The following is a 226,424-nucleotide window of genomic DNA, read 5'->3' as shown; positions in this document are numbered from 1 at the left end:
AGGTAAGCCGCGGTCGCGCCCTTCTCCAGCCCCGCGGCAAAGCGCAGCACGTCGGCCTGCGTCTTCAGCTTTTCGGTCGGGAACTCATACGCCGACGCCTTCTTCGCCACCACCGGGGTGCCGCCCAGCTTCGACACCGTCCCGGCCAGCACCTGCGCATGCGCCTTGTGGTGGTCCTGGAACTTGACCGCGGTGGCCAGCACCGGCATCTGCAGCAGCCCGCTTTCGGCGCCGACCTGGTAGGCCGCGATCGCCTGGTATTCCAGCCCCAGCGCGGTGTTGAGGATATTGATGTCGTCCTTGGTGCTGCCCGATTGCGTCTGCGCCCACGCCGGCATCGATTCGCCGAGCGTGATGACGGCCAGCGAGCCCAGCGCGAACAGGCCAGGCGCCTTGAGCAGCCCGCGCCGGCGCGCGTCCGGCGGCGTGATGATGGTGACGGGCTCGCGCGCGGGCCTCTGTGAGATGCGGTCCATGGTGTGCTCCTGTGTGGGATGACAACGTGGCGCCCCTGGGACGGGGTGCCTGGCTTGCGCCTGTCGACATCTACGCAGCTGCCGGGCGTTTGGATGCGGCGCTACCTATAATCCGGCAAAGCCTCCTTGCAAGGATCCGTCCCGGTGCCGCCCTCCCCGCAGCCGTCCTATGCCGCGCCCGCCAGCCCTGACCGGCTGGAAGGACTGTTGCAGGCCGTGGCCGTGGGCGAGCGCCAGGCGCTGCGCGCGCTCTACGACCTCACCGCAACGAAACTGTTTGGCCTTGCGCTGCGTATTACCGGCAGGCGCGATTGGGCGGAGGACGTCGTGCAGGAAAGCTTTGTCAGCATCTGGCACCACGCCGGCGACTACCGGCCGCAGCTGGCCGCGCCGATGACGTGGATGACCGCGATCGTGCGCAACCGCGCGCTCGACTGCCTGCGCCGGGCGGCGGCGGCGCGCGTGCCGCAGACCGCCGAGCTGGAGCAGGACCTGGCCGAATGGCTGGCCGACGACGCCGCCGGGCCCGCCGAGCTGGCCGAGGCCAGCCAGCAGGCGCGCGCGCTCAACCGCTGCCTGCAGCGGCTGGAGCAGTCCCAGCGCCAGGCCATCATGCTGGCCTATCTGCAGGACCTGAGCCACGCCGAGCTGGCCGAGCGCCTGCGCGCGCCGCTGGGGACGGTCAAGTCCTGGATCCGGCGCGGGCTGGAGCGGCTGCGCAGCTGCATGGAGGGCGCGGCATGAAGCTGGCCAGCCATCCCGACCTGCTCGACCGGATCGCGGCCCAGTATGCGCTGGGCGTGCTGCGCGGCGGCGCACGCCGTCGCCTGGAGCGGCTGGCGCATGAAGAGCCGGCGGTGCGCGCGGCGATCCATCGCTGGCAGGCGCGCCTTGCCGGCGTGGCCGAATTGCAGGCGGCGGCCGAGCCGGTCGACAAAGTCTGGTGCGGGATCGAGGAACGGCTTGGCTGGAAGGCGGCAGAGGAGCGCAGTTCGCCCGCCGCACTCCGCGCCGCTGGTGCCGGCGCCGGCAGCTGGTGGCAGCGCCTGTGGTCGGCGCCGGTGTTCTGGCGCGGCGCCGCGGCGGCGATGGCGGTGGTGGCGGTGCTGGCCATCGGCATCGGCATGCAGCTGGCGTCCCAGCGCGACGCGGCGCCCGGCGACGTCATCGCCGTGCTCAACGACGACCGCGCGCAGCCGGCCTTGCTGGTGTCATGGGATGCAGGCAGCGGCGACCTTGTGGTGCGCCGACTGGATCACCTGACCCTGAATGATCAGCAGGTATTGCAGCTGTGGGCGCTGCCTGCAGGCGGCAAGCCACAGTCGCTGGGACTGATCGGCCGTGTGCCGCAAGCGCGGCTGGCGCTGGCGCAGCCGCCAACGGCGGTGTCCGCGCTGGCCGCCAGCATCGAACCGGCCGGCGGCTCGACCAATGCCGACGGGCCCAGCGGTCCGGTGGTGTTCAAGGGACCCGTGCTCCACAGCCGGCCCTGAGCATCGCCCCGCCGTCGCAGCCCGCACCGCCAGCGGTCCGCCGGGCGATATAATCGCCGTTTCCCAATTTTTCGCGCCCGCCGCCGTCCGCACGCCGGCCGCCTGCCGCGCGAGCCACTGCAGCCGACGTCCATGTCCACCTCCCAACTTGCCAAGAAAGGCGAAGCCTGGTCCGCCCGCTTCTCCGAACCGATGTCCGACCTGGTGAAGCGCTACACCGCCTCGGTGTTCTTCGACAAGCGCCTGGCCCTGTTCGACATCCAGGGCTCGCTGGCCCACGCGGCCATGCTGGCAAAGCAGGGCATCATCGCCGAGGCCGACCGCGCCGAGATCGAGCGCGGCATGGTGCAGATCCGGGGCGAGATCGAGGCCGGCAGCTTTGAATGGAAGCTGGACCTGGAAGACGTCCACCTGAACATCGAGGCGCGCCTGACCGCGCTGGTGGGCGATGCCGGCAAGCGCCTGCACACCGGCCGCTCGCGCAACGACCAGGTCGCCACCGACATCCGCCTGTGGCTGCGCAGCGAGATCGACAACATCATCGTGCTGCTGGGCGCGCTGCGTACCTCGCTGCTCGACCTGGCCGAACAGCACGCCGACACCATCCTGCCGGGCTTCACCCACCTGCAGGTGGCGCAGCCGGTCACCTTCGGCCACCACCTGCTGGCTTACAACGAGATGTTCACGCGCGACGCCGAGCGCATGGCCGACTGCCGCAAGCGCGTCAACCGCCTGCCGCTGGGCGCCGCCGCGCTGGCCGGCACCAGCTACCCGATCGACCGCGAGTTCGTCGCGCAGCAACTGGGCTTCGACGGCGTCTGCCGCAACTCGCTCGATGCCGTCTCGGACCGCGACTTCGCCATCGAATTCTGCGCCGCCGCGGCGCTGGTGATGACCCACGTGTCGCGCTTCTCGGAAGAGCTGGTGCTGTGGATGAGCCCGCGCGTGGGCTTTATCGACATCGCCGACCGCTTCTGCACCGGCAGCTCGATCATGCCGCAGAAGAAGAACCCGGACGTGCCCGAGCTCGCGCGCGGCAAGACCGGCCGCGTCAACGGCCACCTGATCGGCCTGCTGACGCTGATGAAGGGCCAGCCGCTGGCGTACAACAAGGACAACCAGGAAGACAAGGAGCCGCTGTTCGACACGGTCGATACCGTGGTCGACACCCTGCGCATCTTCGCCGACATGGTGCCGGGCATCAGCGTCAAGCCCGAAGCGATGCGCGCCGCCGCGCTGCAAGGCTATGCCACCGCCACCGACCTGGCCGACTACCTGGTGAAGAAGGGCCTGCCCTTCCGCGACGCGCATGAGGCCGTGGCCCACGCCGTGCGCGCCTGCGACGGCCGCCAGTGCGACCTGGCCGACCTGACCGTGGCCGAGCTGCGCGAGGTCTCCGGCCTGGGCAACCAGGCCGCGCTGATCGGCGACGACGTGCATGCGGTGCTGACGCTGGAAGGCTCGGTCGCGGCGCGCAACCATATCGGCGGCACCGCGCCGGACCAGGTGCGCGCGGCCATCGCCGCGGCCCGCAAGGCGCTGAACGGCTGACCATCCTGCCCCGGTAATCCGGCAAGCCGCAACGGGAGCGCAAGCTCCCGTTTTTCTTTTCTGTCCGCCGGCGCACCGACGAGTGTTGCAGATTGTATGAAGCGGACGCCGCCGGGCGGCGATTTCCCCTCCGGGAATATCGAATCGACATGGCATGACCAGCGAATCTGCACATATCTGGTGCAAACTGCCAGGAAAATGTGATGCACTGGGGATTCACCCTAAAGATGCGAGGCCGCCGACGCCGTAGACTAACGCGCCACCCCCTGTATCCCCCAATCCCTAGGACGATCACATGTCTTCCCTCATGAGGATCTCGCGGCTTATCGACGCCGTGAATGCTTTCATCGGGCAGTGGGCGAAATGGCTGGTCCTGCTGGCCGTGCTGGTCTGCGCAGGCAACGCCATCATTCGCTACACCTTCAGCATCAGTTCCAACGCCTGGCTCGAACTGCAGTGGTATATGTTCGCCGGCGTGTTTCTGCTCGGCGCCCCGTACACCCTGCGCCGCGACGAGCATGTGCGCATCGATGTCGTCGCCGGCCGCTTCTCCGAGCGCACCCAGGTCTGGATCGACGTATTCGGCATCCTGTTCTTCCTGCTGCCGATCTCCGCCATCATCCTCTGGTTGTCGATCCCCTACTTCTGGCTGTCCTACGCCGGCCATGAGATGTCCGGCAACGCCGGCGGCCTGATCCGCTGGCCGGCCAAGTTCCTGATCGTGGCGGGTTTTGCCCTGATGATCCTGCAGGGCCTGTCCGAGCTGATCAAGCGCTTCGCCTATCTGAAGGGAGAACTGCCGTTCTCGGCCTTCCGCAAGCACGCGGTCGACCCGGCGCTGGAGATCGCCGCGATCGCGCAGGCCAACCAGACCGCCGCGTCTGAAAAACGATAAGAGGCGCGCACGATGACGCAATTCCTGATTGCGAACATGGCACCGATCATGTTCGCCTCGCTGGTGGTATTCCTGCTGTCGGGCTTTCCGATCGCCTTTGCCCTGGCCGCCAACGGGCTGATGTTCGCCTTCATCGGCATCGAGCTGGGGATGCTGCCGCCCGAGCTGCTGCAGGCGCTGCCGAGCCGGCTGTTCGGCATCATCGAGAACGACACGCTGCTGGCGATTCCGTTCTTTACCTTCATGGGCCTGATCCTGGAACGCTCGGGCATGGCCGAGGACCTGCTCGACACCATCGGGCAGCTGTTCGGCCCGATCCGCGGCGGCCTGGCCTACGCGGTGATCTTCGTCGGCGCGCTGCTGGCGGCGACCACCGGCGTGGTGGCGGCCTCGGTGATCTCGATGGGGCTGATCTCGCTGCCGCTGATGCTCAAGTACAAGTACGACAAGCGGCTGGCCTCGGGCGTGATCGCGGCGTCGGGCACGCTGGCGCAGATCATCCCGCCGTCGCTGGTGCTGATCGTGCTGGCCGACCAGCTCGGCCGCTCGGTGGGCGATATGTACAAGGGCGCGTTCGTGCCGGGCCTGGTGCTGACCGGGCTGTACATGCTCTATGTGCTGCTGGTCACGATCATCAAGCCGGCCGCCGCGCCGGCGCTGCCGCTCGAGGCGCGCACCTTCCGCGAGCCTAGCGGCAAGAGCGGCGCCACCTCGGTGCTGGCGCTGACCGCGCTGGCGGTGGCGGTGGGCGTGGCGGTGGACAAGTTCTACAAGCCCGAGGCGCCGCTGGACGAGCGCCTGGTGGTTTCGGTGGGCGCGGCGATCCTGTTCGCCTTCGTGCTGGCGGTGATCAACAAGACGCTGAAGCTCGGCCTGCTGTCGCAGATGGCGGAGAAGGTCACCTTCGTGCTGATCCCGCCGCTGGCGCTGATTTTCCTGGTGCTCGGCACCATCTTCATCGGCGTGGCCACGCCGACCGAAGGCGGCGGCATGGGCGCGCTCGGCGCGCTGATCCTGGCCATGGTCAAGCGCCGCCTCGACCTGGGCCTGACCAGGCAGGCCATGGAAGCCACGCTCAAGCTGTCGGCCTTCGTGATCTTCATCCTGATCGGCGCGCGCGTGTTTTCGCTGACGTTCTACGGCGTCGACGGCCATATCTGGGTCGAGCACCTTTTGACCGCGCTGCCCGGCGGCCAGACCGGTTTCCTGGTGGCGGTGAACGTGCTGTTCTTCCTGCTGGCGTTCTTCCTGGACTTCTTCGAGCTGGCCTTTATCCTGGTGCCGCTAGTCGGTCCGGTGGCGGACAAGCTCGGCATCGACCTGATCTGGTTCGGCGTGCTGCTGGCGGTGAACATGCAGACCTCGTTCATGCATCCGCCGTTCGGCTTCTCGCTGTTCTACCTGCGCTCGGTGGCGCCGCGCGAGGTCAAGACCTCCGAAATCTACTGGGGCGCGGTGCCGTTCGTGGTGATCCAGCTGGTGATGGTGGCGCTGATCATCGTCTTCCCCGGCCTGGTCAGCACCGGCACGCAGAAGGCGCAGGACCGCAGCATCACGCGCGACCTGAACATCGACCTGGAGGGCAGCAGCCCCAAACCCGCCGCGCCGGGCTTGTCGATTCCGGGCCCGGGCTCGGCGCCGGCCGAGTCCGGTTCGCTCGAATTGCCGACGCAGCCCCCGGCGGAAAGCGAGTCGGCCGTGCCGCAGTTCGAGTTCGAGAAGAAGAAATAAGCCTGCCCCAGCGGCAGTCTCCGGGCAAGCCCGCCAGGCCCCGCAGCGATGCGGGGCTTTTTCATTGCGGCATGGCGGGGCCCGCGCCGCCTGGCGCCAGGCATTGCGCCAGGAAGTCGACGGTGGCGCGCACCCCGGGCAACTGGCCGCGCCGCGCCGGCAACAGCAGCGTGGTGGTGACGCTGCCGGCGGTCCACTGCGGCAGCACGCGCGCCAGTTGCCCGGCCGCCAGCGCCGCGCGGCACAGCTCGTGCGGCAGAGGCACGATGCCCAGTCCCGCGACCGCCGCGCCGAGCAGCACGGTGGATTCGTTCACGGTCATGCGGGGCACCGGACTGGCTTCCGCGCGCGCACCCTGAGGCCCCCACAGGCGCCACGTGCCCGCGGCGGACCCGGTCAGCAACCCATCGTGGCCGGACAGCTGCGCGGGCGCTTCCGGCGTGCCGCGCCCGGCGAGGTAGTCGGGCGACGCCACCAGCACGATGTCCTCGATGGCAAGCTGACGTTGCACCAGGCCGGAGTCCGGCAGCGGCGCGAAATGGCTGCGCACCGCGATATCGAAGCCTTCCTGCACCAGGTCGACCATGCGGTCGGACACCTCCAGCTGCACGTGCAGGCGCGGATAGGCGCGCGCCAGCGCCGGCAGGTGCGGCGCCAGGTAGCGCTGCGCGGTGGGCACCGCGGCCGTGATCCGCACCGTGCCGCTGGGCTCGGCCACACGCCGCTGCACCGCCTCTTGCGCGGCCTCGGCTTCGATCAGCGCGGCATGCGCATGATCGTAGAAGTCCCGGCCGGCATCGGTCAGCGTGAAGCTGCGCGAACTGCGGTAAAGCAGCCGCGCCTGCAGGGCCTGCTCCAGTTCGGCCACGCGCTTGCTGACCGTGGACTTGGGCACGCCCAGCGCCCGCCCCGCGGCGGCAAAACCGCCATGGGCCACGGCGACGACGAAGAAGCGCAGATCGTTGAGGTTGATCATCGCGGCAAAGTCTATGTACGTGGACGATAGGTCGGATTTTTGCCTACTACTCACGCAAAGTCCATGCATCTACAGTTCACCTGTGCCCCATCGGCGGGCCATAACCGAATCCAGGAGAACTACCCATGGCTACCCCCACCCTCTTTTACGGCGTTCCCTCCGGCTGCTCGTTCGGCTCGATCGTAGCGCTGGAATGGCTTGGCCAGCCCTATCGCCTGAGCCGCATCGAAATGCCGGAAGTCGTGACCAGCGATGCCTATCGCAAGATCAACCCGGTCGGTGAGACGCCGACGCTGATGGACGCGCAAGGCAATTTCCTCAGCGAAAGCATGGCGATCCTGAACCACATCGGCGCGCGCGGCATCGAGCGCAAGCTTGGCTTTGCCCAGGGCACGCGCGATTTCGACCGGCTCAACCAGCAGCTGGCCTACCTCAACACCAGCTACTTCGGCGCCTTTGCCCCGCTCTGGCACGCCTTGGAGGGCGTGGACGAGACCGACCGGCCGGCGCTGGCCCGCTACGGCACGGAGCAGGTCCGCCAGGTGCACCAGGAACTCGAAGCCATGCTGGGCGAGCGGCCCTGGCTGCTGGGTGAGCACCGCACCGTGGCCGACGCCTACTTCAGCGGCATCGCGCGCTGGTCGAAGTACCACAAGGTGCTGAACGTCGAGGACTTTCCGAACCTGCAGCGCCTCTGCAACCAGCTGGAAGCCGATCCGGCGGTGCGCTTTGCCCATGCCATCGAACGCCAGGCGTCGGCGCAGAGCGAGGGCGGCTTCCAGGGGCACGTGACGCTGGAAGAAGTGCTGGCGCAGCGCTGACGCGCCCAGACATCGGCGTCGCGGCAACCCGCGCAATTGCGAATCGGCTCATCGACCAGCGGGCCGGCACGGCCCAGACTGGTTCCTGCGTTCAGCCCATGACCCAGGAGAACACCATGCCGAGCACCAAATGCGCGGGGCACTTCACCGCGACCCCGATCTACTGCCTGCCATCGATACGTGACCGCCGTAATGATAACAATGCTATCATCACGCCATCCAATGGTGAGGAGTTCACGATGGCAACCCTACTGGTTCGTGGCGTCGATGAAGCGCTGGTCCAGCGCCTGCGCGAGCAGGCCGTCGCCAATGGCCGCAGCGCCGAGGCCGAACACCGCGCCATCCTGGCGCAGGCGCTGGGCGGCACGGCCCGGCGCAGCTTTGCCGAAGTGCTGTCCGGCATGCCCGACGTCGGGCAGGACGCCGACTTCGAGCGCATCCAGGATACGGGTGAGGCGCCGCGTGTATTTGATTGATACCAACGTCATCAGCGAGACCCGCAAGCGGGAGCGCGCCAACCCCGGCGTCCGTGCCTTCTTCCGGCAGGCAGCGCGCGATGGGGCCGCGCTCTACTTGTCGGCGCTGACCGTGGGCGAACTCCAGCGCGGCGTGGCACTGATCCGCCATCGCGGCGACGCGGTGCAGGCAGCGCTGCTGGAGCGCTGGCTGGCCCATGTGCTGGAAGACTTCGGGCGGCAGGTACTGCCGGTCGATGCCGAGGTCGCGCAGGTCTGGGGCCAGTTGCGCGCGGCACGGCCCGAGCACGCGCTGGACAAGTTCATTGCCGCCACCGCGCTGATCCACCGCCTCACCATCGTCACGCGCAATGTCGCGGACTTCCGCGGCACCGGCACGATGGTGATAAATCCGTTCAGCCAGGACAAATAGAAAGGGCCCCGCCTTGGCGGGGCCCTTGCTGCATCGGCGGGAGCCGGCTGGCGCTCAGGCGCCCTGCTTCACGCAGTCGACGAAGTACGCCTTCTTGCCGTCGACCTCGTCCTCCACCAGGCCGTGGATGTCGGTCTCGAAGCCCGGGAACAGCTTGTTGAACTCGCGCGCGAACTTCAGGTACTGCACGATGGTGCGGTTGAAGCGCTCGCCCGGGATCAGCAGCGGAATGCCCGGCGGGTACGGCGTCAGCAGGATGGCGGTGACACGGCCTTCCAGGTCGTCGACCGGCACGCGCTCGATCTCGCGGTGGGCCATCATGGCCCACGCGTCCGAAGGCTTCATTGCCGGCTCCATGTCCGACAGGTACATCTCGGTGGTCACGCGCGCGACGTCGTTGGCCTTGTACACGCTGTGGATCGCATCGCACAGGTCACGCAGGCCCATGCGCTCGTATTGCGGATACTTGGCGACGAATTCCGGCAGCACGCGCCACAGCGGCTGGTTCTGATCGTAGTCGTCCTTGAACTGCTGCAGCTCGGTCACCAGCGAGTTCCAGCGGCCCTTGGTGATGCCGATGGTGAACATGATGAAGAACGAGTACAGCCCGGTCTTCTCGATGATGATGCCGTGCTCGGCCAGGTACTTGGTGACGATCGCCGCCGGGATGCCGCGCTCGCTGAACTCGCCGTCGACGTCCAGGCCCGGGGTGATGAGGGTGGCCTTGATCGGGTCGAGCAGGTTGAAGCCGTCGGCGAGGTCGCCGAAGCCGTGCCAGCGCTCGTTGGCCTTCAGCATCCATTCCTCGCGGTCGCCGATGCCGTCTTCGATCAGCGCGTCCGGGCCCCACACCTTGAACCACCAGTCGCCGTTGTTGCCGGCATCGTAGTCGCCTTCGACCTTGCGCATGGCGCGGCGGAAGTCCATCGCTTCCTGGATGCTCTCCTCGACCAGCGCGGTGCCGCCCGGCGCTTCCATCATCGCCGCGGCCACGTCGCACGAGGCGATGATCGAGTACTGCGGGCTGGTCGAGGTGTGCATCAGGTACGCTTCATTGAAGCGGTAGCGGTCCAGCTTGCGCGTCTCCGAATCCTGCACCAGGATCTGCGAGGCCTGCGACAGCCCGGCCAGCAGCTTGTGCGTGGACTGCGTGGCGAACACCAGCGCGTCCTTGCTGCGCGGGCGGTCCTTGCCGATCGCGTGCATGTTGCGATAGAAGTCGTGGAACGCCGCGTGCGGCAGCCAGGCTTCATCGAAGTGCAGCGTGTCGATCTCGGCCGCCAGCATTTCCTTGATCTGCTCGGCGTTGTACAGCACGCCGTCGTAGGTGCCCTGGGTGATGGTCAGGATGCGCGGCTTCTGGTTCTTCGCCTTGCTGGCGAACGGGTGGTTGGCGATCTTTTTCCTGATCGTCTGCGGATCGAACTCGCTCTTCGGGATCGGGCCGATGATGCCGTAGTGGTTGCGCGTCGGCATCAGGAACACCGGGATCGCGCCCGTCATCATGATCGCGTGCAGGATCGACTTGTGGCAGTTGCGGTCCACCACCACGATGTCGCCCGGCGCCACGTTGGCATGCCACACCATCTTGTTCGAGGTGGAGGTGCCGTTGGTGACGAAATACATGTGGTCGGAGTTGAAGATGCGCGCGGCATTGCGCTCCGACGCGGCCACCGGGCCGGTGTGGTCCAGCAGCTGGCCCAGCTCGTCGACGGCGTTGCAGACGTCGGCGCGCAGCATGTTCTCGCCGAAGAACTGGTGGAACACCTGGCCCACCGGGCTCTTCAGGAAGGCCACCCCGCCCGAGTGCCCCGGGCAGTGCCACGAATACGAGCTGTCCTGCGCGTAGTCGATCAGCGCCTTGAAGAACGGCGGCGCGAGCGTGTCCAGGTAGACCTTGGCTTCGCGGATGATGTGGCGCGCCACGAACTCGGGCGTGTCCTCGAACATGTGGATGAAGCCGTGCAGCTCGCGCAGGATATCGTTGGGGATATGGCGCGAGGTGCGGGTCTCGCCGTACAGGAAGATCGGCAGGTCGGAGTTGCGGCGGCGCACCTCGGCGACGAAGGCGCGCAGCTTCTCGATCGCGGCGGCCTCGAGCTCCTCGCTGTCGCTGGCGAACTCGTCGTCGTCGATCGACACGATGAAGGTCGATGCCCGGCTGGCCTGCTGGGCGAACGAGGTCAGGTCGCCGTAGCTGGTCAGCCCCATGACTTCCATGCCCTCTTTCTCGATCGCCTCGGCCAGCGCGCGGATGCCGGAGCCGGAGATGTTCTCGGAGCGGAAGTCTTCGTCAATGATGATGACGGGGAAGCGGAATTTCATCGGGCATCCTTGATGGAAAGCAGGACATAAAGGACTCGAGCCACATGGCCCGCAGCGGTTCCCTGCGACGGCGGCATGTGGCTCTCACGTCAGGTTTGGCGGCGCTGGCGGGCGCGCCGTGCCGGCAGACGCCGGATTGTAATGCGCTCAGGTCTTCGGCAGTGTGACACCGTGCTGGCCCTGGTACTTGCCGCCCCGGTCGGCATACGAGGTCTCGCAGATCTCGTCGCTCTCGAAGAACAATACCTGGGCGCAGCCCTCGCCGGCGTAGATCTTGGCCGGCAGCGGCGTGGTGTTCGAAAACTCCAGCGTCACATAGCCTTCCCATTCCGGCTCGAACGGCGTCACGTTGACGATAATGCCGCAGCGGGCGTAGGTGCTCTTGCCCAGGCAGATGGTCAGCACGCTGCGCGGGATGCGGAAGTATTCCATCGTGCGCGCCAGCGCGAACGAATTGGGCGGGATGATGCAGACCTCGCCCTTGAAGTCGACGAACGACTTCTCGTCGAAGTTCTTGGGGTCGACGATGGTGCTGTTGATATTGGTGAAGATCTTGAATTCGTCGGCGCAGCGGATGTCGTAGCCGTAGCTCGAGGTGCCGTACGACACGATCTTGCGGCCGTCGGCCTCCCGGACCTGGCCTGGCTCGAACGGCTCGATCATGCCGTGCTGCTCCGCCATGCGGCGGATCCATTTGTCGGATTTGATGCTCATAAGGTTGGGCGGATAGACGGCTCGGAGTGCGCCGCATTGTACAACCAATCGGCGCGCGCCCCTCAAGCCCGGGAGCGCCCGTGCAAGGCGCCGTGCGAGCGGCCCTGCAAGTGGCCGCTACGCCACTACATCTTCGGGCTGGCGGTGGCGGAAGCGCTCGCGCCCGGTATAGAGCAGGAAGTGCTTGCCGGTGCAGCGCGCGAACAGCGTCAGGTTGACGCGCCGGGCCATCTGGTAGCCCATCTGCGTCACGCCCGAGCGCGACAGCAGGAACGGGATGCCCATCTGCGCGCCCTTGATCACCATTTCGGAAGTGAGGCGCCCGGTGGTGTAGAAGATCTTGTCGCCGCCAGTCATGCCTTCGAGCCACATGCGCCCGGCAATCGCGTCGACGGCATTGTGGCGGCCAACGTCCTCGACGAACATCAGCAGCTCGGTGCCCTGGAACAGCGCGCAGCCATGCACCGAGCCGGCCTGCTTGTACACCGACTGCTGCAGCCGGATGGTGTCGATGATGCCGTACAGGGTGTCCTGGTCGAGCGTGGCGCCAACCGGCAGCCGGATGCTGTCGACCTCGTCCAGCAGCGAGCCGAACACGGTGCCCTGGCCGCAGCCGGTGGTCACCACGCGGCGCGCGGTGCGCTCCTCGATGCGGTCGACGCCGGTGCGGGTGGTCACCGCGGCCGATTCGGTTTCCCAGTCGACCTGCACCGCTGCAATGTCCTCGATCGATTCCACCAGGCGCTGGTTGCGCAGGTAGCCCAGCACCAGGTGCTCGGGCGCGCCGCCCAGCGTCATCAGCGTGACCAGCTCGCGCTTGTCGAGATAGACCGTCAGCGGCCGCTCGCCCGGCAGGTAGGCCGCGCGCACGCGCCCTTGCTCGTCGACGACTTCAACCTCTTCGATCAGTGGAACGGCTGCCTGGGTAAGCTCGGGACGCAAGGTCATGACGAGGGACTCGGGGCTGCGGGTGAAGGCCCCGAGCGGCATGCAGGGGGCGGAAGTTACGGCGCCTTTGCAGGGGATTGTACCGCGCCTGCCGCGGGTGCACCGGCGGTGCTGGCGATGGCAGGCACCGGCGCCACGAACGGTCCCGGATCGGCGCAGGCGGCGGTCTGCACCGGCTCGCGCGCCTGCTGCCCGTGCGCCTTGCGGTCGGCCAGGTAATGCGCGGCGATCTTGTCCTGGGCACGGCACAGCTGGTAGGCCGAGACCTTGTCGGACCAGGCGGCGCGCGCCCTGGTCTCGGCGGCCTTGGCCTGCTGGGACTCGGTTGGCGCGGGCAGCTTGGCCAGCGCGCCCGGGGCGAAGGCCGTGCAGGCGGCACCGGCGGCTACGGCGATCAGCGTCAGGATGCGTGTCATGGTTCAGGATTCCTGCTGTGTCGTGGGACCCGCTCGTCAGGCCTGCGTCAGGCTTCGCCGGGACTCTGCCGCGCCGGCCGGGCCGCGGCGGCATCCGGGCTGGCCGAACGCTGGGCCGGGATCTTGCCGGACTTGATGTCGTCGTACCAGAGCTCGTGGTGCTCCTTGGCCCAGGCCTCGTCGACCCAGCCATCGCGCATGGCGCGGTACGCGCCTTCCATGCCGATGGTGCCCATGTAGATATGGCCGCACGCCATGGCAATCATCAGCACCGCCGAGATGCCGTGGATCACGTTGGCGATCTGCATGGTGGCGCGGTAGTAGTCCATGCCCGGCACGATCATGTCGAGCACCCAGCCCGAGACCGACAGCACCAGGCCGAACACGAACACGCCCACCCAGAACCACATCTTCTCGCCGGCGTTGAAGCGCCCGCTCGGCACGTGCTTGCCCGAGGCCAGCCCGCCGAGGCTGGTGACCCAGCGGACGTCGTCGCGGCTGGGCAGGTTGTCGCGCAGGAACACCACGAAGGCGACGATCACCGACAGCGTGAAGATCGGCCCCACCACGTTGTGCAGGTTCTTCAGGATGTAGCTGAGCCAGCCGAACAGCATATGGCCCATCAGCGGCAGCAGGAAATGCTTGCCCAGCAGCATCACGATGCCCGACACCGCCAGCACCACGAAGGAAATCGCCATGGTCCAGTGCACGATGCGCTCGAGCGGGGTAAAGCGCTCGATCATGCGGCCGGTCCTGGGCGTGCGCAGCGGGATGGTGCCGCGCCACAGGAAGAAGCCGAGGATCACCACCGGCACGATCAGCAGCAGCCAGCCGCCCCAGACCGTGATGACGCCATTGCGGAACAGCCGCCACGACTGGCCGGTGCGCTGGATCAGCACCCCGGCTTCCTTGTCGGGCAGGCTGCTGTAGTGGCGCTGGTCGGAATTGACCTCGCGCCACATCGGCGCGTTGCTGCCGGGCTGCGTGACGCTGCGCTGCTGCTGCGACCTGGCCTCGGCGGCGATGTCGCGCGGCGGAATGTTGAAAATGTTCTCGGACGCGATGCCGGCCAGCGGCTGGGCCGGATGCGTGGCCGGGTTGTTGGCGTCGGCGCTGGCCGATGCGGTCGCCGGTCCGGTCGACGGCCCCGGCGCGGGTGCCGGGGCCTGTGCCACGGCATTGCCGGCCGCGGCCAGCGCCAGCGCGCCGGCAGTCAGCCAACCCCGCCAGCCACGCCAGCCTCCGGCGCGGCATCGATTGTGCGACGGCGTCATAGCCCCTCCTTCAGTTCCCGGCTGGCGGGAAGTCCACACGGCGGCGCGGTCATTGCACCCGGTTGTACTCGTTCTGCAACTGGTTGCGCTGGCGGATCTGGTTGTTCCAGCTGTTGCGGTCGCCCGCGGTCCAGCCCTTGGCCACGAACGGATCGTCCGGGGCGCCCTGGAACGCCTGGGCGTCGGCCTTGCGGTGCGACGGGCCGATGGTCTGCGGCTTCTCGCCGCACGCGGCCAGCAGCACGCCGCACAGCGACACCAGTGCAACGACGCGGATGCGATTCATGACGCTTTCCCTCCTGCAGGTGCCGTGGCTGCCGGCGCGGTCGGCGCGGCGGGTGCGGCGGGCGCCGTCGTTGCGGGCGCAGGCCGCTGCGCCGGTGCCGCCGGCTTCGCGCCGGCCTGGGCATTGCCATAGGCCGTGCCCCAGCCGAACACGTCGCCGCCGGTGCCGCGCTTGATCACGCGGTTGCGCAGGATGTCGGCAATCACGTCGCCGTCGCCGCCCAGCAGCGCCTTGGTCGAGCACATCTCGGCGCACAGCGGCAGCTTGCCTTCGGCGAGCCGGTTGCGGCCGTACTTCTCGAACTCGGCTTCCGAGCCGTTCTTCTCCGGGCCGCCCGCGCAGAAGGTGCACTTGTCCATCTTGCCGCGCACGCCGAAGGTGCCGGTCGACGGAAACTGCGGCGCGCCGAACGGACAGGCATAGGAGCAGTAGCCGCAGCCGATGCAGACGTCCTTGTCGTGCAGCACCACGCCGTCCTCGGTGCGGTAGAAGCAGTCGACCGGACAGACCGCCATGCAGGGCGCGTCCGAGCAGTGCATGCAGGCCACCGAGATCGATTTCTCGGCGCCAACCATGCCGTCGTTGACCGTGACCACGCGGCGCCGGTTCACCCCCCAGGGCACCTCGTGCTCGTTCTTGCAGGCAGTGACGCAGCTGTTGCACTCGATGCAGCGCTCGGCGTCACAGATAAATTTCATGCGTGCCATGGTGTTCCTCTGCGCTTAGGCAAACCGCTCGATCTGGCAAATGGTGGTCTTGGTTTCCTGCATCATCGTCACCGAGTCATAGCCGTATGTGGTGGCGGTGTTGACCGCTTCGCCACGCACCACGGGCATCGCACCCTCGGGGTAGTAGTCCTTCAGGTCCTTGCCCTGCCACCAGCCCGAGAAATGGAACGGGACAAAGGCGGTATCCGGCCCGACCCGCTCCGTGACCAGCGCGCGTACCTTCAGCCTGGCGCCGGTCGGCGTCTTGACCCAGCAGTAGTCGCCGTTGCGGATGCCGCGGTCGGATGCGGCGCGGGGGTTGATCTCGACGAAGTTCTCCTGCTGCAGTTCCGCCAGCCACGGGTTGGAACGGGTTTCCTCGCCCCCGCCCTCGTACTCGACCAGGCGTCCCGAAGTCAGGATGATCGGGAATTTCTCGGCCACCTTGTTCTCGAGATTGCGCTGCTGCACCGACTTGTATAGCGTCGGCAGCCGCCAGAACGCCATCTTGTCGTCGTGGGTCGGGTACTTCGCGACCATGTCGGGACGCGTCGAGTACAGCGGCTCGCGGTGCTGCGGGATCGGGTCGGGGAAGTTCCACACCACCGCGCGCGCCTTGGCGTTGCCGAACGGATGGCAGCCATGGTTCTTCAGCACCACGCGCTGGATGCCGCCGGACAGGTCGGTCTTCCAGTTCTTGCCCTCGGCCTTGGCCTTCTCGGCATCGGTCAGGTCGTCCCACCAGCCCAGCTTCTTCAGCAGCACGTGGTCGAACTCGGGATAGCCGGTGGTGATCTCCGCGCCCATCGAATGCGAGCCATCCTCGGCCAGCAGGTTGACGCCATCGCGCTCCACGCCGAAGTTGGCGCGGAAGTTGCCGCCGCCGTCCATCACGTGCTTGCTGGTGTCGTACAGGTTGGGCGAGCCCGGATGCTTCAGTTCCGGCGTGCCATAGCATGGCCACGGCAGCCCGAAGTAGTCGCCGGTCAGGTCGTAGCCGGTGACCGGGTCCTTGCCCGACTTGCAGCGCAGCGTCTTGACGTCGAACATCTGCATATTGCGCATGTGCGACTTCAGGCGTTCGGGCGACTGGCCGGTGTAGCCAATGGTCCAGTTGCTGGCGTTGATCTCGCGCAGGATCGATTCGGGCTCGGGTTCCATCCAGGTCCGGCCGGCCCGCTTGACCTCGATCATCTTGTAGTTCTTCGACAGCTCCTTGCCGAAGCCGAGCTTGTCGGCGAACGCCTGCATGATGGTCTGGTCGGGCATCGACTCGAACAGGGGCTCGATCACCTTCTCGCGCCATTGCAGCGAGCGGTTCGAGGCCGTGCACGAGCCCGAGGTCTCGAACTGCGTCGCCGCGGGCAGCAGGTACACCGCGCGGTTGGGGTTGACCTTGTCGCCCTCGGCCGGCGGCATGTTGGCCATGGCCGCGGTCGCCGACGGGTACGGGTCCACCACCACCAGCAGGTCGAGCTTGTCGAGCGCCTTCTTCATTTCCAGGCCGCGCGTCTGCGAGTTCGGGGCATGGCCCCAGAAGAACACGCCGCGCACGTTGTTGTCCTGGTCGATCAGCTCGTTCTTCTCGGTGACGATATCGATCCAGCGCGACACCGTGGTGCCGGACTTCTCCATCATCGCCTGCGACACGAACTGCTTCTTGATCCATTCGTAGTCCACGCCCCAGACCGCCGCGTAGTGCTTCCACGCGCCGGTGGCCAGGCCGTAGTAGCCCGGCAGCGAGTCGGGATTGGGGCCCACGTCGGTGGCACCCTGCACGTTGTCGTGGCCGCGGAAGATGTTGGCACCGCCGCCCGCCACGCCGATATTGCCCAGCGCCAGCTGCACGATGCACGAGGCGCGCACCATCGCGTTGCCGATGGTGTGCTGGGTCTGGCCCATGCACCACACCAGCGTGCTGGGCCGGTTCTTGGCCATGATCTCGGCCACCATGTAGACCTGCGCCTCGGGCACGCCGGTGACCTCCTCGACCTTGTCGGGGGTCCACTTGGCCAGCACCTCTTCCTTGACCTTGTCCATGCCGTAGACCCGGTCGTTCAGGTACTTCTGGTCTTCCCAGCCGTTCTTGAAGACGTGGTACAGCACCCCGAACAGGAAAGCGATATCGGTGCCCGAGCGGATCCGCACGTAATGGTGCGCCTTGGCCGCGGTGCGCGTGAAGCGCGGATCGACCACGATCACCTTGCAGCCGTTCTCCTTGGCATGCAGCAGGTGCAGCATCGACACCGGATGCGCCTCGGCCGCGTTGGAGCCGATATACAGCGCCGCCTTGGCGTTCTGCATATCGTTGTACGAGTTGGTCATCGCACCGTAGCCCCAGGTATTGGCCACGCCCGCCACGGTGGTGGAGTGGCAGATGCGCGCCTGGTGGTCGGTGTTGTTGGTGCCGAAGAACGACACCCACTTGCGCATCAGGTAGGACTGCTCGTTGCTGTGCTTGGAAGAGCCGACGAAGAACATCGAGTCCGGACCGGTCTCCTGGCGGATCGCCTTCATCTTTGCGGTGATCTCGTCGAGCGCCTGGTCCCAGCCGATGCGCTGGTACTTGCCGTTGACCAGCTTCATCGGGTACTTGAGCCGGTATTCGCCGTGGCCGTGCTCGCGCAACGCGGCGCCCTTGGCACAGTGCGCGCCCATGTTCAGGGGCGAATCGAACACCGGCTCCTGGCGGATCCACACGCCGTTCTGCACCACCGCGTCGACCGCGCAGCCGACCGAGCAGTGGCCGCACACGGTGCGCCTGACCACGATGCCGGTCTTGCCATCGCCGGCGGCCTTCTTGTCGTCGGCGGCATCGGCCTTGCGCAGCAGCGTCAGCTGCGAGGCCGCGAGGCCGGCGCCGACGCCGATGCCGGAGCGCTTGAGGAAGCTGCGGCGGTCCATGGTCGGCATGGCGCCGGCCAGGCTGGCCGCGAGTCGTTGGGAGAGCCGGCCGGAGCTTGCGCCGGCGGATTCGGGCCCGGAGTCGGGCCGATGTGCAAGGCCATCAGCGAGGCGGGCGGATGCGCCCTGCGCCGCGCGTTTGCGGGTCAAGATCATGTCTCACCTCAGAAACGGACGATTGGGTAGCGTCCGGTTGCAGGCGGCGCGCCAGACCACGCCGCCGTGGCAGTTACACCAGCGTGGTCCGGTAATACTTGCGGATGTGGTCGGAGACCCGGTAACCCTTGCTGTCCGACGGAGGATCGGTGGGTTCCGGCAGGGCTGCAGCCTGGCCCGGCATGGCGGGTGTGCGCGCACTCAGCGCTGCCGCACCGGTGGCGGCGGCTACAACTCCGGCGCCCGCGAGAAACGTGCGGCGCGCGACCCTGGTTGGCTTCTCTCTCATGTGGGGGCTCCTCGGTTGTCAAAGCCCGATGGTTGTGCCGTTATGCGTTGTTATGCATATTCTAGAATCAACTGGAAGGAAAGACCATGACAAGCACGGGTTTTTCCTTACCTTCTGCTCCAACTTGAGCTAAGAAACCTGCGCCTTGCGCCGCATCGGTCCCGCGCTCAGGTCATCTCGAGCGCCACCGCCTCGACCCCGGCGAAGGTGCCGAGCAGTCCGGCCACGCTGCGATAGAAGCGCGCCTGCGGGTGCGCCGCCACCGCCTCGCACAAGGGCTCGATCCAGGGCTGCAGATGCTTCGCATAGAAGCGCTGCTGCTCGCCCAGGTTTGACACCGCCAGGTCGTCACCCGCCACCAGGAAGCGCATCACCTCGCACAGCGTGGCGATGTGGTCCTCGGTCTCGCTGACGCCTTCGTGGCGCTCCAGGCCATAGCGGGCCAGGTCTTCGCGCAGCGCCACCAGCGGGCGCTCGTTCAGAAAGCCCGTCATATAGAAAGAGCCGTAGAGAAACACGTCCTGGCGGCCCACGCCGACGAACAGTTGCCGGTACTCCTCCTCGGCCTCGGCCGCGGTGGTCTCGGATGCTGCGTCGCACAACGCATTCCACGCCTTGCCGAGCACGGTCTGCGCATCTTCGCCCACGGCGCGGTTGGCCGCGATGTGATGCAGCAAGGCCGCGTCCGGGGCGCGGTAGAACAGCGTCGCCAGCAGGCCGTACAGATCGGCGCGAGCGGTGTCTTCGCTGTCCGCGGGGTCGGCGGGGGGCGCGGCGGTGAGCTGGATCGGCTGGAAATCTGTCATGTCGTGATGAATTGTGCCCGGTGGCCCGGGCCGGGTCTCAGCGCAGGGTAGCGCCGGTGACGGCGCCTGGGTCGTGTTCCATCATGTCCACCACGCGGCAGTCCGGGCACATCCTGAGGCGCTCCGCGGCGGCGCCGGCAAAGGCCGGATGGCCGGCCAGGCGCACCAGCATCGACTCGACCATCTGCGCCGTGCCGAACGGCTTGGCGCAGCGCACGCAATGGAACGGCTGGGCCTCGTTGAGCGTGACCGGGCGCCGGGCCGCGTCGCCGGCCAGCAGGCGCGGCACCAGGGTCACGGCGTCTTCCGGGCAGGTCTTCTGGCACAGCCCGCACTGCACGCAATTGCGCTCGATAAAGCTGAGCACCGGGCGCTCGGGATTGTCGCGCAGCGCCTGCGACGGACACGCGCCCACGCACGCCAGGCACAAGGTGCACTTGCCGGTATCGACGGCGATGGCGCCGATCGGCGCGCCCGCGGGCAGCGGCACGCTCTGCGCCGGCGACGGCGCATGGCGCACCAGGTGGTCGAGCGCGAAGTCGAGCAGCTCGCGCTTGGCCGCAACCGGGCCGAAGGATGCGGGCGGCAAGGCGTTGCGCGCCGGGCGCAGCGCCGCCAAACCGGCATCGAGCGCGACCGTGTCGGCGGCCTCGACCAGCGACAGCACCTCGTCGTCATAGCCCAGTCCCGCCAGCAGCGCGCGCCCCACCGCCATCTGCTCGAGCAGCGCGGCGCGGTATTGCGGCGCCTCGTCGCCGGTCAGCAGCACGGCGACGCGGCTGGCGCCCCAGCACAGCGCGGCCAGCCACAACTCCAGCCCCACCGAGGCCGGATGGAACAGCGACAGCGGCATGACCTGCGCGGGCACACCCTGCGCCTTGCCGCCGCGGGCGGCGCGGCCCAGCGCCAGCAGCGCGGGCGTGCCGGACTCCTCGCCGTGCAGCAGCACCACCGGATCGCGCGCGCCGGCCTGCCGGTAGGCGGACAGCAGCGTGCGCAGCCGCGCGCCGGTGGTCTCGGGGCCGGGGTAACCATAGCTGATGGCACCGCTCGGGCAGACCGTGGTGCACGCGCCGCAGCCCATGCACAGGTTGGGCGTGACCTCGATGCGGCCCTTGCCGTCATGCCAGCGCGAGGCGATGGCCTGGGTCGAGCAGATATCGATGCAGGCGGTGCAGCCGGTGGTCTGGTTGCGGCCGTGCGCGCACAGGCTTTCCTTGTAGCGGAAGAATTTGGGCTTCTCGAACTCGCCCACCAGCCCGGCCAGCGCCAGCGCCTGGGCCTGCTGCCGCTCCGGGTCGGCGCCGGCATGCAGATAGCCCTGCGGCGGCTGGTGCATGGTGAAGGCGGGCGTGTCGCACAGGTCGAAGACCAGGTCGAAGCGGCCCGCGCCGGTGCCCTGCGGACGGTCGAAGTCGATCGCCGCGGCGGCGCCGCAGGCGCGCACGCAATCGCGATGCGCGCGGCAGCGCGACAGGTCGATCTGGTAGCTGAAGTCGATCGCGTCCTCGGGACAGGCATCGATGCAGGCATTGCAACGCGTGCACAGGTCCAGGTCGATCGGGTTGCTGCGGCCCGCGCCGGTTTCCCAACTGGCCTCGAAGGCGCCGAGCCAGCCGCTCAGCGCGGCCAGCTTGCCGCTGTGGACCGGATAGGCGCGCGCCGCGGGCTGCGCGGCGGTGCCGTCGCGCGGGTCGCCGCCGGTCAGCAGCACCGTGACTTCGAGCTGCATCGCCGCCAGCCGCTCGGCCCACGGCAGCGCGCGCGCCGCCGGGCCCAGGACCAGCACCGCGCCGTCGCTGCGGTAGTCCACCACCGGCACCGGCTCGGGTTCGGGCAGTGCCGCCACCGCCAGCAGCGCGGCGATCTTGGCGTTGGCGGTCCTGGGGTCGCACCGGGCGCCCTGCGACCAGCCGCCGGTTTCGCGAATATTGACGAAGCGCACCGGCGCGGTCACCACCGCCTGGCCATCGCGGCCCTGCGCGGCTTGCGCGGCCACCTCGGTAAAGAGCTGGCGCTCTTGCGTGCAGGCGACGATCACGTCCTCGGTGCCGTCCAGCGCGGCGGTGAAGTCACCGATTTCGCGCCGGCACAGCAGTCGATGGACCTTGAGCGGCCCCTGGCTGGCGTCGCGGGTTGCGTCTGACAATGCCGCCCCGTCCAGCGGCATGGTGTCGTTGCAATTGCAGATCAGCGTCGGCATGGCGAGTGCGGCTGACCGGTCCGGACGTCCCTTCTTGGCGGGGGTCTGCGGGCCGGCGGATTGTGGGGATGCCTATTGTAGGCTGCGCTGCCCGCTGGGGCTACGCGCGTTTATGCGGGTCTTGCGGCGGGTCTTGCAGGCCCTGTTGTTCGCTTTGACTGGCGTGCGGCGGCGGCGTTTCAGCGCCTGCCGGTGCATCGGCCTGCACCAGCGGCGCGTCGGCGTCTTCGCCTGGTGCTGCGTCCGCCTGATGCGGTGCCTGCTCCGCGTCCGTTTGCGCTGCCGGCGGTACCTGTTCCGGCTCCGACAGGCGCGCCGCGGCTTCGGCCGCGGCGCGTTCCTCGTCGGTCGGCTCGAACAGGCCCAGCGTCTGCGCTTGGCGCAACTGGCGCAGGATTTCGGGCGGGATCGGGTCCGGCTTGCTGTAATCGTCGATATAGATATCGAGCCCGTCCATCACATTGAAGTGCGGATCGGCAAACAACGTCTTCAGCGCGGCGCGCTTGACCGATTCGTCCACGCCGCGCGCAACGAAGCGGGCGATCTCGTCACCGGGCCGCAGCGCCGCGACATCGGCCAGCGTCGGCGGCGGATCCCGCGGCGACTCGGGAACGGCTTCGACGGTCGCAGGGGGCGCCTCGGCGGCCACCGTCGGCAGCGGCTCGGCGGGCACGGCCACGCCCTCGCGCACCGCGGCCTTGCGGCGCGACCAGCGCGACAGGAAGGACGATTCGCTCATGGGCAGGGCCGCTTCTCGATGGTGTCAGGAATCAGTAGCGGGCGCGCTGGTCCGGCGCCTTGAAGGATTCGGGCCGGCGCCGCTGCTTGGGCTCGGGCCGGTAATGTTCGTTGACGTAGGCCTGCAGCCAGTCGCGCTGCTCCGGCGCCAGCGGCACGTTCTCGACGGTCTCGCCGGCGTCCAGCCAGCGGCCGGCCTCGTTGTACGACAGCGCCACGGTGACCGGCACCGGATGCGCCTCATCTGCGTCGCCCTTGCCGTCATCCTCGGGCATGCGCCACAGCACGAACCAGCACGGCGTGGCGGAGGTCAGGTTCAGGTAGTAGCCCTCGCCCTGGTCGCGGAACAGCTCCACCTCGTAGCCCGGGTACAGCCAGCGCGCGCCGTGCGCATCGTGCTCCAGGCACACCGGCTGCGTGCCGAACTCGCCCAGGTCGGGCAGCACCGCGTCCAGCTGCCATTTCCAGGGCTGCCAGCGGTTCGCCAGCGCCACCTTGCGCATCACCACGGCCATGGTGACGGCGGGGCGGGCGCCGTGCGGCGGCAGGTTGGCGGTGGGCTGGCTGTCCATGGCGGCAGGCGGGCGCTCAGGTGTTCTGCACGACGATGCTGGGAAACTTGCTGGTCATGTCGCGCGCCTTGTCGGCGACCTTGATCGCCACCTTGCGCGCGATGGCACGGTACATCTCGGCCACCGGGCTGTCGGGCTCGGCCACCACGGTCGGGCGGCCGGAATCGGCCTGCTCGCGGATGCTCAGGTTCAGCGGCAGGCTGCCGAGCAGGTCGACGCCGTAGTCGGCGCACATCTTCTCGCCGCCGCCGTGGCCGAAGATATGCTCGACATGACCGCAGTTCGGGCAGCAATACACCGCCATGTTCTCGACGATGCCCAGGATGGGAATGCCCACCTTCTCGAACATCTTCAGGCCCTTCTTGGCGTCGAGCAGCGCGATGTCCTGCGGCGTGGTCACGATCACCGCACCGGTGACCGGCACCTTCTGCGACAGCGTCAGCTGCACGTCTCCGGTGCCCGGCGGCATGTCGACGATCAGGTAATCGAGGTCGCGCCAGTTGGTCTGGCGCAGCAGCTGCTCCAGCGCCGAGGTCACCATCGGGCCGCGCCACACCATGGGGTTGTCCTGCTCGATCAGGAAGCCGATCGAGTTGGCCTGCAGGCCGTGGCCCTCCAGCGGCTCCATGGTCTGGCCGTCGGCGGATTCGGGGCGGCCGTCGATGCCCAGCATCATCGGCAGGCTGGGTCCGTAGATGTCGGCGTCGAGCATGCCCACGCGCGCGCCTTCGGCAGCCAGCGCCAGCGCCAGGTTCACGGCCGTGGTCGACTTGCCCACGCCGCCCTTGCCCGACGCCACCGCAATCACGTTCTTCACGCCCGGCAGCAACTTGACGCCGCGCTGCACCGCGTGGGCGACGATCTTCATGCTGACGGCGACGCTGACATTGGTCACGCCCGGCAGCTGCCGCACCGCGGCCACCACCAGCTTGCGGATCGGATCGAACTGGCTCTTGGCGGGGTAGCCGAGTTCGACCTCGAGCGATACCTCGCCGCCATCGACGCGGATGTTCCGGGCCGAGCGGGTGGACACCAGGTCCTTGCCCGTATTGGGGTCGATGACGGTGCGCAGGGCTTCGGTAACCTGCTCAGTGCTGAGGCTCAAGACAAACTCCGCTTGGATAGTGGGGAACGGGCGCATGATGGCCTGCGCCTAATGTATCAAAGTATGCAGCACCGGCCATGAACGCCGGAAATCCGCGCGCAATCCCCTCTGTGGGGTGGGGGATTACAGACAATTACAAATCTCACAAGCTTGCACTTGTGCGCGCGCCGCCATATCCATATTGTAGTGCGGTTGGACGGCCCGGCAGGTCGATACCGCAAGCGGTGCCGCGCCCGGCCGGGCCGACGCGCACAATGGGTTACCTGCCGCCTGCCTTGGCGTTACCATCGCCCACGCGGTACCAAGAACATTTACGGGAATATCAGAAGGAGAAAGCATGAAGATCAAGCTCGTTACCGTTTCGCTCGCCGCCGCCACGCTGCTGGCCGCTGGCTGCGCCACCGAACAGCAAACCCACACGGCGGTTGGTACCGGCGTCGGCGCCGCGGTCGGCGCGGGGCTTGGCAACCTGATCGGCGGCAACACCACCGGCACGCTGGTGGGCGCGGCCGTCGGTGGCGCCATCGGCGGCGCGACCGGCTACAACTGGAACGCGATCCGCGGCAAGCTGAACAAGGACACCGCCGGCACGGGCACACAGATCACCGAGCAGCCGGACGGCTCGCTGAAGGTCAACATCCCGAGCCAGGTCACCTTCGACACCGACAGCGCCTCCATCAAGCCGTCGTTCCGCTCGGTGCTCGACCAGGTCGCGCAGACCCTTGGCCAGCACCAGGACGTGAGCGCCAACGTGGTGGGCCATACCGACAGCACCGGCAACCCCAACTACAACATGCAGCTGTCGCAGCGCCGCGCGCAGAGCGTGGCAGGTTATCTGGGTGATCGCGGCGTCGCACGCAACCGCCTCTCCGCCGAAGGACGCGGGCAAAGCCAGCCGGTTGCCGACAACGGCAGCGAAGCCGGACGGGCACAAAATCGCCGCGTCGAAATTTTTTTGAAACCAATTCAAGGGTGACCCTGTCATAGAAACAGGTGCCGCTTGCCACCGTTGCTGGCTCGCGATGGGTGGCTGACCTCCCGGGCGGTACCTGATTTCTCCTCCTTTTCCGTTGTGGAAAGCTGCGCCGGCACTGACCGGCGCTTTTTTTTGCCCGCGCGGATCCGGGCGCCCGCCCATTCCGCGATGCGGAACCGCCGCGCGGCGCCCTACCAGTTGTTAAAATAGCCCCTTCCCGGCACGCGCCCGCCCGTCCTGGCTGGCGCCGTCTCCACGATTTCCCCGCTCCTGACCGGCCCCTGTTTATGACCGCACGTCGCATCCTCGTCACATCCGCCCTGCCCTACGCCAACGGCCAGATCCATATCGGCCACCTGGTGGAGTACATCCAGACCGATATCTGGGTGCGGTTCCAGCGCATGATGGGCAACGAGGTCTACTACGTCGGCGCCGACGACACCCACGGCACCCCCGTCATGCTGCGCGCCGAGAAGGAAGGCATCACGCCCAAGGCGCTGATCGACCGCGTCTGGACCGAGCACAAGCGCGATTTCGACAGTTTCCTGGTGTCGTTCGACAACTACTACAGCACCGACGCCGAGGAAAACCGCGAGCTGTGCGAGAAGATCTACCTGGCGCTGAAGGCCGAGGACCTGATCGCCGAGCGCGAGGTCGAGCAGTTCTACGACCCGGTCAAGAACATGTTCCTGCCCGACCGCTTCATCAAGGGCGAGTGCCCGAAGTGCGGCGCCAAGGACCAGTACGGCGATTCCTGCGAGGTGTGCGGCACCACCTACGTGCCGACCGACCTGAAGAACCCCTACTCTGTGGTGTCGGGGGCGACGCCGGTGCGCAAGTCGTCGGCCCACTACTTCTTCAGGCTGTCCGATCCGCGCTGCGAGAGCTTCCTGCGCGAGTGGGTGGCCGACCTGGCGCAGCCCGAAGCCGCCAACAAGATGCAGGAATGGCTGGGCGCCGAGGGCGAGGCCTCGACCTTGTCCGACTGGGACATCTCGCGCGATGCGCCCTACTTCGGCTTCGAGATCCCGGGGGCGCCGGGCAAGTACTTCTACGTGTGGCTGGACGCGCCGATCGGCTACTACGCCAGCTTCAAGAACCTGGCGCAGCAGCGCGGCATCGATTTCGACGCCTGGGTCGGCCCGCACTCGACCGCCGAGCAGTACCACTTCATCGGCAAGGACATCCTGTACTTCCACACGCTGTTCTGGCCAGCGATGCTGCGCTTTTCGGGCTACCGCACCCCGACCAATGTGTTCGCCCACGGCTTCCTGACCGTGGACGGCGCCAAGATGAGCAAGTCGCGCGGAACCTTCATCACCGCGCAGAGCTATATCGACACCGGCATGAACCCGGAGTGGCTGCGCTATTACTTCGCCGCCAAGCTCAACGCCAGCATGGAAGACCTCGACCTGAACCTCGACGACTTCATCGCGCGCGTGAACAGCGACCTGATCGGCAAGTACGTCAACATCGCCAGCCGCGCCGCGGGCTTCCTGGTCAAGCGCTTCGACGGCAAGGTCGACGAGGCCGCGCTGGCCCATCCGCTGCTGGAGCAGCTGCGCCAGGCCGCGCCGCAGGTGGCGCATCTCTATGAAAGCCGCGAGTACAGCAAGGCGCTGCGCCTGGTGATGGAGCTGACCGATGCGGTCAACGCCTTCGTCGACACCGAGAAGCCGTGGGAGCTGGCCAAGGACGACAGCAAGCGCGCCGCGCTGCATGCAGCGTGCTCGGTCTCGCTGGAGGCGTTCCGCCTGCTGACCATCTACCTGAAGCCGGTGGTGCCCAACGTGGCCGCGGGCGTGGAGCGCTTCCTCAACGTCGCGCCGCTGGACTGGCGCGCGATCGACCAGCAGCTGTCGGCCGCCAGCCCGGTGCAGCCGTACCAGCACCTGATGACGCGCGTCGATGCCAAACAGGTCGACGCGCTGCTGGCCGCCAACCGCGAATCGCTGCAGGCGGCCGCGGCGCCGGCCGCCACCGCGGACGCCAACGCCAACGCAGCCGCGATCGAGCCGATCGCCGACACCATCACCATCGACGACTTCGCGAAGATCGACCTGCGCGTGGCCAGGATCGTCGAATGCCAGAAGGTGGAAGGCTCGAACAAGCTGCTGCAGCTGACGCTGGACCTGGGCGAAGGCCGCACCCGCAATGTGTTCTCGGGGATCCAGTCGGCCTACACGCCCGAGCAACTGGTGGGCAAGCTGACCGTGGTGGTGGCGAACCTGGCGCCGCGCAAGATGAAGTTCGGCGTGTCCGAAGGCATGGTGCTGGCGGCCTCGGCCGCGGATGAAAAGGCCGCGCCCGGCCTGTACATCCTCGAGCCGCACAGCGGCGCGGTGCCGGGCATGCGCATCGGCTGATCGTCTTTTATCGCTGTTCCCTCTCCCGACACGCGGGAGAGGGTGCCATCCCGCGGCACGCTCGTGACGCGGTTTCTCTCGATGGCGAATCGCCATCCAATCCCCCGGTGCACGCCGACGCGCCCGCCACAGCCGCCTGAATTCTGCAATGCAGAACAGAACAGCGGCAAATCCCCTTCCCCGCCCCCGCTTTATGCACACGCGGCATGTCATACATGGTTCCGGCGCATCGCGCTTGTGACCCTCTGGCTGGCCGCGTAGATTCCACCTCGCAGAATCACAAACCACAAAAACAAGAAGCCGGCGGCGCAGACCGCTTGCGCGCTTGCGTGCCGCCGCTTCGCATGGGAAGGGGACATTTGTGAAGAAGCTCCTGATCGCCAATCGCGGCGAGATCGCGTTGCGCGTGCAGCGCGCCGCCCGCGATCTCGGCATCGCCACCGTGGCCGTCTACGCCGGCGACGACGCCAACAGCCGCCACCGCCTGCTCGCCGACGAAGCCGTCGCACTGCAGGGCGAAGGTGCGGCGGCCTATCTCGACATCGACGCCATCCTGGCCGCGGCGCGAGCCACCGGCTGCGATGCCATCCACCCCGGCTACGGTTTTCTCAGCGAGCGTGCTGACTTTGCCAGCGCCTGCGCGGCGGCACAGATTGTCTTTGTCGGGCCCGAGCCCGAACACCTAGCGCTGTTCGGCGACAAGGGCCGCGCGCTGGCGCTGGCCGCCCGCTGCGGCGTGCCGGTGATGCCGGCCACGCCGGGCGGCGCCACGCTCGATGCGGTGACGGCGTTCTTCGACGAGCAGGACGGCGCCGGCGTGGTGCTCAAGGCGGTGGGCGGCGGCGGCGGACGCGGCATGCGCGTGGTGCGCGAGCGCGACGCCCTGCCCGAAGCCTATGCGCGCTGCCGCTCCGAAGCACGCTCGGCGTTCGGCATCGACACCCTCTACGCCGAGCGGCTGGTGGCGCGCGCGCGCCATATCGAAGTGCAGATCGCCGGCGACGGCGACAGCGTGATCGCGCTGGGCGAGCGCGACTGCACGCTGCAGCGCCGCTTCCAGAAGGTGGTGGAGATCGCGCCCAGCCCGGCGCTCGATGCCGGGCTGCGCCAGCGCATCGTCGACGCCGCCTGCACGCTGGCGCGCGAGGCGCGCTACCGCAGCCTGGGCACCTTCGAATTCCTGGTCGAAGAGCCAGAGCATGGCGCCAGCCGCGATGGCGCGGCCCTGCCCTTCGTGTTTATCGAGGCCAACCCGCGCCTGCAGGTCGAGCACACCGTCACCGAGCAGGTCACCGGGATCGACCTGGTGGCGGTCCAGCTGGGACTGGCCCAGGGCCGGCGCCTGCCCGAGCTGGGGCTGGACCCGCGCCACCCGCCGCGCGTGCGCGGCTTTGCGATCCAGGTGCGCGTCAATGCCGAAGCCACCGACGCGCAGGGGCTGGCGCGGCCGGCGCAGGGCCGGCTGGAGCGCTTCGATCCGCCCACCGGGCCGGACGTGCGCGTCGACACGCATGGCTATACCGGCTATGCCCCGTCCGCGCATTACGACACGCTGCTGGCCAAGCTGATCGTGACCTCGGCCAGCGATCACTTCGCCGACGCGGTGCGGCGCCTGCAGCGCGCGCTGGCCGAATTCAATATCACCGGCATCGCCACCAACCTGGACCTGCTGCGGGCGCTGGCCGAGCGCGATGACTTTGCCAGCCAGCAGGTGCATACCCGTTATATGGAGACGGCGCTGCCCGCGCTGCTGGAACGCGCCGCGCAGATCGGCGCGCAGCACGCGGCCAGGCACGCGCTGGCGGGCGCCGCCGTGGCGCCGGTGGCGGCCACGTCGAGCAGCGCCAGCTTCGACGAGCAGCTGGGCGAAGGCCTGAGCGCGGTGCGCGCGCCGATGAACGGCCGCGTGATCGAGCTGGCGCGCGAGAACGACGTGGTCAAGGCCGGCCAGACCGTGGCGGTGCTCGATGCGATGAAGATGGAACATGCCATCGTGGCCGAACACGCCGGACGCGTGATCGACCTGCGCACCGCATCCGGCGAGCAGGTGGCCGAAGGCCAGGTGATGCTGGTGCTGGAGCCCGCCGACGCCGGCGCGCATGCCGGCGCCGACGCCGAACGCGCCGACCCCGCGGCGATCCGCCCGGACCTGCAGCGGGTACTGGACCGCCATGCCTTCCTGTACGACGCGAACCGCCCGGAGGCGGTGGCACGCCGCCATGCGCGCGGCCAGCGCACCGCGCGCGAAAATGTCGACGACCTGTGCGATGCCGGCAGCTTCCGCGAATACGGCGGCCTGGCGCTGGCGGCGCAGGCCAGCCGGCGCAGCGAGGCCGACCTGATCGCCAACACCCCCGCCGACGGCCTGATCACCGGCACCGGCACCATCAACGGCAGCCTGTTCGCGCCGGAACGCGCGCGCTGCGCGGTGCTGGCCTACGACGCCACGGTGCTGGCCGGCACCCAGGGCAAGCGCAATCACACCAAGACCGACCGCATCCTGGAAGTGGCGCTGCGTAACCGCCTGCCCACGGTGATCTTTGCCGAGGGCGGCGGCGGGCGTCCGGGCGATGTCGACTTCCCCACCGTCGCGGGCCTGTACCAGCCGTCGTTCGGCGCCTTCGCCGAGCTGAGCGGCGAGGTGCCGGTGATCGGCATCGCGTCGGGGCGCTGCTTCGCCGGCAATGCCGCGCTGCTGGGCTGCTGCGACTTGATCGTCGCCACGCGCAACGCCAACATCGGCATGGCCGGCCCCGCCATGATCGAAGGCGGCGGCCTGGGCGTGTTCCGGCCCGAGGACATCGGTCCGGCCGCGGTGCAGTACCACAACGGCGTGGCCGACCTGCTGGTCGACGACGAAGCCGCGGCCGTGGCCGCAGCGAAGCACTACCTGTCGATGTTCCAGGGCCGCATCGAAGCATGGCAGGCGCCCGACCCGCTGGCGCTGCGCCACGTGGTGCCTGAAAACCGCCTGCGCGTGTACGACACCCGTGCCGCCATCGATGGTCTGGCCGACGTCGGCAGCGTGCTGGAGCTGCGCGCCGGTTTCGGCACCGGCATCCATACCGCGCTGGCGCGCATCGAAGGCCGGCCGGTGGGCATTCTCGCCAACAATCCGCGCCACCTCGGCGGCGCCATCGACGCCGATGCCGCCGACAAGGCCGCGCGCTTCATGCAGGTGTGCAACGCGCACGGGCTGCCGATCGTGTCGCTGATCGACACGCCGGGCTTCATGGTCGGCCCCGAGGTCGAGGCCCGCGCCCAGGTGCGCCACGTGTCGCGCATGTTCGTGATCGGCGCCAAGCTGCGCGTGCCGTTCCTGGCGGTGGTGCTGCGCAAGGGCTATGGCCTGGGCGCGATGGCGATGGCCGCGGGCGGCTTTCGCGCGCCCAGCTTCACGGTGTCGTGGCCGACCGGCGAATTCGGCGGCATGGGCCTGGAGGGAGCGGTCCGGCTCGGCTTCCGCAAGGAACTGGAAGCGCTGCCGGCGGGGCCGCAGCGCGATGCGCTGTACCAGCAGCTGGTGGCGCAGATGTACGAGCGCGGCCATGCCATCAACGCCGCGGCGGCGCTGGAGCTCGATGCCGTGATCGATCCGGCCGCGACGCGGCAGTGGCTGGTCAGCGGCCTCGAAGCGGGCGAGGCCGACCCGCACCGATCGCACCGACCGATACGCCCCTTCGTCGACGCCTGGTAGGCGCGATGGCTGACCACACCAAGCGGACCACACCAAGCGGACCCCACCAGAGCGACAGCAAGAGGAGACAGCAGATGGACGAACAGGCGTTCTTCGCGGACCTGGAAGCCCGGCATCGCAAGATCTGGCCCGCCGGCCTGCCCGATGCACCGGTCTACCCCCATGGCGAGGTCCCGCTGGGCGACTACCTGCGCGCGTGGGCGCGCAAGCGCCCGCACCATGCCGCGCTGGTCTGGTACGGCACCACCGTCACCTATGCCGAGCTCGACGACCTGTCCGAGCGCTGCGCCGCGCTGCTCAGGGGCCGCGGCGTCCGCGCGGGCGACCGCGTCGCGGTGATGATGGGCAACTGCCCGCAGTTCCACGTGGTGTTCTACGCCATCCTGAAGCTGGGCGCGGTGTACGTGCCGGTCAACCCGCTCTTCAAGGAACAGGAGCTGGTGTACGAACTGAACGATGCCGGCGCCACCACCATCATCGTGCAGGACCAGCTGGCGCCGCTGCTTATGTCAGTGCGCGCGCAGACCGCGCTGCGGGCGGTCTACACCACCAGCGCCGGCGCCATGCTGCCGGCGCAGCCCGAGCTGCCGCTGCCGGCCGGGCTGGATGCGCCCGCGCTGGCCGTCGATGGCGCCATCGACCTGCTGCAGGCGCTGCGCGAGACCGCGCCGGTGGCGCTGCCGCCGGTCGACCTGGACGCGCTGGCCGCGCTGAACTACACCGGCGGCACCACCGGCCTGCCCAAGGGCTGCATGCATACGCAGCGCGACATGCTGTACACCGCGGCGGCCTCGTACGCGCTGACCGGCGGCGTCGACGCGGCGCGCCTGGCCGACGGCTCGGACGACGTGATGCTGAACTTCCTGCCGATGTTCTGGATCGCGGGCGAGAACCTCGGCCTGATCTACCCGATCTTCAGCGGCGCGACCGTAGTGCTGCTGGCGCGCTGGGACCCGGTCGCGGTGATGGCCGCGATCGAGCGCTACCGCGTCAACCGCACCTTCGTCGTGGTCGACAACGCGGTCGAGCTGATGAACCATCCCGAGTGCGGCCGCTACGACCTGAGCTCGCTGCAGCATACGCGCGCGGCCTCGTTCATCCGCAAGATCACGCCCGACATCCGCCAGCGCTGGCACGCGCTGACCGGCAGCATCATTGCCGAAGGTGCATGGGGCATGACCGAGACCCATACCAGCGACACCTTCACCACCGGCATGCAGGACGACGACATGGACCTGCGCGGCCGCCCGGTCTTCGTCGGCCTGCCGGTGCCGGGCACGCGCATCAAGATCTGCGATTTCGACACCGGCGCGGTGCTGCCGGTCGGCGAGGAAGGCGAGATCGTGGTCAGCACGCCGTCGCTGTTCAAGGGCTACTGGGGCCGTCCCGACGTCGACGCCGAGGTGTTCCGCGACGGCTGGTTCCGCACCGGCGATATCGGCGCGTATGACGAGGCCGGCTACCTGCATTTCCTGGGCCGGCGCAAGGAGATGCTGAAAGTGCGCGGCATGAGCGTGTTCCCGTCCGAGCTGGAGGTGCTGCTGTCGCGCCACCCGGCGGTGCTGGGCTCGGCCGTGGTGGGCCGCCCGGACCCCGACAAGGGCCAGGTGCCGGTGGCCTTTATCCGCCTGCGCCCCGAGCATGCCGACGGCACCAGCGCCGACGCATTGCACGCCTGGTGCCGCGAGCAGATGGCGGTCTACAAGGTGCCCGAAATCCGCATCCTGCCCGAGTTTCCGCTGACCGCCACCGGCAAGGTGCGCAAGGTGGAACTGCAGACGCTGCTGGACACCGAGGCCGGCGGCTGAGCGCAGCCCGGGCGGCGCAAGCCCGGCCGGCAGTACCGCCCCGGCGCAACCATGGAGCCATCGGCCATGCACGATCGATCCACCGGCAACACCAGGGAAGACCGCCATTTCGTCACCGCGCTGGCGCGCGGGCTCGAGGTGCTGGCGTGCTTCCGCACCAGCGACCGCGCACTGGGCAACCAGGAAATCGCGCGGCGCTGCCAGTTGCCCAAGTCCACGGTCTCGCGCCTGACCTCGACCCTGACCCGGCTGGGCTACCTGGCGCGCGTCGAAGGCAGCCAGCAGTACAGCCTCGGCACGGCCTGCCTGCGGCTGGGCAGCGCCATGCTGTCGCGGCTGGATATCCGCAAGGTGGCGCGCCCGCTGATGCAGGAACTGGCGGATTTCTCCGGCGGCACGGTGTCGCTGGGCACGCGCGACCGCTTCTCGATGATCTATGTCGAACATTGCCGCAGCAGCGCGGCGATTGCGCTGACGCTCGATACCGGCTCGCGCATTCCGGTGGCGACCTCGGCGATCGGCCGCGCCTGGCTGGCGGTAGTGGCCGACGCCGAGCGGCAAGCCTTCATGGAGCAGGTGCGCGATGTCGACGACATGGCCTGGCCACGGCTGCGCCGCGGCATCGAACAGGCGCTGGCCGATCACCGCGAGCTCGGCGTGACCTGCTCGATGGGCGAATGGCAGGCCGATGTCAACGGCATCGCGCGCGGTTTCGAGCCCGGCCAGGGCATGCCGCCCATGGCGCTCAACGTGGGCGGACCGTCGTTCCGGCTGTCGCCGTCGTTCCTGCTGCAGGAAGTGCGGCCGCGCCTGCTCGAGGTGGTGCGCCAGCTCGAGAGCAGCTTCCCGCGCTGAGCGCGCCCGTTGTTCACACCCACAGCGCCGCCACGAGACGGCGCAACCGGAGGAGCACCATGCAAGTGAAGACACTGTCTGACGCCACCCGCCACCGGCTGCTGGCCGGCCTCGCCGCCGCGGCCATCGTGCCGCTCGCGCATGCCGCGCCCGCGCCCGCCACCGGCAGCCTTACCGTCGCCTTCGGCGCGGAGTCGACCACGCTCGACCCGGTCAAGATCTCGGCCGGCGTCGACCATTATTTTGTCGGCCAGATCTTCGAGATGCTGGTGCGCCGCAACGCCGCGCTCAAGGACGAGAACTGGCTGGCGGAAAGCTGGAAGCTCGACCCCGGCAAGGACGGCAAGCCGGTGCTCGACGTGCAGTTGCGCAAGGGCGTGCGCTTCCACAACGGCGACCCGCTGACCTCCGAGGACCTGGAGTTCTCGTGGCAGCGCCAGCGCGATCCCAAGAGCAGCTTCTTCTCGCACTATGTGTCGTCGGTCGAGCGCTTCGAGATCGTCGATGCGCACCGCTTCAAGCTGCATTTCAAGCAGCCCGACGCGCAATTCATCGTCGGCAACATGCAGCTGTGGGCCATGCCCAAGAAGTACATCCAGAAGGTCGGCGAGGAAGAGTTCGCCCGCAAGCCGGTGGGCACCGGTCCATGGAAGTTCGTCTCGCGCACGGTCAAGGACGAACTCAAGCTGGAAGCCTTCGACGGCTACTGGAACAAGGACAAGCGCCCCGGCATCAAGGAGCTGACGATCAAGGTGATTCCCGAGGACCTGACCCGGGTGGCGGCGTTCAAGACCGGCAAGGTGGATTTCATCGACAACGTGCCGCCGTCGATGGTGGAGGAATTCAGGAAGATGCCGGGCGTGAAGACCGTCACGCTGGTCAGCGGCAACAATCTGTTCCTGAACTTCAACACGCAGATGCCGAAGTCGCCGTTCAACGACGTGCGCGTGCGCCAGGCCGCCGCGCATGCCATCGATGTCGACGCCATCATCAAGCGCGTGCTGTTCGGCCAGGGCGAGCGCTATGCGCAGGTGGGCAAGGCGTCCAACGGCTACGACGCCGCGCTCAAGCCCTATGCCTTCGACCAGAAGCGCGCCCGCGAGCTGCTCAGGCAGGCCGGCTATCCCAATGGCTTCGACACCCCCTGCTACAACCTCACCACGCCGCGCGAGCCGGGCGTGAAGGAAGTGGGCGAAGCCATGTACGCCTACCTGAGCGCGGTCGGCATCCGCTGCCAGGTGCGCAACCTGGAGTACGGCGCGTGGATCAGCCTGGGCAAGCGCGGCCGTTCCGGTCCGCCCGAGATGGACGGCGTGCTGAGCTGGATGTGGTCGCAGGGCCTGCCCGGCGATCCCGGCCTGGCGTGGTCGGGCCACCTGCACAGCTACCAGGCCGGCGGCGGCTGGGGCACCTACTCGTACACCAGCGACCCCGAGGTCGACGCGCTGCTGGAAAAACAGCGCCAGACCATGGACCCCGCCGCGCGCACCGCGCTGCTGCAGCAGATCGCCCGCCTCAAGCAGGAGCGCGTGCTGGGCGGCCTGCCCACCTACCGCCCGCTGGTGACCTTCGCCTGGCGCGACAACAAGATCGACTACGTGCCCTGGCCGATCCGCGACTACTGGCGCTCGTTCCAGGAAGTCAGCTGGAAGCCGCGCTGAGCCGCCGCCGCGCCGGCCGCATCCATCCCTGCGCGCCGGCGCGGCATCCCCGCCGATGACTCCCCGACGGAGCCCGCCATGCCCATAGCCAAACGCCTGCTGCACGGCCTGATCAGCATCCTTGGCGCGAGCGTGATCATCTTCCTGATCTCGCGCCTGTCCGGCGATCCGCTCGCCTTGCTGCTGCCGGCCGACGCGCCACCCGAGGTCATCGAACAGACCCGCCAGCACCTCGGCCTGGACCGGCCGCTGGTGGCGCAGTACCTGGTGTTCCTGCGCAACGCCGTCACCGGCGACTTCGGCAACTCTTATCGCTGGCAGGAGCCGGCGCTTGGCCTGATCCTGGAGCGGCTACCGGCCACGGTGGAGCTGGCGCTGGCGGCGCTGGCGTTCTCGATCGCGATGGCGGTGCCGTTCGGCGTGCTGTCGGCGGTCTACCGCGGCTCGTGGTTCGACCGCTTTGCCAAGGTCTTCGCCATGGCGGGCCAGGCCATGCCCAACTTCTGGGTCGGCCTGCTGCTGATCCTGTTGTTCGCGGTGCAGCTGAACTGGCTGCCGGCCTTCGGGCGCGAGTCGTGGAACAGCCTGGTGCTGCCCGCGATCGCGCTGGGCTGGTATCCGGTGGCGGCGCAGACCCGCATGGTGCGCTCGGCCATGCTCGACGTGCTCGACAGCGACTACATCCGCATGGGCCGCGCCATGGGCCTGCCCGAGCGCGTGCTGATCTGGAAGTACGCGCTGCGCAACGCGGCGATTCCGCTGGTGACGATCCTCGGCGTCTACTTCGCGGCGATGCTGGGCGGCGCCTTCGTGGTCGAGGTCATCTTCGCCTGGCCCGGCGTCGGCCGCACCGTGGTCGAAGCCGTGTTCGCGCGCGATTTTCCCGTGGTGCAGGCGGGCGTGATGCTCACCTCCGTGCTGTTCGTGCTGTCCAACCTGCTGGTCGACCTGAGCTACGGCCTGATCGACCCGAGGATCCGCCATGCCTGAGATTGCCATCCCTCCCGCCGGCGCCAGCGCGGCGCCGGTGCGCCAGCGCCCGCGGCGCAACCTGCGCGGCCTGCCGTGGTTTGCGCTGGCGGTGCTGCCGCTGCTGCTGGCCTGCGCCATCGGCGGCGAGGCGCTGCTGCCGCACGATCCCAACGGCCTCGATCTCGGGCTCGCGTTCCAGCCGCCGGCGTGGCTGGCCGGCGGCAGCTGGGCCTATCCGCTCGGCACCGACAACATGGGCCGCGACCTGCTCACGCGCATCATGGCCGGCACCCGCATCTCGCTGGTGGTCGCGCTGTACGCCATCCTGATCTCGGGCGGCATCGGCACCGCCGCGGGCATGCTGGCCGGCTACTTCGGCGGGCGCCTGGACGCGCTGATCATGCGGCTGGTCGACATCCAGATGTCGATCCCGGCACTGGCGCTGGCGCTGGTGCTGGCGGCGGTGCTGGGGCCGGGCTTCGAGACCGTGGTGCTGGTGATCGTGGTCACCTACTGGACCTGGTACGCGCGCATCGTGCGAGGCGAGGTGATGTCGCTAAAGCAGCGCGACTACGTGGCGCTGGCGCGCGTGGCGGGCTGCGGCACGCTCACCATCTTCCGCCGCCACCTGCTGCCCAACCTGCTCAACACCCTGCTGGTGCTGGCCACGCTGCAGGTCGGGCAGGTGATCATCTTCGAAGCCTCGCTGAGCTTTCTGGGCCTAGGCATCCAGCAGCCCGACGTGTCCTGGGGACTGATGCTGGCCGATGCGCGCAACTACATCACCAACGCGTGGTGGGCCATCACCATGCCCGGCCTGGCGATCATGGCCACGTGCCTGGCGTCGAACCTGCTCGGCGACTGGCTGCGCGACCACTTCGACCCGAAACGGAGGCAGCTATGACCGGCCCGGACCCGCATGTGACCCAACGCCCGTTGCCAACGGCCGCCCCGGACACGTCTCCGCATGGCGCGCCGATGCTGTCGGTGCAGGGCCTGACCACCCACCTCGAACTGCGCCGCGGCCTGGTGCGCGCGGTCGACGGCGTCGACCTGCAGGTGAACCAGGGCGAGACCCTGGGCGTGGTGGGCGAGTCCGGCTCGGGCAAGTCCATGACCATCCTGTCGATCCTGCGCCTGCTGCCGCGCCAGGGCGGCGTGCGCCTGGGCGGCAAGGTGCTGCTCGATGGCGTGGACCTGCTGCAGCTGCCGGAAAAGACCCTGAGCACGCAGTACCGCGGCCGCAAGATCGCCATGATCTCGCAGGATCCGCTGACCTCGCTCAACCCGGTGTTCACGGTCGGCGACCAGGTCGGCGCGCCGCTGCACTACCACGGCCGCGCCAACAGCCGCGAGGCGCGTCGGCGCCAGGTGGTGCAGGTGCTGGAAAGCGTACGCATCCCCTCGCCCGAGACCCGGCTGGACGACTATCCGCACCAGTTCAGCGGCGGCATGCGCCAGCGCGTGGTGACCGGCATGGCCATCGCCAGCGCGCCGCGGCTGCTGGTCGCCGACGAGCCCACCTCGGCGCTCGACGTGACCATCCAGGTGCAGATCATGGCGCTGTTCCGCCGCATCCAGGCGCAGACCGGCGTCGGCATCATCCTGATCACGCACGACCTGGGCGTGGCGGCCAGCATCTGCCACCGGGTCGCGGTGATGTACGCCGGGCGCATCGTCGAGACCGGCGACGTGCGCACGCTTTACCAGCGCCCCGCCCATCCCTATACCCAGGCGCTGCTGCAGGCGATTCCCCGCTTCGGCGACCGGCGCGAGCGGCTGTACGCGATCGCCGGCAGCCCGCCCAGCCTGGTCGACCCGCCGCACGGCTGCCGCTTCGCGGCGCGCTGTCCGCACCGCAAGCCGCTGTGCGACGACGCCTATCCCCCCGAGATCGAACTGGAGTCCGGCCACAAGGTCAGCTGCTGGCTGGCCTCGGCCGGCTGAGACCGCGCAAGCCAGGAGGCGCCATGCTGCTTGAAGTGCAAGACCTGAAGAAGCATTTCCCCGCGCGCGGCGGTGGCACCGTGCGTGCCGTCGACGGCGTCAGCTTTGCCGTCGATGCCGGCCAGACCTTCGCGCTGGTGGGCGAGTCCGGCTGCGGCAAGACCACCATCGCGCGCCAGCTGCTGCTGCTCGAGCGCCCCAGCGCCGGCGCCATCCGCTTCGATGGCCGGGACGTGCTGGCGCTGGACCGCAAGGGCGTGCTGGCCTACCGGCGCCAGGTGCAGGCGGTGTTCCAGGACCCGTCGTCGTCGCTCAATCCGCGCCTGAAGGTCAGCATGCTGTTGGCCGAGCCGCTGCTGGCGCACGGCCAGGGCGGCAACCGCGCCGCGCTGCGGGCCCGGCTGCTGGAGCTGCTGGAGATCGTCGGCCTGCCGCCCGGCGCGCTCGACCTGTACCCGCACGAGTTCAGCGGCGGCCAGCGCCAGCGCATCGCGGTGGCGCGCGCGCTGGCGCTGCAACCGCGGCTGCTGGTGCTGGACGAGCCGACCTCGGCGCTGGATGTGTCGATCCGCGCGCAGATCGTCAACCTGCTGGTGGAGATCCAGCGCAGCTTCGGGCTGGCCTACGTGGTGATCGCCCATGACCTGGCGCTGGTGGAGCATTTCAGCTCGGCGGTGGGCGTGATGTACCTGGGCAATATGGCGGAAAGCGGGCCCAGCGCCGCGGTCTTCGGCGCGCCGCGCCATCCCTATACCCAGGCGCTGCTGGGCTCGGCGCCGCGGCCCGATCCGGACCACCAGCCCGCCGAAGGCCTGATCCTGGGCGATATCGGCTCGGCGCTGCACCCGCCGCCGGGGTGCAAGTTCCATCCGCGCTGCCCGCGCGCGCTGCCGGCGTGCGCGACGGAGGTGCCGCCGATGCGGCGGCTCGACCCGGCCGCCGGCGCTGCCATGCCGGCGCACCAGGCCGCCTGCCACCTGCTGCAGTAAAGCTTTACTGAAGGCCGACGGCAGGCAGGCGCGGGCCGCCGGGCCCGGCCAACTGCGTCAGCCGCCCTGCATGCGCGACGGATCGTCGCTGCGCGAGGTGGTGGTGACGCTGCCGTCGCTGTTGAAATGCACGTTGAAGAAGGCCTTGTCGGTCGAGGTTTCCATCCAGCGGTAGCCCCACACCTCTTCCTTCTTCAGCGCGAATGCCTCCACCCTGGTGGGCTTGCCCAGCAGGCGGCGGATGTCGTCCTTGCTCATGCCAGCGCGCACGCGCGCGAAATTCTCGGCCGACAGCACCTGCTCGATCTTCGCCACCTTGCCGTCGGCGCCGATGGTGACCATCCACGTGGTGGTGCCCTCGGGGCCGCGCGGGTATTCCAGCCGGCGCCCGCCGTCGGCCTCTTCCCAGACGATCTCGGGCTTGCCGGCCTGGCGGCGCAGCTCTTCCTCGGTCGACTGGCCCGGTACGATGCCCTTGAACAGCTCGCTGTCGGGCTTGATCGCGTTCCAGGTGTTGCGCGCTGTCTCGCCCGCCTTCTTCATGGCTTCGTCGACCTTCTGCTGGTCGCAGCCGAACAGCGCAAGCATCGAGGCAATCAGTCCCATGGCGGCAAGGCGTCGCGGCGACGCGGCAAAGGTCGAAGGGCGAACGGTCACAGCAAATTCACCGGCGCACCGGCTCGGCGATGACGGCCGAGGCCGCCTGTGCGGCGCTTTCGGGATCGAGTGGCTGGCTTTCATCCTGCTGGCTCCTCCTGGTGCCGCGATTCGGGGCCCCGCTGAACAGGTTGGCCCAGGTGTCGAAGCGGCGATTGAACAAGACCGACAAACCGTTGATGGAACCGCCCTTGGCAATCAGCGACCAGCGCCGCGAGAACTGCCAGGTCAGCTTCACCACGTTCGAGGCCGAGGTCAGGCTCTGCTCGTAGCCGACCGACATGCGGTCGGTGATGGCCTTGCCCATGCTGACCACCTGCTGGTCGTTCAGGCCCGCGGTGCTGGGGCCGATCGAGAATTCGTCGATGCCGAAATGCGAGACGATGCCCTTGCCGGCCCTGCCGCCGATCAGCCCCAGCGCGGCGCCGCCCAGCGCCGAGCCGCTCAGCTGGCGCTGCTGGCCGGCGCCGGCGCTTTCGGCGCCGTAGCCGAACATCAGCCACGACAGCTTGTCCTCGTCGGGCACATTGGGCTCCGACACCAGCCGCACGCGCGGCAGCCGCACCGTGCCGGTGACCTCGACGCCGGCCTCGACCTCCTGGTTGCGGCGCATGGCGCGGATGTTCATGTTCGGGTTGTCGATCGGCCCATTGAAATTGATGATGCCGCGTTCGATGTCCAGCTTGCGGCCGAAGGCCTCGTAGGTGCCGTCGGTGACGCGCACCGTGCCGGTGGCCTTCATCGGCGCCAGCGGTTCGCTCTTCACGCCCATCTGCCCGGCCAGCAGCAGGTCGGCGCCGGCACCGCGGAAGCGGAAGTTGTTGCCGAGGTCGACGGTCAGGTCGATCACCGGGCTGAAGCGGCTGGCGGGCTTGCTTTCCGGCACCGGCGTGGCCGCGGTCTTGACCGCGCGCTGGTCCTTGCGCCGGATCACCACGACATCGTCGCCCAGCACCGGCGCGCCGGCCTTGGGCAGGTCGAACAGGCCGCGGTCGACGCGGAACTTGCCGCGGATCACCACCTGCTTGTTCTCGTTGGCGATGCTGGCATCGCCCGACACCACCAGGGTGCGTTCCGGGCTGGCGAACAGCTGCAGCTTGTCGGCGACGATGCGGCCGGTCAGGTTGGGATCGGCCTCGCCCAGCTTGACGTTGCCGGTGGCGGTGAGCTTGCCCTCGCCGCCATGGAATTCCACCTGCCTGAGCTCGACCGTGTTCTGGTCCAGCACCACGCGCACGGTGCCGTCGGTCAGGCGCAGCCCCTGGTCGTACAGCGTGACCGCGAGGTTGTCGCCGTTGATGGTGCCGGTCAGCAGCGGCGCCGCCACCGTGCCGGCCAGCCGCATCGCCGCGGCCAGGCGGCCGTCGAAGGCGTATTGCGGGCCGGTCAGCGCTTCCAGCGACTTGAGCCGCGGCACGTCGACGGTGACGGTGCCGCCCAGCGTCGAGGCCGGGCCCACGGTCTGCAGCCCCTGCTCCTGCACCAGCCCGGCAGAGGCATCGACCACCACCTTGCCGATGCGGCCCGACACCATGCCGCCGCGCAGCGCGATGCGGTTGCCGCCGGCGTCGGCGCGCAGGCTGGTCTCGCCCAGGCCGAGCGTGGTGAAGCCCCGGCCCGCGTTGACCGAAAGGTCGCCGCTGCGCCGGCGCAGTTCCGCAAAGCCGGCGGCGGTCTCGGCCAGCGCCAGATTCCAGCGGCCGTCGATGACCAGGTCGGAGCGCACCGGCGGGCGCTCGCCGGTGATGGTTTCCATCAGCTCCAGCACGCGCCCCACCTGCAGGCCGTCGAGGCTGCCGGCGCTGCGGATGCGGCCGTGGTCCCAGTCGAGGCTGTCGATCGCCAGCGTGGCGCGGTCCAGCAGCAGGCGTGTGGCGCCCAGGCGCACGCGCTGGTCGGCCACCAGCAGCTGTGTCGGCGCAGCCAGGCGCAGGTTGACGGTGCCGCGCTCTTCGAGCGTGCGGATGGTGCCGTTCCAGCCGTCCTGGCCGCGCCACGCGCCCTGCCCCGCCAGCGCCAGCTGCAGCGGGCGCTGGTTCAGGCTGCCGGCCGCCTTGACGTCGAAGGCGTGGCTGGCCTGGGTGCCGTTGAGGGTGGCGTCGAGCGTGGCGAGGGTGGCGTGCGGGCCGCGGTAGCCGCGCGCCGCCAGCTGCACCGACAGCGGGCCGTCGAGCCCGCCGCGGATCTCGGCGCGGCCGCTGGCGCTGGCCAACTTGTGCGGGCCCATTTCCAGCGTTTGCGCGTTGTAGTCGGCCACCACCTCGGGCTTCTTCAGGGTGCCGGTGATGGTGGCGTCGAGCTTGAGCTGGCCGGCCACACCGAACTTCAGGCGCTCCAGCTGCGGCGCGTCGACCGCCAGCCTGAGCGCATCGCCGCGCGCGCCGAAGCTGCCGCGCAGGCTGGCCTGGTTGCCGGCCATGCTGAGCGCGGCCTCGCTCGGCAGCAGCCGCTCGCCCGCCAGGCGCAGCTTGCCGCCGCCGGTCATCGGCAGGCCCGCGTATTCGCTTTCATGCACGGCGAAGTCCAGCGCCACGCCGAGTTGCGGCGCGAGCTCGCCGGTCGCGCTGAAATCCGCATTGATCCGGCCCGCGGCCACCTTGGCCAGGCGCGACGGATCGAACGCCGACAGCTTGCCCTTGAAGCTGTACGGCTGCCTGTCCTTCAGCCCCAGCTTGCCCTCGGCGGTCAGCAGGCCGGTGCCGACCACGGCGCGCAGCGCGGCCAGGGTCACGGTCTCGGCGTCCATGCTGGCGTCGGCAAACAGCTTGAGCTGGCCGCCGGACAGGTCCAGCGCCACGCTCTGGCGGCCCGGCTCGAGGCGGACCACCACCGGGCCCGACAGGCTGGCGCTGGTCAGCGAGCCGTGCAGCGCCGCCGGGTCCAGCCTGCGCACGTCCAGGTCGAAGCCGCCGCGGCCGCCGCGCAGCGAGCCGCTGCCGGCGATCTCGGCCTTGCCCGCCAGCGCCACGCGCAGGTCCGACACCGTCTGCGCCGCCTCGCTCAGTTCCACGCGCGCGCGCACCGACTGCACCGGCAACCGCTCCCGGTCGAGCGGGCCCGCCTCCAGGTTGCGGATCTCGATCTCGCCCGCAACCGCCAGCGGCGCCGGCGCCGGCGCGGCCGCAGGGGCAGAGGCCGCCGATGCTGCCGATGGCGCGGAGGCGGGCGGCGCTGGCGCCGCAGGCGCCGAGGCCGCTGCCGCCCCGGCCGCATTGCTGCCGGCCGCCACGCCGTCCACCGGCCGCAGCTCGGCATGCACGGTCAGGTTGGCGTGCGGCGCCGACGGGCTGAACAGGCGCGGGTTGATGCGGTCGCCATCAACCAGCAGGTGCGTGAACGGCACCTTGCCGAACGGCGTCAGGTCGGCACCGGCACGCAGGTGGATGCGATCGCCGCTGGCCTGCAGCTCTGCGCGCAAGGCATCGAGATTGCCGTTGGCGGTGGCGTTGACGGCGAAGGCCTCGTCCTGCCAGCTGCTTTCCAGCAAGGCTTCGGCGCTGAGCGCGAACGGCGCGGCGGCGCCCAGCTGCGCGTTGGCGGCGAGCTTGCCGTAAGGCGTTTCCAGCTTGTCGACGCTGACACGGTGGTGCTGTCCGTCGCTGTGCAACGCGCCGGCCAGGTTGCCGAACACCATCGGCTCGGCCGTGGGCGCCGGGCCCTGCACCAGCACCAGGCGCTCGAGCGTCAGCGTATCGACATCGATGGCCAGCGGCAATTCGAGCGAAGCCGGCTTCTGCATCGGTTCCGTGCTGGGCTCCGACGGCCCGAGCCGCACTTCGGCCTTGCCGATGCGCAGCCACTGCACATGCAGCCGCCGCGGCTGCCAGCTCATGTTCCAGCTGCCGTCGACGCGGTCGACCGTGACCCGCGTCTGGCCGCTGGCGAACACCACGTCGCGCAAACGCAGGCCGTGCGCCACGGTGCCGCCTTCGAGTTGGCCGCTGAGCATGCCGGCCGACAGCCGCGTGGCCAGCGTCCACAGGTGGCGCGTGCCGGTTTCGGTGCGCAGCGCCGCCACGCCGGCGGCCGCCAGCACCACCACCAGCAACAGCAGGATGCCGGCCAGCCAGCCCAGCGCGCGCCACAGCCGCCGGCGCTTGCGCGGTGCCGGACCGGCGGGCGGCGGCGCGGCATCGCCGCCGCCGGGCACGGAAGGCAGGTCGTGCACGTTCATCAGAACGCCACCCCCAGCGAGATATGCGGCCGGAACTGCTGCTCCTGGATGCCATAGCCCACGTCCAGCTGCAGCGGGCCTACCGGCGTGCGCCAGCGCACGCCGATGCCCACGCCGTTGTAGATGGTCACGCCACGCAGGTCGTTGGCGGCGGTGCCGGCATCCCAGAACACGGCCACGCCCCAGTCCGGCTTGAACCAGTACTGGTACTCCAGGCTGCCGGTGGCCAGGTACTTGGCCGGCAGCACGCTGGCGCCGCTGGGCGTGCCGATCGACTGGTAGGTGTAGCCACGGATCGAATCGGTGCCGCCGGCGCGGAAGCGCAGCGTCGCCGGGATCTGGCTGGCACTGTCGCCGGTGACGTTGGCACCCAGCTCCAGCCGCGCCACCACCAGGTCGCGCTTGCCGACCGGCACGTACTGGCGGATCCGGCCGTACAGCCGCAGGAAGGTGGCGTCGCTGAGCACGTTCTTGGCGGCCACGCCGATCTGGGTGTTGATCACGTTGCCGCGGCGCGGGAACACCGGGTTGTCGACATCGCGCCGGGTCCAGGCGAAGGCCGGCACCAGCGCCTTGCTGATCTGGGCGGCCTGGCCCTCGGGCAGCAGCTTGTCATAGTAGAAGTCGAGCGACGTGGTGACGTCGTACTTCTCGCGCGAGCGCGAGCGCTTCAGGCCCGCGCGCAGGCTGGTGGTGTCGGTGTTCTCGATGTCGATGGTGCGCTCGTAGCTGCTGTAGACGCTGTTGCGGTAGGCACCGCGCGACGGCGGCATCGCCGCCTCGGCGAACAGGTAGGAACGCTTCTGCTCGATGCGCGCCTGCGAATCGAAGGTCCAGGCGCGGTTGAACAGATTGTAGTAGGAGTAGCGCCCTTCGACCTGCGCCCCGGTATCGGTGGTAAAGCCGACACCGCTGTTGAGCCGGTGCACCGGATATTCGCGCACGCGCACCGATACCGGCGCGGTGACCACGCCGTCGGGCGCCTGCTCGGCATCCGGCGGCGGCTCCAGGTCGACCTGCACGTTCGAGAAATACGGCTGGTTCTGGATCGCGCGCTGCAGCTCCAGCAGCCGCTCCACCCGGTACGGCTCGCCTTCGTTGAGCGGGTTGACGTTGACGATGATCTGTTCCGGGTAGCGGCGCGTGCCCGTGACCTTGAGCGCGCCCAAACGGTAGGCCGGGCCGCTGACGTAATGCGCCGACAGGTCCGCGCGCAGTTCGTCCGGCTCGACCCGCGCCTGCGACGCGGCCAGCCGCGCGCCGTAGTAGGTGTGGCTCTGCAGCGTCACCAGCGCGTCTTCCTTGGCCTTGTCCCAGTCGTTCTGGCGGAACGGCTCGCCCGCGGGCAGGCCCCATTTGGCCTTCATCTCCGCCACCTGTTCGGGCGACTGGGTCGCGGCCGGGCCGGTCACCTGCAGGTCGACGTTGCGGATCAGCGTGCGCGCGCCGGGGTCGACCATCACATGGACCACGCGCTTGTCCCCTTCGCCCTCGACGCGGGTAGTGGTGGTCGGATCGAAATAGCCTTCGGTGGAGGCGAAGGCCCGCACCTGCTCGCCGACGGTCTCGACCATGTAGTCGAACTGGTCCTGCGACAGGTCGGTGCGGTCCTTGTAACGGGCCAGGTCGAGGTGCTCCTCGAGCATCTCGCGGATCGGCTTGGGCGCTTCGACCTCGACCTTGTAGGCGGCCTGGACCGCACCTGCGGCAAGTGCCAGCACCAGCGCCCCGAGTACGCCCGGTGCGCGCGCGACAAGGCGCCTGGCGGCACGGCCAGCCGAGTCAGCGGTGTTAGCGGTGTCTTGCGGCATCGCCCTATTGTCCACACATACAAAGTCGGTATTTGACCACACCCGGCCGCGCGCCCGGAACTTTCCCACGCGTTGCGGTGCTCTCGCGGCCCCCGGGCGACGGTCTGGCGTGCATCCCGGGGGGCCGATACTGTAAAATCATGGCCCACTGTACCTATCTGGCGCCCGCACGGGTGCATCCCGGTTGAACATGGCCCTCTACGAATCCGATATCACCCAGTTCCTGAAGCAGCTCAAGCAAGAGCGCCCGACGCTGGAGGCCGAGCAGCGCGACGGCCGCGCCCTGCTGTGGGACAAGGCACCGATCGACCTCGAAGAGCGCGCCCGCGCCCAGGCTTCGCGCGTGGCGCAGAAGCCCTACGTCTACTCGCAGGACAACTGATCCCCGCCGCCCCCGAGCCCGAGCCGAACGCACCATGAGCGCAGCCGACCAGGACAAGCTGCCGCTGCCCGTGGAGCTGCCCGCCGTGGCGCCCGCTGCCGCCGCCGGCCCGGCCGGCCCCGCCGACATGGTCGACGGGATGGCGTTCGCGCGCCTGTACGGCGAGCCGCTGTTCAAGCTGCCGCAGGACCTCTACATCCCGCCGGACGCGCTCGAGATCTTCCTCGAAGCCTTCGAAGGCCCGCTGGACCTGCTGCTGTACCTGATCCGCAAGCAGAACTTCAACGTCCTCGACATCCCGATGTCGCAGGTGACGCGGCAGTACCTGTCGTACATCGAGCAGATTCGCAAGACCAACCTGGAGCTGGCGGCGGAATACCTGCTGATGGCGGCGATGCTGATCGAGATCAAGTCGCGCATGCTGCTGCCGGTCAAGAAGGCCGACAGCGACGAGGAAGCCGAGGACCCGCGCGCCGAGCTGGTACGCCGCCTGCTGGAGTACGAGCAGATGAAGCTGGCCGCGCAGCGCCTGGATACGGTGCCGCAGCTGGGCCGCGACTTCCTGCGCTCGCAGGTCTATATCGAGCAGAGCCTGGCGCCGCGCTTTCCCGACGTGGAAACCGTCGACCTGCAGGCGGCCTGGGCCGACGTGCTCAAGCGCGCCAAGCTCAACCAGCACCACAAGATCTCGCGCGAGGAGCTGTCCGTGCGCGAGCATATGAGCCAGATCCTGCGCCGGCTGCAGCATGCGCGCTTCATGGAGTTCTCGGAGCTGTTCGAGGACGCGGTGCGCTCCGGCAAGGGCGTGCCGGTGGTGGTGGTGAACTTCATCGCCATGCTGGAGCTGTCGCGCGAATCGCTGGTGGAGATCACCCAGGCCGAGCCGTTCGCGCCAATTTATGTGCGATTGGCGTACAGCCCCAGCTGACCCGTCCGAACCGCCGAGGCCAGCCCCACCCCAGTTGATCTACAATCCGCCGACAGCCGGCCCAGACCGGCACGGCAGCCGCCCCCCGCCGCGGACCGGCGCCCGGGTCACCCCTACACGACCAGCACACCAAGGCAGATGAAAGTCATTTCCTCCATCCAAGAGCTGCGGGACCAGTTGCGCGGCCAGAATCGCGCCGCGTTTGTCCCCACCATGGGCAACCTGCACGAAGGCCACCTGTCGCTGATGCGCCTGGCGCGCCAGCACGGCGATCCGGTGGTGGCATCCATCTTCGTCAACCGCCTGCAGTTCGGCCCGAACGAGGATTTCGACAAGTACCCGCGCACGCTGCAGGACGACATCGAGAAACTTCAGAGCGAAGGCGTCTACGTGCTGTTCGCGCCTTCCGAGCGCGACATGTACCCCGAGCCCCAGGAATACCGCGTCGAGCCGCCGCACGACCTGGGCGACATCCTGGAAGGCGAGTTCCGCCCCGGCTTCTTCAAGGGCGTGTGCACGGTGGTGATGAAGCTGTTCTCGTGCGCGCAGCCGCGCGTGGCGGTGTTTGGCAAGAAAGACTACCAGCAGCTGATGATCGTGCGCCGCATGGTGCAGCAGTTCGCGCTGCCGATCGACATCATTCCCGCCGAGACCGTGCGCGCCGAAGACGGCCTGGCGCTGTCGTCGCGCAACCGCTACCTGAGCCCGGACGAGCGCGCCGAGGCACCGGTGCTGTACCGCACCCTGCACGACGTGCGCGACACGGTGCTGGGCAGCGACCGCGCCTCGGCCGACCTGCTGGCGGTGGAGGCCAGCGCCCGCGCGTCGCTGGAACAGCGTGGCTGGAAGCCGGACTATGTGTCGATCCGCAAGCGCGTCGACCTGCAAGCGCCGACGCGCGAGGAATTCCTCGCCGGCGAGCCGCTGGTGATCCTGACCGCGGCCAAACTGGGCGCGACCCGGTTGATCGACAACCTGGAAATCTGAGCGGCGCGTCCGCGTCCGCCAAAGAAAAAGGCAGGCCCGGCGGCCTGCCTTTTTTCATGCCCGGCGCATGCCGGCGCGCTGCGCGCTCTTCACCACATGGCGCTGGTGGCCGCGCCGCCGTTTCCACCAGATCAGCGTGCCGGTCACGGCGAACGCCAGCGGCGCCAGCCCGAACAGCGTGATGAAGATCCGTCCCGGCAGGCCGAAGGCTTCGCCGGTATGCAGCGGAAACTGCCAGTTCAGCAGCGTGTCGCCGGCTGGCGCCTGATGCGGATCTCGCACGCCCAGGGGCGCGCCGGTCCAGGCATCGAGCCAGAGCCGCGTCGCGCCGGTGTGCTGGCGCACCTCGCCGGGCTGGCACAGCCGGATCTCGAAGGCATCGCCGGGCTTGCGCGGGAAGCCGATGCGGGTCACCTGCGCCTGCGGGAACTGCGCCTGCGCCGCGGCCATGATCTCGCCCGCCTCCAGCGGCCGCGCGCCCGCCGGCGCCGTTGTCGAGACATGCTTGGCCGGTGGCGTCACCGTCATCACGCCCGCCACGATCGGCGTCACCCACTTGGGCAGGTTCAGGTACCAGCCGGAAAACGCGATGACGGCCAGCACCGGCGCGACCAGGATGCCGCCGGCGCGGTGCAGCGAATAGTTGAAGCGCGACCATGAACCGCCATGCGTGATGCGGAACGCCTGCACCACCGAGCGCAGCTTCATCTTGGGCCACCACGCCGCCACCCCGACCAGCGTGGTCAGCAACAGCAGCATGCCGGCCACGCCGGTGATGGTCTTGCCGGTATCGCCCGACAGCAGGTAGCGGTGCAGGTGGAACAGCGTGGGCAGCAGCAGCCGGCGCGACAGGCCCGCCTCGCCCCAGACGCGCTCGCCCTTCACCGCCAGCGTGGCCGGATCGACCATCACCTGGCGCGAGCGCCCCGCCACCACGCCGCCGGGCCCCTTGACCGGATACCAGGCGATAAAGACGCCGTCGGCATGGGTCGGCAGCATCAGCAGGTTGGGCTTGCCGTAGGGCGGCGCCGCCAGCCGCTCGGTCACGGCCTGGACCGTGTCCGGGGTCACCGGCGCAGTCATCGGCGCGGACGCCACCAGCAGGTCGGGATTGAGCCAGGCGTCGAGCTCATCGCGCCAGGCGATGGTCATGCCGGTCAGTCCCAACAGGACGAACAGCAGGCCGAGACTCAGACCGATATAGCGATGCAGCTTGACGAGGACGACGCGCAGGCGGCCGGTGACCATGACGGGGGTGAAGTACGTTGAGCGGACGCTGCAAGGCGCGGAATATGGCGCCAAAGCCATACCGCGCCGCGGTGCGAATGCGAAGGATTCGCAATTCTAGCAGGGCCCTTTGGCACTGATGTTGCAGCCGGGGACGTCAGTGCGGCAACGTCAGCGCTGCAACGGCGCCAGCAGTGCCGCCAGGTCCAGGTGCGCCGCCATGGTGTCGGCCAGGCGCTCGATCGACGCTTCGCGCAGCGCGTCCAGGTCCACCGCCTGGGCCTGGTCCAGTCCGGCCCAGCGCAGCAGCGCCTGGCAGGCCGCGGGATCGTCGAACAGGCCGTGGACATAGGTGGCCAGCACCTGCCCGTCGGCCGAGCGCGCGCCGTCCGGCCGCATGGTGCCGTCGCCGCGGTCAAGCCATACGGCGGGCTGCTCCAGGCCCTTGCCAGTGGTGACGCCGAGGTGGATCTCGTAGCCGCGCACCGGTGCCCCGGCCGGGTCCGGCGCCAGCCGTCCGTGCACCTGGCGCAGTTGCTTGTCGGCGGCCAGCGTGGTTTCGTAATCGAGCCAGCCCAGGCCCGCGCTGCTGCCGGCGGGGCCCTCGCGGCCATCGGGATCGTGCACCTGCTGCCCCAGCATCTGCATGCCGCCGCAGATGCCGATCAGCTTGCCGCCGTAGCGCAGGTGTCGCGCCAGCGCCGCGTCCCAGCCCTGGGCCCGCAGGAAGTCGAGGTCGCCGCGCACGTTCTTGCTGCCGGGCAGCACCACCAGGTCGGCCGGCGGCATCGGCCGGCCCGGGCCGACAAACTGCAGGTCGACTTGCGGGTGCGCGCGCAGCGCGTCGAAGTCGGTATGGTTGGCGATGCGCGGCAGCACCGGCACGATCACGCGCAGCCGCTGCGCCGCCTGCCCCCCCTCAGCCTGCGCGCCGATGATGGCGTCCTCGGCGTCCAGGTGCAGGCCGTGCAGGTACGGCAGCACGCCAAACACCGGCTTGCCGGTACGCGCCACCAGCCAGTCCAGGCCCGGCTCCAGCAGCCCGAGATCGCCGCGGAAGCGGTTGATGATGAAGCCGGTCACGCGCGCGCGCTCGCTCGCGGACAGGCAGTCGAGCGTGCCCACCAGGTGCGCGAACACGCCGCCGCGGTCGATGTCCGCGACCAGCACCACCGGGCAGTCGACCTGCTCGGCAAACCCCATGTTGGCGATGTCGCGCTCGCGCAGGTTGACCTCGGCCGGGCTGCCGGCGCCCTCCACCAGCACCACCTCGTAGGCCTGCGCCAGGCGCGCGTGCGAGGCCAGCACCGCCTGCATCGCCTGCGGCTTGTAGTCGTGGTAGGCGCGCGCATCGAGGTCCAGCCGCGCGCGGCCGTGAATGATGACCTGGGCGCCGGTGTCGCTGCTGGGCTTGAGCAGCACCGGGTTCATGTCGGTATGCGGCGCCAGCCGCGCGGCCTGCGCCTGCAGCGCCTGGGCCCGGCCGATCTCGCCGCCGTCGGCGGTGACGGCGCTGTTGAGCGCCATGTTCTGCGGCTTGAACGGCACCACGCGCGTGCCGGCGCGGGCCAGCACCCGGCACAGGCCGGCGACGATGGTGCTCTTGCCGGCATCGGAGGTGGTGCCCTGGACCATCAGGGTGCCGCGCAGGGCACCCGGCGGTGGGGATTGCGGAGAGTCGGGTTGCATCGGCGGATTATCGCACCGGCGCGCACGCGGGCCGTGCCATGCCTGGATGCGGCGGCTACAATACGCGGATGGAAACCCCGGCCATCGCACCTGCCACCGCCCCTGCCGCCCAGCCGCGCGCTGCCGCCAGCGGGACCGGCGGCCGCCAGCTCACCCTGGTGCTGGGCGGCGCACGTTCCGGCAAGAGCCACTTTGCCGAACAGCTCGCCACCGACCACGCCACCGTCACCGGCGGGCCGGTCACCTACATCGCCACCGCGCACCAGGACCCGGCCCACGCCGACCAGGAACTGGAGGTCCGCATCGCGCTGCACCGCGCCCGCCGTCCCGCCGACTGGCGCCTGGTGGAAGAGCCGGTGCACCTGGCCGATGCGCTCTATGCCAACGCGCGCCACGACGGCTGCATCCTGGTCGATTGCATGACGCTGTGGATCAACAACCTGCTTTTCCCCAACGGCCGCAGCTATCCCGAGCATGGCGTGATCACGCCACCGGCGGCATTCACCGAAGAAATCGAGGCGCTGCTCAACGCGCTGCCGACGCTGCCGGGCCACGTGATCCTGGTCTCCAACGAGATCGGCTTCGGCGTGATCCCGATGGGCGCCATCACCCGCTTCTATGTCGATGAACTGGGTCGCCTGAACCAGAAGCTGGCCGCCGCCGCCGACTGCGTGCGGCTGCTGGTGGCGGGTATCCCGGTTGCGGTAAAGGGGCCCGATCCCGCATGCTGATGCTGGCCTGGCCGGCATGCGTGGCAGCGGCATGGATCGGGGCACTGCTGGACCGCTGGCTGGGCGAGCCGCGCCGCTGGCATCCGCTGGTGGGCTTCGGCCGCATCGCGGCCGCATTGGAACGACGCCTCAACCCTCCCTCGCAACGTAGTACGCCATGGCGCCAGCGCCTTGCCGGGCTTGCCGGCTGGTGCGTGCTGGTGCTCGCCCCGGCCGCGCTGGCATGGTGGCTGGTGGCCGCGGCGGCCCGCTGGCATCCGCTCGCCGCGCTGGCGCTGCATGCACTGGCGCTGTACGCGGCGCTGGGCGCGCGCAGCCTGCACCAGCATATCGCCCCGATCGCCGACGCGCTGCGCGCGGCCGACCTGCCCGCCGCGCGCGCGCTGACCGCGCGCATCGTCTCGCGCGACACCGCCGATGCCGACGCCGAGGCGCTGGCCCGCGCCGCCTGCGAATCGACGCTGGAAAACGGCAACGACGCGGTGTTCGGGGCGCTGTTCTGGTTCCTGGTCGGCGGCGCGCCGGCGGTGATCGTGTTCCGCCTGGCCAATACGCTCGATGCGATGTGGGGCTACCGCACGCCGCGGCTATTGCATTTCGGCTGGGCCGCGGCGCGCCTCGACGATGCGCTCAACCTGGTGCCGGCACGGCTGACCGCGCTGTCGTATGCGCTGCTCGGCGCCACCGCACAGGCGCTGCGCTGCTGGCGCACGCAGGCGCCGGCGTGGTCGAGCCCCAATGCCGGCCCGGTGATGGCCGCGGGCGCCGGCGCGGTCGGCGTGCTGCTTGGCGGCCCGGCGCGCTATCACGGTGAAATCGAGCAACGCCCGCCGCTGGGCGCCGGCACCGCGCCGCAAGCAGCGCATGTGATGGCCTGCCTGCGGCTGGTCGAACGCACGCTATGGCTATGGCTGGCACTGGCGACAGCCAGCGCGCTCGCCGCCTTGATGCGCTCCGCACCGGCATGAGCACCGCCTTGCCCCCGATCCGCCATGGCGGCGACCTGCTCGCCGCGGTGCGCCGCTACGGCCGCCCGGCTGACGACTGGCTCGACCTGTCCACCGGCATCAACCCCGACGGCTATGCGGTGCCGGCGCTGCCGGCGCAGGTATGGCAGCGGCTGCCGCAGGACGACGACGGCCTGGCCGAACTGGCCGCGGCGGCATGCGGCGCGCCCCATGCGCTGCCGGTGGCCGGCTCGCAGGCCGCGATCCGCACGCTGCCGGCGCTGCTGCGCCCGGGCCGGGTCGGCATCGCCGCGCTGGGGTACAGCGAATACGCGCCGGCGTTCGCCGCCGCGGGGCACACCGTGGTGCTGCTGGACGAAGCGGGCTTCACGCGGCCTGATCTGCCGGACGCGCTCGATCATCTGGTCGTCGTCAACCCGAACAACCCGACCGCGCGCGTCCTGCCCGCTGCCACGCTGCTGCGCTGGCATGCCGCGCTGGCCGCGCGCGGCGGCACGCTGCTGGTCGACGAAGCCTTTATCGATTGCCTGCCCGGCGCTTCCGTCGCCGCGCATAGCGGCAGCCACGGGCTGGTGGTGCTGCGCTCGATCGGCAAGTTCTACGGGCTGGCCGGCATCCGCTGCGGCTTCGTGCTGGCACAGCCCGCGCTGCTCGACGCGCTGCGCGCGCGCCTGGGCCACTGGACCGTCGCCGGCCCCGCGCGCGAGGTGGCACGCCGCGCGCTGGCCGACCGGGCGTGGCAGCAGGCCGCCCGCGCCCGGCTGCAAGCGCGCGGGGCGCGACTGGCCGCGCTGCTGGACCGCCACGGCCTGCCGCCGGTGATGCATCCCTTGTTCTGCTGGGTTCCGCATCGCGACGCGGCGCGGCTGCACCACGCGCTGGCGCAGCACGGCGTCTGGACCCGCTATTTCGATGCCGCCGGCGGCTGCGCGCCGAGCCTGCGACTTGGCCTGCCACCGGACCAGCCGCCGGCCTGGCAGCGGCTGGACGCGGCACTGGCGGCCGCTGCCTGACCTTGACCATGCCATGCCGAATCGCCTGACTCCTGTCATCGCCTGCGCCCTGCTGCTCGCGGCGCTGCCCGCCACCGCCACCGCCACGGTCTCCACCATCGATGACGCCGGCCAGACCGTGACCCTGGCCCAGCCCGCGCGCCGCGTGGTCTCGCTGGCGCCGCACGTCACCGAGATGCTGTTCGCCGCGGGCGCGGGCGACCGCATCGTCGGCACCGTCAACTACAGCGACTACCCGCCGCAGGCGCGCGCGATCGCGCGCGTCGGCGACAACAAGGCGCTGGACCTGGAGCGCATCGCCGCGCTCAAGCCCGACCTGATCGTGGTGTGGCGCCACGGCAATGCGCAGAAGCAGGCCGACCGGCTGCGCGCGCTCGGCATCCCGCTGTTCTACAGCGAGCCGCGCAAGCTGGCGGCGATCCCGGACAATATCGAGAAGCTCGGCACGCTGCTCGGCACCGAGGCCACCGCGCGGCGCGCCGCCGACGGCTTCCGCCAGCAGGTGGAAACCCTGCGCAAAACTTATGCGACGCGCCCGCCGGTGACGGTGTTCTACCAGGTCTGGCAGCAACCACTGATGACGCTCAACGGCCAGCACCTCGTCAGCGACATGCTGGCGCTGTGCGGCGGCCGCAACCTGTTCGCGGCCGAGACGCCGCTGGTGCCGACCGTGTCGGTCGAAGCGGTGATCGCCGGCAATCCCGAAGCGATGGTGACGGCGGGCATGGGCGCCACGCGCTCGGACCAGCCGTTGCCGGATTTCGAGATGTGGCGGCGCTGGAAGCAGGTCACGGCGGTGGCGCGCAACAACCTGTTCGTGATCGACGGCGACCTGCTCAACCGTGCCGGCCCTCGCGTGGTGCAGGGCGCGGCGCAGCTGTGCAAGGACCTCGACACCGCGCGCAGCCGCCGGCCGGCACGTTGATCAGCCGGCGCGGTTCCACCAGCCCAGCCGTGCTCCGCCCCGTCCCAGCCCGAAGCCGCAGCTGGCGCCGAAGCCCAGTTCCCAGTTGACCGTGGTCGCCAGCGGCACGCCCAGCCAGTGCGCCGCCAGCATGCGCATCGGCCCGGCATGGCCGACGACCCAGAGACATTGCGCGCGAGCTTCGGCCAGCGTCGCGGCCCAGCCAACCACCCGCGCCATCGCCTGTGCCGGCGATTCGCCGCCATGCGGACGCGCATGCAGCAGGTCGGCCGCCCACTGGTCGAGCGCGCCGCGGTCGATCGCATCCCAGGCCACGCCCTCCCAGCTGCCGAAGTCGATTTCGCGCAGGGCGGGTTCGGTGTCGATGTCCGGCACGCCGCCGGGCCATGCCTGGGCCAGCGCCTGCGCCGTGCCCAGCGCGCGCGCCAGCGGGCTGGCCACGATGCGATCCGGTGCCGGCAGGCCGGCAACGATGCGCGCGGCGGGCGGGGTCAGCGGTGCGACCAGCGGCAAGTCCAGGCAGCCATAGCAGGTACCCGCCGGCACCTGCGGCTGCGCATGGCGGATCAGGACCACGTCCATGCCGCGGCCACCAGGTAGAGCAGCATTTCGGCGCATTGCTGGGCCATGCCCAGGCAGTCGCCGGTATAGCCGCCGATGCGGCGCACGAAGTAGCGGCCGAGCAGCAGGCGCAAAACCAGCAACGCTGCCAGGGCCGCCGCGCCGAACCCCGGCGACACCAGCCACAGCGGCACCAGCCCGCACAGCAGCGCGAACGCCAGGCCAGCACCGGCCAGCTTCTGCGCCACCGGCTTGGCCTTGCCCTCGGGGCGCACGTAGGCCAGCGTGGCGAGATAGCTGACCGCCATCGCGCGGCTGGCGGCATGCGCGGCGACCAGTACGGCAAGCAGCACCGCGATGCCGCCGCGCCCGGCGATCGCCACCAAGAGCTGCCACTTCAGCAGCAGCGCCACCACCAGCGCAATCGCGCCAAACGCGCCGATGCGCGAATCGTGCATGATGCGCAGCACGTCGTCGCGCTGCCACGCACCACCGAAGGCGTCGACGCAATCGGCCAGCCCGTCTTCATGGAAGGCGCCGGTCAGCAACAGCGTCGCGGCCATGCCCAGCAGCACGGCCACGCCGGGCGGCCACCACAGCGCCGCACCCCAGGTGACCAGCGCGCCCGCGCCGCCCACCAGTAGCCCGACCAGCGGGAAATAGCGCGCCGCGGCGTGCAGGTAATGCGGTTCGAATCCGACCCAGCGCGCCAGCCAGCCCGGCAGCGGCACGCGCGTGAAGTAGCCCAGCGCCGTCAGGAAATAGCGGAGTTCGCCAGCCACGCCCGCGGGGCTGCGGGGATCGGGGCTGGGTGCAGGCACCGGGTCGGTCGGCACGCTCATGGCGACGCGGTGCTGACGCCCGCGCCGCTGAAGGTGGCCATCTCGCTCAGGAACGCCACGGCCGAGGCCAGCAGCGGCCAGGCCAGCGCGCAACCCGTGCCTTCGCCCAGGCGCAGGTCCAGCGCCAGCAGCGGCGCGGCATCGAACTGCGCCAGCAGCGCGCGGTGGCCGCGCTCGTGCGAGCAGTGCGTGAACACGCAGTACTGCAGCACGTTGGGGTCCAGCCGCTGCGCCACCAATAGCGCGGCCGTGGCGATAAAGCCGTCGACCAGGATCACCATGCGGCTGGCCGCGGCGGCCAGGAAGGCGCCAGCCATCATCGCGATCTCGAAGCCGCCGAAAGTGGCCAGCACGTCCAGCGGCGTCTGCGCCCCGGCATGCCGCGCCAGCGCGCCGGCCAGCACCTCGCGCTTGCGCGCCAGGCCGGCATCGTCCAGGCCGGTGCCGCGCCCGATGCAATCCTCCAGCGTCAGGCCGGTCAGCCGCTGCATCAGGCACGCCGCGGCCGAGGTATTGGCGATGCCCATCTCGCCGAAGCCGACCACGTTGCAGCCCTGCTGCGCATGGCGCAGCACGCGCGCCATGCCGGCGGTCATCGCCGCGGCGGCCTGCTCCGGCGTCATCGCCGGCTCCTCCGCGAAGTTGCGGGTGCCATCGGCGATACGGCAGTTGACCAGTCCCGGCGCCGCCGGCAGCGGCACGCGCACGCCCGCGTCGACGATCTCCAGCGCGATGCCGTGCTGGCGCGAGAACACGTTGATCGCCGCGCCGCCGGCCAGAAAGTTCTGCACCATCTGCGCCGTGACCTCGGCCGGATAGGCGCTGACACCGGCGTCGGCGACGCCATGGTCGGCGGCGAACACGATCACCGTGGGCCGACGCAGCACAGGCCGCGCGGTGCCCTGGATCAGGCCCAGCTGCAGGGCCAAGGCTTCAAGCCGGCCGAGCGCGCCGAGCGGCTTGGTCTTGTCGTCGATGGCGGCCTGCAGCACCGGGCGCAGCGCGTCGTCGAGCGGAGGGATTTCGGGAAACTGCATGATGCGGATACTCGGAAAGAAAACGGGCTACATTTCCACGCCGCGCTGGGCCTTGATGCCCTGCTGGAACGCGTGCTTGACCGGGGTCATGTCGGTGACGGTGTCGGCCGCCTCCACCAGCGCCGGCGGCGCGCCGCGGCCGGTAATGACCACGTGCTGCATCGGCGGGCGCGCGCGCAGGTCGGCGATGACCTGCTCCACATCAAGATAGTGCAGCTTGAGCGCGATGTTGAGTTCGTCGAACAACACCAGGCCGATGCCGGGATCGCGCAGCATGCCGCGCGCCACCTCCCACGCGGCCTCGGCCTTGGCCACGTCGCGGGCACGGTCCTGGGTTTCCCAGGTATAGCCCTCGCCCATCACGTGGAAGGCGCATTGGTCGGGAAAGCGGCGCAGGAACATTTCTTCGCCGGTCGGCTGCGCGCCCTTGATGAACTGGACCACGCCGGTGCGCATGCCGTGGCCGAGCGCGCGCACCACCATGCCGAAGCCGGAGCTGGACTTGCCCTTGCCGTTGCCGGTGGTGATGACGATCACGCCGCGCTCGTCCTGAGCGGCGGCGATCTTGGCGTCGATGACTTCCTTCTTGCGCACCATGCGCGCCTGGTGGCGGGCATCGCGGTCGGGGTCCTGCGGGGCGGGGTTGTGGTGTTCAGTCATGGTGTAAGTTTGGTGTGCTCGGGCGCGCGCCATCGGGAACCAGCGCGGTATGCACGCCGTCGGTCACGCTGACGATCGCGGTGCGCAGCGCGCGCGAGCAGTGTTCGGGGGTGAGCACCTGCGCGGCAGGGCCGTGCAGCGCGGTGCCGTCTTCGGCCATCAGCAGGGCATGGGTGGCGTAGCGCAGCGCCAGCGTCAGGTCGTGCAGGATCACCACGATGGCGTGGCGCCCCGCCCTGGCCAGCGTGGCCAGCTGCTCCAGCACCAGGATCTGGTGGCGCAGGTCCAGGTGCGAGACTGGTTCGTCCAGCAGCAGCAGCGGCGCCTGCTGCGCCAGCGCCGCGGCCAGCGACACGCGCTGGCGTTCGCCGCCGGACAGGGTCAGCACATCGCGCGCGGCCAGCGCCTCGATATCCATGGCGCGGATCACGTCGTGCACGATGCGGTCGTCCTCGCGCCCGCTCCAGCCCCAGCCGGACAGGTGCGGATGGCGGCCCACGCGCACGGCGTCGAGCACCGGCATCGGGAAGGTGTCGTGCACGGCTTGCGGCAGATAGGCGCGCTGGCGCGCCAGCAGCGCGGGGTCGACCAGCGCCGGCGCGGTGCCGTCGATCTCGACGCTGCCACCGTCGGCGTGGCGCAATCCGGCCAGCACCGTCATCAGCGTGGACTTGCCGGCGCCGTTGGGGCCGGCGATGCACCACAGCTCGCCGGGGCCGATGGCCAGGCTCAGGCGCTCCACCAGCACGCGCTGGCTGGTGCGCAGGTGCAGCTCGCGCAGCGCCAGGCGCGGACAGGCAGCGAGCGGAACGGACCAGTGCGCGCCTGCGCTCATCGCGGCCTCCGCAACAGCAGGTACAGGAAGGTCGGCACGCCCAGCAGCCCGGTGATCACCCCTACCGGCAACTGCGCCGGCGCCACCACGGTGCGCGCGATCAGGTCGGCGGCCATCAGCAGCGCGCCGCCCAACAGCGTCGCGGCCGGCAGCAGCATGCGCTGGTCGTTGCCCCAGGCGAGCCGCACCAGGTGCGGCACCACCAGCCCCACAAAGCCGATCGAGCCGGCGGTGGTGATGGCCGCCGCAATGCACAGCGATGCCAGCATGAAGGTCGCCAGCCGCACGCGCCCGACGCGCACGCCCAGCGCCTGCGCCACGGTCTCGCCCAGCAGCATCACGTTGAGCGCGCGCGCCATCGGCATGGCCAGCAGCAGCGCCGCCGCCAGCATGGCCAGCGCGCCGCCGTAGCTGGCGGTGCCGCCCAGGTCGCCGGTGAGCCAGAACAGCATGCCGCGCAGGCGCGACTCCGGCGCGATTGACAGGATCAGCGTAATCACCGCGCCCCAGCCGGCGGCCAGGATCACGCCGGTCAGCAGCAGCCGCGCGCCGGCCTCGCGATGGCCGCCCTGCACCTGCGGATGCAGCAGGTCGCGCCGCGCCAGCGAGGCCACCAGCACCATCGCCAGCAAGGCGCCGAGCGCCGCGGCCGCCTGCACGCCCCACCACGGCGCCAGCGCCAGCATTGCCAGCAGCGCGGCGGTGGAGGCGCCGCCCGATACGCCCAGCACGTAGGGCTCGGCCAGGGGGTTGCGCAGCAGCACCTGCATCAGCGCACCCGACAGGGCCAGCAGCCCGCCGCAGGCAAAGGCCGCGGCCGCGCGCGGCAGGCGCAGCTCATGCACGATGGCGCCGGCGGTGCCGGTGTCGGCGCCGCTGAGCGCCAGCCACAGCTGGCCCGCATCGAGCGCAACGCTGCCCAGCGCCAGCGACAAGGCGAACGCCAGCAGCGCCGCGAACGCCAGCACCAGCCAGATTGCGAGGGCGCGCCGGAACTCAGACATGGAACTCACGCATGGGACTCACACATGGCGCGCCCGCGCACTCATCGCTGGCGCCAGCCCAGCGTGATGAAGCCCGCGCGCCCCTGCGTGTTGTAGGGGTAGGCGAGCTGGTAGTCCTTGTCGAACAGGTTTTCGACGCGGGCGGCGATGAACCATTGCTTGTCGATGTTGTAGCGGGCGGTGAGGTTGACGATACCGTATCCGCCCAGCCGGCGCGAGCCGGCATCCATGCGCGACGACGACAGCAGCCATTCGCCGCCGAAGCGCCAGTTGCCGACATTGCGGCCCACGTCCAGCGCGGCATGGCGGCGCGCACGGCGCAGCAGCTGGGTGTTGGTCTGCTCGTCGACCGGGTTCTGGAAGGTCACGCTGGCGCCGAGGTCGGTGCCGTAGACGCTGGCGCGCCACGAGGCCTCGATGCCCTGCACCTTGGCCTGGTTGACGTTCTGCGCCAGGAACATGCCGTTGGGCTGCTGCGCCGACACGATCAGGTCGTGGTAGCGCGTCTCGAACGCGGTCACGCGCAGCAGGCCGGCGCCGGCGGTGGTGTACTGCACGCCGGCCTCGACCGACTTGGCACGCTCGGGCTGCAGGTTGGGCTGGCCGAAGTTGGGGTAGTACAGCTCGTTGAAGGTCGGCGCGCGGAAGGCATTGCTGACGCTGGCGATCAGCTTGAAGGCATCGGTCAGGTTGTAGCCGTAGCCGGCGAAGAAGCTGCCCTGGTTGCCGAAGTCGGAATAATGGTCGTTGCGCGCGTTGAGCTGCAGCTGGTGCTTGCCGAAGCGACCGTCATAGCCGCCGAACACCGAGAACACATTGCGCGTCGGCGCGCCGTAGGCGCTCGAGTCCAGCTCCTGCTGCAGGTAGTCGGTGCCGAACAGCAGCGTGTGGCCGGCGGCCAGCGCGTACTCGTTCTGCCAGTTGAACTGGCGGTTGCGGGTATTGAAGGTGCCGTTGGGCCTGCCGTTGAGGAAGGTATCGCTGCGGTCCTCGCTCTGCGACAGCTTGAAATGCGTGGTCCAGTCCGCGCCCAGCTTGCCGTTGACGAAGGCCGACAGCGTGTACAGCTCGCTGTCGGTGCGGTTGTCGTCGGTGGGGCGGCCGAAGGCGCTGTCGAACGACAGCTTGCTCTTCGAGTAGTAGCCGGTGATGCCCGCATCCCAGTTGGGCGTGAAGCGGTGCTTCACCTGGCCCGACACGCTCTGGTTCTCGTACGGGTTGTCGTTGGGGTTGGCGCGCGGCGCCTGCTTGGTATTGATCGACGAGAAGCCGTCGGTCTTGAACGCCGAGCCGGTCAGGTTGAACGAGGTGTCGCCGACCTGGCCGCCATAGCCGACCGTGCCCTGGCGCGTATTGTTGCTGCCGTACTCGAGCGCGGCATTGGCCGCCGGGGCCTGGCCCGCGCCGCTCTTGGTGAAGATCTGCACCACGCCGCCGATCGCGTCCGAGCCGTAAAGCGCCGAGACGTTGCCGCGCACCACCTCGATGCGGTCGATCTGGTCCGGCAGGATATTGGCCAGCTGCGCGGTGCCGCTGCTGGCCGACGACACCCGCACGCCATCGATCAGGATCAGGGTCTGGTTGGAGTTGGCGCCGCGCATGAACAGCGAGGTATTGCTGCCCATGCCGCCGTTGGTCGCGAACTCGACGCCGGCCTGGCTGCGCAGCAGCGTGCGCAGGTCCGGTGCCTGCGCATTGACGATGTCCTGCTGCGTGACCACCGTGGTGTGCGGCAGCGCCTCGGTAATCGACTGCGCGGTGCGGGTGGAAGTGACCACCACCGGCGCGAGCTGCGCGGTGCGGCTGTCCGCCGCCTGCGCGGAAGCGGTACCGGGAACGAGGGTGAACGAGGCCATGGCCGCCAGGATGGCGGGCACGGACGGACGCACCGCCGGGCTTGCCGGGCGGGTCGACCTGTGAAGCGATGAACGCATGATGCAGGACTGGGTAGGAACGGCCGGGCCCGTTCCCCCGCGGGCCATATGGCGATGAGGCGTGCCGCGCACGGGCGGCAGCCCGCGTTCAGGCCGGTATCCGGGCTGGCGACACGGAACCGGCGCCTTCCCGAACCCTGCGGTTCAGTGGCGTGTGGCCGGTCCTGCGGGCATGTGGCCTGGCATCCGATGACGTATCGGGCCTTGCCAGCAATGGGGCTGGCGCATGCGCACCGCGGTCGCTTACCGTTGCGGGGGCAGCACAGGTTGGCCGGTCCGGCGCGCAGCCAGCCCGGCTCCCTGTTTCCCGTTGAACTGCCCCTTCGCCAGGGACGAAAAGGGCGAGCACCTGGAACGTGCGCGAGTCTATGGCGTTTCGCCCCCCGCGTCAACGCGACGACCCCACCGCGCGCATGGCCCGCGTGGTAGCGTTTTGTCACACTCTCGCGGCGTCTTGGGTGCAGAAGCCTGCAACTTCCATGCGGGCGGCCGGTCACAAACCTTTCCTCCGCATTGTGCATGCCGGCGCATCGGCTAGAATCGCGATACCTGACACTACTCCCATCATGACAGGCCCTATGCTCACCGAACTCGAACAACTGGCCGCCAAGATCGGGCGCGTGCTGCACCATGCGGACACCCTGGCGGCGGAGAACCAGCGGCTGCGCGACGAGATCGCACGGCTGGAGGGCGAAGCCGCGCAGTTGCGCGGCGAGCGCGAGGCCATGGCCGCCGACCGCGAACTGCTCAATATCAAGATCGAGGAAGCGCAGCTGCGCATCCAGTCCATCCTTGACAAGCTGCCGACCGCCAGCGACACGCGCCAGCTCGACCTGCTCGGCGAAGAGGCCGTGGCGCAGGGCGCCGACACGCACAAGGCCCCCGGAGAACACGCATGAGCAACAAGCAAGTCGAAGTCAACATCGCCGGCCAGGCCTACCGCTTCGCCATCGCGCCCGAGAACGAGGCCGCGCTGCTCGAGGCCGTGGCCCTGGTCGACACGCAGATGAACAAGCTGCGCAGCGGCAGCGCGGCCAAGGGCGTCGAGCGCGTGGCGGTGATGGCCGCCATCAGCATTGCCTCGGACCTGTTATCGATGCAGCGCAAGCAGCAGGCCGAAGGCGCGATCCCGGTCGATGCCATCCGCGCGCGCATCCGCGAACTGAACGACCGCGCCGACGAAGCGCTGCGGCAATATGCCCACGTGGGCACCGGTACGCGCGGCTGAGCGGCATTGGTGGGATGTGCTGCGGATGCCGCGCTGCTGCGCAAAATGTAACGACACGCGCAAGCGCACTTGGTATGCCCAACAACGCGGTGTATAGTGTAGCCAGACTGCACGAGGCACCACAGAAGTGCAGCTGACAGGTCAGGTTATCGCGCCTGGCCGCCGTTTTCATCCCATCCTTGTTAGAAACGGCAAACGTCTGACATCCAGCACGTGGACAGTCAGACGTTTGACAGTTTCCCTGCCTGGTTCGTGAGGGTCATAAACTCCTTGAACCGATATGCATTGCATGGTGCGGGATTATGTCGCGTGGGCGAGCGCGTCGTCGCATTCATAGTCCGGGCCTGGCCTGGACTCCCTGAGTGGATGATGTACCCGAAATGCGACTTCCGCAGCCACTCTGAACCTCACTTGGGTTCAGGATGCCGACCCAGCGGCCGAGGCGGGGACCCCCTAAAAGGCGGTGGTTTTCTGAACCATCGCCTTTTTTCTTGCCTGCACGCTTGCCCGTGTCGTTCGCGCGGGCCTTCCTTTCCTGAGCAGCGCCGTGAGCCCTAACCAGAACCAACGCGCCCGCCAGTACTGGCTGATGAAATCAGAACCCGACGAGGCCAGCATCGACGACCTCGCCCGGGAACGGACGCTGCCGTGGACCGGCGTGCGCAACTACCAGGCGCGCAACTTCATGCGCGACGCCATGCAGGTGGGCGACGGCGTGCTGTTCTACCACTCGTCGTGCCCCGAGCCCGGCATTGCCGGACTGGCCGAGGTCTGCTCCGCGCCTTACCCCGACCCCACCCAGTTCGACCGCAAGAGCCCGTATTTCGACGCCGCCTCCAGGGCCGACGCACCACGCTGGCTGCTGGTCGACGTGCGCTTCGAACGCAAGAGCCGCCTGATTCCGCTGGCCGAGCTGCGCGAGCATGAAGCGCTGGCCGACATGGTGGTGCTCCGGCGCGGCAACCGGCTCTCGATCACGCCGGTGACACCGGCGGAATGGCGCTATATCACCGGCAAGCTGATGGACTGACCGGCTGAGCGCTGCCGCACCGAACCAGGCCTTGCGCGGCAAGGCTGACGACAATAACAACGACTTGCTGACACGATGCCGTTCGACAACCTGCCGGTGCTGATCCCCGCCCTGCTCGCGCTGGGCGCCTTCACCGGCTTCTGCGCCGGCCTGCTCGGCGTGGGCGGCGGCATGATGATGGTGCCGTTCCTGACGCTGCTGTTCACCAGCCTGGGCTTTGCCGGCGAAGCCATCGTCCATATGGCAATCGCCACCTCGATGGGCACCATCCTGTTCACCTCGCTGTCGTCCGTGCGCGCGCACCACCAGCGCGGCGCGGTGCGCTGGCCGATCGTGCTGGCGCTGGCGCCCGGCATCGTGATCGGCGGCATGGTCGGCGGCGGCAAGGTCTTCGCGGCGCTGAAGACCAGCTGGCTGTCGCTGGCGTTCGCGGGCTTCGTCGGTTTCTCGGCGCTGCAGATGCTGCGCAACCGCCGGCCCAAGCCGGGGCGCCAGTTGCCGGGCTTTGCCGGCATGGCCGGCGCGGGCGGCGTGATCGGCTTCCTGTCTAGCCTGGTGGGCGCGGGCGGCGCCTTTGTCTCGGTGCCGTTCATGACCTGGTGCAATGTGCCGATCCACAACGCGGTGGCGACCTCGGCCGCGCTCGGCTTCCCCATCGCCGCGGCCAGCGTGGCGGGCTATATCTGGAGCGGCTGGCACGCGCCCGGACTGCCGGCGGCTTCGCTCGGCTATCTCTACCTGCCCGCGCTGCTGGTGATCGCCGCGGCCAGCGTGCTGACCGCGCCGCTGGGCGCGCGCACCGCGCACCGCATGGATGTGGGCCAGCTGCGCAAGGTCTTCGCCGTGCTGCTGCTGTGCCTGGCCACGTATATGTTGTGGAAGGCCTGGCAGGCCTTCTGACGATCCGCGTCACCCGCACGGGGGAAGAAAGAATTCCCGCGCGGCGCCACCGCAACAATCGTTTGCAATGTCGCGGAACGATCGCCCTCGCGGCCACGTCTGATACCCATCACGTTTTGATTGGGAGAACCGCATGAAACAATGGCTCGCCGCCACCCTGCTCGGCACCACCGCCGTCGTCGCCTCGGCCCACGGCGGTCCCACCGAAACGCCGTCGGGCGTGCTGTCGCTGACCGCGCAGGCCGTCACCGAAGTGCCGACCGATATCGTGCACCTGACGCTGGCCGCGGAGCAGGAAGGCGCGGAACCGGCGGCGATTTCCTCGGCCTTGTCGACCCGGACCCAGACGGTCATCACGCAGGCGCGCCGCGTACAGGGCGTGACCGCCGAATCCGGCGGCTTCACCATCCACCCCAGCACCGACCGCAACGGCCGCATCAGCACCTGGCGCGGGCGCTCGGAGGTCATCCTGAAGTCGCGCGATTTCTCGGCGGTGTCCAAGCTCGCGGGCGAACTGACCAGCCAGATGCAGGTGCAGAACATCGCCTTCTCACTGTCGCGCGAAGCGCGCGAGGCGGCCGAGGCCAAGCTCGCCGAACAGGCCATCGCCTCGTTCCGCAGCAAGGCGCAGGCCACCACCAAGCTGTTCGGCTACAACAGCTACACCATCCGCGAAGTCAGCGTGAACGAGACCGGCATGGTGCCGCCGGTGCCGCGCATGTACGGCGCCGCCAAGGCCATGATGGCTGACGCCGCGGTGCCGGTACCGGTCGAAGGCGGCAAGACCCAGGTCACGGTGTCGGTGAATGGGTCGGTGCAGATGCTGAAGTAAAGATACTGGAATAAGCGAGACCGCCAGCCTTGCGACTGCGTACTCCCTCTCCCGCTTGCGGGAGAGGGAGCAAACCCAGCTTTCTGCGGTTCCTCACAGCGCCGCAAACTTCTCCCGCAGCACGTTCTTCTGCACCTTGCCCATGGTGTTGCGCGGCAGCTCGTCCACCACGTGCACGCGCTTGGGCACCTTGAAGTTGGCGATGCGGCCCTTGAGGGTGCCGATCAGCGCGCCCTCGTCGATGTCCGCACCGGGCTTGCGCACCACCACCGCCACCACCGCCTCGCCGAAATCCGCGTGCGGCACGCCGATCACGGCGCTCTCCGCCACGCCCGGCATCTCGTCGATAAAGCTCTCGATTTCCTTCGGGTAGACGTTGTAGCCGCCCGAGATGATCAGGTCCTTGCTGCGCCCGACGATGGTCAGGTAGTGGTCCGGCACGGCGCGCTCGCCGGCCTGGCTGACGATGGCGCCACCGAAGCGGCCGACGTCGCCGGTCTTGAACCAGCCGTCGTCGGTGAACTCTTCCCGGGTTTTTTCCGGCATGCGCCAGTAGCCCTTGAACACGTTCGGGCCCTGCACCTCGACGTTGCCGATCTCGCCCGGCGCGCAGCGCTTGCCGTCGCCGTCGACCACGCGCACCGACACGCCCGGCAGCGGCATGCCGACGGTGCCGCCGATGCGCTCGCCCAGCGCCGGATCATAGGGGTTGGACACCAGCATCACGGTCTCGCTCATGCCGTAGCGTTCCAGGATGGTATGGCCGGTGCGCTCGCGGAAGGCGTCGAAGGTTTCCAGCAGCAGCGGCGCCGAACCCGAGACGAACAGGCGCATGCGGCGGCAGGTGTCGTCGTCGAAGCGCGGCTCCTGCAGCATGCGTACGTAGTAGGTCGGCACGCCCATCATCACGGTGCAGCGCGGCAGGAATTTCAGCACTTGCGCCATGTCCAGCCTGGGCGCCCAGATCATCTTGGCACCGGCCAGCAGCGCGCCATGCGAGGCGACGAACAGGCCGTGCACATGGAAGATCGGCAGCATGTGCAGCAGCACGTCGTCGCTGCGCCAGCCCCAGAAATCGTGCAGCGTCTGCGCGTTGGAGGCCAGGTTGCCGTGGCTCAGCATCGCGCCCTTGCTGCGGCCGGTGGTGCCGGAGGTATAGAGGATGGCGGCGAGGTCATCGTCGGCGCGCGCCACCGTCTCGAAGGTGTCGGGCTTGCCCGCCGCGCGCGACAGCAGCGAGCCGCTGCGGTCGTCGTCCAGCGTAAACACATGGTTCACGCCGTGGCGGAACGCGACCTTGGAGACCCAGCCGAAGTTCTTGCTGCTGCAGACCACCACCGACGGCTCGGCATTGCCGACGAAGTAATCGATCTCGGCCTCCTGGTAGGCCGTGTTCAGCGGCAGGTAGACGTAGCCGGCACGCAGCGTGGCCAGGTACAGGAACAGCGCTTCGGGCGATTTTTCCACCTGCACCGCCACGCGCGCCCCTTCGGGCAGGTGCAGCGAAGCCAGCAGGTTGGCCAGCTTGGCGGTGGCGCGGTCAAGGTCGTCCCAGCTGTAGTACAGGCCGTCGTGCGTCTCGATGCAGCAGGCGGTACGGTCAGCGGGGAAGCGGGATTCGAACAGGGCGAACAGGTTGGCGTTCATGGCAGGAAGCGAACGAAAGGCTGAAAAAGCGAAGACATCGATGATGGGAAGCAGTGCCGTCGGCGCGCCCTACTCCCCGCGGAACTGTGGTGGCCGGCGCGCCAGGAAGGCCGCGACACCTTCCGCGTGGTCCGCGCCTTCGGCATAGGCGAAATGCGCGTCCAGCTCGGCCGGCGACAGCGGCGCCGGCGACGGTGCCAGCCGGTGGATGGTGGCCTTGTTGATGCGCGCCGCGGCGGGCGCCCCCGCGGCGATGCGGCGCACCGTGGCGTCGACTTCGGCGGCCAGCGCGGCGGGCTCGACCACGCGGGTCAGCAGGCCTTTGTCACGCGCCTCGGCGGCATCGAAAACGCGGCCCTCGAGCAGGATCTCCAGCGCCGCGGCCCGGCCGGCCAGCGCCAGCAGGCCGTGCAGCTCGCCGGGCGCCATCGGGAAGCCCAGCCGGTTGATCGGCACGCCGAAGCGGCTGTCCGACGCGGCGATGCGCAGGTCGCAATGGCAGGCGATTTCCAGCCCGCCGCCCACGCACACGCCTTCGATCATCGCCACGGTGGGATGCGTGCATTGCGCCACCGCCGCCAGCGCGGGCGCGATGGTGGCCATGTGATAGTGGCGCACCGCCGCCTCGTCGCCGCGCTCGGCGGGAAACTCGGCAATGTCGGCCCCGGCGGCAAAGTTGCCGTCGGCGCCGCGCACCACCACGCAGCGCAGCGAAGTATCAGACGACAGGCGCGCAAAGCCCGCCGCCAGCTCGCGCCACATCTGGGCGGAAATGGCGTTGAGCTTGCCCGCGTGCGCCAGCGTCACGGTGGCGGTGGTGCCCTGCGTGGCAAAGCGCACGGTGCCGCTCATGGGCGCATCCCCCGGCTTCGGATCGGCATGGGCATGGCGTCAGTCCATCTTGGCGCCGGACTGCTGCACCACCTGGGCCCAGCGGCGAATCTCGGCGTGCTGGAACTGGCCGAACTGTTCCGGCGTGAACGCCGGCGTTTCCGAGCCGTTGTTCAGCCAGACCTGCTTCAGCTCCGGCGTGTTCAGCGCCTTCTCGGTCTCGGCGTAGAGGCGGTCGACGATCTCTTTGGGCGTGCCCTTGGGCACCCACATCGCGTACCAGGTCGAGACCTCATAGTTAGGCACGCCGGCCTCGGCCGCGGTCGGCACGTTGGGGAAGGCGGGCGAGCGCTTGTTCGACGCCACCGCCAGCGCCTTGATACGGCCCGCGCGGATATGCTGCGCCGACGAGCCAAGCCCGTCGAACATCAGGTCGACCTGGCCCGCGATCAGGTCGGACAGTGCCGGGCCGGCGCCCTTGTACGGGATATGGGTGATGAAGGTCTTGGTCTGGATCTTGAACAGCTCGCCCGCCAGGTGGTGCGACGAGCCGTTGCCGGCCGAGCCGTAGTTGAGCTTGCCGGGATTGGCGCGGGCGTAGGCGATCAGCTCCTGCAGCGTGTTGGCCTTGACGCGGTTGGGATTGACCACCACCACCTGCGGCGGCTGCGCGATCACCGTGACCGGAATGAAGTCCTTCTCGATGTCGTAGTCCAGCTTCTTGTAGAACGACGGCGCGATGGCGTGGTGGGCACCGCCGATAAATACGGTGTAGCCGTCCGGCGCGGCCTTGGACGCGAGGCTGGCGCCGACCGTGCCGCCGGCGCCGCCGCGGTTGTCGATCACGAACTGCTTGCCGAGCTGCTTGGAGAGCTGTGCGGTCAGCGGGCGCGCGAAGGCGTCGGTGCCGCCGCCGGCGGGGAACGGCACGATCACGGTGACCGGCTTGGACGGCCAGGTATCTGCGTGCGCGGGGGCGGCGAGCATGGCGCCGGCACCGATGCCGGCCACGCCAAGGACCAGGGCCGCTGCGCGCGCGCAGGCGGCCAGGCTGAACTGACGACGATTCATCTTTGTCTCCTCTCTCTTCTGGAAAGTCAATCTGATGGCCGCGCGCGCCCGCATGGGCACTGCGCGGCTGGCTTTGCTTCTACGACGTGGCTCCCGACAAAACGACGCGGCGCGCGCGGCGCCGCGAGTACGAGGGCAAGGGCGATTCCCGTGACCGGACCAGGATCACAGCAGCTTCCCGACGCTGCGGCTGATGCGCGGGTTGCCTGCGCCCAGGCGTGCCAGATTGTCATCCAGCGCCTCGGGCACGTAAAGGTAATTGACCATCATGCCGCAGCTCTGGCTGCGGCCCTTGCGCGACAGGTCGGCGCCCCAGTTGAGCCGTTCCACGCAGGCGCCGTTGCCGAGGTGGAAACGCGCCACCGGGTCGGCCGGCATCGACTGGTTGCGTTCGCGCACCAGGAAATGCGCGGCCAGGGTCAGCGCGGTGTCGCGCACCACGGCATCGGCGGCATCCGGTGCCAGCGCCTCCAGCCACGCCGCGCCGTCGGCGGGCGCGTTGCCGTGGCGCTCGCTCCAGCGCGCCAGCCGCTTGTCGCCCAGCACGCGCGCCACGGCGTCGCCGTCCTGCTTGCGCAGCCAGTCGGCAAAGCCGGGGATCGGCGACAGCGTGGCGAACTGCTTCACCTTGGGGAATTCACGCTGCACTTCCTCGATCACGCGCTTGAGCAGGAAGTTGCCGAAGCTGACGCCGCGCAGCCCCGCCTGCGTATTGCTGATCGAATAGAAGATCGCCCACTTGACGCGGCGCAGGTCTTCCAGCGGCGCGGCTTCGTCCAGCAGGGTATGGACGTCGGCGGCCATCTCGGGGGCAAAGGCCACCTCGACGAAGATCAGCGGCTCGCGCGGGATGCGCGGGTGGAAGAAGGCATAGCAGCGGCGGTCGGAATCGAGCCGGTTGCGCAGGTCGGTCCACGAGGCGATCTCGTGCACGGCCTCGTATCGGATCAGCTTTTCCAGCAGCGACGCGGGCGAGTCCCAGGTGATCGGCTGCAGTTCGAGCAGGCCGACGTCGAACCAGTTGGAGAACAAGGCCTCGAGGTCGTCGTCGAGCGGGCGCAGCCCGGGCATGCGGCGCTGCCAGCGCAGCATGTCGGCGCGCAGCTGGATCAGGAAGTGCAGGCCGCAGGCGCTGTTGCCGCGCTGGCCATGCAGCGCGGCCAGCCGCTTGAAGAAACGGATGCGGGCGTTGGACTGGGCCTGGCCCGCGCGCGCGCCCTTGTCGCCATCGGCCGCGGCGTCTTCGCTGCCGCTGCTGGCCACTTCGGCCAGCACCGCCAGCATGCCGCGCCGCGTGGCCTCGCCGGCGGCTTCGTATTCGGCCTGCCAGGCCTGCGCGGCGGCATTGGCGGCGCCGTCGGTCAGGCGCGCATCGAAGCACAGGCGCAGTTGCTCGCGCTGGCGGCGCACCACCCGCGCCGGCAGCGGCGCCTCGCCATCGGCCGGCGTGGCGGCCCTGGCATCGCCATTGGCCTTGGCGTCGCCCTCGCCCTTGCGCCCCCACCAGCGGCCCAGCCGCGACAGGATATTGGAGCTGGACGGCTCGCTGTCGCCCAGCGGCGCGCTGATCTTCTGGTCACCCGTATCGAAGGAGTTCATGCGGTACCTGCCTTGATGCATCGATGTGAACGTGGGAGAAAACGCTGACTGGCGTGGCGGTGTGCGGGAGTTAGTCTTCGGCGCCCGCCACGCGCAAGGCCGGCGGGGCGCGCACGGCCGCCTTTGCGTCGGTTACGTCGGTTACGTCGGTTAAGTCCTGCGCCATTGCGGCGCCGCCGGCATCGAGCGCCTGCAGCGCGCCGCGCTGGCGCAGCAAGTGGGTCTTCATCATGGCTTCGGCGCCTTCCGGGTCGCGCGCCTTGAGCGCGGCAAACACGCTCAGGTGCTCGGCGCAGGATTCGTGGATCCGCCCCGGCAGCTTCAGGCTCTTGTGGCGCGACAGCCGCAGCACCTTGCGCAGGTCGCTGATCAGCCCGCTCAGCCAGCGGTTGCCCGCCAGCCGCTGGATCGCTTCATGGATCTGGGCGTTGGTCTCGTAGTAGGCGTCGATATCGCCGGCCTGCGCATAGCGCGCCAGGTCGGCATGCAGGCCGTCGAGCGCGTCGAGGTCGGCGCGGGTGGCGTTGCGCGCGGCCTCATAGGCGCAGCGCCCTTCCAGCAGCGCCATCAGCGGAAAGATCTCGTCCAGGTCCTGCTCGGACAGTTCATTGACGAAACAGCCGCGGCGCGGCTCCAGCCGCACCAGGCCTTCGGCGGCAAGCACCTTGAGCGCCTCGCGCAGCGGCGTGCGCGAGATGCCCAGCGTTTCGGCCATCGCGCTTTCGTCGATCCATGCGCCCGGCACCAGCGTATGCGCGTCGATCATGGCGCGCAGCCGGTCTGCCACTTCCAGGTACAGCGCCTGCTGGACGATGCGCATGCCACCTCCTGTATCGCACGGAGGATCCAATGGCGTGTGCACCGGATCCCATAATTCATAATTATGGATTAGGGCGCGAACGATACAAGGACTTTCGATGGTGCGCCGCAAGATCGGGCGCGCAGAATTGAGCAGGAATGATGTGGTGAGGTGCGGCGGGCGTCCCTTGCCTCCCCGCAAGGAAACGCCCGCGCCTGAAAAGAACTGCCGTACTGCGTGATTCATCGCTGGCGGATACGAATGCATCCGTCGCGTGGGTCCATGGATTGACCTGGCGCTGGCCCTGCGCCACCCCTGTTGCAAACGCGCCAACGCGCGTGGATTTTCCCGTGCCCTTTGATCCGTGCAGCGCGGCTAGCGTAACTCTCGACCCGAAGAGCCGTACTCCCCCCTGGCACTGCCGTTGGCGGCTGTGGCTCGCCGCTCATCTTGTAACAATGACGCTAGCGATTTACGTGCCAGTCGGGCTAAGCCCTTGATTTTATGGATGGCACCGAATCGAAATTTGTTACAGGATGAGATCAGTGTAACAGGATGTTTCCAAAGTGTTACGAGGGTTTTCCCATGGTGGGGACCATGCGGCATAGGCTGGCGGCAGGCATCCATGCAATTTGTGCCGTTAGCGATATTTATCGGTGTCAGAATGTGAGGCCGTCGCCGCAATTGCCCGAATAGCCATCGTTGCGTATTTGAAACAGGCGCTGGTCACCGCGGGTTCCCCCGACTGTATCCCGCCGGTTTCGCTGTATCCATCGCACCTCACTCTGGAGCTCACGCCATGCAAGCTGGCAGCGATTTCACCCTGGCCGCGACATCGGCCGAACCGGCAACGCCCGCCGGCCCACGCGCTGCCGCGCTGCGGCCGCTGGGGCTGAGTTTCACCGGGTCGGGCTCCGAGTATTTCCGTATCTGGATCGTCAATGCGCTGCTGACCATCGTCACCCTGGGCATCTATTCCGCCTGGGCCAAGGTGCGCACGCTGCAGTACTTCTATCGCAATACGCGGCTGGACGGCGCCAGCTTCGACTACCACGGCAAGCCGTCGGCGATCCTGAAAGGCCGGGCCATCGTGTTCGGGCTGGTGCTCGCGTTCCAGTTCGCGTCGACCTTCTCGCCCTTCCTCGCGCTGGCGATGCTGCTGGTGCTGCTGGCGGTGTTCCCGTTGCTGCTGGTGCGCTCGCTGCGCTTCCGCATGGCCAACTCCAGCTACCGCGGACTGCGCTTCGGCTTTACCGGCGGCGATGCCGAGGCCTACCGGGTATTCGTGCTGTGGCCGCTGGCGGCGGTGGCCACGCTGGGCTTGCTGGGGCCGGTGGCGCACCAGCGCTTCAAGCGCTACCAGCACAACCACACCCGCTTCGGCACCGCACCGTTCGGCTTCCACGCCGGCGCGGGCGATTTCTACCGGGCCTACCTGCGCGCCTTCGGCGTGGTACTGGCGGCCACGCTGGTGATGGCCGTGGCCGGCTTCGTGATGGCGCCGGGGATCGGCAATTTCGGGGCGGCGGCGCTGCTGGGCTTCGGCATCGCCGGCTTCTACCTGGGCATGCTGGCGGTCAGCCCCTACCTGATGGCGCGGCTGCAGAATGTGGTGTGGAGCCACACCACGCTGGCGCCGCACGCGTTCCGCAGCGAGGTCAGCGCCGCGCGCATGGTTTTCATCTTCGTCACCAACCTGATTGCGATCGCACTGACGCTTGGCCTGTTCCTGCCATTCGCGCGCGTGCGCGCCACGCGCTACCGGCTGCAGTGCGTGACCATGCTCGCGGCCGGTCCGCTCGACAGCTTCGTCGCCGGCGAGGCCCAGCAGGTGGGCGCGCTGGGCGACGCGGCGGTAGACTGGTACGACATCGACATCGCGCTCTGACGCGCCATGATCCCGGTCACCTTCTTCGACGGCCGCTCGTCGCGCGCGCATCCGGCCACGCTGGCCGTGGAGGCGCAGCAGGCCGTGCTGCGCGACGCCGACGGCGCCGAATTGCGGCGCGCGCCGCTGTCGCAGCTGCGCGTGTCGGAACGCGTGCGCCGCGCGCCGCGGCTGGTCACCTTCGCCGACGGCGCCTTCTGCGAGGTCACCGACCATGCCGCCTTCGACCAGTTGCTGTCCGTCACCGGCCACCGCGACGGCCTGGTGGCGCGCGCGCAGAACAGCTGGCGTCTGGCCGGCGTGGCCGTGGCAGCGCTGGCGGCGGTGCTGGTGCTGGGCTACTACGTCTTGCTGCCGTGGGGCGCGGGCATGATGGCACGCGCGGTGCCGGCCGAACTGGAGGCCCGGCTCGGCCAGCTGACGCTGGAGAGCCTTGACCATGGCATGCTCGCGCCGACGCAGCTGCCGGCGGCCGAGCAGGCGAAGATCCGCGCCGGCTTCGCGGCGCTGCGGCGCCCGCGCGACGCCGCGCACGACTACCAGGTCGTGTTCCGCCAGGGCGGCGAAATCGGCGCCAATGCGCTGGCCTTGCCGGGCGGCACCATCATCGTCACCGACGAGCTGGTCGGCCTGACGGGCACCGGCGCCGGCTTGATGGGGGTGCTGGCCCACGAAGCCGGCCACGTGGCACGCCGCCACGGGCTGCAGCACGTGATCCAGGGCTCGGCCCTGGCGGCGCTGTCGGCCTACCTGTTCGGCGATATCTCGTCGGTGCTGGCGGGCGTGCCGGCCGCCATGCTGACCTTGCGCTATTCGCGCGACCACGAGCGCGAGGCCGATGCCTATGCCATCGACGTCATGCAGCGCAACGGGCTGCCACCGGCGGCACTGGCCGACGTGCTGGTGGCGCTGGAGCAGCGCGAGGGCAAGCCCGACGAAACGCAGGCCGGGCGTGGCGAAGACTTCCTGTCGACGCACCCGCACACGCAGGCGCGCATCGACGCGCTGCGCCGTGCCGGCCGCTAGCGCGCGCTGGGCAGGCGGGGCTCAGGCCGCCGGCTGCGGCGCGCCGGCGCCGGGCTGGCGGCGGTAGGCCCAGATCACCATGGCGATGCCCGCCAGGATCATCGGCAGGCTCAGCCACTGGCCCATCGACAGCTTCAGCGCCAGCAGGCCCAGGAAGTTGTCGGGCTCGCGCGCGAATTCCGCGGCGAAGCGGAACGCGCCGTAGCCGATCAGAAACACGCCCGACACCGCGCCCATTGGCCGCGGCTTGCGCGCGAACAGCCACAGGATGATGAACAGCGCCACGCCCTCGCCGGCAAACTGGTAGAGCTGCGACGGATGGCGCGGGATATTGTCGCCGGCCTGCGGAAAGATCATGCCCCACGGCAAATCGGTGGCGCGGCCCCACAGCTCGCCGTTGATGAAGTTGCCGATGCGCCCGGCGGCCAGCCCGCAGGGGATCATCGGCGCGATGAAGTCGGTCACTTCCATCCAGTGGCGCCGGCGCAGCCGGCCGAACAGCCACATCGCCACCACCACGCCGAGGAAGCCGCCATGGAAGGCCATGCCGCCCTCCCATACCTTGAAGACCTCCATCGGATGCGACAGGTAGTACGACGGCTTGTAGAACAGCACGTAGCCGAGACGCCCGCCCAGGATCACGCCCAGCACGCCGAAGAACAGCATGTCGTCGAGGTCGCGCGTGGTCCAGCCCTTGGCGGCGATATGCGGCTGGCGGATGCGCAGGCGCCCGAACCACAGGAACATGACGAACCCGGCCAGGTACATCAGCCCGTACCAGCGGATCGCAAGCGGGCCCAGGTGAATGGCAACCGGGTCGAACTGGGGATGAATCAGCATGTTGGCGTGAATGGTGGTTGTGGGGCAGCGGCGGCGCCAGCCGTGCGGCGCCAGGTAAGACGCCCAGGTGCGGCGAAGGTTGCACGGCAATGCCAACGCCTGGTCCGCGCACGCATCGTAGCCCGTAATGATGTCACAAATCCCCGTGGCGCCCCGCGAGACGGACCCCGGGGCCAGCGCCCGCCAGAGCCCGAACAATCCATTTGACACGCCAAAACGCACGCGTCATTCTTGCCCCATCACAGCGCCCGCCGCGTGCCCGCGGCGGCATAGAACAAGGATTCCGGAGACCCCCACCATGGCATTCAACAAGCGCTCCCGGCACATCACGCAAGGCGTGGCGCGTTCCCCCAATCGCTCGATGTACTACGCGCTCGGCTATCAGAAGGAGGACTTCGACAAGCCGATGGTGGGCATCGCCAATGGCCATTCGACCATCACGCCGTGCAATGCCGGCCTGCAGCGCCTGGCCGACGCGGCCATCGACGCGATCCGGGCCGCCGGTGCCAACCCGCAGGTGTTCGGCACGCCCACCATCTCCGACGGCATGTCGATGGGCACCGAGGGCATGAAGTACTCGCTGATCTCGCGCGAGGTCATCGCCGACTGCATCGAGACCGCGGCGCAGGGCCAGTGGATGGACGGCGTGGTGGTGATCGGCGGCTGCGACAAGAACATGCCGGGCGGCATGATCGCGCTGGCACGCACCAACGTGCCGGGTATCTACGTCTACGGCGGCACCATCAAGCCGGGACACTGGAAGGGCAAGGACCTGACCATCGTGTCGTCGTTCGAGGCCGTGGGCGAGTTCACCGCGGGGCGCATGAGCGAGGAAGACTTCGAAGGGGTGGAACGGAACGCGTGCCCGTCCACCGGCTCGTGCGGCGGCATGTACACCGCCAACACCATGAGCTCGTCGTTCGAGGCGCTGGGCATGTCGCTGCTGTATTCGTCGACCATGGCCAACCCGGACCAGGAAAAGGTCGACAGCGCCGCCGCATCGGCGCGCGTGCTGGTCGAGGCCGTCAAGCGCGACCTCAAGCCGCGCGACATCATCACGCGCGAGTCGATCGAGAACGCGGTGGCGCTGATCATGGCCACCGGCGGCTCCACCAACGCGGTGCTGCACTACCTGGCGATCGCGCATGCCGCCGAGGTGGAATGGACCATCGACGACTTCGAGCGCATCCGCCGCAAGGTGCCGGTACTCTGCAACCTCAAGCCTTCGGGCCAGTACGTGGCGACCGACCTGCACCGCGCCGGCGGCATCCCGCAGGTGATGAAGATTCTGCTCAAGGCCGGCCTGCTGCACGGCGACTGCATCACCATCACCGGCCGCACCCTGGCCGAGGAGCTCGAGCACGTGCCCGACGCCCCGCGCGCCGACCAGGACGTGATCCTGCCGATCGAGCGCGCGCTCTACGCCGAGGGCCACCTGGCCATCCTCAAGGGCAACCTCGCCGAGGAAGGCGCGGTCGCCAAGATCACGGGACTGAAGAACCCGGTCATCACCGGCCCGGCGCGCGTGTTCGAGGACGAGCAGAGCGCGATGGACGCGATCCTGGCCGACCGCATCCACGCCGGCGACATCCTGGTGCTGCGCTACCTGGGCCCCAAGGGCGGCCCCGGCATGCCGGAGATGCTGGCGCCGACCTCGGCCATCATCGGCAAGGGCCTGGGCGAGTCGGTTGGCTTTATCACCGATGGCCGCTTCTCGGGCGGCACCTGGGGCATGGTGGTCGGCCACGTCGCGCCGGAGGCGTACGTCGGCGGCATCATCGCGCTGGTGCATGAGGGCGACTCGATCACCATCGACGCGCACCAGTTGCTGCTGCAACTGAACGTATCGGACGAAGAACTGGCCCGGCGCCGCGCCAGCTGGAAGGCACCGGCGCCGCGCTATACACGCGGGGTGCTGGCGAAGTTTGCGCGGCTCGCATCGACGGCGAGCAAGGGGGCGGTGACGGACTGAGGCGTCTTGCATGCCGGCGGTCTGCTCCCCTCTCCCGCTTGCGGGAGAGGGGCCGGGGGAGAGGGCCGGCGCACGCAAGAACGACGGCATTCACTTCGTGGAAGCTCCTGCCCTCTCCCCCGCCCCTCTCCCAGAGGGAGAGGGGAGAAAACCATCAATCCTCCCCCGGCGCCTTCTCCATCTCCTCCAGCGTCGCGTCCAGCCACTCCACCAGCCGCGCTTCCAGCGACTGGGTCAGTTCGCTGGCCAGCTGCGCCGTCAGCGGCGCGAGCCGCGACTGCAGCGTGGCTTCGGTGTGGGCCGCGACCACCTGGGGCCATTCGGTGCGAAAGCGCATCATCACGCGGCTCAGCAGCTCGGTGCGCACCGCGCGCAGGTCATCGTCGCCGGTGTCGGTGGCGGTGTCCGTCTGCGCTGCGGGCTGGGCCGGCACGATCGCGTCGTCCAGCGCGGCGTCGCCGGTGTCGCCGACCTGCATCACCATGCCGGCCTCGTCCATGCCAAAGGTGTCGATCACCCCGTCGTCCGCCGCCGCGCCCGCCTGGGCCGGCGCTTCGGTGTCGGCTTCAGTGTCGGCATCAGGCAGGTCGACGACCTCGGTCAGCAGCGGGATGCTGTCGTGCGGTTCCGGCCGCGGGATCACCCGCGAGGTGGTGCGTTCGCTCATGCGGCGTCTCCCTTGGGCTGGCCGATGTCATGGTGCGTCAGCGGATAGCCGCGTTCGCGGTAGAAGCGGTAGCGCTGGCGGCCAGCCTCGCGCGCGGCGTCGCCGGCGCCGACCACCTCGATCAGCCGCTCGAAGCTGGCAAACTGCGCCGGCGCCTGCTCAGCCAGGTTGATCAGCAGCTGGTGGTGTGGCACGCCCTCGATGGTGGCGGCCAGCAGGATCGGGGTCACCGCCGCGTTCGGGCTATCCAGCCCGCAGTGCGGCAGGAAGTCCAGCGCGGAGAAGGTCCACAGGCGCGCGTCGAGGTCCGCCAGCTGTGACGGCGCGCCGTGGATCACCACCTTCTGCCCGGCGCCATAGGCCTTGCGGACCAGCCGGCAGACATAGCCGAGTACGTCCGGCACGTTGCTGTGGAAGTCGATGCGCGTCATGGACGGTTGTTGCTCCTGCTCCGTTGCGCCGCGCTCAGGCCGCGCGGTCCATCAGGAACTGCGTCAGCAGCGGCACCGGACGGCCGGTGGCACCCTTGGCCGCGCCGCTCTTCCATGCGGTGCCGGCGATGTCCAGGTGGGCCCAGTCGTACTTCTCCGTAAAGCGCGCCAGGAAGCAGGCCGCGGTAACGCTGCCGGCCGGGCGGCCGCCGATATTGCCCATGTCGGCAAAGTTGGACTTGAGCTGGTCCTGGTATTCGTCGTCCAGCGGCATGCGCCAGGCGCTGTCCATGGCGCGGCGGCCAGCCTGCAGCAGCGCGTCGGCAAGCGCGTCGGAGCGCGCGTACAGGCCGCTGTTGACATGGCCGAGCGCGATGATGCAGGCGCCGGTCAGCGTGGCCACGTCGACTACCGCGGCCGGCTTGAAGCGCTCGACATAGGTCAGCGCATCGCACAGGATCAGCCGGCCCTCGGCATCGGTGTTGAGGATCTCGATGGTCTGGCCCGACATGCTGGTGACCACGTCGCCCGGCTTGGTGGCGATGCCGCTGGGCATGTTCTCGCAGGTGGGCACCACCGCGACCACGTTGAGCTTCAGGCCCATCTCGGCCACGGCCTGGATCGTGCCCAGCACCGAGGCGGCGCCGCACATGTCGTACTTCATCTCGTCCATGCCCTCGCCCGGCTTGAGCGAGATGCCGCCGGTATCGAAGGTGATGCCCTTGCCCACCAGCACCACCGGCGCCTGCTTGGCGCCGGCGCCGTCGTAGCGCAGCACGATGAACTGGGGCGGCTCCTCGCTGCCCTTGGTCACTGCCAGGAACGCGCCCATGTTGAGCGCCTCGATCTGCTTGCGCCCGAGGATCTCGGCCTTGAGCTTGTGGCGCTTGGCGATATTGCGCGCGGTATTGGCGAGGTAGGTCGGGGTGCAGATATTGGAGGGGAGGTTGCCGAGGTCGCGCGTCAGTTCCATGCCGTTGGCGATGGCGGTGCCGCGCACCGCGGCCTGGGTCGCGGCGCGGGCATCCCCACTGTCGACTGCGATCACGACCTTGCGCAGCGAGGACTTGTCATTGCCGTTGGGCTTGCCGCTGGCGGCATTCTGGGCGTTGACGCGCTTCAGTCCGGGATGGCGCTCGAGCAGGCGGTAGCCGGCCTCGCGCACCAGCGTGATAGTGGTGATCACGGCCCACGACACGTCGCGCTGCTGCGGCGCCTGTTGCGCCAGGCACCACAGCGCCGAAGCCGTACGCGTGGACGACAAGGCACGCACCGCGGTGCGCACCGCATCGGCAAAGGCCTTGTCGGTGAAATCGGCTTCCTTGCCCAGGCCCACCAGCAGCACGCGCGCGGCGCCCACGCCGGCCACTTCGTGCAGCATCAGCTGGGTGCCGCGCTTGCCTTCGAAGTCGCCCTGCTTGACCAGCCGTCCCACCAAGCCCTTGGTGGCCACATCGAGGGCCTTGGCTACGCCGCCGAGGTTCTGGCCTTCGAACAGGCCGACCACCAGGCAGTCGGTCTTGGTCGCCAGGAAACCATTTTGGCCGGCTTTGCTCCAATCCAGGGCTTTTGTGCTAAATTCCATCGCGCTTCCTTCCAGGGGCTCGTTAGACACGAAAGCCTCCATTATCCGCGATTTTTACCCCGCGACCTGCCGCCGCTGATACGCCCCGGTCACGTTGACAGCACGCCGTGCCGTCAGCCAGCTGTTCTGCCAGGCACCTCGCACGGCACATCGCCCGCTCCGGCCGGCAGCCCGGAACCGAACCCGCATGATCCTTCAACAAGCCCTGCGACGCGAGCTTGCCTACACCGCCGGGGCGGTGTTCCTGGTGATGCTGACCTTCATGCTCACCTCGCTCGTGATCCGCATCCTGGGGATGGCCGCCAACGGCAAGGCCAGCCCCAACGACGTGCTGATGCTGATCGGCCTGGCCACCATCGGCTACCTGTCGATCCTGCTGTCGGCGACGCTGTTCATTTCCACCCTGATCGTGCTGACGCGCTGGTACAAGGATTCGGAAATGGTGGTGTGGTTCTCGGCCGGCATCTCGCTGCGCGACCTGGTCAAGCCGGTGCTGCAGTTTGCCGCGCCCTTCATCGTGCTGGCGCTGTTGCTCGGCATGTTCGCCTGGCCCTGGGCCAACCAGCAAAGCGCGCTGTTCCGCGACCGCTTCGAGCAGCGCGGGGTGATGTCGATGATCGCCGCCGGGCGTTTCATCGAGCCGGCCAAGGCCAACTACGTGCTGTTCATCGAGGGCATGGACGCTGACATGAAGTACGCGCGCAATGTCTTCGTGGCCAATGCCGAGGCCGACAAGATCGGCGTGGCACTGGCGCACCAGGGCAAGTTCGAGACCATGCCCAATGGCGACCGCCTGGTGGTGATGGAGAACGGTCGGCGCTATTCCGGCACGCCCGGGCAGATCGACTACCGCATCGTCGAGTTCGAGCGCTATGCGGTCAAGGTGGACAACAAGCCGCCCGAGTCCGAGGCCAAGCTGCCGCCCAAGAGCCGCGACACCATCGAGCTGATCCGCAACCCCACGCGCGAGAACCTGGGCGAGCTGATCTGGCGCATCTCGCTGCCGATCCTGGCCTTCAACTTCGTCATGATCGCGATCCCTCTGGCCTACGTGAACCCGCGCCTGGGTCGCTATACCCCGCTGGTGTTCGCGGTGCTGATCTACCTGACCTACAGCAACCTGGTCAACCTGACGCAATCCTGGGTGCGCAACGGCTCGGTGCCGTTCTGGCTGGCCTGGTGGCCGATCCACCTGGCCGTGTTCCTGGGCGCGCTGCTGCTGTTCCGCTATCGCCAGAACCGCAGCCTGGGTGGCTGGCGCGCCGTGTTCGGGCTGCGCAAGCGCGATGCCGCGGCCGCCGCCGGAGGCCGGGCATGAGGATCCTGCGCGTCTACGAACGCTATTTCGGCCGGCTGGTCTATAGCGTGTTCGCCTTCATCCTGTTCGCGGTGCTGTCGCTGTTCGTGTTCTTCGACATGCTCAACGAGCTGGAGAACGTCAACGCCCAGTACACCTCGCTGGTGGCACTGTTCCACGTCCTGCTGCAGGCACCCACGCGGGTGTACGAGGTGCTGCCGATCGCGGTGCTGATCAGCGCGATCTATGTGTTCTCGCAGCTGGCCAGCCAGTCCGAGTACACCATCTTCCGCGTGGCCGGCCTGAACACGCGCCAGGCGCTGTTCTCGCTGTTCAAGCTGGCGGTGCCGCTGGCGCTGGTGACCTTCCTGTTCGGCGAGTTCATCGGTCCGCGCGCCGAGCAATATGCGCAGAAGGTCAAGCTGGAGGCGATCGGCGCCACGGTGTCGTCGGGCTTCCGCTCCGGGGTCTGGGTCAAGGACCGCGACAAGGATGCCGCCGGCGAGGGCGAGATCACCCGCTTCGTCAACGTGGCGGGGCTGCGGCCGGACCAGACCATCACCGGCATCACCATGTACGAGTTCGATCCCCAGTACCGGCTGCGTGTGATCCGCGTGGCGCAGGAGGGGCGCTACCAGGGCGGCCAGTCGTGGGAGCTGCAGAACGTCAGCGAGACCCGCTTCGTCGAGCTGGCACCGCCGGCCCCGCCCGCGCAACCGGCCGCCGCAGCGCCGGCGCGCGACGCGCTGGCGCCGGACTTTCGCGCGGAGCAGGTCAAGTTCCCGCGCGTGGCCATGCATTCCGAGCTGACCCCGCAGATCCTGTCGGTGCTGCTGGTCACGCCGGAGCGGATGTCGACGCTGGACCTGTTCCGCTATATCCGCCACCTGCGCGACAACAAGCAGGACACCCAGCGCTACGAGATCGCGTTCTGGAAGAAGGTGATCTACCCGCTGACGCTGTTCGTGATGGTGGCGCTGGCGCTGCCGTTCGCCTACCTGCACGCGCGTGCCGGCGCGGTCGGGGTCAAGGTGTTCGGCGGCATCATGCTGGGGCTGTCGTTCCACCTGTCGAACACGCTGTTCTCGCACGTCGGCCTGCTGCATACCTGGCCGCCGATCATCTCGGCGCTGGTGCCGGGCACGCTCTACCTGATGGTGGCGCTGCTGGCGCTGCGTTGGGTCGACCGGCACTGAGCACGGCCATGACAGTTTCAAACCGAGCCCTGGTCCTGTTCGCGCACGGCGCGCGCGATGCGCGCTGGCGCGAGCCGTTCGAGCGGCTGCAGCAGAAGCTGGTGGCCGCCCTGCCCGGCTGCGCGGTGCGTCTGGCGTTCCTGGAGCTGATGTCGCCGCTGCTGGCGGATGCGCTGGCCGAACTGGCGGCGCAAGGCGTGACCGAGGTTACCGTGGTGCCCGTGTTCTTTGGCCAGGGCGGACATATCCGGCGCGATTTGCCGGCGCTGATCGAGCAGTGCCGGCAGGCCCATCCCGGCTTGCGCATTCATTGCGCCGCCGCGGTGGGCGAGTCGGATGCGGTGCTGGACGCGATTGCGGCGTATTGCATGGCGGCGTTGCCTGGGGCTGCGCCGGAAGCCTGAAGTCCTGACGGCCTCAAGTAAAAAAACCCCGTGCCGGCGTTCCGCCACGGGGTTAGTTTTTTCTGCAGGGTATCAAATACCGCTTGCCTGCTCCCCTCGCCCGCTTGCGGGAGAGGGGTTGGGGGAGAGGGCCGGCGTGCGCAAGGACGACGGCATTCACTTCGTGGAAGCTCCTGCCCTCTCCCCCGCCCCTCTCCCATAAATGGGAGAGGGGAGAAAACCCTCAGGCGGCGCGCGGCGCTCGCACCTCAATCAGGTCCGCATCCTCGCGCGGCACCTCGGTCGCACGCGCCGCCAGCGCGGCGCCGATCATCAGCAGGCTGGGCTGCACCGGATCGATCCACGCCGCCGCCTCACCGGCCGCCATCTGGCCGAGCGTGAATTCGCGGCTGCGCTGTTTCGGCGTGGTGGCGGCTTCCACCACCCAGGCCGGCGTCGACGCAGGCTTGCCGTGCGCGATCAGCTGCGCGGCGATCGATGCGGCCTGGTCGCGGCCCATGTAGTAGACCAGCGTGTCGGCCTTGACCGCGGCTTCGATATCGGCCGAGCCTTCGCCATCCGCGGCCTTGGCCTGCGTGGCAAAGGCCACGCTGCGCGACACGCCGCGCCTGGTCAGCGGCTTGCCGATGGCGGAAGCGGCCGCCAGCGCGGCCGTGATGCCGGGCACGACCTCGTACCCGATGCCGGCCGCTTCCAGCGCCTGCAGTTCCTCGTCGGCGCGGCCGAACAGCATCGGGTCGCCGCCCTTCAGGCGCACCACGCGTTCGTACTTGCCGGCGAGATCGACGATCTGGCGGTTGATGAACAGCTGCGCGGTCGAGCGCTGGCCGCAGCGCTTGCCGACTTCGACCAGCTCGGCCTGCGGACACCACGCCAGCATCTCCGGCGATACCAGCGCGTCGTGCAGCACCACCTGGGCTTCGCCCAAAAGCCGTGCACCACGCACCGTAATGAGGTCTGCCGCACCGGGGCCTGCCCCGATCAGGTACACCTTGCCGAAAGTCTTCCGTGCCTGCTTGTCCATCTGCTGCCCCTCGTCCGCCTGTTCCTGTTGATTACCGATCAGGAGAACGCACGGATCATGCCTGCGGCCACCGTGTGGTTGGTGGCCTCGTCGATCAGCACGAACGCCCCGGTGGCCGGATTATCGCCGTAGGCATCGCACACGATCGGCTTCTGCAGCGAGATCTGCACCGAGCCGATATCGTTCAGGCGGATCTCGTGGCGGCCGGTCTCGTGCGACAGCGTATGCACGTCCAGCACGCGGTCCACCGCCGACACGCGCGCAAACACGCTGGCCGTGGTGTGCTTGAGCACGTACTTGCGCGCCGGGTTCAGCGACTCGTCGTCGAACCAGCACAGGTCGGCCTGCAGTTTCTTGGCGGACGCCGCGGTCGCGTCGGCGGCAACGAACATGTCACCGCGTGATACATCGACGTCCTCGGCCAGGCGCACGGTGACGGTGTCGCCGACATTGGCCGATTCGGCCGCGCCGTTGGGCGTCAGCACTTCGGCGACCACGGCTTCGCGGTTGGCAGGCAGCACGCGCAGCTTCTGGCCGACGCGCACGGTGCCGGCTTCGACGCGGCCGGCGTAGCCGCGGAAGTCGTCCGACTGCGAACCGTCCTGGCGGATCACCAGCTGCACCGGGAAGCGCAGCGCGGCGGCGTCCTCGGGCGCGGCTTCTTCCACCGGCAGCTCTTCCAGCAGCGGCAGCAGCGGCTCGCCCTGGTACCACGGCATCGCCTCGCTCTCGTGCACGATGTTGTCGCCGCGCAGCGCGGACACCGGCACGTAGCGCACGTCCTTAAGGCCCAGCTGCTCGGCCAGTTCGGCGTAGGCGGTGCGGATCTCGTTGAAGGTCTGCTCGCTGTAGTCGACCAGGTCCATCTTGTTGACGGCGACGATCACGTGCCGGATTTCCAGCAGCTTCAGGATCGCCGAATGGCGCTTGGTCTGCGCCAGCAGCTCGGCGCGGCCGTCGGTGACGGTCACGCGGGTGGCATCGACCAGCACGATCGCCGCATCGGCGGTCGAGGCGCCGGTGACCATGTTGCGGGTGTACTGCTCGTGGCCCGGCGTATCCGCGATGATGAACTTGCGGCGCGCGGTCGAGAAATAGCGGTAGGCCACGTCGATGGTGATGCCCTGCTCGCGCTCGGCTTCCAGGCCGTCGGTCAGCAGCGAGAAGTCGATCTGCTCGCCGGCGGTGCGCTTGTTCTTGGCGTTGGCCAGCGCGGTCAGCTGGTCGGACAGCACGGCCTTGCTGTCGTACAGCAGGCGGCCGATCAGCGTGCTCTTGCCGTCGTCGACCGAGCCGGCGGTGATGAAGCGCAGCAGGCCTTGGTGGGTTGCTTGGTGAGTCATGTCTGGATCCTTTGCTGCGTGCGGCTTAGAAGTAGCCTTCCTTCTTGCGGCGCTCCATCGAGGCTTCGCTGGTCTGGTCGTCCATGCGGGTGGCGCCGCGCTCGGTGATCTCGGTCACCGCGGTCTCGGCGATGATCGCTTCCGGCGAATCGGCGACGCTGGCCACCGGGCAGGTGCAGCTGATGTCGCCGACGGTGCGGAAGCGCACCGACAGCACTTCGCTGACGTCGCCGTCCTGCTTGGGCGTGATCGGCGTAACCGGCACCAGCAGGCCATTCTTGCGCACCACCTCGCGCTGGTGCGCGTAGTAGATCGGCGGCAGCGCCAGGTTTTCGCGGGCGATGTACTGCCACACGTCGAGCTCGGTCCAGTTCGAGATCGGGAACACGCGCATCTGCTCGCCCGGCGCCATGCGGGCGTTGTACAGGCTCCACAGCTCGGGGCGCTGGGCCTTCGGGTCCCACTGGCCGAACTCGTCGCGGAACGAGAAGATGCGCTCCTTGGCGCGGGCCTTCTCTTCGTCGCGGCGGGCGCCGCCCATCAGCGCGTCGAACTGGTGCTCGCCGATGGTTTCGAGCAGCGTCACCGCCTGCGCCGCGTTGCGCGAATCGGTGTCCTTGCGCAGGCGCACGGTGCCGCGCTTGATCGAGTCCTCGACATGGCCGACCACCAGGCGCGCACCGAGCTCAGCCACGCGCTGGTCGCGGAACGCGATCACTTCCGGGTAGTTGTGGCCGGTGTCGATATGCACCAGCGGGAACGGCAGCTCGATCTTGCGCTCGCCCAGGCGGAACGCCTTCAGCGCCAGGTGCAGCATCACGATCGAATCCTTGCCGCCGGAGAACAGCAGCGCCGGGTTGCGGCACTCGGCCACCACCTCGCGGATGATGTAGATCGATTCTGCTTCCAGGCGGTCGAGATGGTCGTTCTGTACCTGCAACAGGTGCGCCACACCGGAGGTGGCTTCTGCGATGTCGTTCATGATGCCCATTTTCTTATGGCCTCAATGCTTGATGTTCTGTTCGTGGAGCCCGCACTCTTTCGAGTCCTTGCTCTCCCACCACCAACGTCCCGCACGGACATCCTCGCCCGCGCGCACGGCACGCGTACATGGCTCGCAGCCGATGCTCGGGTAGCCCTTGGCGTGCAGGTCGTTGATGGGCACGTCGTGGCGCTTCAGGTAGGCCCACACTTCGGCCTCGCTCCAGTCCGCAAGCGGGTTGAACTTGGGGATGCCGCGGGCTTCGTCCAGCTCTTCGAACGGCAGCTCGGCGCGGGTCACGGCCTGCTCGCGGCGCTGGCCGGTCAGCCAGGCATCGGCGTGCGACAGCGCGCGGTTGAGCGGCTCGACCTTGCGGATGCCGCAGCACGACTTGCGCGCGTCGATGCTGTCGTAGAAGCCGTTCAGCCCGTGCTTCTTCAGGTAGTTCTCGATTGCCTCGGCGTCCGGCGTGTACTGCTCGATGCTGTACCCGTAGCGCGCCTGCACCTTGTCCAGCACCGCCAGGGTCTCGGCGTGCAGGCGCCCGGTCTGCAGCGTGAACACGCGGATGCCGGCGCGCACGGCCTCGCTGCCGCGCAGGATCGCGTCGGTCAGCACCATGTCCTCGGCCGCCAGGCTCGAGGCAAAGCGCGCGCGGAAGAAGCGGCCGGCGATGCCCGCCAGGCGCTCGGCCAGCTCGCGCTCCTTGTGCTCCAGCGCGGCAATGCTGCCGGTGTATTCCGGCGCAACCCACAGCGCGGGCGGACGCAGCGCCGACGCCGCACCGGCGTCGACCACGGCGATTTCGCTCAGCACCGTGCTCATGCCGCTTCCTTCGGTTGCGCGCCAACCTCTGCCCGCGCGCGGCGGAACAGCGGCAGCGGCTCGTCCACCGACGCCTGGTAGGTCACGGTGAACTCGGTAAAGCCCTTGATCGCGTCGTCGATGCTCTTGTCCGCACGGACCGCGAAGGCATCGAAGCCGCAGCGCTTCATGAAGTTGAGCTGGTCGCGCAGCACGTCGCCGATGGCGCGCAGCTGGCCTTGCCACTGGTAACGGGTGCGCAGCAGGTAGGCGGTGGAGAAGCCGCGGCCGTCACGGAACACCGGGAAGTCGACCGCTACCAGCGAGACCCGATCGAAGTACGCGGCGGCATCGCCCGGCTCGTCTTCCGGCGCCAGCCACACGCCGGTGCGGGCCGCGTCGCGGCCGGCCAGCAGCGCTTCATTGGCCTGCCACACCGACAGCGGGAACAGCACCGCGTCCTGGCCTTGCACGGCTGCAGCGATGCGCTCTTCGGTCAGCGGCTGTTCTTCGGTGGCGCGCAGCACGGTCCAGTTGTCTTCGACGATCACCGGGGTGACGTTCGCACTGCCGGTTGCATCCTGGCGTTGCAGTTGAATGATCTTTGCCATGTTCAGTCTCCGGTCCTCAGGCTTCGGCGCGCTCGCGCGGCTGCTTGTCTGCGTAGACACGCTCCTTGAACGGGGCGATGCCGATGCGGGACAGGGTTTCGATAAAGCGTTCGTCCTCGATGCGGTTGGCGACGAAGGTGTCGATGATGCGGCTCACCACGTCGGGCATTTCCTCGGCGCTGAACGACGGGCCGATCACCTTGCCCAGCGCGGTCTGGTTGCCCTGCGCGCCGCCCAGCGTGACCTGGTACCACTCCGAACCGTCCTTGTCGACGCCCAGCACGCCGATATTGCCGACGTGGTGGTGGCCGCAGGCGTTGATGCAGCCCGAGATGTTCAGCGAGATCTCGCCCAGGTCGTAGACGTAGTCGAGGTCGTCGAAGCGGTCCTGGATCGCCTGCGCGATCGGGATCGACTTGGCATTGGCCAGCGAGCAGAAGTCGCCGCCGGGGCAGGCGATGATGTCGGTCAGCAGCCCGATGTTGGGCGTCGCCAGGCCGGCCTTCCTGGCCAGCTGCCATAGCGCGTACAGGTCTTGCTTCTTCACGTCCGGCAGCACCAGGTTCTGCTCGTGCGCGACGCGCAGCTCGCCGAAGCCGAACTGGTCGGCCAGGTCGGCCACGGTTTCCATCTGCGCGTCGGTGGCATCGCCCGGGGGCGACACCAGGCCGGGCTTGGTCGACAGCGTCACCGCGGCGTAGCCCGGCACCTTGTGGCCGTGCACGCTGCGGCTGACCCAGCGCGCGAAGGCCTTGTCCTCGAGCAGGTGCTTTTCGTACGAGGCATCGGTATCGGCCAGCTTTTCATATGCCGGCGGCGTGAAGTACTGCGCCACGCGGTCGAACTCGGCCTGCGTCAGCGTGGCCGGGCCGTCCTTGCTGTGCTGCCACTCTTCCTCGACTTCCTGCGCGAACTTCTCTGCGCCGATCGCCTTCACCAGGATCTTGATGCGCGCCTTGTACTTGTTGTCGCGGCGGCCATAGCGGTTGTACACGCGGATGGCCGACTCGACGTAGGACAGCATGTGCTGCCACGGCAGATCGTCCTTGATGATGGTGCCCAGGATCGGGGTGCGGCCCAGGCCGCCGCCGGCCAGGATGCGCAGGCGCGTTTCGCCTTCGGCGTTCTTGTAGGCATAGATGCCGATGTCATGCATCTGCACCACGGCGCGGTCGTCGGCCGACGCCGAGATCGCGATCTTGAACTTGCGCGGCAGGAAGGCGAATTCCGGCTGGAACGTGCTCCACTGGCGCAGCAGCTCGGCCAGCACGCGGGGGTCGACCGACTCGTCCGGCGCCACGCCGGCGAAGTGGTCGGTGGTGATGTTGCGCACGCAGTTGCCCGAGGTCTGGATCGCGTGCATCTCGACGCTGGCCAGCTCGGCCAGCACGTCGGGCACGCGCTCCAGTTCCATCCAGTTGTACTGGATGTTCTGGCGGGTCGAGAAGTGGCCGTAGCCGCGGTCGTATTCGCGCGCGATATGGGCCAACTTGCGCAGCTGCTTCGACGACAGCAGGCCGTACGGAATCGCCACGCGCAGCATGTAGGCGTGGCGCTGCATGTACAGGCCGTTCTGCAGCCGCAGCGGCAGGAATTCTTCCTCGGTCAGTTCGTCCGACAGGCGGCGGCGCACCTGGTCACGGAACTGGGCGACGCGCTCGGCGACGATGCGCTGGTCATACTGGTCGTACTGATACATGGCGGGGTCCGTTCAGTATTCGTTGAATTCAGGAAACGAGCTTGATGGCGACGAGCGTCAGCGTCGTCGCCAGGGCGGCACGCACCAGCCGCTCGGGCAGCGCCCGCGACAGTTGCGCGCCCAGCCAGATGCCGGGGATCGAACCCACCAGCAGCGCCAGCAGCAAATTCCAGTCGACCGTGCCGAGCCATACGTGGCCCAGCCCGGCCAGCGCCGTCAGCGGGACGGCGTAGGCAATGTCGGTGCCGGCCACTTCGGCCGGCTTCATGTGGGGATACAGCAGCAGGATCAGCGTGGCGCCGACCGCGCCGGCACCGATCGACGAGACCGTGACCAGCACGCCGATCACCGCGCCGACGATGATGGTGGCAACGACCTGCTTGCGGCCATGCAGCTGGAAGCGCGGGTTGCGTTCCAGCCAGGCCAGCATCTGGCGGCGGAACAGCAGCGACAGCACCGTCAGCAGCACCGACACGCCGATGGTCACGCGGATCGCATGCAGCCACCGGGCGTCGAGTTCGCCGGCGCTCTTCAGCACCAGGATGGCGGCCACGGCCGCCGGCAGGCTGCCGATGCACAGGCGCCGCACCACCTGCCACTGCACATGGCCGTGGGCGCGATGCGCGATGGTGCCGAAGCCCTTGGTGATGGCCGCGAAGGCCAGGTCGGTGCCGACCGCGGTGGCGGGCGAGAAGCCGAACAGCAGTGTCAGCAGCGGCGTCATCAGCGAGCCCCCTCCCACGCCGGTCAGGCCGACGAGGACGCCTACGAACAATCCAGAAGCGGTATAGGCCAGGGACATGAGGGACTCGGTGTGGCGTGGCCCGCGGCTCTCGCCGTGGAACTGGCCGCGGCGGGAAGGCGCACCGAGGGCAGGCCGTTCATTAACAAAGTTCGAGAATCGTAATAAACTGGCCTCATACCTCAAACTAATAAGAAGTTGTTTGTTTATACGAACGCAGATATATGAACTTGCACCAGTTTCGTTTCGTGCGGGAAGCCGTCCGGCAGAATTACAACCTGACCGAGGCCGCTAAAGCGCTCTATACGTCACAACCCGGCGTATCCAAGGCCATCATCGAGCTGGAAGAAGAATTGGGGGTCGATATCTTCACGCGCCACGGCAAGCGCATCCGCAGCCTGACCGAGCCCGGCCGCCGCATCCTCAGCTCGGTCGAGAAGATCCTGCAGGAGGTGGAAAGCCTGAAGCGCGTCGGCATGGACTATGCGGCACAGGACCAGGGCAACTTCACCATCGCCACCACGCACACCCAGGCGCGCTATGCGCTGCCACGCGTGATCAGCGAGTTCACCAAGCGCTATCCCAAGGTGCGGCTGTCGATCCAGCAGGGCAACCCGGCCCAGATCGCCGACATGCTGCTGCATGACCATGCCGACATCGGCATCGCCACCGAAGGCATCTCCAGCGACAAGAACCTGGTGTCGCTGCCGGGCTACCAGTGGACCCATATGGTGATTACGCCGCCCGAGCACCCGCTGCTGGACAAGAAGCACCTGGCGCTGGAAGACCTGATGGGATACCCGCTGATCACCTACGATGCCAACTTCGCCGGGCGCACCAAGATCGACAAGGCCTTCGCGCTGCGCCACCTGGCGCCGGACATCGTGCTCGAGGCCATCGACGCGGACGTGATCAAGACCTATGTGGAAATCGGGCTGGGCGTGGGCATCGTCGCCGGCGTCGCCTATGATGCCGAGCGCGACCGCAACCTGCGCGGCATTGCCGCCGGGCACCTGTTCGGCAGCAACGTGACCCACCTGGCCGTCAAGCAGGGGGCCTACCTGCGCAGCTTTGTCTACACCTTCATCGAACTGTTCTCGCCGACGCTCAACCGCAAGCTGGTCGAGCAGGCCATGTCCGGCGAACACGAAGCCTACGAACTCTGAGGGGTTGGCCCCGCTGCCGCCCCGCCCTATATAAGAAGTCAATCCACGATGCCTGCCCTGCACATCCCAACCTGCCGTCCGGAGGTCCTGTGAGCGACCTGCCCCGCATCCACTGGACCGAAAACGGCGCCGAGCACAGCGCCGCCTGGCGCTCCGAGGCCGGCCTGCCGCCGCCGCGGCGCGTGGTCGTCGCCGACGACACCACCAGCGCCGACAGCGCCTACCGCCTTGCCTGCGAAGGCACCGCGCTGCTGTGGCGGGGCGATTTCCAGAACGCGCGCCAGTTGCTGAACGCCCTGGCCCGCCGCACCGAGCGCAAGCCCAAAAAGGCCAGCCGCCCCGGCCCCAAGGCCCGGGACAAGAGCCAGGCCGAGTCGCCCACCGAGGCCTTCCACCTGCACCGGCTGGCGCAGTCGCAGCGCGCGCGCACCCTGGGCATGCTGCTGCTGCCGTTCGAGGCCGGCCACCAGATCCCGCTGCGCCGCGCACCCGATGTGCATGACGCCTGCGAGCAGGTCTACGGCCCGGCCAGCGAGCCCTACGTGGCCTCGCTGCGCGAGCTGCTGGGCATGATCGGCGCGTTCGAGTGGCGCAGGAAGGGCGTCGAGATCCCGGCGCTGGCAGACCGCATCCACCCGTGGTACGGCGTGTTCTCGCCGGTGCGCGGCGAGTATATCGACCTGGTCGCGGCCGAGCCGCTGCCGGCGCAGACGCTGGCCTTCGATATCGGCACCGGCACCGGGGTGCTGGCCGCGGTGCTGGCCCGGCGCGGCGTGCAGCGCGTGGTGGCCACCGACCAGGACCCGCGCGCGCTGGCGTGCGCGCGCGAGAACATCGCCCGGCTCGGCTACGCCGCGCAGGTCGAGGTGATCGAGGCCGACCTGTTCCCCGCCGGCCGCGCGCCGCTGGTGGTATGCAACCCGCCGTGGGTGCCGGCACGGCCCAGCTCGCCGGTCGAGCGCGCCGTCTATGACCCCGACAGCGCCATGCTGCGCGGCTTCCTGCAAGGGCTGGCCGAGCACCTGGAACCCGGCGGCGAGGGCTGGCTGCTGCTGTCCGACCTGGCCGAGCACCTCGGCCTGCGCCAGCGCGACGAACTGACCGGCTGGATCGAAGCGGCCGGGCTGAAGGTGCTGGGCCGCTCCGACATCCGCCCGCGCCACCCGCGCGCGGCCGATGCGGCCGACCCGCTGCACGCGGCGCGCTCGGCCGAAGTGACCTCGCTCTGGCGCCTGGGCGTGCGCTAATTCGGCTAAAGCCGCTGCCGCGGGGCACGGTGCCCCGCGAGCCGAGTTCGGCTATCCTTTCCCGTCACATATAAGAACGGAGGAGACCATGCTGAAGCTGCCCCTGCGCCCCCTGCTGCTTGCTGCGCTGTGCCTTGCCGGCGCCGCCCATGCCGACATCCGCGTCGGCATCGATGTGTCCACCACCGGGCCGGCGGCCTCGATCGGCATCCCGTCCAAGAACACCGTGCTGATGTGGCCGCAGACACTGGGCGGCCAGAAGGCGCACTACATCATCCTGGACGACGGCACCGACCCGGCGGCCGCGGTGCGCAACGTGCGCAAGCTGATCTCCGAGGAGAAGGTCGACGTGATTGTCGGCCCTAACATCACGCCCACCGCGATCGCCGCGCTCGACGCCGTGGCCGAGGGCGAGACCCCGATGGTGGCGCTGGCCGCCTCGGCCGCCATCGTCGAGCCGCAGACCGATGCCAAGCGCCGCTGGGCCTTCAAGATGCCGCAGAACGACTCGCACATGGCCACGGTGCTGACCGAATACATGAGCAACCACGGCGTCAGGACGGTCGGCTTTATCGGCTTTGCCGACGCCTATGGCGAAAGCTGGTGGCGCGAGTTCTCGAAGCTGGCCGAGCTGCGCAAGATCCGGGTGGTCGCCAACGAGCGCTTCTCGCGCAACGACACCTCGGTCACCGGGCAGGTGCTCAAGCTGATGGCGGCCAACCCGGACGCGATCCTGATCGCCGGCGCCGGCACGCCGTCGGTGCTGCCACAGAAGACGCTGGGCGAGCGCGGCTACAAGGGCAAGGTCTACCAGACCCACGGCATCGCCACCTGGGACTTCCTGCGCATGGGCGGCAAGGACGTCGAAGGCACGCTGTTCCCGACCGGGCCGGTGGTGGTCGCGCGCCAGCTGCCCGAGAGCCATCCGGTGCGCAAGGTGGCACTCGACTTCGTCAATCGTTACGAAGCAAAGTACGGCGCCGACAGCGTGACGCAGTTTGCCGGCGATGCCTGGGGCGCGTGGATGCTGCTCGACGACGCCGCCCGCCGCGCGCTCAAGAGCGGCGCCCGGCCCGGCACGCGCGAGTTCCGCGCGGCCATGCGCGACGCGCTGGAAACCACCACCAATCTCACCATTCCCAATGGCGTGATGAACCTGAACCCGAAGGACCACCAGGGCTTCGACCAGCGTTCGCGCGTGATGGGGGTGATCCGCAACGGCAAGTTCGCCTACGCGGGCGACAAGTAGCCCGCCGCATCGACGCATCAATGCAACAACGCATCACGAAAGGAAGCATGGCATGAGCACCACTCCCACCCCCGTCACCGTCGCCTTTATCGGCCTGGGCGCCATGGGCTCGCACATGGTGCGCCACCTGCTGGCCGCCGGCCACACCGTGCGCGCCTTCGTGCGCCGCCCGGAAGCCGCCGAGGCCGCGCGCGCGCTGGGGGCAGAACCGTTCTTCACGCCCGCCGAGGCGGCCCGCGGCGCCAGCGTGGTCTTCACCAACGTGACCTCGTCCGAAGACGTGCGCGAGGTGCTGCTGGGCGCCCAGGGCGTGATCCACGGGGCCGCGCCCGGCACCATCTGCATCGACCACAGCACCATCTCGCCCATCGTCACGCGCGAGATCGCCACGGCGCTGGAAGCGCGCGGCATCGAGGCGCTCGACTGCCCGGTCTCGGGCGGCACCATGGGCGCCGAGGCCGGCACGCTGACCATCATGGTCGGCGGCAAGCCCGAGATGCTGGAACGCGTGCGCCCGCTGCTGGAGCGGCTCGGCAAGACCATCACCCATATCGGCGACCACGGCGCCGGCCAGGTGGCCAAGCTGTGCAACCAGATCGCCCAGGTGGTCAATATCGAAGGCATTGCCGAAGCGATGCGCTTTGCCGCCGCGCAGAACGTCGACACCAGCCGTGTGTTCGAGGCCATGGCGACCGGCATGGCGGGCAGCCGCATGCTGGACCTGATGGGCCCCAAGATGGTGGCGCGCAACTTTGCCGCCGGCATCGAGGCGCGGCTGCACGACAAGGACTTCGGCCTGGCACGCGATATCGCCGAGGAAATCGGCCTGGCGCTGCCGGCGATGCAGGCCACCTCGGCGCAACTGCGCGCGCTGATGGCCAGGGGCTGGGGCAAGGACGATACCTCGTCGCTGCTGCGCGTGCTGGAGGGCTGAGGCCCCGGCGCGCGCCCGCGGCTCAGCGCGCCACCAGCCGCAGCACCGCTTGCGTCAGCGCGCCGTCCGCGCTGGCCAGGCTGTCCAGCACATTGAAGTGATGGCAGTCCGGCAGCACCAGGTCGCTCGCCGCCGGATGCGCCACCTTGGCCGGCCACGCCGCGCGGATCAGCGCATGCTGACGGTGGTATTCGGCCGCCTCCAGCTCGCCCACCGCGATCGCCAGCGGTGCTTCGTCGGCCGGCGCCATGTACGCGGGCGACAGCCGCGCGACATCGGCCTCCGACAACTTCAGGTCGCACTGCAGGAAGGCCGCGCGCCGCAGCGGCTCCAGGTCGTACAGCCCGCTCACCGAGAGCCCGCCGCGGATCAGCCCTGCCGGCAGGTCGGCGCCGAGCTGCGGCCAGCGCGCGGCCATCAGCATCGCCACCAGGTGGCCGCCCACCGAGTGCCCCGCCACGAACAGCCGCTGCGCGTCATGGCCGAGACGGTCCGCCTGCCGGTACAGCCAGGCCACGCTGCGCAGCACCTGCTGCACGATTTCCGGCACCGTCGCCGCCGGCACCAGCGTGTAGTTGACCACCGCCACCGACACCCCCAGCGCCGGCAGCGCGCCGGCGACGAAGCTGTGGTCGTGCTTGTCCAGCGCGCGGTAATAGCCGCCATGCACGAACACCAGCAGCGGGGGCAAGGCGCCGTTGGCGCGCTGCGCGGGAAAGTAGTCCAGGGTCTCGCCGGAAGCGTGGCGCAAGTCCGGGCGCGAATCCGCGCCGGCATAGCTCAGGTCTGCCAGGTACGGGCCGCGCGCGCGCACCTGCGCGGACCACTGCGCCCAGCGCGCCAGATGCGCCGGGTTGTCCGGCACATTGGCGCGGTTGTTGTACTCCCGGTCATAGAAGGCGGGGTCCTGCGAAGGCAGGCTGGCAAGGCGCGCAAGCAAGTCTGGGTCGGTCATGGCGGTCGGGATCGGCACAATCGGTACGGTGGGCGGGCGCAGGACTGGACGCCATGCTACCGGATTTGCCTGCCCCCGGACCGGCCCGGCGCCGGTTGTCCGGCGGCTGGATTTCCGGCATAATCCCCGGCTCAGCCCGGCATCGGTTCCGATGCCGTCACACCTGCCCGGGTGGTGAAACAGGTAGACGCAGGGGACTCAAAATCCCCCGCCGCAAGGCGTGTCGGTTCGAGTCCGACCCCGGGCACCATCACACGATCTTCCGAAAACAAGATCTTCCGAAAATCCAGATAGCTGGAAGATTTCGTAGCCCACGCCCCGCTCCGGGGGATTTTCATCAGGTTGTGGTCAGGTACAGTTTCGGTACCGTGACGTGGCGCAAGCCTCACTCCGATGACGACATGAGTATGCCGAGCGAATGGCGCGATCCGTTCAGAGAAGCGTCTATCGAACGCCAGACCATAGGCGAATCAGGCGCTGACGTTTTCCGCATCTGCCCCCATGACGGAAAGGAACTGTTCCTGAAGTCCGAGCCGACAGGCTCGCTCAGTGAACTTCCCGACGAGATTGCCCGCCTTCGCTGGCTGAATCGGGTTGGCCTGCCCGCGCCCTTGGTTCTCGACACGACCACAGAAGAAAACCGCCACTGGCTGCTCATGACTGCGCTGCCCGGGCGGGACCTGGCCAGCGCCACCGACCTGTCGCCGCCACAAGTCATAGGTATCATCGCGACGGCATTGCGCGCCCTGCATCGGGTGCCCATTGCGGAATGTCCCTTCGACCACCGTCTGGAGCAACGCATAGCGGCCGCCAAAGACCGCGTCAGTGCCGGCCTCGTCGATGAAACGGACTTCGACAAAAACAGGCTGGGACGAACCGCCACGGATTTGTTCAAAGAGCTTTTGTCTTCAAGGCCCCAGGGCCCGCATGATCTCGTGGTAACCCACGGGGATGCCTGCCTGCCGAACTTCATGGCTGATGCAGGTCAGTTCACGGGCTTTCTCGACTGCGGCCGACTCGGCATCAGCGATCGTTTTCAGGACCTGGCACTTGCAGCACGCAGCATTGAGCGCAATCTCGGGCCGAACTGGGTCGCGCCGTTCTTTCGTGAATATGGGGTCGTGCCTGATGAGCGACGCCTTGCGTTTTACTGCTTGCTGGACGAATTCTTCTGACCCGTCCACCGCTTGAGGTCCGCTGACGGCCTCGTAGAGCCTGCCAGCGGAATGCGCCATGCTCAGACCTCGATTTCGTCGAGCTTGTGCGTCTTCAGCCAGTCGCGAACCAGCACATTGAGCCGCGTCTGCCAGCGCGGTCCGCTTGCCTTCAACGCCTCGAGGACATCGTCATCGAGGCGTACCGTCGTGGCAGTCTTCGTGGTACCGCGTGGGCGGCCGCGCCCTCGTTTGACGAGCTTGTCCCCATCCAGCAAGTCGGCCTGCTTGAAAAACTCGTCAGTCAGCTCGGGCGCGTCATCGGGATCAACCCAGGTACCGGAGGTAGCGCGCTTGTTCCCGTTCATTGGCTTTCCTCATGCTGATAATGCGGCGTGCCTCGCCGCGCGTGGTCCACACCATGACGACCATGCGGCCATCCAGCGTGCCGACAGTGATATAGCGCGGCCCGGGATAGCGTTCCCGAGTGTCTTCGCCAGTGAAATGCATGCCTGCGAAAACCTCGAAGGCTCGCGCAAAATCGAGCCCGCGTTCGCCAAGGGTCTTGTCTCGCTTGGCGGGATCGAATTCGATGATCACGGGATTAATTGTACTTACAAATATTAATGGCCGGCAAGGGTGTTTTGTACGTGCCAAATTAGTCCTGCAACACCAGCCGGTTCGGTCACATCGCTTATACCTGCAATGCCTTCCGGCCGACGTTTCAAGGTGTGTCGGACAGCGCCCACTGGTGCCCCGGGGCCGGGCTTCCTATCCTAGGGCATTGCCATCCCATCAACCCCGGAGCAACCATGAGCCGACTGACCCTATCCGCCCTCGCCTGCGCCACCCTGCTGGCCGGCTGTGCCGGCGCCAACATGGAAAGCCTGACCCAGGCCGGCGGCAGCCTGTTCACCGCCGCCACGCTGTCGGACAGCAACGTCAAGACGCTGTCGGACCAGTCCTGCGCCGAGATGGACAAGAAGAACACCATCGCGGCGGCCAACAGCACTTACGCGCGGCGCCTCGCCACCGTGATGAGCGGCCTGGGCAATTCCGGCCTGCCGCTCGACGCCAAGGTCTACGTGACCAAGGACATCAATGCCTGGGCCATGGCCAACGGCTGCGTGCGCGTCTACAGCGGGCTGATGGACCTGCTCAGCGACGACGAGGTGCGTGGCGTGGTCGGCCACGAGATCGGCCATGTGGCGCTGGGCCACACCAAGGCGGCAATGCAGGTGGCCTACACCGCGGCCGCGGCGCGCGGGCTGCTGGGATCGACCGGCATCGCTTCGCTGACGGCGCTGTCGTCGTCGCAGGTCGGCGCGCTGGCCGAGCAGTTCGTCAATGCGCAATTTTCGCAGCGCCAGGAAACCGCGGCCGACGATTATTCCTTCGACCTGCTGACGAAGAACGGCGCCAACCGCCAGGCGCTGGCGTCCGCGTTCCGCAAGATGTCGACGCTCGATGGCGGGCAATCGAGCATGCTGAGTTCGCACCCGGGTTCGCTCGAGCGCGCCAAGCATATCGAAGCGCGCCTCGCCGGCGGGCGCTGAGCGCGGCGCATTCGCCGCTGCCGCCGCACCCATCCGGGTGAGGCGGCACCCCGCTTCGGCCAGGTACGTCGCGTCCCTTTGCGCCACGCTGATCCGTACCGGCCCACGCAGCCGCGCCACCGCTGCGCACTATGTTGACTGCGTTTAATTCACCGGCAAAAGCTTTCACTACGCCTGCCTCAAAGCGGCGCTGATAATCCCTCTCGCCGCCTCGATACGGCCATGCTGACACACGCAGTGCGCGGGTGCCTTCCCCGCAATCGGCCAGCGTCGCGGTTATCGCGCGCGTGACAGGGCCGGTGCGCCGCACCACCGCAATGCCGCGCCTGCGCGCGCCCCCGAGAGGCAGAACGCCAGCGCCCCCACGCCCGGATCGCACAACTCGCCCAACCTGCCTCACTCGTTCAGGAGCCTTCGATGGACTGGTTGCATGAGATTTTCCAGAAGTCGCCCGAATCCGCGCTGTTCCTGTCGCTGGCGGTTGGCTACGCGATCGGCAAGATCACGTTCGGGCGTTTCCAGCTGGGCGGTGTCGCCGGCTCCCTGCTCGCCGCAGTGGTGATCAGCCAGTTCGGCGTCGAGATCGACAACGGCGTCAAGGCGGTGATGTTCGCCGTCTTCATCTATGCGGTGGGCTATGAAAGCGGCCCGCAGTTCTTCAACTCGCTGAACCGCAGCTCGCTGCGCGAGATCGCCATGGCGGTGTTCATGGCGGTGTGCGGCCTGGTCACGGTGGTGGTGCTGGCCAAGCTGTTCCATCTCGACAAGGGCCTGGCCGCAGGCCTCGCCGCGGGCGGCATGACGCAGTCGGCCATCATCGGCACCGCGGGCGACGCCATCACCAAGCTGGGCCTGCCACCCGACCAGGTCAAGACCATGCAGGCCAACGTCGCGATCGGCTATGCGGTGACCTATGTGTTCGGCTCGCTCGGCGCGATCATCGTCTGCGTCAACATCCTGCCGCGCTTCATGAAGGCGGACCTGAAGACGGATGCCAAGAAGGTCGAGGCCAAGCTCAACGGCGGCCTGCCCCAGTACGGCCCGGGCCAGCGCGGCGCGCTGCCCCGGCTGGTCGGGCGGTTGTATCGCGTCAACGATGCGACCGGACAAACCGTCGCGCAGCTGGAGATGGCCGGCGAGGACCTCGTCACCGTGGAAAAGGTGCAGCGTGCCGGCAAGCAGATCGAGGTCACGCAGGACCTGGTGCTGCAGCACGACGACGTGGTGCTGCTGGTCGGCCGCCGCGATGCCATCGTGCCGGCGGCCGCGCAGATCGGCGAGGAAGTCGCCGATGCCGACGGCATGGGCGCGGTGATGCAGTCGCGCAACGTGGTGTTCACCGCCAAGGGCATGAACAACAAGACCGTGGCCGAGATTGTCGACATGGTGGGGCGCGACATGCGCCATGGCGTCTATATCGAACGCATCGAGCGCTATGATCACCCGCTGCCACTGCTGCCCGAGTTGAAGCTGCAGCACGGCGACATCCTCACGCTGTATGGCACGCCTGGCGACACCAAGCGCGCGGCGGGGATGGCCGGCTACGAGCTGGTGCCCAGCGAGAAGACGGACTTCGTCTACTTCGGCGCCGGGGTGCTGGTGGGCCTGCTGATCGGCTTGCTGGTCTGGCGCATCGGCTCGATCCCGCTGACACTGGGCGCGGGCGGCGGCGCGCTGCTGTCGGGGCTGGTGTTCGGCTGGGCACGGTCCAAGCACAAGATGTTCGGCGCCATGCCGACCGCCGCGTGCCAGCTGCTGAAGGACTTCGGGCTGGCCGCGTTCGTCGCCATCGTCGGCATCAACTCAGGCTTGCAAGCCGTGTCCACGCTGCGCCAGAGCGGGCTGACCATCTTCATCCTGGGCGCGGTGGTGACGCTGCTGCCGCTGTTCCTGACGATGCTGTTCGGCCGCTACGTGCTCAGGTATGACAACGCCGCGCTGCTGGCCGGCGCGCTGTCGGGCTCGCGCAGCGCCAACCCCGCCTTCGGCGGCATCCTCGACAAGGCCGAAAGCCCGGTGCCGACGGTGCCGTTCGCCATCACCTATGCGCTCGCCAACGTGCTGCTGACGCTTCTGGGCCCGCTGGTGGTGGGCCTGGTCTAGCGCGATTCTCTTTGCCCTCTCCGCTGCTGCGCGGGCCGTGCCACCGGTACTGGCCCGCCAACCCAACCGACAAGCGTCTACACAGGAGCAAGCCATGAGCAAGTTCGATATCTCCAAGCTGTCCAGCCTCTCGCCGTTCGAACTGAAGGATGAACTGATCAAGCTGGCCAGCAGCGACGCCGAGCGTCTCATGCTGAACGCCGGCCGCGGCAATCCCAATTTTCTGGCGACGGTGCCGCGCCACGGCTTCTGGCAGCTTGGCCTGTTCGCGATGCGCGAATCGGAGCGCTCGTTCTCGTACATGCCGGAGGGCGTGGGCGGCTTTCCGCGCCGCGAAGGCATCGAGGAGCGCTTCGATCTGTTTGCGCGAGAGTTCGCCGATACCCCGGGCGTGAAGTTCCTGGCCGGCGCGGTGTCGTACGTGCGCGACCAGCTGGGGTTGAGCGCGACCGATTTCCTCTACGAAATGTGCGAAGGCATCCTCGCCTGCAACTACCCGGTGCCGGACCGCATGCTCAAGCTGTCGGAGAAGATCGTCGGCCAGTACATCCGCAAGGAGATGATCGGCAACCACCCGTTCATCGGCGAGTTCGACCTGTTCGCGGTCGAAGGCGGCACCGCGGCCATGACCTACCTGTTCAACTCCATCCGCGAGAACCGCCTGCTCAAGCCCGGCGACACCATTGCGCTGGGCATGCCGATCTTCACGCCGTATATCGAGATCCCCGAGCTGAACGACTACCAGCTGGAGGAGCTGACGATCGACGCCGATCCCGACTCGCGCTGGCAGTATTCAAAAAAGGAGCTCGACAAGCTGCGCGACCCCAAGGTCAAGGCCTTCTTCCTGGTCAACCCGAGCAACCCGCCGTCGGTGCGCATGAGCGACGAAAGCCTCGAATACCTCGCCTCGATCGTCGAAGAGCGCCCCGACCTGATCATCCTGACCGACGATGTCTACGGCACCTTTGCCGACAACTTTGTCTCGCTGTTCGCGATGTGCCCGAAGAACACCATCCTGGTGTACTCGTTCTCGAAGTACTTCGGCGCTACCGGCTGGCGCCTGGGCGTGATCGCCACGCACCGCGACAATATCTTCGACCTGCAGATCGGCAAGCTGCCGGACGCGGATCGCCGGGAACTGAACCAGCGCTACAGCTCGATCACCACCGAGCCGGAGCAGCTCAGGTTTATCGACCGCCTGGTGGCAGACAGCCGCACCGTGGCGCTGAACCATACCGCCGGCCTGTCCACGCCGCAGCAGGTGCAGATGGTGCTGTTCTCGCTGTTCTCGCTGATGGATACGCCGGACAACTACAAGAACGCGATGAAGCGGCTGATCCGCAGCCGCAAGGCCTCGCTGTATCGCGAGATCGGCATCGCGCCGGAAAGCGATGATCCGAACGTGGTCGACTACTACACCCTGCTGGATATCGAGCAGCTGGGCGGCAAGGCGATCGGGCCGGACTTCGTCAAGTGGATCATGAACTCGGTCGAGCCGAACGAGCTGCTGTTCCAGCTGGCCGACGAAGCGGGCGTGGTGCTGCTGCCGGGCCGCGGCTTCGGCACGCGCCACCCGTCAGGGCGGGTGTCATTGGCCAACCTGAACGAAGCCGACTACGCCAAGATCGGGCGCTCGATCCGCAAGCTGTTCGAGGCCTATGTCGAGAAGTACAACGCGGCGACGGGGAGCAAGGCCGACAAGAATGTCGTGAAGAAATAAGCCTTCGTTGACGTGTTCACGCCCGGCATTGCCGGGCTTTTTCTTTTCCTGTCAGCGGCACCCCGCCAGATTCACCGCGATTCCACAAACTCCAGCACCGTCGCCAGCATGCCCCGCAGCGCCGGCTGCAGCGCCGTGGCACGCGCCTCGTCATAGGCGAACGGATACACCTCGCTCATGTAGGCGCACTGCGACAGCTCCAGCTGCACCGCGTGCACGCCATCGGCCGGCTTGCCGTATTGCCGCGTGATGTAGCCGCCCTTGAAGCGCCCGTTTAGCACCGCGGTGTGGCCCGGTACCGCACTGGCCTGCTCCAGCAGCCGGCCGGCCAGCGCGGCGTCGCAGCTGTCGCCGTTGGCGGTGCCGAGGTTGAAGTCGGGCAGCTTGCCGTCGAAGAAGCGCGGCAGCACTGAGCGGATCGAATGCGCGTCCCACAGCGCGATCGTGCCATGCTCGGACTTCAGGCGTGCCAGCTCGGCGGCCAGCGCCTGGTGGTACGGGTGCCAGATCGCGTCGCGGCGCGCGGCGATCTCGGCGTCGTCGGGACCGTTGCCGCCGGCATAGAGCGGCGTCTTGTCGAAGGTATCGACCGGGCACAGGCCGGTGGTGTCCTGGCCGGGATACAGGTTGGCGTTGTCGGGCGGGCGGTTCAGGTCGACCACGTAGCGCGAGTGCGTGGCCGCCAGTACCGACGCGCCCAGTTCGCGGGCGAAATCGTACAGGCGTTCCAGGTGCCAGTCGGTGTCGGCCACGGTGCGGGCCTCGGCGGTCAGGCGCTGCGAGACCGATGCAGGCAGGTGCGTGCCGACATGCGGCATCGATACCAGCAGCGGGCGCGTGCCCCGGTGCAGGGTGAAGGCGGGGGTATCGGTGGAAAAGGACATGGTGGTTGCGATGCAGTGGGCGTGCGCCCGGTTTTCAATCGGCCAGCAGGCTGGCGCGTGCCGCGATGAACAGGCGCCCGGCCTCCGCCTGCAGCGGATGCGCGCCATGCTGCACGCGGCTGCGGCCGGCAGTGCGGACTTCCGCTAGTGTCTCATGGCCATGGCCGGCGAACACGTGCGTGGCCAGTGCCTGCGGCCCGTCGAGCCCCGCCAGGGTCGGATGCGCGCCGTCCAGCACCACGAAGTCGGCCTGCTGGCCTACTGCCAGTCCGGCCACCACGCGACCCGCTGCACGTGCGCCACCGGCCACCGCTTCCAGGTAGAGGCGGTCCGCGACCTGCGCGTGCGTGTCGGATGCCAGCACGTTGCGCCGCTGCAGGCCAAGCCGCTGCCCGTATTCGAACAACCGCAGCTCCTCCGCCACGCTGACGCTGGCATGGCTGTCCGAGCCGATGCCCCATGCGCCCTGCTGTGCCAGGTAGGGCGCGGCCTCGAACACGCCGTCGCCCAGGTTGGCCTCGGTGGTCGGGCAGATGCCGGCCACCGCGCCGCTGTGGGCCAGGCGCCGGCGCTCGTCCCAGTCCATGTGGGTGGCGTGCACCAGGCACCAGCGCGCGTCGACTTCGACATGGTCGAACAGCCACGTCACCGGGCGCGTGCCCGACCACGCGATGCAGTCGTCGACCTCCTTCTGCTGCTCGGCGATATGGATATGGACCGGCGCCTGCGCGTCGATCGCGCGCAGTCCCGCCAGCGCGTGCACCAGGCTGGCCTCCGGCACGGCGCGCAGCGAGTGCGGCGCCAGCCCGAGGCGTGCGCCCGACTGCGCGCAAGCCGGGTGCAGCCGTTCCAGCAACCTCAGCATCGCATCGGTGTCGTGCAGGAAGCGCTGCTGCGCGGCCAGCGGCGGCTGGCCGCCAAAGCCCGCGCTCTGGTACAGCACCGGCAGCAGCGTCATGCCGATGCCGGTGCGTTGCGCCGCGCGCAGCAGCCGCAGCGACATCTCGCCGGCATCGGCATAGGGCCTGCCGCCTTCGTCGTGATGCACGTAGTGGAACTCGCACACGCTGGTATAGCCCGCGCACAGCATCTCGACATAGAGCTGGGTCGCGACCGCCTCCAGTGTGTCGGGCGAGAGCCGCTGCGCGAAGCGGTACATCAGCGTGCGCCAGCTCCAGAACGAATCGGCGCCGGCCGGATCGTCGCCCTGCGGGCGGCTGCGGAATTCCGTCAGGCCGGCAAAGCCGCGCTGGAACGCGTGCGAATGCAGGTTGGGCATGCCCGGCAACACCGGACCGGCCGCCTGCGGCACGCCGGCGGCTGGCGCCGCCCCCGCCTGCACGGCGGTGAAGCGGCCGTGCTCGTCCCAGGCCAGCAGCACGTCGCGGGCCCAGCCATCCGGCAGCAGCGCAAACGGCGCGAACAGGTGCGTGCCGCTCATGCCGCGGCTCCCGCGCAGGCATGGACGCGCCCCTGGCGCACCACCGTCGCGACCGGATTGCGGCCGAACCAGTAGGCCAGCTCGGCGGGCGAATCGATGCGCCACAGCGCGAAGTCGGCCACCCGTCCCACTGCCACGCGCCCATGACGATCGGCGGCGCCCAGCGCGCGCGCCGCGTGCGCGGTGACGCCGGCCAGCGCTTCGGGCACCGTCAGGCGGAACAGCGTGCAGCCCATATTCATCATCAGCAGCAGCGAGGTCACCGGCGAGGTGCCGGGGTTGTGGTCGGTGGAGATCGCCATCGGCACGCCGTACTGGCGCAACAGCGCGATCGGCGGCAGGTTGGTGTCGCGCAGGAAGTAGTAGGCGCCCGGCAGCAGCACCGCGACCGTTCCGGCTTCGGCCATCGCGGCCACACCTGCTTCGTCCAGATGCTCGAGATGGTCGGCCGAGAGCGCGCGGTGGCGTGCCGCCAGCGCGGCGCCGCCGAGGTTGCTGAGCTGCTCCGCATGCAGCTTGACGCGCAGCCCGTGGCGCGCCGCGGCATCGAACACGCGTTCCGTCTGCGCGATCGAGAAACCGATCGACTCGCAGAAGGCATCGACGGCATCGACCAGGCCCTCTTCGGCCAGCGCCGGCAGCATGGTGTTGCAGACCAGCTCGATATAGTCATCGGCACGGTCCGCGTATTCCGGCGGCAGCGCGTGCGCGCCGAGGAAGGTGGTGTAGACCGAGATGCCGAAATGCTCGCCCAGCCGGCGCGCCACGCGCAACTGCTTGCGCTCCGCTTCCAGGTTCAGGCCATAGCCGGACTTGATCTCGATGGCGGTAACGCCCTCGGCCAGCAGCGGCTGCAAGCGCGCCGCGGCCTGCGCGAACAGCGTGTCTTCGTCGGCGGCGCGCGTGGCGCGCACCGTCGAGACGATGCCGCCGCCGGCGCGCGCGATCTCTTCATAGCCCGCGCCGGCCAGGCGCATGGCGAATTCGTCGGCACGCTGGCCGCCGTAGACCAGGTGCGTGTGGCAATCGACGAGGCCCGGCGTGATCCAGGCTCCCTCGGCATCATGCCGCGGCGCGCCGCGCCAGGCTTCGGGCAAATCCGCTGCCGCGCCAAGCCAGGCGATGCGTCCGTGCTCGACCACCAGCGCGGCATCGCGCATCGCCTGCGCGGGATCGGCGTCGGGCAGCAGGTGGCAGTTGTGCCAGACACCGTCCGCGCTGGGCGCGGCGGATACAGAGGTCAGCCTCATTGAGCGGGCTCCATCTCGAGGGTGACGCACAGGCACAGTGCCGCGTCACCGGTGGGTTCAAACGCAAGCGTCGACGCGGAAGCGGCGGCGCCAGCCAACAGGCCGTCGCCCGCTTGCAGCAGCATGGCGGCGTCCTGCGCCTGCCAGGCACCGCTGACGGCCAGCAGACACAGCGCGTGGCTGCCGGTGCGGACCGCAAACCCTGCGCGGAACGCTTCGACGCGCGCTCGGCAGTGTCCGCGCCGCGTCATTACGTTGAAATCGCGCGTGGCGCCATCGAGCAGCGTCGCCTGCAGGCTGGTATCGCCGGAAAACGCGAAGGGCTCGCCGACGCCGGCCAGGCGATGGCTGAAGCTGCCGTCGTCCGCGCGCAAGGTCACGCCAGCGCCGTCGAGCAGCACGATCTGGCGGTCGATGCCTTGGAACGCCGAGAACGGTCCATCGCTTTCGATATCGGCCACGCTCAGGCGCCAGACAAAGTCATCCATGCCCGCACCTGGCGGCCACACCGCGATCTCGCGCGTGTTGCCGCCGCCATTCTTCCAGCGCGTGGGCGCGATGTCGGCCAGCGCGAAGGATTCAAACAGCGCCGGGCTCATGCGCCCTTCACCATCGGCAGGTCCAGGCCCTTCTCGTGCGCGCAGGCGATGGCGAGGTCATAGCCCGCATCCGCATGGCGCATCACGCCGGTGGCCGGATCGTTCCACAGCACGCGCTCGATGCGCTTTGCCGCCGCGTCGGTGCCATCGCACACGATCACCACGCCGGAATGCTGCGAGAAGCCCATGCCGACGCCGCCGCCGTGGTGCAGGCTGACCCAGGTGGCGCCGCCGGCGGTGTTCAGCAGTGCGTTCAGCAGCGGCCAGTCGGACACCGCGTCGGAGCCGTCGCGCATCGCCTCGGTCTCGCGGTTCGGCGACGCCACCGAGCCGCAGTCCAGGTGGTCGCGCCCGATCACCACCGGTGCCTTCAGTTCGCCCGACTTCACCATCTCGTTGAAGGCCAGCCCGGCGCGATGGCGCTCGTCCAGCCCCACCCAGCAGATCCGCGCCGGCAGGCCCTGGAAGGCAATGCGGTCGTGCGCCATGTCGAGCCAGCGATGCAGGGCCTTGTCCTCGGGGAACAGTTCCTTCATCTTGGCGTCGGTCTTGTAGATATCCTCGGGATCGCCCGACAGCGCGACCCAGCGGAACGGCCCCTTGCCGCGGCAGAACAGCGGGCGGATATAGGCCGGCACGAAACCGGGGAAATCGAAGGCGTTCTGCACGCCTTCGTCGAACGCCACCTGGCGGATATTGTTGCCGTAGTCGACCGTGGGCACGCCCATCTTCTGGAAGTCGAGCATCGCCTGCACGTGTTTGACGATCGACGGACGCGCGGCGGCCTCCACCGACTTGGGATCGTGCTGGCGCGCATGCTCCCACTGCGCGACGGTCCAGCCTTGCGGCAGGTAGCCGTTGACCAGGTCGTGCGCCGAGGTCTGGTCGGTGACGATATGCGGGCGCATGCCGCCAGCCTGCGCGCGCTTTGCCAGCTCCGGCACGAGGTCGGCGGCGTTGCCGAGCAGGCCGACCGAGATCGCTTCCTTCTTCGCCGTGGCCTCGGCGATCATCGCCAGTGCTTCGTCGAGCGTGGTGGCCTTCTTGTCGAGGTAGCGCGTGCGGATGCGGAAGTCGATGCGTGATTCCTGGCATTCGATCGCCAGCACGCACGCACCCGCCAGCACGCCCGCCAGCGGCTGCGCGCCGCCCATGCCGCCGAGGCCCGCGGTCAGGATCCACTTGCCCGACAGGTCGCCGTTGTAGTGCTGGCGTCCGGCCTCGACAAAGGTCTCGTAGGTGCCCTGCACGATGCCCTGGGTGCCGATGTAGATCCACGAGCCCGCGGTCATCTGGCCGTACATCATCAGCCCGGCGCGATCGAGCTCGTTGAACTTGTCCCACGTGGCCCAGTGCGGCACCAGGTTGGAGTTGGCGATCAGCACGCGCGGCGCATCGGCGTGGGTGCGGAACACGCCCACCGGCTTGCCCGACTGCACCACCAGCGATTCCTCTTCGCCGAGCCGGCGCAGGCTGTCGAGGATGGCGTCGAAGCATTCCCAGTTGCGCGCGGCCTTGCCGATGCCGCCGTACACCACCAGGTCCTGCGGGCGCTCGGCTACGTCAGGATCGAGGTTGTTCTGGATCATGCGGTAGGCGGCTTCGATCAGCCAGTTCTTGCAGTGCAGCTGGGTGCCGCGCGGCGCGCGGATCTCGCGCTGGCCGCGTTGCAGGGATTGGGATTCGGGAGCATTCATGTGTTGTTCTCCTTTTGGGATGGCGCTGGTGGCGCGATCGAATTTTGGTGCGCCTGGTGCGTGACTGGGACTGGCTCAACCCGCGTTGGTGGGCAAAATCGCCCGCACGGCCGCAGGCCACCCCGCCCCCGCATCGCCCTGCACCACCCACTGCTTCATCGCTTCGATATCCGGCGCCAGGTAGCGGTCGCCCTCGACAAAATCCACCCGCGCGCGGATGCGGGCCAGTTCCTGCTCCACCAGCGGCGACGACTTCAGCGGCCGGTGGAATTCGATCCCCTGTGCCGCGGCCATCGCCTCGATGCCGACCACCACCGCAGTATTCGCCGCCATGTCGCCCAGCCGGCGCGCACCGTAGGTGGCCATCGACACATGGTCCTCCTGGTTGGCCGAGGTCGGCAGGCTGTCAACGCTGGACGGATGCGCCAGCGACTTGTTCTCCGAGGCCAGCGCGGCCGCGGTCACCTGCGCGATCATGAAGCCGGAATTCAGACCGCCATCGCGCACCAGGAACGGCGGCAGGCCGGACAGGCCGGTATCGAGCAGCAGCGCCAGCCGGCGCTCGGAGATCGCGCCGATCTCGGCGATGGCCAGCGCGATGATGTCGGCGGCGAAGGCCACCGGCTCGGCGTGGAAGTTGCCGCCGGAGACCACGTCGCCCTGCTCGGAGAACACCAGCGGGTTGTCCGACGCGGCATTGGCTTCGATCTGCAGAATGCGCGCGGCGTGCTGCAGGTTGTCAAGGCACGCGCCCATCACCTGCGGCTGGCAGCGGATCGAATACGGGTCCTGTACCCGGCCGCAGGCCTTGTGCGAATCGACGATCTCGCTGCCATCCAGCATCGCGCGCACGGCGCCGGCCACGGCGATCTGGCCGGCCTGGCCGCGCGCCGCATGGATGCGGGCATCGAACGGCTTGACCGAGCCCTTGATCGCCTCCAGCGACAGCGCGCCGGCGACCAGCCCCGCGGCAAAGGCGTCTTCGGCGGCGAACAGGCCGGCCAGCGCCAGCGCGGTCGACACCTGCGTGCCATTGAGCAGCGCCAGGCCCTCCTTCGGGCCCAGTTCGAAAGCCTGCAGGCCGGCATGCGCCAGCCCCGCGGCGGCCGGCATGCGCTTGCCGTCGACCAGCACGTCGCCCACGCCGATCAGCGTGCACGACATATGCGCCAGCGGCGCCAGGTCGCCCGAGGCACCGACCGAACCCTTGGCGGGAATGCACGGCGTCACGCCGTGGTTGACCAGCGCCAGCAAGGCCTCGATCAGTTCGGGCCGCACGCCGGAATGGCCGCGCGCCAGGCTGACCGCCTTGGTCGCCAGAATCAGCCGCACGGTGTCTTCGGCCAGGTCGGGGCCGGTGCCGACGCTGTGCGACAGCACCAGGTTGCGCTGCAGCTGCGCCAGCTTGTCGTTGGGGATGCGCGTCTGCGCCAGCTTGCCGAAGCCGGTGTTGATGCCATAGACCACGGCGTCGGCGTCGATGATGTCCTGCACCGTGGCCTGCGCGGCGCGCACCCCGGCCCAGGCGGAATCGGCCATGGCCAGGCGCACTTCGCCGCGATAGATGCGGCGCAGGTCGGCCAGGGTGACTTGGCCCGGCTGCAAGGTCAGCAGCGGACGGGAGGCGTGGTCATGTGGGCTGGCAGTCATTTGTATGTTCCTGTCTATACAGCTTAGGTAAAAATTTGGGGGTGCAGGCGGATTCTTGTGGAATCAGCCGAACGCGGGATTGCCGTCGGCGCGGAAGCGGCTGCCGAGGCGGTAGCGGTTGCCCGGATGCAGGCAGCGCACAAAGGTCACCGGCACGCCGTTGGTCCAGGTGCGGCGCGTCAGCATCAGGCAGGCCTGCGTCGGCGGCATTTCCAGCTGCGTGGCCTGTTCCGGCGTCGCGGCAATGGCATCGACCACATGCTCGACCTGGTCGTAGGGCACGTGGCGCAGCAGGTATTCGCCGGGCTGGGTCGCGCTGAAATCCTGGGTGATGAAGTCGGGCGCCACGCGCGGATTGACGTAGCGGTCCTCGAGCTGCACCGGCACGCCGTCCTCGCGGTGCACGCAGACGGAATGGAACACCGACTCGCCGGTGCGCAGCTCCAGCGCAGCGGCCACCTCGATCGACGCCGAGACCCGCTCCACCAGGATCACGTCGCAGGCGTAGTCATGCCCGCGCATGCGGATCTCGTCCTGCAGGTTGACCACCGACAGCAGCGTCGACTGCGGCTTGTGCTCGGCGACGAAGGTGCCGACGCCGGCCACGCGCACCACCCGGCCCTGCTCCTGCAGCTCGCGCAGCGCCCGGTTGACGGTCATGCGCGAGACGCCGAAGCGGTTCACCAGTTCCTGCTCCGACGGCACCCGGTCGCCCGGCTGCCACGCGCCGCTCTGGATCTGGCGGGCGATGTACTCCTTCACCTGCTGGTAGAGCGCGGTGGGAGAGGCAGAGGCGGAAGTCGGGGTGCCGGCGGCGTGGTTCATAAGGTCTTAGTGCTCGGCCGCGGCAATGGCCTCGGCGCGGATCTCCTCGGTCAGCCGCGCCTTGAGCGCGGAGAACTCCGGAGAAGTCTTGATCGTGTAATGGCGCGGATGCGGGAAATCGACCGCGATATCGCTCTTGATCCGACCCGGCCTGGCGGAAAACACCGCCACCCGGTTGGCCATGAAGATGGCCTCGTCGATATCGTGGGTCACGAATAATACCGTCTTGCGCGACGCTTCCCAGATGCCCAGCAGCAACTCCTGCATCAGCACGCGAGTCTGGTTGTCGAGCGCGCCGAAGGGCTCGTCGAGCAGCAGGATCTTGGGATCGTTGGCCAGCGCGCGCGCGATCGCGGTGCGCTGCTGCATGCCGCCCGACAGCTGCTTGGGGAAATGATGCTCGAAGCCGCGCAGCCCCACGCGCTGGATAAAGAAGTCGCTGCGCTCCTTCTGCTCGGCCGCGCTCATGCCGCGCTCGCGCAGGCCGAAGCGCACGTTCTGCTCGATCGTCAGCCACGGGAACAAGGTGTATGACTGGAACACCATGCCGCGGTCCGCGCCGGGCGCGAACACCGGCTGGCCGTCGAGCAGCACGCGCCCGCTGGTCGGCGTATCCAGCCCCGCGACGATGCGCAGCAGCGTGGACTTGCCGCAGCCCGACGGGCCCAGGATGGTGACGAAGTCGTTGTCGCGGACTTCGAAGTCGACCGGCTGCAGCGCCAGCGTCTGGCCGCCGCGCGGGTTGGAGAAGGTCCGCGAGACCTGCTGGATGGACAGTGCGCTCATTGGATCGAACTCCACGGGAACAGGCGCTGGTTGGCGCGCTTGAAGACAAGGTCCGAGACCAGGCCGATGCAGCCGATCACGATGATGCCGAAGATGATCTGCCCGGTATTGAGCAGCGCCTGGCTGTCGGTGATCATGTGGCCGATGCCCGACGACGAGCCGATCAGTTCCGCCACGATCACGTAGGTCCAGGCCCAGCCCAGCACCAGCCGCAGTATCTCGGCGATTTCCGGCGCTGCCCCCGGGATCAGTACGCGCCGCACGATGCCGGCGCTGTTGGCGCCGAGCGTGTACGCGGCCTCGACCAGGTCCTTGCGCGCGCCGCCGACCGCCACCGCCACCATCAGCACGATCTGGAAGAACGAGCCGATGAAGATCACCAGCAGCTTCTGGGTCTCGCCGATGCCGGCCCACAGGATCAGCAGCGGGATGAAGGCCGACGCCGGCAGGTAGCGGCAGAACGAGACAAAGGGCTCGAAGAAGGCCTCGGCTGCCTTGTACGCGCCCATGAAGATGCCCAGCGGCACCGCCAGCACCGCCGCCAGCACGAAGCCGCCGACCACGCGCCACACCGTCATGCCGATGTCGCCGATGAAGTTGTACTCGGTGAACAGGGTCATGCCTTCCCTGGCCATCGTCATCGGGTCGGCCAGGAACGTGCGCGGCACCAGGCCGCCCAGCGTCACCACGGCCCACACGCCGAAGAACAGCACGAAGAAGGACAGGCCCAGCATCCAGCGGGTGTTGGGCGCCACCGGCACCAGCGGTGCCAGCCACGGATGGCGCCGGCGCTGCGGCGCTTCCGCGGTGGGGGCCGCCACGGCGGCGGCCGGTGCGGGTGAACCTATACGGGCTTGCGTCATGACGTCACGCCTCCTGAGAGCTGCCGGGTTACTTGAGGAAACGCGCGTCGTACAGCTTGGTCACGTCCGGCACCTGGCGGATCACGCCGATGTCCAGCAGCACCGCGGCGGCTTCCTTGCTGAAGCTGGCGAGCTCGCCCTCGAAGAATTTCTTGTTGGCCTCGCGGTCCTGCCAGCGCAGGTAGGCCGACGACTTGGCGAACTGCTCGCCGGTCTGCTTGACCGCCGCGCCCATGATGTCGTTGGCCTTGCCCGGCTCCTTGCGGATCATCTCGAGCGCCTCGAAGTAGCTGTCGACCAGCGCCTGTGCGGCCTTGGGATTGTCCTTGAGCCACTTGGGCGCGCAGCCGAGCGTGTCGGTCACCATCGGATAGTCGAGCGTGGTGGCCAGGATCTTGCCCTTGTCCGGGTTCTGGCGCACCGTCGACAGGTACGGCTCGTAGGTCATGGCGCCGTCGTTCTGCCCGGCGACAAAGGCCTGCGCCGCCGCCTGCGGCGACAGCGTGGTGGTCTTGACGTCCTTGAGCGACATGCCGTTCTTCTTCAGCATCCAGGCCAGCCCGAAGTAAGGGGCTGTGCCCGGCGCATCGACGCCGATGGTCTTGCCCTTGAGGTCGGCAAAGCTCTTCACGTCGGCGCGCACGGCCAGGCCGTCGGCGCCGTAGGACTTGTCGAGCTGCACGATCTGGGTGATGGGCACGCCATTGGCGTTCCAGGCCACATGGGTTTCCACGGTGGTCGCCGCGCACTGGATCGCACCGGAGGCCAGCGCCAGGTGGCGGTCCTTCTGCGGGATCATCTTGATCTCGACGTCGACGCCGTTCTTCTTGAAGATGCCAGCCTTGTCGGCCAGCGTCAGCGGCGCGAAGCCGGTCCAGCCGCTCATGCCCAGCGTCACCGGCGTGTTCTGCGCCTGCGCCGCGCCGGCCGCCAGGGCCGCAGCCAGCACTGCCACCTGCCCTGCCACCCGACCGCGAAACCTGCTTGGATTCCTCATCTGTACGCTCCTTTGGTGTGTCCGTCGACGGCAGGCCATGCGTGTGGCCGTGCTCGTTTTCGGGCATTAAACAATGCCTGTATATACAAGTCAACGTAGGGCTTCCACCAAGCAACCAGGCGGATAATCGCCTTAAAAAGCGCATTCCATCGCGGAACGCGCGTCCAGGCGATGCACCGCCCTGAACCCGGCACGGAGGTGTCGGCACCAGTCAGGCGCGTGAAAAGTGTTGCTGTATAGACAGGGACCAGAAGACGCGGTGGGGCAGCAAGCCCCATGCCAGCGGCACGGGGAACCACCACGCTGGAGGAATCAGCCGAAGAAGTCGGCGACGGTGGGATAGCGCAGCCGCAGGCGCAGTTCGCGCTTGAGCCGGCGGTTGTCGAGCCGGCGCGACTCGCTCATGAAGCTCAGCAGGGTCTGGTCGATCACCTGCAGCGCCTCGCCGCGCGTGATGCGCGGCGGGCGCGGCAGCCCCCGGCGCTCGGCGACGAGGTCGAAATAGTCCGCCATGCGCAGCTCGGTATCGTCGCTGGCGTGGACCACGCGCTGCGGGCGGCCGCGGAACAGCGCCGCCACCATGATGCGGGCGAGATCGTCGGCATGGATATGGCTGGTGTAGACGTCGTCCTGCGGCACGAGTGCCGGCGTGCCGCGCTTGAGCCGCGCCAGCGGCAGGCGATCCTCGGCGTAGATGCCGGGGATGCGCACCACGCTGGCGCGCCAGCCGGCGTCGCGGCCGAACGCGCGCACCGCCTGCTCGGCGGCGACGCGGCGGCGCGCGCGCGCGGTCTGCGGCCGCACCGCATGGAATTCGGCCACGCGCGCGCCCTGCCGGTCGCCGTAGACGCCGGTGGTGCTGGCGTAGACAAACGCAGCGCGGGGCCGGGTACGGTCGGGTAGAATGGCGGGCTCGCCGGGCAGCATGCCGGCAGCCGTGCTGGCACGGCGCCCTGCAGTCCGCCGCCATGCAGTCCGGCGCAATGCGGCGAGCAGTGCACGCGTGCGCGGATCGCCTTCGCCCTGCCCGGGTGGCGGCGCCAGGTCCAGCACCCGCGTGGCCAGCCCGCGCAGCCGTGCCAGCGTGGCCGGCCGGTCCAGGTCCGCCACCAGCGGCACCGCGCCGGCGGCACGCAGTTCGGCGCGGCGTGCCGGCTGCGAGGTCACGGCAAAGACACGCATGCGCGACGACAGGATTCGCAGGCAGCGCGTCCCCACATCCCCGCAGCCGACGATCAGCAGGCGCGGGCGGCCCAGCCGGCGCGATGGCGCCGGCAGTTGCGGCGGTTGTGAAAGGCGCGAGGCCTGCAGCTTCGACAGAATTTGGCTCATAGACCGATTATGGCTTATCAAGTAACCGTCATGCCCAGCGGCCACAAGTTTGAAGTGGCCGCGGACGAAACCATCCTCGGCGCGGCCCTGCGCCACAGCATCGGGCTGCCCTACGGCTGCAAGAACGGCGCCTGCGGTTCGTGCAAGGGCCGCGTGCTGGAAGGCAGCATCGTGCAGGGCGACCATGCCCCGGCCGCGCTGACCGCACAGGAAAAGACCGAGGGCCGCGCGCTGTTCTGCTGCGCCAATGCCAGCTCGGACATCACCATCGAATGCCGCGAAGTCCACGGCGCCGGCGACATCCCGATCAAGAAGGTGCCATGCCGCGTGACCACGCTCGAGCGCCTGGCCGACGACGTGATCGCGATCAAGCTGCAGCTGCCGGCAACCGAGCGCATGCAGTACCTGGCCGGCCAGTACGTCGAATTCCTGCTGCGCGACGGCAAGCGCCGCAGCTATTCGATCGCCACGCCGCCGCACGAGGACGGCCCGATCGAACTGCATATCCGCCATATGCCGGGCGGCGCCTTCACCGACTACGTGTTCGGCGCGAAGGAAGGCCAGCCGGCCATGAAGGAGCGCGACATCCTGCGCTTCGAAGGCCCGCTGGGCAGCTTCTTCCTGCGCGAGGAATCGGAAGCGCCGATCATCCTGCTGGCTTCCGGCACCGGCTTCGCCCCGATCAAGGCCATCGTCGAGCATGCCGCCTACACCGGCATCCAGCGCCCGATGACGCTGTACTGGGGCGGCCGCCGGCCCAAGGACCTGTACATGCATGCGCTGGCCGAGCAGTGGGCGCGCGACCTGCCCAACTTCCAGTACGTGCCGGTGGTCTCCGACGCGCTGCCGGAAGACAACTGGCAGGGCCGCACCGGGTTCGTCCACCAGGCGGTGATCGCCGACCACCCCGACCTGTCGGGCCATGAGGTCTACGCCTGCGGCGCGCCGGTGATGATCAACGCCGCGCGCGGCGACTTCACGCGCCAGTGCAAGCTGCACGAAGACGCGTTCTTCGCCGACTCGTTCACCTCAGAGGCCGACCTGCACGCGGCCCCGCCGGCGGCCTGAGCGCCGCCCGCGCGCCGTTCCGCCAGCGCAACAATGCCCGGGCCTGCCAAAATTCGTTTTGACACCCGGGCCAGTGCGCCTTATATTTGCCCGCATGCATACGACCTTCAACCGACGCCGCAGCTTCCGTACGTCGCTCCCCACCGGGGTGCCGCGCCGCTGACCGTCGATTGCGTCTGTTCAGGTCAACGAGCCACGGGCAACCCCCGTGGCTTTTTGTTTTCCCGCGTCTTACCTGCTTGTCCGTCCATCGTTTAAAGCCGACCCCTGGAGTCCGCCATGGCATTTGCTGAGTTTCCCGTCCAATCCCTGATGTACATCACCAACCGGCCCGAGCTCGTGTTCACCGAGGGCAAGGGCTCCTGGCTGACGGACCACAACGGCAAGCGATACCTGGACTTCGTGCAAGGCTGGGCGGTCAACTGCCTGGGCCATTCCAACCAGGGCATGATCGACGCGCTGGTCGAGCAGTCGAAGAAGATCATCAACCCGAGCCCGGCCTTCTACAACGAGCCGATGCTGCGCCTGGCCAGGCAGCTGACCGATAACAGCTGCTTCGACAAGGTCTTCTTCGCCAACAGCGGCGCCGAGGCCAACGAAGGCGCGATCAAGCTGGCGCGCAAATGGGGCCGCAAGCACAAGAACGGCGCCTACGAGATCATCACCATGGACCACAGCTTCCATGGCCGCACGCTCGCCACCATGAGCGCGTCGGGCAAGGCCGGCTGGGACACCATCTTCGCGCCGCAGGTGCCAGGCTTCCCCAAGGCCGAGCTGAACGACCTGGCCTCGGTCGAGCAGCTGATCACCGACAAGACCGTCGGCATCATGCTGGAACCGGTGCAGGGCGAAGGCGGCGTGATCCCCGCCACGCGCGAGTTCATGCAGGGCCTGCGCGCACTGGCCGACAAGCACAAGCTGCTGTTCATCGTCGATGAAGTGCAGTCCGGCTGCGGCCGCTGCGGCACGCTGTTCGCCTACGAGCTGTCGGGCGTCGAGCCGGACATCATGACGCTGGGCAAGGGCATCGGCGGCGGCGTGCCACTGTCGGCGCTGCTGTGCAAGGCCGAGGTTGCCAGCTTCGAGGCCGGGGACCAGGGCGGCACCTACAACGGCAATCCGCTGATGACCGCGGTCGGCAGCGCCGTGATCGAGCAGCTGACCGCGCCGGGCTTCCTGGACGACGTCAAGGCCAAGGGCGACTACCTGAAGGAGCAGCTGCTGGCGCTGTCGGCCGAATTCGGCCTCGGCGGCGAACGCGGCGAAGGCCTGCTGCGCGCGCTGCTGCTGGGCAAGGACATCGGCCCGCAGCTGGTCGAAGAAGCGCGCGACATGGCCCCGCAAGGCCTGCTGCTGAACGCCCCGCGCGCCAACCTGCTGCGCTTCATGCCGGCGCTGAACATCACGCGCGAAGAGATCGACCAGATGATCGGCATGCTGCGCACGCTGCTGAAGAAGCTGGCCTGAGCAAAAAAGGCCTCGCGCGAGGCGAGGCCTGAGGGCTACTGACAAACTCTGCCTGCTGCAGGTTTGCTCCCCTCTCCCGCTTGCGGGAGAGGGGTCGGGGGAGAGGGCAGGAGCGTCAAAAGGCTGAGGCCTGCGGGTTAAAACCCTTGGCCTCGCTTGATGTGGCTCCTTGCTAAACCACCCCTCTCCCCAGCCCTCCCCCCCTGAGGGGAGAGGGAGAAGAAGGCCCAGACAAGCTCGAACGGCTTTGGTGCACCCAAAACCGCCCGCCTTTGCTAAGGCCTTTGCTAACGCCTTTACTCGCCCAGGTAGGCGGCCCGCACCTTGGGATCGTCCAGCATCTGGCTGGCCTCGCCGCTCATGGTGATCAGGCCGGACTCCATCACGTAGCCGCGGTGCGCGGCCTGCAGCGCCAGGCGCGCGTTCTGCTCGACCAGCAGCACGGTCACGCCCTGCGCCGAGATGTCGCGCACGACCTCGAAGATCTTCTCCACCATGATCGGCGACAGGCCCATCGAGGGCTCGTCCAGCAGCAGCACCCTGGGCTGGCTCATCAGCGCGCGCGCCATTGCCAGCATCTGCTGCTCGCCGCCCGACATGGTGCCCGCCAGCTGGTTGGCGCGCTCCTTCAGCCGCGGGAAGATGCCGAACATGCGCTCGACGTCGGCCTTGATGCCGGCCTCGTCGTTGCGCGTGTAGGCGCCCATCTGCAGGTTCTCGGTGATGGTCATGCGCGCGAACACGCCGCGGCCCTCCGGCACCATCGCCAGGCCCTGCTTGAGCAGCGCGTAGCTGGGCACGCCCTTGATCGACTTGCCCATGTATTCCACGTCGCCGCCGGCCCAGCCCTGCAGGCCGGTGATGGCCTTCATGGTGGTGGTCTTGCCGGCGCCGTTGGCGCCGATCAGCGTGACCAGCTCGCCGTCGCGGATTTCGAGGTCGATGCCCTTGACGGCCTGGATGCCGCCGTAGGCAACCTTCAGGCCGGAGATCTTCAGTACTGTCTGTTTCATTGCAGGCTGATTCATTACGTCCGCTCCCGCCATCAGTGCGCCGAGGTGCCGAGGTAGGCCTCGATCACCGCGGGGTTGTTCTGCACCTCGTGCGGCAGGCCCTGGGCAATCACCTTGCCGTAGTCCAGCACCGTCAGGCGGTTGCACAGCCCCATCACCAGCTTCACGTCGTGCTCGATCAGCAGGATGGTCCTGCCATCGTTCTTGATCTTGTCGAGCAGGCCGCGCAGCTCGACCTTCTCGGTCGCGTTCATGCCGGCGGCCGGTTCGTCCAGGGCCAGCAGCTTGGGCTCGGTCGCCAGCGCGCGCGCGATCTCGAGCCGGCGCTGGTGGCCGTACGACAGGTTGCGCGCGGTGAAGTTGGCGTACTTGCCGATGCCGACGTAGTCGAGCAGGTCATGCGCCATGTCTTCGATGCCCTCTTCCTCGCGCCGCACCGAGGGCGGGCGGAAGATCGCGCCGAACACGCCGGCCTTGGAGCGCACGTGGCGCCCGACCATCACGTTCTCGAGCGCGGTCATGTCGCCGAACAGGCGGATGTTCTGGAACGTGCGCGCAATGCCGGCCTTGGCCACCTCGTGCACGGCGGTCGGCTGATAGGGCGTGCCGCCCAGCACGAACTCGCCCGAATCCGGCGTGTACAGGCCGGTGATCACGTTGAAGAAGGTGGTCTTGCCGGCGCCGTTGGGCCCGATCAGCCCATAGATCTCGCCCGGCTTGATCTGCAGGCCGACCTCGGACAGGGCCTGCAGGCCACCGAAACGCTTGTTGACCCCCTGTACCGACAGGAGGAAATCGTTGTTGCTCATGCCTTCCTCCGGTTTACAGACGGCCGATATTGCCCGCGCGGCGCACCACCGGGCGGTCTTCCTTGCGCGGCGACGGCCAGATGCCGGCCGGGCGGTACAGCATCACGCCCACCAGCGCCAGGCCGAACAGCAGCTGGCGCAGCACCTCGGCATCGACGATCACCTGGCCGAACAGGCCCGTCTGCATCGGCTCGGCGACCACGCGCAGCAGTTCCTGGAAGCCCACCAGCAGCACGCCGCCCAGGATCACGCCGGGGATATGGCCCATGCCCCCCAGCACCACGATCGCCAGCACGTAGATCGACTCCCACAGCGTGAACGATTCGGGCGAGACGAAGCCCTGGAACGCGCCGAACACCGCGCCCGACGCGCCGCCGAACGACGCGCCCATGGCGAACGCCAGCAGCTTGATGTTGCGGGTGTTGATGCCCATCGCCTTGGCGGCGATCTCGTCTTCGCGGATGGCAACCCAGGCGCGGCCGATGCGCGAGGTCTGCAGGCGCAGGCACACGAACACGATCACGATGACCAGGAACACCAGCAGGTAGTAGTACATGAACACCGGCGAGAACTTGAGCCCGAAGATCTCGTGCGACTTCGAGAAATCGAAGCCGAAGATATGCACCGGGTCGACCGCGGTAATGCCCTTGGGACCGTTGGTGATGTTTACCGGGCGGTCCAGGTTGTTCATGAAGATGCGGATGATCTCGCCGAAGCCCAGCGTGACGATGGCCAGGTAGTCGCCGCGCAGCTTGAGCGTCGGCGCCCCCAGCAGCACGCCGAAGGTGGCGGCCACCAGGATCGCCAGCGGCAGCACGAACCACATCGACAGGTGGATGCCGGTCGGGAACAGCTGCTGGATCCACTCGAACTGGTTCGCCAGGTGCGGCGAGCCGAGCAGCGCCATCATGTAGGCGCCCACCGCATAGAACGCGATGTAGCCCAGGTCAAGCAGGCCGGCAAAGCCGACCACGATGTTCAGGCCCAGCGCCAGCATGATGTACAGCAGCGCAAAGTCCAGCACGCGGACCCAGTAGTTGCCGCCCAGGGTCTGGACGATGAACGGTGCGCACAGCGCGACCACCAGGAAGCCAATCAGTGCGGCCAGGGTCTTGGCCGGCACCTTGGTCGGCGCCGCGACGGCGGCCGTGGATGGAATCGGGGTATTCATGGATTCGCTCTCCTCAGGCGCGATCCGCCACGCGTTCGCCCATGATGCCGGACGGACGGAAGACGAGCACGGTGATCAGTACGATGAAGGCAAAGACGTCCTGGTAGTTCGAGCCGAACACGCCATTGGTCAGGTCGCCGATATAGCCGGCGCCGAGCGCTTCGATCAGGCCCAGCAGCATGCCGCCGACCATGGCGCCCGCGAGGTTGCCGATGCCGCCCAGCACCGCGGCGGTAAACGCCTTCAGGCCGGGAATGAAGCCCATGTAGAAGTGGGCATTGCCGTAGTTGGTGGCCATCATCACGCCGGCCAGCGCGGCCAGCGTGGCGCCGATCATGAAGGTGGCGGAGATGACGAAATTGGGGTTTACGCCCATCAGGCCGGCCACCTTCTGGTTCTCGGCGGTGGCGCGCATGGCGCGGCCGAGCTTGGTGCGGTTGACCAGGGCCAGCAGGCCGGACATCACCATCACGGCCATGCCGATGATGACCATCTCCTTGCCGGTGATGGTGGCGCCGGTGGCGCCGATGTCGATGGGTTCCGACGGCAGCAGCTGCGGGAACGTCAGCGGGTTGCGCGACCAGATCAGCATGCCCATCGTCTGCAGGATGATGGAAACCCCGATCGCGGTGATCAGCGGGGCCAGGCGTGGCGCATTGCGCAAGGGCCGGTAGGCGACCCGCTCGATCGAATAGGACAGGATCGCGCAGACCGGCATCGCGATCAGCGTGGCAATCACCAGCGTCAGCCATTCAGGCAGGCCGGGAGCGAACTTCTGCAATCCGAGGATGGCTGACAGGGCGGTCAGCGCGCCGATCATCAGCACGTCGCCATGGGCGAAGTTGATGATGCCGAGAATGCCGTAGACCATGGTGTAGCCCAGTGCGATCAGCGCATAAATGCTGCCGAGCACCAGGCCGTTCACGATCTGCTGGATAAAGATATCCATGAAAACTCCTGCTTCAGTCCCTGACCTGACGGCATGGTGTGGATGCCGGGGGGACCCTGGTGTGTGATGGGTAACGTTGCGGTGGTTGCTTTGCTGGTGAGCGGCCTGCCCTGCTCCATCCATGGTAAGGATGCTTCTACATTAGGCGAGGCTAAAAAGAACGGCACCGCAAAATACTCACGGTGCCGTTCGGATGGGCCGGTAAGCCCAGATTACATCTTCACGACGTCGAGGACGGACTTCTTCTTGTCCTTGTACTCGTACAGCGTGATGGTGCCTTCCTTCATGTCGCCCTTCTCGTCGAAGGCGATATTGCCGATCACGCCCTTGTAGTTGGTCTTGGGCATTTCGGCGAGGATGGCAGCCGGTTCGGTCGAGTTGGCGCGCTTCATGGCATCGACGACGACCATCACGGCGTCATACGTGAACGGCGCGTAGATCTGCACCGGCGCGTTGAAGCGGGCCTGATAGCGCTTATCGAAATCCGCGCCCTTCTCCATGCGCGACAGGGCCAGGCCTGCCTCGGAACAGATGATGTTGGTCACGGCCTCGCCGGCCAGTTCGGCCACCTTGTCGGTACAGACACCGTCGCCGCCGACGATCTTGGCGGGGATGCCCAGTTCGCGGGCCTGCTTGGCGAACGGGCCACCAGTGGCGTCCATGCCGCCGTACATGATCACGTCCGGCTTCTTGCCCTTGATCTTGGTCAGGATGGCCTTGAAGTCGGTGGCCTTGTCGTTGGTGGCTTCACGCGCCACCACATTGACGCCAGCCGCCTTGGCGGTCTTCTCGAACTCGTCGGCGAGGCCCTTGCCGTAGGCGGTGGCATCGTCGACGATCGCCACGCTCTTGGCGTTCAGGGTCTTGGCGGCGTAGTTGGCCAGGGCCGGTCCTTGCTGGGCGTCGGTAGCCACCACGCGGTAGGTGGTCTTGAAGCCCTGCTTGGTGTAGTCCGGGTTGGTCGACGACGGCGAGATCTGCACGATGCCGGCGTCGCTGTAGATCTTGGACGCAGGGATCGACACGCCCGAGTTCAGGTGGCCGACCACTGCAGCCACCTTGGCGTCGACGAGCTTCTGCGCCACGGCGGTGCCGGTCTTGGGATCGCCGGCATCGTCTTCGCCGACCAGTTCCAGCTTGACCTTCTTGCCACCGACTTCCAGGCCGGACTTGTTGACTTCTTCCACGGCCAGGCGGGCGCCGTTTTCGTTGTCCTTGCCAAGGTGCGCGATGCCGCCGGTCAGCGGGGCCGCGTGGCCGATCTTGACGACGACCTCGCCACCACCTGCCGCAGGCGCTGCGGGAGCCGCGGCTGCCGGCGCCGAAGAGGCCGGATCCGCCGGCTTTTCTTCCTTCTTGCCGCAAGCTGCGACCAGCGCCACTGCGGCCGCGATCGGCAGAATCTTGGCAAACGTGATTTGCATGAGTGATCTCCTAGGATTCACAAAAACAGGGATTTGCAACGCCTCCCGGACGTTTCCCTGAACCGCCGTTGTTTAGTTTCAATTTGAAACGCGCGCATTGTATCCCCTTTCTTAGTCGATGCAATACGCGACGCAACATCCTTGACCATTTACCGCGCATTTGAGCTAGGGAATTTCCCCAATGCACAGATTGCGGCAATTCCCGCTCACATGACGCGGCCGCCCCTCCTTCTTACAAGAACCGTGCCTGCGGCGCCCCAGGCGGCAAAGAAGCAGCGCCGGCAGCACCTATAATGCACCATTATTAATTAGGCGTTTCATTTAATTAGCGTGGTGCTTCTCTCTAATGTGCAGAATGTAGCGCCGCACCATAATAGGGAAAACCCCAGCTTCGGGGATTACCCTGATTAGCGTCCGGCACGAATGGCGGGCACCCCCGGCACCAGCAGCGGGCATTATTCCCAGGCCGGCAGAGGCCAGAAACAAAAAAGGGGCGCCGCAACCGCGGCGCCCCTTTTATCAGGCCAGGCATTCAAGCGGGAGGCAACCCCGCGCCGCGCTCAGGCGGCTGCGCTGGTGGGCAGCAGCCCGCGCGGCAGCGGGAACGCCATGTTTTCCTCGATACCATCGAGTGGACGTACCTGGCGCGCACCGAGTTCGCGCAGGCGCTCGACGATGGACTGGGCCAGCGCTTCCGGCGCCGAGGCCCCGGCGGTCAGGCCGATGCGGCGCTTGCCTGCGACCCACTCGGGCCGCACCTGCTCGGGCGCGTCCACCATATAGGCCGGCACGCCCAGGCGCTCGGCCAGCTCGCGCAGGCGGTTGGAGTTGGAACTGTTGGGACTGCCGACCACGATCACCACCTCCACCTGCGGCGCCATGAACTTCACCGCGTCCTGGCGGTTCTGCGTGGCATAGCAGATGTCCTGCTTCTTGGGCTCGCGGACCTCCGGGAAGCGGGCCTTGAGCGCGGCCACGATCTCGCGGGTCTCGTCCACCGACAGCGTGGTCTGGGTGACATAGGCCAGCCGCGACGGATCGGCGATCTGCAGCGCCGCGACATCGCCGACCGACTCGACCAGCACCATGCCGCCGTTGGCCTGGCCCATGGTGCCTTCGACCTCGGGGTGGCCGCGATGGCCGATCATCACGATCTCGCAGCCCTGCGCGCGCAGCTTGCTGACTTCGACATGCACCTTGGTCACCAGCGGGCAGGTCGCATCGAAGACGTGCAGGCCGCGCCGGGCCGCGTCTTCGCGCACTTCGCGCGACACGCCATGGGCGCTGAAGATGACGGTGGCGCCGGCGGGCACCTCGTCGAGCTCGCCCACGAACACCGCGCCCTTGCGGCGCAGGTCGGCCACCACATACGCGTTGTGGACGATTTCATGGCGAACGTAGATGGGAGCGCCGAAGCGCTCGAGCGCGCGCTCGACGATCTCGATGGCGCGGTCCACGCCGGCGCAGAAGCCGCGCGGCTGGGCCATCAGGATTTCTGCGTCGGGGGCGGGGGTCAGGTCGGGCATGCTGCGGTATCCGGACAGGTTCGGCGTGGCGACGTTCAGAGAATGCCGATCAGCTGTACGTCGAACAGGATGGTCTGCCCAGCCAGCGGATGGTTGAAGTCGAACAACGCGGCGGTCTCGCCGATCTCCTTGAGCACGCCGGCGTACTTGCCGCCGCCGGGCGCGTTGAACTCGACCAGGTCACCCGGGCTGTAATCCTCTTCGAACGAGCTGTTCTCGCGCAGCGTGGCCAGCGACACCCACTGCAGCAGTTCGGCGTTGCGCGGGCCGAAGGCCTGCTCCGGCGCCAGGCGGTAGGTCATGCGCTCGCCTTCGGGCATGCCCAGCAGCGCCTGCTCGAGCGTCGGCGCGAACTGGCCCTGGCCCAGCAGCAGCGTGGCGGGCTTTTCCTCGAACGTGCTGACGACCTCGGTGCCGTTCTCGAGCGCGATGCTGTAGTGCAGGGTCAGGAAGGAGTCGGCCTGGACAGTCTTGCGGCCAGCCGTGCCGCCGTCGGCTTCCGACGCGAAAGTTTGCAAATTCATGGGTGATCAACCAGGGAACAACCCGTATTGTATTCGACTGGCCCCTAGCCCGCCGCCCCAAGGGTTGCAGGACCCTGTTCCCGACGCGACTACCCTGGATGCCCATGACCATTGCCAAATGGCCCGCTTGCGAGCGGCCCCGCGAGAAACTGCTGGAAAGCGGCGCTGCCGCGCTGTCTGATGCCGAACTGCTGGCCGTGCTGCTGCGCGTGGGCGCCGCCGGCAAAAGTGCCGTGGACCTGGCACGCGAGCTGCTGCACCGCTTCGGCTCGCTGACCGCGCTGTTCGCGGCCGAGGGCGAAGCGCTGGCCGGCGTGCGCGGCATGGGCACGACCAAGTTCGCCCAGCTGCAGGCCATCCCCGAGCTGGCGCGGCGCGCGCTGGCCGAGTCGCTGCGGCTGCCGGCCGGCTTCAATTCGCCCGAGTCGGTGCGCAGCTACCTGCGCCTGACCCTGGCCCCGCTGCAGCACGAGGTCTTCATGTGCCTGTTCCTGGACCCCGGCAACCGCATGATAGCCAGCGAGGAACTGTTCCGCGGCACGCTGACGCGGACTTCGGTCTATCCGCGCGAGGTCGCGCGCCAGGCCCTGACGCATAACGCGGCCGGCATCATCGTCGCCCACAACCATCCGCGCGGCACCACCGCCCCCAGCCAGAGCGACATCCACCTGACGCGCGAACTGGCGCGCACGCTCGACCTGATCGACGTGCGGCTGCTGGACCATTTCATCGTGGCGGGGCATGAAATCCGCTCGCTGGCGGAATCCTGCGAGCGTCTGCCCGGCCTGTGACGCCTACGGCACCACGGGAGCGTGGCTGCAACACTGCCGGCGCCGGAGCACAGAAAGCATTGATTCGCTGGAGGAATCCGGTCTATAATGCCCGTTTTGCTGAAGTCTCAACCGCTGCAGTCCGGGCCCGCGCGCCTTTTGTTGATCTGTTGCGAACATTGTCCACGAATAGAAGATTTAGGAGTGCTTCATGGCACGCGTCTGTCAAGTGACCGGGAAAGCGCCGATGGTCGGCAACAACGTTTCCCACGCAAACAACAAGACCAAGCGCCGTTTTCTGCCCAACCTGCAGAATCGTCGTTTCTTCGTTGAATCTGAAAACCGCTGGGTGAGCCTGCGCGTCTCGAACGCCGGCCTGCGCCTGATCGACAAGAAAGGCATCGACTCCGTGCTCGCCGACCTGCGCGCACGCGGCGAAGTCTAATTAGGAGTACATCATGGCAAGCAAGGGCGGCCGCGACAAGATCAAGCTGGAATCGACCGCAGGTACCGGTCACTTCTACACCACCACCAAGAACAAGCGCACCATGCCGGAAAAGATGGAGATCATGAAGTTCGATCCCGTCGCCCGCAAGCACGTCGCTTACAAGGAAACCAAGATCAAGTAATTGATCCGGTCTCCCGCCAGAAAGCCCCGCCCTGCAGCGGGGCTTTTTGTTGCCCGTCGATATTGCCCACCGATTGCACATCGGCCCTGCGCACTGATGCACGGGATGGCGCGCCGGGTGTAGACTTTGCCGTTTCCCCCAATCTGCCAAGCGCCCTGCCGGCGCTCTCCTTGCACCATGAATTTCGACGTCGCCATCGTCGGCAGCGGCCTGGCCGGCCTTACGGTCGCATTGCAACTGGCCGACACCCACCGGGTGGCCATCCTCAGCAAGCGCGCCATGACGCAGGGCGCCAGCGACTGGGCCCAGGGCGGCATCGCCGCGGTGCTGGATTCCGGCGACAGCCACGACGAGCACACCCAGGACACGCTCGTTGCCGGTGCCGGGCTATGCGATGAAGAGGCCACGCGCTTTATCGTCGAGCACGGGCGCGAGGCGATCCAGTGGCTGATCGACCGGGGCGTGCCCTTCACCCGCGACGCGCAGGCCGAACTCGGTTTCCACCTGACGCGCGAAGGCGGCCATAGCCGCCGGCGCATCATCCACGCCGCCGACGCTACCGGCCACGCCGTGGTCAGCACGCTGCTGCAGCAGGCCACGCAGCACCCCAACATCACCATCCTGGAAGACCACTTCGCGATCGACCTGATCACGTCGCGGAAAATGGGGCTGCCCGGCAACCGCTGCTATGGCCTTTACGTGCTGGACGACCGCACCGGCTCGGTGCACACCATCACCGCCACGCACACCGTGCTGGCCGCCGGCGGTGCGGGCAAGGTCTACCTCTACACCACCAATCCGGACACGGCCACCGGCGATGGCATCGCCATGGCCTGGCGCGCGGGCTGCCGGGTGTCGAACATGGAATTCATCCAGTTCCACCCCACCTGCCTGTACCACCCCTACGCCAAGTCCTTCTTGATCTCCGAGGCGGTGCGCGGCGAAGGCGGCCTGCTCAAGCTGCCCGACGGCACGCGCTTCATGCCCGAACACGACGAGCGCGCCGAACTGGCGCCGCGCGACGTGGTGGCACGCGCGATCGACTTCGAAATGAAGAAGCGCGGGCTGGACTGCGTCTATCTCGATATCACGCACCAGCCCGAGGCCTTCCTGAAGGAACACTTCCCGACCATCCATGCGCGCTGCCTGGAACTGGGTATCGATATCACGCGCGAGCCGATTCCGGTGGTGCCGGCCGCGCACTACACCTGCGGCGGCGTGGTCACCGATACCATGGGCCGCACCGATATCGGCGGCCTTTACGCCGTGGGCGAGACCGCCTGCACCGGCCTGCATGGTGCCAACCGGCTGGCGTCGAACTCGCTGCTCGAATGCATGGTGATCGGCCGCGCCGCCGCGGACGACATCGCCTCGCAGGACAAGGCCGGCGCGCCCAATATCACGCTGCCGGCGTGGGACGAGAGCCGCGTTTCCGATGCCGACGAAGAAGTCGTGGTGTCGCACAACTGGGACGAGTTGCGCCGCATGATGTGGAACTACGTCGGCATCGTGCGCACCAGCAAGCGCCTGGAACGCGCGCAGCACCGCATCGTGCTGCTGCGCGAGGAGATTGCCGAGTATTACGCCAACTTCCGCGTCACCACCGACTTGCTGGAACTGCGCAACCTGGTCGAAGTGGCTTCGCTGATCGTGGACAGCGCCTATTCGCGGCATGAAAGCCGCGGGCTGCATTTCAGCCGGGACTATCCGGATTCGTTGCCGAAGGCGCTGCCGACGGTGATGCAGCCGCCCGCCGGCCGCAAGCGTTGACGAAGCGTTGCCAAGCAAAACGGGGTGGCGCCGCATGGCCCACCCCGTTATTCATTTGGCCGGAACCACCCTCAGCCGATGATCCGCAGCGAGTAATCCGTCGCGCGCACGTCCTTGGTCAGCGCGCCCACCGAAATCCGGTCCACGCCGGTCTCGGCAAAGGTGCGGATAGTCTCGGCATTGACGCCGCCCGACACTTCCAGCAGCGCCCTGCCCTGGTTGACCTTCACCGCCTGCTGCATCATCGGCACGGTGAAGTTGTCGATCAGCACCGACGTGGCACCGGCCGCCAGCGCTTCCTCCAGTTCGGCCAGGCTCTCTACCTCGATCTGCACCGACGCCTGCGTATCGAGCGCCAGCGCCGCCCGCATCGCCGCGCCGATGCTGCCGGCCGCGGCGATATGGTTTTCCTTGATCAGGATGCCGTCATACAGCGCCAGCCGCTGGTTCTCGCCGCCGCCGATACGCACCGCGTACTTCTGCGCCAGGCGCAGCCCGGGCAGCGTCTTGCGGGTATCGAGCACGCGCGCACGGGTGCCGGCGATCAGGTCGGCGTAGCGGCGCGTCACGGTGGCCACGCCGGACAGCAGCTGCAGGAAGTTCAGCGACGGACGTTCGGCGGTCAGCAGCGAGCGCGCCGGGCCGGCGATCTCGCACACGACGGAATCCGGCGCCATGCGTGCGCCCTCTTGCTGCAGCCAGCGCACTTCCAGCGCCGGGTCGACCGCGCGCATGCACGCATCGAACCAAGGCTGGCCGCACAGCACTGCGGACTCGCGCACGATCACGCGCGCGTGCGCGGCCTTGTCTGCCGGCACCAGCAGGCCGGTCAGGTCGCCGCTACCGACATCCTCGGCGATGGCGGCCTTCACATTGGCCTGCAGCGCTGCCTGCAGCGCCGCGCCGTAGCTATCGAAAACCGGGTTCTCGCTCATGCCGGGCCGATCCCCTGGAACAGCGCCTGTTCCTGCGCCAGGTCGGACGACGGACGCACGTTGCGCTTCTGCGCGGCGGCGAAGTCGAGCATGCGGTTGATGCAGGTAACCGCCTTGGCGCCGATGGCCGGGTCGACGTGGATCTCGTTGCGGCCGGTCTCGAGCACCTCGGCCAGGTTGGTCAGCGCATTCATCGCCATCCACGGGCAGTGCGCGCAGCTCTTGCAGGTGGCGCTGTTGCCGGCGGTCGGCGCCTCGATGAAGTGCTTGCCCGGCGCTGCCATACGCATCTTGTGCAGGATGCCGTTGTCGGTGGCAACGATGAACTCGGTCGCGTCAAGCTTCTGCGCGGCCTCGATCAGCTGCGAGGTGGAGCCGACCACGTCGGCCTGCGCCACCACGTTTTCCGGCGACTCCGGATGCACCAGGATCTTGGCGTTGGGGAATTCGCGGCGCAGCAGGTCCAGCTCGATGCCCTTGAACTCGTCGTGCACCAGGCACGAGCCCTGCCACAGCAGCATGTCGGCGCCGGTCTGCTTCTGGATATAGCTGCCCAGGTGCTTGTCCGGTGCCCACAGGATCTTCTTGCCCTGCGCGTGCAGGTGCTCGACGATCTTCAGGCCGATGCTGGAGGTCACCATCCAGTCCGCGCGCGCCTTCACCGCGGCACTGGTATTGGCGTAGACCACCACGGTGCGGTCCGGGTGCGCATCGCAGAAGGCAGCGAACTCGTCGGCGGGGCAGCCCAGATCGAGCGAGCAGGTCGCGTCCAGGTCCGGCATCAGCACAGTCTTCTCGGGGCTGAGGATCTTGGCGGTCTCGCCCATGAAGCGCACGCCGGCCACCACAAGCGTCCTGGCTTCGTGGTCGCGGCCGAAGCGGGCCATTTCGAGCGAGTCGGAGACACAGCCGCCGGTTTCTTCGGCAAGGTCCTGCAGGTCGGCGTCGACGTAGTAGTGCGCCACCAGCACCGCGTTGCGCTCCTTCAGCAAGCGGCGGATACGCGCTTTCAGCGCCTGCCGCTCATCGGGCGACAGCACCGGCGGCACCTTGGCCCAGGCATGGGCCACGCAACTGCCGCCAGCGGCGTTTTCGGCACCCGCCAGGTTCGGCTTCTCGAACTCGACGGTCTTGATCGATTGTGGGGTCATCTCCGGGTACTCCTCTAGACCTCCGCCAACAGGTGCGGCCGGCCAGAACATGGGGGAGTTTATCTAAAACAAAAGCCCCGCCATGGGCGGGGCTTTGTCAAACCATACGGCGCGGCCGAATTGTATCAGGCGTAGCGGCGCAGGCGCAGCGAGAAATCGTGCAGCGCCTGGATCCCGCTGGCCTCGGCACGGTGGCACCAGGCCTGCAGCTGCTGCAGCAGCTGCTCGCGCGTCAGGTTGGAACGGCCCCAGATGGCGGCCAGTTCACGGCGCATTTCGACAAAGGTCTGCAGCGCTTTGTTCTGTTCAACGATGCTCGCCAGCTGCTCGCGCTGCTGCGCGGCCAGCTTGGTTTCCTCGCGGTGGAACCACTTGCTGGCAGGCTTGAAGCTGCGGTACTCGGCGACGCGGCCTTCCTTGAGCTTTTCCAGTTCCTGGCGGAACGCGCCCTTGACGGCCTTGGCGTAGCGCGCCATCACGTCATAGCGGTTGGCAATGATGGCTTCCAGCGTGTTGTGGTCGACCGGACGGGCCTCGACCAGGCGCGCCTTGGGCGGGGTCTTCTTGACCTTGGCCAGGCCGACCGCCTGCATCGCGCGGATATAGCCCCAGCCCACGTCGAACTCATACCATTTGATCGAGAACTTGGCCGAGGTCGGGTAGGTGTGATGGTTGTTGTGCAGCTCTTCGCCGCCGATGATCAGACCCCACGGCGACACGTTGGTCGATGCGTCCTCGCAATCGTAGTTGCGGTAGCCCCACCAGTGGCCCAGGCCATTGATGATGCCGGCGGCGTGGATCGGGATCCACAGCATCTGCACCGCCCACACCGACATGCCGACCACGCCGAACAGCGCCAGGTCGATGATCAGCATCAGGCCGACGCCCTGCCAGGTGAAGCGCGAGTACAGATTGCGCTCGATCCAGTCATTGGGGCAGCCATGGCTGAACTTGGCGATGGTTTCCTTGTTCTTGGCCTCGGCCCGGTACAGCTCCGCGCCTTCCAGCAGCACCTTGCGGATGCCACGGGTCTGCGGGCTGTGCGGGTCGTCCTCGGTTTCGCACTTGGCGTGGTGCTTGCGGTGGATCGCGGTCCACTCGCGCGTGACCATGCCCGTGGTCAGCCACAGCCAGAAGCGGAAGAAGTGCTGCGCGATGGGGTGCAGGTCCAGCGACCGGTGCGCCATGCAGCGGTGCAGGAAGATGGTGACGCCGGCGATCGTGATATGGGTCATCACGAGCGTGTAGATGACGATCTCCCACCAGGTCCAGTTGGCAAGGCCGTTGGCGGCCCAGTCAAGAATAGTGTCGAACAAACTGTTCTCCGTCGGTTAAACAGGGACTTTCCCGTGCAATCCGGCTGGGCCGGTACACACAACGCGCAGAAAAAATAGCTGCGAATCTGTTGATTGCGATAGCTGTCTGGCGCTTGCCACGGGGCCCGAAGTCGCTCCGGGCTCCCCCAGGGCAGGCACGTCAGGCGCCGGCCGTGGCTAGCGGCTCCTATGCGAGCCAGGTACGAGCCGCTGCAATCTGGCGGCTGTCTGATGTGGGAGCGGGATGTCTCAACCCGCGACAAACCGGCATTCTACCGGATCGCCGCGGGCGCGAGCATACGCTATTTCCCGGATTTGGACGGGGAGCAACGGTTTTCGTTCCACGGGTGGCGCATCCGTCGCCCCCCTGCCCTGCCGTTGCGCGGACGCTCAGGAGGCGTTTGCGGCCTCTGGCAATGTAGTCGCCTTTGGCCCCCCGGGACCCGCAGGCAGCGTCTCATGCATCACACGCAGTTCGCGCTGCGGGTACGGAATGGAGATGCCGTGCTCGCGCAGCGTACGCCAGATGGCGCGGTTCATCGCCGATTGCACCCCGAGCTTGCCGTTTTGCGGATCGGCCACGAAGACCGCGACTTCATATTCGATGCCGCTGTCGGCGAACAGCACCAGGAAAGCCGCGGGCTCGGGGTCGGGCAGCACGCGCGGCAGTGCGCGCACGCATTCGGTCAGCAGCGCGATCACGGTCTCGGGATCGGCGCTGTAGTCGGCCTGCACGCGTGTCGCCACGCGCACGTTGGTATTCGAGAACGAATGGTTTTGCACCGACTGTGCCACCAGCTGCTCGTTCGGCACCAGCGTCTCGCCGTCGCCGTTGCGTACCACGGTGTAGCGAGTGCGGATCTGCGACACGATGCCGGTGTACTTGTCCACCGTGATCTGGTCGCCAAGCTTGACCGAGCGGTCCAGCAGGATGATGAAGCCCGAGATGTAATTGCTGGCGATCTTCTGCAAACCCAGCCCCAGGCCCACGCCCAGCGCGCCGCCGAAGACCGACAGGACGGTCAGGTCGATGCCCACCAGCGACAGGCTCAGCAGCAGCGACACCAGCAGCAGCAGGGCCTTGGAAATCCGCGTCAGCACCACCTTCAGGTTGCCGTCGAGGTTGGCCGACCGCATCAGCCGCTCTTCCAGCCACGAGCCAAACCACAGCGCCACCAGCACTGTCAGCAGGATCCAGACCACCGCCATCAGGGTCTCGGCCACGCTGATCTTCTGCTTGCCGCCGATCGAGAAGCGCACGCTCTCCATCCAGCCAACCACGTCGCCGAGCACGCCCAGCACGTACAGCGCCATGCCCACCCAGACCAGCGTGGTCAGCACCTTTTCCACCAGCAGCAGCATGCCGTGCAGCTGGCCGCTGCCGGACATCACTCGGCGCAGCACGTAGAAGGTGAAATTCAACGCGGTAATGCCGAACAGCGGCACCAGCGCCAGCCGCAGCACGCTGACCGGGATCAGCGACGCCAGCGCGAAGCGGGCCATCAGCACCAGCGCCCAGCCCGCCAGCGGGAACATGGCGCGCTCGAGGCTGGCCGCGGCGAAGCGCACCGAGAAGCTCGAGTCTTCGTAGCGCGCCTCCAGCCGGCGCACCACGAAGCGCGCCAGCGGCCACGCCACCAGCAGGCAGCCGGCGAGCACCAGCAACTGCCAGAAAAAGCCGGGGCCGCCGGCATCGCGGATCAGGTCGTCCAGCATCTTGCCGAACATCGAATGCGAGGCCTTCAGATCCTTCAGGCCGCCGAGGTCGGACAGGGTTTCACCGTTCATGGTGCAGATTCAGTGTGGGCCGCCCGCGCGCGGCGGGCGGCGCGGCCGGAAACCGCGATCAGCTGGTGCGCTCCAGCACCGCGGCAAAAAAGCCATCGGTCTGGTGCAGGTGCGGATACAAGGCGAACATGCCGTTGTCCGGCAGGCCCGGCACTTCGATCTTCTGCTCGGCCAGCACTTCGGCGGCCGGCACCAGGCGGAAGTTGGGATGCGCGGCGAGGAAGTCGCGCACGATCTGCTCGTTCTCGGCTTCGAGCACGCTGCAGGTCGCGTACACCACGCGGCCGCCGCCCTTCACCAGACGCGCCGCGGAGTCCAGGATCGCGCTTTGCTTGGCGGTCAGTTCCAGCACCGACTCAGGCGATTGCCGCCACTTCAGGTCGGGATTGCGTCGCAGCGTGCCCAGGCCGCTGCACGGTGCATCCACCAGCACACGGTCGGCCTTGCCGGCCAGGCGCTTGATCTTGGCGTCGCGTTCGGAGTCGATCAGCACCGGATGGACATTCGACAGGCCGCTGCGCGCCAGCCGCGGCTTCAGGTTGGCCAGGCGTTTTTCCGAGACGTCGAAGGCGTAGAGCCGGCCGGTCGAGCGCATCGCCGCGCCCAGCGCCAGGGTCTTGCCGCCCGCGCCGGCGCAGAAGTCGACCACCATCTCGCCGCGCCGCGGCGCCACCAGGCTGCACAGCAGCTGGCTGCCTTCGTCCTGCACCTCGACCAGGCCGTTGACGAAGATCGGCAACTGGTTCAGCGCCGGCTTGCCGGTCATGCGGATGCCGGCCGGCGCAAGCGGCGTGGGCTCGGCGCCGAGGCCCGCGGCCTGCAGCTCGGCCAGCGCGGCCTCGCGGCTGGTCTTGCCCAGGTTGACGCGCAGGTCCAGCGGCGCCGGGCGCAGCCAGGCGTCGCCCAGGGCCGCGGCAAAGGCCTCGCCATGCTGGCGCACCAGTTCGTCGTACAGCCACTCGGGCAGGTTGGCGCGCACGCGCGGCGCCAGGCTTGAGCGCTCGATGGTGGTCAGGCGGTCCAGCCACTCGGCTTCATCGGGATACAGGAACGGCGACAGCGCATCGCGCCCCAGCGTCGCCGCCAGGCCGAGCAGCGCCAGCCGACGCGAGGCCGCGCCGGTGCCGCTCTCGGCAAACTGGGCAAACTCGACGCGCCGGCGCAGCACCGCGTAGATCGCTTCGGCAATGATGCCGCGCTCGCGGTGGCCGAGCTTGGCGTTTTCGCGGAAGTAGTAGCTGACCACCGCATCGGCGGGTCGAGCGAACAGCATGACCTTGCCCAGCAGGCGATCGATATGCTGGATGTGGGTGGCATGCAGGCCGCCATGCGTGCGCGTCGGGGCGCCGTTGGCGCCGCTGGCGTTGGGCGACTTGCGGATCGGGCTGCTCTTGCCCTTGCTGCGCGCCGGGGCGCGGCCCTCGCCGCGCGGGGAACGGTTTCCTGCCTGGGTACGGCTCATGCCTGGACTCCTGCCGCCGGGGTCGCGGCGGAGATGGCCATCAGCAATTGCGGTTCGGCCGGGTTGATAACATTGACCACGCCATTCTGAAGCTGCAGCCGGTCCTCGACGAACCACTGCACGGCGCGGGGATAAATCATGTGCTCGCAGGCGAGCAGGCGCTCGGCCAGGGTCTCGGGCGTGTCCGCCGGCAGCACGTCGAGCGCGGCCTGGATCACGATCGGGCCATGGTCGAGCTCCGGGGTCACGAAATGCACGGTCGCGCCATGCAGCTTGACACCGGCATCCAGTGCCTGCTGGTGGGTATTCAGGCCGGGGAAGCACGGCAGCAGTGACGGATGGATATTCAGCAACCGGCCCGCGTAGCGGTCGACAAAGCCGGGCGTGAGTATACGCATGAAACCCGCCAGCACCACCAGGTCGGGGGCATGGGCGTCGATGGCCTCGGCCAGCGCCGCGTCGAAGGCGGCGCGGTCTGGGTACTGGCGATGGTCGACCACGCCGCTTTCAATGCCTTGCTGGCGCGCAAACTGCAGGCCCGCGGCGTCCGGCCGGTTCGACAGCACCGCCGCCACGCGGGCGGGCCAGCCGCCGTCCGCGCAGCCACGGACGATGGCTTCCATATTGGAGCCTCGCCCGGAAATCAAGATGACAATTTTTTTCATCGCGCAATTCTACCAAGGCAAGGCGCTAAACTCCGGTAAAGCCAAACCAGTACGTGCTTAATTCACGAGATCCGGACAGGCGCCGATTAATTGGCCTGTGGTAGCGAAGCCGTATAACCCGATTGATGGATTGTGACGCTTCGCCCCCTCTGCTAGAGTGGGCCCTACGTCCACGCGCCATTCCTGTGCACGACACAGGTTCTCCGGAGAGGTGACAACAAGGACGAAACGGGATATTTGAACGGGAATTCGCATGTCGAACGCTGCACCGACGTTGTTGGTGGTCGATGATCATCCTATGGCCTTGTCAGGGACCACCGCTTTCCTGGCCGAAGTCATGCCGGATGTGGCAGTCCATGCCGCCGGCAGTGCCCGCGAGGCCCTGGCCAGCCTGCAGCAAGGCTTGCGCCCCGATATCGTGCTGCTCGATATCTGGCTGAATGACGGTACCGGCTTCGATGCCATGCAGACCTTCAAGACCGTCATCCCGGGCGCGCGCTTTATCTTTATGTCGGCCGAGGCCACCCCGGAAATCGTCGGCCGCGCCCGTGCACTGTCGGCGTGCGGCTTCGTCGGCAAGCACCTCGATGCCAACGCCTTTACTGCCGCGGTGCGCAAGGTGCTGGCCGGGGACACCGCCTTCCCCACCGACGAAGCACTCAACGGGCGCGCGCAATCGTTCGGCCCGGCCCACGGCATTCCGGTCACACCCGCGGAACTGGGCCTGACCCCGCGCCAGGGTTCAGTGCTGGCGCTGGTGCTGGAAGGCCTGCCCAACAAGGTGATCGCGCGGCGGCTGGGGCTGACCGAGAACACCGTCAAGGAACACGTATCCGCCATCCTGCAGCGCCTGGGCGTGCGCACCCGCATGCAGGTGATGTCGCGCATGGAACGGTTCCGGCTGCGCCAGTAAGGCGCGCCACCGCTCTGGCTGCCTGCCCGCGTCAGCTTCGCCCTAGGCTACTCGCAGCCAGCGCCGCAGCAGCATCCGCAGCGAGGCCGGGTCCACCGGCTTGGGCAGCACGAAATAACCCGCCTCTTCCGCCGCCGCCAGCGCGGCCGACTTCAGGTCTCCGGTCAGCAATGCGCTGCGCGCCTGCGGCTGCGTGTTCTGCCAGCGCTCGAGCAGGTCCAGGCCGTTCTCGCTGCCGGGCAGGCGCAGGTCGCAGAAAATGATGTCCGGGCGCAGGCCCTGGGCGAACAGCTTGTCGGCCTCGGCGCCGTGCGCGGCGCAGGCCACGCGGATGCCCCACGCCTCCATCAGCGCGATCCAGGCCTTGCGGATCTGGCTGTCGTCGTCGACCACCAGCACCGTACCCTGCAGGCGATCGGGCTTGGCCTCCTCGGCCTGCGCCATGGCGCGCATCTCGCGCACGCTGGCCACGGTCTCGGCCGGCACCGGCGCCAGCGCGAACCAGAACACCGAGCCCTTGCCCGGCACCGAACGCACGCCATAGGTGCCGCGCATCAGCCGCACGCATTCCTTGAAGATCGCCAGCCCCAGGCCCAGGCCCTGGGACGGGTCGCGCTGCGGGTTGTGGACCTGGTAGTAGGGCGAGAAGATGTCCGGCAGATGCTCGGGCGTGACGCCGGCGCCGGTGTCCCACACCTCCAGCCGCACGTTTTTGCGGCGCTGGCGCGCGGTCACCAGCACCCCGCCGCGCTGGGTATAGCGCAGCGCGTTCTGCACCAGGTTGAACAAGGCCCGGCGCAGCAGCACCGGCTCGGCCATCGCGTACAGCTCATCTGGCACGCGCGGGGTCAGGGTCAGCCCGCTTTCGCGCGCGTCGGCGGCAAACTGGCTCATCACGTCGCGGATCAGCGCGCCCAGCTCGCAGGGCTCCAGCGTGGGCAGGACCTTGCGCCCTTCCAGCTTGGACAGGTCCAGCAGCGAGCGGAACAACAGGTCAATGGTCTGGGTGCCCGCCGCCACCTGCTCCACCAGCGGATGCAGCGCGCTCGACTGGTTGCGCGCGCGCAGCGCCTCGACCAGCATCACCAGCGCATGCACCGGCTGGCGCAGGTCATGGCTGGCCGCGGCAAGGAAGCGCGACTTCTCTTCGCTCGCATGCAGCGCCCGCTCCTTCTCGTCCTGGAACTGCTTGGCCAGGCGCCGGCTGTCGCCCTCCAGCTGGATCGCGCGTACCAGCGTCGCCTGCAGGTTGAAGGCGTGGCGCGAGAGCATCAACGCGTAGATTGCCAGCAGCCCCTGCACATAGACACCGTGGCCGGGGAAGGCGAATTCCGCCATCAGCAGGTTCGGCACCAGGATCGGCACGCCGGCGTAGACCAGGTTCGACGGCACCGGCGCCTGCGACACCGCGCCGCCGGCAAGGACGCCGAGCGTCAGCAGGTACAGCACGCTGGAGAACACCGGCGAGGCTGTATATAAATGCAGCAGCGCCGAGCTGCCCCAGGTCACGCCGGTCAGGAAAGCGACCGCGCGCATATTGTTCCACCACTTGTGCGTGTGCGCGGAACGGCTCATCAGGGCGTGGTCGCGCTGGTAGCCGATGTAGAACCACAGCCCGCCGGTCGTGAGCAGCAGCATCACCGCGCACCAGCCCAGCAGTGCGGCGCGGCTGACGTCGTTCCAGAAGCCCAGAGTGGTCAGCGCGGGCAGCAGCACCGAGGCGACGATTGCTGTCGGCGCATTCTTGTGCACGATCGCCATCAGCTTGGCGCGCGTCTCGACGTCGAGCCGCGCGCTCGGCTGAGGCAGGCCGGCGGCCAGGAGCCGGGAAAAGAACCGATAGGTCAGCGCTTTCAACTGGGAATCGGGGATGGGCGAAGATCGGGCATACCGCGCTGGATGCCCGCAGCGATCCCGTAGTGAGCCAAAGTGGCGCCTATCATGCCGCCTTTTGCGGCATCGCGCCATGGCGGGAGGGCCGGTTGCGGCACAAAAGCCGCAGCGCGGCGACCGGCCGGGGGCGGCGGCAGCGGCAAGCCGATCCATTCGCCTTATAATGCTCGCTTTACCCGAATCGTTTCCCGCCGTCCCCGTGAAAGTCTTCCGCGGCCTGCCCAACGCCGAGAGCCGGGCGCCCTGCGCGCTCACCATCGGCAATTTCGACGGTGTGCATCGCGGCCACCAGTCGCTGCTCGCGCGTGCGCGGGCGGCGGCGGATGCGCGCGGCCTGCCGCTGTGCGTGATGACCTTCGAGCCGCATCCGCGCGAATTCTTCACGCCGGACAAGGCCCCGACCCGGATCGCGCTGCTGCGCGACAAGCTGGAAAGCCTGCGCCGCAACGGCGTGGACCGGGTGGTGGTGGAACACTTCAACGCCCACTTTGCCGGCCAGTCGCCGCAGGAATTCGTCGAGAACGTGCTCTGGCATGGCCTGCATACGCGCTGGCTGCTGGTCGGCGACGATTTCCGCTTCGGCGCCAAGCGCGCCGGCGACTTTGCCTACCTGCAGGAGGCCGGGCGCCGCTACGGCTTCGATGTCGAGCAGATGGGCTCGGTGTCCGAGGGCGGCATCCGCATCTCCAGTTCCGCGGTGCGCCAGGCGCTGGCCGATGGCGACCTGGAGCACGCGCGGCGCCTGCTCGGCCACGGCTACGCCATCAGCGGCCACGTGATCCACGGCCGCAAGCTGGGCCGCGACCTGGGCTTCCCGACGCTGAACCTGCGCATTTCGCACAAGCGGCCCGCGGTCAGCGGCATCTTCGTGGTGCAGGTGCACGGCATCGCCGACCATCCGCTGCCGGGCGTGGCCAGCATCGGCGTGCGCCCCACCATCGAGGACGCCGGCCGGGTGCTGCTGGAAGTCCACCTGTTCGATTTCAATGAAAGCCTGTACGGCAAGCTGGTGCGGGTCGAATTCATGAAGAAGCTGCGCGACGAGGCGCGCTTCGACTCCCTGGACGAACTCACTGCCGCGATCGCCAAGGACAGCGCCGATGCGCGCGCCTTCTTCGGCCTGACGGCGCCGGGCGCCGCGGCGGTGGCTGCGGTGGCGGCGGAGGGCAGCGGCGGCCGCGATTTCGCCACCTCGGCCACCGACCGAATTAGGTAGCGGCCGGCGCCCCGCATCCCGCTGCGCGGGCCCGGTTCGCACGCCGCCTGCCCCAGTCTTCACGCGCGCCCGCCGGCCACTGCCGGCCGCGCGCCAACCGAATTGCCCTGAGAATCGAAATGTCTGACGACAAACGCGCCAAGCCCGAGAAGAACAAGTATCCCGTCAACCTGCTCGACACGCCCTTCCCGATGCGTGGCGACCTGCCCAAGCGCGAGCCGCAATGGGTCAAGCAGTGGCAGGACAAGCAGCTCTACAAGAAGATCCGCGCGGCACGCAAGGGCGCGAAGAAGTTCGTGCTGCACGACGGCCCCCCCTATGCCAACGGCGATATCCATATCGGCCACGCCGTCAACAAGGTGCTCAAGGACATGATCATCAAGGCGCGCGGCCTGACCGGGCTCGACGCCGTCTACGTGCCGGGCTGGGACTGCCACGGCATGCCGATCGAGATCCAGATCGAGAAGAAGTTCGGCAAGGGCCTGCCGGTGCAGGAAGTCCAGGCCAAGGCGCGCGCGTACGCCACCGAGCAGATCAAGCGCCAGATGGTGGACTTCGAGCGCCTGGGCGTGCTGGGCGACTGGGACCACCCCTACCTGACCATGAACTACAGCAACGAGGCCGACGAACTGCGCGCGCTCGGCAAGATCATGGAAAAGGGCTATGTGTTCCGCGGCCTGAAGCCGGTGAACTGGTGCTTCGACTGCGGCTCGGCGCTGGCCGAGGCCGAAGTCGAATACAAGGACAAGGTCGACCTGTCGATCGACGTGGGCTTCCCGTTCGCCGAGACCGACAAGCTGGCGCACGCGTTCAAGGTGCCGGTCGAGCAGATCGACGCCAGGCCGGGCTGGATCGTGATCTGGACCACCACGCCGTGGACCATCCCGAGCAACCAGGCCCTGAACGTGCACCCGGAGGTCGAATACGCGCTGGTCGACACCCCGCGCGGCCACCTGATCCTGGCCACCGAGCGCGTCGAGGAGCAACTGAAGGTCTATGCCCTGGAAGGCAAGGTCGTCGCCACGGCCACCGGTGCCGCGCTGTCGGAAATCCGCTTCCATCACCCGCTGGCCAAGATGGACGCCGGCTATGACCGCCTGTCGCCCATCTACCTGGGCGACTACGTCACCACCGACACCGGCTCGGGCATCGTGCACTCGGCCCCTGCCTATGGCGTGGAAGACTTCCAGTCGTGCAAGGCGCACGGCATGCCGGATGCGGACATCATCAGCCCGGTGATGGGCAACGGCGTCTACGCCACCACGCTGCCGCTGTTCGGCGGCTTGTCGATCTGGGATGCCAACCCCAAGATCGTCGATGCGCTGCAGGAATCGGGCAACCTGTTCAACTCGCACAAGTACACCCACAGCTACATGCACTGCTGGCGCCACAAGACGCCGATCATCTACCGCGCCACCTCGCAGTGGTTCGCCGGCATGGACGTGGACCCGGCCGAGGAAAACGGCAAGCCCGTGCCGACGCTGCGCGAGACCGCGCTGGCAGGCATCGAGGCGACCGAGTTCTATCCGTCGTGGGGCAAGCAGCGCCTGCACAACATGATCGCCCACCGGCCGGACTGGACCCTGTCGCGCCAGCGCCAGTGGGGCGTGCCGATGGCGTTCTTCGTGCACAAGGAAACCGGCGCGCTGCATCCGCGCACGCCCGAACTGCTGGAACAGATCGCCAAACGCGTCGAGCAGCACGGCATCGAAGCGTGGCAGACGCTGGATCCGGCCGAACTGCTGGGCGATGAAGCCAGCCAGTACGAGAAGAACCGCGACACGCTCGACGTCTGGTTCGATTCCGGCACCACGCACTGGACCGTGATCCGCGGCTCGCACCGCGATGACCTGTACGATCCGGCCGCCGACGAGGCCGACGGCCGCCTGGCCGACCTGTACCTGGAAGGTTCGGACCAGCACCGCGGCTGGTTCCACTCGTCGCTGCTGACCGCCTCGATGCTGTATGGCAAGCCGCCCTACAAGGCGCTGCTGACGCACGGCTTCACCGTCGACGGCGAGGGCCGCAAGATGTCCAAGTCGATCGGCAATACCGTGTCGCCGCAGGACATCGCGAACAAGATGGGCGCCGAGATCATCCGCCTGTGGGTGGCCTCGACCGATTACTCCGGCGAGCTGTCGATCTCGGACGAGATCCTCAAGCGCGTGGTGGAAGGCTATCGCCGCATCCGCAATACGCTGCGTTTCCTGCTGTCCAACCTGTCCGACTACGACCACGGCAAGCACGCGCTGCCTGCGGCCGAATGGCTGGAGATCGACCGCTACGCCGTGGCGCTGACCGCGCAGCTGCAGAAGGAAGTGCTGTCGCACTACGAGGCTTACGAATTCCACCCGGTGGTGGCCAAGCTGCAGACCTTCTGCTCCGAGGACCTGGGCGGCTTCTACCTCGACGTGCTGAAGGACCGCCTCTACACCACCGCGCCGGATTCGAAGGCGCGCCGCGCGGCGCAGAACGCGCTGTATCACATTACCCAGGCGATGCTGCACTGGATGGCGCCGTTCCTGTCGTTCACCGCCGAGGAAGCATGGCAGGTGTTCGCCCATGGCACCGAGCACACCGACACCATCTTCACCAGCACCTATTACGCCGTGCCGGAAGTCGACGATGCCGACGACCTGCTGCAGAAATGGCATACGCTGCGCGAAGTGCGCGCCGAGGTCACCCGGCAACTGGAAGCGGTGCGCGTGGAAGGCGAGATCGGTTCGTCGCTGCAGGCCGAGCTGACCATCCAGGCTGGCGGTCCGGTGCTGGCGGCGCTGCAGAGCCTCGGTGACGACCTGCGCTTCGTGCTGCTGACCTCGTCGGCCAAGGTCGCGCCCGCGCCCGAGGCCGGCGACCTGCTGGTGACGGTGACCCCGTCGGCGCATGCCAAGTGCGAGCGCTGCTGGCACTACCGCGCCGACGTCGGCCACAACCCCGACCACCCCACCCTCTGCGGCCGCTGCGACAGCAACCTGTTCGGCGCCGGCGAACACAGGAGCCATGCCTGATGGCATCGACCACGTCCCGTTCGGCGCGCCCGGCGCGCCGCAACAAGGCTGCCACCACCACCCCGCTGCTGTGGATGGCCTTTGCGCTGCTGGTGGTGCTGCTCGACCAGTTCTTCAAGATCGTGATCGTGCGCAGCTTCAGCTACGGCGAGTCGCGCCCGGTGACCGGCTTCTTCAACCTGGTGCTGGTCTACAACAAGGGCGCGGCGTTCAGCTTCCTGGCTGACGCCGGCGGCTGGCAGCGCTGGTTCTTCACCGGCCTGGGCGTGGTGGTCGGCGCGTTCATCGTCTGGCTGCTGTACCGCCATACCGGCCAGCGGCTGTTCTGCTTCGCGGTGTCGCTGATCCTGGGCGGCGCGGTCGGCAACGTGATCGACCGCGTGGCCTACGGTCATGTGATCGATTTCCTGGACTTCTACGTGGGCAGGTATCACTGGCCGGCGTTCAATGTCGCGGACTGCGCGATCACGGTGGGCGCGGTGCTGCTGATCGTCGACGAGCTGCGGCGGGTGCGCAAGCACTGAGCGGCGCCGCTAACATTCCCCTTCCCTCCCCAGCCAGGTTCCCCACCATGGATTTGCGCGGCAAGCACATCGTTCTCGGCCTGACCGGCGGCATCGCCTGCTACAAGTCGGCCGAACTGGTCCGGCTCCTGACCAAGGCCGGCGCCACCGTGCAGGTGGCCATGACCGAGGCGGCGACGCATTTCATCACCCCGGTGACGATGCAGGCGCTGTCGGGCCGGCCGGTCTTCCTGTCGCAATGGGATGCGCGCATCGACAACAATATGGCGCATATCGACCTCTCGCGCGAGGCCGACGCCATTGTCATCGCCCCTGCATCCACCGACTTCATGGCGCGGCTGGCCAACGGCCTGTGCGACGACCTGCTGAGCACGCTATGCATCGCGCGCGACTGCCCGCTGCTGGTGGCGCCGGCGATGAACCGCCAGATGTGGGCCGCCCCCGCCACCCAGCGCAACGCCGCCCAACTGCGCGCCGACGGCGTGGTGATCCTGGGCCCGGGCAGCGGCGACCAGGCCTGCGGCGAAGTCGGCGACGGCCGCATGCTGGAGCCCGAGGAGCTGCTCGACGACATCATCGCCTTCTTCCAGCCCAAGCCGCTGCAAGGCAAGCGCATGCTGATCACCGCCGGCCCGACCTTCGAGGCGATCGACCCGGTGCGCGGCATCACCAACCTGTCGTCCGGCAAGATGGGCTTCTCGATCGCGCGCGCGGCGCGCGAGGCCGGCGCCGAAGTGCTGCTGGTGGCCGGCCCCACCGGCCTGCCCACCCCGCGCGGCGTGATGCGCACCGACGTGCGCAGCGCGCAGCAGATGCATGACGCGGTGATGGCGCAGTTGCCCGGTGTCGATGTCTTTGTCGCGGTGGCCGCGGTGGCGGACTGGCGCCCGGCCGAGGTCGCGCAGCAGAAGCTGAAGAAAGCCAACGATACCGATACGCCGACGCTGCAGTTCGTGCAGAACCCCGACATCCTGGCCGCGGTCGCGGCCCGCGCCGACGCGCCCTACTGCGTCGGCTTTGCCGCCGAAAGCGAGAACCTGGAGCAGTACGGCGAGCAGAAGCGCCAGCGCAAGGGCGTGCCGCTGCTGGTGGGCAATATCGGCCACCACACCTTCGGCCTGGACGACAACGAGATCGTGCTGTTCGACGCCGCCGGCATGACGCGGCTGCCACGCGCCGACAAGCTGTCGCTGGCACGGCAGCTGGTCGCGGCCATCGGCCAGCGCCTGCCTGGTCGCGCGCGGCCCTGACTTTTGCAACGCATTCCCGAGATTGTCTATGACCCAGCCTTTGAACCCGACCGTAGAAATCAAGGTGCTCGACGCGCGCCTGAACGAATGGGGCCTGCCCGCCTACCAGAGCGAGATGGCCGCCGCCATCGACCTGCACGCCTGCGTCGACGCGCCCGTGGCGATCGCGCCGGGCACGCCCGCGCAGCTGGTGCCGGCCGGCATCGCCGTGCACATGGGCAACCCGTACATGGCCGCGACCATCGTGCCGCGCTCGGGCCTCGGCCACAAGAAAGGGCTGGTGCTGGGGAATTCGATCGGCGTGATCGATGCCGACTACCAGGGCCAGATCATGGTCAGCGTGTGGAACCGCAACGCGCCGGGCACCGAGCCGATCGTGATCCAGCCGGGCGAGCGCATCGCGCAGATGATGTTCGTGCCGGTACTGCGGCCGGTGTTCTCGACGGTCGAGGAATTCAGCGAGGACAGCGAACGCGGCGCGGGCGGCTTTGGCTCGACCGGCGTGCATCACGCCAAGGCCAGCGCCTGACGAGTTGTCGGCCTCGGCATGAAGTACTGGCGCCCCGCGGGGCGCCAGTTTGCATTTCAGCCCTGCTGCTCGAACAGCAAGGCCACGCCGCTGGCGGCATCCGCCGGCACCAGGGTCTCGCGCGGACCCAGGTCGTGGGTCGGCACGCCCTGCTCGCGCCAGCCGGCGCGGGCCGCCGCAAGGTCGTTGGTGCGCAGGCGAATCGCCGCATAGCCCGGCCCGTCGCGCCGGACATGCGTGGTGCCGGTGGCTGACGCCAGCGCCTGCGGCGTACTGAGCACCAGCGTGGCGTTGTCGACCGCCAGGCTGCTGACATGTTCGCTCAGCTGCGTCAGTTCGCCGCCGGTCAGCTCGGCATAGGCGCGCGCGGCGGCATCCACCAGCGCCGGCGCCACCACCAGGAACATGGTCGCGATGCTGTGCGCGCCGTTGGCATGGCGCATCCATTCGGGCCGCCACAGCAGCTCGGGCGTGCGGTGCTCGCAGACGAAATAGCGCGCGCCCGGGGCCTCGTCGAGCGCGGTCACGCGAAACGTGGCCGGATGCTCGCTGCCATCGTCCAGCCGCACCGGACGCGAGAATTCGATCGGGTCCGAGGTATGCCAGCCGTCCGCGCGCAGCCGCGCCGCGGTGGCAAAGGCATCGGCGCTCTTGCACGACATCGCCGCACAGCCGCCGCCGCGCTGCTGGGCGTCCCAGTAATACTGACGGCTCGGACTGGGCGCGGTCACGTGCAGCAGCTCGAGGTAGTCGCGCTGCAGCATGATGCAGTGGTTCTGCGAGCCCAGTGTGTGATAGCCGCGCGGCGTCAGCGTGAAGCCGAGCCGCTGCCAGGCCTGCGCCCCGGCATCGAGGTCGGGACACACCACCACGGCGTGATCGAACATTTCTGCTTGCGTTGCCATCGGCATCCCCCCGGACGCTTGGCGCACGGCGGCGCCGGACTGGTTTATTCGAACTGGATATTGGCCTTGCGCGCCACCGCCTGCCATTTGTCATGCTCGCGGCGTACCAGCTGGCCCAGCTCGACCGGGCTGCCGCCGACGATTTCGAAGCCTTGCGCGCCGAGTGCATCGACCACGCGTGGCTGACGCAGCGACTCGACCAGCGCGCCGTGCAGGCGCGTCACCGTCGCCGCCGGCAGGTCGGCCGGACCGAACACGCCGATCCACGAATACGCCTCGAAGCCCTTGAGGCCCTGCTCGGCCACCGTGGGCACCTGCGGCAACTGGCGCAGCCGGCTGGTGCCGGTCACGCCCAGCACCTTGATCGTGCGCGCTGCCACGTGCGCCTGCACCGCGGCGTAGCTGCTGAAGAAGATGTCGACTTCATTGGACAGCACCGCCTGCACCGCCGGGCCGCCGCCCTTGTAGGGCACGTGCAGCATATGCACGCCAGCCTCGGTCGCCAGCGCCTCGGCCGCGAGCTGGTTCAGGCTGCCGATGCCCGACGACGCATAGCGCACGCCGTCATGCCTGGCCCTGGCCAGCGCCACCAGTTCCCGCACGTTCGACGCCGGCAGCGCCGGGTTGGCGGCGATCACCAGCGGGAAGCGCACCAGCTGCGAGATCGGCGAGAAATCGCGGAAGGTGTCGTAGGGCAGCTGCTTGTAGGCAAACGGGTTGATCGCATGCGTGTCGAACGCCATCAGCAGCGTATTGCCGTCGGCACGGGCGCGCGCCACGGTGTTCGAGGCGATCAGCCCGCCCGCGCCCGGCTTGTTGTCCACCACCACGGTCTGCCCCAGCGCCGCCTTCAGCCCGGGCTGCAGCTGGCGCGCGACGATGTCGACGCTGCCGCCCGGCGGGAACGGCAGCACCAGTGCGATCGGACGGTGGCTGGCGGCGCCATCGGCGGCGCTGGCGGCACTGGCATGAAGCATCGGGCCCGGCAAGGCGCCCAGCGGCAGGATCTTGAGCAGCAGGCGGCGGCGCCGCGTGCGGTCGGCAGAGGACATCGGGGCGTTCGGTTTCGAGGCGCTGGAGGCGTGGGGCGGCACGGAAAAAGAAACGGGGCGGCCAGTGTGGCCGCCCCGCTATTTTGCCCGATGATCGACCCCGTTGCTGGCAACGCGGCCGAATATCGCTCAGGCTTCTGCGCGCTGTTCCTCGGGCGCCTCGGGCGGTTCGGGCTCGATCTCGGAGAAATCGAGCTTGATCTGGTCCTGCTCGTCCAGATCCACCACCACCTTGCCGCCGGAGACCAGGCGGCCGAACAGCAGCTCGTCGGCCAGCGCCTTGCGGATCATGTCCTGGATCAGGCGCTGCATCGGCCGCGCCCCCATCAGCGGATCGAAGCCCTTGTGCGCCAGGAACTTGCGCAGCTTCTCGCTGAAGCTGGCTTCCACCTTCTTCTCGTGCAGCTGCTCTTCCAGCTGCATCAGGAACTTGTCGACCACGCGCAGGATGATTTCCTCATCGAGCGAGCGGAAGCTGATGGTGGCATCCAGCCGGTTGCGGAACTCCGGCGTGAACATGCGCTTGATGTCGGCCATCTCGTCGCCCTGCTCGCGCGAGCTGGTAAAGCCGATGGTGGCGCGGTTCATGGTCTCCGCCCCCGCGTTGGTGGTCATGATGATGATCACGTTGCGGAAGTCGGCGCGCCGGCCGTTGTTGTCGGTCAGCGAACCATGGTCCATCACCTGCAGCAGGATATTGAAGATATCCGGATGCGCTTTCTCGATTTCGTCCAGCAGCAGCACGCAGTGCGGCTTCTTGGTCACGGCCTCGGTCAGCAGGCCGCCCTGGTCGAAGCCAACGTATCCCGGCGGCGCGCCGATCAGGCGGCTCACCGCATGGCGTTCCATGTATTCGGACATGTCGAAGCGCAGCAGCTCGATGCCCATGATGAAGGCCAGCTGCTTGGCGACCTCGGTCTTGCCCACGCCGGTGGGGCCCGAGAACAGGAACGAGCCGATCGGCTTGTCGGTCTTGCCCAGGCCCGCGCGCGACATCTTGATCGCCGAGGCCAGCGCCTCGATCGCCGGATCCTGGCCGAACACCACCGACTTCAGGTCGCGTTCCAGCGTCTGCAGCTTGCTGCGGTCATCCTGGTTCACGCTCTGCGGCGGGATGCGCGCGATGCGCGAGACGATGTCCTCGATCTCGCCCTTGCCGATGGTCTTCTTCTGCTTGGACTTCGGCAGGATGCGCTGCGCCGCGCCGGCTTCGTCGATCACGTCGATGGCCTTGTCCGGCAAGTGGCGGTCGGTGATGAAGCGCGCCGACAGCTCGGCCGCGGCGGTCAGCGCCGACGACGCGTACTTGACGCCATGGTGTTCCTCGAAGCGCGACTTCAGCCCGCGCAGGATCTGCACGGTCTGGTCCACCGACGGCTCGACCACGTCGATCTTCTGGAAGCGCCGCGACAGCGCCGCGTCCTTCTCGAAGATGCCGCGGTATTCGGTGAAGGTGGTCGCGCCGATGCACTTGAGCTGGCCCGACGACAGCGCCGGCTTGAGCAGGTTGCTCGCGTCCAGCGTCCCGCCCGAGGCGGCGCCCGCGCCGATCAGCGTGTGGATCTCGTCGATGAACAGGATCGCGTTGGGATTGTCCTTGAGCGACTTGAGCACGCCCTTCAGGCGCTGCTCGAAATCGCCGCGGTACTTGGTGCCGGCCAGCAGCGCGCCCATGTCGAGCGAGTAGACGGTGGCCTTTTCCAGGATATCCGGCACCTCGTTCTTGGTGATGCGCCATGCCAGGCCTTCCGCAATCGCGGTCTTGCCGACGCCGGCCTCGCCCACCAGCAGCGGGTTGTTCTTGCGCCGGCGGCACAGCACCTGGACTACGCGCTCGACTTCGCTCTCGCGGCCGATGAGCGGATCGATCTTGCCGGCCTTGGCCAGCGCGTTCAGGTTCTGGGTGTATTGCTCGAGCGGGCTTTCCTTGCCGTCGCCGCCCTCGCCCTCGCCGGCCGCCTCGCCATGCTTGGCCGGCTCGGACTGGTCCTTGCGGATGCCGTGGCTGATGAAATTGACCACGTCCAGGCGCGTCACGCCCTGCTGCTGCAGGTAATAGACCGCGTGCGAATCCTTCTCGCCGAAAATCGCGACCAGCACGTTGGCGCCGGTGACTTCCTTCTTGCCGTTGGAAGTCGACTGGACATGCATGATGGCGCGCTGGATCACGCGCTGGAAACCCAGCGTGGGCTGGGTATCGACCTCGTCGGTCCCCGGTACCACCGGCGTGTTGTCCGCGATGAAGTTCTTAAGGCTGGTGCGCAGGTCCTCGATATTGGCCGCGCAGGCGCGCAAGACTTCAGCTGCCGTGGGATTGTCGAGCAATGCCAGCAGCAGGTGCTCCACGGTAATGAACTCGTGGCGTGCCTGCCTGGCTTCGACAAAAGCCATATGCAGGCTCACTTCCAATTCTTGCGCAATCATGCTTCCTCCATCACGCACTGCAGGGGGTGCCCCGCCTGCCGCGCGTGCGTTGACACCAGCTCGACCTTAGTCGCCGCGATATCCCTGGTGTAGATACCACAGACGCCCTTTCCTTCCCGGTGCACGGTCAGCATGATCTGCGTCGCCGTTTCCCGGTCCCTGCTGAAATACTGCTGCAGGATCATCACGACAAACTCCATCGGAGTGTAGTCGTCGTTCAGCAGCACCACCTTGAACATGGCAGGCGGTTTCAGCGCCTGCTCTTTGCGCTCCAGGATGGTGCCCGCTTCGCGTTGTGGGACATTCGCAAGCCGTGTAGCCATGGCTTTATTCTAACCCTTACTCGCAACTCTGCAATTTGGGGAAAAGGCGGTGGATTCAAGAGTCCGGCCACCGGTTTTCCGTGGTGAATGGGAGCGGATGGTTCCGCGGAAGGCCTTGCAAGGCACGTCGCCGCACCGTCTGAAAATCCGGGCCCGGCGGCCGCCGATTCATGGCAACGGTAACACCAGGCGCCGTCCTGTTCCTGCCACACCCTTCTGGCAGTGGGGAATCCGCCAGCTTGACAGTCTTCGGCTTTGCCAGAAAAATCGGCCGCACACCCACCGAAGGCAGCGAGCCAAAGCAACAGCCAAGGCGGGTGATCCGTGAGCAGGGAGGCCCACGGCCCGCGGCGGCGAGTCAGCAATCAGACTGGCCGTCTCGCGATAGCACCCGCCGCGCGTCATCGCCGGCCGCATGTCAGCACGCGGCCAGCCATGGCGCCGCAGTCCGTGCCGTCTGGCTGGCAAGCTTCCCCGCTTGAAAATCTGCTATTTCGTTGGGGGAGTATATGGCAAGCGGTATCGTCAAATGGTTCAATGACGCCAAGGGATTCGGGTTCATCAAGCCGGACGAGGGCGAAGAAGAACTGTTTGCGCACTTTTCGGCTATCCAGATGGCGGGCTTCAAGACGCTGAAGGAAGGCCAGCGCGTCTCGTTCGAGGTGGTCCAGGGCCCGAAGGGCAAGCAAGCCACCAATATCCAGGACGCCAGCTAAAGCGCGCCACGACCGCATCCCCGGCCGCAGAGCCACCGGAGCGGTCAACCAGGGTGGGGGGATTCCCCCGGGACGGGACCGATGCCAGCGCCCCGCTGGCCGCCAAGGGCGGCGCGGCGGGCACCGGCTCGCATCAGCGGCACGCACACCCGATCGAAAGCCCGGCCTGGCGCCGGGCTTTCTGGTGTTTGGGCCGGCCTTCCTCGCGGCCCCGCTCGCGCCGGCTCAGGTCCAGCCGTCGATCTTCAGGCCGCTGGCCTGTTCGGCCTCCTCCTTGGTGACCTTGCGCACAGTCTGGCCGAAGGTCCAGACATGACCCTCGGCATCGCGGGCGGTGTAGGTCCGGTCGCCATAGAACTCGTCCTGCGGCTCGCGCAGTATCGCGGCACCGGCAGCCCGGGCCCGCTCGCAATGCTGGTCGAGCCCATCCGGCAAATGCACATGCACGGTCTGGGTGTTCTTGCCCCCGATCGACGCCGGGCTGGCGGTAAAGTCGGCCCACTCGCTGCCCACCATCAGGTAGCTGTCGCCGAAACGCATTTCGGAATGCACCAGCTGCCCCTGCTGGTCGCGGATCACCATGACCCGCTCGAACCCGAACGCGCGCTCGAGCCAGTCCAGCGCCGCCAGCGGATCCTTGTAGAAAACGGCCGCGCCGAACGCGGTGCGGCGGAAGGGATCGTCCATGCCAGTCTCCCCGGGCCGGATGCCCGTCAGTCCTGAAGTTCTAGGCAACGCCGCGGCGCCCGGCAAGAAAAAACCCCGGTACTGGGTAACCAGCACCGGGGTTTTGCCGACAGTACGCCCGCCTTGGCGGGAGTCTGTGCTTACATATTGTCGATCATCACCTGCCCGAAGCCCGAGCACGACACCTGCGTCGCGCCTTCCAGCAGGCGGGCGAAATCGTAGGTGACCTTTTTGGACAGGATCGACTTCTCCATCGACGCGATGATCAGGTCGGCGGCCTCGGTCCAGCCCATGTGGCGCAGCATCATTTCGGCCGACAGGATTTCCGAGCCCGGATTGACGTAATCCTTGCCGGCGTACTTCGGCGCGGTGCCGTGGGTGGCTTCGAACATCGCCACCGAATCCGACATGTTGGCGCCCGGCGCGATGCCGATGCCGCCAACTTGCGCCGCCAGCGCATCGGAGACGTAGTCGCCGTTGAGGTTCAGCGTGGCGATCACCGAGTACTCGGCCGGGCGCAGCAGGATCTGCTGCAGGAAGGCGTCGGCAATGGCATCCTTGACCACGATGTCCTTGCCGGTCTTCGGGTTCTTGAACTTGCACCACGGGCCGCCGTCGACCAGCTCTGCACCGAATTCCTTCTGTGCCAGCTCATAGCCCCAGTCGCGGAAGCCACCTTCGGTGAACTTCATGATGTTGCCCTTGTGCACCAGCGTCACCGACGGCTTGTCGTTGTCGATCGCGTACTGGATCGCCTTGCGCACCAGGCGCTCGGTGCCCTCGCGCGACACCGGCTTGACGCCGATGCCCGACGTCGCCGGGAAGCGGATCTTCTTCACGCCCATCTCGTTCTGCAGGAAGGCGATCAGCTTCTTGGCCTGGTCGCTCTCGGCGGCCCATTCGATGCCGGCGTAAATGTCTTCCGAGTTCTCGCGGAAGATCACCATATCGGTCTTTTCCGGCTCGCGCACGGGTGAGGGCACGCCCTTGAAGTAGCGTACCGGGCGCAGGCAGACATAAAGGTCCAGCTGCTGGCGCAGGGCCACGTTGAGCGAGCGGATGCCGCCGCCGACCGGCGTGGTCAGCGGACCCTTGATCGAAACCACGTATTCCTTCAGCACGTCCAGGGTTTCATCCGGCAGCCACACGTCCGGGCCGTAGACCTTGGTCGACTTCTCGCCGGCATAGATCTCCATCCAGGCGATCTTGCGCTTGCCGCCGTAGGCCTTGGCCACGGCCGCGTCGACCACCTTGATCATCACCGGGGTGATATCGAGGCCCGTACCGTCGCCTTCGATATAAGGAATGATCGGGTTGTCCGGGACATTGAGCGAAAAGTCCTGGTTGACGGTGATCTTTTCGCCTGCCGGAACCTTGATGTGTTGGTACATGACGTCTCCAGTTACGGAACGGTTGTGACTGCCGCCGGTTCGTGGCCGGACGGCGAGATTCGGGGAGATGGCGCTGTGCATTGTAGCGGGCCTGGATGCCCAGCCCATACTGCCGTGCATCATGCCGGCGCCATGCCTGATCGGCTTCAGTCTTATATAAGACACAAGACTAATTTTATATTATGCAGCAATTTTTCATCATCCGCCAATCGGGCCGGACCCCGATCCGGCCGACCTGACCGACCTGCACACGCGCCGCTGCGGCATACTTGCGCCCCATGACCCTGATCGCCCTGAACAAGCCGTTTGGCACCATGAGCCAGTTCTCGGAACACCCGACGCGGCCGACTTTGGCCTCCTGTGTGTCGGTGCCCGGCGTCTATCCGGCCGGCCGGCTCGATGCCGACAGCGAGGGCTTGCTGCTGCTGACTGACGATGGCGCGCTGCAGGCGCGCATCGCCGACCCGCGCCACAAGCTCGAGAAGACCTATCTGGCGCAGGTCGAAGGCATTCCCGACGCGGACGCCCTCGCCCGCCTGCGCGCCGGGGTCGATCTTGGGGACTTCATGACCCAGTCAGCGACGGTACGCGCCATCGAAGCACCCGACTGGCTGTGGCCGCGGCATCCGCCGGTGCGCTTTCGCGCCGCCATCCCGACCGCGTGGCTGGAGCTGAAGATCCGGGAAGGCAAGAACCGGCAGGTGCGGCGCATGACGGCGGCGGTGGGGTTTCCGACGCTGCGGCTGATCCGGGTGGCCATCGGCGCGCTCGACCTGCGCGCGCTCGGCCTCGCGCCCGGCGAAAGCTGCGAGGTGCCGCTCGCCGAGTCGGGTCTGCCGCTGGCCACTTCTGCGGGACGTCCGGCACCACCCTTGCGCGCTCATGTCTTCAAGACCAAACAGGCGAACGACACCAAGCGGCGCCTACGTTACAAAAAATAACAGATCGACCGTCAACGCTGCCAACAGCGGCCTCGTTCTTGTCGGGGACACGTCCAACCACGCGTCACCACTTTCCCGACTGCTTTTATCCTTCGAGGTAATACGCCATGAAAAAACTGATCGCTGCACTGGTTGTCGGCCTGTTCGCCACCGGCGCCTTCGCCCAGGCCGCTGCGCCTGCCGAGCCGGCCACGCCCGCGGCCGCGGCCGCGGCCACCAAGGAAGCCCCGAAGAAGACCGCCAAGAAGAAGGCCACCCACAAGAAGCACAGCAAGAAGAAGGAAACCGCTGCTGCCGCAGCCCCGGCCGCGTAACCAGGGCTGGCGCCACTGCCGGGCCGTGCGCCGGCATCAAAAAGAAGGGCAGGCCGCCACCAGGGCGCCTGCCTTTTTTGTTGGTGGCGGTTGCACCGCGCGCGGCGTGCCACGCGTGCACCCTGCGTTATGCTTGCGGCTGCCCCGACGCCGAGCCTTCCCGGACTGACCATCATGCCCCTGTTGTCGAAGACCCTGACCTCACGCTGCTGCTTCGTGATCGCCGCACTGGCAGTCGGCGCTGCCAACGCCCAGGGCGCGCTGCCGCTTGCGCCGCTGACCGCGGGCATGTATGCGATCCAGGCCGAAGTCGCGGCCACGCCGGCCGCGCGCGAGCAAGGCCTGATGTACCGGAAATCAATGGCGCCCAATGCCGGCATGCTGTTCGTGTTCGAGCAGAAGGCGGGTCACTGCTTCTGGATGCGCAATACCGAGTTGCCGCTGTCGATCGCGTTCCTGGCCGACGACGGCACCATCGTCAATATCGAAGACATGGCGCCGCGCACCGAAAACAACCATTGCCCGAAGGCAGCGATCCGCTATGCGCTGGAAATGAACCGGGGGTGGTTCGCGCAAAAGGGCATCAAGGCGGGCGCGAAGATCGGGGGATTGCCGCAGCCACGCTGACCGGCGGCCGCGCGCGGCGCCGGCAGGGCAGCCGGCCCGGGTGCCACTCAGTCGCGGAAGTTGTTGAAGTCCAGCGGTGCCTCGGACACATCCTTGCGCAGCATCGCGATCACGTTCTGCAGGTCGTCGCGCTTGGTGCCCGACACGCGTACCGTGTCGCCCTGGATGCTGGCCTGCACCTTGATCTTGCTGTCCTTGATCATGCGCACGATCTTCTTGGACAGGTCGCCGGTCACGCCCTTCTTGATGGTGATGACCTGCTTGACCTTGTCGCCGCTGATCTTCTCGGTCTTGCCATAATCCAGGAAGCGCACGTCGACATTGCGCTTGGCCATCTTGCTGATCAGCACGTCCTTGACCTGGTCCAGCTTGAAATCATCGTCGGCAAAGGCGGTCAGCTCGTTTTCCTTGTGCTCGACCCGGGCGTCGGAGCCCTTGAAATCGAAGCGCGTCGAGATTTCCTTGTTGGCCTGCTCGACGGCGTTCTTCACCTCGACCATATTCGCTTCGCACACTACGTCAAACGACGGCATTGCATTCTCCTTGTGATCCGTATGCCCGGAAGCCGGCCGCGCACGGCGCCTTCCGTATAATCCAGCCTACCTCGCAGTTCCGGGTCGCGCACACCAGCGGCGGCCGCGTCACCTTTCCCTTGCATGGCAGATTTCCACGAATTCTATCCCCTGCGTCGCCACAATACATTCGGATTCGATGCGCGCGCGCGCTTTGCGGTGCACGTGCGCAGCGAGACCGACCTGATCACGGCGCTGGCCGACCCGCGCACCGCAGGCTTGCCGCTGGTGGTGCTGGGTGGCGGCAGCAATGTCGTGCTGACCGGCGATCTCGACGCACTGGTGCTGCTGATGGAAATCCCCGGCTACCAGGTCGAAGCCCCCAGCGCAGGCGGCGATGCCTGGCTGGTCACCGTGGGCGCGGGCGAAAACTGGAGCGCGCTGGTCAACCGCACCATCGCCGACGGCATGCCGGGGCTGGAAAACCTGGCGCTGATCCCCGGCACCGCCGGTGCGGCGCCGATCCAGAACATCGGCGCCTACGGGGTGGAGTTGCGCGAGCGCTTCGCCGGCGTGCGCGCCTATGACCGGCACACCGGCACCTTCGTGTGGCTGGATCTGCAAGAGTGCGAATTCGGCTACCGCGACAGCCTGTTCAAGCGCGCCGGCGCGGGGCGCTACATCATTACCGCGGTCACGCTGCGCCTGCCGAAGGGATGGCAGCCGGTGCTGTCGTACGGCGAACTGGCGCGTGAACTGAATGGCCGGGCCGCGCCGGACGCGGCCTCCATCCGCGACGCCGTGGTCGCGATTCGCTCGCGCAAGCTGCCCGACCCCGCACTGCTGGGCAATGCCGGCAGCTTCTTCAAGAACCCGCTGGTCAGCGCCACGCAACGCGACGCCTTGCTGCAGGCGCATCCGGATCTGGTCAGCTATGCGCAGCCCGACGGCTCGTACAAGCTGGCGGCCGGCTGGCTAATCGACCGCTGCGGCTTCAAGGGCGTGAGCGACGGCCCCGTGGGCGTCTATGGCAAGCAGGCGCTGGTGCTGGTACACCACGGCGGCGGCACCGGTGCGATGCTGCTGGCGCTGGCCAACCGCATTGCCGACACCGTGCAGGCCCGCTACGGCGTGCGCATCGAGCCCGAACCGGTGGTGCTGTAAAGCTGACGGGCCAGCCGCGCCGGCCCGCCGAGGCTGTCACGCGAAGTGGCAGACGTAGTCCAGCGTTTCCTGCACCTCGATGTCGAAGCTGCTGTTGCCCGGCACGTTGAACTGCTGGCCGGCGCCGTAGGTCTGCCAGTCTTCCGAACCGGCCAGGCGCACGCGGCAGCTGCCAGCGTTGATTTCCATGATTTCGGGCGCGCCGGTGTTGAAGGTCAGCGATGCCGGAAAAATCACGCCCAGCGTCTTGCGAGTGCCGTCCGGAAACAGCACGGTGTGGCTCACGCACTTGCCGTCGAAATACAGATTGGCTTTCTTGACGACCGATACGTTGTCGAACTGGCTCACTTCCATCTCCTTGGGTGTCTTGCGAAAGACGTAAAAAGAGGGGCCGCAACGGCCCCTCTCCTGTTCACCCCGCGCGCGCTCAGTAGCGGCCGCAGAGCAGGTATTCCATCAGCGCCTTCTGCACGTGCAGGCGGTTCTCCGCCTCGTCCCAGACCACGCTCTTGGGCCCGTCGATCACGGCGGCCTCGACTTCCTCGCCGCGGTGCGCCGGCAGGCAATGCATGAAGAGCGCATCGGGCTCGGCGCGGTCCATCATCGCGGTGGTGACCATCCAGTCCTTGAAGGCGCGCTTGCGGGCGTCGTTCTCGGCCTCGAAGCCCATGCTGGTCCACACGTCGGTGGTGACCAGGCTGGCGCCCTGGCAGGCCGCGAGCGGGTCGTCGAAGACCTTGACCAGCCCGGAGGCGGAAGCCGGCACCATGGCCGGGTCCAGCTGATAGCCAGGGGGCGCCGAGAAATGGAAGGTGAAGCCCAGGCGCTCGGCGGCCTGGATCCAGGTGTACGCCATGTTGTTGGCGTCGCCGATCCACGCCACCGTCTTGCCGCGAATGCTGCCGCGCTGCTCGATATAGGTGAAGACGTCGGCCAGCACCTGGCACGGGTGGTATTCGTTGGTGAGGCCGTTGATCACCGGCACGCGCGAATGCGCGGCGAAGCGATCGATGATGTCCTGGCCGAAGGTGCGAATCATGATGATGTCGACCATGCGCGAGATCACCTGCGCCGCATCCTCGATCGGCTCGCCGCGGCCGAGCTGCGAGTCGCGCGTGTTCAGGAACACCGCGTGGCCGCCCAATTGGTGGATGCCGGCTTCGAACGACAGGCGCGTACGCGTGGAATTCTTTTCGAAGATCATGGCCAGCGTGCGGTCATGCAGCGGGTGCCAGGTTTCGTAGTTCTTGAACTTGGCCTTCAGGATCCGCGCGCGGTCCAGCAGGTACTCGTACTCGTCGGGAGTGAAGTCGCTGAACTGGAGGTAATGCTTGATCGGGGTTGAGCTCATAAAACAAAGAAGGCGGCTCGGTGGGGACACGCCGTCACGAACTGCTTTTGCAAACTGTTCATGATCGAAGCGCGTCGCGGAGCCGCCTTTCGCGTCGCATACGCAATTTAACTGCAAGGATCATAAGGGATTATTTCTGCTTTGGCGAGCCCGGATCAACCCGGTCGCAGCCTGCCGCACGGTTGCGCTGACAGCTTCCTGACAGGATTTCGCCCTTATGCGCAACTCTTATATAAGATATAATACTGGCTGATTCACGCGGGGCCCGGCATACCCATGCCAGTGCCCGCCGCCGGCATCAAAAGTGCCCCTGCAGGACACCGACGCCCCGCCTTCCGGCTGGAACCAGCGCGAACCAATCGCGTCCCGGCCGCGTCAAACGGGCGCCCCGTCCAGCGGGCTTACCGTCGAGTCATCCGCCTCACCCGCAGTGTCCAGCCTCATGAACCCCAACGTTCGCGAATACTTTATCCAAGGCATTACCAAGGAAGGCAAGACCTTCCGCCCGAGCGACTGGGCTGAACGACTGTGCGGCGTGATGGCGCAGTTCCGCCCCGAAGGCGACAGCGGCGACCCGCGCCTGACCTACTCGCCGTACGTGCGGCCGATCTTTGCCGGCAACGTCAAATGCGTGGTGGTGGACGTGCGCCTGCGTGACATCGAGCCCAAGGCGCTGGACTTTGTGCTGAACTTCGCCCGCGACAACAACCTCCAGCTGGTGGAAGCCTGCTCGCTCGAATAAGCGCGCCGGCGCGGCGCCGGAAAGCAAAAAAGCTCGTCGGATGACGAGCTTTTTTATTGGCGGCATGCCCGGGGGCACCCGCCTCTGCTGGGCCGCTCAAGCGGCCCGGGCAGCTATCAGGCAGCCATGGCCTTGATGGCGGCCGACAGGCGCGACTTGTGGCGTGCAGCCTTGTTCTTGTGCACGATCTTCTTGTCGGCGATGCTGTCGATCACGGTTTGCGAGTTCTTGAAGACCTCGGCGGCAGCGGCCTTGTCGCCGGCGTCGATGGCCTTGCGGACGGCCTTGACGGCGGTGCGCAGACGCGAACGCAGGCTGGAGTTGTGAGCGTTCTGGGCAACGGCCTGGCGGGCGCGCTTGCGGGCTTGTGCGGAATTTGCCATGTAAAAAATATCCTGAATTCAGATGCGTGCCGCGGGGGACACAACAATTAAGTCATATCGAGCGACCCGGGATGCACTGACACACGAATCCGGAACGCAACTGTCCTTGTGAATCGGCAATTATACACAGATGCCGGCGCATGTGACAAGACCGCTGGGACTTTGCCGGCGCAGGCCGGGCATCGGGGCGTGGTCCGTATAATAAGCGCCACATTGTGCCGGGCCACGTGGCGCGCCGGCAACTTTACTGCCCGGACCGCGTCTCAAAGAAGTCGCGGTGCCGACAGCACCGGCCCACCGTTCCCGCACCCGTCCGCATCTTGAACCTGCTCAAAGCGCTCGCCACCATCAGCAGCCTGACGATGCTCTCGCGCATCACCGGCCTGGTGCGCGAGATCCTGATCGCCCGCGCCTTCGGCGCGTCGGACATGACCGACGCGTTCAACGTGGCCTTCCGTATTCCCAACCTGCTGCGCCGCATTTTCGGCGAAGGCGCGTTCTCGCAAGCCTTCGTGCCGATCCTGGGTGAATACCACACCAAGCGCGGCGATGCCCCGACCAAGGCCCTGATCGACGCGGTGGCCACCGTGATGACCTGGGTGCTGATGGCCGTGTCGCTGCTCGGCGTGATCGGCGCGCCGCTGGTGATGACGGTGGTCGCCACGGGTTTTCGCGGGCAGGCCGATACCTATACCGCGGCCGTGTTCATGACGCGGGTGATGTTCCCGTATATCGGGCTGATCTCGCTGGTGGCGCTGGCCTCGGGCATCCTCAATACCTGGCGCAAGTTCGCGGTGCCGGCCTTTACGCCGGTACTGCTCAACCTGTGCCTGATCGTGGCGGCGCTGTTCGTCGGCCCCCATATGGAGCAGCCGATCTATGCGCAGGCCTGGGGCGTGCTGGTCGGCGGCGTGCTGCAGCTGGCGATCCAGGTGCCGGCGCTGCGGCGCCTGGGGGTGATGCCGCGCATCCGCTTCAACCTGCGCGCGGCCTGGTCGGACCCGGGCGTGCGCCGCATCCTGCGCCAGATGGGTCCGGCGCTGCTGGCGGTGTCGGTGGCGCAGATCAGCCAGATCATCAATACCAATATCGCCTCGCGGCTGGCGGCCGGCAGTGTTTCGTACCTGACCTATGCCGACCGGCTGATGGAATTCCCGACCGCGCTGCTGGGCGTCGCACTGGGGACGATCCTGCTGCCGAGCCTGTCCAGGGCCAACGCCTCGGGCGACCATGCCGAGTACTCGAGCCTGCTCGACTGGGGCCTGCGCCTGACCTTCCTGCTCGCCGTGCCGTGCGCGGTCGGGCTGTTCGTGTTCGGCGCGCCACTGACCGCGGTGCTGTTCAACTATGGCAAGTTCGACGCCCATGCAGTCGAGATGACGCGCCAGGCGCTGGTCTCGTATGGCGTCGGCCTGATGGGGCTGATTTCGATCAAGATCCTCGCGCCGGGCTTCTACGCGCGCCAGGACATCCGCACGCCGGTCAAGATCGCGCTGCTGGTGCTGGTGATCACGCAGGCCTGCAACGTGGCGTTCGTGCCGTGGATCGGTCATGCCGGGCTGGCGCTGTCGATCAGCGCCGGGGCCACGCTCAACGCGCTGCTGCTGTTCTTCGGCCTGCGCCGGCGCGGCCTGTACCGCCCGGCACCGGGCTGGTGGCTGTTCCTGGCGCAGCTGAGCGCGTCGGTGCTGCTGCTGTCCGGCATGCTGCTCTGGTTCGCGCGCAACTTCGACTGGATCGGCCTGGGCGCGACGCCGCTGCTGCGCATCGCGCTGCTGGCTTCGTGCCTGGTACTTGCAGCGGTGGTCTACTTCGGTACACTGTGGCTCATGGGACTGCGCTACTCTGCCTTCAGGCGCCGGGCCGGCTGATGGGTCAGCGGCAACTGCCATTGCCGGCTGAGCGCCTGGCATTGGTGACCCACGCTGCGCGCGGTGCCGGCGGCTGCACCGGGAAACCGACATGACATCCACCAAAGTCCTGGATTATTTCGCCAGCCTCGTGGCCGACGAAAACGGCATCCCGCTGACCGAAACCGCGCTCTCCATCGCGCAGGACGCCTATCCCGACCTGGACCTGCAGGGCGAGCTGGCGGCGCTGGACGTGCTGGCGCTGCGGCTGAAGCGCCGGATTGCCGAAGGTACCCCAGCGATCCAGCGGCTGCGGCTGCTGAACCATTTCTTCTATCGCGATCTCGGCTTCGGCGCCAACGCGAACGACTACTACGACCCCGACAACTCCTACCTGAACGTGGTGCTGCGCCAGCGCCGCGGCATCCCGATCTCGCTCGCGGTGCTGCATATGGAACTGGGCCAGCAGATCGGCCTGCCGCTCAAGGGGGTGTCGTTTCCCAACCATTTCCTGCTGCGCATGACGATCCCCGCCGGCGAAGTGATACTGGACCCGCTCACCGGCGAGACCCTGTCGAAGGAACAGTTGCAGGAAATGCTGGACCCGTACCTGGAGCGCGAGGGCATCAGCGATGCCAGCCAGGTGCCGCTGGGCCTGTTCCTGCGCGCGGCCAGCCACCGCGAGATCATCGCGCGCATGCTGCGCAACCTGAAGGCGATCTATCTGCAGGAATCGCGCTGGCAGCGGCTGCTGGCGGTGCAGAACCGGCTGGTGATCCTGCTGCCGGGTTCGATCGAGGAAGTGCGCGACCGGGGCCTGGCCTATGCCAACCTGGAGTGCTTCCGCCCCGCGCTGGCCGACCTGGAAGCCTATGTCCAGGCCCGCCCCGACGCCGCCGATATCGGCCAGATTCGCGAGCGCATGCCCGCGCTGCGGATGATGAGCCGCAGCCTCAGCTGAGGCGGCTCAATTCAGGCGGCTCAACGCTCGACGCGCGTGGGCCGGCGGCGGTTGCCGCGCACCAGCTTCCACAGCCCGCCCAGCACCAGCGGCACCACCGCCGCGCCGATGCCGGCCAGCACGATCAGGTTCAGGTACTGGCGGATGAACGGCAGGTTGCCGAAGAAGTAGCCGGCAAACACCAGGCCGACCACCCATGCCACGGCGCCGATCACGTTGAACATCTGGAAGCGCGCGAAGGTCATCTGCGACACCCCGGCGACGAACGGCGCGAAGGTACGCACGATCGGCACGAAGCGCGCCATCACCAGGGTCTTGCCGCCGTGCCGCTCATAGAAGTCATGGGTGCGGCGCAGGGCATCCTGGTCCAGGAAACGCCACTGGTGGTCGAATACCTTGGGCCCGATCCAGTTGCCCACCATGTAGTTGACGGTATTGCCGGAAATGGCGGCCACCAGCAGCAGGCCGATCAGCATCCATTCGTTCATGGCGCCGGTCGCGCAGAAGGCGCCGGCGATAAACAGCAGCGAGTCGCCCGGCAGGAACGGCAGCACCACCAGCCCGGTTTCGGCGAAAACGATCAGAAACAGGATGGCATAGACCCAGTGGCCGTACTGATCGATGACCGTGCCGAGGTATTTGTCGACATGCACCAGCATGTCGATGAGCTGCAAAGCGAGATCCAAGTCGTTCCCCGTGTGGTGATTTGACGGTTTCGTTCCATGCGGCGCCGGTGTCCGATCCACGCCGCCATTGGCTGAATCATACAAGAGCGGCCGCCCCTTTCCCCCACCTCGGCAACCCGTCTGCGTGGGGGAACGTCCACGTATAATCGCCGGATGCCAGCCTCCCCTTCCAGCACTGCCTTGCGCACCACCCAGCAGCCGCGCCCGATCCGGCCGCTGCCGGACCAGCTCATCAGCCAGATCGCCGCCGGCGAAGTGGTCGAACGGCCGGCGTCCGTGGTCAAGGAACTGCTGGAAAACGCGCTCGATGCCGGCGCCACGCAACTCGGCATCCGGCTGGAGGAAGGCGGCGTGCGGCGCATCGTCATCACTGACAACGGCTGCGGCATTCCCGCCGTCGAGCTGCCGGTGGCGCTGATGCGGCACGCCACCAGCAAGATCGCCTCGCTCGACGAACTCGAATCGGTGCTGACGCTCGGCTTCCGCGGCGAGGCGCTGGCCTCGATCGCCTCGGTGTCGCAGATGTCGCTGACCAGCCGCACCGCGGCCGATGCCCACGCCACCCAGGTCAGCGCCGATTCCGGTGCGGTGCAACCCGCTTCCGGCGGCATCGGCACCACGGTCGACGTGCAGCACCTCTACTTCAACACGCCGGCGCGCAGAAAGTTCCTCAAGGCCGAACAAACCGAGCTGGGCCACTGCCTGGAGATGGTCCGGCGCGTGGCGCTGGCCCGGCCGGACGTGACCATCTCGGTCCACCACAACGGCAAGCCGCTGGAGCACTGGAATGCCGGCGACGTCGCCACCCGCACGGCGCAGGTACTGGGCAACGATTTCGCCCGCGCCCGGCTGGCGCTGGACGAGCACGCCGACCCCCTGAGCCTGTACGGCTTTGCCGGACTGCCCACCGCCTCGCGCGGGCGGCCGGACCAGCAGTACTTCTTTGTCAACGGCCGCTTCGTGCGCGACAAGCTGCTCAACCATGCGGTGCGCAGCGCCTACCAGGACGTGCTGCACGGCGACCGCTTCCCGTCGTACGTGCTGTGCCTGGACCTGCCGCCGGAGATGGTCGACGTCAACGTGCACCCATCCAAGATCGAGGTCCGCTTCCGCGAATCGCGCGCCGTGCACCAGTTTGTCTACCACGCGGTGCAGCGCTGCCTGGCACGCCAGGCCGGCGCCAACGGCGACAGCCTGCATACCGATGCCGACGGCGAGATCACGCTGCCGCCGGGCACCGCGACCCCGGCGGCCGCAGCGCGGCCTGGCGCCGGCGGTCCGGGCCAGTGGATCAACTATTCCGCGGCCCGGCAGACCGAACTGGGCATCGCCCAGCCGCGCCAGGCCTACCTGGGCATGGTGCGCGAGGCGACCGCGCCGGCGCCACGCCCCTACGGCGCGCCCGCAACACCCTCCGGCGGCTGGGCCGGCGCGTCGGCGCAACCGCCGGCATGGCTGGCCGGGGTCGAGGCGGCGCGCGCCGGGGATCCGCCCGGCCTGCTGGACCGGCTGCCGCCGGCGTCGCCGCCCGACGAGACCGGCGCTCCTGACGAACACCCGCTCGGCTATGCCATCGCCCAGCTGCACGGCATCTACGTGCTGGCGCAGAATGCGCGCGGGCTGGTGCTGGTCGACATGCACGCGGCGCACGAGCGCATCCTCTACGAGCAGATCAAGGACGCACTGGACGCGCGCGAGCTGGCCGTGCAGCCGCTGCTGATCCCGGTGACGCTGCCGGCCAGCCCGGTCGAGATCGGCGTGGCCGAAGAACACCAGGAGACGCTGACGCTGCTGGGCTTCGATATCGCCCCGGTGTCGCCGACCACGCTGGCGGTGCGCGCGGTGCCGGCGCTGCTGCAGCAGGCCGATGCCGAGGCGCTGGCGCGCGACGTGCTGCGCGACCTGCACGCCTACGGCGGCTCGCGCGTGCTGGCCGAGCGCCGCAACGAGCTGCTCGCCACGCTGGCCTGCCACAGCGCGGTGCGCGCCAACCGCAAGCTCACGGTCGAGGAAATGAACGCACTGCTGCGCCAGATGGAGCAGACCGAGCGCGCCGACCAGTGCAACCACGGCCGGCCCACCTGGGTGCAGCTGACCGTGACCGAGCTCGACCGGCTGTTCCTGCGCGGGCAATAAGCGCGCTCGCATCTTCGATCCAGGGTTTTCGATGTCCGCCGTACTCCACGATTCCGCCTCGCACCCGCCCGTGGTCTGCCTGCTCGGTCCCACCGCGTCCGGCAAGACCGCCGCCGCGCTGGCGCTGGCGGCCGACGCGCCGGTGGAGATCATCAGCCTGGACTCGGCGCTGGTGTACCGCGAGATGGATATCGGCACCGCCAAGCCCACGCGCGACGAACTGGCCGCGGCGCCGCACCACCTGATCGACATCATCGACCCCGCCGACAGCTACTCGGCCGCGCAGTTCGTCGCCGATGCCGAGCGGCTGATCGCGCAGATCCGCGCGCGCGGCCATGTGCCGCTGATCGTCGGCGGCACCATGCTGTATTACAAGGCGCTGACGCAGGGACTCAACGACCTGCCGCAAGCCGATGCCGCGCTGCGCGCCGAGCTCGACCAGCTCGCCGCCGAACGCGGCTGGCCGGCGCTGCATGCGCTGCTGGCCGAGGTCGACCCGGTCACCGCGGCGCGGCTCGCGCCCAATGACGCGCAGCGCATCCAGCGCGCGCTGGAGATTTACCGTCTGTCCGGACAGCCGATGTCGGCGCTGCTGGCGCGCCAGGCCGAGGGCCGCACCTTTGCCGGCGCGGCCGACCAGCGCTACCGCGTGATCGCGCTGGAGCCGTCGGACCGGCTGACGCTGCATGACCGCATCGCCCGACGCTATGACGCCATGCTGGCGCACGGCTTTATCGAAGAGGTCGAGCGGCTGCGGGCGCGCGGCGACCTGCATCCGGGGCTGCCGTCGATCCGCTGCGTCGGCTACCGCCAGGTATGGGAATACCTGGACGGCGAGGCCGACTTCGCCACCATGCGCGAGCGCGGCATCGCCGCCACGCGTCAGCTGTGCAAGCGCCAGCTGACCTGGCTGCGCAGCACGCCCGAGCGGCTGGTGGTGGATTGCCTGGCGCCCGATTATGTCGACCAGGTGCGCAGGCTGGCGGACTTCGGACACTGATCCGGCGGCATGGCGGCTGGCATGGCGAGTGACGGACAGGCGATAATTACCGATCCCTGACCTCGCAAGGCCGACCCGCATGTCCAAGCCCACTTTCGCGCTGCGCCCCGCCACCGCCGCCGACAGCGACACCCTGTTCAACCTGATCCTGGCGCTGGCCGAATACGAAAAGCTGACCCATCTGGTCGAAGCCACGCCGCAGAAGATCGAGGCGGCGCTGTTCGGCGCCACGCCGCATGCCGAGGCCGTGCTGGTGGAAGTCGACACCGATGTCGACGGCAAGGCGGGCGGCGAGGCGGGCCGGAAGGCGGTCGGCTTTGCCCTCTTCTTCCACAACTTCTCGACTTTCCTGGCCAAGCCCGGTCTTTACCTGGAAGACCTGTATGTCGATCCGGCCTGGCGCGGGCACGGCCTGGGCAAGGCGCTGCTCAAGCATCTGGCCGCGCTCGCGGTCGAGCGCGGCTGCGGCCGCTTCGAATGGTCGGTGCTGGACTGGAACCAGCCGTCGATCGACTTCTACCGGGCCATGGGCGCCGACGTGCTGCCCGACTGGCGCATCTGCCGCGTGACCGGCGCCGCACTGGACCAGCTTGGCGCTGAATAAGACGGCAACCGGTCCACCGCCGGTGTTATACACTTGATGCCGAACCGCCATACAATGGCAGTATCAACTGTCTTTTTTCGGACCGCGCCAACCGCCATGCCACGCACCAAAGCCGAACCGCCCGCCAGCCCCGTCGACGGACTCCCTGAGACCGACGCGGACGGCGCGCGCGGCGCATCGGTCGAGGAAATCGCCGACCGCATCCTGACCGCGATCTGGGAGCACCGCCTGCCGCCTGGCACCAAGCTGGTCGAGGAAAAACTGGGCGGCGTGTTCGGGGTCAGCCGCACCAAGGTGCGGCTGGCCTTCGCCAAGCTGGCGCACGAGGGCGTGCTGACCGTCCATCCCAACCGCGGCACTTTCGTTTCCAGCCCGAGCGTGGCCGAAGCGCGCCAGGTGCTGCATTCGCGCCACCTGCTGGAACCGGCGCTGGTGCGCGACCTGGCCGGTGCGATCAGTGCGAAAGGCGTGCGCGCGCTGCGCGAAACCACGCGCCAGGAAGCGCAGGCGCGCGACAGCAACGACCGCCGCGCCATCATCCGGCTGTCGGGCGAGTTCCACTGCAAGCTCGCGGAAATGACCGGCAACCAGTACCTGGGCAAGTACATGCGCGAACTGTGCTCGCTGACCTGCCTGATCATCGCGCTGTATGACGCGCCGGGCGTGCCGTCGTGCCCGCACCACGAGCACGACGATATCGTCGATGCGCTGGAAGCCGGCGACGGCGAACGCGCCGCGCGGCTGATGAGCGAGCACCTCGGCCACGTCGAAAGCACGCTGCGCCTGGAGTTGCCCGCCGAAGAAAAGGTCGACCTGGAAGCGGTGTTCGCCGCGGTCTGAGCCGCGGCGTTACCTTGAAGGCAAGCCGCGGCGCGGCTTAGCGGTGCTCGATGCGCGCCGCCAGCGCCGCCGGCAAACCCAGCGTGGGCTTGGCATCGGGGCGGCGGAAGGTGCCCGCGGTGGCCTTGCGCGGCTGCAGCGCGACCAGCGCCTCGGCCTGCTTGACGGCGGCAGCCATCTGGTCGACCACCGGCACCGCAATGCGGTCGCGCACGCGCGCCGCCAGGCCGGCCAGCGGCGCACCGGCCAGGATCACCACGTCGGCCTCGTCCTCCACCACCGCGCGGTTGGCCAGTTCCACCAGCACGGCCTCCTTCTCTTCCTGCACATCCGATACCGAGGCAAAGCTGCCGTCGAGCATGCGGATCCCGGCCAGCCGGCCACGCAGGCCGTGCATGTCGACGCATTCCTCGTACCACGGCCCCAGCGCCCGCGCGAAGGTGACGATGGCAAAGCGCCGCCCCAGCATGCACGCCGACAGCATCGCGGCCTCGGCCATGCCCACCACCGGCAGGTCGAACAGCTCGCGCGCGCCCATCAGGCCGGGATCGCCGAAGGCGGCAATGACCGCCGCATCGAACTGGCCGTGGTGCTCGGCCAGCATTTCCAGCGCGATCGCACCGCCGATCTGCGCCTCGGCGCGGGTGGCGATATACGGCACGCCGCGGCTGGCGGTCAGCGGCACCAGCTCGGTGCCGGGCGCGGCGGCTTCGGTGGCCGCGGCCATCAGGCGCGCGGTGATGCCTTCGCTGGTGTTGGGATTCAGGACAAGGATTCGCATGTCAGGGATCAGGCAGGGTTGACTAGGGACGCCAGCAGGCTTTCAGCCAGCCGGGCGGCGGCGAGCACGTCGCGGTCGGCACCGCGCGGGCCGGCGATCTGCAGGCCCACCGGCAGGCCGTCGCGGCCGCTGCCGCAAGGCACCGAGATCGCCGGCGCCAGTGCATGGTTGAAGAAGGGGGTGAACACGGCGTGGGCGCGCGGCTCGACCGCGACGCCGCCGATACGCTCCGGCCCCAACCGGTCGTTGCGCCAGGCCACGCACGGTGTGGTGGGACACAGCAGCAGGTCATAGCGGGTAAAGAAGCCGGCCACGGCCAGCGCGATCTGGCGGCTGGCCTCGCGCGCGCGCGCCACCTCGGCGCCGGTCCACGCCAGGCCGCGCTCGATCTGGCGCGCGACGTCGGCGTCGAACACCTCCGGCTCGCGGCGCCAGGCGTCGCCATAGAGGTTGGCCAGGCCGACATGCTGCAGCGGCATCAGCGCGGCCTCGTCGGCGCCCTGCGGCCACGCCGGGTCGGCGCGTTCGATGCTCAGCCCCGCGGCCTGCAGGCGGGCCACGGCCTGGTCGAAGGCCTGGGCGACATCGTCGTCGACCGGCGTGTCGAGCCCCAGGCGCGGGCTGACCGCGATCTTCAGCGTATGCAGCGGCCACGCCGCGGCCAGCGCAAAGCCCAGCGTGTCGGGGTCGCGCGGATCGGCGCCGGCCAGCGCCTCGAACATCAGCTCGGCATCGGCGACGGTGCGGGTGATCGGCGCAATCACCTGGATGCCGTTGAAGGCATGGGCGAAGCCGACCGAATCCGGAATCGCGCCGTAGGAGGGCTTGAAGCCGACCACGCCGGCATGCGCGGGCGGACGCCGGCTGGAGCCGCCGCCATCGGTGCCCAGCGCCAGCGGCGCCATGCCGGCCGCCACCGCTACCGCGCAGCCGCCCGACGAGCCGCCCGCGGTCAGCGTGGCATCGAGCGGATGGCGCGTCAGGCCATAGACCTTGTTGGTGGTCAGCCCCTTGCAGGCGAACTCCGAGGTGTTGCCCATGCCGAGCACGATCGCGCCGGCGCGGCGCAGCCGTTCGACCGCGATCGCGTCGGCGGGCGCGATGAAATCACGGTACAGCTGCGAGCCCTGCGTCACGCGCCGGCCCTGGCTCCAGATCACGTCCTTGACGATCACCGGCACCCCCGCCAGCAGCGGGCGCTCGCCCTGCGCCAGGCGCGCGCGCAGTTGCGCCAGGTCGGCATCGACCAGCTCCTGGCGTTGTTCGAAGACGGCGTTGAGCTGGTCGTTGCGCGCCGCGATGCGCGCCTGGAAGGCCGCCGTTACCTCAGCGGGGTCGAGGCGCCCGGCGGCGACGCGGGCCGCGATGGTGGCGGCATCCAGGCGGTTGGTCAGTTCCATGTCTACAGTGTCGGTCAAAGTATCGATCGCGCAAGGCGGCGCTTACAGGCTGCCGCCCGAGGTGCGGTAGCGCGGCCGCGCCATTTCGGGCAGGCCGCACGGCAGGAACTCGCCGTGGCCGGCCTCGGCCATGACCTCGCCCTCGTGCGCCACCACCTTGCCGCGCACCAGCGTGGTCACCGGCCAGCCGGTCACGCGCAGGCCCTCGTACGGGGTGTAGTCGACGGCATGGTGCAATTCGGTATTGCGGATCGTCACTTCGCGCTGCGGGTCCCAGATCGCCAGGTCGGCATCGGCGCCGATGGCGATGGTGCCCTTGCGCGGATGCAGGCCATAGAGCTTGGCCGGGTTGGTCGAGGTCAGCGCGACGAACTGGTTGACCGAGATGCGGCCGCCCACCACGCCTGCCGAGAACAGCAGCGGCAGCCGCGTCTCGAGTCCGGGGATGCCGTTGGGGATGTACTGGAACGGGACTTCCTGGCCGCCGGGCTTCTTGCCCTGCGCGTCTTCGTAGCGGAACGGTGCATGGTCGGACGAGAAGATGGTGAAGAGGCCGTCGGCCAGGCCGTCCCAGATCACCTGCTGGTTGCTGCGGTCGCGCGGCGGCGGGCTGCACACGCACTTGGCGCCGTGGTAGCCGGGCTGGTCGAGGTCTTCGGCGGTCAGGAACAGGTACTGCGGGCAGGTCTCGGCAAAGATCTTCATGCCGCGGTTGCGCGCCCAGCGAATCTGCTCGACCGCTTCCTTGCCCGAGACATGGACGATCAGGATCGGCACGTCGACCAGCTCCGAAAAGGTGATGGCGCGGTGCGTGGCCTCGCGCTCGATCGCCATCGGCCGCGCCAGCGCATGGAACTTCGGCGCGGTATTGCCGGCCGCCTCGAGCTTGTCGGTCAGCCAGGCGATGCAGTCCGAGTTCTCGGCATGCACCATCACCAGCGCGCCTTCCTGGCGCGCCACCGACAGCACCTCGAGGATCTCGCGGTCGTTCAGCTTGAGGTCGTCGTAGGTCATGTAGACCTTGAACGACGAATAGCCTTCGCGGATCAGGCCCGGCAACTCGTCGTTCAGCACCGCCTCGGTCGGGTCGGCCACGATCAGGTGGAAGGCGTAGTCGACCACCGACTTGCCGCCGGCGCGGCGATGGTAGTCGGCCACCGCGGCGCGCAGCGAATGGCCCTTCTCCTGCGCGGCGAACGGGATCACGGTGGTGGTGCCGCCGCACGCCGCCGAGACCGAGCCGGTGCGGAAGTCGTCCGCCATGCGCAGGCCGTCCGGCATCGGCTGGTCCAGGTGGCAGTGCGCATCGACGCCGCCCGGCAGCACCAGCTTGCCACCGGCGTCGATGACCTGCGCGGCCTCGCCCAGGTCAAGGCCCAGCTGCATGATGCGGCCGCCGGCGATGCCGATATCGCATTGCATGGTGTCGCTGGCAGTCACCACGGTGCCGTTGCGGATGATGAGGTCGAACTGTTTCACGGTACGGTTTTGTTGTGAGGACAAGGAGAGCGGCCGCGTTTCAGCGGTCGGCGTCGGACAGGTGCATGCGCGCGGTTTCACGCGCCGCGAACGCTGCCACCGCGATCAGCGCGCACACCGCCGCCAGGTAGAGCGCCACCGGCATGGTGTTGCCGAAGCGGTCGAGCAGGCCCACGGCGATCAGCGGGGCCAGCGCGCCGCCGAACACGCCGGCGAACTGGAAGCCCAGCGAGGCGCCGGTCACGCGCACCCGGGTCGCGAACAGTTCCGGCAGGAACGACGCCAGCGGCGAGAACATGAACGACACCAGCACCATGCCGACGAACGAGGCCAGCATGATCAGCGCCGGGCTGCCGGTCTTGACCATGGCGAAGAACACGAACGCCCACACCGCGCCGCCGATGCCGCCGATCATCAGCACCGGGCGACGGCCGATGCGGTCCGCCAGCAGGCCGGCGATCGGGATGAACAGGATCTGCGCCAGCGCACCGAGCAGCACCGCATTGAGCGCGATGCTCTTGGGCAGGCCCAGCTTGGTCGGCACGAAGTACAGCAGGAACAGCGTGAACACGTAGAAGGCAATGTCGCCGCCCAGCCGTGCGCCGAACGCAATCAGCAGCTGCTTCTTGTAGTTGCGCAGCACTTCCATGATCGGCGCGCGCGCTTCGGCGTGCGATTCCTCCAGCTTCTCGAACATGCCGGATTCGCGCACGTTGGCGCGGATATAGAGCCCGACCCCGACCAGCAGCGCCGACAGCAGGAACGGCACGCGCCAACCCCAGCTGAGGAAGGCTTCTTCCGATACCTGCCAGGTCACCAGCGCGAAGATGCCGTTGGCCAGCAGCAGGCCGATCGGCGCCGCCAGCTGCACCAGGCTGCCGAGCATGCCGCGCCGTTTCCCTTCGGGATCGAGCTCATTGACCATGATCGCCGCCCCGCCCCACTCGCCGCCCAGCGCCAGGCCCTGCACCACGCGCAGCAGCACCAGCAGCAGCGGCGCCAGCGCGCCCGCCGCGGCATAGGTCGGCAACAGGCCGATGCCGAAGGTGGCCAGGCCCATCATCAGCAGCGTGATGATCAGGATCGACTTGCGGCCCATCTTGTCGCCGAAGTGGCCGAAGATCGCCGCCCCCAGCGGCCGCGCCACGAACGCCACGCCGTAGCTGGCAAAGGACAGCAGCGTCGCGGTCAGCGGATCGCTCTGCGGGAAGAACAGCTTGGGGAAGACCAGCGCGGCGGCCGATCCGTAGATGAAGTGGTCGTAGAACTCGAGCGTGGTGCCGGCCAGGCTGGCCCCGGCTACGCGCGCGACGGATTGCTTCTGGGCCGACGCGCCGCTCTTGCCGGCTGTGTCGAGGCTGACTGCTTGCATGGTGGATCCTCCAATGGTCCCTGGCCGGTCCGGTGCGCGCCGTTCGCTGGCTGCGCGCCGGGTTGTCTCCGACGAGGCATGCATGTGCCTCGCCTTTGCTCAGTACATTAGGCCATAACCCGCCATACAATCAAGCGAAATATTGTTTGTCAGAGATAGTGCATATGCATGCTGGATTTTGGTGCAATGCACTAATGCGGCATGGTTCGCAAAATGGCCTGCCTCGGCGCCACTGGCATGGGGTAAACACCTAGCAGGCGGCAGGGACAAAAAAAACGGCGCATGCCCGAAGGCATGCGCCGTTTTTTATTAGGGAACGCTGTGGTCGCGTCAGATCACGATGGTCTGGGCCTCGCCCTCGGCGCGCTCGCGGATCTCACCGATCTGCCATACGGCTTCGCCGGCGGCCTGCAGGTGGCGGATGGCGCGTTCGGCGTCTTCCTTGGCCACGATCACGACCATGCCGATGCCGCAGTTGAAGACACGGTGCATTTCGTCGTCGGCGACGCGGCCCTGTGCCTGCAGCCACTGGAACAGCGGCGGCAGCGTCCAGGCGTCGCGATGCAGCACCGCGGTGACATCCTGCGCCAGCACGCGCGGCACGTTCTCGGTCAGGCCGCCGCCGGTAATGTGGGCCATGCCCTTGACCGGAAGCGTCTCGATCAGCGACAGCAGCGGCTTCACGTAGATCCGCGTCGGCGCCATGATCGCGTCCTGCAGGCGCTGGCCGTGGAAGTCGGCGTTCAGGTCCGGCTTGGCTACTTCAATGATCTTGCGCACCAGCGAGTAGCCGTTGGAATGCGCGCCCGACGAAGCCAGGCCCAGCACCACGTCGCCCGGGGCGATGGTGCTGCCGTCGATGATCTTCTTCTTCTCGACCGCGCCGACGGCGAAGCCGGCCAGGTCGTATTCGCCGTCCGGGTACATGCTCGGCATTTCGGCGGTCTCGCCGCCGATCAGCGCGCAGCCGGCCAGTTCGCAACCGCGGGCGATGCCCTGGATCACGGTGGCGGCGGTGTCGACGTCGAGCTTGCCGCAGGCGAAGTAGTCGAGGAAGAACAGCGGCTCGGCGCCCTGCACCAGGATATCGTTGACGCTCATGGCGACCAGGTCCTGGCCGACGGTGTCATGGCGGTTCAGCTGGAACGCCAGCTTGAGCTTGGTACCTACGCCATCGGTGCCCGACACCAGCACCGGCTCCTGGAACTTCTTCGACAGCTCGAACAGCGCACCGAACCCGCCGATGCCCGCCATCACGCCCTCGCGCATGGTGCGCTTGGCGAACGGCTTGATGCGGTCGACCAGCGCGTCGCCGGCATCGATGTCAACACCGGCGTCGCGGTAGGAAAGGCCGGCCTGGCCGTCGGTCGGGGATGCGCTCATGGGAACCTGCTTGTCCTGGAGGAAATAAAGTGAGGAATTCGGCGCTCGGGCCACCGTCGCTTCCGTCGCGTGGCATCGGAAGGCGGGCGCGAGTCCAGTAGAATCGCAATTTTAACGGATAGAGGCCCCCCGCTTCCAGTTTCCGGCGAGATCGCGCCGCAAACCGCGCTGCCGCCCTCCTGCAACCCTTGATGAATGCCCCGCTGTTGAACCAAGAGGCCAAGCGCATCCTGCTGTGGATCGTCGTGGCCGTGGCGCTGTTCGCCGCCATCATCGCGCTGGCGCCGGTGCTGACCCCGTTCCTGTTCGCATTCATCTTCGCCTATATCCTGAACCCCGGCGTCGACTGGCTGCAGCGGCGCCGCGTGCCGCGCGCGATCGGCGTGACGCTGATGATCCTGCTGCTGACGGTGGTCTGCGTGATGCTGGTGCTGCTGCTGATCGCGGTGCTCCAGCGCGAGATCCCGCAGGTGCGCGAGCAGTTGCCGATCCTGCTGAAAAAGCTCAACTCGGTGGTGTCGCCGCGGCTGGCCGAGTTCGGCGTGCGCGTGCGCTTCGACTTCCCCGGCCTGCGCAACATGATGTCGGACCGCTTCGCCGCCAGCCCGGAAGACCTGCTGGTGGTGCTGCTGAACTACGTCAAGATGTCGGGTTCGGCGCTGATCGCGGTGGCGGGCATCGTCTTCATCGTGCCGATCGTCATGTTCTACCTGATGATGGACTGGCACATGGTGATGCGCCGCATCGAGGGCGTGGTGCCGCGCCGCTGGGTGCCCAAGGTGCGCGAGCTGACCAACGAGACCGACGCGCTGCTGTCGCAGTACCTGCGCGGCCAGATCCTGGTGATGGTGATCCTGGCGGCGATCTATTCGATCGGGCTGACCATCGCCGGCTTCGATATCGGCGTGCCGGTCGGGGTCTTCACCGGGCTGGCGGTGTTTATCCCGTATATTGGCTTCGGCGTCGGACTGGTGATGGCGATCCTGGCCGCGCTGCTGCAGTTCGGCAACTGGTACGGGCTGGCCGCGGTGGCGGTGGTCTACGGCTTCGGCCAGTTCATCGAGAGCTTCTACCTGACCCCAAGACTGGTGGGCGAGCGCATCGGCCTGCACCCGCTGGTGGTGATCTTCGCGCTGCTCGCCTTCGGCCAGTTGTTCGGCTTCTTCGGCGTGCTGCTGGCGCTGCCGACCTGCGCCGTGCTGCTGGTGGGGGCGCGCCAGCTGCGGCGGGTTTACCTGTCCAGCGATCTCTATCGAAAATAACGGCTGCTGCCCCTGTCCGCTACCCGCTATCCGCTATCCGCTCCACGAATCTAGCCGAAGTTAGCCATAAGCCATGTCCCCGCGTCCCAAGCAACTGTCGCTCGAGCTGGGCAGCCCGCCGCCTTCGACCTTCGAGAATTTCGTGGTGGCGTCCAACCGCGAGGCGGTGCAGCGGCTGCGCGAACTGCCGCCCGCGCTGGCGCAGGAGCACGCCAGCGACCGCCTGATCTACCTGTGGGGCGAGGTCGGCTGCGGCCGCACCCACCTGCTGCATGCGGTATGCGAGGCCGGGCCGCAACACGGCATCCGCTGCCGCTACCTGAGCCCGCATCACCCGCTGTCCGACTTCCTGTTCGACCCGTGGTGCCAGCTCTACACCGTCGATGACGTCGAGCTGCTCGACGAGGCGCGCCAGATCGCGGTGTTCTCGCTCTACAACGAGGTGCGCGCGCACGGGCGCACCGCGCTGGTGGTGGCGGGCGGCCTGGCGCCGCGCGCGATGCCGGTGCGCGAAGACCTGCGTACCCGACTGGGCTGGGGCCTGGTGTACCAGGTCGCGCCCTTGTCCGACGACGACAAGAAGGCCGCCGTGCTGCATGCGGCACGCGAGCGCGGCCTGCAGCTGTCACCCGAGATCACGCACTGGCTGGTGACGCGGCATTACCGCGACATGCCCAGCCTGATGGCGCTGCTGGACGCGCTCGACACCTATTCGCTCGAGCGCAAGCGGCCGGTCACGCTGCCGCTGCTGCGCGAGATGTTCGCCGAATTCCGGGATTAGGCGACGGCCCCGGCACCGCATGCTCCCCTCCCCCCATCCTGCCTTCAGGTAAAATCGCCGCCCATGAATCTGGCACTCTTTGACCTCGACCACACCCTGATCCCGACCGACAGCGACCATGAATGGGGCCGCTTCCTGGTCCGCCTGGGCGTCGTCGACGAGGTAATCTACCGGCAGAAGAACGACGAGTTCTACGGCCACTACAAGGCCGGCACGCTCGATATCCAGGCCTTTCTGCGCTTTGCGCTGGCGCCGCTGGCGGCCAACCCGCGCGACCGGCTCGATGCCATGCGGGTGCGCTTCATGCACGAGGTGATCGACCCGGTGATCACGCCGCAGGCGCGCGCGCTGGTCTACAAGCACCTCGAGGCCGGCGACCTGTGCGCCGTGGTCACCGCCACCAACAGCTTCGTCACCGCGCCGATCGCCGCGGCCTTCGGCATCAAGCATCTGATCGCGACCGAACCGGCCACCGTCGATGGCAAGCCCGAGAGCCAGTTCACCGGCGAGGTCTTCGGCGTGCCCAGCTTCCGCGAAGGCAAGATCACCCGCGTCGAATCCTGGCTCAAGGCCCAGGGCGCGGGCTGGGACAACTTCGAGACCACCACCTTCTACAGCGACTCGGCCAACGACCTGCCCCTGCTGGAAAAGGTCTCCGAGCCGATCGCCACCAACCCGGACGATCGCCTGCGCCACCACGCCGCCGCGGCCGGCTGGCGCATCATGGATCTGTTCTGACGTGATCAAGAAGCTCATTACCCGGCTGCTGGGCAAACCCGGCCCCAAGCAGCGCCGTACCGGCCGCGCCCATACGCCGCGCATCGTCAACGTCGACGAGCACCGGATCGACCCCACGCTGCTGTCGCGCAATGCCGTCAAGGTCACCTCGACGCTGCAGCAGGCCGGCTACCAGGCCTATATCGTCGGCGGCGCCGTGCGCGACCTGCTGCTCGGCATCAAGCCCAAGGACTTCGACGTCGCCACCAACGCCACGCCCGAGCAGGTGCAGTCGCTGTTCCGGCGCTCGCGCATCATCGGCCGCCGCTTCCAGATCGTGCACGTGACCTTCTACGGCGGGCGCGAGCAGGAGATCATCGAGGTCTCGACCTTCCGCGCGCTGGTCGACGCCATCGCCAGCGAGACCCTGCCCGAAGGCCGGCGCCTGAAGCGCGCCGAGCTCGACAGCAAGACCCATGCGATCGATGCCTCGGGCCGGGTGCTGCGCGACAACGTGTGGGGCTCACAGGCCGAAGACGCGGAACGCCGCGACTTCACCATCAACGCGATGTACTACGACCCGGCCGCGCAGACCGTGCATGACTACCATCACGGCATGGAAGACATCCGCGCGCGCCTGCTGCGCATGATCGGCGACCCGGCCACGCGCTACCGCGAAGACCCGGTGCGGATGCTGCGCGTGGTGCGCTTCGCCGCCAAGACCGGCTTCGACATCGACGAGGCCACGCGCCTGCCGATCGCCGGCCTGGCCGAGCTGATCCACAACGTGCCGAGCGCGCGCCTGTTCGACGAGATGCTCAAGCTGCTGATGTCCGGCCACGCCTGGGCCTCGCTGCAGGAACTGCGCAAGGCGGGCCTGCACAAGGGCCTGCTGCCGCTGCTGGACGTGGCGCTGGAGCAGCCCATGGGCCAGCGCTTCGTGCAGCTGGCGCTGGACAACACCGACCGCCGCGTGCAGGCCGGCAAGCCGGTGTCGCCGGGCTTCCTGTTTGCCGCGCTGCTGTGGCACCACGTGCTGCAGCGCTGGAACAAGCTGCGCGACGAGGGCGAGCACGCCATCGCCGCGCTCAACACGGCCATGGACACGGTGCTGGAAAAGCAGACCGGCCAGCTCGCGATCCAGCGCCGCTTCGTCACCGACATGCGTGATATCTGGGGCATGCAGCCGCGCTTCGAGAAGCGCGTGGGCCGCATGCCGTTCCGGCTGCTGGAGTCGCCGCGCTTCCGCGCCGGCTACGATTTCCTGGTGCTGCGCTGCCAGTCCGGCGAGATGCCGGAAGAGCTGGCCGGCTGGTGGAACGACTTCCAGAACGCCGAGCCGCATGAGCGCGAAGACCTGATCGACGCCGTGCGCGGCGCGCGCGGCCAGGGTGGCGGCCAAGGTAGCGCCCAGGGTGCGGAAGGCGAAGGCCCGGCGCGCAAGAAGCGCCGCCGGCGCAGTCCGCGGAAATCGGATAAAGTTTCTTCCCGGAGCGACTCGGACGCGGGCGAGGCAGCACATGCCGGCCCCGGCCAGCCGGAGGAAACGTAAATGACTCTCGCCTTCATCGGCATCGGCGCAAATCTTGGCGATGCCCGCCAGGCCATCAAGGACGCCATCGTGTGCCTGGCCCAGCAGGTCGGCATCACGGTGCTGGCGCGTTCCTCGCTCTATCGCACCGCGCCGGTCGATGCCGGCGGCGACGACTACTACAACGCGGTGGTCAAGGTGCAGACCTCGTTCACCGCATCGCAGCTGCTGCGCATCTGCCACCACATCGAGGACCAGTTCGGCCGCGAGCGCCCGTTCCGCAATGCGCCGCGCACGCTCGACCTGGACCTGCTGCTGTTCGGCGACGAACAGCATGACCACGAGCACCTGACCGTGCCGCACCCACGCCTGACCGAGCGCGCCTTCACGCTGGTGCCGCTGCTGGAGCTGGACGCCGCGCTGGCGATCCCGGGGCGCGGCCGCGCGGCCGACTACCTGGCCGGCGTGGGCGCGCAGCGCATCGAGAAGGTTTCCACCTGCAAGTGCCTGCGCATGCAGGCCGCCGCCGGCGAACCTGGCAATGGCGGCACGCCCGGCTAAGCCCGCCCGGCGGCGCCCGCGGCGCTGCCATCCCCCTCACTGACGCCCGGAGCGCCATGCTCGATCACCTGCGCCGCATTGTCGTCGAAGGCCCCGTCGGATCGGGCAAGACCTCGCTGGCGCAGCGCCTGGCGCGCACGCTGCAGGCGCAGGAACTGCCCGACCACGCCCGCCGCAGCCCCTTCCTCGAGCCGTTCTACCGCGACCCCGCGCGCCATGCGCTGGCGCTGCAGCTGTGGTGCCTGACCCAGCGCGCGGTGCAGCTGCAGCAGTGGCAGGCGGGCGTCGCCTCGGGCCAGCGCATGGTCAGCAACTTCCTGATCGCCAAAGACCGCCTGCATGCCGCGCTGACCCTGTCCGGGGATGAACTGGCGCTGTACGACGCCATTGCCGGGCGGCTGGCGCTGCCGTCGCAGCGCGCCGACCTGGTGATCGTGCTGCAGGCGACGCCGTCGCTGCTGCGCGAGCGCATCGTGCGCCGCGGCGAGCCCGGCGAGGCCGGCATCGACGAACACTACCTGCAGCGCCTGGCCGGCGCCTATGGCGAACTGTTCCACCGCTACGACGACGCCCCGGTGCTGGTGGTCGACACCGCCCACTTCAATCCGGTGGACAATGACGACGATTTCCGTACACTACTGTCGCGCATCGAAAACATGCGCGGCCGCAAGGCCTTTCTCAATCTCGCCGCGCCCTGACAGGCTCCCTCGCCTGCCAGACACAACACAATAACGACGGCTGTCGTTGCCGTGCGGGCAGCCCTCCCGGCACCGGCAAGGCCGTCCTACACGGGCACTGCCATGAGCTACCTCCTCGATCCCTCCCGCAAGACCATCACGATTCCCAAACTGCAGGCGATGCGTGACGCCGGCGAGAAAATCGCCATGCTGACCGCGTACGACTCCAGCTTCGCCGCGCTGCTCGACTATTGCGGCGTCGAGATGATCCTGGTGGGCGACTCGCTGGGCAATGTGATGCAGGGCCAGCAGACCACGCTGCCGGTCACGCTGGAACAGATGGCCTACCACACCGAATGCGCGGCACGCGGCAACCAGACCGCGCTGCTGCTGACCGACCTGCCGTTCGGCACCTATCCGACCCCGGAAGCCGCGTTCGCCAGCGCCGTCACGCTGATGAAAGCCGGCGCGCAGATGGTCAAGCTCGAAGGCGGCGACTGGCTGGCGCCGATCGTGAAATTCCTGGTCGAGCGCAGCATCCCGGTGTGCGCGCATATCGGCCTGACGCCGCAGTCGGTGCACGCGCTGGGTGGCTTCAAGGTGCAGGGCAAGACCGATGCCGGCGCGGCCCAGCTCAAGCGCGACGCGCTGGCGCTGCAGGCCGCCGGGGCCCAGGTGGTGCTGATGGAGGCGGTGCCCGCCGCGCTGGCCGGCGAGATCACGCAGTCGCTGGCGGTGCCCACCATCGGCATCGGCGCCGGCGCCGACTGCACGGGCCAGGTGCTGGTGCTGCAGGACATGCTCAACATCTACCCCGGCCGCAAGGCCAAGTTCGTGCGCAACTTCATGGACGGCCAGCCGTCGATCGAGGCCGCGGTGCGCGCCTATGTGGCCGCCGTCAAGGACGGCAGCTTCCCCGCCGTCGAGCACACCTTCTCCGCCTGACGCGGTGGAGATCGGCAGCGCCACCGCCGACGCCTTCCGCCTGCTGGCGAGCGGCGACGCCGGCCTGTGGTTCATCGTCTGGACCTCGCTGGTGGTGGCGGTGCTGGGGCTGGCCATCGCCACCGTGCCGGCCATCGCCGCGGCCTGGCTGATCGCCACGCGGCAGTTCCCGGGCCGGCGCGCGGTGGTGGTGGTGGCGCAGGCCTTCCTGTCGTTCCCGACCGTGCTGGTCGGGCTGATCCTCTACCTGCTGCTGACGCGCCAGGGGCCGCTGGGCAGCCTGCACCTGCTGTTCACCCCGGCCGGCATGGTGCTGGGGCAGGCCGTGATCGGCTTTCCGGTGGTGCTGGCGTTTGCGCTGTCGACGCTGCAGGGGGCCGACGTGCGCCTGCGCGAGACCGCCTGGGTGCTCGGCGCCGGCCGCTGGCGCACCTTCGTCACGGTGCTGCGCGAACTTCGCTTCGGCCTGATGGCGGCGGTGGTCGCCGGCTTTGGCCGGGTCATTGCCGAAGTGGGCTCGGCGCTGATGATCGGCGGCAATATCGAAGGCTCGACCCGCACCATCACCACGGCCATCGCGCTGGAAACCAGCAAGGGCGAATTCGCGCAGGGCATTGCGCTGGGCCTGGTGCTGGTGGCGCTGGCGCTGCTGGTCAATATCGGCATGGCCTGGCTGCAGGGTGCCGGGGGCTTTCGCCGATGACACCGACTGTTGCCGCCGTCCATGGCCCGCTGCTGACCGTGCGCGGGCTGGCGCGCAGCATCGGCCTGCGCAAGCTGTTTGCGATCGACACGCTGGTGATCCCGCGCGCCACCGCGATCGTGATGACCGGCATGAACGGCGCCGGCAAGACCACGCTGCTGCGCATGCTGGCGGGGCTCGAGCCCGCGCCCGGCGCGGTCGCGCACTGGACCGATGCGCAGGGCCACGCCCACAGCGCGGCGCTGACGCCGCTGCCGCCCGCGCTGCGCCGGCGCATTGCCTACCTGCACCAGCATCCCTACCTGTTCCGCACCTCGGTGCGCGAGAACATCGCCTACGGCCTGCGCGCGCGCGGCCTGCCGCGCCATGACATCGACCTTCGCGTGGGCGAGGCGCTGGGCTGGGCCGGGGTCTCGCACCTCCAGGACACCGCGCCCGAATACCTGTCCGGCGGCGAGATCCAGCGCGTCGCGCTGGCGCGCGCCAAGGTGCTGGAGCCGGAGTTGCTGCTGCTCGACGAACCCACTTCAAGCCTGGACGGCCATGCGCGCGAGCAGGTGATTGCGCTGGTCGGCGACCTCGCCGCCGAAGGCCGCACCGTGGTGATGATCTGCCACGACCGCGAGCTGATCAACCTGCCCGGCGTGGTGCGCTGGAAACTGGGCGACGGCGTGCTCGACACCCACCACCCGTAGCCATCGCGCTAGGCCATCCACTTCGCCGGCATCACGCCGCGCAAGGCGTTGACCAGCACGATGGCCTCGGCGCGCGCCAGCATCGCGCGCGTGACCACCGCTTCTTCGATCGGCTCGCCCGGCGCGCCCAGCGCCGCGCCGCCCGCCTCCAGCACCACCGCCCGCATCACGCCCGGCAGGATGTCGGCCGACAGCGGCGGCGTCAGCCAGCGGCCGTCGAGTCGTACGAACACGGAACTGCGCCCGCCCTCGAGCAGTTCGCCGCGCGTGTTGAAGAACAGCCGGTCGAAGCCGCCGGCGCGCTCGGCGGCCTGCCAGCCGGCATCGAAGACCGCGCGCGCACTGGTCTTGTGGCGGCGCAGGGGATCGGCAAGCGGCAGCGGGTCCGGCGCGAGGTCGACACCGACCGGTCCCGCCGGCAGCGGTGCCAGCGCGCCGCTGGCAAACGCCAGCGCGCCGGCCTTGTCCACGCTGAGGCGCAGGCGCCAGCTGCCGGCCCCGAGCTGTGCCGCCTGCGCGGCCACCGCGTCGCGCGCGGCCTCGGCGTCGAAGGCGAAGCCGAACTCCCGCGCCGAGGCCCCGATGCGCGCCAGGTGCCGCGCCAGGTGCGGGCACGCGCCGTCTTGCACGCGCACGGTCTCGAACAGCGCGAAGCCTGGATCGTGCCGGGTCAGGAAGCGCGCCTTCCAGCCGCATTCGGCGAATTCCTCCGCCGCCACGCTGTCATGGACGATGCCGCCACCCACGCCCATCTCGCCGGTGCGCAGCGCGCTGGCCGCGGGCGGCGCCAGCACCAGCGTGCGGATCGCCACCGACAGCGCGAACGGACCGGCCATGGCCGCGCCGGACGGCGCCTCGATCCAGCCGATCGCGCCGGTGTAGAGCCCGCGCGGCGCGCGCTCGAGCTCGGTGATGATTTCCATGGTGCGCCGCTTGGGCGCGCCGGTGATCGAGCCGCACGGGAACAGCGCCGCCATCAGCGCGCCGAAGCCGGTGCCTGGCCGCGCCGTCGCGGTCACGGTCGAGGTCATCTGCAGCACCGCGCCGAACGGCTGCACCGCGAAGCGCTCCGGCACCGCCACGCTGCCCGGCTGCGCGATGCGGCCCAGGTCGTTGCGCAGCAGGTCGACGATCATCACGTTCTCGGCCCGGTTCTTGGCATCGGCGGCCAGCGCGGCGGCGGCCTGCGCATCGCGCGCGGCATCGCCGGCGCGCGGCGCGGTGCCCTTCATCGGCCGGGTCAGCAGATGGCCCTGACCATCGTGGCGCACGAACAGCTCGGGCGACAGCGACAGCACCATGGCGTCATCCGGCAGCCGCGCCAGCACGCCATAAGGCACCGGCTGCGAGGCGCGCAGCGCCGCGTACAGCGCCACCGGATCGCCGAAGGCTTCGCAGCGCAGACGGTGGGTGTAGTTGACCTGGTAGGTGTCGCCGGCTTCGATCCACTGGTGGATGCGCGCGATGGCGTCGTCGAAGGCAGCGCGCGAAGTATCGGAAGCGATATCCATCAGGCCCGCCGGCTTCGCCTCCGCATGGGACCGCAGCCACGTCGCCACCGCCGCGGCATCGAGCCGTTGCAGCGCGCGGAACCACAGCAGGCGCAGCGCGCCGTCGTGGAACGGCATGGCGTTGCCGGTATGCACCGGGGCATCGACCAGCGCACCGCCGAATTCGTAGGGGGCGAACAGGGTGGCGTGCCAGCCCTGGCGCCAGCCGTCGGCGAGCATGGCGTCGAGCCGGGCGATGTCGCAGCCGGCGGGCAGCAGGTCTTCGTGGACGAAGCCGGTGTAGAAGCGGGATGCGGGTTGCCCGGCGGGTGCGGTGGCGTCGTCGAGCAGGACGAAGACGTCATCGCCGCCCGCTTGCGTGCCCCCCTCTCCCGCTTGCGGGAGAGGGGCTGGGGGTGAGGGGGGGCGCTGGATGCTTGCTACCACGGGAGATCGTCAGGGAAAACAGGATTGCCGGCATACCGACAGGGCGCAGGCATGCATTATCGCGCGGCGCAGGCATGGTGGCGATGGACGCGCCGGCCCTCTCCCCCGGCCCCTCCCCCGCAAGCGGGAGAGGGGAGCAAACCCGTGGTGCGCCGGCGTCATGCGCCAAAAACAAAACCGGCCACGCTCGCACGTGGCCGGTTCCATACCGCATCGCCGGATCAGCTGAAGAAGCTCTTCACCTTGTCCAGCCACGAGGTTTCCTGCGGGCTGTGGCGCGAGCCGCCCTCATGCACCGAGCGGTCGAACTGGCGCAGCATTTCCTTCTGCGCCTCGGTCAGCTTGACCGGCGTCTCGACGTTCACATGCACGTAGAGGTCGCCCGGATAGCCGGAGCGCACGCCCTTGATGCCCTTGCCGCGCAGCCGGAAAGTCTTGCCCGACTGGGTGGCCTCGGGCACCGGGAAGGTGGCCTTGCCGCTCAGCGTGGGTACTTCCAGGTCGCCGCCCAGCGCCGCGGTGGCGAACGAGATCGGCATCTGGCAGTGCAGGTCGTCGCCGTCGCGCTCGAACACCGCGTGCTGCTTGATGTGGACTTCCACATACAGGTCGCCCGGAGGGCCGCCGTTGATGCCCGGCTCGCCGTTGCCGGACGAACGGATGCGCATGCCTTCGTCGATGCCGGCCGGGATCTTCACTTCCAGCGTCTTCTGCGACTTGAGCTTGCCCTGGCCGTGGCACTTGGTGCAGGGCTTGGGGATGAACTTGCCGCTGCCGTGGCACTTCGGGCAGGTCTGCTGCATGGTGAAGAAGCCCTGCGACACCCGCACCTGGCCGGCGCCGTGGCAGGTCGGGCAGGTTTCCACGCTCGAGCCGGGCTCGGCGCCGTTGCCGTGGCAGTGGTCGCAGTCGTCCCAGTGCGGCACGCGGATCTGCGCCTCGTGGCCGTGCGCGGCCTGCTCCAGCGAGATCTCCATGCTGTAGCGCAGGTCGGCGCCGCGGTAGGCCTGCGGGCCGCCGCCGCCGCGCCGGCCGCCGCCGCCCTGGCCGAAGATATCGCCGAAGATATCGCCGAAGGCCTCGGCGAAGCCGCCGTAGCCCTGCGCGCCGCCGAAGCCGCCCGCCATGTTCGGGTCCACGCCGGCATGGCCGTACTGGTCATACGCGGCCTTCTTCTCCGGGTCGGAAAGCATCTCGTAGGCCTCCTTGGCCTCCTTGAATTTTTCCTCGGATTCCTTGCTGTCCGGATTGCGGTCCGGGTGGTATTTCATCGCGAGCTTGCGATAAGCCTTCTTGACTTCGTCTTCGCTCGCGTTCTTGCCTACCCCGAGCACTTCGTAATAGTCACGTTTTGCCATGGTGGCTCATTACCTCATTGGCCGGCGGGTGCAAGCGGCACGGGCCGGCGAATAGCAAAAAAGCCGAGCGCGGCATCCGACGGCGGTTTCCCGCAGGTCTGATGGCCGTCGCCCGGCGTCGGGGCGGGAGCGGCGCCGGCCAGTGCCTGCACCGCCGCCCGCGTATCCCGATTACTTCTTGTCGCTGACTTCCTTGAATTCGGCGTCCACAACGTTGTCGTCCTGCGGCTGGGCCTGCTGCTGGCCACCGGCAGCACCCGCGGCACCGGCCGCGGCGCCTTCGCCGGCCTTGGCCTGCATGTCGGCGTAGACCTTCTCGCCCAGCTTCTGGCTGACTTCGGACAGCGCGTTGACCTTGGCGTCGATCTCGGTCTTGTCGCCGCCGCGTGCGGCGTCTTCCAGTTCCTTGATCGCGGCCTCGATCTTTTCCTTCTCGCCCGCGTCCAGCTTGTCGCCGTACTCGGTCAGCGCCTTCTTGGTCGAGTGGATCAGCGCGTCGGCCTGGTTGCGGGCATCAGCCAGCTCGCGGGCCTTCTTGTCTTCCTCGGCGTTGGCCTCGGCATCCTTGACCATGCGCTGGATCTCGTCTTCCGACAGGCCCGAGTTGGCCTTGATAGTGATCCGGTTTTCCTTGCCGCTGGCCTTGTCCTTGGCGCCCACGTGCAGGATGCCGTTGGCGTCGATGTCGAACGAGACCTCGATCTGCGGTGTGCCGCGCGGTGCCGGCGGAATGCCCTCGAGGTTGAACTCGCCCAGCAGCTTGTTGCCGGTGGCCATCTCGCGCTCGCCCTGGTACACCTTGATGGTCACGGCCGGCTGGTTGTCGTCGGCGGTCGAGAACACCTGCGCATGCTTGGTCGGGATGGTGGTGTTCTTGGTGATCATCTTGGTCATCACGCCGCCCAGGGTCTCGATCCCCAGCGACAGCGGCGTCACGTCCAGCAGCAGCACGTCCTTGCGGTCGCCCGACAGCACCGAGCCCTGGATCGCGGCACCGACGGCCACGGCTTCGTCCGGGTTCACGTCCTTGCGCGCTTCCTTGCCGAAGAACTCCTTGACCTGCTCCTGCACCTTGGGCATGCGGGTCATGCCGCCGACCAGGATCACGTCGTCGATGTCGCTGACCTTGACGCCCGCATCCTTGATCGCGGTGCGGCACGGCTCGATGGTGCGCGTGATCAGCTCTTCGACCAGCGATTCCAGCTTGGCGCGGGTCATCTTCAGGTTCAGGTGCTTCGGACCCGAGGCATCGGCCGTGATGTACGGCAGGTTGATCTCGGTCTGCTGCGAGCTCGACAGTTCGATCTTGGCCTTTTCGGCGGCTTCCTTCAGGCGCTGCAGCGCGAGCACGTCCTTGGACAGGTCGACGCCCTGGTCCTTCTTGAACTCGCCGATGATGTAGTCGATGATGCGCTGGTCGAAGTCTTCCCCGCCCAGGAAGGTGTCGCCATTGGTCGACAGCACTTCGAACTGCTTCTCGCCGTCAACGTCCGCGATCTCGATGATCGAGATGTCGAAGGTGCCGCCGCCGAGGTCATACACGGCGATCTTGCGGTCGCCCTTCTCGTTCTTGTCCAGGCCGAAAGCCAGCGCGGCCGCGGTCGGCTCGTTGATGATGCGCTTGACGTCCAGGCCGGCGATGCGGCCGGCGTCCTTGGTCGCCTGGCGCTGCGAGTCGTTGAAGTAGGCGGGCACGGTGATCACGGCTTCGGTCACCGGCTCGCCGAGGTAGTCCTCGGCAGTCTTCTTCATCTTGCGCAGCACTTCGGCCGAGACCTGCGGCGGCGCCAGCTTCTGGTCGCGCACCGACACCCATGCGTCGCCGTTGTCGGCCTTGACGATGGCGTACGGCATCAGGCCGATGTCCTTCTGGACTTCCTTCTCTTCGAACTTGCGGCCGATCAGGCGCTTGACCGCGTACAGGGTGTTGCGCGGATTGGTGACGGCCTGGCGCTTGGCCGGCGCGCCCACCAGGATCTCGCCGTCTTCCATGTAGGCGATGATCGACGGGGTGGTGCGGGCACCCTCGGAATTCTCGATGACCTTGGGCGTGTTGCCTTCCAGGATCGCGACGCAGCTATTGGTGGTACCGAGGTCGATACCGATGATCTTACCCATTATTCTCTCCTCTTGAGCCGGCGCTATCCGCGCGGCTGCAATTCAACCTGAGGCCGAAATGTGGCCGTCCGGGGGCTTTTCAAGGGCAGAACCGGCAAATCCGAGTAATTTTCTCGGTTTCTGCCCTCATTCAACGGCAGGCGCTGCCGCGGCTTGAGCCGGCAGCGCTGGCAGGCCGCATTATGTGGCTTTTGAATTACTTGCCCGCGGCATCGCGATCGCGCTGCCACAAAACGTCGGAGCCGCCGCCCACCCGGTTCAGCACCCGCGCCAGCACGAACATCAGGTCCGAGAGCCGGTTCAGGTACTGGCGCGGCGCCTCGTTCAGCGCCTCGGCCGCGCCCAGCGCCACCAGCGCGCGCTCGGCGCGCCGGCACACGGTGCGGCACACATGGGCCTGCGCCGCGGCGCGACTGCCGCCGGGCAGGATGAACTCGGCCAGGCGCGGCAGGTTGGCGTTGTAGTCGGCCAGCCAGGTGTCGAGCTGCGCCACCTGCTCGGGCTTGAGCAGCGTGTAGCCCGGGATGGAAAGCTCGCCGCCCAGGTCGAACAGGTCGTGCTGGATATGCAGCAGCGCGGCGCGCACGTCGGCGGGCAGGTCTTCGGTCAGCAGCACGCCGACGTGGCAGTTCAGTTCATCGACGTCGCCGATCGCGGCGATGCGCAGGCTGTCCTTGCCGGTGCGGCTTCCGTCGCCCAGGCCGGTGGTGCCGGCGTCGCCGGTGCGGGTGGCGATCTTCGACAGGCGGTTGCCCATGCCGGTCTCCTTGTCAGCGGTTTGTCGTTGGGAAATGGCGCATTATCGCGCCAGAGCCCGTGACTTAGCCATGCGGAGCGCATCCACCGGCTGCGGCTTGCGCGGCCATGCGCTTGTGCGGCTATCGGCCGCGCGCTGGCCGCCGGAAGGTGCACCAGCCGCCGCGCGGCGTAGAATGCAGTTATTCGTTTATTCGATAACCGGGTCGCGCCCCAGCCTGCCGCCGGCACCTTCGGCGGCCTCGCCGTCCATGAGGCCGCACCGACCCGCCGGAGACCCGCATGAACCACCCCACGCCGTCCCCCTCCTTCGCCCGTCGTCCGCTGTCGCCCGCCATCGCCGACGCCCTCGCGGCACGCTTCGGCGAGCGCTTCACCACCTCCGCCGGCGTGCGCGCGCACCATGGCCGCGACGAGTCGCCGTTCCCGCCGGCGCTGCCCGATGCGGTGGTGTTTGCTCACAGCACCGAGGAAGTGGCCGAGGTCGCGCGCCTGTGCAACCAGCATGGCGTGCCGCTGATCCCGTACGGCGCGGGCTCGTCGCTGGAAGGCCACCTGCTGGCGGTGGCCGGCGGCATCAGCCTGGACCTGTCGCAGATGAACCGGGTGCTGGCGGTGCAGCCCGAGGACCTGACCGTGACCGTGCAGCCCGGCGTCACGCGCAAGCAGCTGAACCAGGAGATCAAGGACACCGGCCTGTTCTTCCCGATCGACCCCGGTGCCGACGCGTCGCTGGGCGGCATGTGCGCCACGCGCGCGTCGGGGACCAACGCGGTGCGCTACGGCACCATGCGCGAGAACGTGCTGGCACTGACGGTGGTGACCGCCGACGGCCGCGTGATCCGCACCGGCACGCAGGCGCGCAAGTCGTCGGCCGGTTATGACCTGACCCGGCTCTTCATCGGCAGCGAAGGCACGCTCGGCATCATCACCGAGGTCACGGTGCGGCTGTACCCGCAGCCCGAGGCGATCTCCGCCGCGGTGTGCGCCTTCCCCAGCATGGGCAGCGCGGTGCAGGCGGTGATCCAGACCATCCAGCTGGGGGTGCCGGTGGCGCGCGTGGAATTCGTCGATGCGCTGGCGATCCGCGCCATCAACCGCCACGACAACCTGGTCCTGCCCGAGACCCCGCACCTGTTCTTCGAATTCCACGGCACCGAGGCCGGCGTGCGCGAGCAGGCCGAGACCGTGCAGCAGATCACCGCCGAATTCGGCGGCCAGGGCTTCGAGTGGGCCACGCGTCCGGAAGACCGCAGCCGGCTGTGGAATGCGCGCCATACCGCGTACTTTGCGATGCTGCAGCTCAAGCCGGGCTGCAAGTCGGTCACCACCGACGTGTGCGTGCCGATCTCGCGCCTGGCCGACTGCGTCACCGAGACCGAGAAGGACCTGAACGCCTCGGCGCTGCCCTGCCCCATCGTCGGCCATGTCGGCGACGGCAACTTCCACGTGGCGATCCTGGTCGACCCCGACAAGCCCGAGGAAATGGCCGAGGCCGAGGCCATCAACCAGCGCATCGTCGAACGCGCGCTGGCGATGGGCGGCACCTGCACCGGCGAGCACGGCGTGGGCCTGCACAAGCAGCGCTTCCTGGTGGACGAGCACGGCGAGGACGCGCTCGACCTGATGCGCGCGATCAAGGACGCACTGGATCCCAACCATATCCTGAACCCGGGCAAGATCTTCAGCGCCACGCGCGGCGCCGCGCAGTAAAGCTTGCGACCGGATGGCCTCCATGTTCAACCGCGTCCCGCCGCTGCACCTGCTGATCGCGTTCGAGGCCGCCGCGCGCCTGGGCAGCTTCGCGCGCGCGGCCGAGGAGCTGTCGGTGACGCCCAGCGCGGTCTCGCACCGGATCAAGAACCTCGAGGAGCTGTGGGGCGAAGACCTGTTCGTGCGCGCCAATGCCGCGCTGCGGCTGACCGCCGCCGGCACGCGCTACCTGCGCAACGTGCAGGACGCGCTCAAGTCGCTCAACGAGCTGGCCCGGCCCGAGTACAACAAGATGCGCACGCGCCTGCGCGTGGCGATCCCGCCCACCTTCGGGCGCCAGCACCTGGTGCCGCGCCTGCCCGAGTTCGGCGCGCTCTATCCGCATATCGACCTCGAGCTGCACCTGGCGATTCCTTTCCTCGACGTCAAGGCCGAGGACACCGATGTCGAGATCCGCTACGGCACCGGCCGCTACCCCGACCTGAAGACCACCAAGCTGCTGGTGGAGCCGGTGTTCCCGGCGTGCGGACGCGAATACTACGAGCGCGTCAACGGCCGCGCCATCACCCGGCCCGAGCACCTGCACGGCCTGGTGCTGCTGCGCAGCCCGCTGGAGCCGTGGAAGCCGTGGTTCGAGACCGCCGGGCTGGACTGGCCCGAGCCGCAGACCGGCCCGCAGTTCAACGACATCGGGCTGATGCTGGAGGCGATCGCCTCCAACCAGGGCGTGGCGCTGGTGCGCCAGCGCATGGCGCGCCACTGGCTGTCGCTGGGGCAGATGGTGCGGCTGCTCGATGTGGAATCGGTATCGCCGCACGGCTACTACATCGTCGAGCGCGAACAGGCGCCGCTCAAGCCCGAGGCGCGCTATTTCGTCGACTGGCTGCTGAGCCTGGACTGGTAGGAGACTGCGCCAATGGAAATCCGCCTGCTGACCCCCGACGATGCCGCCGCCTTCCACTCGCTGCGGCTGCAGGGACTGGCCGAAGCCCCCGAAGCCTTTGCCGCCAGCCTCGAAGAAGAACAGAACCTGGCGCCGGAGGCGGTGGCGCAACGCCTTGCGCCGAGCGCGGACAAGGCCATCTTCGGCGCCTTCGAGGCCGGTCCCGGCGGCATTGCGCTGGCCGGCATGGTTGGCGTGATGCGCGAGCCCCGGCGCAAGCACTGGCACAAGGCCTCGATCTTCGGCATGTACGTGGCGCCGGCCTGGCGCGCGCGCCAGCTCGGCCGCGCGCTGATGCTGCGCGCGCTGCAGCAGGCCGCCGCCATGCCGGGCGTGCGTCAGGTCACGCTGTGCGTCAATGCCGGCAGCGCGGGCGCGGTGCGCTTGTATGAATCGCTCGGCTTCGAGCGCTTCGGGCTCGAGCCCGATGCGTTGTACGTCGCGCCGCACTTCCACGACAAGCTCGACATGGTGCTGCGGCTGCCGGCCGCCCCGGCGCGGCCGGATCTCTGAAGGCGGCCCCCGCCTGTCCCGCCTTACCGCTGGCCGGCCGCCGGTGCTACGCTGAAACCGGCGCCCGTGCCCGCCGGGCATGATGAGCATTTTTGATCGGCCCGGCATGCCGAATTCACGTCCGGCGTGGTGCCTGCGCCAGGTGGCCTGCGCTATAGTCACCCGTCCCCCGCGGCCGGCTGGCCGGCAAGCGAGCGCCACAGGCCGCCGCCCGGGAGACCCCACAGGAGTCGTTCATGAATGCCCCGCACGAAGCCCAAACCCTCGCTCCCGGCGCCGCCGACAGTTCGGCCACGGTCGCTGCCGACGGCCGCCGCGACGCGCTGCTGGCCGGCCTGGCGCAGATCCTGCCCGACGCCGCGGTGCTGTGGAAGCCGGAAGATACCGTGCCCTATGAATGCGACGGCCTGGCCGCGTACCGCCAGGTGCCGATGGCAGTGGCGCTGCCCGACACCGAGGAGCAGGTCTGCGCCATTCTGCGGCTGTGCCACCAGCTGGGGGTGCCGGTGGTGCCGCGCGGCGCCGGCACCAGCCTGTCGGGCGGCGCCATGCCGATCGCCGAGGGCCTGGTGCTGTCGCTGGCCAAGTTCAAGCGCATCCTGTCGGTCGACCCGTATTCGCGCACCGCGGTGGTCCAGCCCGGCGTGCGCAACCTGGCCATCTCGGACGCCGCTGCGCCGCACAACCTGTACTACGCGCCCGACCCGTCGTCGCAGATCGCCTGCACCATCGGCGGCAACGTCAGCGAGAACTCCGGCGGCGTGCACTGCCTGAAGTACGGCCTGACCGTGCACAACGTGCTGCGCGTGCGCGCGGTGACGATGTCGGGCGAGGTGGTGGTGTTCGGCTCCGAGGCCCCCGACGCGCCCGGGCTGGACCTGCTGGCCGTGCTGATCGGCTCCGAAGGCATGCTGGCGGTGGTCACCGAGGTCACAGTGCGTCTGATCCCCAAGCCGCAGCTGGCGCAGGTGATCATGGCCTGCTTCGACGATGTCGAGAAAGGCGGCAACGCGGTCGCCGACGTGATCGCCGCGGGCATCATCCCGGCCGGGCTGGAGATGATGGACAAGCCCGCCACCGCCGCGGTCGAGCAGTTCGTGCATGCGGGCTATGACCTCGATGCCGCCGCGATCCTGCTGTGCGAGTCCGACGGCACCCCCGAGGAAGTGGCCGAGGAAATCGAGCGCATGAGCGCGGTGCTGACGGCATCGGGCTGCACCCGCATCGTGGTCTCGCAGAACGAGGCCGAACGGCTGCGCTTCTGGAGCGGCCGCAAGAACGCCTTCCCGGCGGCGGGCCGGATCTCGCCGGATTATTACTGCATGGACGGCACCATCCCGCGCAAGCACATCGGCACGCTGCTCAAGCGCATCGAGGCCATGGAAGTGAAGTATGGCCTGCGCTGCATCAACGTGTTCCATGCCGGCGACGGCAACATGCACCCGCTGGTGCTGTTCGACGGCGGCGACCAGGACGAGTGGCACCGCGCCGAGCTGTTCGGCGCCGACATCCTGGAAACCTGCGTCGAGCTGGGCGGCACCGTCACCGGCGAGCACGGCGTCGGCGTGGAGAAGCTCAACTCCATGTGCGTGCAGTTCTCGACCGCGGAGCGCGATGCCTTCTTCGGCGTCAAGGCCGCCTTCGACCCGGCGCGGCTGCTGAACCCCGACAAGGCCATCCCCACGCTGGCGCGCTGCGCCGAATACGGCAAGATGCACGTCAAGAAGGGCCTGTTGCCGCATCCCGAGCTGCCGCGCTTCTGAGCCAAGCCATGCGAGAAAATCCCCGCCGGCGCCAGCACCAGGAAGCCGTGGTGCGCCAGCGCCTGGGCCAGCCCGAGGCCGGCTGGCGCCAGCGCTGGTACACCATCATCTTCGAGGCCGATACGCGCGAAGGGCGCATCTTCGATGTCGCGCTGCTGATCGCCATCGTCGCCAGCGTGATGATCGTGATGCTCGACAGCCTGCCCGCGTTGAACCAGCGCCTCGGCGGGGCATTCACGGCGCTGGAATGGATGTTCACGCTGCTGTTTACGGCCGAGTACGCCATGCGCCTGCTGGTGGTGCGACGGCCGTGGCGCTATGCGCTGAGCTTCTACGGCATCATCGACTTCATCTCGATCATGCCGACCTGGCTGGCGTTCTTCGTGCCGGAACTGCATTTCCTGATCGACGTGCGCCTGCTGCGGCTGTTGCGCGTGTTCCGGATCCTGAAGCTGACGGTGTACTTCGAGGAAGCCGAGATCCTGTACCGCGCGCTGGTCAACAGCCGCCGCAAGATCTTCGTGTTCCTGGCCGCGGTGTTCATCATCACCGTGATCCTCGGCACCGTGATGTACGTGGTCGAGGGCCCGGAGCACGGCTTCCACAGTATCCCGGTCAGCATGTACTGGGCGGTGGTGACGCTGACCACCACCGGCTTCGGCGACATGGTGCCGAAGACACCGCTGGGGCAGTTCATCACCTCGCTGACGATCCTGCTGGGCTACGGCATCATCGCCTTTCCCACCGGCATCGTCGGCGCCGAGCTGGCCGCCAGCATCATGAAGCGGCCGCTGACCACGCGCACCTGCACCCATTGCCTGACCGAGGGGCACGAGCCCGACGCGCAGTATTGCAAGCACTGCGGCAGCCAGCTGCCGGCCTATCAGAACGACCGGCCTGAAGTCCCGGGCGGCCGCGACGGCGCGACCTGACCCAGAGCGGCGCCAGAAACTCCTCCCTACTCGCACGACTATGCAAGCCACCCTCGACGCCTTCCGCGACGCCGTCAGGCAAGCCACCGAAACCCGCACCGCGCTGCGGCTGCGCGGCGGCGGCAGCAAGGACTTCTACGGCCAGCCGCCGCAAGGCCAGCTGCTGGACACGCGCGCCTACACCGGCATCGTCGACTACGACCCGGCCGAACTCGTGATCACCGCGCGCTGCGGCACGCCGCTGGCCGAGATCGAAGCCGCGCTGGCGGAGAAGCGCCAGATCCTGGCATTCGAGCCGCCCCACTTCGCGCTGCCAGGCCAGTCCAGCGTGGCGACGCTGGGCGGTGCCGTCGCCGCCGGGCTGTCGGGCCCGCGCCGGCAGGCGGTGGGCGCGCTGCGCGACTTCGTGCTGGGCGCGCAACTGATGGACGGCCGCGGCGAGGTGATGGACTTCGGCGGCCAGGTGATGAAGAACGTCGCGGGTTATGACGTGTCGCGGCTGCTGGCGGGCTCGCTCGGCACGCTGGGGCTGATCCTGCAGGTCTCGGTCAAGGTGCTGCCGGCGCCGTTCGACGAGGCCACGCTGCGCTTCGAGATGGCGCAGGCCGAAGCCATCCGGCAACTGAACCAGTGGGGCGGGCAGCCGCTGCCGCTGGCGTCTTCGGTGTGGCATGCGGGCGTGCTGCACGTGCGCCTGTCCGGCGCCGGCGCCGCGGTGCGCGCGGCCTGCGCCAGGCTCGGCGGCGAGCGCCTGGACCCGGCGTCGGCTACCGCGCTGTGGCAAGCGCTGCGCGAGCAGACCCACCCGTTCTTCGCCCCGGCGCATGCCGGCCGCGCGCTGTGGCGGCTGGCGGTGCCCACCGTGGCTGCGCCGCTGGCGCTGCCGGGCGAGCAGCTGGTCGAATGGGGCGGCGGCCAGCGCTGGTGGCTGCCCGAAGAGGGCTCGGCCAAGGCCGACGCCGAAAGCGTGCGCGCGGTGGCCCAGGCCGCCGGCGGCCATGCCACGCTGTTTCGCCATGGCGACAAGTCGATGGGCGTGTTCACGCCGCTGGCGTCGCCGCTGGCCGCGATCCATCGGCGCCTGAAAGAATCCTTCGACCCCGCCGGCATCTTCAATCCGCAGCGCATGTACCCCGGGCTCTGAGCCCGCGAAACAAGACATCCAGGCACTACACCCCACATCATGCAAACGACCCTGGCCGATTTTCTCCGCGACACGCCCGAAGGCGAGGAAGCCAAATCCATCGTCGGCAAATGCGTGCATTGCGGCTTTTGCACCGCCACCTGCCCCACCTACCAGCTGCTCGGCGATGAACTGGACGGGCCGCGCGGGCGCATCTACCTGATGAAGCAGGTGCTCGAAGGCCATGCCATCACCGAAAGCACGCGCCTGCACCTGGACCGCTGCCTGACCTGCCGCAACTGCGAATCGACCTGCCCCTCCGGCGTGCGCTACGGCCGCCTGGTCGACATCGGCCGCCAGCTGGTCGACGACAAGCTCGAGGCCGAAGGTGTGCGGCGTCCCGCCAGCCAGCGCATCGCGCGCTGGGCGCTGCGCGAGGGGCTGACGCGGCCGGCATTGTTCGGCACGGCGCTGCGCCTGGGCCAGATGGTGCGCCCGCTGCTGCCGGGCACGCTGCGCGCTAAGGTGCCGCCGCTGTCGGCCAGCGCCGCGCCCGGCGCGTGGCCGCGCAACACCCATGCGCGCAAGATGCTGTTGCTCGACGGTTGCGTGCAGCCGGCAATGTCGCCCAACATCAATGCCGCCACCGCGCGCGTGTTCGACCGTGTCGGCGTACAACTGGTAGTGGCGCGCGAAGCCGGCTGCTGCGGCGCAATCCGCTTCCACACTGGCGACCACGACGGCGGCCTCGACAATATGCGCCGCAATATCGACGCCTGGTGGCCGCATGTCGAAGCCGGCGCCGAAGCCATCGTGATGACGGCGTCGGGCTGCGGCGCGATGGTCAAGGACTACGGCCACCTGCTGCGCAACGATCCCGCCTATGCCGAGCGCGCGCGCCGCATCTCGGCGCTGACGCGCGACCTGTCCGAGATCCTGCCGGACTTTGCCGACGACCTGCATGCCGCCGCCGGCGCGGTGCCGCGCGACGGGCGGCGCGTGGCCTACCACCCGCCGTGCACGCTGCAGCACGGCCAGCAGATCCGCGGCAAAGTCGAAGCGCTCTTGACCGGCCTCGGCGTGGAAGTCAAACTCTGCGCTGACAGCCACCTGTGCTGCGGCTCGGCGGGCACTTACTCGGTGCTGCAGCCGGAACTGTCCCAGCGCCTGCGCGACGACAAGCTCGCCAAACTGCAGGCGACGCAGCCCGAAGCCATCGTCTCGGCCAATATCGGCTGCATCTCGCACCTGCAGGGCGGCACCGATACCCCGGTCATGCACTGGATCGAACTGGTCGACCGGATGCTGGGATAACCCCCCGGCCGTGGTTGTCTCCCTTCTCCCGCTTGCGGGAGAGGGGGCAATGCACAACCACGTCCGCCCCCATGCTACAGACCTTTGCCATCCTGTTGGTTTTCCAGTCCGTCGGCGAGGTGATCAGCTACGCGCTGACCCTGCCCGTGCCCGGCCCCGTGCTCGGCATGATCCTGCTGTTCGGCTGGCTCGTCTTCGACGACCGGCTGCTGCCCGTGATCCAGGGCACCACCACCGAGCTGCTCAAGCACCTGTCGCTGCTGTTCGTGCCGGCCGGCGTCGGCATCATGGTCCACGCCAACCGCATCGAGGGCGAGTGGATGCCGATCCTGGTCGCACTGGTGGTGTCCACCTGGCTGGCCATCGCCACCACCGCGGTGGTCACGCGCATGCTGATGCGCAAGCGTTCCGGCACGCCCGACGCGCCGCCCGCCGACGCCAGGGGGGAACAGGCATGATGACGCCGCGCCTGAACGAGATCTGGGTCTACCTTGCCACCAGCCCGCTGGTGGGCCTGACCGCGACCCTGCTGGCCTATGTGTTCGCCTTCCGCATCTATGAGAAATCGCGCTTCTCGCCGCTGGCCAACCCGGTGATGATCGCGGTGGCGCTGCTGGTCACGGTGCTGACCGTCACCGGCACGCCCTACAAGACCTACTTCGACGGCGCGCAGTTCGTGCATTTCCTGCTGGGCCCGGCGACGGTGGCGCTGGCGGTGCCGCTGTACCTGCAGCTGCCCAAGCTGCGCACCCATGTGTTCCCGCTGCTGGCGGGACTGGTGGCGGGTTCGGTGGTGGCGGTGGTGGCGGCGGTCGGCATTGCCTGGCTGCTCGGCGCCTCGCCCGAGACGGTGCGCTCGCTCGCGCCCAAGTCGGTGACGATCCCGATCGCCATGGGCGTGGCCGAGAAGATCGGCGGGCTGCCGTCGCTGACGGCGGTGCTGGTGATGGGCACCGGTATCATCGGCGCGGTCAGCGCGACCATGCTGCTGAACCTGCTGCGCATCCGCGACTACAGCGTGCGCGGCTTTGCCACCGGCGTGGCGGCGCACGGCATCGGCACCGCGCGCGCGTTCCAGGTCAACCAGGAAGCCGGCGCCTTCGCCGCGCTCGGCATGGGCCTGAACGGCGTGCTGACCGCGATCCTGGTGCCGGTGATGGCGGCGTGGATGCCGCACTGATCTCCGGTCCCTGACACCCTCCTGACAGCACGCTGTCAGCAGCCCCCGCGCATGATGCGAGCTCCTCTCTCCCCTACCTATGGAACCCAGGAGCCCATCATGAGCCAACGTCTGATCAACTGGCTGGAAATCCCCGTCGTCGACATGCCCCGCGCCATCGGCTTCTACGAGCAGGTCTTCGAGGTCCGGCTGCGCCGCGAAACCATGAGCCAGGTCGACATGGCCGTGTTCCCGCACCCCGATCCCGGCGGCGCGCTGGTCGCCGGCGAAGGCTACCGGCCCAGCAACTACTACGGCACGGTGCCGTACCTGCACGCACCGGAACTCGATGCGCTGCTGGCGCGCGCCACGCGCGCCGGCGGCAAGACCGTGTTCGGGCCGCTGCGCCTGCCGGGCGAGATCGGCCGCATCGCGCATATCACCGACAGCGAGGGCAACCGCATCGGCCTGCACGAGCCGGTGGCCGGATGACCGCCATGGGCCACGCTGACCGATGAGCCGCCGCGCCGACCGCCTGTTCCAGATCGTGCAGGTGCTGCGCGGCCGCCGCCTGACCACGGCGGCGCTGCTGGCGCAGCGGCTCGGGGTCTCGGAACGCACCGTCTACCGTGATATCCAGGCGCTGTCGCTGTCAGGCGTGCCGGTCGAGGGCGAGGCCGGCATCGGCTACCGGCTGCGCGCCGACTTCGACGTTCCGCCGCTGATGTTCACCGCCATGGAAGTGGAAGCGCTGGTCGCCGGCCTGCGGCTGCTGAAGGCCTGGGGCGGCGGCGCGCTGGCTGCCGCGGCCGATCCCGCGCTGGAGAAGCTGATGGCCGCGCTGCCGCCGCCGCGCCGGCTGGCGGCGCAGCAGAGCCGCGTGTTCGCGCCCGAGTACGTCAACCAGGCGCATGTGCGCGAGGCCTTCGACGTGGTGCATGGCGCGCTGGGCGCGCACAAGCTGCTGCAGCTCGACTACTGCGACGTGCAGCAGCGCATCACCGAACGCGTGGTGATGCCGCTGGGCCTGTTCTTCTGGGGCAATGCCTGGCTGCTGGCGACGTGGTGCACCACGCGCGAGGACTACCGCAGCTTCCGGCTCGACCGCTGCCGCGCCATCCGCATGCTCGACGACCATTTCCACGAGACCCCGGAGCGCTCGCTCAACGGTTTCCTGCGCGCAGTGCGCGCCGGCGGCGGCTGAGGCTCAGGCCGCCGGGTCGGACAGCAGCCGCTCGATATCGGCGCGCAGCTCTTCCGGCTTGGTGGTCGGCGCATAGCGCTTGAACACGGTGCCGTCGCGGCGCAGCAGGAACTTGGTGAAATTCCACTTGATGCCCTGGGTACCGAGCACGCCACGCTTTTCGGTGGTCAGCCACTGGTACAGCGGATGGGCGTCGGGGCCGTTGACGTCGATCTTGGCGAACATCGGGAAGCGCACCGCGAAACGCGTCTCGCAGAACTGGCCGATCTGCTGCGCATCGCCCGGCTCCTGCTTGCCGAACTGGTTGCACGGAAAGCCCAGCACCTCCAGGCCGCGCCCGTGGTACTCGTCATAGAGCTTCTGCAGGCCCTCGTACTGCGGGGTAAAGCCGCATTCGCTGGCGGTATTGACCACCAGCATCACCTTGCCCTGGAACTGCGACAGCGGCACCGGCTGGCCGGCGAGCGAGTTGGCTTCAAACTGGTAGACATTGCTCATGGCAGACTCCTGTAGATAGCCAAGCATACCGCCACGCGCGGCAATGTGCAGCAATGCGCGGCCCTCAGATGACGTTGAGATGCTCGGTGCCGGCACCCAGGTCCGAGTCCTTGGCGTGGGTGCTGTGCAGCTTGATCATCAGGCGCAGGTCGTTGAGCGAGTCGGCGTTGCGCAGTGCGTCCTCGTAGGTGATCTTGCCCTGCTCGTACAGGTCGAACAGCGCCTGGTCGAACGAGATCATGCCCTGCTCGCGCGACTTCTTGATGACCTCCTTGAGCTCGTGGATCTCGCCCTTGAAGATCAGGTCGGCCACCAGCGGCGTGCCGATCATGATCTCCACCGCCGGCACCCGTCCCTTGCGGCCGGCGCGCGGCAGCAGGCGCTGCGAGATCATCGCCTTCAGGTTCAGCGACAGGTCGATCAGCAGCTGCTGGCGCTTTTCCTCGGGGAAGAAGTTGACCACGCGGTCGATCGCCTGGTTGGCGTTGTTGGCGTGCAGCGTGGCCAGGCACAGGTGGCCGGTCTCGGCGTACTGCATCGCGTACTCCATGGTCTCGCGATCGCGGATCTCGCCGATCAGGATCACGTCGGGCGCCTGGCGCAGCGTGTTCTTCAGCGCCACGTGCCACGACTCGGTATCGATGCCGACCTCGCGCTGCGTGACGATGCAGTTCTGGTGCGCGTGCACGTACTCGATCGGATCCTCGATGGTGATGATGTGGCCGTAGGAGTGCGCGTTGCGGTGGTCCAGCATCGCCGCCAGCGTGGTCGACTTGCCCGAGCCGGTCGCGCCGGTGACGATCACCAGCCCGCGCTTGGCCATCACCACGTCATGCAGTGTCTGCGGCAGGTCCAGGTCGGCCACGGACGGGATGCGCGTATTGATGGTGCGCACCACCATGCCCGCCTTGCCCTGCTGGATGAAGGCCGACACGCGGAAGCGCCCGGCCTTGGGCGCGCTGATCGCAAAGTTGCATTCGCGGCTGGTGTCGAAATCCTGCACCTGGCGCTCGTTCATCACCGAGCGCACCAGCCCCAGCGCCTGGGTCGGGTTCAGCGGCTGCTGCGACACCGGCGTGATCTTGCCGTCGACCTTGATCGCCGGCGGGAAGTCCGAAGTGATGAACAGGTCCGAGCCGCGGTTGCTGACCATCAGCTCCAACAGGTCGTTGATGTACTTGGCGGCGGATTCGCGGTCGAGCATGGCGGTGTCCTGCTGGAAGAAGGGCGAAGAAGGGCCTCAGCCCATGAACGCGTCCGGGTTCTTGGCAATCGCGCGCGCGTCGTTGTAGCTGATGACGCTGCGCTTGATCAGGTCCGACAGGCACTGGTCCAGCGTCTGCATGCCCAGCCCGCTGCTGGTCTGCATCATCGAGTACATCTGCGCGATCTTGTTCTCGCGGATCAGGTGGCGGATCGCGGGCGTGGCGATCATGATCTCGTGCGCGGCGGTGCGGCCGTTGCCGTCGCGGGTCTTCAGCAGCGTCTGCGAGATCACCGCCTCGAGCGATTCCGACAGCATGGTGCGCACCATGTCCTTCTCTTCGGGCGGGAACACGTCGACCACGCGGTCGATGGTCTTGGCCGCCGAGCTGGTGTGCAGCGTGCCGAAGACCAGGTGGCCGGTCTCCGCTGCGGTCAGCGCGAGGCGGATGGTCTCCAGGTCGCGTAGTTCGCCCACCAGGATCACGTCGGGATCTTCGCGCAGCGCCGAGCGCAGCGCGTTGGCAAATGAATGCGTATGCGGCCCCAGTTCGCGCTGGTTGATCAGGCTCTTCTTGGAGCTGTGCACGAATTCGATCGGGTCCTCCACCGTGAGGATGTGGCCCATGTCGTTTTCATTGCGATGGTCGACCATCGCCGCCAGCGTGGTGGACTTGCCCGAGCCGGTCGGACCGGTCACCAGCACCAGCCCGCGCGGCTTCATGCACAGATCGGCAAACACCGCGGGCGCGCGCAGCTCTTCCAGCGTCAGCACCTTGGACGGAATGGTACGGAACACCGCGGCAGCGCCGCGCTGGGTGCTATAGGCATTGACCCGGAAGCGCGACAGGCCGGCGATCTCGAACGAGAAATCGATTTCGAGGCGTTCCTCGTAGGCCTTGCGCTGGGTGTCGCTCATGATGTCGTACACCATGGCGTGGACATCCTTGTGCGTCATCGAGGCGACGTTGATGCGCCGCATGTCGCCGTGGATCCGCACCATCGGCGGCATGTCCGCGGACAGATGAAGATCGGACGCCTTGTTCTTGACGGCGAAAGCCAATAGCTGCGCGATGTCCATCTATAATGACCCCACCCTGATTTGTTATCGGTACTTGACGTACCTTATATATATGTTCGCCGGATTATGTCTGTGATTGCCGCCAACTTGCAAGCCGTGCGCCAGGGCATTGCGGCGGCAGCACAACAGGCCGGCAGGCAACCCGCGGACATCGCCCTGCTGGCCGTTTCCAAGACCGTTTCCCCCGACCGCATAAGGGCCGCATACGCCGCCGGACAGCGCGATTTCGGCGAGAACTATGTGCAGGAAGGCATCGACAAGATCGCCGCGCTGGCCGACCTGCGCGACCGCCTGCAATGGCATTTCATCGGCCCGTTGCAAAGCAACAAGACGCGGCCGGTGGCGGAACATTTCGACTGGGTCCACACCATCGACCGGCTCCGGATCGCCGAACGGCTGTCAGCCCAGCGCCCGGCCGGCATGCCGGCGCTGCAGGTCTGCATCCAGGTCAATATCAGCGGCGAAGCCAGCAAGAGAGGCGTCGCCCCGGCCGAGGTGCCCGCGCTGGCGCATGCGGTCGCCGCCCTGCCCCATCTGCGGCTGCGCGGGTTGATGGCGATCCCCGAACCCGGGCACGACCCCGCCGCGCAACGCCGACCGTTCGCCGCCATGCGCGCGATGTTGCAGGCGCTGTGTGCCGACGGCCTGGCGCTTGACACGCTGTCGATGGGCATGTCGGGCGACATGGATGCCGCCATCGCCGAGGGCGCGACCCTGGTGCGGATCGGCACCGCCATCTTCGGCGCGCGCGGCTGACGTCCGCGCCCCGCCCGGAATCATTCAGACCCCAGAGACCTTCATGCTCGACACCCTCACCTTCGGCTTTCTCGGCGGCGGCAACATGGCTTCCGCACTGATCGGCGGCCTGATCGCGCGCGGCGTGCCCGCCGGCGCGATCCGCGTGGTCGACCCGTTCCCGGAAGCGCAGCAGCGCCTGGCGCGCGACCTCGGCGTGCATGCGACCGGCGCGCCCGATGCTGCCTTCGGCGCCAGCGATGTGCTGGTGCTGGCGGTCAAGCCGCAGCAGTTCCGCGACGCCGCGGCGCAGCTGCTGCCGCACCTGCCGGCCGATGGCCCGGGCAACCTGGTGATCAGCGTGGCCGCCGGCATCCGGCTGCAGGACATGCAGCGCTGGCTCGGCGGGCGCAACCGCGTGGTGCGCGCGATGCCGAATACGCCGGCGCTGTCGGGCATGGGCATGACGGGACTGGCCGCACCGGCCGCGCTGTCGGCCGAAGACCGCGCGATTGCCAGCGCCGTGGCCGAGGCCGTCGGCAAGTGCGTGTGGGTCGATGGCGATGACCAGATCGACGCGGTCACCGCGATTTCCGGCAGCGGCCCGGCCTATGTGTTCTATTTCATCGAGGCGATGCAGCGCGCCGCCACCGAACTGGGGCTCAGCGCCGAACAGGGGCGCGAGCTCGCGGTGGAGACCTTCCGCGGCGCGGCCACGCTGGCCGGGCAGTCACCCGAACCGGTGGCGACGCTGCGCGAGCGCGTGACCTCGAAGGGGGGGACCACCTATGCGGCGCTGACCGCGATGGAGGCTTCCGGCATCGCCGACGCCTTCGTGCGCGCGATGCACGCGGCCGCGGCGCGCGGCAAGGAAATGGGGGCGGAGTTCGGCAAGGATTGAAGTACCGGAGCGCCCGCAGCAAGCTCCCCTCTCCCATAAATGGGAGAGGGGAGCAAACCCTCAGTCAGCGTAGCAATCACCGATAGCGATCACCGCACCGCATACGCCAGCGCCGTCCCCGCAAACACGCAGGCCCCCAGCCAGTTGTTGTGCCGGAACGCCGCGAAGCAGCGCATCCGGTCGCGCCCGCGGATCAGCGTGTAGTGGTAGCCGGCACAGCCGATGGCGGCAACCAGCCCTACCCAGTACGGCCATCCCAGTCCGAGCAGCGCGCCCGCCCACGCCATCAGCGCAAAGAACGCGGCGTAGCACAGCATGATCGCCGCCACGTCGAAGCGCCCGAAGGTGATGGCCGAGGTCTTCATGCCGATCAGCAGGTCGTCGTCGCGATCGACCATGGCATAGGCGGTGTCATACGCCACCGCCCAGAACACATTGGCCAGCAGCATCAGCCAGGCCACCGGCGGCACCTGGTCCTGGATCGCGGCGAAGGCCATCGGGATGCCGAAGCCGAACGCGATCCCCAGGTAGGCCTGCGGAATCGCGAAGAAGCGCTTGAAGAACGGGTACGTGCCCGCCACCACCGCCGCCACCAGCGCCAGCCACTTGGTCAGCGCATTCAGCGGCAGCACCAGCATGAAGGCCACCAGCGCCAGCACGGCGGCCACCGCCAGCGCTTCCCATGCGGCGATCTTGCCGGCGGTCAGCGGCCGCTCGCGGGTGCGCTTGACGTGCTTGTCGAAGTCGCGGTCGGCCCAGTCGTTGATGGCGCAGCCGGCCGAGCGCATCAGGAAGGTGCCGGCGACGAAGATCCAGAACAGGGCCCAGCGCGGCGGCCCGTCCGCCGCCATCCACATGGCCCACAGCGTCGGCCACAGCAGCAGCAGCGTGCCGATGGGCTTGTCGATGCGCACCAGGCGCGCGTAGAGGGCTAGGCGTTCAAGCATGGGGGTGGGCGGCAACGGCGAGAGGGTCTGCACGGCGTGGATCCGGGGCGGGCGATTCAATGAAAACGCGCCGCAGCCCGGACGGCGGCGACGCGCGGTGCCGGCCGCCGCGGGCGCGGCCGCCAGGAGAGCGGGCCGGCCTCAGGCCAGCATCGAGCGCAGCATCCACGCGGTTTTTTCGTGCGTCTGCATGCGCTGGGTCAGCAGGTCGGCCGAGGGCTCGTCGCCGGCCGCATCGATCACCGGGAAGATCGAGCGCGCGGTGCGCACCACGGCTTCCTGGCCTTCGACCAGCTTGCGGATCATGTCGGTGGCCTCGGGCACGCCCTCTTCCTCGGCGATCGACGACAGGCGCGCGTATTCCTTGTAGGTGCCCGGGGCCGGGTAGCCCAGCGCGCGGATGCGCTCGGCGATCGAGTCCACGGCCAGCGCCAGCTCGTTGTACTGGGTCTCGAACATCAGATGCAGCGTATTGAACATCGGACCCGTCACGTTCCAGTGGAAGTTGTGGGTCTTGAGGTAGAGGGTATAGGTGTCGGCCAGCAGCTTGGACAGACCTTCCGCGATCTTCTTGCGGTCCTTGTCGGAAATACCGATATTCACGCTCATCTCGTTCTTCTTTGCCATGGTAGATACGCTCCGTTCAGGTATAGCCACGAGGAGCGCCGCCGGGCTTGCCGATTCGTGGCGATTCGGGGCCGGGCGGCGCGGTACCCCGCATTATTGCACCGGGCCACGGTCCCGGCCAAACCCCGCGCCGGGTGGCCGTTGCCGGGCAGGCGCTTATTGCAGGTTGAGCGCCCGCTTCACGCCTTCGCCGTAGGCCGGGTCGGCCTTGCTGAAGTGTTCCAGCTGCACGCGCACGATGGCCTCCGGCACGCCCTGCATCGCCGCCGCGATATTGGCGAACAGGCGCTGGCGCTGGCCTTCGTCGAACAGGCGGAACAGCGCGCCGGGCTGGCTGTAGTAGTCGGTATCGACGCGGTGGTCCCAGCGGTCGGCGGCGCCGTCGAGCGCCAGCGGCGGCTCGATCGCGCGCTCGCTGGCGGCGTAGGCGCTGTCGCGGTTGGGCTCGTAATTGAGCTTGCCGCCCTGGTTGCCGTCCACGCGCATCGCCCCGTCACGGTGGAAGCTGTTGTGAAACGGGCATTTCGGCGCATTGACCGGGATCTGCGCGTGGTTGATGCCCAGCCGGTAGCGCTGCGTGTCGCCATACGAGAACAGCCGTCCCTGCAGCATCTTGTCGGGCGAGAAGCCGATGCCGGGCACGATATTGGCCGGGTTCATCGCCACTTGCTCGACCTCGGCAAAATAGTTGTCCGGGTTGCGGTTGAGCTCGACCACGCCCACGTCGATCAGCGGATAGTCCTTGTGCGGCCAGACCTTGGTCAGGTCGAACGGGTTGATGTGGTACCTGGCTGCCTCGGCTTCCGGCATGACCTGCACGCGCAGGTTCCAGCGCGGGAAGTTGCCGCGCTCGATATTGTCGAACAGGTCGCGCTGGGCGCTCTCGCGGTCGCTGGCCACCACCTTGGCCGCTTCCTCGTTGGTCCAGTTCTCCACGCCCTGCTGCGACTTGAAGTGGAACTTGACGTAGAAGCGCTCGTTATTGGCGTTGATGAACGAATACGTGTGCGAGCCGAAGCCGTGCATCTGCCGGTAGTTCTGCGGCAGGCCGCGGTCGCTCATCAGGATGGTGACCTGGTGCAGCGATTCCGGATGGCGCGACCAGAAGTCCCACACCGCGATCGGGTCGCGCAGGTTGGTGCGCGGGTTGCGCTTCTGCGTGTGGATGAAATCGGGGAACTTGAGCGGGTCGCGCACGAAGAACACCGGCGTGTTGTTGCCGACCAGGTCCCAGTTGCCTTCGTCGGTATAGAACTTGATCGAGAAGCCGCGCACGTCGCGCTCGGCGTCGGCCGCGCCGCGCTCGCCGGCGACGGTGGAGAAGCGGATGAACAGCGGCGTTTCCTTGCCGATCTCGGCAAACACCGAGGCCTTGGTGTACTTCGTGATGTCGTGGGTGATGCGCAGCGTGCCGTAGGCGCCGGAGCCCTTGGCGTGGACGCGGCGCTCGGGGATGACTTCGCGGTCGAAGTGGGCCAGCTTTTCGAGGAACCAGACATCCTGCAGCAGCATCGGGCCGCGCGGGCCGGCGGTCTGCGAGTTCTGGTTATCGGCGACCGGTGCGCCGGCAGCAGTGGTGAGAGTGTCCTTCTTGCTCATCTTTTCCTCTTTGTGGGTGGGCTGAAAGGGAATGCCGCGTCAGTGGGCGGCGGCATAGCAGGCAAGGCAATCGAGCAGGCAGCGCCCCATGCGGAGGGAAAAACGGGGCTGGGTCGGTATGGTTTTCAGTGAACGGGCGCTGGTGCTCATCATCGGTTCCTGTCTTGCATCGATGCCATCCGCATCGACAGGAGCCAGTCTACAAATTATCTATCAGGTTGAGAATTTAATTATTTATACCTATGTATTAGGTCAAATCTATTTGGGGTTAGTGAAACTTATGCCAGCGGCAGGTGACCACCCCAAGACAGCACGGCGAAAGATCCGGTCAGGGGAGCAGAAATGACAACGGCCGCAGCGGAGACTCCGCTGCGGCCGTTGCATGGTCAGTCCTTCGACGCGACGCTCAGGCGGCTTCGGCCAGTTCCTTGGCGTCGAGCTTGCGCACGCCGGGCAGGTCGCACGCGGCCACGGCGTTGGCCAGCGCTTCCATCGCCGGCAGGCGGGTGAAGCTCTTGCGCCAGGCCAGCACCACGCGCCGGTCGGGCACGGGGTCGGAAAACGGCACGTACGACAGCATGTCGCCCTTGGCTTTCAGGTCGGGCACCGAGGTGCGCGGCAGCACGGTGATACCGACCCCGCTGGCCACCATATGGCGGATGGTCTCGAGCGACGAACCCTCGAAGGTCTTCTGGATGCCGTCGGCCGCCTGCGAAAAGCGCGACAGCTCCGGGCACACGCCCAGCACGTGGTCGCGGAAGCAGTGGCCGCTGCCCAGCAGCAGCATGGTCTGCTGCTTCAGTTCCTCAGGGTCGACCGCGTGCACCTGCGCCAGCTGGTGGCCGCGCGGCACCGCCACGACAAAGGGTTCGTCATAGAGCGGGCGCACCGTCAGGCCGGAATCGGGGAATGGCTCGGCCATCACCGCGCAGTCGATCTCGCCCTGCTTGAGCAGCTCGATCAGCTTGTGGGTGTAGTTCTCCTGCAGCATCAGCGGCATCTGCGGCACGGTGTCGATCATCTGCTTGACCAGCGACGGCAGCAGATACGGTCCGATGGTGTAGATCACGCCCACGCGCAGCGGCCCCGCCAGCGGGTCCTTGCCCTGCTTGGCGATCTCGCGGATGGCCATGGTCTGCTCCAGCACACGCTGGGCCTGCGCCACGATCTGCTCGCCGACCGACGTCACCGACACCTCGGAGGTGCCGCGCTCGAAGATCTGCACGTTGAGTTCGTCTTCCAGCTTCTTGATGGCGACCGACAGCGTCGGCTGCGACACGAAACAGGCTTCGGCGGCCCGGCCGAAATGGCGCTCGCGCGCCACGGCGACGATGTACTTGAGTTCGGTGAGCGTCATGACTTATCAAATCCGGGTAGGCGATAGATTTTACCTTCGATTGCCCGATCTGTCAGAGTGCCCGCTTCACGCGAGCCGGTATGCGCCGGCTCCGGCACAAAGCCGGCCAGCAAGACTTCTACTCAGGCCTTCAGGTAGTGCTCGCGCCCGCCCAGCCAGCGCGACAGGTGCGCTTCGACCGCCTCCGGATAGTGCGCCAGCATCAGCTCGGCCGCCGCCTGGGCGTACTCCACCAGCCAGGCATCGGTTTGCAGGTCGGCAAAGCGCAACATGGCCTCGCCGGACTGGCGCGCGCCCAGGAATTCGCCCGGGCCGCGGATCTCCAGGTCGCGCCGCGCGATCTCGAAGCCGTCGGTGGTCTCGCGCATGGTCGCCAGGCGCTCGCGCGCGGTGGGCGACAGCGGCGCCTGGTACATCAGCAGGCAGACCGATTCGGCGCTGCCGCGCCCGACCCGGCCGCGCAGCTGGTGCAGCTGCGCCAGGCCGAAGCGCTCGGCATGCTCGATCACCATCAGCGAGGCATTGGGCACGTCCACGCCGACCTCGATCACGGTGGTGGCCACCAGCACCTGCAGCCGGTTGGCGCTGAAGTCATCCATTACCGCGGCCTTCTCCGCCGGCGGCAGGCGCCCGTGCACCAGGCCCACGCGCAGGTCCGGGAGCGCGGCCACCAGGGTCTCGTAGGTCTCGACCGCGGTCTGCAGCTGCAGCGCCTCGCTTTCCTCGATCAGCGGGCACACCCAGTAGACCTGGCGGCCCTCGGCGGCGGCATGGTGGATGCGCCCGATCACCTCGTCGCGGCGCTCGTCGTTGACCAGGCGCGTGACGATGGGCGTGCGCCCCGGCGGCAGCTCGTCGATCACCGAGACGTCGAGGTCGGCGTAGTAGGTCATGGCCAGCGTGCGCGGGATCGGCGTGGCCGACATCATCAGCTGGTGCGGCACGGTTTCGGCCGCGCTGATGGCAGCGGGCGCCTCAGCCGCGCCGGCCTTGCCGCGCAGCGCCAGGCGCTGCGCCACGCCGAAGCGGTGCTGCTCGTCGACCACCGACAGCCCCAGCCTGGCAAAACGCACGGTGTCCTGGATCAGCGCATGGGTGCCAATCACCAGCTGGGCCTCGCCCGATTCCACGCGCGCCACGGCCGCGCGCTTGTCGCGCGCTTTCTGGCTGCCGGCCAGCCACGCCACCGGCACGCCCAGCGGCTCCAGCCACGCCGACAGCTTGCGGAAATGCTGCTCGGCCAGGATCTCGGTCGGCGCCATCAGCGCGGCCTGAAAACCGGCATCGACGGCCTGGCATGCCGCCAGCGCGGCGACGATGGTCTTGCCGCTGCCGACGTCGCCCTGCAGCAGCCGGTGCATCGGGTGCGGCAGGGTCATGTCGGCGGCGATTTCGCCGACCACGCGCTGCTGCGCGCCGGTGAGCCGGAACGGCAAGGCCGCCAGGAAACGCGTCAGCAGCCCGCCCTCGCGGCGCGGCATGGTCGGCGCGGTCTTGTCGCGCCGCGCCGCGTGCGCGCGCCGCAGCGAGATCTGCTGCGCCAGCAGCTCGTCGAACTTGACGCGCTGCCAGGCCGGGTGCGAGCGGTCGGCCAGCGCGGCTTCGCTTTCCTGCGGCGGAGGCGCGTGCAGCAGCCGCAGGCAGTCTGCCAGCGGGCGCAGCTGCAGGCGCGCCAGCGGCCCCTGCAGCACCGGCTGCGGCAGCGTCTCGGGCAAGGGGGTACGCGTTAGCGCGCCGCCGATGGCCTTGCGCAGGTAGGCCTGCGGGATGCCGGCGGTGGACGGGTACACCGGCGTCAGGCGGTCGGGCAGTGCCTCGCCGGCCAGCACCGGGCGCACCGTCGGGTGGACCATCTCGGCGCCGAAGAAGCCGCCGCGCACCTCGCCGCGCACGCGCAGGCGCACGCCTTCGGCCATCTGCTTGGTCTGGCTGCCGTAGAAGTTCAGGAAGCGCAGGGTCAGCTCGCCGCTGTCGTCGGCAAGCTTCACCACCAGCTGGCGGCGCGGCCGGAACGTGACTTCGCTGGAGATGACTTCGCCTTCCACCTGCGCCGGCAGACCGAGCCCGGCACGGTGGATGGCCTCGGCGATCGGCACCACCGTGGTCTCGTCCTCGTAGCGCATCGGCAGGTGCAGCACCAGGTCGACCGGGCGGCGCAGGCCCAGCTTGGCCAGGCGCGCGGCCGCGGTGGATGCGCCGGAGCCGGCAGCCTTGCCGCGCGCGGGCGCCGCCGCCTCATTGGCGTCGGCAGGGTCCTGGATCGGTTCGGCGGCGGTTCCGGGCATCTGTGGAAAAGTTGGCAGCGGTCGCTGCGGGCTTCTGGACTGGCGGAGGCGGCGCCGGCGAATGGCCGGTATCACGCCCGGCGCGGCGGCAAGCGCGCCCGTGGCCTTACAATATCGGATTCGCCGATTGTACCCATGCCGGCTGCCAACCCGGGCAGCGGAGTGACGCGCCATGCCCGGCGCCCGCCTCCGCCATAGCCTGCAGACCGCGCAGCCCCGCCCTTCCCACGATGTTGACGCTTTCCGATTTCGACTTTCCGCTGCCGCCCGAACTGATCGCCCAGAGCGCGCTGCCCGACCGTAGCGCCAGCCGGCTGCTGGTGGTGGAGCGGCTCGCCCCCGGCGACACCACCGACGCGGTGCGCATGGTCGACCGTGCTTTCAGCGACATCGTCGACTACCTGCGTCCGGACGACCTGCTGGTGTTCAACGACACCCGCGTGATCAAGGCCCGCTTCTTCGGCCACAAGCCCAGCGGCGGCAAGGTCGAGGTGCTGGTGGAGCGCGTGCTCGATACCCATACCGTGCTGGCCCAGGTGCGCGCGTCCAAGACGCCGGCCGAAGGCAGCGCCCTGCACCTGGCCGACGATGCCTTTGCCGTGACCGTGGGCCCGCGCGTGGACCAGTTCTTCACGCTGCGCTTCCCCGAGCCGGCGCTGGACCTGATCGAGCGCTACGGCCGCCTGCCGCTGCCGCCGTATATCACGCACGATCCGGACGCCTACGACGAGACCCGCTACCAGACCGTCTACGCGCGCAGCCCCGGCGCGGTCGCCGCGCCCACCGCGGGCCTGCATTTCGACGACGCGCTGTTCGCCCGGCTCGATGCCGCCGGCGTGCGCCGCGCCTTCCTGACGCTGCACGTGGGTGCCGGCACCTTCCAGCCGGTGCGCACCGAGAACCTGGCCGAGCACAAGATGCATTCGGAGTGGTACGCGATTTCGGAAGCCCTGGCGCAGGCCGTGCGCGACACGCGCGCGCGCGGCGGCCGCGTGATCGCGGTCGGCACCACCTCGCTGCGCGCGCTGGAATCGGCCGCGCAGGCCGACGGCACGCTCGCCGCCGGCAGCGGCGACACCGATATCTTCATCACGCCCGGTTACCGCTTCCGCCTGGTCGACGCGCTCATCACCAACTTCCACCTGCCCAAGTCGACGCTGCTGATGCTGGTGTCGGCGCTGGCCGGGGTGCAAGCCATCCGCGCCACCTACCGCCATGCGGTCGAGCAGCGCTACCGTTTCTTCAGCTACGGAGACGCCATGCTGCTGACCCGGCAGCCGGACGCCGCCGCCGCGGCCTGATCTCAGACTATTCGACATGCTCAACTTCGAACTCATCACCACCGACGGCAACGCCCGCCGCGGCCGCGTCACGCTGAACCACGGCGTGGTCGAAACGCCGATCTTCATGCCGGTGGGCACCTATGGCTCGGTCAAGGCGATGTCACCGCTGGAACTGAACGAGATCGGCGCGCAGATCATCCTGGGCAACACTTTCCACCTGTGGCTGCGCCCGGGGCTGGAGGTGATCAATGCCCATGACGGCCTGCACCGCTTTATCGGCTGGGACAAGCCGATCCTGACCGACTCCGGCGGCTTCCAGGTGTTTTCGCTCGGCGATCTGCGCAAGATCACCGAAGATGGCGTTACCTTTGCCTCGCCGGTCAACGGCGACAAGCTCTTCCTGTCGCCCGAGATCTCGATGCAGATCCAGCGCACGCTGAATTCCGACATCGTCATGCAGTTCGACGAATGCACCCCGTACGAGATCGACGGCCGCCCCGCCACGCACGAGGAAGCGGCCAAGTCGATGCGCATGAGCCTGCGCTGGGCCAAGCGCTCGCGCGACGAGTTCGAGCGGCTGGCCAACCCCAACGCGCTGTTCGGCATCGTCCAGGGCGGCATGTACGAAGACCTGCGCGACGAGTCGCTGGCGGGGCTGTCCGAGCTGGATTTCCACGGCTTTGCCATCGGCGGGCTATCGGTGGGCGAGCCCAAGGAAGACATGATGCGCGTGCTGGAACACGTGGCGCCGCGCCTGCCGGCCAACAAGCCGCACTACCTGATGGGCGTGGGCACGCCCGAGGATCTGGTCGCCGGCGTCGCCGCCGGGGTCGACATGTTCGACTGCGTGATGCCGACCCGCAACGCGCGCAACGGCTGGCTCTTTACCCGCTACGGCGACGTCAAGATCAAGAACGCCGCGCACCGCAACGACCCGCGCCCGCTCGACGAGAGCTGCGCCTGCTACACCTGCCGCAATTTCTCGCGCGCCTACCTGCACCACCTGCACCGGGTGGGCGAGATCCTGGGCGCCCGCCTGAACACCATCCACAACCTGCACTACTACCTGCAACTGATGCGCGAGGTGCGCGAGGCGATCGAGCACCACCGCTTTGCCGATTTCCGCCGCCAGTTCGCCGCCGACCGCGCGCGCGGCACGCAGTGACAACCGCAGCCGGCGCGAACTTTCGCGCCGCCCGCGGTCGAATAGCCGGTCGACGCCGGCGGCCTGCCTTCCAAGTTGCCCCCAGCGCACCCGAACAAACCCGTATTCCGCCCTAGAATGCCAAGGGCGGGCTGAGTGCGAATGGTAGAATGTTCGATTAATTGACTGACTTTGTGACGGAGAATCAACGTGCTGATTTCTAACGCATTTGCCCAGACCGCCGGTGCCGGCGGCGCGGCTGGCGGCCTGATGAGCTTCCTGCCCATCATCCTGATGTTTGGTGTGCTGTGGTTCATCATGATCCGCCCGCAGATGAAGCGCCAGAAGGAAGCCAAGGCAATGCTCGAAGCGCTGGCCAAGAACGACGAAGTCGTCACCGCCGGCGGCATCCTGGGCCGCGTGACCAAGGTCACCGACCAGTACGTCAGCCTGGAAATCGCCGAAGGCACCGAGATCACGGTGCAGAAGAATGCCGTGACCACGGTGCTGCCCAAGGGCTCGCTGAAGGCGCTCTGATCCCCGGATCGCTCGCGAATCCCGCCTTTGTCTTTTCCGGCATGCCCGTTCGCGCATGCCCCGGCAGCCGCCTGATCCAGCCCGACGAAGCCCCGGCGGCTTCGCTCCGCGGCTGCCAGGCGGCTGTTTGCCAAACCGGTTCGGCCCCGCCGTCGTGGCGCGCCACGCCAGCGCCGGCCCCGCCAACCGCTGAATGACTGGCCCGAGATGAATCGTTATCCGCTTTGGAAATACCTCGTGATCCTGGTGGCGCTGGCCATCGGTATCCTCTACACCTTGCCGAACTTCTTCGGCGAGGCGCCTGCCGTGCAGGTGTCCTCGGGCAAGGCCACGGTCAAGGTCGACCTGTCGATGCAGAAGCAGGTTGAAGAGATCCTGGCGCAGAACCAGCTGCAGCCCGACGGCGTCTTCTTCGATATTTCCGGCCAGTCGGGCTCGGTCAAGGCGCGCTTCCGCACCACCGACGAGCAGCTCAAGGCCAAGGACGTGCTGTCGCGCGCGCTGAACCCGGACGCGTCCGACCCCGCCTACGTGGTCGCGCTGAACCTGCTGTCGGGCTCGCCGCGCTGGCTGACCTCGCTGCATGCGCTGCCGATGTACCTGGGCCTGGACCTGCGCGGCGGCGTGCACTTCCTGCTGCAGGTCGACATGAAGGGCGCGGTCGACAAGAAGCTCGACAGCCTGGCCGGCGACGCACGCACGCTGCTGCGCGACAAGAACATCCGCCACGGCGGCATCGATCGCGACGGCGAGCGCCTGACGGTGCGCTTCAACAACGCCGACGACGCCAGCCGCGCGCGCGCGCTGCTGACCGACAACGTGCGCGAAGTGGCCTTCGCCATGGACGGCAACAACATCGTCGGCACCTTCACCGAAGCCGCGCGCCGGGCCGTGCAAGACGCCGCGGTCAAGCAGAACATCACTACCCTGCACAACCGCGTCAACGAACTCGGCGTGGCCGAGCCGGTGATCCAGCAGCAAGGCGCCGACCGCATCGTGGTGCAGCTGCCCGGCGTGCAGGACACCGCCAAGGCCAAGGACATCATCGGCCGCACCGCCACGCTGGAAGCGCGCCTGGTCGACAACGACGCGCCGCGCAGCCCGCGCCAGGGCGACCCGATCCCGTTCGGCAGCGAACTGTTCACGCAGGGCAACGGCGCCCCGGTGGTGCTGAAGAAGCAGGTGATCTTCACCGGCGACCGCATCGAAAGCGCCTCGGCCGGCTTCGACCAGAACCAGCAGCCTTCGGTCAACATCAAGCTGGACGCCCAGGGCGGCCGCGTGCTGCGCGATGTCTCGCGCGAGAACCTGAAGAAGCCAATGGCGATCGTGCTGTTCGAGAAGGGCAAGGGCGAGGTGCTGACGGTGGCGACGATCCAGTCCGAACTGGGCTCGAGCTTCCAGATCACCGGCTCCTATTCCACCGAAGCCGCCAATGACCTGGCGCTGCTGCTGCGCGCCGGCTCGCTGGCCGCGCCGATGGAGATCATCGAAGAGCGCACCATCGGCCCGTCGCTGGGTGCCGACAACATCGAGAAGGGCTTCGATTCGGTCGCCTATGGCTTTGCCGCCATCGGCGTGTTCATGATCCTGTACTACATGCTGTTCGGCGTGTTCTCGGTGGTCGCGCTGGCCGTGAACCTGCTGCTGCTGATCGCGGTGCTGTCGATGCTGCAGGCCACGCTGACGCTGCCGGGCATCGCCGCCATCGCGCTGGTGCTGGGCATGGCCATCGACTCCAACGTGCTGATCAACGAGCGCATCCGCGAGGAACTGCGCGCCGGGGCATCGCCGCAGATGGCGATCGCGGTCGGTTTCGACCGCGCCTGGGCCACCATCCTGGACTCCAACGTGACCACGCTGATCGCCGGCCTGGCGCTGCTGGCGTTCGGCTCGGGCCCGGTGCGCGGCTTTGCCGTGGTGCACTGCCTGGGCATCCTGACCTCGATGTTCTCGGCGGTGTTCTTCAACCGCGGCCTGGTCAACCTCTGGTACGGCCGCAAGAAGAAGCTGCAGAGCCTGGCCATCGGCCAGATCTGGAAGCCGGGCAATACCACCGACACGCCGGTCGCCAAGTAAGCGGCCCGCGGCACAACACGTAGTACAGAACAGGATTCAACATGGAATTCTTCCGCATCCGGCGCGACATTCCGTTCATGAAGCACGCGTTGATCTTCAACGTGATCTCCTTCCTGACGTTTGCCGCGGCCGTGTTCTTCCTCTGGCAAAAGGGCCTGCACCTGTCGATCGAATTCACCGGCGGCACGGTGATGGAGGTCAGCTACCAGCAGGCGGCCGACCTGGAAAAGATCCGCGGCCAGGTGGGCAAGCTGGGCTACACCGACGTGCAGGTCCAGAACTTCGGCACCTCGCGCGACGTGATGATCCGCCTGCCGCTGCAAAAGGGCCCGGACGGCAAGCCCGCGACCTCGGCGCAGCAGAGCGAGCAGGTGATGGGCGCGCTGAGCGCGGCAGCGCCTGACGTCAAGCTGCAGCGCGTCGAGTTCGTCGGCCCGCAGGTGGGCAAGGAACTGGCCACCGATGGCTTGCTGGCGCTGCTGTGCGTGGTGGCGGGCATCGTGATCTACCTGTCGTTCCGCTTCGAGTGGAAGTTCGCGGTGGCGGGCATCATCGCCAACCTGCACGACATCGTCATCATCCTGGGCTTCTTCGCCTTCTTCCAGTGGGAATTCTCGCTGTCGGTGCTGGCGGCGATCCTGGCGGTGCTGGGCTACTCGGTGAACGAATCGGTGGTGATCTTCGACCGGATCCGCGAGGCCTTCCGCAAGTACCGCAAGATGACCACGCACGAGGTCATCGACCACGCCATCACCAGCACCATGTCGCGCACCATCATCACTCACGGCTCGACCGAAATGATGGTGCTGTCGATGTTCTTCTTCGGCGGCCCGACCCTGCACTACTTCGCGCTGGCGCTGACGGTGGGCATCCTGTTCGGCATCTACTCGTCGGTGTTCGTCGCCGCGGCGCTGGCGATGTGGCTGGGCGTGAAGCGCGAGGACCTGGTCAAGGGCGAGAAGAAGTCCGACTCGACCGACCGCAACGACCCCAACTACGGCGCGCAGGCCTGAGCCCTGCCCTGCCGCAAAACAGAACGGCGCCCCGCGGGGCGCCGTTTTTCATGGCAAGTGCCGGTGCAAGCGAGGCCGGCGAAATTCAGGCCGGCATCGAGAAGCGCTCGATCCATGCGGCGAGGCGGTCGGCGGCGAAGCTTTCGCTGCGCGGGGCGGCGCGGCAGACGATGGTGTCGCCGTCGCGCACGAACTTCAGCGCGCCGCCGGCCTGCTCCAGCCACAGCAGGCTGGCCAGCCAGGCGGCATGCTGCGCCGACACCGCGGTGCCCACGGGCTGCGCCAGGAACTCGGCCAGCGCGGCCGGCTGGGTCCAGACCACCGTATCGCCGTCGCGGCGCACCACCTCGCTGCCGAGCGCATCGGCAATCACCGCGGCGGCATCGGCAGCGCCCTTGCCGGCATTGGCGCTACGCAGCTCGGCCAGGCGTGTGCTGACGGCATGGCCGAAGCTGCCGCTGCGCTCGGCTTCGGCGCGCACCAGGTCGGCATAGTCCATGCGCTGCCAGTCCGGATCGGCGTTGCGGGCGCCCACCAGGTCGACCGCGGCAAGGTAAGTATCCACCGGCTGGAAATGGCCGGGACCGATCAGGCTCGCGCACAGCGCGTGCAGCATGCCGATGCGGGTCGCCACGGTCTGGGTCTGCAGCACCGCCAGCTTCTCGCGCACCAGCTGGTCGCGCTCCTTGCGCAGGCCGGACATTTCCAGCGCCTGCTTGAGCTCCATGCGCAGCGCGGTGATATCCCACGGCTTCTTGATATAGCGGTGGATCTGCCCCTGGTTGACCGCCTCGACGGTCTGGTCGAGTTCCGAGTACGCGGTGGTCAGGATGCGCACGATGTGCGGGTAGCGTTCGCGCGCGTAGCGCAGCAGTTCGTTGCCGTACTCGCCCGGCATGCGCTGGTCCGAGACCAGCACGGCGAGGCTGTCGGCGTGAGCGTCCAGCAGCGTCTTGCCCTCCTCCACCGAACCGCCAGTCACCACCGGCGCCAGCGCGCCGATGGCCCGCTGGAAATATTTGACGGCGGTTGCCTCGTCATCGACGAACAGAATCGCCGGGGGTGGTGCCTGGGTGGCAATCGGTTCGCTCATCGGTCACTCCTAATCATTCGATTCCTGAAATTTGGAAAGTCCAGCGTCACTGTGGTCCCGGCACCGGGAGCGGAGGCGATCCGGATGCCGCCGCCGAAGGACTGCATGACGCGGTTGCAGAAAATCATGCCGAGGCCACTGCCGCCAGCGCTGGCGTGGGTAGTGACCGGATCGACCAGCAGGCGTCCCATCACCTCCGGCGGGATGCCGGGGCCGTTGTCGCAGATGCGGATTTCCTGGTTGGGCTGGGTCGTCACCACGAAGCGCAGGGAGGGCTGGTCCACGCCCGCCAGCGCGCGCAGCGCGTTGCTCATCACCGACGACAGTACCAGCGCGACGCAGTTGGGCAGCGTCTGCACGGGGAAATCGCCCTGCATGTCGACGTCGACCCACTGGCGCTGCCCGCCGGTGAACGGATACGTATCCAGCAGCGACGCCACCAGCGCGCCCGCGCTGACCTCGGTGCCGGCGTCGGCCGCCGGCGTCTTGCTGACTCCCGCGCTGTTGCGCACCGACTCCAGGAACGACGACAGCACCGCCAGGCAATACTGCGCGTTGTCGTACATGGCGCCCGCGGCCTGCCCGATCTCGCCTTGCCGCTGCTCGCTGTAGTCGGCCTGGACGCGGCTTTCGATGCCGCGCGCGAAGTTGGCGATGGCGGCCAGCGGCGTGTTCAGTTCATGCGCCAGGAAGGCCAGGGTTTCGTCGATCGCCATCAGGCGGTGCTGGCGCAACGCCCGCTCCAGGTGGCGCTCGCCGGCCAGGTGCAGCACCTGGCGCACGTCGCTGACACTCAGCGGCTTTTCCAGGATGCGGAAGACTTCGCCGCTGTTGACGGTCCGCAATAGCATGTCCTTGTCGGCGTAGGCCGTCACCAGGATGCGCACGATCTGCGGATAGGCCTGCGCGACCTCGCGCAGCAGGTCGCCGCCATCGCGGCCGGGCATGCGGAAATCGGTGACCAGGATCGCGATGCGCCCGCCCTCGGCGCGCAGCGTGGCCATCGCCTCGTCGGCGCCGGCGGCAAGCAGCACCTCATATTCGCTGCCGACCGCGCGCGCAAAGTACTTGCGCGCCATGTCCTCGTCATCGACATAGAGGACGACGTTTGGCCGCGCTTGCTGGGGTTCGCTCATGCGACTTACTCCGCGCGTGGCAGGTCAAAGCTGAACGCGGCCCACTGGCCCAGTTCGCTTTCGGCAAACAGCTGGCCGCCGTGGCGTTCGATCACGGCATAGCTGATCGACAGCCCCAGGCCCAGGCCCTGCCCCACTTCGCGCGTGGTGAAGAAGGGCTCGAACACCCGCGCCAGGTGTTCCGGCGCGATGCCGGGGCCGTTGTCACGCACGGTCACGTGCAATCGGCCTTCGGACCAGCGCACCGCGGTATGGATCGCGGGGGCGGTGGTGCCGGCCTTGCGCATGGCCAGCGCCGCGTTGGAAAACAGGTTGATCAGCACGCCGATGATGGCGGCCTCGTCGCCCAGCACCAGCGTGTCGGCCGGCAACTCGCGCGTTACCTTGACCCCGCGCAGCTCATGCGCGGTCAGGCGGATCGACGAATCCAGCGCCTTTTCGAACATGAACGGCGTGCCTTCCACCTCCGCGCCCGGCTTGCGGTAGGCGAAGGTCTTCAGGTCCGAGACGATATGCTGGATGCGCTGCATCCCCTGCTTGGCATCCACCAGGCATTCGGTCACCGACTCGCTTTCCTTGGCCTGGGGCTCTTCCATCGCCACCTCGATCGCCATCAGGCAGAAGTTCACCGGATTGTTGACCTCATGCAACAGGCCCGCGGCCAGGGTGCCGATCGCGGCCATCTTTTCCTGCTGCAGCATCTGCCCCTTGATGTCGACCAGCTTGCGGTTGATGACCTCGAGCTCGGCGTTCTTCTCGGCCACCTCCGCCTTGAGACGGAACAGCATGAAGCGCGCGCGCTCGTTGAAATAGGTGTAGACCGCGCTGGCCGCGGCGGCAAACAACAGGAACAGCGAATTGACGATAAAGGTGCCGAGCGGATCGATGCCGCCGGGGTGGAACAGGCAGGCCAGCACGTACAGCAGGTACGAAAGCACGCCGAACACCAGGTTCTGCCACAGGCCGAACGGCAGCGCGATGCCCGACGCGAAGATGGCCAGGTTCAGCCCGACGTAGTACGGCGAATGCACGCCTTCGGTCTGCGAGATCATCCACGCAATCATGATCTGCGGCAGCAGCAGCCAGGTCAGCGTCAGCCAGGGCGCGAAGCGGCGTCCGGCGGCGCTGTACAGGACCACCACCACCGCGGCGATCAGCAGCGACACCACCACGCGCGCCACTGCAAAGGAAAACTGCTGCTGCGGATACTGTCCGTAGTCGAGGCCCACGCCCAGCAGGACCAGCACGATCGCGGTATAGGCGCCGCCGCGGCTGAAGGCCAGGCGAAAGTCGACCAGTTCGGACTGGTAGCCGGCGTAGAGTTGGTTGGTGCTCATGGCGTGGCCCGCTAGGACAGCCTCAGTCAATGGTGGCTTCCGCGAAGACGTTGACCCCGGTGCTGTCGACGTAGACGCGGTGCGAATGCGAGTGCTCGGGCAGCAGTTGCGCCATGCCGGCATCGTCACGGTAGATCAGGTACCACTCGAGCAGGTGCTCCATGCCGAATTTCTCCGGATTGTCGGCATGGACGTTGGTTACCAGGAGCTGGCCGCCGGCGCGCGAGCGCGAGGCGAAGTACGACAGCAGGCGGGCGCAGACCTTGTCCGACAGGTAGTCGAACAGGCCGGCGCAATAGACCGCGTCGAATTCGCGTGCGGCGGCATCGTCCGGGGAGATGCGCCGCTTGAGCAGCTCGTGCACCGACTGGTGCACCATCTCGACGGAAAACTTGTTGCCGGCGCTTTGGGCCGAGCGCTCGATCGACTTGTGGGTGTATTCCAGCGTCTCTTCGCTGAAATCGACCAGCTGGAACGACAGCAGCTCCGGGTTCGGGTATTCGCGCACGAAGCGCTGGATTTCGAAGGCCGGGCCGCAACCGACATTGAGCACGCGGAACGGCCGCCCGGCGGCGCGCGCGCGTTCGGCCTGGCGCGTGAGGAAATCGATCAGCAGGTCGATGCGATTGCGGTGCGCGGTTGCCACCGCCGCCTTCAGGAAGGCGGTATTGACGATCTGGAAGTAGGTGGTCGGGCCTTGTTGCGGATCGCCCAGGATCTGGTTCACCATTTCGTAGTCGCCGGCATAGCCGAGCGGCTTGGTGAAGGTGCGGTAGACGAACGGCGCGCGCAGCAGCAAGGGATGCAGCGCCGACTGCGCGTAGGTGCGGTGCACCGGGGCGATTTCGGCGTCCACGCGCTGGGCCTCGCCCTCGAGCCAGTCCAGGTAGGTCTTGGTCTTGGCCATGATCGGCGTGGCCAGCTCGTAGAAGACGTCCTCGCGCAGCTTGCCTTCGGTCTTGGGCAGCGACTCGGTCAGGTCGACCTGCTCGACCCAGCGCGACACTTCGGACAGGAAGGCGCGCATCTCGTTGACCACGATCTGGTAGTCGCGCCGGATGTTGAAACGCGTGTCCCAATCCTGCACGAACAGCTCGGCTTCGCGCGCGACCGACTTGGGCTCGTTGTTGAGATCGGACAGCTCGCGCCACTCGTCGATCAGCGTCAGCGACACCACCGCGGTCAGGCCGGTGTTGACCAGGCTCATCACCACGGCCTTGCCGAGATAGGCATTCTTGGCGCCCATGCGGACGCTGAGCTCGCTCAGCACCTCGCTGACCTGCACGATCGAATACGGGTTGTAGATTTCCATCACCAGAGACTTTCTCTGGAGATTGATGATCGTGCCCCGCACCTGCTCGCCCTGCGAGTTGCGGAAACTAACTACCGGATCGATTTGCGTTTTGGAGTACACGGTATAGCGCCAGGGAAAACCGGGAAACGCTGCGGGCCATACAGCCAGGGCAGAACGGCCGGGTACAGCATGAGGGGCGAGGGGGTCGCGGGAAAGGCTACCGGTATCGGGACATGCAGCGAATGCTCATAGTGATGCGCTCGGGCCAGTTGCGGGCATGGCTGCCCCCCGCCGTGGCAGGAGTCGCAATACCCCGGATCATGGTGGTTTGCCGCGGGCCATTGTACTGTGCCCGTCGCAACTCGCACAACAAAGTGCCCTGGCAGCCCCCCCGGATGGGGCAGGACAACAAAAAAGGCCGGCAATGGCCGGCCTTGCAGGGCGAAAGCCCGCCGCAGCGGGCCGCGCGCTCAGTCGGCGCGAACGCCTTCCACCTGGATGGCGAGCTTGACTTCGGGCTTGAAGCCCATCTTGACGCCATAGTCCAGGCCGAAATCGGCCCGGTTGAACTGGCCGACGGCGTCGGCGCCGCAGGCTTCGCGCTTGAGCATCGGGTGCTGGATGCACTTGAAGTCGCGGATTTCGAGCTTGACCGGCTTGGACACGCCGCGCAGCGTCAGCACGCCGTCGACCTCGGTCGGCACGTCGCCCTTGAACTTGGAGAACTTGCCCTTGTAGGTGGCCTCGGGGAAGGCTTGCACGTCGAACATGTCCGGGCCCTTGGCGTGCTGGTTCAGCTTGGCGTTGCCGAAATCGATCGAAGCCGGGTCGATGTTGACCTCGACCGAGCCCGCCTTGGCGGCGCGGTCCAGCGTCACCACGCCGCTGGACTTGTCGAACTTGCCGCGCCAGGTCGACAGGCCGCCCAGGTGGTCGGCCTCGAAGCTGGGATAGGTATGGGTCGGATCGAGGTTGTACGTCACGGTGTTGGCCGAAGCCACGCCGAAGGCGGCGGTTGCGGAAACGGCCGCGACGGCGGCAACGAGGGAACGCAGTTTCATGGTGTCTCCCGACAAATCAGGGTTGGGATGGAGCGGTTCAGGTAAGTCCTGGGGTACGTCAGCGGAGTGCCGGCCTTACTTTTTGGCCAGCACGATACGGAATTTGATCTGGACATCGTCGGCGACCACGGAGGTGTCCTTCCATTCGCCGTCGCCGATATTGAACGCGGTGCGCTTGATCGGCAGCGCGCCCTCGAACACCTGCGCGCCGCCCTCCTGGCGATAGGTGGCGGGCACGACCACGTCCACGGTCTTGCCCTTGATGGTCAGCTTGCCGGCCACGTCGTACTTGCCCGGCGTGCCGTTCTTGATGCTGGTCGACTGGAATACCGCCTTGGGGTATTTGGCGGCGTCGAACCAGTCCTTGCCCTTCACTTCCTTGGTGGTCTCGGCATCGCCGATCTCGAAGCTGGCCACGTCGATCTCGATCTTGGCCGTCGAGGTCGCCAGCTTGGCCGGGTCGAAGCTGACGTTGGCGTCGAACTTCTTGAACTTGCCTTCCATCGGCACGCCGATCTGGCGCGCCACCGCGGTCACCGAGCTCTTGGCGGCGTCGACCTGGGCCCAGGCCAGGTTGGCGGCGATGCCGGTGGCGGCCAGCACGGCGGCCAGGGTGGCGCGGATCGTGGCGGAGCCGCGGCTGGAATTGCGTTTCATCTCGGAAAACTCCTGTCAGGGACGGCGCAGCGGCGCCGCGGTACGAAAAACGGTTGGCGCGCCAGGCTCAGCGCAGGAACGGCAGCATCCGGCCCAGCGTGCCGTCACGGTCGACAAACTGGTGTTTCAGCGCCGCCGCCGCATGGACAACGACCACCGCGGCCATCAGGTAGTTCAGCCAGATATGGGTGAACTTCAGCACTTCCTTCAGCGCATCGCTTTTCTCGATCAGCGCCGGCATCTTCCACAGGCCCAGGTAGACCACCGGCACGCCCGCGGCCGAGCTGTACAGGTAGCCGCTGATCGGCACGATCACGATCAGCAGGTACAGCAGGTGGTGAGCGCCGGCCGCCGCCCTGGCCTGCCAGGCCGGGGTGCCGGGCGCCACCGGCGGCGCGGCGTGGGTGGCGCGCCACAGCACGCGCAGCACGGCGATGGCGAAGATCGTCACGCCCAGCCACTTGTGCCAGGAGTACAGCCTGAGCTTGGTCGGCGTCAGCCCCGGAATGCCGGTCATGTACAGGCCCAGCCCGAACGCGGCGAATATGGCCAGCGCCACCAGCCAGTGCAGGGCGATCGCAGTGGCACCGTAGCCAGCGGGGGCAGTGGCGGTAGAACGCATCGGATTCCTCTCGCCCGCGGCACGGGCGTTTCGCAATTTTGGGGAAGGCAACGGCCGGATCCACCCGCCCGTGCGCTGACGATTCTCGCATTATTGCGGGCCGATGTGCGCCGGTGCAGGACAGTCCTTCATTAAGTTATTCAAATGCTTTGAAGCGAGATTCTCCCGCAGGCGTCACAACGAAGCACCGGCCGTCAGTTGAGCACGCCCAAAAAACAAAAAGCCATCCTGCTGGATGGCTTTCCGTTTCCGCCGCCAGCCTGGCAGCGGCAAAAAGTGGCGTCAGATGCGCTCGGCGAGCACCACGGCCTTGCCGATATAGCTGGCGGGCGTCATCTCCAGCAGCAGCTTCTTGGCGTCGTCGGGAATCGCCAGGCCGTTGATGAAGGTCTGCAGCGCTTCGCGCGAGATGCCCTTGCCGCGGGTCAGCTCCTTGAGCTGCTCGTACGGGTTGGGCACGCCAAAGCGGCGCATCACGGTCTGCACCGGCTCGGCCAGCACTTCCCAGCAGTTGTCGAGGTCTTCGTCCAGGCGCTCGGGGTTGGTCTCGAGCTTGCCCAGGCCGCGCAGGCAGGCCTCGTAGGCCAGCAGGCTGTAGCCGAAGGCCACGCCGATATTGCGCAGCACGGTCGAGTCAGTCAGGTCGCGCTGCCAGCGCGACACCGGCAGCTTCTCGGACAGGTGGCGCAGCACCGCGTTGGCCAGGCCGAGGTTGCCTTCCGAGTTCTCGAAATCGATCGGGTTGACCTTGTGCGGCATGGTCGAAGAGCCGATTTCGCCGGCCTTGGTCCTCTGCTTGAAGTAGCCCAGCGAGATATAGCCCCAGACGTCGCGGTTCAGGTCGAGCAGGATGGTGTTGGCGCGGGCGATCGCATCGAACAGCTCGGCCATGTAGTCGTGCGGCTCGATCTGGATGGTGTACGGGTTGAAGGTCAGGCCCAGGCGGGTTTCGATGACCTGCTTCGAGAACGCTTCCCAGTCGAACGCGGGGTAGGCCGACAGGTGGGCGTTGTAGTTGCCCACGGCGCCGTTCATCTTGCCCAGCAGCTCGACCTGCTCGATGCGCTGGATCGCGCGCGCCAGGCGCGCGGCCACGTTGGCCATTTCCTTGCCGAGCGTGGTCGGGCTGGCCGGCTGGCCATGGGTGCGCGACAGCATCGGCTGGGCGGCATTGAGCCTGGCCAGCTCGACCAGGCGCGCGTGCACGCGCTGCAGCGCCGGCACCACCACGCCCTCGCGCGCGCCCTTGAGCATCATGCCGTGCGAGGTGTTGTTGATGTCTTCCGAGGTGCAGGCGAAATGGATGAACTCGCTGGCGGCTTCCAGTTCGGTGTTGCCCTTGACCTGCTCCTTGAGCCAGTACTCGACTGCCTTGACGTCATGGTTGGTGACCGCCTCGATTTCCTTGATGCGGGCGGCGTCGGCCTCGCTGAACTTGTCGACCAGCGCCAGCAGCGCGGCCTCGGACGCGGCCGAGAACTTCGGCATGTCGGGCAGGCCGGCCTGCGCCAGCGCGATCAGCCAGTGCACCTCGACCTTGACGCGGTTGCGCATGAAGGCCGCCTCGGACAGCCATTCGCGCAGCGCATCGGCCTTGGCGGCGTAACGGCCATCGATCGGGGACAGGGCGGTGAGCGGCGAAAGGGAGGAGGAGGTCATGCTGGAAACCGGGAAAGGGAGGAAATAAAGAAGAAGGCGGCGAACAAGTGGCGCCGCGGGGGCTGGCGGCACGGACGGGGCGATGCGCCCGTCACGCCGCATCGGCGGCGGCCGGCGCTGCGCAACGCGCGATTTTACCACCCCTGCCCCTGCTCCGGGCGGCGGCAAAGCGCGGCTGCGGGGCATCGGTGCGCGAACCCGCATTCGCCAGGCGCCGCGGGTATACTCGCGCACGCCGTTCCAGTAGCCTGTTATGAAGTGCATCGGGCAAGCCATCGCTGCCTCCCCGCCGCCGCTGCCACCGAGCGACGATGCACTTCATAACAAGCTCAAGGGGAGAACATGAAGCTGTATGCATCCCGGACCAGTCCGTACGCGCGCAAGGTGCGCGTGGTGATGGCGGAGAAGAAGATCGAGTGCCAGCTGATCGAAGAGGACGTCTGGTCGCCTGAAACCCGGATCGGCCAGTACAACCCGCTGGGCAAGGTGCCGTGCCTGGTGATGGAAGACGGCGGCGCGATCTTCGACTCGCGCGTGATCGTCGAGTATGTCGACACGCTGACGCCGGTCAGCCGGCTGATCCCGCAGGGCGGGCGCGAGCGCCTGGAAGTGCGCTGCTGGGAAGCGCTGGCCGACGGCCTGCTCGACGCCGCCCTGCTGGTGCGCCTGGAGGCCACCCAGCGCGAGCCGCACGAGCGCAGCGAGCGCTGGGTGCAGCGCCAGCGCGGCAAAATCGACGCGGCACTGGTGGCCATGGCCCACGGCCTGGCCGACCGCCCCTTCTGTACCGGCACGCATTACTCGCTGGCCGACGTGGCGGTGGGCTGCGCGCTGTCCTACCTGGACTTCCGCTTCCCGGACATTGCCTGGCGCGAACGCCATCCGAACCTGGCCGCGCTGGAAGAAAAGCTGTCGAAGCGGCAGTCGTTCATCGATACCGAGCCCCCGCGCGGCTGACGCCTGGCCCCGGATGAAAAACACCCGCCTGGTGCGGGTGTTTTTCGGCTGTGGTGTGGGCTTACCGGGTGCTTACTGGATGATCCCGCCGCCCAGGCAGATATCGCCGTCATACAGCACCGCCGACTGCCCGGGTGTGACCGCCCATTGCGGCTCGGCGAACGACAGCGTCAGCGCCTGCGCGTCGACCGCCTGCACCGTGCAGGCGGCATCGCTCTGGCGATAGCGGGTCTTGGCCGCCATCGCCGCGCCTGCGGCAGGCGGCTCGCCGGCTACCCAGGACAGGTCCGACGCGGTCAGCACCGGCGTCAGCAGCCACGGATGCTCGTGGCCCTGCACCACGTAAAGCGTATTGTTCGCCATGTCCTTGCGCGCGACATACCAGGCGTCGCCGTTGCCGTCGCGGCTGCCGCCCAGGCCGATGCCCTTGCGCTGCCCCAGCGTGTAGAAGGCCAGGCCGATATGCTCGCCGACCACCTTGCCCTCGGGCGTCTTCATCGGTCCCGGTTTGGTGGGCAGGTAGCGGTTGAGGAAATCGCGGAACGGACGCTCGCCGATAAAGCAGATGCCGGTCGAGTCCTTCTTCTTCGCGTTCGGCAGGCCGATCTCGGCGGCGATCTCGCGCACGCGCGTCTTCGGGATCTCGCCCAGCGGGAACAGCGTGCGCGACAGCTGCGCCTGGTTCAGCCGGTGCAGGAAGTAGCTCTGGTCCTTGGTATGGTCCAGCGCCTTGAGCAGCTCGAAGCGGCCGGCCACGTTCTGGCGCACGCGCGCATAGTGGCCGGTGGCGATGGTTTCCGCGCCCAGCGACATGGCATGGTCCAGGAACGCCTTGAACTTGATCTCGGCATTGCACAGCACATCCGGGTTGGGCGTGCGGCCGGCCGAGTATTCGCGCAGGAAGTCGGCGAAGACGCGGTCCTTGTATTCGGCGGCGAAGTTGACCGCCTCCACGTCGACGCCGATCAGATCGGCCACCGAGACCACGTCGAGCCAGTCCTGGCGCGTGGAGCAGTATTCGCTATCGTCATCGTCTTCCCAGTTCTTCATGAACAGGCCAATGACCTCGTAGCCCTGCTGCTTGAGCAGCCAAGCGGTGACCGACGAATCGACACCGCCCGACATCCCCACCACGACACGCTTGGCGGCACCGCTCACGACTGCGACCCCGCTTGCAGCACCGACGGGTGCGTGTACAGCGCGTCCAGCGCAAAGCGCTTGCCAGCCAGGTAGTCGTCCACGCACGCCATCACCAGCGGCGAACGATGCCGTTCCGGGCATGCGCGCAGCTCCTCGGCGCCCATCCAGATGGTGCGCACGATGCCGGTGTCCAGTTGACGGCCGGCGTCGAGCGAGCCGAGGTCGCCGGTAAAGGCAAAGCGCACGTAGGTCACGTCGCCACCGGTGCGCGACGACAGCGAACGCCCCATGTAGCAGCCCAGCAGCGCGCGCGGCTCGAAGGTGTGGGCGGTTTCTTCCAGGGTTTCGCGGATCACGGCGCGGATCAGGCTTTCGCCCGGATCCAGGTGCCCTGCGGGCTGGTTCAGGCGCAGCCCGTCGGCGGTTTCCTCTTCCACCAGCAGGAACCGGCCGCCGCGTTCGATCACGGCGGCAACGGTCACGCTGGCATTCCAGTCACTTGACATGATGCTCAATTTTTAGGCAATCCCGCATTCTACCGGTTGCGGGCCCATCGTGCAGCACGGCGGCGGGCGCCGGCGCGCGCCGTTCCAGGCCCGGCAAAAGCCGACCGCCCGGTCACCATTGCAAGTCAGATTCCTGTAAGCTGCGGAAAAATTGTGCGCTGCGGCTTAACCCGATCCGGCGGCGCGCACGGGCCAGACGTCGGTCCGTCCAACCAGACAAGACGCCAGCTAAAGGAGAAATTGACGATGTACATCGGCATCCCGCAGGAGACGCGGGCCGGCGAGACTCGCGTCGCCGCCACCCCGGAGACCGTCAAGAAATACGTCGCCCAGGGCCACAAGGTGGTGATCCAGGCCGGCGCCGGCCTGGGCGCCAGCCAGCCCGACGGCGCGTATGAGGCGGTT

206 protein-coding genes, 1 tRNA gene, 1 other RNA gene, 1 pseudogene and 1 riboswitch (1 of these 210 running past the window's edge) are annotated in these 226,424 nt (G+C 68.0%); of the genes and pseudogenes, 99 read left to right on the top strand and 110 right to left on the bottom strand.

Going from position 1 to position 226,424, the window contains the following annotated elements; translation table 11 throughout:
* Positions 1-476, bottom strand: partial view of a ferritin-like domain-containing protein gene (locus tag MKD38_RS07625; protein ID WP_252675496.1) — the 5' portion only. Its footprint begins 136 nt before the window's first position; 476 of the gene's 612 nt are visible here — the first part of the coding sequence; its start codon is at positions 474-476; its stop codon lies beyond the left edge, outside the window.
* A 144-nt stretch (positions 477-620) separates the two neighbouring features.
* On the opposite strand from MKD38_RS07625, the gene MKD38_RS07620 reads away from it, so the two are divergent.
* The 5 genes from MKD38_RS07620 (at position 621) to MKD38_RS07600 (ending at position 6,146) form a co-directional block, all read left to right on the top strand.
* Complete coding sequence (locus MKD38_RS07620) at positions 621-1,220, top strand: sigma-70 family RNA polymerase sigma factor (RefSeq protein WP_252675956.1); 600 nt, start codon at positions 621-623, stop codon at positions 1,218-1,220.
* The gene (locus MKD38_RS07615; RefSeq protein ID WP_252675495.1) at positions 1,217-1,969 is read left to right on the top strand and encodes an anti-sigma factor; all 753 of its coding nucleotides are present in this window, start codon (positions 1,217-1,219) and stop codon (positions 1,967-1,969) included. The genes MKD38_RS07620 and MKD38_RS07615 overlap by 4 nt, the downstream gene beginning before the upstream one ends.
* Positions 1,970-2,101: 132 nt before the next feature.
* On the top strand, positions 2,102-3,520 hold the full coding sequence (gene argH / locus MKD38_RS07610) for an argininosuccinate lyase (protein ID WP_252675494.1): 1,419 nt from the start codon (positions 2,102-2,104) through the stop codon (positions 3,518-3,520).
* 295 nt (positions 3,521-3,815) lie between these two features.
* Positions 3,816-4,415, top strand: a complete 600-nt coding sequence (locus tag MKD38_RS07605) for a TRAP transporter small permease subunit (RefSeq protein WP_252675493.1) — start codon at positions 3,816-3,818, stop codon at positions 4,413-4,415.
* Positions 4,416-4,427: 12 nt separating this feature from the next.
* Positions 4,428-6,146 (top strand): TRAP transporter large permease, encoded by a 1,719-nt coding sequence (locus MKD38_RS07600; protein ID WP_252675492.1) that lies wholly within the window; start codon positions 4,428-4,430, stop codon positions 6,144-6,146.
* Between the two features lie 61 nt (positions 6,147-6,207).
* On the opposite strand, the gene MKD38_RS07595 is transcribed toward MKD38_RS07600, so the two are convergent.
* Positions 6,208-7,122 (bottom strand): LysR substrate-binding domain-containing protein, encoded by a 915-nt coding sequence (locus tag MKD38_RS07595; RefSeq protein WP_252675491.1) that lies wholly within the window; start codon positions 7,120-7,122, stop codon positions 6,208-6,210.
* A gap of 125 nt (positions 7,123-7,247) precedes the next feature.
* Here MKD38_RS07595 and MKD38_RS07590 point away from each other — a divergent pair, with 125 nt between their 5' ends.
* The 3 genes from MKD38_RS07590 to MKD38_RS07580 all read left to right on the top strand — a co-directional run bounded on the left by MKD38_RS07590 (position 7,248) and on the right by MKD38_RS07580 (position 8,831).
* Positions 7,248-7,943, top strand: a complete 696-nt coding sequence (locus tag MKD38_RS07590) for a glutathione S-transferase family protein (protein ID WP_252675490.1) — start codon at positions 7,248-7,250, stop codon at positions 7,941-7,943.
* A gap of 239 nt (positions 7,944-8,182) precedes the next feature.
* Complete coding sequence (locus tag MKD38_RS07585; protein WP_252675954.1) at positions 8,183-8,419, top strand: FitA-like ribbon-helix-helix domain-containing protein; 237 nt, start codon at positions 8,183-8,185, stop codon at positions 8,417-8,419.
* Positions 8,406-8,831 carry a type II toxin-antitoxin system VapC family toxin gene (locus tag MKD38_RS07580; RefSeq protein ID WP_111519336.1) on the top strand — a complete coding sequence of 142 codons (426 nt, stop codon included), beginning with the start codon at positions 8,406-8,408 and terminating at the stop codon, positions 8,829-8,831. The genes MKD38_RS07585 and MKD38_RS07580 overlap by 14 nt, the downstream gene beginning before the upstream one ends.
* A gap of 54 nt (positions 8,832-8,885) precedes the next feature.
* Here MKD38_RS07580 and MKD38_RS07575 read toward each other — a convergent pair whose 3' ends face one another.
* The 14 genes from MKD38_RS07575 to apbC form a co-directional block, all read right to left on the bottom strand.
* Positions 8,886-11,156: an arginine/lysine/ornithine decarboxylase gene (locus MKD38_RS07575; protein WP_252675489.1), complete on the bottom strand. Its 2,271-nt coding sequence runs from the start codon at positions 11,154-11,156 to the stop codon at positions 8,886-8,888.
* A 147-nt stretch (positions 11,157-11,303) separates the two neighbouring features.
* On the bottom strand, positions 11,304-11,870 hold the full coding sequence (dcd, locus tag MKD38_RS07570) for a dCTP deaminase (protein ID WP_018008077.1): 567 nt from the start codon (positions 11,868-11,870) through the stop codon (positions 11,304-11,306).
* A 117-nt stretch (positions 11,871-11,987) separates the two neighbouring features.
* Positions 11,988-12,818: a formate dehydrogenase accessory sulfurtransferase FdhD gene (locus MKD38_RS07565; RefSeq protein WP_111519334.1), complete on the bottom strand. Its 831-nt coding sequence runs from the start codon at positions 12,816-12,818 to the stop codon at positions 11,988-11,990.
* 56 nt (positions 12,819-12,874) lie between these two features.
* The gene (locus MKD38_RS07560) at positions 12,875-13,234 is read right to left on the bottom strand and encodes a hypothetical protein (RefSeq protein WP_252675488.1); all 360 of its coding nucleotides are present in this window, start codon (positions 13,232-13,234) and stop codon (positions 12,875-12,877) included.
* Between the two features lie 47 nt (positions 13,235-13,281).
* Positions 13,282-14,508: a formate dehydrogenase subunit gamma gene (locus tag MKD38_RS07555; protein ID WP_252675487.1), complete on the bottom strand. Its 1,227-nt coding sequence runs from the start codon at positions 14,506-14,508 to the stop codon at positions 13,282-13,284.
* A gap of 49 nt (positions 14,509-14,557) precedes the next feature.
* Entirely contained in the window at positions 14,558-14,794 is a 237-nt protein-coding gene (locus MKD38_RS07550; protein WP_018008073.1) for a hypothetical protein, read from the bottom strand.
* Positions 14,791-15,501, bottom strand: a complete 711-nt coding sequence (fdh3B, locus tag MKD38_RS07545) for a formate dehydrogenase FDH3 subunit beta (protein ID WP_252675486.1) — start codon at positions 15,499-15,501, stop codon at positions 14,791-14,793. Before fdh3B ends, MKD38_RS07550 begins: the two co-directional genes overlap by 4 nt.
* 15 nt (positions 15,502-15,516) lie before the next feature.
* Positions 15,517-18,561 (bottom strand): molybdopterin-dependent oxidoreductase, encoded by a 3,045-nt coding sequence (locus tag MKD38_RS07540; protein ID WP_252675485.1) that lies wholly within the window; start codon positions 18,559-18,561, stop codon positions 15,517-15,519.
* Between the two features lie 73 nt (positions 18,562-18,634).
* Positions 18,635-18,850, bottom strand: coding sequence for a formate dehydrogenase (locus MKD38_RS07535; RefSeq protein WP_252675484.1), 216 nt, complete (start codon positions 18,848-18,850; stop codon positions 18,635-18,637).
* A 167-nt stretch (positions 18,851-19,017) separates the two neighbouring features.
* Entirely contained in the window at positions 19,018-19,656 is a 639-nt protein-coding gene (locus MKD38_RS07530) for a TorD/DmsD family molecular chaperone (RefSeq protein ID WP_252675483.1), read from the bottom strand.
* Positions 19,657-19,693: 37 nt separating this feature from the next.
* Positions 19,694-21,859, bottom strand: coding sequence for a 4Fe-4S binding protein (locus MKD38_RS07525; protein WP_252675482.1), 2,166 nt, complete (start codon positions 21,857-21,859; stop codon positions 19,694-19,696).
* A gap of 100 nt (positions 21,860-21,959) precedes the next feature.
* On the bottom strand, positions 21,960-22,598 hold the full coding sequence (locus MKD38_RS07520) for a DUF3306 domain-containing protein (RefSeq protein ID WP_252675481.1): 639 nt from the start codon (positions 22,596-22,598) through the stop codon (positions 21,960-21,962).
* Between the two features lie 31 nt (positions 22,599-22,629).
* Positions 22,630-23,169 carry a DUF3305 domain-containing protein gene (locus MKD38_RS07515; protein ID WP_252675480.1) on the bottom strand — a complete coding sequence of 180 codons (540 nt, stop codon included), beginning with the start codon at positions 23,167-23,169 and terminating at the stop codon, positions 22,630-22,632.
* Between the two features lie 16 nt (positions 23,170-23,185).
* A complete protein-coding gene (apbC, locus tag MKD38_RS07510; protein WP_111519324.1) occupies positions 23,186-24,274 on the bottom strand; it encodes an iron-sulfur cluster carrier protein ApbC in 1,089 nt (362 codons plus the stop codon).
* Positions 24,275-24,611: 337 nt separating this feature from the next.
* Between apbC and MKD38_RS07505 the strand changes: the two genes are divergently transcribed.
* The 10 genes from MKD38_RS07505 to MKD38_RS07460 all read left to right on the top strand — a co-directional run bounded on the left by MKD38_RS07505 (position 24,612) and on the right by MKD38_RS07460 (position 39,545).
* Positions 24,612-25,250, top strand: a complete 639-nt coding sequence (locus tag MKD38_RS07505; RefSeq protein WP_116383387.1) for a YiaD family glycine zipper/OmpA-like lipoprotein — start codon at positions 24,612-24,614, stop codon at positions 25,248-25,250.
* A 287-nt stretch (positions 25,251-25,537) separates the two neighbouring features.
* Positions 25,538-27,616: a methionine--tRNA ligase gene (gene metG / locus MKD38_RS07500; RefSeq protein WP_252675479.1), complete on the top strand. Its 2,079-nt coding sequence runs from the start codon at positions 25,538-25,540 to the stop codon at positions 27,614-27,616.
* Between the two features lie 361 nt (positions 27,617-27,977).
* The gene (locus MKD38_RS07495) at positions 27,978-31,313 is read left to right on the top strand and encodes an acetyl-CoA carboxylase family protein (RefSeq protein WP_252675478.1); all 3,336 of its coding nucleotides are present in this window, start codon (positions 27,978-27,980) and stop codon (positions 31,311-31,313) included.
* A 74-nt stretch (positions 31,314-31,387) separates the two neighbouring features.
* Positions 31,388-33,121 (top strand): AMP-binding protein, encoded by a 1,734-nt coding sequence (locus tag MKD38_RS07490; RefSeq protein ID WP_252675477.1) that lies wholly within the window; start codon positions 31,388-31,390, stop codon positions 33,119-33,121.
* 66 nt (positions 33,122-33,187) lie between these two features.
* Positions 33,188-33,976, top strand: coding sequence for an IclR family transcriptional regulator (locus MKD38_RS07485; protein WP_252675476.1), 789 nt, complete (start codon positions 33,188-33,190; stop codon positions 33,974-33,976).
* Between the two features lie 59 nt (positions 33,977-34,035).
* Positions 34,036-35,637 carry an ABC transporter substrate-binding protein gene (locus MKD38_RS07480; protein WP_252675475.1) on the top strand — a complete coding sequence of 534 codons (1,602 nt, stop codon included), beginning with the start codon at positions 34,036-34,038 and terminating at the stop codon, positions 35,635-35,637.
* A gap of 78 nt (positions 35,638-35,715) precedes the next feature.
* Positions 35,716-36,627, top strand: a complete 912-nt coding sequence (locus tag MKD38_RS07475) for an ABC transporter permease (RefSeq protein ID WP_252675474.1) — start codon at positions 35,716-35,718, stop codon at positions 36,625-36,627.
* Positions 36,620-37,513 (top strand): ABC transporter permease, encoded by an 894-nt coding sequence (locus MKD38_RS07470; RefSeq protein ID WP_252675473.1) that lies wholly within the window; start codon positions 36,620-36,622, stop codon positions 37,511-37,513. The genes MKD38_RS07475 and MKD38_RS07470 overlap by 8 nt, the downstream gene beginning before the upstream one ends.
* Positions 37,510-38,556, top strand: coding sequence for an ABC transporter ATP-binding protein (locus MKD38_RS07465; protein WP_252675472.1), 1,047 nt, complete (start codon positions 37,510-37,512; stop codon positions 38,554-38,556). The genes MKD38_RS07470 and MKD38_RS07465 overlap by 4 nt, the downstream gene beginning before the upstream one ends.
* A 23-nt stretch (positions 38,557-38,579) precedes the next feature.
* Positions 38,580-39,545, top strand: a complete 966-nt coding sequence (locus tag MKD38_RS07460) for an ABC transporter ATP-binding protein (RefSeq protein WP_252675471.1) — start codon at positions 38,580-38,582, stop codon at positions 39,543-39,545.
* A 57-nt stretch (positions 39,546-39,602) separates the two neighbouring features.
* Here the strand turns inward: MKD38_RS07460 and bamE are convergent, their stop codons facing one another.
* The 3 genes from bamE to MKD38_RS07445 are packed head-to-tail and all read right to left on the bottom strand — an operon-like array spanning position 39,603 to position 46,187.
* On the bottom strand, positions 39,603-40,151 hold the full coding sequence (bamE, locus tag MKD38_RS07455) for an outer membrane protein assembly factor BamE domain-containing protein (RefSeq protein ID WP_252675952.1): 549 nt from the start codon (positions 40,149-40,151) through the stop codon (positions 39,603-39,605).
* 58 nt (positions 40,152-40,209) lie between these two features.
* The gene (locus MKD38_RS07450) at positions 40,210-44,376 is read right to left on the bottom strand and encodes a translocation/assembly module TamB domain-containing protein (protein ID WP_252675470.1); all 4,167 of its coding nucleotides are present in this window, start codon (positions 44,374-44,376) and stop codon (positions 40,210-40,212) included.
* Positions 44,376-46,187: an autotransporter assembly complex protein TamA gene (locus tag MKD38_RS07445; RefSeq protein ID WP_252675469.1), complete on the bottom strand. Its 1,812-nt coding sequence runs from the start codon at positions 46,185-46,187 to the stop codon at positions 44,376-44,378. Before MKD38_RS07445 ends, MKD38_RS07450 begins: the two co-directional genes overlap by 1 nt.
* A gap of 190 nt (positions 46,188-46,377) precedes the next feature.
* Between MKD38_RS07445 and MKD38_RS07440 the strand changes: the two genes are divergently transcribed.
* The 3 genes from MKD38_RS07440 (at position 46,378) to panC (ending at position 48,484) form a co-directional block, all read left to right on the top strand.
* Positions 46,378-46,569, top strand: a complete 192-nt coding sequence (locus MKD38_RS07440; protein WP_018008060.1) for a DUF3460 family protein — start codon at positions 46,378-46,380, stop codon at positions 46,567-46,569.
* Positions 46,570-46,603: 34 nt separating this feature from the next.
* Positions 46,604-47,497: a segregation and condensation protein A gene (locus MKD38_RS07435; RefSeq protein ID WP_115704430.1), complete on the top strand. Its 894-nt coding sequence runs from the start codon at positions 46,604-46,606 to the stop codon at positions 47,495-47,497.
* A gap of 138 nt (positions 47,498-47,635) precedes the next feature.
* Entirely contained in the window at positions 47,636-48,484 is an 849-nt protein-coding gene (panC, locus tag MKD38_RS07430) for a pantoate--beta-alanine ligase (RefSeq protein ID WP_252675468.1), read from the top strand.
* Positions 48,485-48,538: 54 nt separating this feature from the next.
* Here the strand turns inward: panC and MKD38_RS07425 are convergent, their stop codons facing one another.
* Together MKD38_RS07425 and MKD38_RS07420 are read right to left on the bottom strand one after the other, a co-directional pair.
* A complete protein-coding gene (locus MKD38_RS07425; protein ID WP_252675467.1) occupies positions 48,539-49,732 on the bottom strand; it encodes a PepSY-associated TM helix domain-containing protein in 1,194 nt (397 codons plus the stop codon).
* Between the two features lie 150 nt (positions 49,733-49,882).
* Positions 49,883-51,400 carry a cobyric acid synthase gene (locus tag MKD38_RS07420; RefSeq protein WP_252675466.1) on the bottom strand — a complete coding sequence of 506 codons (1,518 nt, stop codon included), beginning with the start codon at positions 51,398-51,400 and terminating at the stop codon, positions 49,883-49,885.
* A gap of 38 nt (positions 51,401-51,438) precedes the next feature.
* Between MKD38_RS07420 and cobU the strand changes: the two genes are divergently transcribed.
* From cobU to MKD38_RS07400, 4 genes are read left to right on the top strand one after another with little or no spacing between them, the layout of a single operon-like run.
* Positions 51,439-52,131, top strand: a complete 693-nt coding sequence (gene cobU / locus MKD38_RS07415; RefSeq protein ID WP_252675465.1) for a bifunctional adenosylcobinamide kinase/adenosylcobinamide-phosphate guanylyltransferase — start codon at positions 51,439-51,441, stop codon at positions 52,129-52,131.
* Complete coding sequence (cbiB, locus tag MKD38_RS07410) at positions 52,125-53,099, top strand: adenosylcobinamide-phosphate synthase CbiB (protein WP_252675464.1); 975 nt, start codon at positions 52,125-52,127, stop codon at positions 53,097-53,099. The genes cobU and cbiB overlap by 7 nt, the downstream gene beginning before the upstream one ends.
* Positions 53,096-54,112 (top strand): threonine-phosphate decarboxylase CobD, encoded by a 1,017-nt coding sequence (cobD, locus tag MKD38_RS07405; protein ID WP_252675463.1) that lies wholly within the window; start codon positions 53,096-53,098, stop codon positions 54,110-54,112. The genes cbiB and cobD overlap by 4 nt, the downstream gene beginning before the upstream one ends.
* A gap of 13 nt (positions 54,113-54,125) precedes the next feature.
* Positions 54,126-55,037 (top strand): cobalamin-binding protein, encoded by a 912-nt coding sequence (locus tag MKD38_RS07400; protein WP_252675462.1) that lies wholly within the window; start codon positions 54,126-54,128, stop codon positions 55,035-55,037.
* On the opposite strand, the gene MKD38_RS07395 is transcribed toward MKD38_RS07400, so the two are convergent.
* The 7 genes from MKD38_RS07395 to MKD38_RS07365 are packed head-to-tail and all read right to left on the bottom strand — an operon-like array spanning position 55,038 to position 61,910.
* Positions 55,038-55,619: a histidine phosphatase family protein gene (locus MKD38_RS07395; protein WP_252675461.1), complete on the bottom strand. Its 582-nt coding sequence runs from the start codon at positions 55,617-55,619 to the stop codon at positions 55,038-55,040. It abuts the gene before it with no gap.
* Positions 55,604-56,440, bottom strand: a complete 837-nt coding sequence (locus MKD38_RS07390) for an adenosylcobinamide-GDP ribazoletransferase (RefSeq protein ID WP_252675460.1) — start codon at positions 56,438-56,440, stop codon at positions 55,604-55,606. The genes MKD38_RS07395 and MKD38_RS07390 overlap by 16 nt, the downstream gene beginning before the upstream one ends.
* The gene (cobT, locus tag MKD38_RS07385; protein ID WP_252675459.1) at positions 56,437-57,477 is read right to left on the bottom strand and encodes a nicotinate-nucleotide--dimethylbenzimidazole phosphoribosyltransferase; all 1,041 of its coding nucleotides are present in this window, start codon (positions 57,475-57,477) and stop codon (positions 56,437-56,439) included. Before cobT ends, MKD38_RS07390 begins: the two co-directional genes overlap by 4 nt.
* 27 nt (positions 57,478-57,504) lie before the next feature.
* Positions 57,505-58,137: a cob(I)yrinic acid a,c-diamide adenosyltransferase gene (gene cobO, locus MKD38_RS07380; protein ID WP_252675458.1), complete on the bottom strand. Its 633-nt coding sequence runs from the start codon at positions 58,135-58,137 to the stop codon at positions 57,505-57,507.
* Entirely contained in the window at positions 58,130-58,972 is an 843-nt protein-coding gene (locus MKD38_RS07375; protein WP_252675457.1) for an ABC transporter ATP-binding protein, read from the bottom strand. The genes cobO and MKD38_RS07375 overlap by 8 nt, the downstream gene beginning before the upstream one ends.
* The gene (locus MKD38_RS07370; protein WP_252675456.1) at positions 58,969-59,976 is read right to left on the bottom strand and encodes a FecCD family ABC transporter permease; all 1,008 of its coding nucleotides are present in this window, start codon (positions 59,974-59,976) and stop codon (positions 58,969-58,971) included. The genes MKD38_RS07375 and MKD38_RS07370 overlap by 4 nt, the downstream gene beginning before the upstream one ends.
* Positions 59,977-60,017: 41 nt before the next feature.
* On the bottom strand, positions 60,018-61,910 hold the full coding sequence (locus MKD38_RS07365; protein WP_252675455.1) for a TonB-dependent receptor domain-containing protein: 1,893 nt from the start codon (positions 61,908-61,910) through the stop codon (positions 60,018-60,020).
* 74 nt (positions 61,911-61,984) lie between these two features.
* A riboswitch (cobalamin riboswitch) is annotated at positions 61,985-62,278 on the bottom strand.
* 210 nt (positions 62,279-62,488) lie between these two features.
* Between MKD38_RS07365 and MKD38_RS07360 the strand changes: the two genes are divergently transcribed.
* From MKD38_RS07360 to MKD38_RS07335, 6 genes are all read left to right on the top strand, one after another.
* On the top strand, positions 62,489-62,809 hold the full coding sequence (locus tag MKD38_RS07360; RefSeq protein WP_115704455.1) for a hypothetical protein: 321 nt from the start codon (positions 62,489-62,491) through the stop codon (positions 62,807-62,809).
* Entirely contained in the window at positions 62,806-63,138 is a 333-nt protein-coding gene (locus MKD38_RS07355; RefSeq protein WP_115704457.1) for a cell division protein ZapA, read from the top strand. Before MKD38_RS07360 ends, MKD38_RS07355 begins: the two co-directional genes overlap by 4 nt.
* 235 nt (positions 63,139-63,373) lie before the next feature.
* A non-coding RNA gene (gene ssrS / locus MKD38_RS07350) (6S RNA) lies at positions 63,374-63,591 on the top strand.
* A gap of 94 nt (positions 63,592-63,685) precedes the next feature.
* Positions 63,686-64,168, top strand: a complete 483-nt coding sequence (locus tag MKD38_RS07345) for an EVE domain-containing protein (protein WP_371925651.1) — start codon at positions 63,686-63,688, stop codon at positions 64,166-64,168.
* Positions 64,169-64,243: 75 nt separating this feature from the next.
* Positions 64,244-65,068 carry a sulfite exporter TauE/SafE family protein gene (locus tag MKD38_RS07340; protein WP_252675454.1) on the top strand — a complete coding sequence of 275 codons (825 nt, stop codon included), beginning with the start codon at positions 64,244-64,246 and terminating at the stop codon, positions 65,066-65,068.
* Between the two features lie 133 nt (positions 65,069-65,201).
* Complete coding sequence (locus MKD38_RS07335; RefSeq protein WP_252675453.1) at positions 65,202-65,900, top strand: SIMPL domain-containing protein; 699 nt, start codon at positions 65,202-65,204, stop codon at positions 65,898-65,900.
* Positions 65,901-65,993: 93 nt separating this feature from the next.
* Here the strand turns inward: MKD38_RS07335 and MKD38_RS07330 are convergent, their stop codons facing one another.
* The 5 genes from MKD38_RS07330 to MKD38_RS07310 all read right to left on the bottom strand — a co-directional run bounded on the left by MKD38_RS07330 (position 65,994) and on the right by MKD38_RS07310 (position 71,868).
* On the bottom strand, positions 65,994-67,547 hold the full coding sequence (locus MKD38_RS07330; RefSeq protein WP_252675452.1) for a malonate--CoA ligase: 1,554 nt from the start codon (positions 67,545-67,547) through the stop codon (positions 65,994-65,996).
* 69 nt (positions 67,548-67,616) lie between these two features.
* The gene (locus MKD38_RS07325) at positions 67,617-68,399 is read right to left on the bottom strand and encodes an enoyl-CoA hydratase/isomerase family protein (RefSeq protein WP_252675451.1); all 783 of its coding nucleotides are present in this window, start codon (positions 68,397-68,399) and stop codon (positions 67,617-67,619) included.
* A 39-nt stretch (positions 68,400-68,438) separates the two neighbouring features.
* Positions 68,439-69,449 carry a Bug family tripartite tricarboxylate transporter substrate binding protein gene (locus MKD38_RS07320; RefSeq protein WP_252675450.1) on the bottom strand — a complete coding sequence of 337 codons (1,011 nt, stop codon included), beginning with the start codon at positions 69,447-69,449 and terminating at the stop codon, positions 68,439-68,441.
* 165 nt (positions 69,450-69,614) lie between these two features.
* Positions 69,615-71,048, bottom strand: a complete 1,434-nt coding sequence (locus tag MKD38_RS07315; RefSeq protein ID WP_252675449.1) for a malonyl-CoA decarboxylase domain-containing protein — start codon at positions 71,046-71,048, stop codon at positions 69,615-69,617.
* Between the two features lie 70 nt (positions 71,049-71,118).
* Positions 71,119-71,868 (bottom strand): GntR family transcriptional regulator, encoded by a 750-nt coding sequence (locus MKD38_RS07310; RefSeq protein ID WP_252675448.1) that lies wholly within the window; start codon positions 71,866-71,868, stop codon positions 71,119-71,121.
* 778 nt (positions 71,869-72,646) lie between these two features.
* On the opposite strand from MKD38_RS07310, the gene MKD38_RS07305 reads away from it, so the two are divergent.
* Both MKD38_RS07305 and MKD38_RS07300 read left to right on the top strand, forming a co-directional pair.
* Positions 72,647-73,735: a YjgN family protein gene (locus MKD38_RS07305; protein WP_252675447.1), complete on the top strand. Its 1,089-nt coding sequence runs from the start codon at positions 72,647-72,649 to the stop codon at positions 73,733-73,735.
* A gap of 6 nt (positions 73,736-73,741) precedes the next feature.
* Positions 73,742-74,761, top strand: coding sequence for a M48 family metallopeptidase (locus MKD38_RS07300; RefSeq protein ID WP_252675446.1), 1,020 nt, complete (start codon positions 73,742-73,744; stop codon positions 74,759-74,761).
* Positions 74,762-74,782: 21 nt separating this feature from the next.
* On the opposite strand, the gene lgt is transcribed toward MKD38_RS07300, so the two are convergent.
* Positions 74,783-75,601: a prolipoprotein diacylglyceryl transferase gene (gene lgt, locus MKD38_RS07295; protein ID WP_252675445.1), complete on the bottom strand. Its 819-nt coding sequence runs from the start codon at positions 75,599-75,601 to the stop codon at positions 74,783-74,785.
* 298 nt (positions 75,602-75,899) lie between these two features.
* Between lgt and ilvD the strand changes: the two genes are divergently transcribed.
* Positions 75,900-77,573: a dihydroxy-acid dehydratase gene (gene ilvD / locus MKD38_RS07290; protein ID WP_252675444.1), complete on the top strand. Its 1,674-nt coding sequence runs from the start codon at positions 75,900-75,902 to the stop codon at positions 77,571-77,573.
* A gap of 154 nt (positions 77,574-77,727) precedes the next feature.
* Here ilvD and MKD38_RS07285 read toward each other — a convergent pair whose 3' ends face one another.
* The 3 genes from MKD38_RS07285 to MKD38_RS07275 are packed head-to-tail and all read right to left on the bottom strand — an operon-like array spanning position 77,728 to position 80,256.
* Complete coding sequence (locus tag MKD38_RS07285; protein ID WP_252675443.1) at positions 77,728-78,240, bottom strand: DUF2486 family protein; 513 nt, start codon at positions 78,238-78,240, stop codon at positions 77,728-77,730.
* Positions 78,237-78,671, bottom strand: coding sequence for a DNA polymerase III subunit chi (locus tag MKD38_RS07280; protein ID WP_252675442.1), 435 nt, complete (start codon positions 78,669-78,671; stop codon positions 78,237-78,239). The genes MKD38_RS07285 and MKD38_RS07280 overlap by 4 nt, the downstream gene beginning before the upstream one ends.
* A 34-nt stretch (positions 78,672-78,705) precedes the next feature.
* Positions 78,706-80,256: a leucyl aminopeptidase gene (locus tag MKD38_RS07275; protein ID WP_252675441.1), complete on the bottom strand. Its 1,551-nt coding sequence runs from the start codon at positions 80,254-80,256 to the stop codon at positions 78,706-78,708.
* Positions 80,257-80,443: 187 nt separating this feature from the next.
* On the opposite strand from MKD38_RS07275, the gene lptF reads away from it, so the two are divergent.
* From lptF to MKD38_RS07260, 3 genes are read left to right on the top strand one after another with little or no spacing between them, the layout of a single operon-like run.
* A complete protein-coding gene (gene lptF, locus MKD38_RS07270; RefSeq protein WP_252675440.1) occupies positions 80,444-81,574 on the top strand; it encodes an LPS export ABC transporter permease LptF in 1,131 nt (376 codons plus the stop codon).
* Positions 81,571-82,749, top strand: a complete 1,179-nt coding sequence (gene lptG, locus MKD38_RS07265; protein WP_252675439.1) for an LPS export ABC transporter permease LptG — start codon at positions 81,571-81,573, stop codon at positions 82,747-82,749. The genes lptF and lptG overlap by 4 nt, the downstream gene beginning before the upstream one ends.
* A gap of 8 nt (positions 82,750-82,757) precedes the next feature.
* A complete protein-coding gene (locus tag MKD38_RS07260) occupies positions 82,758-83,153 on the top strand; it encodes a sirohydrochlorin chelatase (RefSeq protein WP_252675438.1) in 396 nt (131 codons plus the stop codon).
* Positions 83,154-83,376: 223 nt separating this feature from the next.
* On the opposite strand, the gene cobA is transcribed toward MKD38_RS07260, so the two are convergent.
* The 7 genes from cobA to MKD38_RS07225 are packed head-to-tail and all read right to left on the bottom strand — an operon-like array spanning position 83,377 to position 90,418.
* The gene (gene cobA, locus MKD38_RS07255; RefSeq protein WP_252675437.1) at positions 83,377-84,177 is read right to left on the bottom strand and encodes a uroporphyrinogen-III C-methyltransferase; all 801 of its coding nucleotides are present in this window, start codon (positions 84,175-84,177) and stop codon (positions 83,377-83,379) included.
* Between the two features lie 38 nt (positions 84,178-84,215).
* Positions 84,216-85,520, bottom strand: coding sequence for a sulfate adenylyltransferase subunit 1 (locus MKD38_RS07250; protein WP_252675436.1), 1,305 nt, complete (start codon positions 85,518-85,520; stop codon positions 84,216-84,218).
* A gap of 25 nt (positions 85,521-85,545) precedes the next feature.
* Positions 85,546-86,511 carry a sulfate adenylyltransferase subunit CysD gene (gene cysD, locus MKD38_RS07245; protein WP_111519278.1) on the bottom strand — a complete coding sequence of 322 codons (966 nt, stop codon included), beginning with the start codon at positions 86,509-86,511 and terminating at the stop codon, positions 85,546-85,548.
* A gap of 12 nt (positions 86,512-86,523) precedes the next feature.
* On the bottom strand, positions 86,524-87,327 hold the full coding sequence (locus MKD38_RS07240) for a phosphoadenylyl-sulfate reductase (RefSeq protein WP_252675435.1): 804 nt from the start codon (positions 87,325-87,327) through the stop codon (positions 86,524-86,526).
* Positions 87,324-87,917 carry a DUF934 domain-containing protein gene (locus tag MKD38_RS07235; protein ID WP_252675434.1) on the bottom strand — a complete coding sequence of 198 codons (594 nt, stop codon included), beginning with the start codon at positions 87,915-87,917 and terminating at the stop codon, positions 87,324-87,326. The genes MKD38_RS07240 and MKD38_RS07235 overlap by 4 nt, the downstream gene beginning before the upstream one ends.
* A 16-nt stretch (positions 87,918-87,933) precedes the next feature.
* Positions 87,934-89,616 carry a nitrite reductase NirA gene (gene nirA / locus MKD38_RS07230; protein ID WP_252675433.1) on the bottom strand — a complete coding sequence of 561 codons (1,683 nt, stop codon included), beginning with the start codon at positions 89,614-89,616 and terminating at the stop codon, positions 87,934-87,936.
* A gap of 28 nt (positions 89,617-89,644) precedes the next feature.
* Positions 89,645-90,418, bottom strand: coding sequence for a sulfite exporter TauE/SafE family protein (locus tag MKD38_RS07225; RefSeq protein WP_252675432.1), 774 nt, complete (start codon positions 90,416-90,418; stop codon positions 89,645-89,647).
* Positions 90,419-90,582: 164 nt separating this feature from the next.
* Here MKD38_RS07225 and MKD38_RS07220 point away from each other — a divergent pair, with 164 nt between their 5' ends.
* The 4 genes from MKD38_RS07220 (at position 90,583) to MKD38_RS07205 (ending at position 94,954) form a co-directional block, all read left to right on the top strand.
* Positions 90,583-91,524, top strand: coding sequence for a CysB family HTH-type transcriptional regulator (locus MKD38_RS07220; RefSeq protein WP_116295988.1), 942 nt, complete (start codon positions 90,583-90,585; stop codon positions 91,522-91,524).
* A gap of 89 nt (positions 91,525-91,613) precedes the next feature.
* Positions 91,614-92,771, top strand: coding sequence for a methyltransferase (locus MKD38_RS07215; RefSeq protein ID WP_252675431.1), 1,158 nt, complete (start codon positions 91,614-91,616; stop codon positions 92,769-92,771).
* A gap of 88 nt (positions 92,772-92,859) precedes the next feature.
* Positions 92,860-94,020 carry an ABC transporter substrate-binding protein gene (locus MKD38_RS07210; RefSeq protein ID WP_252675430.1) on the top strand — a complete coding sequence of 387 codons (1,161 nt, stop codon included), beginning with the start codon at positions 92,860-92,862 and terminating at the stop codon, positions 94,018-94,020.
* 16 nt (positions 94,021-94,036) lie between these two features.
* Positions 94,037-94,954 (top strand): NAD(P)-dependent oxidoreductase, encoded by a 918-nt coding sequence (locus MKD38_RS07205; protein ID WP_371925662.1) that lies wholly within the window; start codon positions 94,037-94,039, stop codon positions 94,952-94,954.
* A gap of 22 nt (positions 94,955-94,976) precedes the next feature.
* Here the strand turns inward: MKD38_RS07205 and MKD38_RS07200 are convergent, their stop codons facing one another.
* Positions 94,977-95,909, bottom strand: coding sequence for an alpha/beta hydrolase (locus MKD38_RS07200; protein ID WP_252675428.1), 933 nt, complete (start codon positions 95,907-95,909; stop codon positions 94,977-94,979).
* A gap of 165 nt (positions 95,910-96,074) precedes the next feature.
* On the opposite strand from MKD38_RS07200, the gene MKD38_RS07195 reads away from it, so the two are divergent.
* Positions 96,075-96,159: transfer RNA gene (locus MKD38_RS07195), tRNA-Leu, on the top strand.
* A 151-nt stretch (positions 96,160-96,310) separates the two neighbouring features.
* Positions 96,311-97,084 carry an APH(3')-II family aminoglycoside O-phosphotransferase gene (locus MKD38_RS07190; protein WP_252675427.1) on the top strand — a complete coding sequence of 258 codons (774 nt, stop codon included), beginning with the start codon at positions 96,311-96,313 and terminating at the stop codon, positions 97,082-97,084.
* Between the two features lie 62 nt (positions 97,085-97,146).
* On the opposite strand, the gene MKD38_RS07185 is transcribed toward MKD38_RS07190, so the two are convergent.
* Together MKD38_RS07185 and MKD38_RS07180 are read right to left on the bottom strand one after the other, a co-directional pair.
* Positions 97,147-97,431: a BrnA antitoxin family protein gene (locus MKD38_RS07185; RefSeq protein ID WP_252675426.1), complete on the bottom strand. Its 285-nt coding sequence runs from the start codon at positions 97,429-97,431 to the stop codon at positions 97,147-97,149.
* Complete coding sequence (locus tag MKD38_RS07180; protein ID WP_252675425.1) at positions 97,391-97,663, bottom strand: BrnT family toxin; 273 nt, start codon at positions 97,661-97,663, stop codon at positions 97,391-97,393. Before MKD38_RS07180 ends, MKD38_RS07185 begins: the two co-directional genes overlap by 41 nt.
* Before the next feature lie 212 nt (positions 97,664-97,875).
* Between MKD38_RS07180 and loiP the strand changes: the two genes are divergently transcribed.
* The 3 genes from loiP to MKD38_RS07165 all read left to right on the top strand — a co-directional run bounded on the left by loiP (position 97,876) and on the right by MKD38_RS07165 (position 102,442).
* On the top strand, positions 97,876-98,619 hold the full coding sequence (gene loiP / locus MKD38_RS07175) for a metalloprotease LoiP (protein ID WP_252675424.1): 744 nt from the start codon (positions 97,876-97,878) through the stop codon (positions 98,617-98,619).
* Between the two features lie 417 nt (positions 98,620-99,036).
* Positions 99,037-100,722 carry an aspartate-alanine antiporter gene (gene aspT / locus MKD38_RS07170; protein WP_252675423.1) on the top strand — a complete coding sequence of 562 codons (1,686 nt, stop codon included), beginning with the start codon at positions 99,037-99,039 and terminating at the stop codon, positions 100,720-100,722.
* A 94-nt stretch (positions 100,723-100,816) separates the two neighbouring features.
* Entirely contained in the window at positions 100,817-102,442 is a 1,626-nt protein-coding gene (locus MKD38_RS07165) for a bifunctional aspartate transaminase/aspartate 4-decarboxylase (RefSeq protein WP_252675422.1), read from the top strand.
* A 71-nt stretch (positions 102,443-102,513) separates the two neighbouring features.
* Here the strand turns inward: MKD38_RS07165 and hutG are convergent, their stop codons facing one another.
* The 11 genes from hutG to MKD38_RS07110 all read right to left on the bottom strand — a co-directional run bounded on the left by hutG (position 102,514) and on the right by MKD38_RS07110 (position 114,766).
* Positions 102,514-103,326: an N-formylglutamate deformylase gene (gene hutG, locus MKD38_RS07160; protein WP_252675421.1), complete on the bottom strand. Its 813-nt coding sequence runs from the start codon at positions 103,324-103,326 to the stop codon at positions 102,514-102,516.
* A 34-nt stretch (positions 103,327-103,360) separates the two neighbouring features.
* Positions 103,361-104,767 (bottom strand): formimidoylglutamate deiminase, encoded by a 1,407-nt coding sequence (locus tag MKD38_RS07155; RefSeq protein ID WP_252675420.1) that lies wholly within the window; start codon positions 104,765-104,767, stop codon positions 103,361-103,363.
* On the bottom strand, positions 104,764-106,017 hold the full coding sequence (gene hutI / locus MKD38_RS07150) for an imidazolonepropionase (RefSeq protein ID WP_252675419.1): 1,254 nt from the start codon (positions 106,015-106,017) through the stop codon (positions 104,764-104,766). The genes MKD38_RS07155 and hutI overlap by 4 nt, the downstream gene beginning before the upstream one ends.
* Positions 106,014-106,616, bottom strand: a complete 603-nt coding sequence (locus MKD38_RS07145; RefSeq protein ID WP_252675418.1) for a HutD/Ves family protein — start codon at positions 106,614-106,616, stop codon at positions 106,014-106,016. Before MKD38_RS07145 ends, hutI begins: the two co-directional genes overlap by 4 nt.
* Positions 106,613-108,313 (bottom strand): urocanate hydratase, encoded by a 1,701-nt coding sequence (gene hutU / locus MKD38_RS07140; RefSeq protein ID WP_252675417.1) that lies wholly within the window; start codon positions 108,311-108,313, stop codon positions 106,613-106,615. Before hutU ends, MKD38_RS07145 begins: the two co-directional genes overlap by 4 nt.
* A 75-nt stretch (positions 108,314-108,388) precedes the next feature.
* Positions 108,389-109,963: a histidine ammonia-lyase gene (hutH, locus tag MKD38_RS07135; protein ID WP_252675416.1), complete on the bottom strand. Its 1,575-nt coding sequence runs from the start codon at positions 109,961-109,963 to the stop codon at positions 108,389-108,391.
* A gap of 63 nt (positions 109,964-110,026) precedes the next feature.
* Complete coding sequence (hutC, locus tag MKD38_RS07130; RefSeq protein WP_252675415.1) at positions 110,027-110,788, bottom strand: histidine utilization transcriptional repressor HutC; 762 nt, start codon at positions 110,786-110,788, stop codon at positions 110,027-110,029.
* Positions 110,789-110,794: 6 nt separating this feature from the next.
* Complete coding sequence (locus MKD38_RS07125) at positions 110,795-111,574, bottom strand: ABC transporter ATP-binding protein (RefSeq protein ID WP_115704529.1); 780 nt, start codon at positions 111,572-111,574, stop codon at positions 110,795-110,797.
* Entirely contained in the window at positions 111,571-112,437 is an 867-nt protein-coding gene (locus tag MKD38_RS07120; RefSeq protein ID WP_115704531.1) for an ABC transporter permease, read from the bottom strand. The genes MKD38_RS07125 and MKD38_RS07120 overlap by 4 nt, the downstream gene beginning before the upstream one ends.
* Positions 112,438-112,465: 28 nt before the next feature.
* Positions 112,466-113,434 carry an ABC transporter substrate-binding protein gene (locus MKD38_RS07115; protein WP_252675414.1) on the bottom strand — a complete coding sequence of 323 codons (969 nt, stop codon included), beginning with the start codon at positions 113,432-113,434 and terminating at the stop codon, positions 112,466-112,468.
* 312 nt (positions 113,435-113,746) lie between these two features.
* Positions 113,747-114,766, bottom strand: coding sequence for an NAD-dependent epimerase/dehydratase family protein (locus tag MKD38_RS07110; protein ID WP_252675413.1), 1,020 nt, complete (start codon positions 114,764-114,766; stop codon positions 113,747-113,749).
* Positions 114,767-114,775: 9 nt separating this feature from the next.
* Here MKD38_RS07110 and MKD38_RS07105 point away from each other — a divergent pair, with 9 nt between their 5' ends.
* The gene (locus tag MKD38_RS07105) at positions 114,776-115,834 is read left to right on the top strand and encodes a CDP-6-deoxy-delta-3,4-glucoseen reductase (protein WP_252675412.1); all 1,059 of its coding nucleotides are present in this window, start codon (positions 114,776-114,778) and stop codon (positions 115,832-115,834) included.
* A 279-nt stretch (positions 115,835-116,113) separates the two neighbouring features.
* The gene (locus MKD38_RS07100; protein ID WP_252675411.1) at positions 116,114-117,301 is read left to right on the top strand and encodes an acetylornithine transaminase; all 1,188 of its coding nucleotides are present in this window, start codon (positions 116,114-116,116) and stop codon (positions 117,299-117,301) included.
* Positions 117,302-117,597: 296 nt separating this feature from the next.
* Here the strand turns inward: MKD38_RS07100 and MKD38_RS07095 are convergent, their stop codons facing one another.
* The 7 genes from MKD38_RS07095 to MKD38_RS07065 all read right to left on the bottom strand — a co-directional run bounded on the left by MKD38_RS07095 (position 117,598) and on the right by MKD38_RS07065 (position 124,717).
* A complete protein-coding gene (locus tag MKD38_RS07095) occupies positions 117,598-118,314 on the bottom strand; it encodes an ABC transporter ATP-binding protein (protein ID WP_115704540.1) in 717 nt (238 codons plus the stop codon).
* Between the two features lie 32 nt (positions 118,315-118,346).
* Positions 118,347-119,123 (bottom strand): ABC transporter ATP-binding protein, encoded by a 777-nt coding sequence (locus tag MKD38_RS07090; protein WP_252675410.1) that lies wholly within the window; start codon positions 119,121-119,123, stop codon positions 118,347-118,349.
* Between the two features lie 13 nt (positions 119,124-119,136).
* Complete coding sequence (locus MKD38_RS07085; protein WP_252675409.1) at positions 119,137-120,294, bottom strand: ABC transporter permease subunit; 1,158 nt, start codon at positions 120,292-120,294, stop codon at positions 119,137-119,139.
* A gap of 13 nt (positions 120,295-120,307) precedes the next feature.
* The gene (locus MKD38_RS07080) at positions 120,308-121,243 is read right to left on the bottom strand and encodes a branched-chain amino acid ABC transporter permease (RefSeq protein ID WP_062801617.1); all 936 of its coding nucleotides are present in this window, start codon (positions 121,241-121,243) and stop codon (positions 120,308-120,310) included.
* A 212-nt stretch (positions 121,244-121,455) separates the two neighbouring features.
* Positions 121,456-122,667 carry a branched-chain amino acid ABC transporter substrate-binding protein gene (locus MKD38_RS07075; protein ID WP_252675408.1) on the bottom strand — a complete coding sequence of 404 codons (1,212 nt, stop codon included), beginning with the start codon at positions 122,665-122,667 and terminating at the stop codon, positions 121,456-121,458.
* Between the two features lie 560 nt (positions 122,668-123,227).
* Positions 123,228-124,193 carry a 4-hydroxy-3-methylbut-2-enyl diphosphate reductase gene (gene ispH / locus MKD38_RS07070; protein WP_252675407.1) on the bottom strand — a complete coding sequence of 322 codons (966 nt, stop codon included), beginning with the start codon at positions 124,191-124,193 and terminating at the stop codon, positions 123,228-123,230.
* Between the two features lie 35 nt (positions 124,194-124,228).
* Entirely contained in the window at positions 124,229-124,717 is a 489-nt protein-coding gene (locus tag MKD38_RS07065) for an FKBP-type peptidyl-prolyl cis-trans isomerase (RefSeq protein ID WP_012353738.1), read from the bottom strand.
* A 104-nt stretch (positions 124,718-124,821) separates the two neighbouring features.
* Here MKD38_RS07065 and radC point away from each other — a divergent pair, with 104 nt between their 5' ends.
* The 4 genes from radC to nadB all read left to right on the top strand — a co-directional run bounded on the left by radC (position 124,822) and on the right by nadB (position 127,886).
* Positions 124,822-125,508: a RadC family protein gene (gene radC / locus MKD38_RS07060; protein WP_252675406.1), complete on the top strand. Its 687-nt coding sequence runs from the start codon at positions 124,822-124,824 to the stop codon at positions 125,506-125,508.
* Between the two features lie 190 nt (positions 125,509-125,698).
* Positions 125,699-125,932 carry a 50S ribosomal protein L28 gene (gene rpmB, locus MKD38_RS07055; protein WP_006575661.1) on the top strand — a complete coding sequence of 78 codons (234 nt, stop codon included), beginning with the start codon at positions 125,699-125,701 and terminating at the stop codon, positions 125,930-125,932.
* A gap of 13 nt (positions 125,933-125,945) precedes the next feature.
* Positions 125,946-126,116, top strand: a complete 171-nt coding sequence (rpmG, locus tag MKD38_RS07050; RefSeq protein ID WP_010814980.1) for a 50S ribosomal protein L33 — start codon at positions 125,946-125,948, stop codon at positions 126,114-126,116.
* A 177-nt stretch (positions 126,117-126,293) separates the two neighbouring features.
* Positions 126,294-127,886 carry an L-aspartate oxidase gene (gene nadB, locus MKD38_RS07045; RefSeq protein ID WP_252675405.1) on the top strand — a complete coding sequence of 531 codons (1,593 nt, stop codon included), beginning with the start codon at positions 126,294-126,296 and terminating at the stop codon, positions 127,884-127,886.
* A 71-nt stretch (positions 127,887-127,957) separates the two neighbouring features.
* Here the strand turns inward: nadB and nadC are convergent, their stop codons facing one another.
* The 6 genes from nadC to purN all read right to left on the bottom strand — a co-directional run bounded on the left by nadC (position 127,958) and on the right by purN (position 135,203).
* On the bottom strand, positions 127,958-128,821 hold the full coding sequence (gene nadC / locus MKD38_RS07040) for a carboxylating nicotinate-nucleotide diphosphorylase (RefSeq protein ID WP_252675404.1): 864 nt from the start codon (positions 128,819-128,821) through the stop codon (positions 127,958-127,960).
* A complete protein-coding gene (nadA, locus tag MKD38_RS07035; RefSeq protein WP_252675403.1) occupies positions 128,818-129,972 on the bottom strand; it encodes a quinolinate synthase NadA in 1,155 nt (384 codons plus the stop codon). Before nadA ends, nadC begins: the two co-directional genes overlap by 4 nt.
* Before the next feature lie 125 nt (positions 129,973-130,097).
* Entirely contained in the window at positions 130,098-131,288 is a 1,191-nt protein-coding gene (locus MKD38_RS07030) for a DesA family fatty acid desaturase (RefSeq protein ID WP_252675402.1), read from the bottom strand.
* Positions 131,289-131,678: 390 nt separating this feature from the next.
* Positions 131,679-133,076 (bottom strand): mechanosensitive ion channel family protein, encoded by a 1,398-nt coding sequence (locus MKD38_RS07025; RefSeq protein WP_252675401.1) that lies wholly within the window; start codon positions 133,074-133,076, stop codon positions 131,679-131,681.
* 58 nt (positions 133,077-133,134) lie between these two features.
* The gene (locus MKD38_RS07020) at positions 133,135-134,538 is read right to left on the bottom strand and encodes an RsmB/NOP family class I SAM-dependent RNA methyltransferase (protein ID WP_252675400.1); all 1,404 of its coding nucleotides are present in this window, start codon (positions 134,536-134,538) and stop codon (positions 133,135-133,137) included.
* On the bottom strand, positions 134,535-135,203 hold the full coding sequence (purN, locus tag MKD38_RS07015; RefSeq protein WP_252675399.1) for a phosphoribosylglycinamide formyltransferase: 669 nt from the start codon (positions 135,201-135,203) through the stop codon (positions 134,535-134,537). The genes MKD38_RS07020 and purN overlap by 4 nt, the downstream gene beginning before the upstream one ends.
* Before the next feature lie 253 nt (positions 135,204-135,456).
* Here purN and MKD38_RS07010 point away from each other — a divergent pair, with 253 nt between their 5' ends.
* Positions 135,457-136,116: a response regulator gene (locus tag MKD38_RS07010; RefSeq protein WP_012353747.1), complete on the top strand. Its 660-nt coding sequence runs from the start codon at positions 135,457-135,459 to the stop codon at positions 136,114-136,116.
* 42 nt (positions 136,117-136,158) lie between these two features.
* Here the strand turns inward: MKD38_RS07010 and MKD38_RS07005 are convergent, their stop codons facing one another.
* The gene (locus MKD38_RS07005) at positions 136,159-137,964 is read right to left on the bottom strand and encodes a hybrid sensor histidine kinase/response regulator (protein ID WP_501985972.1); all 1,806 of its coding nucleotides are present in this window, start codon (positions 137,962-137,964) and stop codon (positions 136,159-136,161) included.
* A gap of 244 nt (positions 137,965-138,208) precedes the next feature.
* Between MKD38_RS07005 and MKD38_RS07000 the strand changes: the two genes are divergently transcribed.
* The 5 genes from MKD38_RS07000 to dut all read left to right on the top strand — a co-directional run bounded on the left by MKD38_RS07000 (position 138,209) and on the right by dut (position 144,539).
* A complete protein-coding gene (locus MKD38_RS07000; RefSeq protein ID WP_252675397.1) occupies positions 138,209-139,225 on the top strand; it encodes a bifunctional riboflavin kinase/FAD synthetase in 1,017 nt (338 codons plus the stop codon).
* A 119-nt stretch (positions 139,226-139,344) separates the two neighbouring features.
* Positions 139,345-142,236, top strand: coding sequence for an isoleucine--tRNA ligase (ileS, locus tag MKD38_RS06995; RefSeq protein ID WP_252675396.1), 2,892 nt, complete (start codon positions 139,345-139,347; stop codon positions 142,234-142,236).
* Positions 142,236-142,760 (top strand): signal peptidase II, encoded by a 525-nt coding sequence (gene lspA / locus MKD38_RS06990; protein ID WP_252675395.1) that lies wholly within the window; start codon positions 142,236-142,238, stop codon positions 142,758-142,760. Before ileS ends, lspA begins: the two co-directional genes overlap by 1 nt.
* Positions 142,761-142,807: 47 nt before the next feature.
* Positions 142,808-144,010: a bifunctional phosphopantothenoylcysteine decarboxylase/phosphopantothenate--cysteine ligase CoaBC gene (gene coaBC, locus MKD38_RS06985; protein WP_116309636.1), complete on the top strand. Its 1,203-nt coding sequence runs from the start codon at positions 142,808-142,810 to the stop codon at positions 144,008-144,010.
* 28 nt (positions 144,011-144,038) lie between these two features.
* The gene (dut, locus tag MKD38_RS06980; protein ID WP_252675394.1) at positions 144,039-144,539 is read left to right on the top strand and encodes a dUTP diphosphatase; all 501 of its coding nucleotides are present in this window, start codon (positions 144,039-144,041) and stop codon (positions 144,537-144,539) included.
* Between the two features lie 56 nt (positions 144,540-144,595).
* Here the strand turns inward: dut and MKD38_RS06975 are convergent, their stop codons facing one another.
* From MKD38_RS06975 to clpS, 4 genes are all read right to left on the bottom strand, one after another.
* The gene (locus MKD38_RS06975) at positions 144,596-145,444 is read right to left on the bottom strand and encodes a VOC family protein (RefSeq protein WP_252675393.1); all 849 of its coding nucleotides are present in this window, start codon (positions 145,442-145,444) and stop codon (positions 144,596-144,598) included.
* A 44-nt stretch (positions 145,445-145,488) separates the two neighbouring features.
* Entirely contained in the window at positions 145,489-146,496 is a 1,008-nt protein-coding gene (locus MKD38_RS06970) for a tripartite tricarboxylate transporter substrate binding protein (protein WP_252675392.1), read from the bottom strand.
* Between the two features lie 129 nt (positions 146,497-146,625).
* Complete coding sequence (gene clpA / locus MKD38_RS06965; protein WP_018007976.1) at positions 146,626-148,920, bottom strand: ATP-dependent Clp protease ATP-binding subunit ClpA; 2,295 nt, start codon at positions 148,918-148,920, stop codon at positions 146,626-146,628.
* Complete coding sequence (gene clpS / locus MKD38_RS06960) at positions 148,917-149,243, bottom strand: ATP-dependent Clp protease adapter ClpS (protein ID WP_010814998.1); 327 nt, start codon at positions 149,241-149,243, stop codon at positions 148,917-148,919. Before clpS ends, clpA begins: the two co-directional genes overlap by 4 nt.
* 509 nt (positions 149,244-149,752) lie before the next feature.
* Between clpS and MKD38_RS06955 the strand changes: the two genes are divergently transcribed.
* Entirely contained in the window at positions 149,753-149,959 is a 207-nt protein-coding gene (locus MKD38_RS06955; protein ID WP_012353757.1) for a cold-shock protein, read from the top strand.
* A gap of 225 nt (positions 149,960-150,184) precedes the next feature.
* Here the strand turns inward: MKD38_RS06955 and MKD38_RS06950 are convergent, their stop codons facing one another.
* On the bottom strand, positions 150,185-150,646 hold the full coding sequence (locus MKD38_RS06950; RefSeq protein ID WP_252675391.1) for a VOC family protein: 462 nt from the start codon (positions 150,644-150,646) through the stop codon (positions 150,185-150,187).
* A 140-nt stretch (positions 150,647-150,786) separates the two neighbouring features.
* The gene (gene icd / locus MKD38_RS06945; protein ID WP_112774326.1) at positions 150,787-152,037 is read right to left on the bottom strand and encodes an NADP-dependent isocitrate dehydrogenase; all 1,251 of its coding nucleotides are present in this window, start codon (positions 152,035-152,037) and stop codon (positions 150,787-150,789) included.
* Positions 152,038-152,315: 278 nt separating this feature from the next.
* Here icd and MKD38_RS06940 point away from each other — a divergent pair, with 278 nt between their 5' ends.
* The 3 genes from MKD38_RS06940 (at position 152,316) to MKD38_RS06930 (ending at position 153,919) form a co-directional block, all read left to right on the top strand.
* Positions 152,316-152,978 (top strand): pseudouridine synthase, encoded by a 663-nt coding sequence (locus MKD38_RS06940; protein ID WP_252675390.1) that lies wholly within the window; start codon positions 152,316-152,318, stop codon positions 152,976-152,978.
* A 107-nt stretch (positions 152,979-153,085) separates the two neighbouring features.
* Complete coding sequence (locus MKD38_RS06935; RefSeq protein ID WP_111519236.1) at positions 153,086-153,292, top strand: hypothetical protein; 207 nt, start codon at positions 153,086-153,088, stop codon at positions 153,290-153,292.
* Between the two features lie 174 nt (positions 153,293-153,466).
* Positions 153,467-153,919, top strand: a complete 453-nt coding sequence (locus MKD38_RS06930) for a DUF192 domain-containing protein (RefSeq protein WP_252675389.1) — start codon at positions 153,467-153,469, stop codon at positions 153,917-153,919.
* A 47-nt stretch (positions 153,920-153,966) separates the two neighbouring features.
* On the opposite strand, the gene MKD38_RS06925 is transcribed toward MKD38_RS06930, so the two are convergent.
* Positions 153,967-154,452 (bottom strand): YajQ family cyclic di-GMP-binding protein, encoded by a 486-nt coding sequence (locus MKD38_RS06925; protein WP_012353763.1) that lies wholly within the window; start codon positions 154,450-154,452, stop codon positions 153,967-153,969.
* Positions 154,453-154,575: 123 nt separating this feature from the next.
* Between MKD38_RS06925 and murB the strand changes: the two genes are divergently transcribed.
* Complete coding sequence (gene murB, locus MKD38_RS06920) at positions 154,576-155,595, top strand: UDP-N-acetylmuramate dehydrogenase (RefSeq protein ID WP_252675388.1); 1,020 nt, start codon at positions 154,576-154,578, stop codon at positions 155,593-155,595.
* A gap of 36 nt (positions 155,596-155,631) precedes the next feature.
* Here the strand turns inward: murB and ppnP are convergent, their stop codons facing one another.
* Positions 155,632-155,943 carry a pyrimidine/purine nucleoside phosphorylase gene (gene ppnP / locus MKD38_RS06915; protein WP_115663687.1) on the bottom strand — a complete coding sequence of 104 codons (312 nt, stop codon included), beginning with the start codon at positions 155,941-155,943 and terminating at the stop codon, positions 155,632-155,634.
* Positions 155,944-156,022: 79 nt separating this feature from the next.
* Entirely contained in the window at positions 156,023-156,946 is a 924-nt protein-coding gene (gene argF / locus MKD38_RS06910) for an ornithine carbamoyltransferase (protein ID WP_111519233.1), read from the bottom strand.
* 442 nt (positions 156,947-157,388) lie between these two features.
* Here argF and MKD38_RS06905 point away from each other — a divergent pair, with 442 nt between their 5' ends.
* Complete coding sequence (locus MKD38_RS06905) at positions 157,389-157,688, top strand: DUF3579 domain-containing protein (protein ID WP_012353767.1); 300 nt, start codon at positions 157,389-157,391, stop codon at positions 157,686-157,688.
* A gap of 116 nt (positions 157,689-157,804) precedes the next feature.
* Here MKD38_RS06905 and rpsT read toward each other — a convergent pair whose 3' ends face one another.
* Positions 157,805-158,071: a 30S ribosomal protein S20 gene (rpsT, locus tag MKD38_RS06900; RefSeq protein WP_252675387.1), complete on the bottom strand. Its 267-nt coding sequence runs from the start codon at positions 158,069-158,071 to the stop codon at positions 157,805-157,807.
* A gap of 320 nt (positions 158,072-158,391) precedes the next feature.
* Between rpsT and murJ the strand changes: the two genes are divergently transcribed.
* Entirely contained in the window at positions 158,392-159,942 is a 1,551-nt protein-coding gene (murJ, locus tag MKD38_RS06895; RefSeq protein WP_252675386.1) for a murein biosynthesis integral membrane protein MurJ, read from the top strand.
* A gap of 91 nt (positions 159,943-160,033) precedes the next feature.
* Positions 160,034-160,882, top strand: a complete 849-nt coding sequence (locus MKD38_RS06890; RefSeq protein ID WP_062801644.1) for a SirB1 family protein — start codon at positions 160,034-160,036, stop codon at positions 160,880-160,882.
* A 20-nt stretch (positions 160,883-160,902) separates the two neighbouring features.
* Here MKD38_RS06890 and MKD38_RS06885 read toward each other — a convergent pair whose 3' ends face one another.
* Positions 160,903-161,556 carry a VTT domain-containing protein gene (locus MKD38_RS06885; RefSeq protein WP_252675385.1) on the bottom strand — a complete coding sequence of 218 codons (654 nt, stop codon included), beginning with the start codon at positions 161,554-161,556 and terminating at the stop codon, positions 160,903-160,905.
* A gap of 165 nt (positions 161,557-161,721) precedes the next feature.
* Here MKD38_RS06885 and mutL point away from each other — a divergent pair, with 165 nt between their 5' ends.
* From mutL to MKD38_RS06865, 4 genes are all read left to right on the top strand, one after another.
* Positions 161,722-163,704 (top strand): DNA mismatch repair endonuclease MutL, encoded by a 1,983-nt coding sequence (gene mutL / locus MKD38_RS06880; protein WP_252675384.1) that lies wholly within the window; start codon positions 161,722-161,724, stop codon positions 163,702-163,704.
* A 31-nt stretch (positions 163,705-163,735) separates the two neighbouring features.
* A complete protein-coding gene (miaA, locus tag MKD38_RS06875) occupies positions 163,736-164,704 on the top strand; it encodes a tRNA (adenosine(37)-N6)-dimethylallyltransferase MiaA (protein WP_252675383.1) in 969 nt (322 codons plus the stop codon).
* Positions 164,705-164,783: 79 nt separating this feature from the next.
* On the top strand, positions 164,784-165,308 hold the full coding sequence (locus MKD38_RS06870; protein ID WP_252675382.1) for a GNAT family N-acetyltransferase: 525 nt from the start codon (positions 164,784-164,786) through the stop codon (positions 165,306-165,308).
* Positions 165,309-165,404: 96 nt separating this feature from the next.
* On the top strand, positions 165,405-166,148 hold the full coding sequence (locus MKD38_RS06865; RefSeq protein ID WP_252675381.1) for a GntR family transcriptional regulator: 744 nt from the start codon (positions 165,405-165,407) through the stop codon (positions 166,146-166,148).
* A gap of 37 nt (positions 166,149-166,185) precedes the next feature.
* Here the strand turns inward: MKD38_RS06865 and MKD38_RS06860 are convergent, their stop codons facing one another.
* From MKD38_RS06860 to purM, 5 genes are all read right to left on the bottom strand, one after another.
* On the bottom strand, positions 166,186-166,929 hold the full coding sequence (locus MKD38_RS06860; protein ID WP_115661260.1) for an aspartate/glutamate racemase family protein: 744 nt from the start codon (positions 166,927-166,929) through the stop codon (positions 166,186-166,188).
* An 8-nt stretch (positions 166,930-166,937) separates the two neighbouring features.
* Entirely contained in the window at positions 166,938-168,329 is a 1,392-nt protein-coding gene (locus MKD38_RS06855) for an amidase (protein ID WP_252675380.1), read from the bottom strand.
* A gap of 42 nt (positions 168,330-168,371) precedes the next feature.
* Positions 168,372-169,808 (bottom strand): dihydropyrimidinase, encoded by a 1,437-nt coding sequence (gene hydA, locus MKD38_RS06850; RefSeq protein WP_252675379.1) that lies wholly within the window; start codon positions 169,806-169,808, stop codon positions 168,372-168,374.
* Positions 169,809-169,848: 40 nt separating this feature from the next.
* Positions 169,849-171,180, bottom strand: coding sequence for an MFS transporter (locus tag MKD38_RS06845; protein ID WP_252675378.1), 1,332 nt, complete (start codon positions 171,178-171,180; stop codon positions 169,849-169,851).
* Positions 171,181-171,510: 330 nt separating this feature from the next.
* On the bottom strand, positions 171,511-172,563 hold the full coding sequence (gene purM / locus MKD38_RS06840) for a phosphoribosylformylglycinamidine cyclo-ligase (protein ID WP_252675377.1): 1,053 nt from the start codon (positions 172,561-172,563) through the stop codon (positions 171,511-171,513).
* Positions 172,564-172,754: 191 nt separating this feature from the next.
* On the opposite strand from purM, the gene MKD38_RS06835 reads away from it, so the two are divergent.
* From MKD38_RS06835 to MKD38_RS06795, 9 genes are all read left to right on the top strand, one after another.
* Positions 172,755-173,825 carry an AI-2E family transporter gene (locus tag MKD38_RS06835; protein ID WP_252675376.1) on the top strand — a complete coding sequence of 357 codons (1,071 nt, stop codon included), beginning with the start codon at positions 172,755-172,757 and terminating at the stop codon, positions 173,823-173,825.
* 73 nt (positions 173,826-173,898) lie between these two features.
* Positions 173,899-174,606, top strand: a complete 708-nt coding sequence (hda, locus tag MKD38_RS06830) for a DnaA regulatory inactivator Hda (RefSeq protein WP_012353781.1) — start codon at positions 173,899-173,901, stop codon at positions 174,604-174,606.
* 63 nt (positions 174,607-174,669) lie between these two features.
* Positions 174,670-175,344 (top strand): histidinol-phosphatase, encoded by a 675-nt coding sequence (locus MKD38_RS06825; RefSeq protein WP_252675375.1) that lies wholly within the window; start codon positions 174,670-174,672, stop codon positions 175,342-175,344.
* A gap of 1 nt (position 175,345) precedes the next feature.
* The gene (gene pcnB / locus MKD38_RS06820) at positions 175,346-176,875 is read left to right on the top strand and encodes a polynucleotide adenylyltransferase PcnB (RefSeq protein WP_252675374.1); all 1,530 of its coding nucleotides are present in this window, start codon (positions 175,346-175,348) and stop codon (positions 176,873-176,875) included.
* Positions 176,876-177,415, top strand: a complete 540-nt coding sequence (gene folK, locus MKD38_RS06815) for a 2-amino-4-hydroxy-6-hydroxymethyldihydropteridine diphosphokinase (protein ID WP_111519221.1) — start codon at positions 176,876-176,878, stop codon at positions 177,413-177,415.
* A gap of 56 nt (positions 177,416-177,471) precedes the next feature.
* Positions 177,472-178,113, top strand: a complete 642-nt coding sequence (locus MKD38_RS06810) for a deoxynucleoside kinase (RefSeq protein WP_252675373.1) — start codon at positions 177,472-177,474, stop codon at positions 178,111-178,113.
* Between the two features lie 102 nt (positions 178,114-178,215).
* Positions 178,216-179,037, top strand: a complete 822-nt coding sequence (gene panB, locus MKD38_RS06805) for a 3-methyl-2-oxobutanoate hydroxymethyltransferase (protein WP_252675372.1) — start codon at positions 178,216-178,218, stop codon at positions 179,035-179,037.
* 4 nt (positions 179,038-179,041) lie between these two features.
* Positions 179,042-179,740 (top strand): ABC transporter permease, encoded by a 699-nt coding sequence (locus tag MKD38_RS06800; RefSeq protein WP_252675371.1) that lies wholly within the window; start codon positions 179,042-179,044, stop codon positions 179,738-179,740.
* A complete protein-coding gene (locus MKD38_RS06795; protein ID WP_252675370.1) occupies positions 179,737-180,435 on the top strand; it encodes an energy-coupling factor ABC transporter ATP-binding protein in 699 nt (232 codons plus the stop codon). The genes MKD38_RS06800 and MKD38_RS06795 overlap by 4 nt, the downstream gene beginning before the upstream one ends.
* A gap of 8 nt (positions 180,436-180,443) precedes the next feature.
* Here MKD38_RS06795 and pabB read toward each other — a convergent pair whose 3' ends face one another.
* The 4 genes from pabB to MKD38_RS06775 all read right to left on the bottom strand — a co-directional run bounded on the left by pabB (position 180,444) and on the right by MKD38_RS06775 (position 186,605).
* Positions 180,444-182,372 (bottom strand): aminodeoxychorismate synthase component I, encoded by a 1,929-nt coding sequence (gene pabB, locus MKD38_RS06790; protein WP_252675369.1) that lies wholly within the window; start codon positions 182,370-182,372, stop codon positions 180,444-180,446.
* Between the two features lie 221 nt (positions 182,373-182,593).
* A complete protein-coding gene (gene dnaJ / locus MKD38_RS06785; RefSeq protein ID WP_252675368.1) occupies positions 182,594-183,730 on the bottom strand; it encodes a molecular chaperone DnaJ in 1,137 nt (378 codons plus the stop codon).
* Between the two features lie 171 nt (positions 183,731-183,901).
* Positions 183,902-185,848: a molecular chaperone DnaK gene (dnaK, locus tag MKD38_RS06780; RefSeq protein ID WP_252675367.1), complete on the bottom strand. Its 1,947-nt coding sequence runs from the start codon at positions 185,846-185,848 to the stop codon at positions 183,902-183,904.
* A gap of 196 nt (positions 185,849-186,044) precedes the next feature.
* A complete protein-coding gene (locus MKD38_RS06775; RefSeq protein WP_252675366.1) occupies positions 186,045-186,605 on the bottom strand; it encodes a cob(I)yrinic acid a,c-diamide adenosyltransferase in 561 nt (186 codons plus the stop codon).
* 281 nt (positions 186,606-186,886) lie between these two features.
* On the opposite strand from MKD38_RS06775, the gene MKD38_RS06770 reads away from it, so the two are divergent.
* From MKD38_RS06770 to MKD38_RS06720, 11 genes are all read left to right on the top strand, one after another.
* On the top strand, positions 186,887-188,317 hold the full coding sequence (locus MKD38_RS06770) for an FAD-binding oxidoreductase (protein WP_252675365.1): 1,431 nt from the start codon (positions 186,887-186,889) through the stop codon (positions 188,315-188,317).
* 13 nt (positions 188,318-188,330) lie between these two features.
* The gene (locus MKD38_RS06765) at positions 188,331-189,221 is read left to right on the top strand and encodes a LysR substrate-binding domain-containing protein (protein WP_018007943.1); all 891 of its coding nucleotides are present in this window, start codon (positions 188,331-188,333) and stop codon (positions 189,219-189,221) included.
* Positions 189,222-189,233: 12 nt separating this feature from the next.
* Entirely contained in the window at positions 189,234-189,773 is a 540-nt protein-coding gene (locus MKD38_RS06760; protein WP_252675364.1) for a GNAT family N-acetyltransferase, read from the top strand.
* A 236-nt stretch (positions 189,774-190,009) separates the two neighbouring features.
* On the top strand, positions 190,010-191,536 hold the full coding sequence (locus tag MKD38_RS06755) for an FAD-linked oxidase C-terminal domain-containing protein (protein ID WP_252675363.1): 1,527 nt from the start codon (positions 190,010-190,012) through the stop codon (positions 191,534-191,536).
* Between the two features lie 8 nt (positions 191,537-191,544).
* Complete coding sequence (locus MKD38_RS06750; RefSeq protein ID WP_252675362.1) at positions 191,545-192,468, top strand: ion transporter; 924 nt, start codon at positions 191,545-191,547, stop codon at positions 192,466-192,468.
* 40 nt (positions 192,469-192,508) lie between these two features.
* Positions 192,509-193,612, top strand: coding sequence for a glycolate oxidase subunit GlcE (glcE, locus tag MKD38_RS06745; protein WP_252675361.1), 1,104 nt, complete (start codon positions 192,509-192,511; stop codon positions 193,610-193,612).
* Between the two features lie 39 nt (positions 193,613-193,651).
* The gene (glcF, locus tag MKD38_RS06740; RefSeq protein WP_252675360.1) at positions 193,652-194,905 is read left to right on the top strand and encodes a glycolate oxidase subunit GlcF; all 1,254 of its coding nucleotides are present in this window, start codon (positions 193,652-193,654) and stop codon (positions 194,903-194,905) included.
* A gap of 71 nt (positions 194,906-194,976) precedes the next feature.
* Positions 194,977-195,363 (top strand): CidA/LrgA family protein, encoded by a 387-nt coding sequence (locus MKD38_RS06735; RefSeq protein ID WP_012353800.1) that lies wholly within the window; start codon positions 194,977-194,979, stop codon positions 195,361-195,363.
* Positions 195,360-196,085, top strand: coding sequence for an LrgB family protein (locus MKD38_RS06730; RefSeq protein ID WP_252675359.1), 726 nt, complete (start codon positions 195,360-195,362; stop codon positions 196,083-196,085). Before MKD38_RS06735 ends, MKD38_RS06730 begins: the two co-directional genes overlap by 4 nt.
* Positions 196,086-196,184: 99 nt before the next feature.
* Complete coding sequence (locus MKD38_RS06725; protein WP_252675358.1) at positions 196,185-196,556, top strand: VOC family protein; 372 nt, start codon at positions 196,185-196,187, stop codon at positions 196,554-196,556.
* 22 nt (positions 196,557-196,578) lie between these two features.
* Positions 196,579-197,268: a helix-turn-helix transcriptional regulator gene (locus tag MKD38_RS06720; protein ID WP_111519208.1), complete on the top strand. Its 690-nt coding sequence runs from the start codon at positions 196,579-196,581 to the stop codon at positions 197,266-197,268.
* Positions 197,269-197,271: 3 nt separating this feature from the next.
* Here MKD38_RS06720 and MKD38_RS06715 read toward each other — a convergent pair whose 3' ends face one another.
* The 3 genes from MKD38_RS06715 to MKD38_RS06705 all read right to left on the bottom strand — a co-directional run bounded on the left by MKD38_RS06715 (position 197,272) and on the right by MKD38_RS06705 (position 200,050).
* Positions 197,272-197,766, bottom strand: coding sequence for a glutathione peroxidase (locus MKD38_RS06715; RefSeq protein WP_116379168.1), 495 nt, complete (start codon positions 197,764-197,766; stop codon positions 197,272-197,274).
* A gap of 64 nt (positions 197,767-197,830) precedes the next feature.
* Positions 197,831-198,970 (bottom strand): PilT/PilU family type 4a pilus ATPase, encoded by a 1,140-nt coding sequence (locus tag MKD38_RS06710; RefSeq protein WP_092306471.1) that lies wholly within the window; start codon positions 198,968-198,970, stop codon positions 197,831-197,833.
* A 36-nt stretch (positions 198,971-199,006) separates the two neighbouring features.
* Positions 199,007-200,050, bottom strand: a complete 1,044-nt coding sequence (locus tag MKD38_RS06705; RefSeq protein WP_252675357.1) for a type IV pilus twitching motility protein PilT — start codon at positions 200,048-200,050, stop codon at positions 199,007-199,009.
* A gap of 66 nt (positions 200,051-200,116) precedes the next feature.
* Between MKD38_RS06705 and MKD38_RS06700 the strand changes: the two genes are divergently transcribed.
* Together MKD38_RS06700 and proC are read left to right on the top strand one after the other, a co-directional pair.
* Complete coding sequence (locus tag MKD38_RS06700; protein ID WP_252675356.1) at positions 200,117-200,806, top strand: YggS family pyridoxal phosphate-dependent enzyme; 690 nt, start codon at positions 200,117-200,119, stop codon at positions 200,804-200,806.
* Positions 200,807-200,849: 43 nt separating this feature from the next.
* Positions 200,850-201,686 carry a pyrroline-5-carboxylate reductase gene (gene proC, locus MKD38_RS06695; RefSeq protein WP_252675355.1) on the top strand — a complete coding sequence of 279 codons (837 nt, stop codon included), beginning with the start codon at positions 200,850-200,852 and terminating at the stop codon, positions 201,684-201,686.
* A gap of 89 nt (positions 201,687-201,775) precedes the next feature.
* On the opposite strand, the gene ubiA is transcribed toward proC, so the two are convergent.
* From ubiA to recG, 5 genes are all read right to left on the bottom strand, one after another.
* Entirely contained in the window at positions 201,776-202,633 is an 858-nt protein-coding gene (ubiA, locus tag MKD38_RS06690) for a 4-hydroxybenzoate octaprenyltransferase (protein WP_252675354.1), read from the bottom strand.
* 141 nt (positions 202,634-202,774) lie between these two features.
* Complete coding sequence (locus MKD38_RS06685) at positions 202,775-203,260, bottom strand: Dps family protein (RefSeq protein ID WP_092306463.1); 486 nt, start codon at positions 203,258-203,260, stop codon at positions 202,775-202,777.
* Positions 203,261-203,416: 156 nt separating this feature from the next.
* Positions 203,417-204,859, bottom strand: a complete 1,443-nt coding sequence (locus MKD38_RS06680) for a catalase (RefSeq protein WP_252675353.1) — start codon at positions 204,857-204,859, stop codon at positions 203,417-203,419.
* 406 nt (positions 204,860-205,265) lie between these two features.
* Positions 205,266-206,216: a LysR substrate-binding domain-containing protein gene (locus MKD38_RS06675; protein ID WP_252675352.1), complete on the bottom strand. Its 951-nt coding sequence runs from the start codon at positions 206,214-206,216 to the stop codon at positions 205,266-205,268.
* A 122-nt stretch (positions 206,217-206,338) separates the two neighbouring features.
* Positions 206,339-208,501, bottom strand: a complete 2,163-nt coding sequence (gene recG / locus MKD38_RS06670) for an ATP-dependent DNA helicase RecG (RefSeq protein WP_252675351.1) — start codon at positions 208,499-208,501, stop codon at positions 206,339-206,341.
* A gap of 230 nt (positions 208,502-208,731) precedes the next feature.
* On the opposite strand from recG, the gene queA reads away from it, so the two are divergent.
* The 5 genes from queA to secF all read left to right on the top strand — a co-directional run bounded on the left by queA (position 208,732) and on the right by secF (position 214,557).
* On the top strand, positions 208,732-209,802 hold the full coding sequence (gene queA, locus MKD38_RS06665) for a tRNA preQ1(34) S-adenosylmethionine ribosyltransferase-isomerase QueA (RefSeq protein ID WP_252675350.1): 1,071 nt from the start codon (positions 208,732-208,734) through the stop codon (positions 209,800-209,802).
* A 16-nt stretch (positions 209,803-209,818) separates the two neighbouring features.
* Positions 209,819-210,949, top strand: coding sequence for a tRNA guanosine(34) transglycosylase Tgt (gene tgt, locus MKD38_RS06660; RefSeq protein WP_252675349.1), 1,131 nt, complete (start codon positions 209,819-209,821; stop codon positions 210,947-210,949).
* Positions 210,950-211,138: 189 nt separating this feature from the next.
* The gene (gene yajC, locus MKD38_RS06655; protein WP_012353816.1) at positions 211,139-211,465 is read left to right on the top strand and encodes a preprotein translocase subunit YajC; all 327 of its coding nucleotides are present in this window, start codon (positions 211,139-211,141) and stop codon (positions 211,463-211,465) included.
* A gap of 207 nt (positions 211,466-211,672) precedes the next feature.
* The gene (secD, locus tag MKD38_RS06650; protein ID WP_252675348.1) at positions 211,673-213,544 is read left to right on the top strand and encodes a protein translocase subunit SecD; all 1,872 of its coding nucleotides are present in this window, start codon (positions 211,673-211,675) and stop codon (positions 213,542-213,544) included.
* A gap of 41 nt (positions 213,545-213,585) precedes the next feature.
* Positions 213,586-214,557 carry a protein translocase subunit SecF gene (secF, locus tag MKD38_RS06645; protein ID WP_252675347.1) on the top strand — a complete coding sequence of 324 codons (972 nt, stop codon included), beginning with the start codon at positions 213,586-213,588 and terminating at the stop codon, positions 214,555-214,557.
* A gap of 85 nt (positions 214,558-214,642) precedes the next feature.
* On the opposite strand, the gene MKD38_RS06640 is transcribed toward secF, so the two are convergent.
* The 8 genes from MKD38_RS06640 to purB form a co-directional block, all read right to left on the bottom strand.
* The gene (locus MKD38_RS06640; protein WP_252675346.1) at positions 214,643-215,650 is read right to left on the bottom strand and encodes a response regulator; all 1,008 of its coding nucleotides are present in this window, start codon (positions 215,648-215,650) and stop codon (positions 214,643-214,645) included.
* The gene (locus MKD38_RS06635) at positions 215,647-216,786 is read right to left on the bottom strand and encodes a hybrid sensor histidine kinase/response regulator (RefSeq protein WP_252675345.1); all 1,140 of its coding nucleotides are present in this window, start codon (positions 216,784-216,786) and stop codon (positions 215,647-215,649) included. Before MKD38_RS06635 ends, MKD38_RS06640 begins: the two co-directional genes overlap by 4 nt.
* A gap of 5 nt (positions 216,787-216,791) precedes the next feature.
* Positions 216,792-218,123, bottom strand: coding sequence for a sensor histidine kinase (locus MKD38_RS06630; protein ID WP_252675344.1), 1,332 nt, complete (start codon positions 218,121-218,123; stop codon positions 216,792-216,794).
* A 22-nt stretch (positions 218,124-218,145) separates the two neighbouring features.
* Positions 218,146-219,537, bottom strand: a complete 1,392-nt coding sequence (locus tag MKD38_RS06625) for a class I SAM-dependent methyltransferase (protein ID WP_252675343.1) — start codon at positions 219,535-219,537, stop codon at positions 218,146-218,148.
* A gap of 350 nt (positions 219,538-219,887) precedes the next feature.
* Positions 219,888-220,478: a YceI family protein gene (locus MKD38_RS06620; RefSeq protein WP_115704673.1), complete on the bottom strand. Its 591-nt coding sequence runs from the start codon at positions 220,476-220,478 to the stop codon at positions 219,888-219,890.
* A 75-nt stretch (positions 220,479-220,553) separates the two neighbouring features.
* The gene (locus tag MKD38_RS06615) at positions 220,554-221,135 is read right to left on the bottom strand and encodes a YceI family protein (RefSeq protein WP_252675342.1); all 582 of its coding nucleotides are present in this window, start codon (positions 221,133-221,135) and stop codon (positions 220,554-220,556) included.
* A 67-nt stretch (positions 221,136-221,202) separates the two neighbouring features.
* Entirely contained in the window at positions 221,203-221,757 is a 555-nt protein-coding gene (locus MKD38_RS06610) for a cytochrome b (protein WP_252675341.1), read from the bottom strand.
* A 282-nt stretch (positions 221,758-222,039) separates the two neighbouring features.
* On the bottom strand, positions 222,040-223,416 hold the full coding sequence (gene purB / locus MKD38_RS06605) for an adenylosuccinate lyase (protein WP_252675340.1): 1,377 nt from the start codon (positions 223,414-223,416) through the stop codon (positions 222,040-222,042).
* Between the two features lie 342 nt (positions 223,417-223,758).
* On the opposite strand from purB, the gene MKD38_RS06600 reads away from it, so the two are divergent.
* Positions 223,759-224,373 carry a glutathione S-transferase C-terminal domain-containing protein gene (locus tag MKD38_RS06600; protein ID WP_115681100.1) on the top strand — a complete coding sequence of 205 codons (615 nt, stop codon included), beginning with the start codon at positions 223,759-223,761 and terminating at the stop codon, positions 224,371-224,373.
* A gap of 72 nt (positions 224,374-224,445) precedes the next feature.
* Here the strand turns inward: MKD38_RS06600 and mnmA are convergent, their stop codons facing one another.
* Positions 224,446-225,531, bottom strand: coding sequence for a tRNA 2-thiouridine(34) synthase MnmA (gene mnmA, locus MKD38_RS06595; protein WP_252675339.1), 1,086 nt, complete (start codon positions 225,529-225,531; stop codon positions 224,446-224,448).
* The gene (locus tag MKD38_RS31125; RefSeq protein ID WP_252675338.1) at positions 225,528-226,019 is read right to left on the bottom strand and encodes an NUDIX hydrolase; all 492 of its coding nucleotides are present in this window, start codon (positions 226,017-226,019) and stop codon (positions 225,528-225,530) included. The genes mnmA and MKD38_RS31125 overlap by 4 nt, the downstream gene beginning before the upstream one ends.
* A gap of 246 nt (positions 226,020-226,265) precedes the next feature.
* Here MKD38_RS31125 and MKD38_RS06585 point away from each other — a divergent pair.
* Positions 226,266-226,424 (top strand): annotated as a pseudogene (locus tag MKD38_RS06585) (NAD(P)(+) transhydrogenase (Re/Si-specific) subunit alpha); the annotation flags it as partial.

This window comes from Cupriavidus sp. WGlv3 (assembly GCF_023952475.1).
In the GTDB taxonomy this organism is placed as follows: domain Bacteria; phylum Pseudomonadota; class Gammaproteobacteria; order Burkholderiales; family Burkholderiaceae; genus Cupriavidus; species Cupriavidus phytorum.
The sequence above is the reverse complement of the archived record's forward strand: the minus strand, read 5'-3'. Positions and strand labels throughout refer to the sequence as shown.

Excerpts from the sequence above, each read along its gene's own strand:
- MKD38_RS07615 (WP_252675495.1), top strand. The coding sequence starts at position 1,217 with ATGAAGCTGGCCAGCCATCCCGACCTGCTCGACCGGATCGCGGCCCAG.
- argH (WP_252675494.1), top strand. The coding sequence starts at position 2,102 with ATGTCCACCTCCCAACTTGCCAAGAAAGGCGAAGCCTGGTCCGCCCGC.
- MKD38_RS07605 (WP_252675493.1), top strand. The coding sequence starts at position 3,816 with ATGTCTTCCCTCATGAGGATCTCGCGGCTTATCGACGCCGTGAATGCT.
- MKD38_RS07600 (WP_252675492.1), top strand. The coding sequence starts at position 4,428 with ATGACGCAATTCCTGATTGCGAACATGGCACCGATCATGTTCGCCTCG.
- MKD38_RS07595 (WP_252675491.1), bottom strand. The coding sequence starts at position 7,122 with ATGATCAACCTCAACGATCTGCGCTTCTTCGTCGTCGCCGTGGCCCAT.
- MKD38_RS07590 (WP_252675490.1), top strand. The coding sequence starts at position 7,248 with ATGGCTACCCCCACCCTCTTTTACGGCGTTCCCTCCGGCTGCTCGTTC.
- MKD38_RS07585 (WP_252675954.1), top strand. The coding sequence starts at position 8,183 with ATGGCAACCCTACTGGTTCGTGGCGTCGATGAAGCGCTGGTCCAGCGC.
- MKD38_RS07575 (WP_252675489.1), bottom strand. The coding sequence starts at position 11,156 with ATGAAATTCCGCTTCCCCGTCATCATCATTGACGAAGACTTCCGCTCC.
- dcd (WP_018008077.1), bottom strand. The coding sequence starts at position 11,870 with ATGAGCATCAAATCCGACAAATGGATCCGCCGCATGGCGGAGCAGCAC.
- MKD38_RS07565 (WP_111519334.1), bottom strand. The coding sequence starts at position 12,818 with ATGACCTTGCGTCCCGAGCTTACCCAGGCAGCCGTTCCACTGATCGAA.
- MKD38_RS07560 (WP_252675488.1), bottom strand. The coding sequence starts at position 13,234 with ATGACACGCATCCTGACGCTGATCGCCGTAGCCGCCGGTGCCGCCTGC.
- MKD38_RS07555 (WP_252675487.1), bottom strand. The coding sequence starts at position 14,508 with ATGACGCCGTCGCACAATCGATGCCGCGCCGGAGGCTGGCGTGGCTGG.
- MKD38_RS07550 (WP_018008073.1), bottom strand. The coding sequence starts at position 14,794 with ATGAATCGCATCCGCGTCGTTGCACTGGTGTCGCTGTGCGGCGTGCTG.
- fdh3B (WP_252675486.1), bottom strand. The coding sequence starts at position 15,501 with ATGGCACGCATGAAATTTATCTGTGACGCCGAGCGCTGCATCGAGTGC.
- MKD38_RS07540 (WP_252675485.1), bottom strand. The coding sequence starts at position 18,561 with ATGATCTTGACCCGCAAACGCGCGGCGCAGGGCGCATCCGCCCGCCTC.
- MKD38_RS07535 (WP_252675484.1), bottom strand. The coding sequence starts at position 18,850 with ATGAGAGAGAAGCCAACCAGGGTCGCGCGCCGCACGTTTCTCGCGGGC.
- MKD38_RS07530 (WP_252675483.1), bottom strand. The coding sequence starts at position 19,656 with ATGACAGATTTCCAGCCGATCCAGCTCACCGCCGCGCCCCCCGCCGAC.
- MKD38_RS07525 (WP_252675482.1), bottom strand. The coding sequence starts at position 21,859 with ATGCCGACGCTGATCTGCAATTGCAACGACACCATGCCGCTGGACGGG.
- MKD38_RS07520 (WP_252675481.1), bottom strand. The coding sequence starts at position 22,598 with ATGAGCGAATCGTCCTTCCTGTCGCGCTGGTCGCGCCGCAAGGCCGCG.
- MKD38_RS07515 (WP_252675480.1), bottom strand. The coding sequence starts at position 23,169 with ATGGACAGCCAGCCCACCGCCAACCTGCCGCCGCACGGCGCCCGCCCC.
- MKD38_RS07505 (WP_116383387.1), top strand. The coding sequence starts at position 24,612 with ATGAAGATCAAGCTCGTTACCGTTTCGCTCGCCGCCGCCACGCTGCTG.
- metG (WP_252675479.1), top strand. The coding sequence starts at position 25,538 with ATGACCGCACGTCGCATCCTCGTCACATCCGCCCTGCCCTACGCCAAC.
- MKD38_RS07490 (WP_252675477.1), top strand. The coding sequence starts at position 31,388 with ATGGACGAACAGGCGTTCTTCGCGGACCTGGAAGCCCGGCATCGCAAG.
- MKD38_RS07485 (WP_252675476.1), top strand. The coding sequence starts at position 33,188 with ATGCACGATCGATCCACCGGCAACACCAGGGAAGACCGCCATTTCGTC.
- MKD38_RS07480 (WP_252675475.1), top strand. The coding sequence starts at position 34,036 with ATGCAAGTGAAGACACTGTCTGACGCCACCCGCCACCGGCTGCTGGCC.
- MKD38_RS07475 (WP_252675474.1), top strand. The coding sequence starts at position 35,716 with ATGCCCATAGCCAAACGCCTGCTGCACGGCCTGATCAGCATCCTTGGC.
- MKD38_RS07470 (WP_252675473.1), top strand. The coding sequence starts at position 36,620 with ATGCCTGAGATTGCCATCCCTCCCGCCGGCGCCAGCGCGGCGCCGGTG.
- MKD38_RS07465 (WP_252675472.1), top strand. The coding sequence starts at position 37,510 with ATGACCGGCCCGGACCCGCATGTGACCCAACGCCCGTTGCCAACGGCC.
- MKD38_RS07460 (WP_252675471.1), top strand. The coding sequence starts at position 38,580 with ATGCTGCTTGAAGTGCAAGACCTGAAGAAGCATTTCCCCGCGCGCGGC.
- bamE (WP_252675952.1), bottom strand. The coding sequence starts at position 40,151 with ATGGGACTGATTGCCTCGATGCTTGCGCTGTTCGGCTGCGACCAGCAG.
- MKD38_RS07450 (WP_252675470.1), bottom strand. The coding sequence starts at position 44,376 with ATGAACGTGCACGACCTGCCTTCCGTGCCCGGCGGCGGCGATGCCGCG.
- MKD38_RS07445 (WP_252675469.1), bottom strand. The coding sequence starts at position 46,187 with ATGCCGCAAGACACCGCTAACACCGCTGACTCGGCTGGCCGTGCCGCC.
- MKD38_RS07440 (WP_018008060.1), top strand. The coding sequence starts at position 46,378 with ATGGCCCTCTACGAATCCGATATCACCCAGTTCCTGAAGCAGCTCAAG.
- MKD38_RS07435 (WP_115704430.1), top strand. The coding sequence starts at position 46,604 with ATGAGCGCAGCCGACCAGGACAAGCTGCCGCTGCCCGTGGAGCTGCCC.
- panC (WP_252675468.1), top strand. The coding sequence starts at position 47,636 with ATGAAAGTCATTTCCTCCATCCAAGAGCTGCGGGACCAGTTGCGCGGC.
- MKD38_RS07425 (WP_252675467.1), bottom strand. The coding sequence starts at position 49,732 with ATGGTCACCGGCCGCCTGCGCGTCGTCCTCGTCAAGCTGCATCGCTAT.
- MKD38_RS07420 (WP_252675466.1), bottom strand. The coding sequence starts at position 51,400 with ATGCAACCCGACTCTCCGCAATCCCCACCGCCGGGTGCCCTGCGCGGC.
- cobU (WP_252675465.1), top strand. The coding sequence starts at position 51,439 with ATGCCTGGATGCGGCGGCTACAATACGCGGATGGAAACCCCGGCCATC.
- cbiB (WP_252675464.1), top strand. The coding sequence starts at position 52,125 with ATGCTGATGCTGGCCTGGCCGGCATGCGTGGCAGCGGCATGGATCGGG.
- cobD (WP_252675463.1), top strand. The coding sequence starts at position 53,096 with ATGAGCACCGCCTTGCCCCCGATCCGCCATGGCGGCGACCTGCTCGCC.
- MKD38_RS07400 (WP_252675462.1), top strand. The coding sequence starts at position 54,126 with ATGCCGAATCGCCTGACTCCTGTCATCGCCTGCGCCCTGCTGCTCGCG.
- MKD38_RS07395 (WP_252675461.1), bottom strand. The coding sequence starts at position 55,619 with ATGGACGTGGTCCTGATCCGCCATGCGCAGCCGCAGGTGCCGGCGGGT.
- MKD38_RS07390 (WP_252675460.1), bottom strand. The coding sequence starts at position 56,440 with ATGAGCGTGCCGACCGACCCGGTGCCTGCACCCAGCCCCGATCCCCGC.
- cobT (WP_252675459.1), bottom strand. The coding sequence starts at position 57,477 with ATGCAGTTTCCCGAAATCCCTCCGCTCGACGACGCGCTGCGCCCGGTG.
- cobO (WP_252675458.1), bottom strand. The coding sequence starts at position 58,137 with ATGACTGAACACCACAACCCCGCCCCGCAGGACCCCGACCGCGATGCC.
- MKD38_RS07375 (WP_252675457.1), bottom strand. The coding sequence starts at position 58,972 with ATGAGCGCAGGCGCGCACTGGTCCGTTCCGCTCGCTGCCTGTCCGCGC.
- MKD38_RS07370 (WP_252675456.1), bottom strand. The coding sequence starts at position 59,976 with ATGTCTGAGTTCCGGCGCGCCCTCGCAATCTGGCTGGTGCTGGCGTTC.
- MKD38_RS07365 (WP_252675455.1), bottom strand. The coding sequence starts at position 61,910 with ATGCGTTCATCGCTTCACAGGTCGACCCGCCCGGCAAGCCCGGCGGTG.
- MKD38_RS07360 (WP_115704455.1), top strand. The coding sequence starts at position 62,489 with ATGCTCACCGAACTCGAACAACTGGCCGCCAAGATCGGGCGCGTGCTG.
- MKD38_RS07355 (WP_115704457.1), top strand. The coding sequence starts at position 62,806 with ATGAGCAACAAGCAAGTCGAAGTCAACATCGCCGGCCAGGCCTACCGC.
- MKD38_RS07340 (WP_252675454.1), top strand. The coding sequence starts at position 64,244 with ATGCCGTTCGACAACCTGCCGGTGCTGATCCCCGCCCTGCTCGCGCTG.
- MKD38_RS07335 (WP_252675453.1), top strand. The coding sequence starts at position 65,202 with ATGAAACAATGGCTCGCCGCCACCCTGCTCGGCACCACCGCCGTCGTC.
- MKD38_RS07330 (WP_252675452.1), bottom strand. The coding sequence starts at position 67,547 with ATGAACGCCAACCTGTTCGCCCTGTTCGAATCCCGCTTCCCCGCTGAC.
- MKD38_RS07325 (WP_252675451.1), bottom strand. The coding sequence starts at position 68,399 with ATGAGCGGCACCGTGCGCTTTGCCACGCAGGGCACCACCGCCACCGTG.
- MKD38_RS07320 (WP_252675450.1), bottom strand. The coding sequence starts at position 69,449 with ATGAATCGTCGTCAGTTCAGCCTGGCCGCCTGCGCGCGCGCAGCGGCC.
- MKD38_RS07315 (WP_252675449.1), bottom strand. The coding sequence starts at position 71,048 with ATGAACTCCTTCGATACGGGTGACCAGAAGATCAGCGCGCCGCTGGGC.
- MKD38_RS07310 (WP_252675448.1), bottom strand. The coding sequence starts at position 71,868 with ATGCGCATCGTCCAGCAGGCGCTGTACCTGGAAGTGGCAGACCGGCTG.
- MKD38_RS07305 (WP_252675447.1), top strand. The coding sequence starts at position 72,647 with ATGCAAGCTGGCAGCGATTTCACCCTGGCCGCGACATCGGCCGAACCG.
- MKD38_RS07300 (WP_252675446.1), top strand. The coding sequence starts at position 73,742 with ATGATCCCGGTCACCTTCTTCGACGGCCGCTCGTCGCGCGCGCATCCG.
- lgt (WP_252675445.1), bottom strand. The coding sequence starts at position 75,601 with ATGCTGATTCATCCCCAGTTCGACCCGGTTGCCATTCACCTGGGCCCG.
- ilvD (WP_252675444.1), top strand. The coding sequence starts at position 75,900 with ATGGCATTCAACAAGCGCTCCCGGCACATCACGCAAGGCGTGGCGCGT.
- MKD38_RS07285 (WP_252675443.1), bottom strand. The coding sequence starts at position 78,240 with ATGAGCGAACGCACCACCTCGCGGGTGATCCCGCGGCCGGAACCGCAC.
- MKD38_RS07280 (WP_252675442.1), bottom strand. The coding sequence starts at position 78,671 with ATGACGCGCATCGACTTCCACAGCAACGTGCCGGACGTACTCGGCTAT.
- MKD38_RS07275 (WP_252675441.1), bottom strand. The coding sequence starts at position 80,256 with ATGGAATTTAGCACAAAAGCCCTGGATTGGAGCAAAGCCGGCCAAAAT.
- lptF (WP_252675440.1), top strand. The coding sequence starts at position 80,444 with ATGATCCTTCAACAAGCCCTGCGACGCGAGCTTGCCTACACCGCCGGG.
- lptG (WP_252675439.1), top strand. The coding sequence starts at position 81,571 with ATGAGGATCCTGCGCGTCTACGAACGCTATTTCGGCCGGCTGGTCTAT.
- MKD38_RS07260 (WP_252675438.1), top strand. The coding sequence starts at position 82,758 with ATGACAGTTTCAAACCGAGCCCTGGTCCTGTTCGCGCACGGCGCGCGC.
- cobA (WP_252675437.1), bottom strand. The coding sequence starts at position 84,177 with ATGGACAAGCAGGCACGGAAGACTTTCGGCAAGGTGTACCTGATCGGG.
- MKD38_RS07250 (WP_252675436.1), bottom strand. The coding sequence starts at position 85,520 with ATGACTCACCAAGCAACCCACCAAGGCCTGCTGCGCTTCATCACCGCC.
- cysD (WP_111519278.1), bottom strand. The coding sequence starts at position 86,511 with ATGGGCATCATGAACGACATCGCAGAAGCCACCTCCGGTGTGGCGCAC.
- MKD38_RS07240 (WP_252675435.1), bottom strand. The coding sequence starts at position 87,327 with ATGAGCACGGTGCTGAGCGAAATCGCCGTGGTCGACGCCGGTGCGGCG.
- MKD38_RS07235 (WP_252675434.1), bottom strand. The coding sequence starts at position 87,917 with ATGGCAAAGATCATTCAACTGCAACGCCAGGATGCAACCGGCAGTGCG.
- nirA (WP_252675433.1), bottom strand. The coding sequence starts at position 89,616 with ATGTATCAGTACGACCAGTATGACCAGCGCATCGTCGCCGAGCGCGTC.
- MKD38_RS07225 (WP_252675432.1), bottom strand. The coding sequence starts at position 90,418 with ATGTCCCTGGCCTATACCGCTTCTGGATTGTTCGTAGGCGTCCTCGTC.
- MKD38_RS07220 (WP_116295988.1), top strand. The coding sequence starts at position 90,583 with ATGAACTTGCACCAGTTTCGTTTCGTGCGGGAAGCCGTCCGGCAGAAT.
- MKD38_RS07210 (WP_252675430.1), top strand. The coding sequence starts at position 92,860 with ATGCTGAAGCTGCCCCTGCGCCCCCTGCTGCTTGCTGCGCTGTGCCTT.
- MKD38_RS07200 (WP_252675428.1), bottom strand. The coding sequence starts at position 95,909 with ATGACCGACCCAGACTTGCTTGCGCGCCTTGCCAGCCTGCCTTCGCAG.
- MKD38_RS07190 (WP_252675427.1), top strand. The coding sequence starts at position 96,311 with ATGAGTATGCCGAGCGAATGGCGCGATCCGTTCAGAGAAGCGTCTATC.
- MKD38_RS07185 (WP_252675426.1), bottom strand. The coding sequence starts at position 97,431 with ATGAACGGGAACAAGCGCGCTACCTCCGGTACCTGGGTTGATCCCGAT.
- loiP (WP_252675424.1), top strand. The coding sequence starts at position 97,876 with ATGAGCCGACTGACCCTATCCGCCCTCGCCTGCGCCACCCTGCTGGCC.
- aspT (WP_252675423.1), top strand. The coding sequence starts at position 99,037 with ATGGACTGGTTGCATGAGATTTTCCAGAAGTCGCCCGAATCCGCGCTG.
- MKD38_RS07165 (WP_252675422.1), top strand. The coding sequence starts at position 100,817 with ATGAGCAAGTTCGATATCTCCAAGCTGTCCAGCCTCTCGCCGTTCGAA.
- hutG (WP_252675421.1), bottom strand. The coding sequence starts at position 103,326 with ATGTCCTTTTCCACCGATACCCCCGCCTTCACCCTGCACCGGGGCACG.
- MKD38_RS07155 (WP_252675420.1), bottom strand. The coding sequence starts at position 104,767 with ATGAGCGGCACGCACCTGTTCGCGCCGTTTGCGCTGCTGCCGGATGGC.
- hutI (WP_252675419.1), bottom strand. The coding sequence starts at position 106,017 with ATGAGGCTGACCTCTGTATCCGCCGCGCCCAGCGCGGACGGTGTCTGG.
- MKD38_RS07145 (WP_252675418.1), bottom strand. The coding sequence starts at position 106,616 with ATGAGCCCGGCGCTGTTTGAATCCTTCGCGCTGGCCGACATCGCGCCC.
- hutU (WP_252675417.1), bottom strand. The coding sequence starts at position 108,313 with ATGAATGCTCCCGAATCCCAATCCCTGCAACGCGGCCAGCGCGAGATC.
- hutH (WP_252675416.1), bottom strand. The coding sequence starts at position 109,963 with ATGACTGCCAGCCCACATGACCACGCCTCCCGTCCGCTGCTGACCTTG.
- hutC (WP_252675415.1), bottom strand. The coding sequence starts at position 110,788 with ATGAACCACGCCGCCGGCACCCCGACTTCCGCCTCTGCCTCTCCCACC.
- MKD38_RS07125 (WP_115704529.1), bottom strand. The coding sequence starts at position 111,574 with ATGAGCGCACTGTCCATCCAGCAGGTCTCGCGGACCTTCTCCAACCCG.
- MKD38_RS07120 (WP_115704531.1), bottom strand. The coding sequence starts at position 112,437 with ATGACGCAAGCCCGTATAGGTTCACCCGCACCGGCCGCCGCCGTGGCG.
- MKD38_RS07115 (WP_252675414.1), bottom strand. The coding sequence starts at position 113,434 with ATGAGGAATCCAAGCAGGTTTCGCGGTCGGGTGGCAGGGCAGGTGGCA.
- MKD38_RS07110 (WP_252675413.1), bottom strand. The coding sequence starts at position 114,766 with ATGAGCCAAATTCTGTCGAAGCTGCAGGCCTCGCGCCTTTCACAACCG.
- MKD38_RS07105 (WP_252675412.1), top strand. The coding sequence starts at position 114,776 with ATGGCTTATCAAGTAACCGTCATGCCCAGCGGCCACAAGTTTGAAGTG.
- MKD38_RS07100 (WP_252675411.1), top strand. The coding sequence starts at position 116,114 with ATGGCATTTGCTGAGTTTCCCGTCCAATCCCTGATGTACATCACCAAC.
- MKD38_RS07095 (WP_115704540.1), bottom strand. The coding sequence starts at position 118,314 with ATGAAACAGACAGTACTGAAGATCTCCGGCCTGAAGGTTGCCTACGGC.
- MKD38_RS07090 (WP_252675410.1), bottom strand. The coding sequence starts at position 119,123 with ATGAGCAACAACGATTTCCTCCTGTCGGTACAGGGGGTCAACAAGCGT.
- MKD38_RS07085 (WP_252675409.1), bottom strand. The coding sequence starts at position 120,294 with ATGAATACCCCGATTCCATCCACGGCCGCCGTCGCGGCGCCGACCAAG.
- MKD38_RS07080 (WP_062801617.1), bottom strand. The coding sequence starts at position 121,243 with ATGGATATCTTTATCCAGCAGATCGTGAACGGCCTGGTGCTCGGCAGC.
- MKD38_RS07075 (WP_252675408.1), bottom strand. The coding sequence starts at position 122,667 with ATGCAAATCACGTTTGCCAAGATTCTGCCGATCGCGGCCGCAGTGGCG.
- ispH (WP_252675407.1), bottom strand. The coding sequence starts at position 124,193 with ATGCCCGACCTGACCCCCGCCCCCGACGCAGAAATCCTGATGGCCCAG.
- MKD38_RS07065 (WP_012353738.1), bottom strand. The coding sequence starts at position 124,717 with ATGAATTTGCAAACTTTCGCGTCGGAAGCCGACGGCGGCACGGCTGGC.
- radC (WP_252675406.1), top strand. The coding sequence starts at position 124,822 with ATGACCATTGCCAAATGGCCCGCTTGCGAGCGGCCCCGCGAGAAACTG.
- rpmB (WP_006575661.1), top strand. The coding sequence starts at position 125,699 with ATGGCACGCGTCTGTCAAGTGACCGGGAAAGCGCCGATGGTCGGCAAC.
- rpmG (WP_010814980.1), top strand. The coding sequence starts at position 125,946 with ATGGCAAGCAAGGGCGGCCGCGACAAGATCAAGCTGGAATCGACCGCA.
- nadB (WP_252675405.1), top strand. The coding sequence starts at position 126,294 with ATGAATTTCGACGTCGCCATCGTCGGCAGCGGCCTGGCCGGCCTTACG.
- nadC (WP_252675404.1), bottom strand. The coding sequence starts at position 128,821 with ATGAGCGAGAACCCGGTTTTCGATAGCTACGGCGCGGCGCTGCAGGCA.
- nadA (WP_252675403.1), bottom strand. The coding sequence starts at position 129,972 with ATGACCCCACAATCGATCAAGACCGTCGAGTTCGAGAAGCCGAACCTG.
- MKD38_RS07025 (WP_252675401.1), bottom strand. The coding sequence starts at position 133,076 with ATGAACGGTGAAACCCTGTCCGACCTCGGCGGCCTGAAGGATCTGAAG.
- MKD38_RS07020 (WP_252675400.1), bottom strand. The coding sequence starts at position 134,538 with ATGAGCCGTACCCAGGCAGGAAACCGTTCCCCGCGCGGCGAGGGCCGC.
- purN (WP_252675399.1), bottom strand. The coding sequence starts at position 135,203 with ATGAAAAAAATTGTCATCTTGATTTCCGGGCGAGGCTCCAATATGGAA.
- MKD38_RS07010 (WP_012353747.1), top strand. The coding sequence starts at position 135,457 with ATGTCGAACGCTGCACCGACGTTGTTGGTGGTCGATGATCATCCTATG.
- ileS (WP_252675396.1), top strand. The coding sequence starts at position 139,345 with ATGTCTGACGACAAACGCGCCAAGCCCGAGAAGAACAAGTATCCCGTC.
- lspA (WP_252675395.1), top strand. The coding sequence starts at position 142,236 with ATGGCATCGACCACGTCCCGTTCGGCGCGCCCGGCGCGCCGCAACAAG.
- coaBC (WP_116309636.1), top strand. The coding sequence starts at position 142,808 with ATGGATTTGCGCGGCAAGCACATCGTTCTCGGCCTGACCGGCGGCATC.
- dut (WP_252675394.1), top strand. The coding sequence starts at position 144,039 with ATGACCCAGCCTTTGAACCCGACCGTAGAAATCAAGGTGCTCGACGCG.
- MKD38_RS06975 (WP_252675393.1), bottom strand. The coding sequence starts at position 145,444 with ATGGCAACGCAAGCAGAAATGTTCGATCACGCCGTGGTGGTGTGTCCC.
- MKD38_RS06970 (WP_252675392.1), bottom strand. The coding sequence starts at position 146,496 with ATGTCCTCTGCCGACCGCACGCGGCGCCGCCGCCTGCTGCTCAAGATC.
- clpA (WP_018007976.1), bottom strand. The coding sequence starts at position 148,920 with ATGATTGCGCAAGAATTGGAAGTGAGCCTGCATATGGCTTTTGTCGAA.
- clpS (WP_010814998.1), bottom strand. The coding sequence starts at position 149,243 with ATGGCTACACGGCTTGCGAATGTCCCACAACGCGAAGCGGGCACCATC.
- MKD38_RS06955 (WP_012353757.1), top strand. The coding sequence starts at position 149,753 with ATGGCAAGCGGTATCGTCAAATGGTTCAATGACGCCAAGGGATTCGGG.
- MKD38_RS06950 (WP_252675391.1), bottom strand. The coding sequence starts at position 150,646 with ATGGACGATCCCTTCCGCCGCACCGCGTTCGGCGCGGCCGTTTTCTAC.
- icd (WP_112774326.1), bottom strand. The coding sequence starts at position 152,037 with ATGTACCAACACATCAAGGTTCCGGCAGGCGAAAAGATCACCGTCAAC.
- MKD38_RS06940 (WP_252675390.1), top strand. The coding sequence starts at position 152,316 with ATGACCCTGATCGCCCTGAACAAGCCGTTTGGCACCATGAGCCAGTTC.
- MKD38_RS06935 (WP_111519236.1), top strand. The coding sequence starts at position 153,086 with ATGAAAAAACTGATCGCTGCACTGGTTGTCGGCCTGTTCGCCACCGGC.
- MKD38_RS06930 (WP_252675389.1), top strand. The coding sequence starts at position 153,467 with ATGCCCCTGTTGTCGAAGACCCTGACCTCACGCTGCTGCTTCGTGATC.
- MKD38_RS06925 (WP_012353763.1), bottom strand. The coding sequence starts at position 154,452 with ATGCCGTCGTTTGACGTAGTGTGCGAAGCGAATATGGTCGAGGTGAAG.
- murB (WP_252675388.1), top strand. The coding sequence starts at position 154,576 with ATGGCAGATTTCCACGAATTCTATCCCCTGCGTCGCCACAATACATTC.
- argF (WP_111519233.1), bottom strand. The coding sequence starts at position 156,946 with ATGAGCTCAACCCCGATCAAGCATTACCTCCAGTTCAGCGACTTCACT.
- MKD38_RS06905 (WP_012353767.1), top strand. The coding sequence starts at position 157,389 with ATGAACCCCAACGTTCGCGAATACTTTATCCAAGGCATTACCAAGGAA.
- rpsT (WP_252675387.1), bottom strand. The coding sequence starts at position 158,071 with ATGGCAAATTCCGCACAAGCCCGCAAGCGCGCCCGCCAGGCCGTTGCC.
- MKD38_RS06890 (WP_062801644.1), top strand. The coding sequence starts at position 160,034 with ATGACATCCACCAAAGTCCTGGATTATTTCGCCAGCCTCGTGGCCGAC.
- mutL (WP_252675384.1), top strand. The coding sequence starts at position 161,722 with ATGCCAGCCTCCCCTTCCAGCACTGCCTTGCGCACCACCCAGCAGCCG.
- miaA (WP_252675383.1), top strand. The coding sequence starts at position 163,736 with ATGTCCGCCGTACTCCACGATTCCGCCTCGCACCCGCCCGTGGTCTGC.
- MKD38_RS06870 (WP_252675382.1), top strand. The coding sequence starts at position 164,784 with ATGTCCAAGCCCACTTTCGCGCTGCGCCCCGCCACCGCCGCCGACAGC.
- MKD38_RS06865 (WP_252675381.1), top strand. The coding sequence starts at position 165,405 with ATGCCACGCACCAAAGCCGAACCGCCCGCCAGCCCCGTCGACGGACTC.
- MKD38_RS06860 (WP_115661260.1), bottom strand. The coding sequence starts at position 166,929 with ATGCGAATCCTTGTCCTGAATCCCAACACCAGCGAAGGCATCACCGCG.
- MKD38_RS06855 (WP_252675380.1), bottom strand. The coding sequence starts at position 168,329 with ATGGAACTGACCAACCGCCTGGATGCCGCCACCATCGCGGCCCGCGTC.
- MKD38_RS06845 (WP_252675378.1), bottom strand. The coding sequence starts at position 171,180 with ATGCAAGCAGTCAGCCTCGACACAGCCGGCAAGAGCGGCGCGTCGGCC.
- purM (WP_252675377.1), bottom strand. The coding sequence starts at position 172,563 with ATGAGCGCATCCCCGACCGACGGCCAGGCCGGCCTTTCCTACCGCGAC.
- MKD38_RS06835 (WP_252675376.1), top strand. The coding sequence starts at position 172,755 with ATGAATGCCCCGCTGTTGAACCAAGAGGCCAAGCGCATCCTGCTGTGG.
- hda (WP_012353781.1), top strand. The coding sequence starts at position 173,899 with ATGTCCCCGCGTCCCAAGCAACTGTCGCTCGAGCTGGGCAGCCCGCCG.
- MKD38_RS06825 (WP_252675375.1), top strand. The coding sequence starts at position 174,670 with ATGAATCTGGCACTCTTTGACCTCGACCACACCCTGATCCCGACCGAC.
- folK (WP_111519221.1), top strand. The coding sequence starts at position 176,876 with ATGACTCTCGCCTTCATCGGCATCGGCGCAAATCTTGGCGATGCCCGC.
- MKD38_RS06810 (WP_252675373.1), top strand. The coding sequence starts at position 177,472 with ATGCTCGATCACCTGCGCCGCATTGTCGTCGAAGGCCCCGTCGGATCG.
- panB (WP_252675372.1), top strand. The coding sequence starts at position 178,216 with ATGAGCTACCTCCTCGATCCCTCCCGCAAGACCATCACGATTCCCAAA.
- MKD38_RS06795 (WP_252675370.1), top strand. The coding sequence starts at position 179,737 with ATGACACCGACTGTTGCCGCCGTCCATGGCCCGCTGCTGACCGTGCGC.
- dnaJ (WP_252675368.1), bottom strand. The coding sequence starts at position 183,730 with ATGGCAAAACGTGACTATTACGAAGTGCTCGGGGTAGGCAAGAACGCG.
- dnaK (WP_252675367.1), bottom strand. The coding sequence starts at position 185,848 with ATGGGTAAGATCATCGGTATCGACCTCGGTACCACCAATAGCTGCGTC.
- MKD38_RS06775 (WP_252675366.1), bottom strand. The coding sequence starts at position 186,605 with ATGGGCAACCGCCTGTCGAAGATCGCCACCCGCACCGGCGACGCCGGC.
- MKD38_RS06770 (WP_252675365.1), top strand. The coding sequence starts at position 186,887 with ATGAACCACCCCACGCCGTCCCCCTCCTTCGCCCGTCGTCCGCTGTCG.
- MKD38_RS06765 (WP_018007943.1), top strand. The coding sequence starts at position 188,331 with ATGGCCTCCATGTTCAACCGCGTCCCGCCGCTGCACCTGCTGATCGCG.
- MKD38_RS06760 (WP_252675364.1), top strand. The coding sequence starts at position 189,234 with ATGGAAATCCGCCTGCTGACCCCCGACGATGCCGCCGCCTTCCACTCG.
- MKD38_RS06755 (WP_252675363.1), top strand. The coding sequence starts at position 190,010 with ATGAATGCCCCGCACGAAGCCCAAACCCTCGCTCCCGGCGCCGCCGAC.
- MKD38_RS06750 (WP_252675362.1), top strand. The coding sequence starts at position 191,545 with ATGCGAGAAAATCCCCGCCGGCGCCAGCACCAGGAAGCCGTGGTGCGC.
- glcE (WP_252675361.1), top strand. The coding sequence starts at position 192,509 with ATGCAAGCCACCCTCGACGCCTTCCGCGACGCCGTCAGGCAAGCCACC.
- glcF (WP_252675360.1), top strand. The coding sequence starts at position 193,652 with ATGCAAACGACCCTGGCCGATTTTCTCCGCGACACGCCCGAAGGCGAG.
- MKD38_RS06735 (WP_012353800.1), top strand. The coding sequence starts at position 194,977 with ATGCTACAGACCTTTGCCATCCTGTTGGTTTTCCAGTCCGTCGGCGAG.
- MKD38_RS06730 (WP_252675359.1), top strand. The coding sequence starts at position 195,360 with ATGATGACGCCGCGCCTGAACGAGATCTGGGTCTACCTTGCCACCAGC.
- MKD38_RS06725 (WP_252675358.1), top strand. The coding sequence starts at position 196,185 with ATGAGCCAACGTCTGATCAACTGGCTGGAAATCCCCGTCGTCGACATG.
- MKD38_RS06720 (WP_111519208.1), top strand. The coding sequence starts at position 196,579 with ATGAGCCGCCGCGCCGACCGCCTGTTCCAGATCGTGCAGGTGCTGCGC.
- MKD38_RS06715 (WP_116379168.1), bottom strand. The coding sequence starts at position 197,766 with ATGAGCAATGTCTACCAGTTTGAAGCCAACTCGCTCGCCGGCCAGCCG.
- MKD38_RS06710 (WP_092306471.1), bottom strand. The coding sequence starts at position 198,970 with ATGCTCGACCGCGAATCCGCCGCCAAGTACATCAACGACCTGTTGGAG.
- MKD38_RS06705 (WP_252675357.1), bottom strand. The coding sequence starts at position 200,050 with ATGGACATCGCGCAGCTATTGGCTTTCGCCGTCAAGAACAAGGCGTCC.
- MKD38_RS06700 (WP_252675356.1), top strand. The coding sequence starts at position 200,117 with ATGTCTGTGATTGCCGCCAACTTGCAAGCCGTGCGCCAGGGCATTGCG.
- proC (WP_252675355.1), top strand. The coding sequence starts at position 200,850 with ATGCTCGACACCCTCACCTTCGGCTTTCTCGGCGGCGGCAACATGGCT.
- ubiA (WP_252675354.1), bottom strand. The coding sequence starts at position 202,633 with ATGCTTGAACGCCTAGCCCTCTACGCGCGCCTGGTGCGCATCGACAAG.
- MKD38_RS06685 (WP_092306463.1), bottom strand. The coding sequence starts at position 203,260 with ATGGCAAAGAAGAACGAGATGAGCGTGAATATCGGTATTTCCGACAAG.
- MKD38_RS06680 (WP_252675353.1), bottom strand. The coding sequence starts at position 204,859 with ATGAGCAAGAAGGACACTCTCACCACTGCTGCCGGCGCACCGGTCGCC.
- MKD38_RS06675 (WP_252675352.1), bottom strand. The coding sequence starts at position 206,216 with ATGACGCTCACCGAACTCAAGTACATCGTCGCCGTGGCGCGCGAGCGC.
- recG (WP_252675351.1), bottom strand. The coding sequence starts at position 208,501 with ATGCCCGGAACCGCCGCCGAACCGATCCAGGACCCTGCCGACGCCAAT.
- queA (WP_252675350.1), top strand. The coding sequence starts at position 208,732 with ATGTTGACGCTTTCCGATTTCGACTTTCCGCTGCCGCCCGAACTGATC.
- tgt (WP_252675349.1), top strand. The coding sequence starts at position 209,819 with ATGCTCAACTTCGAACTCATCACCACCGACGGCAACGCCCGCCGCGGC.
- secD (WP_252675348.1), top strand. The coding sequence starts at position 211,673 with ATGAATCGTTATCCGCTTTGGAAATACCTCGTGATCCTGGTGGCGCTG.
- secF (WP_252675347.1), top strand. The coding sequence starts at position 213,586 with ATGGAATTCTTCCGCATCCGGCGCGACATTCCGTTCATGAAGCACGCG.
- MKD38_RS06640 (WP_252675346.1), bottom strand. The coding sequence starts at position 215,650 with ATGAGCGAACCGATTGCCACCCAGGCACCACCCCCGGCGATTCTGTTC.
- MKD38_RS06635 (WP_252675345.1), bottom strand. The coding sequence starts at position 216,786 with ATGAGCGAACCCCAGCAAGCGCGGCCAAACGTCGTCCTCTATGTCGAT.
- MKD38_RS06630 (WP_252675344.1), bottom strand. The coding sequence starts at position 218,123 with ATGAGCACCAACCAACTCTACGCCGGCTACCAGTCCGAACTGGTCGAC.
- MKD38_RS06620 (WP_115704673.1), bottom strand. The coding sequence starts at position 220,478 with ATGAAACTGCGTTCCCTCGTTGCCGCCGTCGCGGCCGTTTCCGCAACC.
- MKD38_RS06615 (WP_252675342.1), bottom strand. The coding sequence starts at position 221,135 with ATGAAACGCAATTCCAGCCGCGGCTCCGCCACGATCCGCGCCACCCTG.
- MKD38_RS06610 (WP_252675341.1), bottom strand. The coding sequence starts at position 221,757 with ATGCGTTCTACCGCCACTGCCCCCGCTGGCTACGGTGCCACTGCGATC.
- purB (WP_252675340.1), bottom strand. The coding sequence starts at position 223,416 with ATGACCTCCTCCTCCCTTTCGCCGCTCACCGCCCTGTCCCCGATCGAT.
- MKD38_RS06600 (WP_115681100.1), top strand. The coding sequence starts at position 223,759 with ATGAAGCTGTATGCATCCCGGACCAGTCCGTACGCGCGCAAGGTGCGC.
- MKD38_RS31125 (WP_252675338.1), bottom strand. The coding sequence starts at position 226,019 with ATGTCAAGTGACTGGAATGCCAGCGTGACCGTTGCCGCCGTGATCGAA.